The following is a 227,292-nucleotide window of genomic DNA, read 5'->3' as shown; positions in this document are numbered from 1 at the left end:
ACGGACGACACCGACTCGATCTACCGCACCCTGAGCCGGCGCCTCGCCTACCTCGTGCCGGAGGACGGCCCGGCAGCGGATGCCGGCACGGAGCCCTCCCTGGACCCGCGGGGCGAGCCCGCAGAGGGCCAGGCCAAACGGAAGAAGTTCCGGTACCAGCCGAACCTTCTGATCGTCGACGGTGGCCAGCCCCAGGTCGCCGCGGCCGCCAGGGCGCTCCGCGAATCCGGGGTCACCGGCATCCAGCTGTGCGGCATCGCAAAACGGCTCGAGGAGATCTGGCTGCCGGACTCGGACTATCCCGTCATCCTGCCGCGCAACAGCGACGCCCTCTTCCTCATCCAGAGGATCCGCGACGAGGCACACCGCTTCGCAATCACCCACCAGCGAGCCCGCCGCAAACGCGACATCGCGACGGTCCTCGGCGAGATCGCCGGACTCGGCCCGGCACGCGTCAAAGTGCTGCTGCAGCATTTCGGATCCGTCTCGCGGCTCAAAGAGGCCCCCATCGAGGCAATCGCGGAGGTCCGCGGCATCGGACCCGGCCTCGCGGCGACGATCCACCAGCACTTTCGCGCCTGAAACCGATCTCGGTCGGTAGGCTGGACTGACAGGCCCACCACCGACAGAAGGCGCACCCCCAGGATGACGGAGAACGACAAGCAGGAAATGCTTATCGTCACGGGAATGTCCGGGGCCGGGCGTTCGACGGTGGCCAATGCTCTCGAAGACCTCGGCTGGTACGTCGTCGACAACCTTCCGCCGCAAATGCTGCGCCCGCTCGTCGAACTCGCGGGCAAGGCAGGGACGAGTCTCCCCAAGATCGCCGCCGTCGTGGACATCCGTGGCCGTGACTTCTTCGCTGACTTCCAGGAGATCGTGCAGTCCCTCCGGAACAGCTCCCAGCTGCGGGTGATCTTTCTCGAGGCGAGGGACGACGTGCTCGTGCGGCGCTTCGAGTCCGTGCGCCGCCCGCACCCGCTCCAGGGAGACGGCACCATCCTCGACGGCATCGACGCCGAACGCACCCGACTGCGCGCCGTCCGTGAATCGTGCGACATGGTCATCGACACGTCGGACCTCAATATCCACCAGCTCGCGACGACGATCAGCGAACGCTTCGCCGCCGAGGATGCCGCAGGCGTGCATGTCACGGTCATGAGCTTCGGTTTCAAGTACGGTCTACCCACCGACGTCGACATGGTCGCCGATGTCCGCTTCCTGCCGAATCCGTTCTGGGTGCCCGAACTCCGGGCGCACACCGGACAGGACCCCGAGGTGCGGGACTACGTGCTCGCCCAACAGGGCGCCCTGGAGTTCATCGAGCACTACTCCCTGGCCCTCGCGCCGGTGCTGGCCGGCTATCAGCGCGAGAACAAACGCCACGCCACCATCGCCATCGGCTGCACGGGCGGAAAACATCGCTCCGTCGCGATGGCTCGCGAAATCGCCCGGCGGATCGGCGATCTCCCCGGTGTCGCGATCAGCCTCAAGAATCGCGACCTCGGCCGGGAGTAAGACCCGCCCGGTGCGCCGCCCAGCGAGCTGCGCCGGGCCACACAGACCACAAACCGGCCCATTTGGGGCCAGTACGAAAGAATGGACAAACGATTGGCACTCACGGCCGACGTCAAAGATGAACTTGCACGGGTTGACGTGTCGAAGACCACGGTGCGGGCGGCGGAGCTCGCGACGATCCTGCGGTTCTCCGGCGGCCTGCACATGATCAACAGCCGGATCGCGATCGAATCGGAACTCGACACCGCGCTGCTCGCCCGCCGGGTGCGTAAGGACCTCGCCGAACTCTACGGCGTCCGCAGTGAAGTCTCCGTGATCTCGGCCTCCGGGCTGCGCCGCACGAGCCACTTTCTCGTGCGCGTGCTCGACGGGGGAGAGACCCTGGCCAGGCAGACCGGGCTGCTCGACGCTCGGCGTCGTCCGATCCGTGGTCTGCCCAACCGCCTGACCACGGGGTCCAAGGAGGAGATCGCCGCCGTCTGGCGTGGCGCGTTCCTCGCGAACGGCTCCCTGACCGACCCTGGCCGCTCGGCGGCCCTCGAAGTGACCTGCCCGGGAAACGAGGCCGCGATGGCTCTCGTTGGCACGGCCGGCCGGCTCGGCGTCGTCGCCAAGGCACGCGAGGTTCGCGGGGTGCACCGGGTCGTGATCCGCGACGGCGATGCGATCGGCGTCATGCTCGTGCACATGGGCGCCGCGGAGACCGTGCTCAACTGGGAAGCGCTCCGGCAGCGCCGCGAGGTGCGTGCCACCGCCAACCGGCTCGTCAACTTCGACGACGCGAACCTGCGCCGGAGTGCCCAGGCCGCCGTTGCAGCGTGCGCCCGCGTCCAACGGGCGATGGAGATCCTCGGGACGGACATCCCTGAGCACCTGCGCTACGCGGGCGAGCTCCGGCTGTCCTTCCGCGATTCGAGCCTCGACGAACTCGGTCACCACGCCGACCCGCCCATGACGAAGGACGCCGTCGCGGGACGGATCCGCCGGTTGCTCGCCATGGCGGACAAGAAGGCCGTGGACCTCGGCATTCCCGGAACCGATGCGAATCTTCCCGCAGACCTCGACGATGTCTGAGTCACCCTCGTCAGCGGGGCATGCTGACCTGAGTAGACTTGAAACGTCGCCCACACAACGGTGGCGGAGCATTTCGCGCCAACTCGACAGAGGAGATATACATGGCTGAATACACCTTGCCCGCTCTCGCCTATGACTACTCGGCGCTCGCGCCCAGTATCAGCGGTACCATCATGGAGCTTCACCACAGTAAGCACCACCAGGCATATGTGACCGGGGCGAACACCGCCCTCGCCCAGCTGGCAGAAGCTCGCGACTCCGGCCAGCTCGCCAACGTCAACAAGCTCGAGAAGGACCTCGCCTTCAACCTCGGCGGCCACGTCAACCACTCCATCTTCTGGACCAACCTCTCCCCGGACGGTGGCGACAAGCCCACCGGTGAGCTTGCCAGTGCGATCGAGGACTTCTTCGGCTCGTTCGACAAGTTCCAGGCGCACTTCACCGCAGCAGCACTCGGTGTGCAGGGCTCGGGCTGGGCGGTACTCGCCTGGGACTCCATCGGCCAGCGCCTGATCATCCAGCAGTTCTTCGACCAGCAGGCGAACTTCGCCGCCGGGACCATTCCCGTGCTGATGCTCGACGTCTGGGAGCACGCGTACTACCTCGACTACCGCAACGTGCGTGCGGACTACGTGAAGGCGTTCTGGAACATCGTCAACTGGGCGAACGTCCAGGAGCGCTTCACGATCGCTCGCGAAAAGACCAACGGGCTCCTGCTGCTCTCATAGTGCAGCACCAGGACGGGCCCCGCGAGGGGCCCGTCCACCCGGCTAGATCACCCATAAGAAACCGCGCTTCGGCGCACAAGATTAGGAGACATTCGTGTCTGTAAAGATCGGTATTAATGGCTTTGGCCGCATTGGCCGCAATTATCTTCGCGCCGCCCTGGCGCAGGGCAGCGACATCGAGATCGTCGCCGTCAACGACCTGACCGACACGAAGACGCTGGCCCACCTTCTTAAATATGACTCCATCACCGGACGCCTGAACGCCACCGTTTCCGTCGAGGGCGACTCCATCCTCGTCAACGGCAAGCCGATTAAGGTTCTCGCCGAGCGCGACCCGGCCAACCTCCCCTGGGGCGCCCTCGGAGTTGACATCGTCATCGAGTCCACCGGTCGTTTCACCAAGGCAGAGGATGCGCGCAAGCACATCACCGCCGGTGCCAAGAAGGTCATCGTCTCCGCTCCCGCCTCAGGCGACGCCGCCACGATCGTCATGGGCGTCAACGAGCAGGACTACGACCCGGCCAAGTTCGACATCATCTCCAACGCGTCGTGCACCACGAACTGCCTCGCGCCCCTCGCGAAGGTCTTCAACGACAACTTCGGCATCAAGTCCGGACTGATGACGACCATCCACGCGTACACCGCAGACCAGAACCTGCAGGATGGCCCGCACTCCGACCTCCGTCGTGCCCGTGCCGCCGCGATCAACATCATCCCGACCTCCACCGGTGCGGCCAAGGCCCTCGGCATCGTCCTCCCGGAGCTCAAGGGCAAGCTTGACGGCTTCGCACTTCGCGTACCGGTCCCCACCGGTTCCATCACCGACCTCACCGTCATCGCTGAGCGCCCCGTCACGATCGAAGCGATCAAGGCTGCGTACAAGGCTGCTGCAGAGTCCGGCCCCCTCAAGGGCATCCTGATGTACACGGAGGACGAAATCGTCTCCAGCGACATCGTCACGGACCCGCACTCCTCCATCTTCGATGCCGGCCTGCTGCGCGTCATCGGCGACCAGGTGAAGCTGTCCTCCTGGTACGACAACGAGTGGGGCTACTCCAACCGCATGGTTGACCTCACCGCGCTCGTCGCCAAGAGCCTGTAACCGGGGCCCGCAGTGACGCTTCGTACAATCGAATCGCTGGGGCTGCTCACCGGAAAACGCGTCATCGTCCGCTGTGACCTGAATGTGCCGTTGAAAGACGGCCAGATCACGGACGATGGTCGCGTTCGCGCGTCCCTTCCGACCATCAAGGCGTTGCTCGAACAGGGCGCCCGCGTGGTCATCGTCTCGCACCTCGGACGCCCGAAGGGTGCGCCGGAGGACAAGTACAGCCTGGCTCCCGTCGCGGTCCGCCTGGCTCAGCTGCTCGGCCACGACGTCGCATTCGCCGGCGACACCGTTGGTGACGCCGCCAAGGCCGCTGTCGCGGCCCTCACGAACGGCGATGTCGTCGTGCTCGAAAACCTCCGGTTCAACCCGGGGGAAACGAGCAAGGTCGACGCAGAGCGTGTCGCCTTCGCGACCGAGCTCGCCGCCCTCGGCGACGTGCTCGTGTCCGACGGTTTCGGTGTCGTTCACCGCAAGCAGGCAAGCGTGTACGACCTGGCAGCGATCCTGCCGAGCGCTGCCGGCCTGTTGATCGCCGCCGAACTCGACGTGCTCGACCGCCTCACCGAGAAGCCGGAGGCACCGTACACGGTCGTCCTCGGCGGCTCGAAGGTATCGGACAAGCTCGGCGTGATCGGTCACCTCCTGCCGCGGGTCAACTCGCTGCTCATCGGTGGCGGAATGCTCTTCACCTTCCTCGCAGCCCAGGGCCACAAGGTGGGCGCAAGCCTGCTCGAGGCCGACCAGATCGAAACCGTCCGCGGTTACCTGGTCGAGGCCGAGCGTCTTGGCGTGAAGATCGTCCTGCCGACGGATGTCGTCGTCGCCTCGAAGTTCGGGGCAGACGCCGAGCACGTGATCACCGCTGCTGACTCGATCGAGGACACCGCGTTCGGTGCCACCGGTCTGGGTCTCGACATCGGACCGGACACGGCCGCGGCATTCGCCGCGATCATCCGCTCGTCGAAGACGGTGTTCTGGAACGGCCCGATGGGCGTGTTCGAGCTCGCACCGTTCGCGGAGGGCACCCGTGTGGTGGCCGCAGCGCTCACAGAGGTTGACGGCCTGAGCGTCGTCGGAGGTGGCGATTCCGCCGCCGCCGTGCGCACGCTCGGCTTCACCGACGACCAGTTCGGTCACATTTCTACCGGTGGCGGCGCGAGCCTCGAGTTCCTCGAAGGCAAGCGTCTCCCAGGACTGGAGGTCCTCGGATGGCAGTAAACACTCAGCGCACCCCGCTGATTGCAGGCAATTGGAAGATGAACCTGGACCACCTCCAGGCCATCGCGTTCGTGCAGAAGCTCGCCTGGAACCTCAAGGACGCGAAGCACGACTTCGCGGCCGTCGAGGTTGCGGTGTTCCCGCCGTTCACCGACCTTCGCTCCGTACAGACCCTGGTGTCGGCCGACAAGCTGCCCGTCGTCTTCGGCGCACAGGATGTCTCCGCTCACGATTCCGGCGCCTTCACGGGTGAGATCTCCGGTGCGTTCCTCGCCCAGCTCGAGTGCACGTACGTGCTCATCGGGCACTCCGAGCGTCGCACGCTGCACGGGGAGAACGACGAGGAGGTGGCCGCCAAGGTCACCGCCGCTGTCAAGCACGGCCTCGTTCCGATCATCTGCGTCGGCGAGACCGCCGCGGACCTGGAACTGCATGGTCCGAGCGCCGTTCCCGTCGCCCAGCTGCGCACTGCACTGTCCGGCATCGACAGTGCGGCGGACATCGTGGTCGCATACGAGCCCGTGTGGGCCATCGGATCCGGCCAGGCGGCAACGCCTGAGCAGGCCGAGCAGGTCGCAGCCCAGCTGCGCCTGGTCCTCAGCGAAACCCTCGGACAGGATGTGGCCGACAAGACCCGCATCCTCTACGGCGGTTCCGTGAAGGGCGTCAACATCGCGGGCTACATGCGCGAGCCCAACGTCGACGGAGCGCTCGTCGGCGGAGCAAGCCTGGACATCGACGAGTTCTCGAGCATCGTCCGATTCCAGAAGCACGTGGGCGTCTAGCCCGAAGTTCCACCTGATATGACCGCTCCAGCCCGCCACCCCGACCAGGGGAGGCGGGCTGGTTCGTCAGTCAGGCTATGATGATCACTGATCCCGGTGGAGAAACTCCACCATTCTGAAAGGTTTCGCGTGCAGATTCTCCAGGTCGTGTTGCAGGTTGTCCTCGGACTGACGAGCCTCCTGCTCACCATGCTCATCCTTCTGCACAAGGGCCGCGGTGGCGGCCTGTCCGACATGTTCGGCGGTGGCGTCACCTCGAACCTCGGTGCCTCCGGCGTCGCGGAACGAAACCTCAATCGCATCACCGTGATCCTCGCCGTGCTCTGGATCGCGTGCATCGTCGTCCTGGGGCTCATCACCAAGTTCGACACGGCGCTGTAACCCCTCACACCCCTTCGCTTTTCCCACAATCGTGGCCGTGCGGCCGCAAGCACAATCGCCTTTCATGGAGGAACACAATGGCATCTGGTGGCAGCGCAATTCGTGGATCCAGGGTCGGAGCCGGCCCCATGGGGGAGCAGGACCGTGGTTTCCAGGCGGACCGGATCCGCGTCTCCTACTGGGACGCTCTCGGCAACGAGACTGTCCGATACTTCGCGGCCAACCTGCCCGATGACGAGATTCCCGAAACGATCGACTGCCCGTCCTCCGGGCTGCCGGCCGGCCGCGACAAGGAGAACCCGCCGTCTGTGATCAAGCTCGAGCCGTACAAGACGCACCTCGCCTATGTGAAGGAACGCCGCACGGAGGAGGAAGCCGACTCGCTTCTCGAGGAAGCACTGCTGCAGTTGCGCATTCGCCGCGGCAAACTGTCGGCCACCAACTAGCTCCGGTCCATTCGTCCACCGGACACGAAAAAGCCCCGACCTCGGTCGGGGCTTTTTCGCGTGCGAACGGTGTCAGAACGAGGACGCCGTGAGGCTCTCCGGCACCTCGGCGGCCGCTTCCTGGTCCACGAAGAAGTTCGTGTAGCGGCGTCCCTTGATGCCGGCGACCGGCACCTCGTCCCTGCTCGCGCCCGCGAGTGCGAGCCCGAGGGCGGATGCCTTGTCCGGGCCCGCGAGGACCAGCCAGATGCAGCGTGACGAGTTCAGGGCGGGGCGGCTCAGGGTGAGCCGTTCAGCGGGAGGCTTGGGCGAGTTGCGCACCGTGAGCACGCTCGCGGTGTCCTCGCGGATACCCGGCAGGTGCGGGAACAGGGAGGCGATGTGCCCGTCCGGGCCGACGCCGAGGAAGGTGATGTCGAAGCGCGGCAGGACCGTGCCGTCGTTCGACGCAGCCTCGAGTTCGTCAGCATAGGCAGCTGCGGCCGCGTCCAGGTCGAGCGGCCCGTCGGAGGACGCGAACGGGTGGATGTTCTCGGCGGGGATGTCGAGGTGGTCGAGGAGTGCGGTTCGGGCCTGGAGTTCGTTGCGCTCCGGGTCGGAGTGCGGCAACCAGCGTTCGTCGCCCCACCAGAAGTTCACGTGTTCCCAGTCGACGGTGTCCCTGGCCGCGGAGGCGTTGACCGCGTCGAGAACCTCTGTCGCGACGCTGCCCCCGGTGAGGACGACATGGATGTCGCCCTCCTCGTGCAGGAGGTCGACCGCGGTCGTGATGAATCGCGCCGCGACCGATGCGGCGAGAGCCGCGCGGTCGGAATGCACTAGTACGCGTCGTTCGTGGGTCACGGTCGTCCTCCGGTTGTTTCGGCAACCGCGTCCAGGTTCGGCAGTCCGCGGGTGATCACTTCACCATACAACTCGTCGGGGTCGAGCCGACGGAGCTCGTCGCTGAGGCAATCCCGGAGGCTGCGGCGCTTGAGGGTGAGGTCCTGAACGGGCTGGCCGGGCTGGGTGAGGGTTGCGATGCCCGGCAGTTCCCGTTCCAGTGAGATGACACCGGAGGCCCGGGTGAAGTGCACTCCGTGGATTCCGGTCGCTTTTGCTCCACCGGTGAACTCGTAGTCGACGTCCACGGCGAGCTGGAGCTGCAGCCAGGCGGCGAGCAGCGTCGTCGAGGGGGAGTCGGCCGCGCCGGAGACCTGGACGGCCGTGACGGCCTCGTACGGCGGCTGGTCGAGAACGGCCGCGAGCTGTGCACGCCAGAGTGTCAGGCGGGTCCAGGCGAAGTCGGTGTCACCGGGGCGGTACGAGGAGCACAGTCGGTGCAGGGCGGCCTGCGGGTCCGGCTGGGCGGAGGAATCCGTGATCCGCCGGTAGGCGAGGCGTCCGAGCGGAGAATCCGCCGGAACGACGGGGGCGACTCCCGGCCACCACGTGACGACGGGGGCGTCGGGCAGCAGGAGGCCGGTGACGAGGCTCTCGGGGTCGCTCGCGGCATCGCCGTACGCGCGCAGCACGATGACTTCGCTCGCCCCGGCGTCGCCGCCGACGCGGATCTCCGCGTCGACCTTGGCGTCGACCGGGGTCTTCGATTCGGTTGCCTCCTGGGTGGAGACCACGATGACGCGCATCGGATGTTCACGGGACGCGTCGTTGGCGGCCTCGATGGCCTCCTCCTCACGTCCCATGGTCGACGCGATGATCAGGGTCAGGACCCGACCGAGGGCGACGGCGCCGCCCTCTTCCCGGATGCGGACCAGGGCCTTCGAGATCTTCGAGGTGTTCGTGTCTGGCATATCGACGATCATGGGCGCCTCCATTGACGGCCATCCCTGGCCAAAAGCTCGTCCGCGGACGAGGGGCCCCACGTTCCGGGGCGGTACTGTTCGGGCTGGCCCTGCTCTGACCAGTACTTCTCGACCGGGTCGAGAATCTTCCACGAGAGTTCGACTTCCTCGTGACGAGGGAACAAGGGTGGGTCACCGAGGAGGACGTCGAGGATCAACCTCTCGTACGCCTCCGGGCTCGCCTCGGTGAACGCGTGGCCGTAACCGAAGTCCATCGTGACGTCGCGCACCTGCATGCCGACACCGGGAACCTTGGAGCCGAAACGGATCGTGACGCCTTCGTCCGGCTGCACCCGGATCACGAGCGCGTTCGCGCCGAGCGCTGCCGTGTTCTCCTTCGCGAACAGATGCTGGGGGGCGCGCTTGAACACGACGGCGATCTCGGTCACCCTGCGGCCGAGGCGCTTGCCCGCGCGCAGGTAGAACGGAACGCCGGACCAGCGGCGCGTCTCGATGGTGAGGCGGAGTGCCGCGTAGGTCTCGGTGAGCGACTCGGGGTCCATGCCGTCTTCTTCGAGGAATCCGAGTACCTTCTCGCCGCCCTGCCAGCCGCCGGCGTACTGGCCGCGGGCGGTTCCGGTCGCGAGGTTGTCCGGAAGCCGGACCGAGGCGAGGACCTTCTCCTTCTCGGTGCGCAGGTCTGCCGCGTCGAAGGAAATGGGCTCCTCCATGGCCGTGAGGGCGAGGAGCTGCAGGAGGTGGTTCTGGATGACGTCCCGTGCGGCGCCGATCCCGTCGTAGTAGCCGGCGCGTCCTCCGACACCGATGTCTTCCGCCATGGTGATCTGCACATGGTCGACATTGTTCGAGTTCCAGATCGGTTCGTAGAGCTGGTTCGCGAAGCGCAGCGCGAGAATGTTCTGCACCGTCTCCTTGCCCAGGTAGTGGTCGATCCGGAACACGGAGTCGGGCGGGAACACGGATTCGACGACGTCGTTGAGTTCACGGGCGGTCTTCAGGTCGCTGCCGAATGGCTTCTCGATGACGACACGACGCCACTGGCCGTCCTTCTGCTCGGCGAGGCCGGACCGCCGCAACTGCCCGACGACCTGAGGGAACGCCTTCGGCGGGATCGACAGGTAGAACGCGTGGTTGCCCATCGTGCCGCGCTCACGGTCGAGGTCTGCGATGGTGTCCTTGAGTCGTTCGAAGGAATCGTCGTCGTCGAAGGTGCCCTGTACGAAGCGGATGCCCTCCGAGAGCTGCGCCCAGACATCTTCGTTGAACTCGGTACGCGCATATTGCTTGACCGAGTCGTGGACGACCTTCGAGAAGTCTTCGTCGTCCCAGTCGCGCCTCGCGAAGCCGACGAGGGCGAAGCCGGGCGGAAGGAGACCGCGGTTGGCGAGGTCGTAGACCGCGGGCATGAGTTTTTTCCGGGACAGGTCGCCGGTTACGCCGAAGATCACAAGGCTCGAGGGCCCCGCGATGCGATTCAGACGGTAATCGGAGGACGACCGTAACGGATTGAACTCCGGGGTGATTTCCACCGGGGACATGCAACTCCTTTTCAGTGGCGATGAGGCCCGCCGAAGCGGGCCCCGCAGCAGGGGATGACTTCTATTTCAGGGCGCCGAACAGGGCGGCGATGTTCGCCGTCGGGTCGGTGAGGGTCAGGGTGAGCACCGGACGGCCGTGCTCGGCGAGCACGCTCGCGTCGCCGCTGGCCTGTGCCTGGATCAGTTCGCCGAAGGTGAACGGACGATCCTGAATCGAGAGGTCCTCCTGCGGAGTCGCGAGGATCTGCAGGAAGACACCGGACGGCCGGCCGCCCTTGTGGAGCTGGCCGGTCGAGTGCAGGAAGCGGGGGCCCCAGCCGAACGTGACGGGGCGCTTGGAGAGCTGTGCGACCAGGTCACGGACACCGGCGAGCTGCGGCAGTTGGAGGCGGTCGACGTACGCCTGGACGGAGACGTACCCGTCGGGTCCGAGTTCCTCGAGGAGGGCGTCGATTGCCGAGGCGAGGTCGCTCGCCGCGCCGATGACGTGTGCGGTGCCGCGCACCTCGATGCCGTCGGAGATGAACGCTGCGGGTGCCGGCTCCGGCCGGGCGTCGAGAAGTGCGCGGGTGGCGATCTTCGCGGCTTCCACGTCCGGCTGATCGAAGGGGTTGATCCCCAGCAGCCGTCCGGCGACGACGGTCGCGTATTCCCAGACCAGGAACTGTGCGCCCAGAGTGCCGCTCACGCGGATCTCATCGGTGCCGTCCGTGGGGAAGATCGTGGTGCCCGCGTCGTCGACGAGGCGCAGAACCTGCAGGTCCGGGAGGTTCTCGGTGAGTTCGGGGGCATCGACGTCGAGAACGACGGGAAGGATGCCGGTGCCGATCTTGCCCGTCGACTCCGCGATGAGCTGTTCGGCCCAGTCGGGGAACCCGAGGATATGGGTGCCGTCGGAGACGAGAGCAAGCTTGTCGCGCCGGGGCACCGTCGCAGCGATCGCGGCGCCGAGGATCAGCCCGGGGTTCTCGGGGCTATCGACGGCGACGGCGAGCGCCATGGCCTCGGCCTCGTCGAGCAGCTCATCGATGTCGACGCCGGCGAGGCCGGAGGGGACGAGCCCGAACGCGGTGAGCACGGAGAACCGTCCTCCGACGGTCGGGTCCGCGTTGAAGACGTGGTACCCGGCGGCGCGAGCGGATGCGTCGAGCGGGGATCCGGGATCGGTCACGACGACGATGCGGCCGACGGGGTCGATGCCCGCTTCCCGGAAGGCGCGCTCGAACACGCGACGCTGACTGTCGGTCTCTACAGTGGACCCGGACTTCGAGGAGACGACGAGCGCCGTCTCCTCGAGGTGGTCGCCGAGGGCCGCGAGGACTTGGCCGGGGTCTGTCGAGTCGAGGACGGTCAGGGCGACACCGGCCGTGCGGGTGATGACCTCCGGTGCGAGCGAGGAACCGCCCATGCCGGCGAGCACGATCCGGGTGACCCCTGCCTCGTCGAGGGTCGCCCGGAGAGCGAGGATCTCCGGGACGAGCGGGCGTGAAACGGCGACGGACTCGGTCCAGCCGAGTCGCTTCGCCGCCTCGGATTCGGCCTCAGGACCCCACAGGGCGGGGTCGAGGGCCGTGATACCCGAGGCGACCAGGTCTGACACCAGGGTGGGCACGGTGCGGCGTGCCGCGTCGGCCGCCGCCCCGGTCACCGCGATGCGGAAACTCACAGTGCCGACGTGGCTTCCGCGCTGTTCTTGGCTGCGTCCAGGGCAACGGTGACGGTGTCGAGGAGTTCGTTCCACGAGATGATGAACTTCGCAACGCCCTCGGCCTCGAGGACCTGGGTGACGTCGACGTAGGAGACGCCCTCGTTCGCCAGAGCGTCGAGAACGGCGTTCGCCTCGTCGTATGCGCCCGTGATCGAGTCCGCCGGGATCACGCCGTGGTCGAAGGTCGCTTCGAGCGTCTTCTCCGGCATGGTGTTGACGACCTCGGGCGCGACGAGGTTCGTCACGTAGAGGGTGTCGGGGAGCGCGGCATCCTTGACGCCGGTCGACGCCCAGAGCGGACGCTGCTTGTTGGCGCCCGCGGCGAGCAGGCCGAGGGCGCGCTCCGTGGAGAACGCCTGCTGGAAGACCTCGTACGCCAGCTGTGCGTTCGCGACGCCGGCCTTGCTCTTCAACGCGATCGCCGTCTCGGTACCGATGGCCTCGAGGCGCTGGTTGATCTCGGTGTCGACGCGGGAGACGAAGAAGGACGCGACAGAGTGGATCGTGCTGAGGTCGATGCCCGCGGCCTTGGCTTTCTCGAGGCCGGACAGGTACGCGTTGATGACCTCACGGTGTCGCTGGAGGCTGAAGATCAGGGTGACGTTGACGCTGATGCCGAGGGCGATCGTCGCGGTGATGGCCTCGAGCCCCTCGATCGTCGCGGGGATCTTGATCATGGCGTTGGGGCGGTTGACCTTGGCCCACAGCTCCTGGGCCTGGGCGACGGTTCCGGCGGCGTCGTGTGCGAGTCCGGGCTCGACCTCGATCGAGACGCGGCCGTCGACGCCGTTCGTGCGGTCGTAGACGGGACGGAAGATGTCGCTCGCCGCGGTGACGTCGTCGGTGGTGATCTCGAAGACGGCCTCCTGGACGGTGGCGCCGGCCGCTGCGAGGGCTGCGACCTGGTCGACGTACGCCTCGCCCTTGCTGAGCGCGCCGGCGAAGATGGTCGGGTTCGTCGTGACGCCGACGACGTTCTTGGTGTCGATGAGGTCCTGCAGGCCGCCGGAGGCGATGCGCTGGCGGGACAGGTCGTCGAGCCAGATGCTGACGCCGGCGGCGGAGAGCTCTGCGAGCGGAGTGGTAGCGGTCATGGGGATGATCTCCTTGAAATGCGTGGGGTGTGAGGTATGTGGGGGAGTCGAGCGGGGAGCGGGCGCGAGGCGCAGGCTCCCCGCTCGACGGTGGGCTCAGTGCTCGGCGAGCGATTCCTTCGCCGCGGCGACGACGGCATCCGTGGTGATTCCGAATTCGCGGAACAGCGTCTTGTAGTCGGCGGAGGCGCCGAAGTGTTCGATCGAGATGCTGCGTCCGCGGTCGCCGACGTAGCTGTCCCAGGTCAGCGAGATGCCGGCCTCGACGGAGACGCGGGCGGTGATCCCGGCGGGCAGGACCGATTCGCGGTATTCCGCGGTCTGTTCCTTGAACCATTCGAGGCTCGGGGCGGACACGACACGGGCGTTGATGCCCTCGGCCTTGAGCGCCGCACGGGCGTCGACGGCGAGCTGGACCTCTGAGCCCGTGGCGATCAGGATGACGTCGGGGGTACCGTTCGGAGCCTCGGCGAGGATGTACGCACCCTTGGCGACGTTGCGGGCGGAGGCGAAGACCTCGCCGCTCGCGTCGCCGTCGCCGCGTTCGAACACGGGGATGTTCTGGCGGGTGAGGACGATGCCTGCGGGGCCTTCGCGGCGCTCGAGGATCGTCTTCCACGCCCAGGAGACCTCGTTCGCGTCGCCGGGGCGCACGACGTCGAGCCCGGGGATGGCGCGGAGAGTCGCGAGCTGCTCGACCGGCTGGTGGGTCGGGCCGTCCTCGCCGAGGGCGACGGAGTCGTGGGTCCAGACGAAGATCGACGGAGCCTTCATCAGCGCGGCGAGGCGAACGGCCGGGCGCATGTAGTCGCTGAAGATCAGGAAGGTACCGCCGAAGGGGCGGGTGTTGCCGTGCAGCACGATGCCGTTCAGGATCGCGGCCATCGCGTGCTCGCGGATCCCGAAGTGCAGGACGCGACCGTACGGGGTACCTGTCCACTCGTGGGTCGAGTGCTCGGCCGGGATGAAGGAGCGCGCACCGCCGATGGTGGTGTTGTTCGACTCGGCGAGGTCGGCGGAACCGCCCCAGAGCTCGGGGATGACGGCGCCGAGCGCGGTGAGGACCTTGCCGGACGCGGCGCGGGTGGAGACCTCGGTGCCGGCCTCGAAGACGGGCAGCGCGGCATCCACGCCCTCGGGCAGGTCGCCGGCCAGGATCCGGTCGAGGAGGACCTTGCGTTCGGGGTTGGCGGCGGCCCAGGCGTCGAACTGCACCGTCCACCTGGCGTGCTCGTCTGCGCCGCGGGTGAGCGCCTCGCGGGTGTGCTCGATCACGTCGGGGGCGACGAAGAAGCTCTCGGCCGGGTCGAAGCCGAGGACCTCTTTCGTGGCGGCGAGTTCGGCGGCGCCGAGCGCGGAGCCGTGGATCTTGCCGGTGTTCTGCTTCTTCGGGCTCGGCCAGCCGATGATCGTCTTGAGGATGATCAGCGAGGGCTTGTCCGTGACGGCCTTGGCCGCGTCGATCGCGTCGTTGAGGGCGTGGAGGTCTTCGACGTAGACGCCGGTCTTCTTCCAGTCGACGGTCTGCACGTGCCAGTGGTACGCCTCGTACCGGGCGGCGACGTCTTCGGTGAAGGCGATGTTGGTGTCGTCTTCGATCGAGATCTGGTTGGAGTCGTAGATGGCGATCAGGTTGCCGAGCTGCTGGTGGCCGGCGAGGGAGGACGCCTCGCTCGTGATGCCCTCCTGCAGGTCGCCGTCGCCGGCGATGACGTAGACGAAGTGGTCGAACGGGCTTTCGCCCGCCGTGGTCTCCGGGTCGAACAGGCCGCGTTCGAAGCGCGACGCGTATGCGAAGCCGACTGCGGATGCGAGACCCTGGCCGAGCGGGCCCGTCGTGATCTCGACACCGTCGGTGTGGCCGTATTCGGGGTGGCCGGGGGTCTTGGAGCCCCACGTGCGGAGCGCCTTGAGGTCGTCGAGCTCGAGCCCGTATCCGCCCAGGTAGAGCTGGACGTACTGGGTCAGGGAGCTGTGGCCGACGGAGAGGATGAAGCGGTCGCGACCGATCCATTCGTTGTCAGTGGGATCGCGGCGCATGACCTTCTGGAACAGGAGGTAGGCGACGGGAGCGAGACTCATCGCCGTACCCGGGTGGCCGTTCCCGACCTTCTCAACGGCGTCCGCCGCAAGAATGCGTGCCGTGTCTACCGCCCTGTTGTCAATCGAATCCCACTGCAGTGCTGCCACTTCGTAGTTACCCTTCGTCAAGCTAGGGCAGGTCTTGGAAAACCCGCACCCGTTGGATTGAGCGCGCCCGTGGACATCGACGTCATCCGGCGTGGCAGGCGAGCGTCTTTTTTCAGGACGCGCCGACACGCGCCGAGATTGGCGAGCACCCCCAAGTATAGGCAGTCGGCATGGCCGGGTAAGGCTGACGGGCGCAAAGCTGAACGATCCTCGATGGCCGTCCGTTCAGCCGGGACTGGTTAGACTCAATCCACTATGCAGATCTCCCAGGACGCGACCCCCGCAGGCGTGCAGGCGCCCGGCGGCAGGGGAGCGCGAGGCTTCCGACGGACATTCCTCGCCTACCTGTCCCTGACCAAGCCGCGCGTCGTCGAACTGTTGCTTGTTGTTACGGCGCCGACGATGCTGCTCGCCGAACGCGGCATTCCGAGCCTCTGGCTTGTGCTCGCGACGCTTATCGGCGGGGCACTGAGTGCGGGGTCCGCCGGCGCATTCAATTGCTACATCGACCGTGACATCGATCGCGTGATGAAACGCACGATGAACCGGCCGCTCGTCACCGGCGAACTGAGCGACCGGGAGGCCCTCGTGTTCGCGTGGGTGCTCGGAGCAGCGTCGATCGCCTGGCTCCTGGTCTTCACGAACTGGGTCGCCGCAGCGCTGTCGCTCGGGGCGATCCTGCTCTACGTCGTCTTCTACACGATCATCCTCAAGCGCCGCACCGCCCAGAACATCGTCTGGGGCGGCATCGCCGGCTGCATGCCCGTGCTGATCGGCTGGGCTGCCGTCACCGGCGACCTATCCTGGCCCCCGCTGATCCTGTTCGCGATCATCTTCCTCTGGACCCCGCCGCACTACTGGCCGCTCTCGATGAAGTACCGCGCCGAGTACCAGGCCGCCGGCGTTCCGATGCTCGCCGTCGTGCGCGGGCGGGCCCAGGTCGGTCTCCAGGTCATCCTGTACGCGTGGGCGACCGTCGCGTGCTCGCTGCTGCTGATCCCGGTCGCTTCGATGGGTCTGCTCTATACCGGAGTCGCACTCGTCACCGGCGGCTGGTTCATCTACGAGACCCACCGCCTGTACAACCTCGCGATCCGCCACGAGGTGGTCTCGCCGATGCGGGTCTTCCACGGTTCGATCACGTACCTGACACTGCTCTTCGTCGCCGTCGGCGTCGACCCGCTGCTGCCCTTCTAGACCGCTCGGAGGCTTCCGAGCGGAGCCGAGTCCAGCCGAACCGACCCGAGCCGGGTCGGTCAGCGGGCGGCCACCTGCCGAGTCACCGGGGGAGTTCCGTCGGCGGGCAACGCGACCGGTTCCTTGAGGTGCAGAACGACGGCCGTCATCGCGGCCGCGAGCATGCAGGCGAGGACCATGTGGATTCCGACGAGGCCGGCCGGCAGTCCGGTGTTCGCCTGCACGAGTCCGACGGCGACCTGGACGGCCTCGACGGCGAGCAGGGCCAGGGTCCAGGCGCGCAGCGACCGCCCGAGTCCCCAGGCGCCGATGACGAGGGCGATGGTGAGTGCGACGGTCAGATAGGCGGGCCAGCTGTGCACGTGCTGAAGGAACTCGGAGTCGAGCCCGTTTCGCGGCGCGTTCTCGTCACCGGCGTGCGGTCCGGAACCGGTCGTCAGGATGCCGACGAGGATCGTGATCGCGACCACGGCGCTCGTCACGTGGGTCAGCACGGCGTACCAGCGGGGCACGACCGTCGCCCGCTCACCGTTACCCGTGTAGACCCGGTAGACGAAGGCGGTGCAGAGCGCGACGAGCACTGCCGAGATGACGAAGTGCAGTCCGACGATGGTGGGGTCGAGCTGGGTGAGCACGCTGATGCCGCCGATGACCGCCTGGGCGGGAATGCCGAGACCGGCGAACAGCGCGAGGCGGAACAGGTCGGGGCGCTCGCGACGCAGCCGCACGACGGCGAGGAACGCGAGGACCGCGACGAGGCCGAGCACGGCGCCGAGCAGGCGGTTGCCGAACTCGATGACTCCGTGGATGCCCATCTCCGGCGTGTTGACGAGCGAGCCGTCCGTGCACTTCGGCCAGGTCGGGCAGCCGAGCCCTGAGCCGGTCAGGCGCACAAGGCCGCCCGTTCCGACCAGCAGGATCTGCGCGGCGAGGTACACCCAGGCGATCACACGGACCCGTCGGTCAACGCTCGTGGGCAGCCATTCGGAAATCCGTTTCACGGGTTCTGCTTCCTCTCGGGCCCGTGCATGTGAAATCGCCCGGCGGGCCACTTAACGCATCCGGAACCTGTAGAATTAGGTGTTTCTGGGCGGTGATCACGCGGTTGTTCGAACCGCGGTTCGACACCTCGCCGCCTCTAATCATCTTAGGTACGCAACGTAGCCGCCCACGCAACCCGTTCACCGCACGTCTTCGCCTGAAGCCGCGCGGGAATGACCGGACTAATATCCGGGTTGTCGTGGATGGGAGAAGAGGTAAATATGTCTGACGTCCTGCTTGACCGGCCCGAACTCGCGGGCCTGGGAACGTACGAATTCGGCTGGTCCGATTCGGACGCGGCCGGCGCATCCGCCCGCCGTGGCGTCTCGCCCGAGGTCGTGACCGACATCTCGAAGCTCAAGAACGAGCCGGACTGGATGCTGCAGCGCCGGCTCAAGGCCCTTGAACTCTTCGAGCGCAAGCCGATGCCGACCTGGGGCGCCGACCTGTCCGGCATCGACTTCGACAACATCAAGTACTTCGTGCGGTCAACGGAGAAGCAGGCCCAGACCTGGGAAGACCTGCCCGACGACATCAAGAAGACCTACGAGAAGCTCGGCATCCCCGAGGCCGAGCGCCAGCGCCTCGTTTCCGGCGTGGCCGCGCAGTACGAGTCCGAGGTCGTCTACCACCAGATCAACGAGGAACTTGAAGCCCAGGGCGTCATCTTCCTCGACACCGACACCGCGCTCAAGGAATACCCCGAGGTCTTCAAGGAGTACTTCGGCACGGTGATCCCCTCCGGTGACAACAAGTTCGCCGCACTCAACACCTCGGTCTGGTCGGGCGGCTCCTTCGTCTACGTGCCGCCGGGCGTTCACGTCGAGATTCCCCTCCAGGCCTACTTCCGCATCAACACGGAGAACATGGGCCAGTTCGAGCGCACGCTCATCATCGCCGACGAGGGCAGCTACGTGCACTACATCGAGGGCTGCACCGCCCCGATCTACTCGTCTGACTCGCTGCACTCCGCGGTCGTCGAGATCATCGTGAAGAAGAACGCTCGCGTTCGGTACACGACGATCCAGAACTGGTCGAACAACGTCTATAACCTCGTCACGAAGCGCGCAACGGCCGCAGAGGGCGCGACCATGGAATGGATCGACGGCAACATCGGGTCCAAGGTCACCATGAAGTACCCCTCTATCTACCTCATGGGCGAGCACGCCAAGGGCGAGACCCTGTCCGTCGCCTTCGCCGGTCCCGGCCAGCATCAGGATGCCGGCGCCAAGATGATCCACATGGCGCCGTACACGCAGTCCTCGATCGTGTCCAAGTCCATCGCCCGCGGAGGTGGCCGCTCAGGCTACCGCGGTGAAGTGCGGGTGGATGCCGGTGCGCACCACTCCGCGAACACCGTGCGCTGCGACGCGCTCCTCGTCGACACCCAGTCCCGCTCCGACACCTACCCGTCCATCGACATCCGTGTCGACGACGTGCAGCTCGGTCATGAGGCCACCGTCTCCCGCGTCAGCGAGGAGCAGCTGTTCTACCTGATGAGCCGCGGCATGCCGGAGGACGAGGCCATGGCCATGATCGTCAGAGGCTTCATCGAACCGATCGCACGGGAGCTCCCGATGGAGTACGCCCTCGAACTCAACAAGCTCATCGAAATGGGCATGGAAGGATCCGTCGGCTAAATGTCCGCCGCCCCGACTTCAACAACAGCAGCACTTCCCACCAGCGAACAGCACGGCATCAAGGCCCACTCGGACGGACGCTTCGGCTTCGTCCCGGTGCAGACCAGGAACGACCGCTTCAAGAGCGTCGACGTCGCCGACTTCGCCCCCGTCACGGGGCGCGAAGCCGTGTGGAAGCTCTCCCCGGTCGCCAAGTTCACCGACCTCACGGCCGGCGAGCTCGACGGCGCACCCTACGACGTCGCATCGACCCCGACCGACGGTGTCGCGATCGACTGGGTGGGGCGCGACGACGCCCGGATCGGTTCCGTCGGCGCCCCCGAAGAACGCGCAGCCGCCAACGCCTGGACGAGCTTCGAGAAGGCCCTCGTCATCACTATCACAGGTGAAGAGGACAAGGAGATCACGGTCACCCGGGCGCAGCTCGGGACCGGTCCCCGCGGCGCGCACGCGATCATCGAGGCCAGGCCGTTCAGCCGGGCCACGATCATCCTCGAGAACACCGGCGATGCCCGCATCACCGAGAACCTCGAGATCATCGTCGGCGAGTCCGCGCACCTCACGGTCGTCTCACTGCAGGAGTGGAACACCGGTGCCGTGCACCTGGCCAACCACTTCGCATCCGTCGGCCGCGACGCCTATCTCAAGCACGTCGTCGTCTCCCTCGGCGGCAGCATCGTGCGGGTCAACCCCTCCGTGCGCCTCGCAGGTCCCGGGTCGGACACGGACCTCTTCGGCCTCTACTTCGCCGACGCCGGCCAGCACCTCGAACAGCAGGTGTACGTGCACCACGACGCGGCGAACAGCCGCAGCCGGGTGACCTACAAGGGCGCCCTCCAGGGCACGGGCGCACGGACGGTCTGGATCGGCGACGTCCTGATCGGACGCAACGCCCCCGGGACCGACAGCTACGAACAGAACCGCAACCTCGTGCTGACCGAAGGCACCCGCGCGGACTCGATCCCGAACCTCGAGATTGAGACGGGTGACATCAAGGGCGCCGGGCACGCGAGTGCGACCGGCCGCTTCGATGACGAGCAGCTGTTCTACCTGCAGTCCCGCGGAATCACGGAAGACGAGGCCCGGCGCCTCGTCGTGCGCGGCTTCCTGAGCGAGATCGTGCAGCACATCGGATCCAAACCGCTCGAAGACCGCCTCCAGGCGGCCATCGAAGCGGAACTGCGCAGCACCGACGAGGTCCGCGCACCCGCACCAACCGAGGAGAACTGACCATGGCGTCCACGAAGATCTGCGCCTTCGACGAGCTCGAAGAGAACCAGGCCGTCAAGGTCGAGATCGACGGAGTCCCCATCGTCGTGGTGCGGGACAGCGCCGGCGATGTCTTCGCGATCGGCGACACCTGCACGCACGGCGACATCTCCCTTTCCGAGGGATTCGTCGAGGATGACACGGTCGAATGCTGGGCGCACGGCTCCAAGTTCTCCCTGAAGAGCGGTCGCCCGCTCAACCTGCCGGCGTACGAACCCGTTCCCGTCTTCAAGGTCGAGCTGATCGACGGCAACGTCTACATCGACCCGACCCCCATCAGCGTTCCCGCGTAACAGGTCTCCGACCCTTCGCGTTTCGCCCCACCACGTACCGGCGCCCCGGCGCCGATTGAATGAAAGAGACCAGAGAATTCATGTCAGTTCTTGAGATCAAGGACCTGCACGTCAGCGTCGAGACCGATCAGGGCACCAAGCAGATCCTGAAGGGTGTCAACCTCACGATCAACGAGGGCGAGATCCACGCCATCATGGGGCCGAACGGCTCCGGCAAGTCGACCCTCGCGTACACGATCGCCGGCCACCCCAAGTACCACGCCGACAGTGGCTCGATCCTGCTCGACGGTGAGGAAGTCCTCACCATGACCGTCGACCAGCGCGCCCGCGCCGGGCTGTTCCTCGCGATGCAGTACCCGGTCGAGATCCCCGGCGTCACGGTCACCAACTTCCTCCGCACGGCCAAGACCGCGATCGACGGCGAGGCGCCGGCGATCCGCTCCTGGATCAAGGACGTCCGCCAGTCCATGACGAACCTGCGCATGGACAAGAGCTTCGCCGAGCGCAACGTCAACGAGGGCTTTTCCGGCGGCGAGAAGAAGCGCAATGAGATCCTGCAGCTCGAACTGCTCAAGCCCAAGTTCGCGATCCTCGACGAGACCGACTCCGGACTCGACGTCGACGCGCTCAAGATCGTCTCGGAGGGCGTCAACCGCGCCAAGGCCAACACCGGCCTCGGCATCCTCCTGATCACGCACTACACGCGCATCCTCCGCTACATCGAGCCCGACTTCGTGCACGTGTTCGTCAACGGGCGCATCGCAGAGCAGGGCGGGCCTGAGCTCGCCGACCGGCTCGAGGACGAAGGTTACGATCGCTTTCTCGTCGACTCGAACGTAGGCTGACGGCATGGTTTCAACGCTGTCACCCGAGCGATTCGATGAGATCGAAGAGGCGCTCAAAGATGTCATGGACCCCGAGCTCGGCATCAACGTCGTCGACCTCGGCCTCATCTACGACCTGGGCTGGGATGACGAGAACGACGCCCTGATCATCCACATGACCCTGACGTCCGCGGGCTGCCCGCTGACCGACGTGCTCGAAGAACAGACCGCCGAAGCGCTCGACGGCGTCGTGGACCAGTTCCGCATCAACTGGGTCTGGATGCCGCCGTGGGGCCCGGAGAAGATCACCGATGACGGTCGGGACATGATGCGCGCCCTCGGTTTCGCCATCTGACCCTCGCCCCCGCACCATCCGCCCAGTGTCGCCCCGGATTCCGATCCGGGGCGACACTGCGTTAACCGGCGGATGCCTTCGGCCGGCGGAATCCCGGCGCCCACGACCGGATTAGCACCCGCATCCAGTCAGTGGAACGGTATGCTAATGAAATGAATTCCCCCGGAAAGACGCGGCCGAACCGCCGATCGGTGCAGAGCGAAGCGACCAGGACGGTGATCCTCGACGCGGCCGAGCAACTCATGCTCGAGCGCGGCTACATCGGGGCGTCCCTCACGGCGATCGCCGCAGACGCCGGCGTCGTCGTGCAGACCATCTACAACTCGGTGGGAAGCAAGGCGGACGTGCTCGCGGCTGTGCTTGAGCGCGGCGCGACGGAAACGGTGAGCGAGGCCGTGCCCGCTCGCGAGAACCCGAGGTCCGCGCAGCGGGTGCCGGGCGGGCCCCGCTCGGCGACCGACATCATCCGCCTGCTGGTCGACTGGTGCGTCGAGACGAACGTGCGCACCGCGGCCCTGCGGCGGGTGGTCGGGCAGGCCGCGGGGATCGACGCCGATGTCGCGAGGCTCGAGGTGCGCGATTCGGCACGGCTGCTGCACAACTTCAGCGAGACGGCGACCGCCCTGCGCGACCGGAATGCGCTGCGGAGCGGCCTGAGCGACCACGAAGCGGCGGCAGCGATCTGGGCGCTCGCCCACCCGCAGGTCTACCGCTCGCTGGTCCTCGAACTGGACTGGTCGCTCGGGGCCTACCGGGAGTGGCTCGGGAACATGCTTCGGGCCGCACTTTTCTGAGCGTCCCGTCCCGCCGCCGCGCGAGAATATACTAGATAGCTGGCCCGGTCGGGCCGTACCCCTCCCACGAACCTTCCGAACGGACAATTGCTGTGCTCAGTGTGCAAAACCTCGAAATCAGAGTCGGGGCGCGCGTGCTCATGGAAGACGTCAGTTTCCGCGTCTCCGCCGGCGACAAGATCGGCCTCGTCGGCCGCAACGGTGCCGGAAAGACGACCCTCACGAAGACGCTCGCGGGGGAGACGATGCCGACCCACGGCCAGATCGACCGCTCCGGCCAGATCGGCTACCTGCCCCAGGACCCGCGCTCCGGTGAGCCGACCATGCTCGCGCGCACCCGCATCCTCGACGCCCGTGGCCTCGGAACGATCTCTCTTGGCCTCTACCAGGCCGGCCTCGACATGGGCAGCGACGACCCCAAGGTCGCCGCGAAGGCCATGAAGGTCTACGGCAACCTGACCGACCAGTTCAACGCCCTCGGCGGCTACGCGGCGGAGGCGGAGGCAGCCTCGATCGCGAGCAACCTGAACCTGCCGGACCGCATCCTCGACCAGGAGCTGCAGACCCTTTCCGGCGGACAGCGTCGCCGCATCGAGCTCGCCCGCATCCTGTTCTCCGCGGCGGAGACGATGATCCTCGACGAACCGACTAACCACCTCGACGCCGATTCCGTCGTCTGGCTCCGCGAATTCGTCAAGAACTACCGCGGCGGCGTCATCATCATCTCCCACGACATCGAACTCGTCGGCGAGACCGTCAACCGGGTGTTCTACCTCGATGCGAACCGCATGGTCATCGACATCTACAACATGAACTGGAAGAACTACCAGCGCCAGCGCCTCGCGGACGCCGACCGTCGCAAGAAGGAACGCGCCAACGCCGAGAAGAAGGCATCCACCCTGCAGCTGCAGGCCGCCAAGTTCGGCGCCAAGGCGAGCAAGGCCGCTGCGGCCCACCAGATGGTGGCCCGGGCGGAGAAGCTGCTCTCCGGGCTCGACGCCGTGCGCGCCGTCGACCGCGTGGCCAAGCTGCGCTTCCCGGTGCCTGCCCCGTGCGGTCGCACCCCGCTGATGGCGAACGACCTGTCCAAGAGCTACGGTTCGCTCGAGATCTTCGCGGCGGTCGACCTCGCGATCGACCGTGGGTCGAAGGTCGTCATCCTCGGCCTCAACGGTGCCGGCAAGACCACGCTGCTGCGGATGCTCGCGGGCGTCGACAAGCCTGACACCGGCACCATCGTGCCCGGCCACGGTCTCCGCATCGGCTACTACGCGCAGGAACACGAGACCATCGACGTCAAGCGCAGCGTGTTGCAGAACATGGTGTCCTCCTCGCCGAACATCACCGAGATGGAGGCCCGCCGGGTTCTCGGCTCGTTCCTCTTCACCGGTGACGACTCCGATAAGCCGGCCGGGGTACTCTCCGGTGGTGAGAAGACCAGGCTCGCCCTCGCGATGATCGTCGTGTCCGGCGCCAACGTTCTGCTCCTCGACGAGCCCACAAACAACCTCGACCCTGCGAGCCGCGACGAGATCCTCGACGCCCTCGCGCACTACGAGGGTGCCGTCGTCCTGGTCAGCCACGACGAGGGCGCCGTCGAGGCGCTCAACCCGGAACGGGTGCTGATCATGCCCGAGGGCACAGAGGACCACTGGAACAAGGACTACCTCGACCTGATCATGCTGGCCTAGCCAGCGCCCCCACCGGTCGGTGCGCGCTTTCGGCAAGCGCGTACGGCAGTGCGTCCGGCAGTGCGTCCGTTAGTGCGTGCTGTCGATCAGGTCGTCTTCGACCTCGGCGTCCGTGCGCGGCTTTGCGGCGATCCGGCGGGCGCGTTCCTCCGCGCGGGTGCGCTCTTCGGGATCGTCCGCGTTGAGATTTCGGAATTCCTGACGGACCGCCCAGCCGAGCCCGATGAAGCCGAGCAGGGCGAACAGCATCCACTGGAATGCGTAGGACAGGTGCGAGCCCTCGTCAGCGACCGGCCTGGTCACGCCGGCGGGGCGGGTGGCGGGCGCCGGGTCCTCGGAGGCCATCAGGCCGTACGCACCGGTATATGTGGGTGCGCCGACCCGTTCTGCGACGTCGGCGAGATGGATCGTCGCGATCTGGTTTCCGCTCGCCGTGCGCCCGGGAAGGGTCGGCTCTCCGGCCTTGAGCCTGGCGATGACGGTGACTTCACCGGACGGTGCGGCGGGCACCGGGCCGGGGGCATCCGCTGTCTCACCGGTGGGGACCCAGCCGCGATCGACGACGAAGACGGTGCCGTCGGCGAGGAGCAGCGGTGTCAGCACCTCGAAGCCGGGGTGGACATTCATCGGGCGGTTCCGCACGATCAGCTCGTCCGCGATGAGGTACGTTCCGGTCATCGTCACCGGGAGCCACTTCTGTGACTCGGCGAAGGAGTCGAGGGTGGGCAGGGCTTCCGTCAGGCTCACCGGCGTGTGGTCGTAGTTCGCGTCGACCTTGTTGATTTCGACGAGGGCCTCATTGCGCCTGGCGAACTGCCACATGCCGAGACCCGCGCAGGCGGCGCCGAAGATGATGGTGAGCACGAGGTAGCCGGCCCACCGGCGGCTGAACGCGAACTTCCAGCCGATCACGACGGGTTCGTCCCGACGGGTGCCTGGGCCGGGGCCGTGCCCGGTGCGGCGTCGAGGGCGATGACGGCCACCGGAAAGTCCCGGGCGGCCAGGAATTCACGCAGGTAGTCGACGTGCTCGGTGCAGGCGAGCCAGGTCTTGACCCGGTCTGCGGCATGGATGCGGGGGTTGCGCCAGTCGATGCGCCACTGGGCGTCCTCCCGGCAGCCGGCCCGCGAACACCGGGGTGTGTCGAGGTCGTCGTCGAAACCGATCATGAGTCGGCGCCGGGGTCGCGGGATGCGTCGCGAGTGGAATCCGGTCGCTCAGGGGCCTGCTCGGGCGAAGTCTGCGGGAAGGATGAGGAGTCCGGCCCGGTCGAGGACTGGCCTGAGGACTGGCTCGAGGACTGGCCGCGGTACAGCTGAACGGCTCCCGGGCGGACGACGGTGGTTCCCGCGCCGCTTCCATGGACGTTCGCGACGATGACCGCGAAATAGGGGAGCAGGATCGCTCCGGCGGCGCAGACCAGAAGCCACCAGCCGTGCACGAAGAGCATCAGGACGATGCACACCATCCGGATACCCATGGTGACCGAGTACCTGATCATCCGGGCTCGTCGCTCGTCCTCCGGAGACGGAGGCAGGGACGTGATCGACTGCTGTTTCATACTCTCATCGCTTCGGTCAACCGGTGGAGGTTATGCCTGACAAGCCTACGTCCCGCCCGGTCTGTGGGATGACACCGTAAACTGGAATATACGTGCGTACGGCTGGTCGTTCGCTGGGAATAGATTGGAACCGTATGCCCTCCGTCAGGACCGTTCTCGTGACCGGGGGCAACCGTGGGATCGGCTTCGCCATCGCCGAAGAATTCGTACGCCAGGGCCACCGCGTCGCGGTCACGGCCCGCTCGGGCTCAGGCCCCGACGGCACCCTCACGGTGCGCGCCGACGTCACGGATGCCGCATCGATCGATGCCGCGTTCACCGAGATCGAGGCGGCCCTCGGACCGGTCGAGGTCGTCGTGGCCAACGCCGGCATCACGAAGGACACTCTTCTGATGCGGATGACAGAGGACGACTTCACGTCCGTGATCGACACGAACCTGAGCGGCGCCTTCCGCGTCGTCAAGCGTGCGTCCAAGGGCATGCTCAAGGCCAGGTTCGGCCGGATCGTGCTCATCTCGAGCGTGGTCGGCCTCTACGGTTCTGCGGGGCAGGTCAACTACTCCGCCTCCAAGAGCGGGCTGGTCGGGCTCGCCCGCTCGGTCACGCGCGAACTCGGCGCCCGGGGCATCACCGCGAACGTCGTCGCACCCGGCTTCATCGAAACCGAGATGACCGCAGAGCTTTCCGACGCCGTGCAGGCCGAATACAAGAAGAACATCCCGGCCGGACGCTTCGCATCCGCCGCCGAGGTCGCGAAGGTCGTCACCTGGCTCGCGGGCGACGACGCCGGTTATATCTCCGGCGCCGTGATCCCGGTCGACGGCGGCCTCGGCATGGGTCACTGACCAGGTCAGCGATACGCCCACCGGGACGTGGAGCCCGGCGCGAACCTGTAAGAGACCCTGAGTCACACGCAGTGGCCCCGGGAGATTCGGGCAGTTCTGGTGTCGAATTCAGGAGATCCCTGCCAACGGATGGGATCGGCCGCACTGGTCCGCGGGCCGGTATCGCTCGCCCGGGCGCATCTCCTGAATTCGGTACCACGAGTGCGGACTCACTCGTCTTCAGCTTTGAATCTCGTGATGAGAAGCCCAAAATTAGGTGAGCAAGCCTCGTACTAGTGTTCGATTCGGGGTAGAATCGGGGTATGGCAGGAGCTTCGGATCCACAGTCACACACGCCGCAGACACCCGGTTCCGGGACTGCGGGGGATCAGCCGACCACGGTAGGCGGCCGGCAGGTCGAGTCGGCCCATCCGGTCGCGATTGCTGAGGGTTTCGAGGGTGCTGAGGGGCTGACCGGCTCGGTTCCGTCGGTTCATGCGGATGCTGTAGCCCGGCTCGCGGAAGCACGTTCGGTTCTCGCGGAGGCCTTGGCGGCGATCCCGGTCGGACTGCTCAACGATGCGGAAGCGGTCACGGCTCTGAAGGAAGTGGAAGCGATTGGCCGGACGGTGGATGCGGCCCGGGTGAACACCGCCACCGATGTGGATCGGCGGGCGCGGGTGCTCGGCCGGGACGGTCTGGCCTGGAAGATGGGCTGCCGGGGACCCTGGGACGTACTCACCCGGGTGACCCGGGTCTCGGCCCGGGAAGTGAAGCGCCGCACGAAACTCGGCGACGCGGTGTTGCCCCGCCGGGCAGGGCTGACGGTGTTGCCGCCGCTCTTCCCGGTCGTCGGGGCCGCCCTGACCGCGGGGGACATCGGGGTCGAGGCGGCCGAGTTGATCACGACGGGGCTGGGGTTGGTCAGTCACCGGGCGGTGCCGGCGGAGGTGGACGTTGCCGAGCGTGCCCTGGTCGCCACAGCGGCCGGACGGATCACCCCGGAAACCGAGAACCTCGCCGGCGCCGGGGTCCCCGCGGCCGCGGATCTGATCCGGGGGATGGTGCTCCAGTGGCAGTCCGTCCTCGACCCCGACGGCGTCCTGCCGCAGGAGGACCTGTTCGAGGCGAAGTCGAACATTGGCTTCGGACAACTCAAGAACGGGTTGTATCCGGTGAAGGGTGGGGTGACGCCGGAACTGTTCGGGATGATGAATACCCTCTTCGACGCCTTCCTGAGCTTCCACGCGCGGCCCGCGTTCCCCACCGAAGAGGAACAGGCCCTGATGGATTCGGGGCAGATGATCCCCGGCGCCGAAACCGCAGGCACCGAGACCTCGGGCACCGACGCCGGCACGGGCCCGGAGCTCGACGTGATCGAAGCGGAGCTTCGGGAACGCCGCCAGGACACGCGCACTAGCGGGGAGAAGCGCGCCGACATCCTCCGGGCGTTGATCGAACACGCCGCCCGCGATGAGGGCACGCCCAGCATGGGCGGGTCCGCTCCCACGGTGATGGTGCACGTGAACGCGGCCGACCTCGCGTCGGGGCTTGGTGTGGGGTGGATCGACGGGGTCGAAGCCCCGGTGTCGCTCAAGACCGTGCGCCAGCGGATCTGCGACGGCGGCTTCCAGGGGGTCCTGTTCGGCGAGAACAACCAGGTCCTCAAACTCGGCCCCGAACGGCGGTACTTCAACCGGGCGCAACGGCGGGCGATCACCGCCCGCGACGGCGGGTGCATCATCCCCGGCTGCAAAGCCCCGGCGCACTGGGCCGAGGTACACCATGTGAAGCCCTGGGCAAAAGACGGACCCACGAACGTCGACAACGGGGTCCTCCTGTGCTGGTTCCATCACCACACCATCGACACCTCGGGGTGGGAGATCCGGATGGTGAAAGGCTCACCACAAGTGCGGGCCCCGGGGCTGATCGACCCGCAACGGCTCTGGCGGCCACCGAACCGGCACCGCGCCCACCAGGTCCTGACCGGACCACCCAACCGCGACTGAAGTGCGCCGCACACGGCGCTCCGACAGGGGAAGCGCTAGCCTCGGAGGCCGAGGAGTGGCAGGACCTGGCTGAGGTCGCAGATGTCGATCGCGACATCCGCTTGGGCCCGCACGAGGGGCTTCGCGTTGAACGCGATGCCGAGGCCCGCGACGTGCATCATCTTCAGGTCGTTCGCACCGTCGCCGACGGCAACGGTCCGGGGGAGCCCGACGCCGAGTTCGGCCGCCCACTCCTGAAGCGTGTCGGCCTTCGCGGTCGCGTCGATGATCGGCCCGACGAGGTTGCCGGTGAGGTGGCCATCGGCGACCTCGAGCCGGTTGGCCCGCCAGTGGTCGATTCCGAGGCTCTCCGCGAGCGGGTCGAGTACTTCGTGGAACCCTCCGGAGACGACACCGATCCGACTGCCATGAGCGTGCAGGCCCGCGATGAGCTCGTGGACTCCCGGAGTCGGGCGCACCAGGAGACCGACGTCGGCGAAGACGCTCTCCGGCAGCCCGGCGAGCGTCTTCACCCGGGCACGGAGACTCTGGGCGAAGTCGATCTCACCGCGCATGGCCTGATCGGTCACCGCGGCGACGAGTTCGAGCGACCCGGCGGCATCCGCCAGGAGCTCGATCACTTCGTTTTCAATCAGGGTGGAATCGGAATCGAGGACGACCAGGAAACGAGTGGGACGGGTCACGGGTGTACGTGCACGCCCTTGCCGACCACGGTGATGCCGGACTCGGTGACGCTGAAGCCGCGCGCGAGGTCACGGTCCCTGTCGACGCCGACGGAGGCGCCCGCGGCGACGACGACGTTCTTGTCGAGGATGGCCCGACGTACGGTCGCGCCGGGCAGGATCTGCACCCGGTCGAAGAGGATCGAGTCCGCGATGTGGGCCCCGGAATCGATGGACACCCACGGTCCGAGCACGCTGCGCTCGATGTGGGCTCCCGAGATGACACAGCCGAGAGACACGATCGAGTCGATCATCGTGCCGAGCGAGCCGCGGCCGTCCCTGACGAACTTGGCCGGCGGCGAGTTGAGCTGCTGGCTGAAGATCGGCCACTTCTGGTTGTAGAGGTTGAAGACCGGGAGCGCGCTGATCAGGTCCTGGTGCGCCTCGAAGAAGGAGTCGATGGTTCCCACGTCGCGCCAGTAGTACCGGTCGCGATCGGTGGAGCCGGGTACCTCGTTGCGCTGGAGGTCGTATACGCCGGCCTCGCCGCGGGACACGAAGTCGGGGATGATGTCCCCGCCCATGTCGTGGCTCGAGTCGGTGCGTTCGCCGTCGCGCAGCACGGCTTCGATCAGGGCGTCGGCGTTGAAGACGTAGTTGCCCATCGAGGCGAACACCTCGTGCGGAGCATCGGCCAGGCCGACGGCGTCCTTGGGCTTCTCGCGGAACTCCCGGATGTGGTCCGGCGTTGCCCCGTCGACTTCGATGACACCGAACTGGTCGGCGAGACCGATCGGCTGCCGGATCGCGGCGACCGTCGCCTGCGCGCCGGAGGCGATGTGGGCCGCGATCATCTGGCTGAAGTCCATGCGGTAGACGTGGTCGGCACCGACAACGACGACGATGTCCGGCTTCTCGTCATGGATCAGGTTCAGGCTCTGCAGGATCGCGTCGGCGGAGCCGGAGAACCAGCGCTTCCCGAGGCGCTGCTGCGCGGGGACTGAGGCGATGTACGAGTTGAACAGCCCACCGGAGACGTGCCAGGTCTGAGAGACGTGACGGTCGAGGCTGTGCGACTTGTACTGGGTCAGGACGACGATCTGGGTCAACCCGGAATTGATCAGGTTGGACAGCGCGAAGTCGATAAGCCGGTAATTGCCTCCGAACGGAACGGCCGGTTTTGCGCGGTCCTCCGTAAGCGGCATCAGGCGTTTGCCTTCACCGCCAGCGAGTACGATTCCAAAGATCTTCTTCGATGCCATGTCTTTACAGTAGGGGCATCCGGGGCCGGGGGCCACTCGAAAAGGTGTGTGTCTGACGGTGCTGCGCTAGTTTTATTGCATGCGAGTCGATCTGTTGACCAAGGAGTATCCACCAGAGGTTTACGGCGGGGCCGGCGTGCATGTCGCCGAGCTCGTCAAGGCCCTCCGCACCGACATTGAGGTCGTCGTGCGCTGTTTCGGAGCGCCCCGTGACGCACCGGAAACGTTCGCATACGGCGTGCCCGCCGAACTCGCCACGGCGAATGCCGCCCTCGCCACCCTCGGCGTCGACCTGCAGATGGCCCAGGACGTGTCCGGCGCCGACGTCGTGCACTCGCACACCTGGTACGCCAACGGTGCCGGGCATCTAGCGAAGCTTCTCCACGGCGTCCCTCACGTCGTCACCGCCCACAGCCTCGAGCCGCTCCGGCCGTGGAAGGCCGAACAGCTCGGCGGCGGCTACCGCGTCTCGAGCTGGATCGAACGAACCGCGTTCGAGGCAGCGGATGCCGTCATCGCCGTGAGCGGGGGAATGCGCGCGGATATCCTCCGCAGCTATCCGGCACTCGACGAGTCCCGGGTGCACGTCGTCTACAACGGCATCGACCTCGAGGCCTGGAAGCCGACCGCGGACACGGACGTTGTCCGTTCGCTCGGCATCGACCCGAGCCGCCCGTCCGTCGTGTTCGTCGGCCGAATCACCCGGCAGAAAGGACTGCCCTACCTCCTTCGTGCCGCGGCGTCCCTTCCGCCCGAGGTCCAGCTCGTGTTGTGCGCCGGTGCACCCGACACCGCGGAAATCATGGCCGAGGTCACCGCAGGAGTCCGGGCGCTGCAGGCCGAGCGCACCGGGGTCGTCTGGATCCCCGAGCACCTGTCCCAGCACGACCTCTCGGCCGTCCTGACCGCGGGTACCGTCTTCGTCTGCCCCTCGGTCTACGAGCCGCTCGGCATCGTCAACCTCGAGGCGATGGCCTGTGGCCTCCCCGTCGTCGGGTCGGCGACCGGCGGCATCCCCGAGGTCGTCGACGACGGGGCCACCGGGCGCCTCGTTCCCATCGACCAGGTCAGCGACGGAACCGGAACGCCGATCGACCCTGACCGGTTCGTCGCCGACCTCGCGCGCACCCTGCTCGAGGTCCTCGCCGACCCCGATCGTGCCGCAGAGATGGGCAAGGCAGGCCGGATCAGGGCAGAGGAAAAGTTCAGCTGGAGCCAGATCGCCACGAGCACGCGGGAGATCTACGCCGGGTTGCTCTGAGCCCCGCCCGGCGTGCCGACGCCTCGGCGTCGGCAGATAACATGGATGCATGGTCAACGTTCTTCAATTCACCGACGTCTCCGTCGTCCGGGCTGGCACAACCATCCTCGACTCAGTGAACTGGAGTGTTGATGACGATCAGCGCTGGGTGATCCTCGGCCCGAACGGCGCAGGAAAGACCACGCTCCTCCAGATCGCCGCCGCGATGCTGCACCCCACCAGGGGCACCGCCGAGGTGCTCGAGGAGCCCATCGGCGGCACCGACCTGTTCGAGTTGCGTCCGCGCATCGGCTTCGCGTCGACCGCGCTTGCCCGCAAGGTTCCGGCCGGCGAAAAGGTCCTCGACGTCGTCATGACCGCCGCATACTCGGTGACCGGGCGCTGGACCGAGGAATACGAGACCATCGACGAGCGCCGCGCCCAGCGGGTGCTCCAGGAATGGCGACTCGACCACCTCGCCGATCGCACCTTCGGAACCCTGAGCGACGGCGAACAGAAGCGGGTGCAGATCGCCCGCTCGATCATGACCGACCCCGAACTGCTCCTGCTCGACGAGCCGGCGGCGAGCCTCGACCTCGGCGCCCGCGAAGAGCTCCTGCGTCTGCTCGGCGGTTATGCCCTCGAGTCGAGCTCACCGGCCATCATCATGGTCACCCATCACGTCGAAGAGATCCCCCTGGGCTTCACCCACGCCCTCCTCCTCTCGGGCGGCCGCGTCGTCTCGGCCGGCCCGTTCGCGGAGTCGCTGACGGCGGACACCCTGACCGAAACGTTCGGCCTGCCGATCGACCTGAGCGAGGTCGCCGGTCGCTTCACGGCCCGTGCGGCCTGACGCTCGCTTCTGCTAGACTAGACAGTCGGTCCTCGGGCCGTGTAACTTTTTCCTGCCGCCGTTCCCCGGTCCACCCGGTCCGGACCGGCGCACCTCATATAAGGAAGTTTTCATGAAGTCTGACATCCACCCCACCTACACCCCCGTGGTCTTCCGCGACCTCGCCTCGGGTGCGACCTTCCTGACCCGTTCGACGGTCTCGAGCGCCAAGACGATCGAGTGGGAAGACGGCACCACCTACCCCGTCATCGACGTGGAAATCTCCTCCGAGTCGCACCCGTTCTACACGGGCAAGCAGCGCATCATGGACTCCGCCGGACGCGTGGAGAAGTTCAACTCCCGCTACAAGGGCTTCGGCAAATAAGTCCGAACCACCGCACGCGCGTTACACAGAAAAGGCGAGCAGCCACGGCTGCTCGCCTTTTTCGTTGTCTGCTGCGCGCGTTACCGCTCCGGCCACGCACCGCTCGCGACGAACTTCGGGTCGCGTTCGCGGCGCATGTAGTCCTGGAAACGCTCGGCCTGCTGCATCGACCACTGCACCTGCAGGTCGTGCAGCTCGGCGACGGTGCCCGGCAGCACGGCGGCGTGTGCCTTAGCGATGGCCTGGGCGACCCTGCCCGCGGCGATCGCGTCCGCTCCGGCGTCATGGGCGTCGTCGAGGGACACCCCGTAGTACGCGCTCGTGACCTCGAGCGTTCGCTTGCCCTTGCGGTAGCGGTCCACCTGCTTGTCGATGACCAGCGGGTCGACGACGGGCGCGGGGGAGACGAGCGGTGCGACCCCGTAGCGCAGCGCCTCCCGGTTGAGTAGCGAGAGGTCGTACGGCGCGTTGTACGCCACGATCGGAAGGCCCCTGCCGAGCAGGTCGCGGATCGTCGCAACGATCTCGGTGACGCCTTCCCCCGCGACGCGGCCGTTCGCAACGGCCTGGGCGGTCGTGATCCCGTGCACGTTGGTCGCCTGCTCCGGGATGTCAATGCCCGGGTCGAGAAGCCAGTCGACGCGCTCGACGACCGCCCCAGAGACGTCGATCACGGCGACCGTCGCCGACACGATGCGACTCGTCTCCACGTCGATTCCGGTCGTTTCAAGGTCGAAGACGGCGAGGGTGTCACTCCAGTTGCTCATGGGGCCAGCCTAGGGCCGACCGACGACATCCCCGGGAGCCACCGCCGCCTGCCCCGCGCGTCCCCGTAAGCTGGAACGGATGATTGTTCCTTCGCCATACGACGCCCAGCTCGCCCGGATCCCGGTGAGCGTCCACACCGTCCCGGTGCTCGGGACCGACACCCGCTACTGGGAGTACGGTGATCCGGCCGCGACGACGACGATCGTGATGGTGCACGGCTTCCGTGGCGACCACCACGGCCTCGAGCCCGTCGTGGCCCAGCTCGCGGGGTACCGCATCCTCTCACCCGACCTCCCCGGCTTCGGCGAGTCGGCACCTCTCACGACCCTGGCGCACGACGTGCCCGGCTACTCGGAATGGCTCAGGGGTTTCGTCGCAGCGGTCGCCCCGACCGGGCGCACCGTGATCCTCGGGCACTCGTTCGGCTCGATCATCGCGGCGTCCGCCGTCGCGGGCGGGCTGCCCGCCGATGTCGTCGTCCTCGTCAACCCGATCGCGGCTCCCGCCCTGTCCGGTCCCCGCGGCATCCTCACCCGGCTCGCCGTGTTCTACTACTGGGCGGCCGCCGCGCTGCCCGAACGGCTCGGCTTCGCCCTGCTCCGCAACCGCGTGATCGTCCGCGTGATGAGCATCGCGATGGCCAAGACCCGTGACCCCGCCCTCCGCCGCTGGATCCACAACCAGCACGACCGGTACTTCTCCGCGTTCTCCGATCGCCGGGTCGTCCTCGAGGCCTTCCGTGCCTCCGTCGGAAGCGACGTGAGCGAATTCGCCGCGCGCATCCCGCAACGCACCCTGCTGATCGCGGCGGACAAGGACGACATCACCCCCGTCGAGGCCCAGTACCGCCTGCGCACGCTGTTCCCGGACGCCCGCCTCTATGTCATCCCCAACGTCGGGCACCTCATCCACTACGAAGTCCCCGTCGAAGCGGCGGAACAGTTGCGCCGCTTCCTGGACGAAACGGCCTCGGCATGAGGATCGTGTTCGACTGCCGGTACACCCGGTTCGACCGGCACGACGGTATCAGCCGGTACACCTCAGAACTCGTCACAGAGCTGAGCCGGCTGCACCCCGTGACGATGCTCATCAGCGACCACCGGCAACTCGCGATGCTGCCCGCACTCCCGTGGCAGCTCGTGAGCGCGCCCACGAGCATCCGTGAGCCCCTCGTCGCCTTCCAGGTCAACCGGCTGCACCCCGACATCGTCTTCAGCCCGATGCAGACCATGGGGTCCTGGGGCCGCAACTACCGGCTGCTGCTCACCGTGCACGACCTGATCTACTATCGCAACCGCACGCCCCCGCGCGACCTGCCCGCCTTCATCCGGCTGCTCTGGCGGCTCTACCACCTCTCCTGGTGGCCGCAGCGGATGCTGCTGAACCGCGCAGACGGCATCGTCACGGTCTCGGAGACGACCAGGGCCCTCATGCTGAAGCACCGTCTCACCCGCAGGCCCATCACGGTCGTCCCCAATGCCGCAGGCGCTCTCGCCGGCGCGGCGGGCGCCGAGACGGGCGTCCGGCGCACCGGCCCGGCCACGGGCAGCCTCATCTACATGGGCTCGTTCATGCCGTACAAGAACGTCGACACGCTCGTGCGCTCCCTCGCCGACCTGCCTGGCCACTACCTGCACCTGCTCAGCAGGATCGGCGACGCCGAGAAGACCCGCCTCCAGACGCTCGTCCCCGGCGCGCGGATCGTGTTCCACGACGGCGTCTCCGACGACGAGTACGTCGCCCTGCTCGATTCGGCGACCGCCCTCGTGACCGCGTCCCTCGACGAGGGCTTCGGGATCCCCCTCGTCGAAGCGATGAGCCTCGGGATCCCCGTCGTCGTGAGCGACATCCCGATCTTCCGCGAGATCGGCGGGGAGGCCGCGCTCTACTTCGAGCCGCGCGACGCCGCGGGTCTCGCCGCTGCTGTCCACCGGCTCGACGAACCGGGGGAGTGGGCGAAACGGTCGGGGCTCGCCATCGAGCAGGCCGCCCGCTACAACTGGGCCGATTCCGCCGGAATCCTGCTCCGGGTGATCCGTCAGACGGCGGAGCGGCCCGCTCAGCCCGAGTAGTGCGTGTTCTCCGCGAAGCCGCGGATCGTCGCGTCGAAGTGCTCGAGCTCGAGGCGGCCGTCTCTCCAGAGGAAGTCGTGGACGGAACCGTTCGCGATGATCTCATCGGGGTGCGGGCGCACTCCGTCGGTCAGGTAGCGGATCAGCGTCCCGATCACACCGCCGTGGCAGACCACGAGCACCGCGTCACCGGGGAATTCCTCGGCCACGCGGCCGAGAGCCGGCAGCACTCTGTCGAGAACCTGCTGGCGCGACTCGAGGCCAGGCACCGGCATCCCGTTCGGGAACTGGCGCTGCCGTTCGGCGAAGGTGAGCCCTTCGATGTGGCCGTGGTGGCGCTCGGTGAGATCGTCGATGATCTCCGGCCGCGGCAAGCCGAGTTCTCCCGCGATGATGCGGGCCGTCTCCGCCGCCCGGTCGAGGGGGCTCGAGACGATCTTCTCCCAGCCGGACGCACTCGGGGTCAGGCCGCCGTCGAGGCTCGGCGCTGCGCCCGAGCGACTCCGCTTGAGCAGGAGCAGGCCGGTCTCGGCCGCCTGGGCCCGTCCGGTCGAGTTCAGCGGGATGTCGGTGCGCCCCTGGATGCGGGTGGCGAGGTTCCAGTCGGTCTGGCCGTGGCGGACGATGGAAAGCCTGGTCTGCAACCGGTGCATGGTCTCGCGTGGCTCCTGTCTGGTGCTGCCTGTTCCGGGCCGGTCCAGCCGTGCGCTGCCCCAGTCCGGCGACCCGGACGCCGCTACCCCGCGAGGCGCTCGGCGAGCCCGGCCAGCACCTCGGAGGTGCCCGCTTCCAGCTTAACCAGTGCGCGCCCGTCTCCCTTGGTCACACCCCGATTGATGACGATAATCGGCAGCTTGCGGCGCCGGGCCTGTTCGAGCAGGCGGATGCCCGAATTGACCGCAAGGGACGACCCGGCGATGATGAGCGCCTGGGCCCCCGCGACGAGGGCCGTGGCCTCGATGAACTTGACCGTCGGCACGAGTTCGCCGAAGAACACCACGTTGGGCTTGAGCATGCCGCCGCAGACGGTGCACGCGGGGATGACGAAGTCCGTGAGGTCCGTGACGTCGGCGTCACCGTCCGGCGCGAGGCGGGCGGAGTCCGGCCGCCGGAGCGAGGGGTTGTCTGCCTCGAGCCGGGCCGCGATGCTCTCCCGGTCGAAGGCCTGGCCGCAGCCGAGGCAGACCACGAGGTCCATCGACCCGTGCAGGTCGACGACGTGCCGGGAGCCGGCCCTGGTGTGCAACCCGTCCACGTTCTGGGTGATCACGCCGGAGATGACTCCTCCGGCCTCGAGGGCGACGAGGGAACGGTGCCCGAGGTTCGGCTCTGCGGCGCGGAACCGGCGCCAGCCGAGGTGGCTGCCCGCCCAATACCGCACCCGGGCCCTGGGGTCGTCGATGAAGGTCTGGTAGTTCATCGGAGTGCGGACGGGGGCGCCCTTGCCCCGATAGTCCGGGATGCCCGAATCGGTGCTGAGCCCGGCGCCGGTCAGCACCGCAGCACGCTTTCCCCGCAGGAGATCGGCGACCGAATCAAGGGTGCCGGCCGACACCTCACTGGCGACCGGAATCGTCTCGGTGGTCATAACGCTCCGTCCTGTCCTGACCGAGTCTAGGCGGGTCAGTTTTCGTCCTTGTTACAGAACCCGGGATACCGGACCCCGGTTACAGGACCGGGCGGTCCAACTGGCAGGCTGGACCTGTTCTCCTTCGAAAGGCAAATCCCCGTGCAGATCATCCACATCGACTCCCTCGACCTCCCCGGTCTTGCCGATTACTCGCAGCTCACCGACGTCGCACTCCGGCGCAAGTCCGAACCGGCGGGCGGCCTGTACATCGCAGAGTCGACCAAGGTCATCGCGCGGGCCCTCGACGCCGGGCATCGCCCCCGATCGGTGCTCCTGCAGGAACAATGGCTGCCGGACGCCCTCGAGTTGCTCGCAGACTGGCCGGACGTGCCGATCTACGTCGGCGCGGCATCCGTGCTCGAAGAACTCACCGGGTACAACCTGCACCGGGGGGCACTCGCGGCGATGCACCGGCCCGTGCTCGCGCCGGTGGCCGACCTGATCCGGGGTGCACGCCGGATCGTCATTCTCGAGAACATCGTCGACCACACCAACGTCGGCGCGATCTTCCGCTCGGTCGCGGGTCTCGGCGCAGACGCCGTGCTGATCACCCCGCGCTGCGCCGACCCGCTCTACCGGCGCAGCGTGCGCGTGAGCATGGGAACGGTGCTGCAGGTGCCGTGGACCCGGCTGCCCGAATGGGATGAGGCCGTCCCGCTGCTGCACGACGCCGGCTTCCACCTCGCGGCCCTCGCCCTCGCCGACAACGCGGTGAGCCTCGACGACTTCGCGATCGATCCGCCGGAGCGGCTCGCCATCGTGCTCGGCGCGGAGGGCGACGGCCTCAGTAGGCAGGCGCTCGCGGTCGCGGACACGGTCGTCACGATCCCGATGCTGCACGGCGTCGACTCGCTCAACGTCGCATCGGCGAGCGCGGTCGCACTGTACGCACTGCGCTGACCCGCGCGTCCAGCGTTTCCCTGTCCTGGGATCGGTAAGGTGAACGGGTGCCTTCCGCGAGTCGTTCCACCATCCTGCGTCGCCGATTCGCCGTCCTCGGGGGACTGCTCGTCGTGATCCTGCTCGGCGGCTATTTCGCGACGACGAGTGCCGCGGCTCTTCCCGCGTCCGCGGCGACGCTCACCCAGCCCGCCGCGCTCACCCAACCGGCGACGGCGATGGTGTGGCCGGGAATCGGGGAGGGCGCGATCGGCGCCGTCGGTTACGACGGGGTGCTCGGCTCCAGCGGCAGCCAGGCCGCCGTGCCGATCGCGAGCATCACCAAGATGATCACCTCCCTCGTGTTGCTCGACGCGAAGCCGCTCGCGGTCACCGAGGCCGGCCCGGACGTGAAATTCACCGACGCCGATGTGCAGATCTACTACGACGTGCTCGCCCAGGACGGCTCCGTCGCCCCCGTCGTGTCCGGGATGGTGCTGAGCCAGCGCCAGGCCCTCGAGGGCATGCTGCTGCCGTCCGCGAACAACTACAGCATCACCCTCGCGAACTGGGCGTTCGGCAGTGTCGACGCGTATCTGAAGGTCGCCAGGGCCTGGCTCACCGATCATGGCCTCACGGGGACCACGATCGCGGACACGAGCGGACTGTCACCCGGGAGCGCCAGCACGCCGGCCGACCTCGTGGAGATCGGCAAGCTCGTGCTGAAGAACCCGGCGCTCGCCTCGATCGTGTCGGAGAAGACGGCAGTGCTGCCGACGATCGGAACGGTGACGAACACCAACGAGATGCTCGGTGACCACGGCGTCGACGGCATCAAGACCGGGACGACGGACGAGGCAGGCGCCTGCCTGCTGTTCTCCGCGGACTTCACCGTCGGCGAGACCACCGTGACCCTCGTCGGGGTCCTGCTCGGCGGGACCACCCACGACACCCTCGACGCCGACATCGGGCGCCTGATCGAGAGCGTCAAGCCCGGTTTCCGTGAGGTCACCCTGACCGAGGCCGGTGCTGCCTACGGAGCGTACGCGAGCGTCTGGGGACAGAGCGGGACGGCCGTGGCCGCCGGGCCGGCATCCGCTCTCGTCTGGTCTGACACGGCCGTCACGGGCGTCGCCACGGCCCGTCCGGTCGGGGTCGGCGCCGACGGGGACACCGTCGGGTCTCTCGACTTCACGGTCGGCACGAAGACGGTCAGTGTTCCGCTCGTCCTGGACGGAACGCTCAGCGACCCCGGGCCGGGGTGGCGCTTCACGCACCCCGGCGAACTGTTCGCGTCCCGCTGACCTCCCCTGCTACTTGAGCGCCTGGCGGAACGGACCGGCTTCCGGGCGTTTGGGCAGCACGTGGTCGCCGGACGACTGGTGCCGGATGCGGCGCAGCACCCACGGCACGAGATACTCCCGCGCCCAGACCATGTCCTCGCTGCGGGCCTGGCGCCAGGTCTGCGCGGGCAACGGCTCCGGCTCCGAGGGTTCGAGGCTGTTCGGCACGTTGAGCACGTCGAGCACCATCCGGGCGACCGTGTGATGTCCGAGGGCGTTCAGGTGCAGCCGGTCGGGCGCCCACATCCGGGCATCCTGGATCTCGGTGAGCGCCCACAGGTCGGCGACGACACAGTCGTACCGGGCCGCGACCGCGCGGATGTTCTCGTTGTAGATCGCGATCTTGCCGCGAATCCCGCGGAAGACCGGGGCGAACCCGACGTCGGCACCCGTGAAGAGCACGATCGTGGCTCCGTCGCGGCTGAGCAGCCGCACGGCCTCACCGCACCGGGCGGCGATCTCGTCGGGGTCGGACCCCGGCCGGATCACGTCGTTGCCGCCCGCGGAGAACGTGATCAGGTCGGGGCGAAGGTCGAGGGCCGGCTCGAGCTGCTCGTCCATGACCTGCCGGATCAGCTTGCCGCGCACCGCGAGATTCGCATATGCGAAGTCCTCAGAACCCTGGCTGAGCACCTCGGCGACCCGGTCGGACCAGCCCCGGAACCCGCCCGGGCACGCGGGCTCGGGATCGCCGACACCCTCCGTGAAGGAATCGCCGACGGCTACGTACCGTGACCAAGGATGCAATGCGGTTGTCATCAGTCCATTCTCCTCGTTTGCACGAAACTGTCTGTTCACCTTGCTAGGTTCTATTGAAGTGACTATCTCAGCAGCGTTCGAACCGAACCAGGGAACGAGTGCAGCCGAACACCTGTCCCCGTCGTTTCCCGGCCGGGCCGCCTGGGGCACCGCGACCAAGCTGCGCGCCTGGCAGGAAGAGGCCCTCGCCGCCTACTTCGTTCACCAGCCCCGGGATTTCCTCGCCGCCGCGACACCGGGAGCAGGCAAGACCACCTTCGCTCTCCGGCTTGCCGCCGAGCTTCGTGCGCGGCACCTGATCGACCGCATCACCGTCGTCGCCCCGACCGAGCATCTCAAGCGCCAGTGGGCGGATGCCGCCGCTCGCGCGGGCATCCGCCTCGACCCCTCGTTCAAGAACGCGGACGGCCGGTACGGCAACCACTTCCACGGGGTCGCCGTCACGTATGCGCAGGTCGCCAGCCGGGCCGCGCTGCACCGCGAACTCACCCAGTCCAGCCGTACCCTCGTCATCCTCGACGAGGTGCACCACGGCGGCGACGCCCTCAGCTGGGGCGACGCGATCCGGGAGGCCTTCGAGCCGGCGACCCGCCGCCTCTCGCTGACCGGGACCCCGTTCCGATCCGATACCTCGCCGATCCCGTTCGTCAGCTACCTGCCGGACGAGCACGGCATCCGCCTGTCGCAGAGCGACTACAACTACGGCTACGGTCGGGCCCTCGCCGACGGCGTCGTGCGACCGGTGATGTTCATGGTCTACGCCGGGCACATGAAATGGCGCACGCGCGCCGGCGACGAAATGGAAGCCAAGCTCGGCGAGGGCAACACCAAGGACATCACGAGTCAGGCCTGGCGCACGGCGCTGGAGCCGACCGGACAGTGGATCCCCGCCGTGCTGCGCGCGGCAGACTCCCGGCTCACCCAGGTTCGGCAGGGTATCCCGGATGCCGGTGGCCTCGTGATCGCCACGGACCAGTCGGCGGCCCGCGCTTACGCGACCATCCTCGAGGAGATTTCCGGCGAGCCCGTGACCGTCGTGCTCTCGGACGAGAAGGAGTCGAGCGACCGGATCGACGAATTCTCGAAGAACACCCGCCGGTGGATGGTCGCCGTGCGGATGGTGTCCGAAGGCGTCGACGTCCCGAGGCTCGCCGTGGGAGTGTACGCAACGAGCGCATCGACGCCGCTGTTCTTCGCGCAGGCCATCGGTCGTTTCGTGCGCGCCAGGCGGCGCGGTGAGACGGCCTCGATCTTCCTGCCCAACGTGCCGAGCCTGCTGAGCCTCGCCAACGCGCTCGAACTCGAACGCGACCACGCGCTCGACCGCAGCAACCGGGATGACGGCGACGACGGGATGTACAACCCGGAAGACGCCATGGTCGCGGCGGCGAACCGCGACGAGAAGGGGTCCGACGGTCTCGGCGAGGACGAGTTCACCTGGCAGGCCATCGACTCCCAGGCGACCTTCGACATGGTCATGTTCGACGGCGACGAATTCGGTCAGCTTGCCGAGCCGGGCACCGACGAGGAGTTCGACTTCATCGGCATTCCCGGGCTGCTCGAACCGGAACAGGTGTCAGAGCTGCTCAGGCAGCGGCAGTCGCGCCAGGCCAAACGATCCACCGACCGGCGCAAGAACCCGGTCACAGGGGAGATCGCCCCGGAGGAACCGCCGCCGCTGTACCGCACCCTGAAGGAACAGCGCACCCTGCTCGCGAGTCTCGTGGGCATGTGGTCGAAGCTTGCAAACGAGCCGCACGGAATCGTGCACGCCGAACTTCGGCGGGTGTGCGGGGGGCCGGCGGTCGCCCAGGCGAGCGTGACCCAGCTGCAGAACAGGATCGACCTGCTGCGCCGCCGCCTCGGCCGCAGCTGACGCCGACTTCGACGCCGACTTCGACGCCGACTTCGACGCTGAGGACGACGCTGCCGAACGCGATCGATCATCGATCGTTACCCGGTCAGGACGCAGACCCTTGCGTTATCGAGTGTTCTGTCGCATAAACTCTCAGTGACGAAAGAGTGTGGCTGATGGAACCGAAGAAAGCCGAAATCGACAGGGTCGACCGGGCATTACTGAAGGCCCTTTCGGTCAACGCGCGGGCCTCCGGCGCCGCACTCGCGGCCGAGATCGGCGTCGCCGAGTCGACGGTGTCGCTGCGGCTGCGCCGGTTGCAACAACTCGGGCACATCCGTGGCTACCGCGCGAACATCGACCTTGCCGCCCTCGGGGCGTCCCTGCAGGCGCTCATCTCGGTGCGGCTGGCCAAGCACGCCCGGGTGCAGATCGACGACTTCCGTAACGCCGCCCCGCACTGGCCCGGCGTGATCGGCCTCTTCCACACCGCGGGGGCGGACGACTACCTTCTGCACGTCGCGGCGGCGAACGCGTCCGCGCTCCGGGACTTCGTGCTCGAGCATCTCGCAGAGCATCCGGCGGTCGCCCATACCGAGACCAACCTGATCTTCGAGTACGTCGATGGTGACGGCTGGCAGGACCTCGTCAACTAGGCGCCCTGGCTTCAGCCGTGTCCGAGGCGGTGCCGGAGGTCCTCAGGCGGTCGCCCCGTGGCCAGGACCACGGCGGGCCGCTCTCCGGCCTCCGACCATGGCCCGGTGAAGCTCAGCACGGCGAGGGTGCTCGTCGGCATCGGCGTCCACTGTCCGGTCAGGACCTCGGCCAGGTCTGCGATCCCGGGATTGTGCACGACGAGCACGACGGTGTGAGCCTCATCGGGGAGTTCCCGGACGACGTCCAGGAGTTCGTCCGCCGAGGCGGCATAGCCGCGGCTGTCGACGCGGGTGGGCGGTGGTTCGGTGAGTTCGGCCTCGGCGATTTCCCAGGTGCTCCTGGCCCGGTGCGCGGGGGAGACGACGGCGAGATCGATGTGCCCGATATTGCGGGCCAGCCACGCTCCCGCGAGCGGCGCCTGCCGCAGCCCCCGGTCGGCGAGCGGTCGCTCCAGGTCTGACACTTCGCCGGACCAGTCCGACTTGGCGTGCCGAAGCAGGATCAGCGTGCGCTCACTCATACCCAGAGTCTGCCACCGAAGGCGGCACGGGTGACAAACGCCGCTCCTGACAGGGCACGCGGAATCTGGGATGATGCCCTCAGTCCGCGGTGATCGGATGACAGGGACGTGGAGGCACGGTGACCAAGAACAGGCTCGAGGCGTTCAGCGATGGTGTGCTCGCCATCATCATCACGATCATGGTGCTCGAGATCCGGGTGCCGGAGGAACCCACCTGGCAGGGGCTCGTGACCATCCTGCCGACGCTGTTCAGCTACCTGCTGAGCTTCGTCTACATCGGGATCTACTGGAACAACCACCACCACCTGCTGCGCCTCGCCTCCGGCGTGAGCGGCGGCATCCTGTGGGCGAACCTGCATCTCTTGTTCTGGCTCTCCCTGTTCCCGTTCGTCACGAGGTGGAGTGACGAGTCGGGGTTCGCCGAGGTCCCGGTCATGGTCTACGGGATCACCCTGCTGCTGGCTGCAGTGGCGTTCTACATCCTGGAGCGGGCCCTGATCCGGTATCAGGGCGCCGACGGAGCCCTCGCCACGGCCCTCGGACGGGACTGGAAGGGCAAGGGCTCGCCCTTCATCTACCTCGCCGGGATTCTGGTCGCCCTGGTGCAACCGCTCGCGGCCATGGGCGTGTTCGCGATCGCAGCGCTCATCTGGCTGGTACCGGACCGGCGGGTAGAGCGCTTCGTGGGGGACGGACGCGGCGAGTGATTCGGCGAGTATTTCGGCGAGTAGTTCGGTACGTGGTGTGGCTTAACGAAGTAATGCCCCCGCCGAAGCGGGGGCATTACTGGAGCTCTCTGGGCGAGTGACCTCAGTCAGTCGCAGTTCAAGCAGTGTGCTGATTCAGCACTGAGCAGAATCAGAGGGCGCGGATGTTCTCGGCCTGGGGACCCTTGGGGCCCTGGGTTACCTCGAACTCGACCTTCTGGTTCTCGTCGAGGGACTTGTAGCCATTGGAAGCGATCGCGGAGTAGTGCGCGAACACGTCGGCGCTTCCGTCGTCGGGAGCAATGAATCCGAAGCCCTTTTCAGCGTTGAACCATTTCACGGTACCTGTTGCCATTTTTGAAACTCCTCCAGGAGTGTTAGACCGACCCCGACTGTCGGGGCCGTTCGTCGCGGTATTCGTCGTCCGCTTCCGAAAGGAATACGCCGCATGGACCGGAGTCCGTGCGTTTTAAGACGTGCAAGCACTACAACTACTGGGACAAGACTAGACCACTTCGCTCGGTATGAAGCGGATTCAGGACGAATTCGAGTCGTAACCGTTACGTTTTATGAATATTTCGCCCGAACAGGGCTGATTTCGAGTCGTTGGTGCTGGTCAGGCGACTGGGTCAGTCGACGGTGGCGAAGTCGATGAGCTGTTCGACCCTGCCGAGGAAGGCGGCCTCGAGGTCGGCATACGACCGGACCCGGCCCAGGATGCGTTGCCAGGCCCTGGCGATATCGGCCTGGTCCTCGTGCGGCCAGCCCAGGTGCTGGCAGATTCCGTGTTTCCATTCGACCGAGCGGGGAATCGTCGGCCAGCCCGTCATGCCGAGCCGCTCCGGTTTGACGGCCTGCCAGACGTCGACATACGGGTGCCCGACCACGAGCACGTGTCGTCCGTGCGGACCGCGCGCGACCTGGTCTGCGATGCGGCTCTCCTTGGACCCCGCCACGAGGTGGTCGACGAGGACGCCGACCTTGCGTCCCGGTCCCGGTTTGAATTCGCGGAGGAGTTCCTCGAGGTTGTCGACGCCCTCGAGGTATTCGACCACGACGCCCTCGATGCGCAGGTCGGCTCCCCACACCTTCTCGACGAGCTCCGCGTCGTGCCGGCCCTCGACGAAGATCCGGCTGCCGCGGGCGACCCGGGCGGGTGTCGCGGCAACGGCCAGGGACCCGGATGCCGTCCGTGCGCGTTGCTGGGGGGCCCTGGCGGGGACGACGAGGCGGACGGCCTCGCCGTCGATCAGGAACGCTGAGCCGAGCGGGAAGAGCCGGAGTGCGCCGTGACGGTCCTCGAGGGTGACGATCTGCTTCTCGAGGCGCACGATGGCCCCGCAGAACCCGGTCGCGACCTCTTCGACGACGAGGTCGCGGACGGCCTCCTGGGTCGGGATGACCTTCCGTCCCACCTCGCGCCAGCCGGGCCTCAGGGCGTCCTGTCCGTATCGATCGTCATTCACCCGTTCGACGTTAGCCGAACATCAGCGGGAGCGGAGCGGGAGACGACGGGGAGACGAGCGGGCGACGATCGGGCCCTCAGCGGAAGTCCCGGGACGTCGTCGGTGCAGCGAGGGTGAGGGTGTCGAACTTGTCGGCGAGGAGGTTCGTGACGCCTTCCGGTGAACGCTCCAGGATGCCGCGCACGACGAGAGCGGGGGACTCCCTGGCGATCCGACGGTACCGGTTCCAGACGCCGGTCCCGGCGATGACGTTCAGGGTCCCGGTCTCGTCCTCGAGGTTGAGGAAGGTCACCCCACCGGCGGTCGAAGGTCGCTGCCGGTGCGTGACGACGCCGCCGACCTGGATCCGGCGTCCGGACTCGACCGTGGCCAGTCGGTCGATCGGCACGGCGCCCCGTGCGTCCAGCCCCGTGCGCGCGTGACCGATCGGATGGTCGTCCGGCGAAATGCCGGTCGCCCAGAGATCGTAGACGACCTGTTCGACGGGGCTGAGGAGGTCGAGCAACGGCGGCTGCACGGTGACCGCTGTGCCGCTGAGGTGGTCGGGTCGCTCGGTCGCCGCCTCTCCGGCCGTCCAGAGGGCAGTCCGTGGTTCGAGCCCGAGACCGGAGAAGGCGCCGGCGGCGGCGAGCGCCTCGAGCTGCTCCGTGTTGAGTCCGACCCGGCCGGCGGCATCCGCCATGGACAGGTACGGTCCGTTCAGGTCGCGCTCGGCGACGATGCGGCGGGCGAGGTCGCCGCCGATGCCGGAGACCTCGGCGAGGCCGAGGCGGACGGCGAAGTCGCCGTCCCTGCGGTGGTCGGCCCAGTCCGGCGGAACCGCGCGGTCGAAGGGCGGCACCGGCGGCTGCTCTGTGCACAGGCAGGCCGCCCTGCGGACCGTCGCGGGAGCCCCGGTGGGCTCGAGGCCGGCGTCGGCACCCGAGCGCAGGATGTCCGGGCGGAGTACGGTGACGCCGTGACGGCGCGCGTCCGCGACGAGAGACTGCGGAGAGTAGAAGCCCATGGGCTGGGCGCGGAGGAGGGCCGCCAGGAAGGCGCCGGGGTAGTGCAGGCGCAACCAGGCGCTCGCATAGACGAGCAGCGCGAAGCTGATCGAGTGGCTCTCCGCGAAGCCGAAGTTGGCGAAGGCCTCGATCTTGGCGTAGATCGTGTCCGCCACGTCCCCGGTGATGCCGTTGCCTGCCATCCCGGCATACAGCCGGCCGCGGAGGGTGGAGATCTTCTCGATGCCGCGCTTGGACCCCATCGCGCGCCGGAGCAGGTCGGCGTCCTCGCCGGAGCACCCGCCGACGGCCATCGCCATCTGCATGAGCTGCTCCTGGAAGAGCGGGATGCCGAGGGTGCGCTCGAGCACGGGCTCGAGTTTCGGGTGCAGGTACGTCACCGGTTCCTGGCCGAGCTTGCGGCGGATGTACGGATGCACGGCACCGCCCTGGATGGGCCCCGGCCGGATCAGGGCGATCTCGACGACGAGGTCATAGAACCGGCGCGGCTGCAACCGGGGCAGGGTCCCCATCTGGGCGCGGCTTTCGACCTGGAAGACGCCGACGGAGTCCGCCCGGCAGAGCTGGTCGTAGACGCCGGCCTCCTCGCGAGGGATGGTCGCGAGGGTCCACGTCTCGCCGAGGTGCAGGGTCGTGAGGTCGAAGGCGTACTGGATGGCCGCGAGCATGCCGAGTCCGAGCAGGTCGAACTTCACCAGGCCCATCCAGGCGCAGTCGTCCTTGTCCCACTGCAGCACGGTCCGGTTGTCCATCCTCGCCGGCTCGATCGGGCAGACCTCGCCGACGGGCCGGTCGGTCAGGACCATGCCGCCGGAGTGGATTCCGAGGTGCCGGGGCGAGCCGAGGAGCTGTTCGGCGAGGTCGGTCACGAGCGGGGGGATGTCGTGCTCCGGGCTCGACACGGCCTCGCCCCAGCGCTCGACCTGCTTGGACCAGGCGTCCTGCTGCCCGGTGCTGAAACCGAGAGCCTTGGACATGTCCCTCACGGCGATCTTCGGCCGGTAGGTGATGACGTTCGCGACCTGCGCGGCGTTGAGCCTGCCGTAGCGGCCGTAGACGTACTGGATGACCTCCTCGCGCCGGTCGGAGTCGAAGTCGACGTCGATGTCCGGTTCCTCGTCCCGGAGGCTCGACAGGAAGCGTTCGAAGGGAAGCCGGTAGAAGATCGAGTCGACGGCGGTGATGCCGAGCACGAAGCAGACGGCGGAGTTCGCCGCGGAGCCACGGCCCTGGCAGAGGATGCCGCGACTGCGCGCGAACCGGACGATGTCGTGCACGATCAGGAAGTAGCCGGGGAAATCCTTGGCCTCGATGACCGCGAGCTCCTTCTCGATGCGCTCGAGCACCGACGGGGAGGCGCCCGGGTACTTCTCGGCCACGCCGTCCATCACGAGGGAGCGCAGCCACGTCATCGGCGTGTGCCCGGCAGGGACGTCCTGACGCGGCAGGCGAGGGCGGGCCCTGCGGAGCGAGAAGGCGAGCTCGGCCGCGAGCGGAACCGTGTTCGCGACCGCGCCGGGATAGCGCGCGAATCGGGCGGCCATCTCGGCTCCACTGCGCAGGTGCGCCCCGTCGGAGCCGGCGAGCCAGCCGTCCATCTGGTCGAGGCTGCGCCGGGCGCGCACGGACGCGAGCGCCGCTGCGAGCCGGGAGCCCGCCGGGGTGGCGTAGTGCACGGCATTCGTGGCGAGCACCGGCAGGCCGGCTTCACCGGCGAGTCCCGCGAGGACGTCGTTGGCGGCGCTGTCCGCCGGGTAGCCGTGGTCGTACAGTTCCACGAAAACGTTGTCCCTGCCGAAGAGGCGCACGAGCGCGCCCAGTTCCCGTGCCGCGGCAGCGGGGCCCCCCGCGGCGAGCGCCCGGCGGACGGCGCCCTTGCGGCACCCGGTCAGCACGGCCCAGGTACCGTCGGCCCGGGCCGCGAGCTCCTCCAGGTCGTACACCGGGCGGCCCTTCTCCCCGCCGGCGAGATGCGCGTTCGTGAGGGCACCGGAGAGGCGGTGGTAGCCGGCCTGGCCGCGGGCCAGCACGAGCAGGTGGGTGCCGGCCGGGTCCGCGCTGCCGTTCTGGGGCTCGGTGAGGCCGAGGGAGAGCTCGGCGCCGAAGACCGTGGCGATGCCCGGGAAGCTCTCGGCCGTCTCGGCGAGGCGAACGGCGCCGTAGAGCCCGTCGTGGTCGGCCAGGGCGAGAGCGGAGAGTCCGAGTCTCGAAGCTTCCTCGAGCAGGGCCTCCGGGGAACTCGCACCATCGAGGAAGCTGAAGTTGGAGTGCGCGTGCAGCTCGGCGTACGGCACGACGGCAGCCTCGGCGGCAGGGCCCGCGGGTGGCGTCGGCCGGGCAGGGGCGTATGGCCGGCGCTTGCTCGACCACGCCGGGCTGTCGCCGCCGTCGGCTCCTGGTGGCGGTCCGCCGGGACGGTGCCGGTCCGAGAGGGCGCGCTCGAGTTCGGACCACGGGATCGGGGGATTGCTCCAGCCCATCAGCCGGCGACCTCAGCCATCGGGTCCTCAGCCATTGGGTTCTCGGTCATCGCATCCTCAGTCATCGGGTTTTCAGTCATACCGGGCCTCCGCGACCCAGCCGGCTGCCTCGAGGAGCAGCAACCACGCCGTTCCCGACGTGTCCACGAGCTGGAGGCGCTGCGAGTGGTACGCCCTGACGGGATCCCACCAGTGCTCGACGAGCGGCCACGGTCCGGCCCAGGCCGTGACGGCGCCGAGGTCCTCCTGCCGGAGGCCGGGCGAGAAGGACGCCGGGGCTCCGGAGAGGACGCCGCGGTCGTCGACCCCGACGGAGGTACCGTCCGGCGCGAGGAGCAGGACCGGGGGCGGGTCGGTGAAGACCGTCGCAGGGGAGAGCCCGGGAAGCCGGCCGGGCCAGGGTGCCGCGGCTGCGCGTTCGCGCGCGGCCGCGGGCTGCACCTGGGTGGCCGGGGGCGCGTCGCCCCAGGGGACGAGCACCCGGCGGTCCCTGAGCAGCCGTCCGCCGCCGGGGACCGCGGTGAGCACACCGTCGTGCCCGAGCAGGCCCTGCACGCGGGTGAGCGCGTGGTGGATCCTCTCGTCGGGCCCGGAGTCCCAGAGTCCCTGCTCGTGATCGGCGGTCGAGTCCACCCGCTCGGGGATGACCCGCACCCGGGTGATGGCGGCCTCGAGCTCGCTCGCGCCGGGGCCAGCGCCCTGCAACTGCCAGCGCACCCGGTCCGCGATGTCGGTGCCGGTGAACCAGCGCGGATGCCGCCACGACCGGGTCTGGACGGCTCCGGCTCCCGCTGCGGAGTCGGTGCAGACCTCGATAGTGACCTCCGTGCAGACGAGGCGCGAAGCGGCGAGGGACCTAACGAAGTCGTCGAGTCCCGCGCGGATGGCGAAGGTGACCTGGTCGACGCGGTCGAGCGGGGGTTCCCAGTCGAAGGCCACCTCCCGGTGCCGGGGCGGGACGCGGGGTACGACCCTGCTGTCATCGGTCGCCCCGGCGATCCGGTGGGCGCGTGCGGCTGCCGCCCCGAAGCGGTGCCGGACCCGGTCGGCGGGGAGCGCCGCGAAATCCCGCAGGGTGTGCACCCCGAGTCGACGGAGCAGGGTCGCGAGTTCTCCGTCGATGAGACCGGCGTCGACGAGCGTCGTCACCGGACGGACGGCGAGGAAGGCCGCGGAGCCGCCGGGCGGGACGACCCTCACCGGGGCGGTGCCCGCGTCCCTGGCGACCTGTTCCGCGGCGAAGGCGCCATCGGCGATGCCGGCCCTGGCGCCGGGAATCCCGAGTGCGGCGACGCAGGCGATCAGCGTCTCCGCGGCAGCCCGTTCGTTCCCGTAGAAGCGGGCCGGCCCGCGGGAGCGGACGGCGCACAGTCCTGGCCGGAGTAGCTGCACCCCGGGCGTCGTGTCCTCGAGGCGTTCGATGACCGGCTCGAACGCCCGATCGTCGAGCACGCGGTCGTAGCCGAGGGCGATGAGGTCAGGGCAGCGGAACTGGGCCTCACGGACGGTGAGTCCTCGCCGCACCCCGGCCCCGCGGGCGGCCGTCGAGCACGCGAACACGGTTCCCCTGTCGACGAGCGCGACCGGGGCATCCGCAGGGAGCCCTGCCCGCGCCCGGGCCGCCGTGACCGGCCAGTCCGGGCACCACAGCACGATGGTCCGATCGGGTCCGGACGTTCGCCCGACACCCGGGCCGTTGGCGGGGCCGGTGAGTGGGCCGGTGAGCGCGGTCATCGTCATACCGCCTCGCCGTACCGCAGTGCGGGGAGCTGGACGTCGAGTCGGGAGTCCTGGTCGGCCGGGGCCTCCGACGACAGGCCGGCCAGCGACATCCGTGCGGTGCGGGGGAAGCCCGAGCGCGCGGATGCGGCGACGAGGACCTCTCGTCCGGTCAGGTGGCCGTGGCCGAACCCGAGCCCGGACCAGGTGTTCGTGCGCAGGGAGAGCCGCGCCTCCGCCTGCGGCCACTCTCCGGCGACGAGAAGCGTGCACCCGCGCTGCCGGAGCCTGGCGCCGAGGCGGGAGGCCTCGGTCTCCGACACGCGCCGCGGCGGCCGGACCGCGACGACGGGAAGCACGTCGGCGAGGGCAGCCGTGACCGTGAGCCAGTGGTCGCCGGGTGCAGGCACCAGGACGAGACGCGCCAGGTCGATTCCCAGGCTCGTCGCCGCCTCGGGACCGAGATCGGGCAGGCCGATGATCCCGCACCACGACCCGGCGACGGACGGCCCGGCGAGCAGGGCGAGGAGGAGGGAGATGGAGCTGTCCACGGCGTAGACCGCGCCGGGCCTGAGCGCCCCTCCGGGCAGGAGGCCCTCGAATCCCGCAGCGGCCGGCCGGGTCTCGAGCCCGAGCCTCGTGGATTCCATCCCGCGGATGCGCGACTGGAGCCCGGCCGCGACCTCTCGCGAGCCGGCTCCGGTGCGGGGGACGGGAAGACGGGACACCTCACTATATTCGAACAGACTTTCGATTAAGTCAAGGGGGCCGGGTGCGGGCGCAGCACCTGGGGGAGCCCCGGGCGAGGGATGTCGGTGGGCCGCGCTAGCCTGAGGTCATGTGCGGTCGATTCATCATCACGGACACGGCGCCGGACCTCGCCGCGATGTTCGACGTCGAGCACGAGGGCGAGAACCTCCCGGAGCCGTCGTGGAACATCGCGCCGACCGAGCGGATTCCGATCGTGCTCGAGTCGGCGAAATCCGGCAGTGTCGTGCGCAGGCTCGAGTCTGCACGCTGGTCGCTCGTGCCCTCCTTCGCGACGGCGCTCGTGTCGAAGTTCCCGACCTTCAACGCCCGGTCGGAGACCGTGGGGGAGAAGGCCACGTTCCAGCCGTCGCTTGCGTCCAGGCGCGCCCTCGTTCCGGCCACCGGCTACTACGAATGGCGCACGGAGGGCACCGTCAAGACCCCGTATTTCGTGCATTCGGACGACGGGCTGCCCCTCGCCCTCGCCGGTCTCTATGCCTGGTGGCGCAACCCGGACCTCGCGGAAGACGACCCGGCGCGCTGGGTGCTGAGCGCGACGATCCTGACCCAGGAGGCGACCGGCCGCCTGAGGGGCCTTCACGAGCGGATGCCCGTCGTGCTCCCGGAGGAGACCTGGGACCAATGGCTCGACCCGCACACCGTCGGCGATCAGGAGTTCGTGGACGCTGCTGTCGGCGCCTCTGCGGAGTCGGTGGAGGGACTGCGGTTCCATGAGGTCGCACCGCTCACCGGCAACGGTCCGGAACTGATCGAACCAGTGGCCTGATCCGGCCGCCGACCATCCGGCCCTCCGGCCGGTGACGATCCGGCCCCCGCGCCCGTACCGTGACCGGTTACGCTCGTGGTGGCGCGGAACGGCCGGGCCGCTCTGGAAAGGACTCTTCCCATGAATGTTGTCGCCTTCATCTTCGCGATGGCCGTGTTCGTCTTCGGACTGTGGCTCTTCGGGTTCGCCTTCACCGTCACCGCCGGCCAGCTGCCGATCTTCTTCGGCGGGATCCTCTGCGTGGCCCTCGCCGTGGCGATTCCCGTCCAGATCCTGCGCGACTGAGCGCGATCCATGCAGGCCGAACAGCGTACCGATCCGCTCGCCTTCCACGGCGAGGGCCCCGTGTGGTGCCCCTCGTGGGGCGGCCTGCGCTGGCTCGACATGTTCGCGGGAGACATCCTCTCGCTCGACGGCGACACCGTGCACCGCAGGCACGTCGGCAGCATGGTCGTGACCGTGCGGCCGCGCCGGGCGGGCGGTGCCGTCCTGGCCCTGCAGCGCGGTTTCGCCCTCGAGAGCACCGACGGCACGATCACCGAGCTCGGGGAGCTCTGGAGCGACCAGCTCCTGCGGCTCAATGAAGGCGGATGCGATCCGGACGGCCGTTTTTACTGCGGATCCATGGCATTCGACCAGCACCCGGGCGCCGGTTCGCTCCGCCGCCTCGATCCGGACGGCTCCGTCGACGTCGTCCTGACGGGACTGACGATCTCCAACGGACTGGACTGGAGCCCCGACGGTTCCCTCGCCTACTACAACGACACCGCGACCGGCCGGATCGCCGTGTTCGACTACAGCGCCGAGACGGGCCTGACCGGCCTCCGCAGCTTCGTCGAGATCCCCGCGGAAACGGGCTTTCCGGACGGCCTTACGGTGGACAGCCAGGGCGGGGTCTGGGTGGCCCTCTACGGCGGGAGTGCCGTGCACCGCTATACGCCGGATGGCAGGCTCGACGCTGTCGTCGAGGTCGCCGCGAGCCGCGTCACCGCATGCACCTTCGGCGGACCGAACCTCGACGAGCTCTTCATCACAACCTCCCGGGAAGGCCTCGACGAGGGAGAAGAGGCCCTCGCCGGATCGCTGTTCCGGGTGGATGCCGGGGTCCCCGGTCTGCCCGTGCGGGAGTTCGCCGGCTGAACGGCCAGGTCCCCGCTCAGTGCAGCAGCCCGGCGACGAGATTGATCATCGTCGCGAGGATGACGGATCCGAAGAGGTAGGACAGCAGTCCGTGGCGGAGCGCCGTCATCCGGATGGCGTGCGTCTGCAGGTTGGTGTCCGACACCTGGAAGGTCATCCCCAGGGTGAATGCGAGATAGGCGAAGTCCCCGTAGCTCGGCGGTTCGTTCTGGTTGAACTCGATCCCGCCATCCGCTCCCTCGTAGTAGAGCCGGGCATAGCGCAGGGTGAACAAGGTGTGCAGCAGCGTCCAGGACAGGACGACGCTCAGCACGGACACCAGGGCGAGCACGACCTGCGCTGCCCCCGTCGTGGAATGCGTCTCGATGAGGAGGAGGCCGAGGGCGCCGAGGCTTGCGAGGCTGATCAGGAGCACGAGCAGGTCCGATACGCCGCGGGACGGGTCCTCGCGCGTCGCGTGGCTCGCGGTCGTCGCGGCGTCCATCGGCGCGATCACGAGCCAGACCCAGCCGATGAAGGTGACGCACGCGGCCGCCCAGCCCACGATCGGGGTGAGCACCCAGTCGCCCCAGATCGACGTGACGAGTGCCGCGGTTATGCCGATCACGGCCATCACGATCAGGCGGGTGCTCGAGCGACGCACCCGCAGGGTTTCCCAGGTCTTCATGGCCCGATCGTCCCACAGATCCTCTCGGAGTCCGTGAGCGGCACGGGTGGGGCGAGATGCCAGAATCGCTCGATAGGGTGAAGAGAACGTCAGACACAGGTCTGACCGGGTCGGACCTGTGTCTGACCAAGTACAGACCCAGGACTACTGCGTCGTACCGCACCCGATCGAACGAAAGAGACCGCGAGGATGTCAGAGAGCCCGGCCGCGGCATCGCCATACGAGGTGCTGGGCGTGAGCCCGGAGGCGACCAGCGAGGAATTGCGGCGCGCCTATCGCAAACGACTGCGTCTCACGCACCCGGATGTCGGGGGTCACGCTGCCGACTTCCAGGCCGTCCAGGTGGCGTGGGAACGGATCGGCAACCCCGAGAGCCGGGCGGACTACGACCGGCGCCGGTACCCGGACAACGATCCCGCGACCGCGCACGCCGGTTCCGCCTCATCCTCCGGGTCGCCCCGTGCGTCGTCCGCGGCGACGGGCCCCCGTGCGCGGATGTACGGACACCCGGGCGGGCACGCCAGGCAGCGGTACCTCGAGCTCCTGCGCGAGTGGGTCGGCCGCGGCACCGTCATCGAGGACCCATACGCTCCCCAGCTCGTCCGTTCTGCACCCCGGGAGATCCGGCACTGCCTGGCCCGCGCCCTTGCCCAGGAATCGACGGCCCACCTCGTCTCCCTGCTCGGCATCGGCTACACGGCGTGGCACGACGTGCTCGCGGGTTCGCACCCTGACCCGATCGACCACGTCGTCCTCGGCCCGGCCGGCCTGTTCGCGATCCTCTCCGAGGACTGGGGCGCCCCCGTCGAACTCCGCCGCGGCGAGCTCATCGCGGAGACCCTGCGGCCGGAGGACCGTCCCGTGCACGAATTCGAGGACGCCGCGCGGGCGCTCTCCCGTTCCCTCGGCGTGCGCTTCACCGCCCTCGTCGTCGTGCTGCCCGACGACGCCCTGGTCGAGCCCCTTGCGGTGCCCGGCCGTGGCCGGCGTCCGACGGTCGTCGTGATTCCGCGGTCGCGGCTCGTCGGGCTGCTCCGCGAGGGGTTGCCGGGGATGGATCGCGGCAGCTTCGAGAAGGTGTTCGACCTGCGCAGCCGCCTTCAGGACGGCATCCGCTTCGTCACGGACTAGTCGTTCGGCCTAGCGGAGGCCGAGCTTGGTGACCCAGTAGGCCAGGAACGCCGCACCGGCGGCGTCGTGGATCAGGTCACCCTCGGTGATCACGGGGTACGGCCGGTCGAGGACCCCGTCGGACGGGCGCACGTCCACGTGGGCGACCTCGTACCCTGCTGTGTGCAGGTGGTCCGCCATCAGGTAGTCACTGCGGGAGTCGCCGACGGAGCGCCAGACCCGGGGGAGCGGCCCGGACTCGGCGAAGAAGGCGAGGGCCCGTTCGGCGCCGTGGTCCTTGTCGAGCGTGACGGACTCGATGTCCGTCGAGATGATCGTCGGATCGATCCGGAACGGCACGGCGCCGGACGTATCCGGTGCGACCCGGTCGCCGAAGCGGACCCCGAGCCCGAGGCCCGTGAGGATCGTGAAGGATGCCTCGTTGAAGTCGGCCGCGGCCGCTGCGTAGTCCGCGTCGGCGGCATCCGTGCGCTGTTCGACGGACACCATGGCCTCCTTGGTCTCGTCGAAGAACATCGTGTCGGCGAAACGGTCGTGCACGAGCGAACGGATCGCGTCGACGGCGGCCGCCGGCAGTGCGACACTCGGGTCGACGACCACCGGGCCCATGCCCGCTGCGGTGATCGGGAACCACACGGCGCCCTTCTCGCAGACACCGTACATGCGCATGGTCTCCGGCAGGCCGGCGGCGAGGAGGGGGGTGATGACCTGCTCGCGGATGAAGAGCGCCGACCGACCTGTGATGAAGGCGATCGGTACATTCGCGGCGGCGAGCGTGATCAGGTCGGCGATGATGCTGTCCCGCCGGATGGTTCGGGTGACCGGACTGGCGATCGGCCCGTCGACGTCGAGGAGGAGGCCGAGGGGAGGGAGGCTGTCTGGCATGGGTCCATTGTTCCATGGCCCGCTCCCGGTGCCGGCTGCCGCTGCCGCTGCCGCAGCCGGGTCAGCCGGTCGTGACCGTCACGTCTCCGTTGGTGGTCTGGGCGATGACGGTGCGGCGCGCGGAGGGATCGCTCGGGACGGAGCCGGTGTCGACGTTCCCGTTCGTCGTCCGCGCGTCGACGAGGTAGGCGAGTCCGGCTGCCGGCATGCGGACCGTGACCGAACCGTTGGTGCTGCGCGCCTCGACGGCCTCAGGGGCATCCCGGAAGTCGACCTCGACGGCTCCGTTCGTGGTCGTGGCCACCACTCGGCGGGAACCGGCATCGCGCACCCTGACCGCGCCGTTGGTGGTGTGGACCTCGACTCGGCCCAGGGACCCCGTCGTCTCGATGGCTCCGTTCGTGGTCGTCAGCCTGAGCGCGCCGGTGAGCCCGGACACTTCGATCTGCCCGTTCACCCCGTCCGCCGTGAGGGAGAGTCCCGCGGGCAGGGACACCGTCATGTTCAGGGAGCACAGGCCGAACCACTGGCTCGGGCAGCCCCCGGTCACCTCGGTCACGCCGTTCGCCGTGCCGATCTCCAGCGTCGGGGTGGCGCCGAGCGAACTGCCGTCTGCCCGAACGTGCACCTGGGAATCGGGGCTGGGCTCGAAGCGGAGGGCGGCGTTCGGGACCCGGACGTCCACGCTCGACCCGGCTTCGGCATCCGCTGCGAGATGGACGGGTGCGCCGAGCGAGCCGCCGGTGAACAGGGCGATGAGCAGTCCCGCCCCGGTCAGGATGACGAGGCCGAGCACGACGACGGCGACGATGAGGCCCGCGCGGCCCCGGCGGCGCGGGGCCGGCTGCTGCGATGCGGTGGGCGGGGTTGGTCCTGCGGGCTGGGGCGGTACTGGTGGTCGTGCCGGCGGTGTCGCACTCGCGCTCATGGAGCCGACACTAGCCGGGTCCCGCTCTCCCGGCATAGCACCCGCGCCAGTCAGGTCAGCTGACGTGCACCGCCGGCCGGCGCTTGACGTCGCGCTCGGCGACACGGAGCACCTCGCGGGTCACCGGTGCGACCTCGCCGTTTCCGAAGAACAGGAACCTGGCCATGTTGGAAATCGGGCTGCCCTCCGTCCACTCGAAGTAGATCGTGGGGACGACGCCGGTCACGTCGCGGATCTCGAGGAGCACGGAGGCCAGGGTGTTGGGGATGTTCCCGCTGTAGACCTCGAGGACGCGGTAGCCGTGCTTGACCACTCCGCGCACGAGGAGGTCTTCCTCGAATTCGGAGGAGTCTGTGCCGTGCACCTCGAGGAAGATCGTCTGCGAGTCGCGGGGAATGTGCGAGTACCGGCGTTCGTCGAGGTCCTTGTGCCGGTATTCGTGTTCGCTGCCGTCGTCCGGTTCGTTGGCGATGACCCGGACGGCGCCGTCCGCTGCATCCGCCTTGACGAACGCGAGGGCCGTCTCGTCAAGCGCAACGGATGTCGCCCGCAGCTGGAAGGAACGGCGCACCCGGGAGATCAGCGAGATCAGCAGGATCCCGGCGATGAACAGCCCGGCGATGCGCAGGCCGTCCGGGCGTTCGATGACGTTGAGCACGGTCGTGTACGCGAAGACGAGGGCGATGATTCCGAAGCCGATCGTGCGCTTGCGCTGGCCCTGTCGGCGGGCCGACAGGGTCACCGCGGCGGACGCCGAGGTGATCAGCACGAGAACGCCCGTTGCGTATGCGCCGCCCTGGGCGTCGACGCTGGCCTGGAAGACGACCGTGATGATGAACGCGATCGCGGTGAAGACGAGCACGAGCGGCCGCACGGCGCGGGCCCACTGCGGGGCCATACCGTATCGCGGCAGGTACCGGGGCACGAGGTTGAGCAGGCCGGCCATGGCGGATGCCCCGGCGAACCAGAGGATGCAGATCGTGCTGATGTCGTACACGGTTCCGAACACCGGGCCGAGGAACTCGTGCGCGAGGTATGCAAGCGCGCGTCCGTTCGCCTGGCCGCCGGGCTGGAATTCGGCCTGGGGGATCAGGAACGTCGTCATGAAGCTCGTCAGGATCAGGAAACCGCTCATGATCACGGCGGCCGTGGTCAGCAGGCGGCCGGCCCCTCTGATCCGCCCGGCGGGGCGCTCGGGGGTGTCGGTCGGGTCCCCGGTGATCTGCGGCATCACGGCGACGCCGGTCTCGAAGCCCGAGAGGCCGAGCGCGAGCTTCGGGAAGACGATCAGGGCGATCCCGACCATGATCAGCGGATCACCGTGCTGGGCGTTGAGTGCGCTCCACCAGTCGGTGATCATCACCGGCTGGCTCGCGATCTGAGCCAGGGAGACGAACACCACCACGAGGTTGAGCGCGAGGTAGACGCCGACGAGCACGACGGCGATGCCGATCGCCTCCTTGAAGCCCTTGAGGAAGACGATTGCGAGGAGTGAGATCAGGGCGAGGGTGATGCCGATCTCATTGCCGTGGAACCACTCGGGGGCGAACGGATTCTCGATGGCGTGTGCCGTGGCATCCGCAGCGGAGAGGGTGATCGTGATCATGAAGTCGGTCGCCGCGAAGCCGAGCAGGGCGAGGACGAAGAGCTTGCCTGCCCACCAGGGCAGGAGGTGTTCGAGCATGTGGATGGACCCGGAACCGTTGAAGCTCTCGCGGGCGACCCTTCGGTAGACCGGGAGCGCGCCGAGCAGGGTCAGCAGGACGAGGACGATCGTCGCGAACGGGGACAGCAGGCCCGCCGCGAGTGCGGCGATGGCGGGCTGGTAGCCGAGCGTGGAGAAGTAGTCGACGCCGGTGAGGCACATGACGCGCCACCAGCTGTGCGTCTTCTCCGCGGTGCGGGCGTGCGGACCCTGGTGCGGACGCTCGCTGTCCTGCAGGAGCCAGTGCGACAGGCGGTCCCGCCGGGTGGGAACGGGTCGGGGAGCAGCGGTGGAGCCGGCCTCCGTCGAGGAGTGAGGCATACGAGGGGCCCTTACTGGTCTGGAAGTCGCGCAGTGCAGGCATTAGCATACGCGCACGAGAGGCCCGGCGGCGATTATCCTTGAACACGATGATTACGAGAAGAATGGCCGCACTGCGTCTGGATATTCCGCTCGAGATGGCGCAACGACACGACCTCCCCGCGCGCCTGACCGAGGCCGAACTGGCCGCGATCGAAAGCAACCCGCCGGACTGGCTGGTGCAGTCTCGGGCCAACCGCACGGGCAAGAAGCCGGTCTGGGTCGAACTCCGTTGCGACGTCTGCGGCTTCTCGGAGGCGGCCCGCCCGAAGAAATGGTGGCCGGCCTTCACCTACCTGACCTGCGATGACCATGGCGCGGACGAACTTCCGGACCCCGCTGCCGGTCTCAGCCGCACAGAGGTCGACGGCATCGGTACCCGCTTCATCGGAATCGTCGACGAAACTCCCTGACCTGTCCCCGCCTCACCCGGCGGTGCGCCGGGGCATCGAGACCGCGGCGACCACGGTCAGGGCGGCTGTGATGGCGACCGCGACGAAGACGGCAGCGGATGCCGCCTGCACGCTCGCGGCATCCCGCACGCCCGAAGCCGACGCACCGATGATGGCGTTCGCAACGGCCCCGAAGATCGCCACGCCGACGGCGCTGCCGATGGACCGGGAGAACAGGTTCGCGCCGGTCACGACCCCGCGCTCGTCCCATTCGACGCTCGACTGCGCGGCGATCAGGGTCGGAGTCGCGACGAGGCCGAGACCCAGGCCCACCACGAAACAACTGAGCGCCGTCACGCCGAGAAGCGGCGTACCGGCCGTGCCCGCGAGGATCAGCGCGCCGATCAGCACGATCGTGACGCCGATCAGCGCCGTGTTCCGGAATCCGATCCTGAGGTAGAACCGGCCGGACAGTGCCGCGGAGATTGGCCAGCCGACCGTGAGCGCGGCGAGTGCTAGCCCGGCGACGAGGGGCGGAGTGCCGAGCACACCTTCGAGGTAGGTCGGCACGAACGAGGTCAGCCCGATCAGGATGGCTCCGACGCCGACCGAGATGAGCGCGGTGCTGAGCAGCAGGCGTCGGCTGAACGCCCAGAGCGGCAGTACGGGTTCTGCGGCTCGACGCTCCGCGAACCCGAACAGCACGAGGAGCACGGCCCCGGTCGAGAAGGCCGCGATGCTCGGTACGGAGTCCCAGGCCCATGCCTGCCCTCCCTCGAGGACCGCGAGGATGAGCAGCGTGAGCGCGGACGTCAGGAGGATCGCGCCGAGGTAGTCGACCCGGTGGCGGCGGACCGTGACCGTCTCGTGGAAGGTGCGCTGCAGCATCCACGCCGCGATGAGGCACAGCGGGATGTTCACGAAGAAGATCCACCGCCAGGACAGGAACTGCGAGAAAATCCCGCCGAGGCTCGGGCCCACCACGGAGGAGATCGCCCAGACGCTCGCGAGGTAGCCCTGCACCTTCGCCCGCTCGACGACGGTGTAGATGTCGCCCGCGATCGTGATCGCCATCGGCTGAACGGCTCCGGCTCCGAGGCCCTGGATCGCCCGGAAAGCGATCAGGGCCGGCATGCTCCACGCCAGGCCGCAGAGCACGGAACCGAGCAGGAACAGGCCGATGCCGATCATCACGATCGGTTTCCGGCCGAGCGTGTCCGAGAGCTTCGCGTACACGGGCACGGAGACGGCCTGGGCGAGCAGGTAGATCGAGAACAGCCAGGGGAACTGGGCGAAGCCGCCGAGGTCGCCGACGATCGTCGGCACGGCTGTCGCGAGGATCGTCGCGTCGATCGCCACGAGCCCCGTCGTCAGCATCAGGGCGATCAGGATCGGGCCGCGTGCGGACCGGAAACCCACTTCAGTCGTGCTCATTCGGCCTCCGTCGTCGATTCGCTACGAGGGATGTAATCGGCGGCGGCAGTCCGGCATTCCCATTCCGGCAGAGGAATTCCGGAATGAGAGAAGGCCCCCGGACGAATCCGGGGGCCGTCCTGCACTGTCTCAACCAGTGCTCGTCCGGTCGCTTTGGCTATCTGCGAACGGAAGTCTGAGCCGAGTCTAGCCGACGCCAGGCAGAAGGCAGGTGAAACGGATGCGCGGGCTCACGCCCTCCGCAATGCCTCCCCGTCGAGGCGGTAGGTCGTCCACCCATCGAGGGGCCGCGCCCCGAGGGCCTCATAGAAGCCGATGGCGGGCGCGTTCCAGTCGAGGACGTCCCATTCCAGACGCGCGTATCCGCGCTCGACGCAGAGCGCCGCGAGGCTGGTCAAGAGTGCCGTGCCGTACCCGCCCCCGCGATAGGCCGGGCGCACGTACAGGTCCTCGAGATGGATACCGTGCACGCCCTCCCAGGTCGAGAAGGTGAGGAACCACACGGCCATCCCGGCCAGGGTCCCGGCCTCCTCGCCGTCGACGACGAGCGCATGGACCGCGGGGTCGGAGCCGAAGAGCGAGGCGAGGAATCCGTCCTCCGTCGCCACGACCGCGTCGGGTTCGCGTTCGTACTCGGCGAGCTCGACGACGAGCCGGAGAATCTCGGGGACATCGGCGGGCACGGCGGGACGGATCGGCTGCATCCGAACAGCGTACGGGACCGTCTCAGGTGACAGGGCCCGTCACTTCCAGGTCCAGCTCTTCGCGAGTTCCTGGATGATCGCGTCGCCGTTGTCCTGGGGGATGACGAAGGAGATGGAGAACACCTGAACGTCGCCCGTCGACGTCGAGTACGGGCTCGCGGCCTGGGTGACGAGGAGCGCCTTCGTCTTCGTGAGCGCCTTCGTGCTCTGCACGCGGGTGAGGTTGGCCGGGGTGCCGTCGAGGGTGACAGGTTCCTTCAGGCTGATGACGGTGCCGAGTTGGGGAATATAGCTCTGGTTCAGATAGTCGACGATCCCGTCGACCGAGCCATCGGTGCCCCACCCGGTCGATGTACTGGTGTGGATCGGTTCGATGGTGACGGTGCCGAGGATCTCGCCGACCCCGGTCACCGTCACGGTGCCGTCGGCGTTGTCATCACCCCAGAGCTCGAGCTCGGTGGAGCAGTCGGCGATGGCGGCCGTGCCGATGTCGTTGATATAGGCGCCCGGGCCGGTGAACGAGTAGCAGGGCGTGTCGATCGCCTGGGTGGCGGTACTCGCAGCCCCGGGCGTCGACTGCGCCTGCTGGGCCTCCAGATTCCGGGCCGCGGATTCGGCCGCACGGGTGACCGCCGGTCCGAGGACGACGAGGAGCACAATCACAACGATGTTGGTGAGGGTCGCGAGGGCAGAGAGGATGAGCCCGGTCAGGCTGAATCCCCGGCTCGTGCCCTGGCGGAGTGCGAAGATCGCCAGGCCCAGTCCCGCGAGTCCGAGCACCAGACCGACTCCGACCACGAGTCCGGTGAGGAAGGCGGCGATGCCGACGATGAACGCGGCGATCGCGAGGCCGCTCGCCGAGCGGCGTGGAGGGAGCAGGGGTGGCTGCTGCGGCAGGGGACTCGGGTAGGGCTGGCCGTTCTGGCCGTTCTGGCCGTTCTGGCCGGCGGGCGGGGAGACGAAGGTCATGGTTGGTCCTCTCAGAGAGCTGTGCCAACCCCCGGAACACAATGTACATGTCCAACGACTGCCGTGGGGGCCGGAAAGCGCATGTTGCGAAACTCTTTGCTGACCGGGGTTATTCGTCTGATGGTCGCTGGCGCTGCCGTTTCGTCGCGGCCCGCTGTTCCTTGGCTGCGAGACGGCGTCGGTTCGAGCCTCTCGTGGGTCGGGTGGCGCGGCGGCGGGCCGCATCGGGAGCGAGCGCGGCCGACACGAGGTCGGCGAGCTTGGCCAGGGCGATCTCCCGGTTCCGGAGCTGGGAGCGTTGCTCCGACGCGGCGACGGTGACCACCCCGCCGACGAGTCGGCGGTCGAGTCGCGCGAGGAGCCGGGCCCGCTGGTCGTCGGACAGGGACGGGGACGTCGCGACGTTCCAGGAGAGTTCCACACGACTGTCCGAGGTGTTCACGTGCTGGCCGCCCGGTCCCGGTGACCGCGAGAACCGCCAGCCCAGTTCCGATGCGGGAAGCGTGAGCGCGGGCGACACCTCCAGATCCATGGTCCCAGCGTGTCACAGTGCGGCGGGGAACATACGGTGTGGCACCCCGGGGTCTTCCTTTGCTAGAGTAGCCGCGGGCGTCAATGAGAGCGCTCTCACAAAGTTTGGGTCTGGTTCGTCGATGGCTTCCGATAATTTCGGAGCCCGTCGCCATCCGGTCCTCCGCATATCGCAAAGGTGCACACATGAGGTTCGGTCATTTCGACGACGAGGCCAGGGAATACGTGATCGAGACCCCGCTCACGCCATACCCGTGGATCAACTACCTGGGCAGCGAAGATTTCTTTTCCCTGATATCTCACACGGCCGGCGGGTACACGTTCTATAAGGACGCGAAGATGCGTCGCCTGACGCGGTATCGCTACAACGACATTCCCACCGACTCCGGCGGACGCTATTTCTTCATCAACGACGGCGGCGACGTCTGGACGCCGAGCTGGCTGCCGATGAAGAAGGACCTCGACTTCTTCGAGACCCGCCACGGCATGGGGTACACCCGGATCACCGGTGAGCGCGGCGGACTGCGCGTCTCCACGCTGTACTTCGTTCCGCTCGGCGAGACGGCGGAGGTGCAGAAGGTGACGATTACCAACGCCTCGGACCAGGTCAAGACTTTCTCCCTCTTCTCCTACCTCGAGTTCTGCCTCTGGAACGCCCAGGACGACCAGACCAACTACCAGCGCAACCTCTCCCTCGCCGAGGTCGAGGTCGAGGGCAGCACGATCTACCACAAGACCGAATACCGGGAACGGCGTGACCACTACGCCGTGTACTCGGTGAACGCCGAGATCGCCGGTTTCGACACCGACAGGGAGACCTTCGTCGGCCTCTACGAGACGCTCGCGGAGGCCAAGGTTCCGAACGCCGGGAAGGCGCAGAACTCAATGGCGTCCGGCTGGTACCCGATCGGTTCGCACCAGGTCGACTCGACTCTCCAGCCCGGCGAAACCCGCGAGCTCGTCTTCGTGGTCGGCTACGTCGAGAACACCGTCGAGAACGGCCAGGACAAGTGGGCCGACGACGCGAAGCAGATCATCAACAAGACGCGTGCGCACGAACTGCTGGCGCGCCTCTCCACGACAGAGGCAGCGGATGCCGCGTTCGCGGCCCTGGGGGAGTACTGGACCACCCTGCTCTCCGCGTACACCGTGACCTCTCCCGACGACAAGCTCAACCGGATGGTGAACATCTGGAACCAGTACCAGTGCATGGTCACCTTCAACATGTCCCGCTCGGCGTCGTACTTCGAAACCGGAATCGGGCGCGGGATGGGCTTCCGCGACTCGACCCAGGACCTGCTCGGCTTCGTGCATCTGATCCCCGACCGCGCGCGCGAACGCATCCTCGACATCGCCGCCACCCAGCTTCCCGACGGATCGGCGTACCACCAGTACCAGCCGCTCACCAAGCGTGGCAACAACGAGCTCGGGAGCGGCTTCAATGACGACCCGGCCTGGCTGATCATCGGGGTGGACGCCTACCTCAAGGAGACCGGGGACTTCAGCATCCTCGACGAGGTCGTCCCGTTCGACAACAACGACGCGCTCGCGCAGACGCTCTACACCCACCTCACCCGCTCCTTCGAGTTCACCCTCAACAACCTCGGCCCGCACGGCCTGCCCCTGATCGGGCGCGCCGACTGGAACGACTGCCTGAACCTGAACTGCTTCTCGACGACACCGGGCGAATCCTTCCAGACCACGGAGAACCAGGCGGGCGTCGTCGCGGAGTCGACCTTCATCGCGGCGCAGTTCGTGCTCGCGGCGGGACAGTACGCGACCATCGCCGAACGTGGCGGCGACACCCAGCAGGCCGACCGCGCCCGCAAGGCCGCCGCGACCATGAGTCAGGTGCTGCTCACCGACGGCTGGGACGGCGAGTGGTTCCTGCGTGCCTACGACGCCTACGGCAACAAAGTCGGCACCCACGAAGACACCGAGGGCAGGATCTGGATCGAGCCCCAGGGCTTCGCCGTCCTCGCCGGCGTCGGCGTCGAGCACAACGCCGACGGAACCCCGTCCGCCACGAGCCCCGCATTCCGCGCCCTCGACTCCGTGGACCGCCTGCTCGGCTCCGAACACGGGCTCGTGCTGCAGTACCCGGCGTACAAGAGCTACCGGATCGAACTCGGCGAGGTCTCGACGTACCCGCCGGGCTACAAGGAGAACGGCGGAATCTTCTGCCACAACAACCCGTGGGTCATCATCGGCGAGACGGTCCTCGGCCGCGGCGCCAAGGCGTTCGACCACTACCGCAAGATCACGCCCGCCTACCGTGAGGACATCTCCGAGGTGCACCGCCTCGAGCCGTACGTGTACGCGCAGATGATCGCGGGCAAGGAGGCCTCCCGGCACGGTGAGGCCAAGAACTCCTGGCTCACCGGAACCGCGGCGTGGAACTTCGTGACGGTGTCCCAGTACCTCCTGGGCGTGCGCACCGACTACGACGGCCTGGTCGTCGACCCGCAGATCGGGCCGGACGTCGCGGAATTCACCGTGACCCGGCAGGCCCGCGGTGCGACATACGTCATCACGGTGGCCAACTCGGGCCGTGAGGGTTCGCGCGCGAGCCTTGAGGTCGACGGAGTGGCCATCGACGGCCGCACTGTTCCGTACGCCCCGGCCGGCAGCGTCGTGCAGGTGCGCGCCACCCTGTAGCGGCAGCACCCTTCCCGACAATCCGTCGCCGGGCCCGCGCGGGCCCGGCGACGGAGGACTAGCTTGGCGGCGTGACCACTCCTGCGACCGACGCACGCACCGCTCACGCCGCCGGCGTCGAACGGCTCCTCGCGAGTTATCGGGCGGTCCCGCCGACGGCATCCGTACGGCTCGCCAAGACCACCTCGAACCTGTTCCGGTCCCGCGCGAAGCCGGACGCCCCGGGCCTCGACACGTCGGGATTGGCCGGCGTGATCGCGGTCGACCCGGATGCGCGCACGGTCGATGTGGCCGGCATGTGCACCTACGACGATCTCGTCGCCGCGACCCTGCCGCACGGGTTGGCGCCCCTCGTCGTGCCGCAACTGAAGACGATCACCCTCGGCGGCGCGGTCACCGGCCTCGGCATCGAATCCACGTCCTTCCGCAACGGCCTCCCACACGAGTCGGTACTGGAGCTGGACATCCTGACGGGAACGGGCGAGGTCATCACCGCGTCGCCGACGGAGCACGAGGACCTCTACCGTTCCTTCCCCAACTCCTACGGCACCCTCGGGTATGCGGTGCGGCTGCGCATCGAGCTGGAGCCCGTGGAACCCTTCGTCGAGCTCCGGCATCTGCGGTTCCACTCGCTCCCCGACCTCGTCGCGGCGATGGGACGCATCGTCGCGACGGGGAGCCTGGACGGCGCCCGTGTCGACTACCTCGACGGCGTCGTGTTCAGCGCCACCGAGAGCTACCTCTGCCTGGGCACGCGGACCGCGGCATCCGGCCCCGTGAGCGACTACACCGGCCAGAAGATCTACTACCGCTCCATCCAGCACGATGAGGGCACCACGGTCGACCGGCTCACGATCCACGACTACCTGTGGCGATGGGACACGGACTGGTTCTGGTGCTCGGAGGCATTCGGTGCACAGCGTCCGCTCGTTCGTCGGCTCTGGCCCAGAGCGCTCCGGCGCAGCAGCTTCTACGGAAAGCTGATGCGTTACGAGCAGCGATTCCACATCGGCGATCTCATCGAGCGACTCCGGAATCGACCTCCTCGGGAACGGGTCGTGCAGGACGTCGAAATACCGATATCGCGATGTGCGGAGTTCCTGGACTGGTTCCTGGCCACCATTCCGATCGAACCGATCTGGCTCTGTCCGCTGCGGGTGCGGGACGCTGAGGGCTGGCCCCTTTACCCGCTCCGGCCGCTCGAGACGTATGTCAACGTCGGGTTCTGGTCGACGGTGCCGGTGGGGTCCAGCGAAGGGGCGACGAACCGTCTGATCGAGGATGCGATCAGCGAGTTCGACGGGCACAAGTCGCTTTACTCCGACTCGTACTACTCTCCGGAGAAGTTCGACGAACTCTACGGCGGAGACGCCTATCGGAGCGTCAAGAAGCGCTACGACCCCGAGTCACGTCTCCTCGATCTCTACGCAAAGGCGGTGCAACGACGATGACCACGTTCCAGCAGCGATCCTCGGAAGACACGCACAACAGGGAAGGGGCTCGCAGCGCAGAGCCGCAGGGGAAACTCACCCTCGCCGAGATCCTCGAGATCCTGGCCGGTGGGCGGCTCCCGCTGCGCTTCACCGCCTACGACGGCAGTGCGACCGGCCCGGTGGATGCGCAGCTCGGACTGCACCTGAAGACACCGCGAGGCACCACTTACCTGGCCACGGGACGCGGCGACCTGGGCCTGGCCCGGGCCTACATCGCCGGTGACCTCGAGATTCACGGGGTTCACCCCGGCGACCCGTACGACCTCCTGAAGGCGCTCACCGGCGACCTCGTCTTCACGCTGCCGTCACCCCGGGTGCTGGCCACCATCATCCGCTCCATCGGGATCGGGAACCTGCGCCCAATCAAGCCTCCTGCGCAGGAGGCGCCGCCGCGCTGGCGGCGCATCGCCGGGGCACTCCGGCACAGCAAGAGCCGGGACGCCGAGGCGATCCACCACCACTACGACGTCTCGAACACCTTCTACGAGTGGGTGCTCGGGCCGTCGATGACCTACACCTGCGCGTGTTACCCGCGCCAGGACGCCTCCCTCGACGAGGCGCAGGAGAACAAGTACCGGCTGGTGTTCGAGAAGCTGCGACTGAAGCCCGGCGACCGGTTGCTCGATGTCGGCTGCGGCTGGGGCGGCATGGTGCGCTACGCCGCCCGCCGCGGTGTCCGGGCGACCGGCGTGACGCTGTCGGAACAGCAGGCCGCCTGGGCGCAGCGCGCGATTGCCGACGAGGGGCTGGCCGGACTGGCCGAGGTGCGTTTCGGCGACTACCGCGACATCGCCGAGACCGGTTTCGATGCGGTGTCCTCGATCGGGCTGCTCGAGCACATCGGCGTGCGCAACTATCCCGCCTACTTCGTGTTCCTGCAGTCCCGGCTGCGCCAGGGTGGGCTGCTGCTCAACCACTGCATCACCCGTCCGGACAACCACTCCGAGGCGTCCACCCGAGGGTTCATCGACCGGTATGTCTTCCCCGACGGCGAGTTGACCGGCTCCGGCCGCATCATCAGCGCCGCCCAGGACACCGGCCTCGAGGTCCTCCACGAGGAGAACCTGCGCCAGCACTACGCCCTGACCCTGCGCGACTGGTGCGCCAACCTCGTCGAGCATTGGGATGACGCGGTCGCCGAGGTCGGGCTGGAGACCGCGAAGGTGTGGGGCCTCTACATGGCCGGCTCACGGCTCGCCTTCGAGACCGGGGGTATCCAACTGCACCAGGTCCTCGCGGTGAAACCAGCGGACGGTGACGGCCCCGCAGACCTGCCCCTGCGGCCGTGGTGGACGCCCTGAACGCCTGAAGCGGGTCCGGTCCCCGAACTGGGGCGCGGAGAATTCTGGCGAGGAACCGTCGGCTCGGGAAGAGTGATGTCATGACGCTCGTACAGGAGCTGCGCCGCACATAGTCGGACTTGGAGCGGGGGAGTGCTACCCGTTCAACCCCTCGTATACGTCGCGCCGGTGAGCGACCCGAACCACCAGGATGACGATCTCGTCATCGTTGATATGGGCCAGAATCCGGTAGTCGCCGACGCGGTAGCGCCAGAAGTCTTCATTGACCAGTCGTTTGCCGAGAGCGCGTGGATTGTCCAACTGGGCCAGTCGGTCTTCCAGGAACGATCGAATGCGCCGTGCAGAGGTCGTGTCGAGTTTCCGTACTTCCTTGGCCGCCTGTGGTGTCAGCCGGATGAGATAGCTCAATCCGGCCAATCGATGTCGGCAAGGTCTATCGCGTTGTCGTCGGACTGGCGGAACTCAGCGAGGGCATCCTTCGCGAGGAAGTAGTCTTCGTACTCCTCGATGTGTTCCTCAAGCGCCTCGACGGCGTAGAAGGTTTTCGAACGACCCGTCCTGGCGGCGAGCGCGTCCAACCGGGCGGACAGGGCATCCGGGACTCGAACGTTGATCTGCTTCATGGCGATCCCCTTTGGACTTTACAAGTATAGAAGTCGGGATGGTCGACTCTCAAGGCCAGCCGCGGCATCCGTGCAGATACGGATACAGGCACAGATGCTGCCGGGGCAGCCGCAGCCGCGGGATGAGGCCACGACTCCTGCGTCGGATGTCCCCAATTTTCGACAAAAAAATAGGCCGGACATCCGGTGGATGTCTCGACCTATTTCATTTCACAGCGAAGAACCTGAACTACCGGTTCTTCATTCTGTGCCCGAGGGGGGACTTGAACCCCCACGCCCATAAGGGCACTAGCACCTCAAGCTAGCGCGTCTGCCATTCCGCCACCCGGGCTGGTGCTGGCCAGCCGGTGACCGGCTGACGAGTCAATAATCTAGCACGGATTTCGAGGCCCTCCAGCACACCCCGGCCACGCGCCCGACACATGACGGTCATTGACTGCCCACGACCCCCCTCGACGACGACTACCGATAGCGTGAAGTCATGGCTTCCTGGGCAGACGACACCGATCCGGCAACACCCCTCGATCTGACCGCGGAACTCGCCCGCGACCTCATCCGATTCGACACCACGAACTACGGCGAGGGCCGATCCAACGGCGAAACGGATGCCGCGGAGTACGTCGCCGAGCACCTCCGGGGCCTCGGGCTCGCCCCCGAACTCTTCGACTCCGAGCCGGGCCGCACGAGCGTCGTCGTGCGCGTCCCGGGCCGCAATCGCGAGAGCGGCGCCCTCGTCGTCCACGGCCACCTCGACGTCGTCCCCGCCGATCCGGAGACCTGGTCGGTCGACCCCTTCGCCGGCGTCATCAAGGAAGGCCTGCTCTGGGGCCGAGGCGCCGTCGACATGAAGAACATGGATGCGATGATCCTCGCGGCCCTGGGCGACATCCTCGGTGCGGGAGAGGCGCCGGCCCGTGACCTCGTCGTGGCGTTCTTCGCCGACGAGGAAGCCGGGGGAGTCCTCGGCTCGCACTACCTCGTCGACACCCGCCCCGAACTCTTCGAGGGTGCCACCGAGGCGATCAGCGAGGTCGGCGGATACTCGATCACCCTCGGCGGCCAGCGCGCCTACCTGCTGCAGACCGGGGAGAAGGCCCTGATCTGGATCAAGCTCGTCGCCCGCGGAGACGCCGCCCACGGATCCCGGCTGATCAGGAACAACGCCGTCACGAAACTCGCTACCGCTGTCGCGGCGGTCGGAAGCCAGGACTGGCCGATCCGGCTGACCGACACGACGACCCAGTTGCTCGCCGAAATCGCCCGGATCCTCGACGTCGATCCGCAGCGCGTCGGCCCGGACGAACTCGCCCTCGCGACGGGGACCGCGTCCGGCTTCATCCAGGCGAGCCTGCGCACGACGACCAACCCGACACTCCTCAAGGCCGGGTACAAGCACAACGTGATCCCCGACCGTGCAGAGGCGCTCATCGACATCCGCACCCTGCCCGGCGAGGAGGACGCGGTGCTCGCCGAAGTGGCGAGCCTGGTCGGCCCGGACATCGAGATCATCGTGATGCACAGGGACATCGGCCTCGAGACCGATTTCGGCGGCCCGCTCGTCGACGCCGTCGTCGGCAGCCTGCACCGGCACGACCCGGGCGCCCCCGTGCTCCCGTACCTCCTCTCCGCGGGAACCGACAATAAAGCCCTGTCCAAGCTCGGAATCCGCGGGTACGGATTCGCCCCGCTCCGGCTCCCCGCCGAGCTGGATTTCCCGGGCATGTTCCACGGGGTCGATGAGCGGGTTCCGCTCGACGCGCTAGTCTTTGGCAGGCGGGTCCTTACCGACCTGTTGTCGACCTACTAGCAAAGCGAGCCACCGGTGAACTTCCTCAACGCCATCATCCTGGGACTCGTGCAGGGTCTCACCGAGTTCCTCCCGGTGTCGTCCAGCGCCCACATCCGCATCGTCGGCGAACTGCTCGGCATGGGCGGGGACCCGGGCGCCCGGTTTACCGCGATCATCCAGATCGGCACAGAGGCGGCCGTCGTGCTGTTCTTCTGGCGGGACATCTCGCGCATCGTGACGCACTGGGTCAAGGCCCTGTTCGGCAAGATTCCGCGCAGCGATCCCGACGCGCGCATGGGCTGGCTCATCATCTTCGGATCGCTCCCGATCATCGTGCTCGGCCTGCTCTTCCAGAACCAGATCGAGTCCACCCTCCGCAACCTGTGGATCACGGCGACGGTGCTCATCGTCTTCGGCGTGCTGCTCGGCGTCGCCGATGCGGTCGGGGCCCACCGGCGCCGCCTGAAAGACATGACGGTCCCGCACGGCGTCATCTACGGCTTCGCCCAGGCACTCGCGCTGATTCCCGGCGTCTCCCGCTCCGGTGGAACGATCACGGCCGGCCTGTTCATGGGCTACGAGCGCCGCGCCGCCGCCCGCTACGCGTTCCTGCTCGCCATCCCTGCTGTGCTCGGCAGCGGCTTCTACGAGATGTACAAGGCCATCGCGCACCCGTGCCTCGAAGGTGCCACCAACTGCACCCCGGAGATCTTCGGTCCGGCCGAGACCGTGGTCGCGACCGTCGTCGCCTTCATCGTCGCCCTGTTCGTGATCGGATTCTTCATGAACTACATCTCCAAGCGCAGCTTCCTGCCCTTCGTGATCTACCGGATCGTGCTCGGCTTCGCGCTGATGGCCTTGCTCGCGACCAACACGATCGCGGCATAGGGGCCCCGGAATGCGCGCCTGGCGACACCCTGACATCCCCGTCCTCCCGGGAAGCTCCGAAGCTCCGCGCCTGTACGACACGGCGACGGAAGCACTCGTGCTCGCGGAACCGGTCGACGTCGCCCGGCTCTACGTCTGCGGCATCACGCCGTACGACGCGACGCACATCGGCCACGCGAACACCTACCTCGCCTTCGACACCCTGCAGCGGGTCTGGCTCGATGCCGGCTACCGCGTGCACTACGCCCAGAACGTGACGGATGTCGACGACCCGCTCCTGGAGCGGGCGACGGCCACGGGCGTCGACTGGCGCGACCTCGCAGCATCCCAGGTCGACCTGTTCCGCGCCGACATGGAAGCGCTCGGCATCCTTCCCCCTGACAATTACGTCGCCGTGACCGAGGTCATCGAGGAGGTCGCCGACGCGGTCGCCCAGCTCTGGGATGACGGCCTCGCCTACGCCGTCGCCGTCGACGCCGCCGAGCTCTCCGACACCGCCGGCCCGGCCGAGTCGGCCGGCTCCGACATCTACTTCGACATCGCTGCCGCTGAACGCGTCGCGCCCTGGCGTCTCGGCGACGAGAGCAACCTCGACCGCGCCCAGATGCTGGCTCTCTTCGCCGAGCGCGGTGGCGACCCCGACCGCGCGGGAAAGCGCGACGCCCTCGACCCGCTGCTCTGGCGTGCCGCCCGGGTGGGGGAACCGGCCTGGGACTCCCGTGTCGGCGCCGGCCGCCCCGGCTGGCACATCGAATGTTCCGTGATCGCGCTCAAGGAACTGGGCACGGACTTCACCGTCCAAGGCGGCGGCTCCGACCTGATCTTCCCGCACCACGACATGAGCGGTGGCCATGCGGCCGCCCTCTCGGGGCATCCGCTCGCCGGCGTGTACAGCCACACGGGCATGGTCGCCTACCAGGGCGAGAAGATGAGCAAGTCGCTCGGCAACCTCGTGCTCGTGTCGGCCCTGCGCGCCGGGGGCACCGACCCTCGGGCCATCCGCCTGGCCCTGCTCGCGCAGCACTATCGCAGCGACTGGGAGTGGACCGCCGCCGCGCTCTCCGCCGCCGAGGCGCGCCTCGAAGCCTGGACGCGTGCGTTCGGCCGCGCAACCGACGATTCGAACGGTGAACCGGATGCCGCCGCCAAGGCGGACGAGGTCGTCGCCGCGCTGCGTGCGGCCCTCGTCAACGACCTCGACACTCCGGCCGTTCTGCGGATTCTCGACGCTGCCGCCGAGGCCGGCTCGGCTGAGCCCGAGCTCGTGGCCCTCGCGATCGACGCTCTGCTGGGTATCACGCTCTAGCCCCGAAGGTTTACGGCTGGCGTGGCCCGTCCGGTCCCGGACGACCGTCTGCGCGCCCGGCCTGACCGTCGCGTCCGTCTCCGCGCTTGCGGAGGTACTTCTCGAACTCCTGCGCGATCGCCTCGCCACTCGCCTCCGGCGAGTCGACCGTGTCCCTCGCCTGCTCGAGCTGGTTGATGTACGCCGCCATCTCCTCGTCGTCTGCCGCGAGGGTGTCGATGCCGGTCTGCCATTCGTCGGCCTCGGTGACGAGGTCGCCGCGCGGGATGACCACGTCGATGATCTCCTCGAGCTTGTCGATCAGGGCGAGCATCGCCTTCGGTGACGGCGCGTTGTGTACATAGTGGGGGACCGACGCCCAAATCGAGAGGGTCGGGATGCCGACCAGTTCGGCCGCGTGCGAGAGGACGCTGAGGATGCCGACCGGGCCTTCGTAGCTGCTGCGCTCGATCTGCAGCTCGCTGCGCACCTCGGGGTTCTCGCTGGAGACGAAAATGGAGATCGGACGGGTGTGCGGCACGTCTGCGAGCATGGCGCCGAGGAAGACGATCCCGCCGATGTCCGCCGCGAGGGCCGCGTCGAGCACCTCTGCGGTGAACCCCTTCCAGCTGCGGCTCGGCTCCGTGCCGAGCAGGAGGTAGATGTTGCCGGCGTTGCTGCCGCTCACGCGCAGCTGCGCGTCATCGGCGAGTGGCTCTCCGACGACACCCGGCTCCGCGGGGCCGAACAGGGTCGCGCCGGGCCATTCGAGCTGGCGGTGACCCTCGTCATCCGTGGAGATCGTCGGCCGGTTGAACTGGTAGTCGAAGTAGACCTCGGGGTCCACTTCGAAGAGGGAGGAGACGTCGAGGAGGTCCCTGAGGATGCCCACGGCACCGGTCGCAGCCTCACCCGCGTCGTTCCAGCCCGCAAACGCCACCACGAGGAGGCGTCCGCCCAGGAATCCATTGCCATCTGTCACTGCGTGAAACCTCGATCTGCCGGGGCGCCCGGAAGAGCACCGTCAGTCAAGGATAAGCGGTGCCCCTTACACTTGGACCCTGTGAACCCGTTCCGTCCGAATTCGCCCCTGCCCGCGGCCGTGCTGTGGGATATGGACGGCACGATCGTCGACTCGGAACCGTACTGGATGCGCGCTGAAACCGAGCTCGTCGAGAGCTTCGGCGGGGTCTGGACGCACAGCGATTGCATGCTTCTCGTCGGCAGCGGCCTGCTGAACTCCGCGGCCATCCTGCAGGACCGCGGCGTCCGCCTTGGCGCCGAGGCGATCGTCGACCGGCTGACCACGCGGGTCCAGGGCCTCCTCGGTGAGTTCGGTGCCCCCTGGCGTCCCGGCGCCCTCGAGCTCATGACCGAGGTCAAGGCCGCGGGCATCCCCATGGCCCTCGTGACCATGTCGGAGCACCGGATGGCGCAGCAGGTGTCCGACCAGGTCGGATTCGCCGCCTTCGACGCGATCGTCGCCGGTGACATGGTCGTCCAGAGCAAGCCGCACCCCGAGGCCTACCTGTCGGCCGCCCGGTTGCTCGGCGTCACGCCCGCCGATTGTGTTGCCGTCGAAGACTCCCTGCCCGGCATCGCGGCAGCCGTCGCCTCCGGCGCCGTGGTCATCGCGGTTCCGCACATGATCGAAATCGAGGCGAGCGCCCGGTACGAGCTGTGGCCGACCCTGCACGGACGCACGCTCGCCGGCGTTCACACTGTCTTTGCCGAACGGCGCACGGGCGCCGCCGCGGCACCCGCGCGGCCCGGTTCCGGCCCGCATCCGAACGAGGACGACACCCACGCATGAGCGACACTGACAGCACGAGCGACACCGGAACCGGCATCACCCCGAACGGCGAGTACACCCAGGTGATCCAGAGCAGCGGACCCTTCCGGGTCGGCGACCGGGTGCAGCTGACCGGCCCCAAGAACAAGCTCAACACGATCACCCTCGAGCCGGGCAAGGTCTTCCACACCCACAGGGGAATCCTTGCGCACGACGACATCATCGGCCTGCCCGATGCATCCGTCGTCGTGAACAACGTCGGGGTCGAGCACCTCGCCTTGCGCCCGCTACTCAACGACTTCGTGATGTCAATGCCGCGGGGAGCCGCGATCATCTACCCCAAGGACGCGGCCCAGATCCTCGCCCAGGCGGACATCTTCCCCGGCGCGACGGTCGTCGAAGCCGGGGTGGGCTCCGGAGCACTGTCCCTCTGGCTGCTCCGCGCGATCGGGCCGGCCGGCCACCTCGCATCCTTCGAACGCCGGGCCGAGTTCGCTGACGTCGCGAGGGACAACGTCGCCACGTTCCTCGGCGCCGACCCCACGAACTGGACGATCACCCTCGGCGACCTTGCGGACGCACTGCCGTCCGCGGTCCCGGATCAGACGGCCGACCGGGTCGTGCTCGACATGCTCGCCCCCTGGGAATGCCTTGAGGCCGTCTCCGCCGCCCTCAAGCCCGGCGGCGTGCTCCTCTGCTACGTCGCGACCGTGACCCAGCTCTCCCGGGTGGCCGAGGCCATCCGTGGAACCGGGTTCTACACGAACCCGGATTCGAACGAGACCATGGTGCGCGGCTGGCACGTCGAGGGTCTCGCGGTCCGCCCGGACCACCGCATGATCGGCCACACCGGGTTCCTGATCACGGCACGGCGTCTCGCCCCCGACACGATCCTGCCCGAGCTCAAGCGCCGACCCTCCAAGACCGACTTCTCTGATGCGGATGTCGAGGCCTGGACCCCGGGCGCACTCGGCGAACGCAGCGTGAGCGGCAAGGTCATGCGCAAGCGGGTCAGGATCGCGGAGACCGGTGCGGCCATCTCCAAGGCCAGAGGCCTCGACGGGCGCGGCCCGGTCGTCGCCGCACCCGCTGAGTTGCCCGGCACCGCCCAGACCGCTACCGACGCCGCGATCAGCGGTGCTGCCGACAGCGCAGCCGACGCCGGTTAGGATAGGCTCCGGCCGTGTTCGGCCGCTCGACTCCCGGCGACCAGACGGCGCCGCACGCTGAATTTCCCACACTGAAATGAGATCCTGTGCGTAGAGCTTCTGCCCTCATCGCGACTGCCAGCCTGCTGCTTGCCGCCCTCACCGGGTGCAGCAGCAGCGCGGATGCCGCGTCGAGCTGCGTCGCCCCCATCAGCGATGGCGCCGCCTCGAAGCTCGTCTCGGTCAGCGACAACTTCGGAGCCGTCCCGAAGGTCGACATCCCGACGCCACTCATGACGACGTCGACCCAGGGCCGGGTCATCGTGCCCGGGTCCGGAGACAAGCTCGTTACCGGGCAGCAGGCGAAAATCGAACTGAACGTCTACAACGGGACGACAGGCTCGCCGATCCAGGTCAGCAAGTACGACAGCACGAGCGCGAACGTGCTCACGCTCAACGACCAGACCATCAAGGGCATCACGGACGGGCTCGCCTGCGCCCAGGCCGGCTCGCGTGTCGTCGTCGTCGTCTCCCCGGATGACGCGTTCGGACCGCAGGGCGGCAACCCCACCCTCGGGATCTCCGCGACGGACTCGCTGGTCTTCGTGATCGACGTCGTGAAGACCTACCTGCTCCGGGCCAACGGTGCCGACCAGACCCCGGTGAACGGCCTTCCCGCGGTCGTCCTCGACGCCAACGGCACCCCCGGCATCACGATTCCGGGCGGCACGCCGCCGGCAGACCTCCAGCTCGCCGTCCTGAAGAAGGGCACCGGCGACACCGTCAAGGAGGGCGACAAGGTCACCGTGCACTACACCGGCGTCCTCTGGGCGGACAAGAAGGTCTTCGACTCCAGCTGGACGAAGGGTGCGCCCGCGCAACTGCTCGCGGTCGACGGCTCGAAGACCCAGGGCGGCGTCGTCCCCGGCTTCGCGACGGCGATCATCGGCCAGACCGTGGGTTCGCAGATCCTCACCGTGATCCCGCCGGCGAAGGGCTACGGAGACTCAGCGCAGGGAACCATCCCCGCCGGCTCCACCCTCGTCTTCGTCATCGACATCCTCGGCATCGGCTAACCCCGCCCACAACCGCTACACGCGTCACCGTCCGTTCTCGAGAGCGGGGGGTGACGCGTGTTTTCAGGCGACCGTCCCGTATTCTCGCCGCATCGGCCGCATCGGCCGCATCGGCCACATCGGCCGCATCGGCACGGTGCGGCTCGGATGCCCCACGAATCTCGGGCCATGACCCCGCGGTGCGTCTGGCCGCGTCAGTGTGCCGAATTCAGGAGATGCCTGCTACAGGTCAGGATCGGCCGCACTGGTCAGCGGGCAGATGTCGCTCGCCCGGGCTGATCTCCTGAATTCGGCACCACGAGTGCGGACACACTCGTCTTCAGCTTTGAAGCTCGTGATGAGAAGCCCAAAATAAAGTGAACAAGTCTCGCATACGTGTTCGATTCGGGGTAGAATCGGGGCATGGCAGGAGCTTCGGATCCACAGTCACACACCCCACAGACACCCGATTCCGGGGCCGCGGGAGACCAGCCCACCACGGTGGGCCGCCAGCAGGTCGAGTCGGCTCATTCGGTTGCGATTGCTGAGGGCTTCGAGGGTGCGGAGGGGCTGACCGGGTCTGTGCCGTCGGTTCATGCGGATGCTGTCGCCCGGCTCGCCGAGGCGCAGGCGGCTCTCGCGGAAGCCTTGGCGGCGATCCCGGTCGGGCTGCTCAGCGACACGGAAGCGGTGACGGCGCTCAGCACGGTCGAGGCGATCGGGCGGGCGGTGGACGCGGCCCGGGTGAAGACTGCCACGGATGTGGACCGGCGGGCCCGAGTGCTCGGCCGGGATGGGTTGGCGTGGAAGATGGGCTGCACGGGCCCGTGGGATGTACTCACCCGGGTGACTCGGGCCTCGGGCCGGGAGGTGAAGCGGAGGACGAAGCTCGGCGATGCGGTGTTGCCGCGGCCGGGCGGCGGGAGCGGCTGGTCGCCGCCGTTGTTCCCGACGGTCGGAGCCGCCCTGACCGCGGGGGAGATCGGGGTGGAGACCGCGGAGCTGATCGTGACGGGGCTTCAGACGATCAGTCACCGGGTGGCCCCGGACGATCTGCTGACGGCGGAACGGGCCCTGGTCGCCACGGCCGCCGGGCGGATCACCCCGGAGACCGAGAACCTCGCCGGCGCGGGGGTCCCGGCGGCCACGGACCTGATCCGGGGCATGGTGCTGCAATGGCAGGCGGCCCTGGACCCCGACGGCGTGCTGCCGCAGGAGGACGTGTTCGAGGCGAAGTCGAACATCGGCTTCGGACAACTCAAGAACGGGCTCTACCCGGTCAAGGGCGGCGTGACGCCGGAACTGTTCGGGATGATGAACACCCTCTTCGACGCGTTCCTGAGCTTCCACGCGCGGCCCGCGTTTCCCACCGAGGAGGAACAGGCGCTGATGGACTCGGGGCAGATGATCCCCGGCGCCGAGACCGCGGGCGACGCCGACAGTGGCGCCGGCACGGGCCCGGAGCTGGACGTGATCGAAGCGGAGCTGCGGGAACGCCGCCAGGACACCCGCACCAGCGGGGAGAAACGCGCCGACATCCTCCGCGCCCTGTTCGAACACGCCGCCCGCGACAACGACACGCCGTCGATGGGCGGGTCGGCGCCGACGGTGATGGTGCACGTGAACGCCGCGGACCTCGACTCCGGGGTCGGGGTCGGATGGATCGACGGGGTCGAAGCCCCCGTGTCGCTCAAGACGGTGCACCAGCGCATCTGCGACGGCGGCTTCCAAGGGGTGTTATTCGGCGAGAACAACCAGGTCCTCAAACTCGGCCCCGAACGACGCTACTTCAACCGGGCCCAGCGGCGGGCGATCACCGCCCGAGACGGCGGGTGCATCATCCCCGACTGCAAAGCCCCCGCGCACTGGGCCGAAGTGCACCACGTGAAGCCCTGGGCGAAGGACGGACCGACGAACGTCGACAACGGGGTCCTCCTCTGCTGGTTCCATCACCACACCATCGACACCTCGGGGTGGGAGATCCGCATGGTGAAGGGGTCACCGCAGGTGCGGGCTCCGGGGTTGATCGACCCGCAACGGTTGTGGCGGCCACCGAACCGGCACCGCGCCCATCAGGTCCTGACCGGACCACCCAACCGCGACTGACCGAGGGACACGGGCAACGTGGCGCATCCGCTTCTCACTGCTCGACACGGGCGTGCTACCGGGGCTCGGTTAGACTCACAGCGTGTCGACCACCCCCGAACCGATCAACCGCATCACGGTTGAAGAACGCCTGTTCAGCCTCGTGCTGGCACTGATAGCGACCGAAATCGGCCTGACGAAGGCCGACATCCTGTCGACTGTTCAGGGCTACCGGCAGCGTTACGTGCACAGCGGCGACAATGCGAGCCTGGAACGGCAGTTCGAGCGGGACAAGGACGACATCCGCGAACTCGGGATCCCGCTCGAGACCGTCGAACAGCCCGAGGATCCAGGGAACAACCGCAATCTGCGCTACCGGATCCCCAAGGGCCTCTACGAACTTCCGACGGACGTATCGTTCTCCGGCGACGAACTGATGCTGCTCAAACTTGCCGCGACCGTTTGGAAGGAGGGCTCGCTCTCGGCGGAGTCCCGGCGAGCCCTGACCAAGCTCAACGCGCTCGGGGGAGCGGACGGCGACCCCGTGCTCGGGTATGCCCCGACCCTCCGGGTCCGCGACGCCTCCTTCGAGCCGCTCAGCAAGGCCATGGACCGCGCGCACGTGGTCTCGTTCCTGTACCTGAAGCCGGGCGAGGCGGCCCCGCGGCGCCGGAAGGTGGCGCCGCGCGCCGTCGTCCAGCACGAGAGCCGCTGGCACCTGTTCGGCACCGACCTCGACGCCGGTGCCACCCGTACCTTCCTGCTCTCCCGCATCGTCGGACCGGTCACGGTCGTCCCGGACCTGATCGCACCCGAATCCGGGCCGGATGCCGGCCAGGCCGCCCTCGCCGAACTCGACGCCCTTTTCACGGCCAACGTCGCTGAGATCGAGGTCCTCCCGGGCACCGATGCCGCCGTCCGCCTCGGCAAGCGGGCAGCGGATGCCTCCGGTGCCGAGCCGACCGGAGCGCTCGTCCTGCACTACACCGACCTGAACATCCTCGCGGACGAACTCGCCGGGTTCGGGCCGGAGGTGCTCGTGCTCTCCCCGCCGGCCCTCCGGGACGCCGTGCTCGACCGACTCCTCCTCGTCCGCGATGCCCACGAACACCACGAACTCCTCGAGCCGCTCGAGGCTCGCTCATGAGCCCCCGCGTGCCACTCGGCGCCCCAGACAAGCTCACCTTCCTGCTCTCGCTCGTCCCGTATCTCATCGACCACGACGGCATCAGCGTCACCGACGTCGCCGCGCACTTCGGCGTCACGCCCGAGCGGGTACGCGACGCGGTCACCCTGATCGCCGTCTCCGGGGTACCCGGCGACACGAGCCAGTACCTGCCCGGGGATCTCTTCGACATCGAGTGGGGCCAGTTCGAGGCCGACGACACGATCGTGCTGACCCATCTCGTGGCGATCGAGGATTCCCCCCGGTTCTCCGCACGCGAGGCGGCCGCGCTCATCGCCGGCCTGCAGTACCTCTCCTCGCTTCCCGAGAACGCAGACCGGGATGCGATCGCATCACTGATGGCCAAGCTCACCCGGAGCGCCACCGCCGCGCCGAGCCAGCTCGCCGTGTCCGCGAGCGCTTCGGGAACGGCGATCTCCGTCATCCAGTCCGCCCTGCAGACCGGCGTCCAGGTCCGGTTCGACTACCTGAACGCCCGCGGCGGTCAGGAAGAACGCTACGTCGACCCGCTCCGCGTCGAATCCGTCGACCGGGACTGGTACCTGCGCGGCTGGTGCCACCTGCGCGGAGCCGTCCGGACCTTCCGGCTCGACCGGATGAGCACGCTCACCGCCACCGATCGCCCCGTGACGAGCCGCACCGAGGACCTGATTCTGCCGGACACCCTCTTCCAGGGCTCCGAATCCGATCTCGACGTGGTCGTCGAGCTCGTGGCCGGCGCGCTGCCGCTCCTGGGCGACTACCTGTCCGGCCGCCCGGTCCAGCAACTCGCCGGTGACCGGGTCAGGGCGACGCTGCGTGTCTCGCACTATCACGCGCTCAAACGCCTCGTCGCGGGTCTCGCCGGGGTCGTCACCGTCGTCGAGCCCGCTGCCGCTCGCGAGATCGTGCGCGCGTGGGCGGATGCCGGTGCGGCGCGCTATCCGGAGCCTGCGGCATCCGCCGCAGCGGCAGGGCCGGGGGAGTAGCCGATGCCGTGGTGGAGCTGGGTGCTGATCTGGACCGGGCTGGTGCTTGTCCTGCTCGGAATGCTGGCCTGGTTCGCCGTGCTGCTGTTCCGGAAGCTCATGGTGCTCGCGGATGCCGTCGGTGCGCTCGGTGACCTCGTGGGAGCGCTCGACGCTGACCCGGAGGAGGAGACGGAGCCGCCGCGGCGTCCCGCAATCTTCGCGGACTGGAACGAGCTCGCCAGGACCGTCGACCTGCAACGCACCGCTCGGGAACGTCGAAGGCAGGAACGGCGGGATCGTCGGATTGCCAGAGGTAAGCTATTGCAACACGGTCCGATCGTCAGACCTGACCCACCGATGAAGAGGACACACCCTCATGCTTAACAACCTGACCGGATGGCACTTCCTGATCATCCTTGTCATCGTTCTGTTGCTCTTCGGTGCGCCCAAGCTTCCCGCGCTCGCGCGCAGTCTTGGCCAGTCGATGAAGATCTTCAAGAGCGAGATCCGCAGCGACGAGCCCGCTGAGACGAAGAGCGCACCCGGGACGGACTCCGCCCCGGGAGCCGACGCGCCCGATCCGACGACAAAGCCGTAACCTCCGTGCCTGGGCGCACTCCTCGGCGCACGACTCGGCGCACGGCCCCTGACGGGAAGATGTCCCTCGGACAGCACCTTCTCGAGCTGCGGAAACGCCTGTTCCTTGCCGCCGCCGGAATCCTCGTCGGCGCCGTGATCGGCTATTTCCTGTCCGATTTCGTCTGGAACGCCCTCAGGGAGCCGATCTACACGATCGCGTCCGCACAGGGGCGTAGCGCACAGCTTAACTACCCGGACATCACGAGCGCCTTCGACCTCAAGCTCAAGATCTCCGTCTACGTGGGAATCGTCATCTCGAGCCCGATGTGGCTGTACCAGGTCTTCGCCTTCCTGATGCCGGGGCTGACCCGAACCGAGAAGCGCTACACCTTCGGCTTCTTCTTCACGGCAGTGCCGCTGTTCCTGGCGGGCTGCGCCGCCGGCTTCTACGTGCTTCCGCACGTCGTCGAGCTCATGACGGGCTTCGCACCGTCACAGGATGCCGCGCTCATCACCGCCCAGAGCTACTTCGACTTCGTGCTCAAGCTCGTCGTCGCGATCGGGATCGCGTTCGTCCTGCCCGTCTTCATCGTGCTGCTGAACTTCGCGGGGGTGATCAGCGCGACGTCGATCATCAAGTCCTGGCGGGTCGCCATCCTCGTCATCATCCTCTTCACCGCGATCGCGACCCCCGCAGCCGACGTCGTGTCGATGTTCCTCCTCGCCATTCCGATGGTGGTGCTGTACTTCGCCGCGTACGGGGTCGCCCTCCTGCATGACCGGCGTGCCGCCCGGCGCGCCCTCGCCTTCGAACAGGAGCTGGCGCTCTAGGCGTCTCCCATGACCTCTCTCCAGACCCCGGCCGAGCCGACGCCCGCCGAACGCTTCGCAGCGGCACGTGACCGGGCGAGCCGCCCGCGGCTCTCCGCTTTCCGCGCCGGCCTCCGGTTCGACCTCGACCCCTTCCAAATCGCCGCCTGCGCCTCGCTCGAGGACGGCAACAGCGTCCTCGTCGCGGCCCCGACCGGCGCGGGCAAGACCCTGATCGCGGAGTTCGCGATCTACCTCGCGATGAAGCAGTCGACCAAGAAGGTCTTCTACACCGCGCCGATGAAGGCGCTCAGCAACCAGAAGTTCCAGGAACTCGTCGCCGAGTACGGGGCAGACGAAGTCGGACTCCTCACCGGCGACACCAACGTGAACCCGCAGGCCCGCATCGTCGTCATGACGACAGAGGTACTGCGCAACATGCTCTACGCGGACTCGGACCTCCTCACCAACCTCGCCTTCGTGGTCCTCGACGAAGTGCACTTCCTCGCCGACCGGTTCCGCGGCGCCGTCTGGGAAGAAGTCATCATCCACCTGCCCCAGAACGTGCGGATGGTGTCGCTGAGCGCGACCGTGTCCAACGCGGAGGAGTTCGGCGACTGGCTGCAGGCCGTCCGCGGCGAGACCGACGTCATCGTTTCCGAGGAACGCCCGGTGCCCCTCGAACAGCACGTACTCGTCAAGAGCAAGATGCTCGACCTGTTCGACTCCACGGGAGCCGCTGGAACCCACCGGGTGAACCCGGAACTGGTCCGCCTGGCCCAGGGCGCCGGTCGTGGCGTCACTGACCGCCAGGGAGACCGGCGCGGGGGCAACCGCGGTCGGTCGCAACGCCCACGGTCGACCTTCGAGCCGGGCAGGATGGACCGCGCCGAGATCGTCCGCCTCCTCGGCGGCAAGCACCTCCTCCCGGCGATCTTCTTCATCTTCAGCCGGGTCGGCTGCGACCAGGCGGTCAACCAGGTCCTGCGGGCGGGTGTCCGCCTGACCGATGCCGCGGAACGCGCCGAGATCCGCGCGATCGTGGACGAACGCTGCCGCACCCTGCTCGACGAGGACCTCGGCGTGCTCGGCTACTTCGAGTGGCTCGATGGCCTCGAACGCGGCGTCGCCGCCCACCACGCCGGCATGCTGCCCGCCTTCAAGGAGGTCGTCGAGGAGCTCTTCCAGAAGAAGCTCGTCAAGGCGGTCTTCGCGACGGAGACGCTCGCCCTCGGCATCAACATGCCCGCGCGAACCGTCGTCCTCGACAAGCTCGAAAAGTTCAACGGCGAGGCCCGCGTGCCGATCACGCCGGGGGAGTACACCCAGCTCACCGGACGCGCCGGCCGGCGCGGCATCGACGTCGAAGGCCACTCGGTGATCCAGTGGGCCTCCGGGCTCGACCCTCAGACCGTCGCCTCACTCGCGTCCCGCCGCACGTACCCGCTCAACTCGAGCTTCAAGCCGACGTACAACATGGCCGTGAACCTGATCGACCAGTTCGGCCGTGACCGCACCCGCACGGTCCTGGAATCCTCGTTCGCCCAGTTCCAGGCCGACCGCGCCGTCGTCGACATGGCCAGGGCCGTGCGCCAGCAGGAGGAATCCCTCACGGGCTTCGCCGCCTCGATGGTCTGCCACCTCGGCGACTTCACCGAGTACTCGGCGATCCGTCGCCGGCTCACCGAGGTCGAGCGCGAGACGCTCACGGGGGAGACCGGCGCCCGCGCTGCGAAGGAACGTCGCCAACGCGAACTCGCGAGCCTTCGCAAACGGCTCCGCGCGCATCCGTGCCACAACTGTCCCGAACGCGAGTCGCACGCCCGCTGGGCGCAGCGCTGGTGGAAACTGCGTCGAGAGACGGATGCGCTCACGAAACAGATCACGACCCGCACCGGTGCCGTCGCGCGCGTCTTCGACCGTGTCACCGAGGTCCTGCTCGGTTACGGCTACCTGCTCGAAGACCAGGCCGGCGCGGTGACGCTGAGCGAGAGCGGCCTCATCCTTCGGCGGATCTACGCCGACAGGGACCTGCTCGTCGCCGAGTCCCTCCGCCGCGGGCTGTGGAACGACCTCGACCCGGCCGGACTCGCCGCGATGGCCTGCGCCCTCGTCTTCGAGCCGCGGCGCGAGGAAGGGCTCATCGACGAGCGGTACCTGCCCCGGGGACAGTTCCGGGCCGCCCTGCACGACACCCAGGAGCTCTGGAGCCGCCTCGACGACCTCGAACGCGACCACCAGCTGCCGGGCAGCAACCCGCTCGCGGTCGGGCTCTCCCTCGCCATGTGGAAGTGGGCCAGGGACGGTTCGCTCATCGACGTCCTCGACGAGGCCGAGATGGCCGCGGGGGACTTCGTGCGCTGGACCAAGCAGACCATCGATCTCCTCGACCAGCTGTCCGTCGTCGCCGATGCTCCGGTCGGCACGACCGCCCGGATCGCGCTCGACGCCATTCGGCGCGGCATCGTCGCCTACTCCTCGTTCGCCTAGGCCGTGCGAGTGACTGGTGTGCCGATGAACAACGTCGAGACGGCTAGGGATCGAGAGGAATTCCGGTTGCCCCTCCCGGCGGCCGTTGTGCTCGCCGCCGCCGCGGGAGCGATCCTCGACGGCGGTTTCCCCGACCGTTCCTGGTGGGTCCTGGCGCCTATTGGGGTCGTGCTGATGTTCCTCGCCCTGCTCGGTCGCCGCCCGGCGCCTGCCCTTCTCGTCGGTATGGTCGCCGGACTGTCGTTCTGGCTGATCCACATCAGCTGGATCACCCTCTACCTGGGCCCGGTGCCCTGGCTCGCACTCGGAGGACTCGAGGCGATCTTCTTCGGCGTCGGCCTCTGGCTCGTCGCCGTCGTTCTGAACCGCGGCCCGCGGGCGTGGCCCACGCGCTGGGGACGCCTGGGCATGGTCCCGTTGGTCGTTGCCGGCCTCTGGACGGCGCGTGAGGCGATTTCCGCCGTCTGGCCGTACGGCGGCTTCGCCTGGGGGCGCGTGGCTATCTCGCAGTCGGAGAGCCCGTTCGCGGGCCTCGTGGCCTGGGTCGGGATGTCCGGACTCAGCTTCCTGATGGTCTGGCTCAGTGCGCTCGCGCTGCAGTTGCTGCGGGAGGTCGGCTGGGGAGTGCTCGCCCGGTTGACGGTGCTCACGGCATCCGTCGCCCTGCTGCTCGTCGTGCCCGCCGTCTCCATCGCCCAGTCGGGGGAGACCAGGATCGCCGCCGTCCAGGGCGCTTCCGATGCCGGGCTGTTCGCGCAGTACTCGCCGGGGCAGATCCTCTCCGACCACACCTCGGCGACCCTGCCGCTGGTCGGGGATCCGGTCGACTTCGTCGTGTGGCCGGAGAACGGCAGTGACATCGACCCGACCCGGTCGCAGGACGCCGCACACGTCCTCGACTACGTGAGCCGCGCGATGATGGCCCCGCTCATCACGGGCACGATCACCTACCGGGATGGCAAGTACTACAACACGAGCCTGCTCTGGAAGGCGGGGGAGGGCGTCACGGCCCTCTATGACAAAGTGCACCCGGTTCCCTTCGCGGAATACATGCCTGATCGGGCTTTCTGGCGTCCTTTCGCCCCGGAGCTGATCGACCTGATCTCTCGGGACTACCAGCTCGGCACCCAACCGAACGTCTTCGACGTCAACGGGATCCTGGCCGGCATCGCGATCTGCTTCGACATCGCCGACGACCAGCTCGTGCACCAGATGATCGACTCCGGGGCGACGGTCATCCTCGCCCAGACCAACAACGCCGACTTCGGGCACACGGACGAGAGCGTCCAGCAGCTGGCGATCGCCCGGCTGCGCGCGATCGAGGCCGGGCGCACCGTCGTCAATATCTCGACGGTCGGCTCGAGCGCCATCATCGCGCCGGACGGCCACACGATCGACAGCCTGCCGACCTGGGTCCCCGGCTCCATGGTGCAGACCGTTCCACTCAGCACGACGGTGACCCCGGCGATGGCGGCCGGCCGGGGAATCGAGTGGCTCGTCTCCGGACTCGGCCTCGCGGGGCTCGTCTTCTGCCTGGTCTTCGCGCCGTCCGCACGACGGGACGCGCGCCGGCGTGCGACCGCGGTGCCGGTTCGACCGGTTCACCCGGTTAACGCAGAACGCACCCGACAGAATCGGGTGCGTGCGTAGTGTCTGCTCGGCCTTAGGCGCCGATCTTCTGCTGTCCGCGACGTGCGCGCAGGAACGCCAGGCGCTCCTCGAGCAGTTCCTCGAGCTCGGGACGGGTGCGACGTTCCAGGAGCATGTCCCAGTGCGTGCGCGGTACCTTCTCGGCCGAGTGATCGACGATGACGGGCTTGGAATCGACGAGCCGGGTGGCCGTCTGGGAACAGAACCTGCATTCCCACTCGTCGGGGGCTTCCGCCTCCGCCGAAAAGATCATCACCGTCTCTCGTGAGCACGTCGCACACAGATATGTGTGACTAACTCGTGGTGAAAAGGTTACGCCCTCTTCGCTTTGAAGGCTTTGTGCGCCCAACCTCATGCCACGCAAACTGCGATCCGCCATTGTGTGGTCTCCTCTCGCGATGCAACTCTCAGTTATAAACCGTCAAGCTGGGCGTTATCTTTCCGTTATGCCCGTACTCGGTGATAACTCTCAGTTTCGGAAGCGGGATTTATGGCAACCCGGGCGTGTCGCGCTCGGACCTGCGACCGATCAGCGCAGCGGCGAGGTCCGTCCGGTCGGTCACGAGGCCGTCGATGCCGGTGTCCAGCAGGCGTTCCATGGCCGCGGGGTCGTTGACTGTCCAGACATGCACCTCGACGCCGACCGAATGGACGGCTCGCACGAAGTGGGGGGTCACGACACGCAGCACGGACGCCGTCTCGGGTACCTGAACAGCGACGCATCCGCTGAGAACACGCCGGAGGAGTGCCGCATTCCCGAGCCGGGCGGCGACGACGACCTGCGCGACGATGGCCGCCGAGGCACTCGAGGCCACGCCGGGCAGGAGCCGGACCGTCCGTCTGCGGCGTTCCTCGGAGAAGGAGGTCACGAGGACCCGGTCGGTCGCGCCCGCCGCGAGCACGGCGGCGGCCGTCGCGGCGACGGCGTCCTCTGACTTCACGTCGAGGTTGAATCGCGCCTCCGGGAAGGCGTCGAACGCTTCCGTGAGAGTGGAGAAGGACTGGCCGAAGCCGAGATCGATCCGTTGCAGTTCGGTGACGCGCAGCTCTTCGAGATGGATGTCCAGCTCGGGCAGGGCAAGGCGGGCGTCATGGCTGAGCACCGCGACCCCGTCCCTGGACGAGTGCACGTCTGTCTCCAGATGGGTCGCACCGTTGTCCAGAGCGTGCCGGAACGCGAGGACCGTGTTCTCCGGTGCGTTCAGCGCGAACCCGCGGTGGGCGAAGATGCGCGGGGGCGGCCCGGCCAGGAACGAGGAGGGGCCGCCCGAGACCACGGGACTACCCCTCTGCGGCGTGCGAGGGTGCGGGCGTCGTGGGTGCAGCCATAGTCGATGCGGCTGACGGGGGAGTGGCGACCGGAGCGGTGGCCTCCGGGGGAACGGCGGACCCGGTGACGGGCCGATCGCCGAACGCGCGGCCGATGCCCTTCATCGCCTCGGTGAGTTCACTCGGCACGATCCAGAGCTTGTTCGCGCTGCCCTCTGCGAGCTTCGGGAGAGTCATCAGGTACTGGTACGCGAGGAGCTTCGGGTCGGGGTCGCCCTCGTGGATCGCCCGGAACACGGTCGTGATCGCCTCGGCTTCACCCTGTGCGCGGAGGACGGCCGCCTTCGCGTCGCCCTCTGCGGAGAGGATGGCCGCCTGGCGGGCGCCTTCCGCGGTGAGAATGGCGGACTGCTTGGTGCCCTCCGCGGTCAGGATCAGCGCACGACGGTCACGCTCGGCACGCATCTGCTTCTCCATCGAGTCCTGGATGGAGTGCGGCGGATCGATGGCCTTGAGCTCGACCCTGCCGACCCGGATGCCCCACTTGCCCGTGGCCTCGTCGAGCACGATACGGAGCTGGCCGTTGATGTTGTCGCGGCTCGTGAGCGCTTCCTCGAGGTTCAGCCCGCCGACGACGTTACGGAGGGTCGTCGTGGTGAGCAGTTCGACCGCGCCGAGGTAGTTGGCGATCTCGTAGGTCGCCGCCCGGGCATCCGTCACCTGGAAGTACACGACCGTGTCGATCGACACGACGAGGTTGTCCTCGGTGATCACCGGCTGGGGCGGAAAGGATACGACCTGCTCGCGCAGGTCGATGAGGGGACGCAGTCGATCGACGAACGGGATCAGGATGTTGAGGCCGGGCATGAGCGTCTTGTGGTACCGGCCCAGCCTCTCCACGACCCCGGCCCTGGCCTGGGGGATGATGCGGATGGACTTCGCGAGGGTGACGATCACGAAGATGACGAGCGCCGCGACGAAAGCGACGACGATCACCTGCACGACAGTCTGGGTCGGATCACTCATGAAATGTTCCTTTCTGCCGGGATGACCACTGCGGTCGCCCCGTCGATGGCGATGACGATGACACGTTCGCCCGGCGCGAAGACGGCCGGTTCGACCAGGGGGGAGAAGCGCGCGGTCCAGGTCTCGCCATTCGCGAGGCGAACCTGGGCCAGCGGCCCGGTCGAGCTCACGATATGGCCGTCCTGGCCGAGGAGCGCATCGACGTTGCTGAGGGTCGGGTCGCCGCCGCGTTTGAGCACCCGGAGCAGGGGTGGGCGGATGCCGAGCAGCAGCACCATGGACAGGAGCGCGGCGATCACGAGCTGGCCCCACCACGGCACGCCGAAGAGGCCGGAAACCAGGCCGCCGAGGCTGCCGAGCGAGATCATCAGGAACGTGAGGTCCAGAGTGACCATCTCGATGGTGATGAAGATCAGTATGAGCACCAGCCAGACAACCCACGCGTAATTTGCAGCGAATACGTCCATCGTGACCCTCCCCATTGTGTTCCCCTTCTCAAACTAGCAGGTGTGCCGACACGGGCGGGGAGCGGGGTTCTTGGTAAGGTCTTCTGCTAGACCCAGTTCGTTATTTGAGGAGTTCGTGTGACCAACCCACTTGCCGCAGGTTCACTGAACGGACAGCGTGTCCTTGTCACCGGTTCTTCCCGGGGCGTGGGAGCCGCAACCGTCGGAATCTTCGCGGAGGCCGGAGCGAGCGTCGTCATCAACTTCCGCAACAAGGAGGCGCGGGCGATCAAGGTCGCCGACGCCATCCGCGCGGCCGGCGGAACGGCCATCACCGCGGGCGCCGACCTCACCGATGAGGCCTCCGTTGCGGCCATGATCGAGACGATCCGTGCTGAATACGGCGGACTCGACATCCTCGTGATGAATGCCTCCGGTGGCATGGAAACCGGGATGGCGCCCGACTATGCGATGAAGCTCAACCGGGATGCCCAGCTCAACCTCCTCGCGGCCGTCCGCCCCCTGCTGGGCGCCGGAGCCAGGGTCGTGTTCGTCACGAGCCACCAGGCGCACTTCTTCGAGACCGCCCCGACGATGCCGGAGTACTTGCCGGTCGCACGGAGCAAGCGCGCCGGTGAAGACGCCCTGCGCGCGCTCATCCCCGAACTCGAGTCCGACGGCATCGGCTTCGTCGTTGTCTCCGGCGACATCATCGAGGGCACCGTCACCGCGACCCTCCTCGAGCGTTCGAGCCCCGGAACGATGAGCGCCCGCAAGGTCGCCGCCGGTCGTCTCTACAACGTGAGCGAATTCGCCGCGGAAGTCGCCCTGGCCGCCGTCGAGCCGGTTCCCGCGGGCAACACTCGGTACGTCGGCGACACGACGGACATGGTCACCGACTAGAAAGCGCTACTGGCGAGCGGCGACGCGCACGCGGGCCGGAACGTCAGTCGGTGACGGTGCTCTGCGCTCCACGGCCGAGGGTGAAGGACATCACCAGCTGCACGAGGCCGGAGACGATCAGGAAGACGCCGCCGACGACGACGAGCACCCCCAGTGAATCGACGGGGGAGAGCAGCACCACGATGCCCGCGACGATGCTGATCACCGCGAAGAGGATTCCGAACCATCGGCTGGAATCCGACGCAGTCTCGACGAGCGCCGCGACGCCTTCGATCAGCCACGAGATCCCGATGACCATGCCGAGCACGGCAAGGGATCCGATTGGATTCCGGATCGCGACGATGCCCGCGACCAGCAGCAGGACGCCCAGCAGGATGTTCAGCACGCGGACTCCGGCGCTTCCCCCGGCCATCGCGATGCCGCGAACGATGCGCGCGATCCCGCCGACCAGGAAGTAGAGCCCGAAGAGCACCGCAATGACGTTGAGGGTCGCGCCTGGCCAGACCAGGATCATCACTCCGAGGATCACGGCGACCAAACCGCCGATGGCCATGGCCGTTCGGATGGTGGTCACTTCCGACTTGCTCAGGGTCCGTGGATCGATCGTGAGATCGAATACGGCGACGGGGTTCGACATGGCTGCGCTCCTCGGACTTGGGAACCCCGCGAATGAGGGGTTCGGTCACCGAGACTGTAGCCACGAGGGCACCTCTTGCGCAATGGCCGAGTGGGGGAGTTCCGGGGTTTCTGCACGAGGCCTCCCAAGCGAGCGATGCTGCTTGAATGGAGCCATGACGAGCATCTCCCCGACACCGAACCTCCCGTTGCCGCGTGCGCACGCCGCAGACGTCCACGACCTGATCCGAGTGCAGGGTGCCAGGGAGAACAACCTCAAGAACGTCACCGTCGACATCCCCAAACGTCGACTGACGGTGTTCACCGGCGTCTCCGGTTCCGGTAAGAGCTCCCTCGTGTTCGGCACGATCGCCGCGGAGTCCCAGCGGATGATCAACGAGACGTACAGCGCTTTCCTGCAGGGCTTCATGCCGACCCTGGCCCGGCCGGACGTGGACGTGCTCGAGGGACTCACGACGGCGATCATCGTCGACCAGGAACGGATGGGCGCCAATTCCCGGTCGACCGTCGGAACCGCGACCGACGCGAACTCGCTGCTGCGCATCCTCTTCAGCAGGCTGGGACAGCCGCACATCGGCTCGCCTCAGGCCTATTCCTTCAACGTCGCCTCCATCAGCGGGGCGGGCGCCGTCACGATGGAACGGGCGGGGAAGACCGTGAAGGAACGGCGGAGCTTCACGGTCACGGGAGGCATGTGCCCGCGCTGCGAAGGCATGGGAACGATCAACGACATCGATCTGACGCAGCTCTACGATGCGGCCAAGTCGCTCAACCAGGGGGCGCTCACCATCCCCGGCTACACGCCGGACGGCTGGGGCGTGCGGATCTTCACCGGGTCCGGCTTCCTCGACGCCGACAAGCCGATCCGCGACTACAGCGCGCAGGAACTGGAGGACTTCCTCTACCGGGAACCGGTCAAGGTGAAGGTGGGGGACGTCAACATGACGTACGAGGGCCTCGTGCCCAAGGTGCAGAAGGCATTCCTCTCCAAGGACCGTGAGGCGATGCAGCCGCACATCCGCGTGTTCGTCGACCGCGCGGTCACGTTCACGACCTGCCCGGAGTGCCGGGGGACCCGCCTCAGCGCGGCCGCCCGGTCCTCAATGGTCTCGGGGATCAGTATCGCGGATGCCTGTTGCCTGCAGATCAGCGATCTGGCCAGCTGGGTGCGCGGCCTCGATGAACCGTCCGTTTCGCCGCTCCTGAGCGTGCTGCGCCAGCTCCTGGATTCCTTCGTGGAGATCGGACTGGGGTATCTGTCTCTCGATCGGCCCGCCGGAACGCTGTCCGGTGGTGAAGCGCAGCGCACCAAGATGATCCGGCACCTGGGCTCCTCGCTGACCGACGTCACCTACGTCTTCGACGAACCCACCATCGGCCTGCACCCCCACGACATCGAACGCATGAACACGCTCCTGCTGCAGCTGCGCGACAAGGGAAACACCGTCCTCGTGGTCGAACACAAACCGGAGACGATCGTGATCGCCGACCACGTCGTCGACCTCGGCCCTGGCGCGGGAACGGCAGGCGGAACCGTCTGCTTCGAGGGCACCGTCGAGGAGCTACGGACGAGTGGAACTCTCACGGGTCGCCATTTCGACGACCGCTCCGTCCTCAAAGACACCGTACGCACACCCACGGGGGCACTGGAGATCCGCGGTGCGACGAAGAACAACCTGCAGAACGTCGACGTCGACATCCCGCTCGGCGTGCTCGTCGTGCTGACCGGGGTCGCCGGGTCGGGAAAGAGTTCGCTCGTGCACGGGTCGATCCCGGCAGGGGCCGACGTCGTGTCGATCGACCAGGGCGGTATCCGGGGTTCCCGGCGCAGCAACCCGGCGACATACACCGGAATGCTCGAGCCGATCCGCAAGGCCTTCGCCAAGGCCAACGGCGTCAAGCCGGCCCTGTTCAGTTCCAATTCGGAGGGTGCCTGCGCCAATTGCAACGGGGCGGGCGTCATCTACACCGACCTCGGCGTTCTGGCCACCGTCGCGACGACCTGCGAGGTGTGCGAAGGGAAGCGGTTCGAGGCATCCGTGCTCGAGTACCACCTCGGCGGACGCGACATCAGCGAGGTCCTCGCAATGTCGGTCACCGAAGCCGAGAAATTCTTCGGCGCGGGGGAGTCACGAACGCCGGCCGCTCACGCCATCCTGGTCCGGCTGGCGGATGTCGGGCTCGGCTACCTGAGCCTCGGCCAGCCGCTGACGACCCTCTCGGGGGGTGAACGCCAGCGGCTCAAGCTCGCGAGCCAGATGGCCGAGAAGGGCGATGTCTACGTTCTCGACGAGCCGACCACCGGCCTGCACCTCGCCGATGTCGAGCAGCTCCTGGGCCTGCTGGATCGCTTGGTCGATTCGGGCAAGTCCGTGATCGTCGTCGAACACCACCAGGCGGTCATGGCACACGCCGACTGGATCATCGACCTCGGCCCTGGCGCCGGACACGACGGCGGACGCATCGTCTTCGAAGGAACGCCCGCCGAACTCGTCGCCGCGCGGTCGACCCTCACCGGTCAGTTCCTCGCGGCGTACGTCGGCGCCTGACCGGGCGGCCACACCTCCACGAAATCAGCCATCCGGTAATGACCGATAATGCACATTATGTCAGTTCGAGTTGCCCCAGGCCATGACAGCGGCCAGCCGCGAGTTCAGGTCGGTGGCTCCCACAGCTCGATCGGAAGACCCTCGGGATCGTGGATGCGCGCGAATCGGCCGTAGTCGGTCGTGTCCCACTCCGGTCGACGCTCGACAGGGACGCCCGCCGCCGTGAGCTCCGCGGCGAGTGCTTCGAGGTCCGTGACACGGAGGTTGAGCATGAACGATTGTTTCTCCGAGAAATAGTCACTTTCGGAGGGAAAGGGCGCGAACACAGTCGGGCCCGCCTGCTGCTGCCAGACACCGGCCTGGCCCGCTTCGATACCGAGGTGCTCCCGGTACCAGGCGGCCCGGGCCTCCGGATCAGTGCTGCGGAAGAAGAGTCCTCCGATTCCCGTCACGGTCACTGTTCGCTCCCCTAGTCCGTTCCTCGGATGAGACGGGTCAATAGGGTCGCGGCGACCTCGTTGCCCTCGTCGGCGAGACGACTCAGCTCGTCGACGTCCTCTCGCCGTGCGGCGAACTGGGCCAGCTTGTCGGCGGCGAGTTCGTTTCCCTCACCCAGCAGGCGTCGCAACTCATCGACATCGCCACGCTCCCCCGCGAGCGTGGCGAGTTCTTCCCCGGCGAGCTCGTTACCCGCATCCACCAGCTCACGCAACTCGGTGACGTCACCACGCTCCGCCGCGAGTTCGGCGAGCCGGTTCGCCGCCTCTTCGTTGCCCGCCGCGGCCAGGCGCCGGAGGGTGGCCAGGTCCAGTGCGCTCATGCTGCAACGGTAGCGCGCGAGTCCCCCGGTTTCCAGAGCCCCCTTCAGCCGTACAGGCCGTCGAGCCACGCTGTCCATTCGGCCGGAAGGCCCGCAGCATCGTCATCGCCGAACCGGTGCACGGTCAGCCCGACGACCGCGCCGAAGGCGTTTCGGCCGAAGAACCGGTAGAGGGCGTCGTCCGTGCGGAGCCCGATGAAGTGCTCGGCGTTCCAGTCGACGGTGGCCGCGCTGGCAGGCACCCCCGGCAGCGCGACCGTGACCGTCTCCCCCACGACAGAAGCGGGCGTCAACCCGAGGGCGCTCCGGAGCGTCTCGAATCCCTCGGGACCGCCAGAGGCCGCCGGACCCTGCACGTCGGTGAAGACGGCACTGCGGCCCGCGAAATGCTCGAGGTACTCGGACAGGGTGTGCAGGTAAAACACGGTGTGCCTGCTCGCAGCGTCGTACTGGTTGTCCCAGTCGTCCTGGATGACGCCGCTGTGCACCCAGCGGAGGAACGAACGGCCTCCGGGACGCGGTTCGATGACCTGTTCGAGCTGGTTGAACCATCCGTCGGTTCCCTCCATGCGGTTCACGTGGTGGGTCGGGCGCTCCGAGACCACGTCGACGCCGGGCATGCCGTCCGTCGGGAACAGCCACGCCGCCGTGTTGTGGGTGACGGCGTCCCACATCTGTTCAGGATCGCCGGGGTACTCCCCCTCGACGACGATCTCGAAGTCCGTGCTCATGTCAGTTCTCCCTGTCTGCTGGCGTGATGGTGTCTGCTGGCGTGGCGGTCTCCGCGGGCCGGGTGATGCTCGGGTGCAGAGCGAGGACGAGCCGGTGGGCGCGGCCACCCTTCGATTGCGGTGAGTCGTAACGGGCGACGAGGGTCGCGACCGCGAGGGCGAGTTCGGTACTGAATCCGGCGCGATCGGCCGCGGACGCGAAGCGCAGTTCGCTGTCGATCGTGAATGTCGCGAGCGGACGGTGGGCGCGTGCGGACCGGTCGAGCAGGGTGCCGACCTCCTGGACCAGGCGGGCGGCGACGGCGAGCATCCAGCGCGCCGAGAATTCGTTCACCCCGCGCCGCGGGTCCGGAGCCACTCCCCCGAGCGCGGATGGCGAGATCACGAATGACTGAGCCGTCGCCCGCATCACGCGCTCGGTCATGTTCCCCCTGCGGCGCTCGGTGACAAGCTCGATCAGGCCGTGACGTTCCAGTTCGCGCAGGTGGTAGTTGATCTTCTGCCGGGGCAGGCCGAGCCTGGCCGCGAGCGACGTGGCCGAACCGGGCGTGCCGAGCTCGGCGAGCAGTCGGCTGCGCGTGGGTTCGAGCGAGGCAGCCGCCGCGGCCGCGGTGTCGATGACGGCGACTTCAAGCATGTGCCCATGCTTTCACCGACAGTATTTTTTGTCAACAGATCGGATCGCCGGAAAGCGCGGGCGCGATCTCGGTCCCCCGAATTAGCAGATCCGACGCCGGGCAGTAAGTTTGCAGACGGAGGAAAGGAGTTTCGATGAGCAGAATCGTGGTTACCAACAGCGTGACCCTCGACGGTGTGATGCAGGCGCCCGGCCGGGCAAACGAGGATCGCAGGGATGGCTTCGACCTCGGTGGCTGGGCTCAGCCCTATGCCGACTCGGTGATGGGCAGCGTCATGGCCGCGGGAATCGGCGACGCAGGCGCCCTGCTCTTCGGACGCAAGACGTACGCGGACTTCGCATCGATCTGGCCGGCGATGACCGTCGAGAACCCGTACACCGAGGTGATCAACAACATCCCGAAGTACGTGACGTCGAAAACGCTTCCCGGCCCCCTGAGCTGGAACAACTCGATCCTGTTGAGCGGTGAAGCGACGACCACCGTCGCGGAACTCCGCGAGCAGCCCGGCAAGGACATCGTCATCCTGGGCAGTGGCGAGCTCGTGCGGGCGCTGATGCGCTGGGGCCTGATCGACCAGTACACGCTCCTGATCCACCCGTTGGTGCTCGGCACCGGTCGACGCCTCTTCCCGGACGGCGGCCCATCCGCTTCGCTCGATCTCGTCGACAGCCGGACGACGAGCACTGGCGTCATCATCGCGACCTATCGCCCCGCGGCCCCCGTCGCACCGGCACCGCCGGTGCCGCTTCCCGGACTCGCGTGACCGGACTCGTCTGACCGGACTCGTCTGACCTAGAGGTCGAGTTCCGATCGGCCGAATTTCTCGCGCAGGAAGCGGCTCTGGTCTTCGAGCGCTGCGAGATCCTTCGCGTAGAGCGCGGTGCGGATGCGATCGCTCTCGGTTTCGAGGATGTCGAGCTGTTCGATGAGTTCGTCCTGCGCCGTCTTCTTCCCTTCGACCCGGCTCGCGATCGCAAAGCTCCGTGGCAGGTTCAGGAACCGTTGGATCGACGTCGGCAGGTAGTCGAGGATCATCTGCTCGACGGTATGGGCCTGGTCCGCCGCTTCGGTCAGGTCCGTCCAGCGGGCGACGACCTGATCGAGGGCGTCCAGGATCCGGGCGATCCTGACGCTCGCTTCCTCGGGCAGGCGGCGGTTCTCCGCCGTCATCGAACGCCTCAGCGCGGCCAACTGGGCTGTGAGGTCTGCCGCTGACGCCACTCCCCCGTTTCCGTGCAGCGGCCCCGGCCGCAGGTCGACACGGTCGCGCGGCGCGACGAGCGCGCCGACCGCGTACATCGCGACGACGAGAACGGGCCACAGCGGGCCGAGACCGACCGCGACATGCGCGCCGAGTGTCGCGAGGCCCAGTGCCGAACCCGCGATGTTCTTGGTCGAGGCAAGCCATCGCGACACGCTACTGGTACCCACGAATGTCCTGGAATGCGCTCGACAGGTCGCCGTTCAGTGCATCGAACGCCTGGCCGCCGGTGAGCTTCGCCACGCTCGTGAGCTCGTCGACGTTGCCATTGCCGAAGAGCACGACGTAGGTCGCGATCGCCCGGGTATCCTCGCCCTGCGCCGCGTAGTACGCCGCGAAGTCCTTCGACGTTGGCCCGTCGGTGTTCTCTCCGTCGGTCATGAGCACGATCGAGACGAAGGTGTCAGGTCGCTCGGCCTTCTGCTGCCGGGCGAGTGCATACGCGCGCTCCAGCGAGGCGTAGATCGCCGTGCCGCCGTCCGCGGAGAGCCCGTCCGCGATATCGCGGATCCGTTGCAGGGCCTCGGTCTTGTCCACCTGCGGCACGTCGACGATCGTCGGGGCATCCGGGGCCGTACTGAACGGGATCAGGGTCACGCGCTCACGGTTGCGGAACGCGGCAAAACCGCCCGTCGTCGAGGAGTCCGCCCCGGCGAGGTTCTTGAGCGCCTGTTGGAGCGCGGTCAGCCGCTCCCCCGCCATCGACCCGGAGGTGTCAAGCACGAAGAGCGTCTGCGCGGGTGCCCTCACCGTGTCGAGGTACGTCCCGATCAGGGTGTTTGCGACCTCCAGGGTGTTCGGGAATGGCGTCTCGAAGAGGATGCCGGCCGGGAAGGCCGAGCCGGTGTCGATCCCGGGGACGCCGGGTCGCCGGTGGGTCTCCGACACGATTCTCTGCTGCACGGCGTCCGTGGTCAGCCAGGCCGTGAGGGTGTCGAAGAGCGGACGCTTGTCCGTGTCGGCCGAGGCCAGCAGGGTGAGCGGATAGTCGCTCGTGACGACTCCGTCGGTCGGCCGGACAATCGTGAGCGGCGCACCCTTGTCGGCGAGACCGAGGAGGACGGACTCGTAGTTGATGACGCCGTCGACGAGGGTGGGGTCTGCGACGAACTTGTCCGCGAGGAACCCCGAGGACCCGGCGGTGAGCTTCTGCCCGGAGAAGAACCGGGTCAGTTCCGGGCTGACCGCGGTCACGTCCGCATCGGTGAGAGCGGTTCCGGTGCCGGACAGCGCCGTTGCGACGGCGACGAGGGCACTGAACCCGGAGTTGGAGGCAGCGGGATTGGTCATGCCGTAGGTGAATTCGCCGCCGGCGGCTGCGGCGGCGAGGTCCGCCCAGGTCGGCGGGGTGGAATCCCAGCCCAGCCGGGTTGCAACCTCTGGCCGGAGACCGAGGACGACCGGCGAACTCATGATCTTGACGCTCGAGGAGACGGCCTTGGCGGCCCCGGGAAGCAGCGACAGGTATCGGTTGTTCGGGAACCACGTCGCGTCATAGCGGCCGGCGGCGCGGCCGGAGGCCACGAGTTCCGTGCCGGCCAGGGTTCCGGTGTAGTCGAAGACCACCCGGATTCCCTTGTCCGCTGCGGCGGACTCCAGGATCGGAGCCATGTCCTTGACCTCGCTGCCCGCCAGGACCCGCAGGGTGCTGGCGTCGTTGGGCAGGCCGTCCTGCTCGTTCGGCTGCGCAACCGTGCATCCGGCCAGCACGAGCGCCGTGACCGTGGCCAGGCCGAGGGCCTTCAGGAGGCGGCGCATGCTCAGTGCGCTTCCGGCCGGGCTCGCTCGAGGTATGCGGTCGCCTCCGCGAGGCGGGTCTGCAGGGTGTCGACAGTCTGGGCCATCGTCGCGACAGCCTTGAGCTTGTAGCTGTCCAGGGCGTCCATGGTCTCGTAGATGTTCTGGAAAGCCGTTTCCAACGATTCGAGACTGATGGTGGCGGATGCCGACTGCTCGCTGATGGCGACGGACTGGGTCTTGAGCATCTGCGAGGTCGACACGATCAGGTTCGAGGTCGTCGTGTTGAGGGCGGTGATCTGGTCGAGGACGAGCTTCTGGTTGGCGAGTGCCTGTGCGACGATCACGGCGGTGCGCAGGGCGGAGATCGTCGTCGTCGTCGCCCGTTCGACGCCCTTGATGAGTTCGACGTTGTTCTTCCGCACGACGTCGAGGGCGAGGTAGCCCTGGGCGCTCACGGCGAGCTGGGTGAGCAGGTCCTGGTGCTTCTGGCGGATCGTGAAGAGGAGGTCGCTCGTGAGCGCATCGGCCCTCGCCGGGTCGGTCGTCCTGACCGTGTCGATCTGTTCCACGAGCTGGGTGTCGAGTGCGCTCGTGAGGACGGCGTACTCCTGGAGCCGGCTCATCGTCTCCCAGAGCCGCACCTTCTCGCCTTCGACGGCTGCATTGTCCTTGAGCAGGGCGTCCTGCCCGTTCTGGAGCGAATGGATGATCTTGTTGAGCTGGCTTTGCGCGGAGGCGTACCGGGCGAAATAGCTGCGCAGCTTGTCCCGGAACGGGATCAGATTGAGGAGGAACTGTGCGACCCCGCCGTCGGCCCTCGACGGGTCGAGGTCCTCGATCGTTCCGCGGAGTTCGACGAGGGTGCTGGCGACCCGCCGCTGCGCGTCGGCCTCGTCACCCTTCCCGCGCGCGGCGGCAAGGGCTGCGACGGGGCGCTGAAGCATCCGGTTGCTGACCTCGGATGCGGCTCGGATCTCGTCACGGCCCATCTGGGCGACGTCGGTGATCTTCTTCTGGAATTCCGGCGCGGACGGGTCACGGTCGATGAGGTCCGCGACGAAGGCGCGCGCGCGTCCTTCGAGTTCCTGAGCGCGGGAGTCGTTGATCGGCATCATCGCGCTGGCCTGGGTACCGCCGATGTCCGGGACCGCGTTCGGCGGCACGAGCACGAGGCCGGTGTCGACGCTCGGGGCCGTTGTCGCACCGGCGGCCGGCCTCTCGCCCGGTGTGGGAGTGCTCAGGTCGAGGGATGCGTCTGCCATGGTGCTCCTTGGTCTCCGGATGAACTTTCAGCGGGAATGGTTCGGGTCATTTGTCGACGTTTGCGTCCGGGGACGCCAGCGGGGTGTCGTACCGCCCGCTGATGGTCGTGATCATCGCCTCGAGCGTCTCGTAGCTGGGCGGGTCGATGACGTTGACCGGACTTGCGGGCACAGTGAGGCCGTTATCGGCGAGGGCTGCCGTGAACACGGCAGGGTCGGCCGGACGGAACCCGTACTGTGCGGCGAGACGGGCGAGGCGAGGATCGGACTGGAGCAGCTCGCCGACCTGGGATCCCTGCTCGGACAGCGGAACCACCGTGTGCTTCGAGAGCACGGTCGGGTCCGGATACATCAGGACCATGTCGGGGGTGATGGCGCTGCGTCCGGTGGCGCTCATCTGCCGGCCGAGGAACTGGGCCTCATAGATCATCACGAGGGGCTTCGATCCGATTCCCTGGGAGAGGTAGTCCTCGAAGGGCGCCTCCGACGAGGAGGCTGAAAAGCCCTGCTGGAGGAAGAGCGCAGCCATCGGATCGATCACGGCGGCCTCCGCGTCCGCTGAACTGATGACGCTCTCCCCGTTGGCGACGTAGGACGCGATCGCGAGGTACATGGCCGCGGAATTCGACTGGCGGATGTCCGTACTCGAGATCAGGATCGAGCGGGAGCTGTTGTAGCTCGCCGCGGCACCGGGGAGCTGATTCCAGCGGGTTCCTGCGGCGACGGCCTTGAGGTACTCCGCGACGTTCAGGTGCCAGGTGCCCGCGGCATCCTGGTTCGCGATTCCCGCGGATTGCAGGAGCGTCACGATCGGCAGGAAGGTCGCGATCGCGAGCGGCGAGTAGAACGGCGAGAACACGCTCCGCGCCCCGGCTTCACGCCGGATCTTCTCGGCGGCGGGCGCGGACGACGGGAACACGAAATCGACGCCGGTGAGATCGACGGAGGTGGCGATCTGGCGTGATCCCGCCGTGACGACCGCGACGTCGAGCCCCTTCTCGGCGAAGACCGCCCGGACGGCCGGATCGTCGAAGAACGGCTTCTTCTCCGAGCCGATGACCCCGTGTACGACGCGGAGGTCTGTGGCAGCCGGAGGGGTGCCGGTCGTTCCTCCGAACAGGCGTCCGCCGACCACGACGATGACGACGCCCACGATGAGCAGACCCGCGAGGACGAGCCCGATCACTCGCTTGGCTGTGGCGTTCATTCGATGGATACCGTCTGGATTCGGTGGTATGGCGTTGTGCAGGAGATCTGCACTGCAGACAATAGGGCATCCAGGGAAATTTCTGGTGAACTCACGCGCTGATCAGCGGTTGCTGGTACGGGGCTGGAGGTTTCAGAGATTTCAGCCGCGGTCGGGCGGGTCCTCCTCGGGGTGCTGGTGGGTGACCATGCCGAATTCGTTCACCGGTTCGAATGCGTCCCTGTCCCACGCGCCCGGATGGGGCACAGGACAGTTCAGGATCGTGTCGTGGGCGCCGTGCACGATCGTGTGTTCGCTCATGGGATGGCCGCACACGGGGCACGGCGCTGTGTTGACCTGGCTCATGCGGCCAGCATAGAACCATTCGGGTTGTGCGGGGCCGAATCTCTCAGAGGCGAAATCCGCCGGCGACACGCCCGCCCCGGAAAGGTCAGGCCTCGCCGAACCCCGATTCGATGAGCGTGGCGAGAGCGTCGACCGCCGCGGCCGCGCCGTCACCGGCCGCCGAGAGTTCGACCCGCGCGCCACGGGTCAGCCCGAGGCCCATGATGGCCAGGAGGCTCGCCGCATCGCGACCGTTGACCGTGACGGGAACGCCGAGGGTGGCGGCGAGGGTCACGAACTCCGCGGCGGGCCTGGCGTGCAGTCCGTCCGCGTTGATCAGGGTAACCGTCCGTGTCACTGTCGTGTCGACACCCGCATGACCGGGCACGGCATCGGCGGCAGGGACCGGCACCTCGCCAGCTGGGGCACCGGAGTGCGATGCCCTCGCCGACCGGGCCGCCGACTCCACGGCAGGCAGATCGCCGCCGATCTGTGCTGCGACGGCGGCTGCGACGGCGCCTTCGACGAGGGGTGCGTCGGCGATGACGACCCGGGATCGGGTTTCATCATCGAGGAAGTCCAATGCCGATTCCGCGGTCAGGATTGCGGAGCCGAGGTCGCAGAGCACGACCACTCCCTTCCCTGCGTCCGCTGCCTCGATACCGGCCGCCACCTTGGCGAAGCTCGTTCCGATCCGGTCGTCGTCGGTGCCGCCTGCCGGCAGCATGCGCACGCTCGGTGCCATCTGGCGGGCGAGATCGACGAGGCCCTTGGCGATCAGCGAGCTGTGGGACACGAAGACGAGGCCGACGAGGGCGACGCTGGCGACAGGCGCCGGATCACTCATCGGCAACCCGCTCGGCGGTCTCGGCTGCGGCACGCAGAAGCAGGGCGCTGGACTGGGCGCCCGGATCGCGGTGTCCGATGGCTCGTTCGCCGAGATAGCTCGCGCGTCCCTTCCGTGCGACGAGCGGCTCGGTTGCAACCGCGCCTGCTTCCGCCGCATCCGCGGCCTCGACGAGGATGGCGACCGGCGTCGCTCCGGCACGTTCGGCAGCCGCCGCGGCGTCCACCGCAGGAGTCCAGGCGTCGACCATGGTCTTGTCGCCGCTCTCCGCCTTGCCCCTGAGCACGATTCCGTCCCGTGCCGCCGTCAACAGTGCGACGACCGCGGCACCGTCCAGGTCAGGCTTCCCCGCCACGGCAACGGCCGCCTTCAGGAAAGCCGTTCCGTAGAGCGGCCCTGCCGCGCCGCCCACCGTGGAGATGAGTGTCGTCGCAACGAGTTTGAGGACGTCGCCGGGGACGGACTCGGCCGGGAGGGTGTCGAGTTTCCCCAGCACAGCCTGGAAGCCACGGTCCATGTTCTCGCCGTGGTCGCCGTCGCCGATGTCCCTGTCGAGGGTGATCAGCTCCACGCGATGGTCGGCGATAACGTCCACACACTGCCGGATCCAGGCTTCAGCCCAGGTGACACTCAGATTCATGGAATCTCCTTCTACCGTCCCCACCGTAGCGCCGCAGTCTGCACCGGCGCATCCCAGAGCGCCGTGAGCTCGTCATCGAGTTTGAGAACGGTGATGGACATGCCCTGCATTTCGAGGGACGTGGTGAAATTCCCGACCAGCGTGCGGGTCACCGTGATCCCCTTGGCGGCAAGGACTTCTGCGGCCCTCCGGAAGACGATGTAGAGCTCGATCTGTGGGGTTCCGCCCATCCCGTTGACGAGGAGGAGCACCGAATCCCCGCTCACGAACGGAATGTCCTCGAGAATCGGGCCGAGGAGACGGTCGACGATGGCGTCTGCGGGCTCGAGCTTGATCCGCTCCCTTCCCGGCTCGCCGTGGATGCCGATGCCGATCTCGATCTCGTCCTCTGCCAGGGTGAAGCTCGGCTCCCCCGCGTGCGGAACGACGCACGGTGTCAGCGCAACGCCCATCGTGCGCACCTGTCCGATGACCTTCTCCGCGACGGCGGCGACGGCCGCGAGGTCGTCACCGCGTTCGGCCGCCGCTCCGGCGATCTTCTCGACGAGGACCGTTCCTGCGACTCCGCGACGTCCGGCGGTGTACAGCGAGTCCTTCACGGCGACGTCGTCATTGACGATGACGGTGCGGACCTCGATGCCGTCCGCGAGGGCGAGGTCTGCAGCCGTCTCGAAATTGAGCACGTCACCGGTGTAGTTCTTGACGATGTGCAGAACTCCGGCACCGCCGTTGACCGCCTGCGTCGCGGCGAGGATGGGATCGGGGGTCGGCGAGGTGAAGACGGCACCGGGTACGGCGGCGTCGAGCATGCCGACGCCGACGAATCCGCCGTGCATCGGTTCATGGCCGCTTCCCCCTCCGCTGACCAGGCCGACTTTGCCGGTCACCGGGGCGTCGGCGCGGACGATGAAAGTGGGATCGCTGGACACGCGCACGATGTCTCCGTGCGCGGCGGCGAACCCGGCCACTGCCTCATCGACAACGTTCTTGGGATCATTGACGAGCTTCTTCATGACTCTTCCTTCGGTCGGACGGGGATGATCGGTCGGCGTCGCATCTTTCCAGTCGATACGGAGCTGTCCTTAACCTACGCGCAGGACGGCGAGGAGGTAAGGGACGAACCAGCCCTCCACCTGCCCATTTCGCTCGGGATATCAGCGCGCTATGGTGTTGCCAGTCGCTCACCGCGACCAGACTGTTCAGCGCTCGAGCCCTACCTAGGAAGGTCAACGTGGACAATATTGGAGTCGTTTTCTTGTCGGAGGTCGTGGGCACCGCGATGCTCGTCCTCCTCGGTACCGGTGTCGTAGCCAACGTCGCCCTGGCCAAGAACAAAGGCCTCGGTGGCGGCTTCCTGATGGTCACCATCGGGTGGGGTTTCGCCGTCTTCTCCGGCGTCATCGTGGCGTACAACTCCGGTGCACACCTCAACCCCGCCGTCACCCTCGGCCTCGTCGCTTCCGGTGCGACCGAGTTCGGCTCCGGGGTTCCGGTGAACTTCCTGTCGGTGCTCGTCTACATCGCGGCCCAGCTCCTCGGTGCCATTATCGGGGCCGTGTTCTGCTGGTTGGCGTACAAGCAGCACTTCGACCAGGAACCGAACCCGGCCAACAAGCTCGGCGTCTTCTCGACCGGTCCGGCCATCCGCTCCTACGGCTGGAACCTCGTCACTGAGATCATCGGCACCTTCGTGCTGGTCTTCGTCGTGATCGCCTTCGGCGGCGGCCGCCAGGGCACCTCAGGCGGCCTCGCCGCCCTGGGCGCCCTTCCGGTGGCCCTGCTCGTCATTGTGATCGGCACCTCGCTCGGTGGCCCGACCGGGTACGCGATCAACCCGGCCCGTGACCTCGGCCCGCGCATCGCGCACTTCATCCTGCCGATCAAGGGCAAGGGATCCTCCGACTGGGCGTACTCCTGGGTTCCGGTCGTCGGGCCGATCATCGGCGGCGTCCTCGCGGGATGGGCCTCGTACGCTCTCCTGCCCATCCTCACCTAGCGCGTTGGCCGACCGGCCGGTTCCCCAACGCGGGCCGGCCGGTCGGCTTCTGCATGTCCATCAGTAGCTTCTGAAAGTGAACCACCGGTCAGTCAGTATCAGCACCAGTCAGTATCAGCACGAGTCAGAACAATACAAGGAGGTATTCCATGGCCCAATACGTCATCGCCATCGACCAGGGCACCACGAGTTCCCGGGCGATCATCTTCGACAAGGCCGGTTCGATCGTCTCGACCGGCCAGCTCGAGCACGAGCAGATCTTCCCGCAGGCCGGCTGGGTCGAGCACGACCCGATGGAGATCTGGAACAACACCCGTGAGGTCATCGGGCAGGCGCTGTCCAAGGCGAACCTGACCCGGCACGACATCGTCGCGGTCGGCATCACCAACCAGCGCGAGACCGCCGTGGTCTGGGACCGCACCACCGGGCTCCCCGTCTACAACGCGATCGTCTGGCAGGACACCCGCACCCAGCCCATCGTCGACCGCCTCGCCGCCGACGGCGGTGTCGAGCGCTTCAAGAAGCAGGTCGGCCTGCCGCTCGCCACGTACTTCTCCGGCACGAAGATCGTCTGGATCCTCGAGAACGTCGAGGGCGCCCGGGCCAAGGCGGATGCCGGCGAGCTGATGTTCGGCACGACGGACTCCTGGGTGCTCTGGAACCTCACCGGCGGCCTCGAGGGCGGCGTGCACGCGACCGACGTCACCAACGCGAGCCGCACCCTGTTCATGGATCTCGAGACCCTGCAGTGGGACGACGACATCCTCGCCGCGTTCGACGTGCCTCGGTCGATGCTGCCCGAGATCCGCTCCTCCTCCGAGGTCTACGGCACGGTCAACGAGCACAGCCTGCTTCGCGAAGTCCCGATTTCGGGAATCCTCGGCGACCAGCAGGCGGCGACGTTCGGCCAGGCCGCGTTCGACCAGGGCGAGGCGAAGAACACCTACGGCACCGGTAACTTCCTGATCTTCAACACCGGTACCGAGATCGTGCACTCCAAGAACGGGCTCCTCACGACCCTGGGCTACAAGCTCGGCGACGCCGAACCGCACTACGCGCTCGAGGGATCGATCGCCGTCACCGGTGCGCTCGTGCAGTGGCTGCGCGACAACCTCGGCATGATCAGCTCGTCCGAAGAGGTCGAGACGCTCGCGAAGTCCGTCGACGACAACGGCGGCGCCTACTTCGTGCCGGCGTTCTCGGGGCTGTTCGCGCCGTACTGGCGTTCGGATGCCCGGGGCGCGCTGGTCGGGCTGACCCGCTTCGTGAACAAGGGCCACATCGCCAGGGCGGCGCTCGAGGCCACCGCGTTCCAGACCAGGGAGGTGATCGACGCGGTCAACGCCGACTCCGGGGTTCCGCTCACCGAGATCAAGGTCGACGGCGGCATGATCGCCAACAACACCCTCATGCAGTTCCAGGCCGACATCCTCGGCGTGCCGGTCGTCCGGCCCGTCGTCGCGGAGACGACGGCGCTCGGTGCGGCATACGCCGCCGGGCTCGCGGTCGGTTTCTGGAGCGGCCTCGACGAGCTCCGCGCCAACTGGCAGGAGGACAGTCGCTGGACGCCGCAGATGAGCGTGGCCGAGCGCGACCGGCAGCTGCGCAACTGGAAGAAGGCCGTCACGAAGACCTTCGGCTGGGTCGACGAGGACGTCCTCTAGCAACACCGCACTGATTCGACGGAGACTCTGGGTCTGCAACACCGGGGAGCGGGTCTTAAGCTCTTTCCACCAGAATCTCCGTCGAATCGGTTCGGGGTACGCTGCTCCGGCCTGGTGACTAGGCGCGGCTGGCCGCGACCCACTCTGCGAGTTTGGCCGCGGCGGCGCCGGAGTCGATGGACTCCGCTGCCACGGTGAGCTTGTCGCGGAATCGGTCGAGGATGCTCGACTGTGCTGACGCCGGATTCTTCGCGAGATCGAAGGCGACCAGACCGGCCGCTGCGTTGAGGAGCACGATGTCCCGCACGGCGCCCGTCTCTCCGGCGAGCGTCTGATGCACGACCGCGGCGTTGTGCGCCGGGTCGCCGCCGAGGAGTTCGCCCATCGTGGCGCGGCGGATGCCGAGATCGCGTGGGTCGATGTCGTGCTCGGTCACGAGCCCCCGGGACACCTCCCAGACGTGACTGTGGCCCGTCGTCGTGAGTTCGTCGAGTCCGTCGTCCCCGCGGAAGACCAGGGCTGCCGCTCCTCGGGTCTGGAAGACTCCGACGATGAGGGGAACGCGGTCGAGGCTCGCCACGCCCACGGCGGATGCCTCCGGACGTGCGGGGTTGCAGAGCGGCCCGAGGTAGTTGAAGACGGTCGGGATCCCCAGTTCGGCCCTGACCGCTCCGGCGTGCCGGAAGCCGGGGTGGAAGGCGGCGGCGTATGCGAAGGTGATTCCTGTCGCCTCGAGGATCGCCGCGACCTTCTCCGCGGAGAGAGTCAGGTCGATGCCGAGGGCGGACAGCACGTCGGAGGCCCCCGATGCCGAGCTCGCTGCCCGGTTCCCGTGCTTGATCACCGGAACGCCCGCGCCGGCACAGACGATCGAAGCCATTGTCGAGATGTTGACGGTGCCGAAGCGATCGCCACCCGTGCCGACGATATCGAGCGCCATCGGGTCGACCGGGAGGTGCACGGCATGTTCGAGGATGGCGTCGCGGAAACCGACGATTTCGTCGACCGTCTCGCCCTTTGCGCGCAGCGCAACGACGAATCCGGCGATCTGGGCCGGTGTCGCGTGACCCTGCATCACCTGCTCCATGCTCCACGCAGCGTCGGACACGCTCAGGTCCTCCCCATTGAGCAGGGCACTGAGGACATTGGGCCAGGACTGGATTTCGAGCATGGAACCGATCTTAAGCGCATCGGCTCCCGCGTTCCGAATCTGGCCCAACGGCGCTTTCGTTCCAATCTGGTCACCTTTTGGACAAATGCGGGACCCGGATCAGCATGGTGCGCACCCCCGCGATGAAATCGGCCATAATGGACGAGTGACGAGCCCTTCGATAACTTATTCAGCCACAGCGCCCGTGGTAAATCGGCCCAACAGCGTTGCTGTCGGCACCATTGTGTGGCTGGGCAGCGAAGTCATGTTCTTCGCAGGCCTGTTCGCCATCTATTTCACGCTGCGTTCGACGTCGCCGGAACTCTGGCAGTTCGAAGCTGAGAAGCACAATTTCCCCTACGCGCTCGTGAACACCCTGATCCTCGTGTCTTCGTCGATCACGTGCCAGTTCGGCGTGTTCGCCGCGGAGCGTCTCCAGGCCCGCTCAACAGGCTGGAAACCCAGCCAGTGGGGCATGGTCGAGTGGTTCTTCCTCACGTATGCCCTCGGCGCCGTCTTCGTGTCCGGGCAGATCTGGGAGTACGCCACCCTGGTCTCCGAGGGCGTTTCGCTCCAGAGCAACGCATACGGTTCGGCGTTCTACCTCACCACCGGCTTCCACGGCATTCACGTCACGGCCGGACTGATCGCCTTCCTCCTGGTCATCGGCCGCGGATTCGCGGTCAAGAACTTCGGTCACAAGGAGGCGACGAGCGCCATCGTCGTCTCGTACTACTGGCACTTCGTCGATGTCGTCTGGATCGGCCTCTTCCTCGTCATTTACGTCCTCAAATAGAGATCCGGAGCGGACACCTCAGAATGACCAAGACCAACACCCCCAAGCCGGCCCGCGCGCGCAAATCCGGCCGCCGCAGCCCACTTGCCAGTGTCGCGCTGATCGCCATCGGACTGCTCTTCACCGGCGGTGCGTATGCGCTGTTCAGTACGAGCACCGCGAGTGCCCAGACGGATGCATCGTCTCAGCAGACCATCGGAGAAGGCAAGAAGCTCTTCGCCAGCAACTGCGCAACCTGCCACGGACTGGCCGCCGCCGGCACCGGATCCGGACCCAGCCTCATCGGCGTCGGCGCGGCATCCGTGGACTTCCAGGTCGGCACCGGCCGGATGCCCATGCAGATGGACGGTCCGCAGGCCGAGAAGAAGGCCGTCGTGTTCACCGAGGAACAGATTGCCTCCCTCGCCGCCTACGTCGCCTCCCTCGCCCCCGGTCCCGCCGTCCCCGACGCCCGGTACCTCGACGCGCAGGGCGACTCGGCAAACGGCGCCGAGCTGTTCCGCATCAACTGCGCGATGTGCCATAACGTCGCCGGCGCCGGCGGAGCCCTCACACAGGGTAAGTTCGCACCCGCTCTCGACGGTGTCTCGGCCCAGCACATCTACGAGGCCATGATCACTGGACCGCAGAGCATGCCGGTCTTCAACGACATGAACATCTCCCCGGAGAGCAAGCGCGACATCATCACGTACCTCAAGTACCTGGAGAACAACCCCTCCCCGGGCGGCTACGCACTCGGCTCACTCGGACCGGTTTCCGAGGGCCTCTTCCTCTGGATCTTCGGCCTCGGCGCGATCGTCGGGCTCACGGTGTGGATCACCGCAAAATCGAACTGACCCGCATCCGAAGAGGGCGCGGAATCAGAAGAATGCAGCAGACACAACTGCATATGACACAACTGCACGACACACAGCAGACGAAGGAGCACAATGGCCACGGACGATAACAGCGGGAAGGACCTCACCGCTGCTGACTCCGGCACCGGGCACGACCCCGCGAACGCCGGCACAGCCGTCGTGGTGCGGGACGCCGTGGGCAACCCCGGATTCCCGCCGCACCGCCCCCGCGTCACGGACCTGAACCCGAGCGCCGAACGTCGTGCCGAGCGCACGGTCTACACGCTCTTCTACCTGTCGATCGTCGGCAGCGTCTTCGCGATCGCCGCGTACATGGCGTTCCCGATCGTGGAGACCGACCCGGGTTCCGTCCGGCTGAACAACCTCTTCATCGGCCTCGGCCTGGCACTCGCGCTCCTGGCGATCGGCATCGGCGCCGTGCACTGGGGCAAGGCACTGATGAGCGACCACGAAGGCATCGACATCCGCCACCCCGTTCGCGGGTCGGATGAGACCAGGGCCAGGGCCGTCGAGATCTTCGCCGAAGCCAACGAGGAGTCCGGGATCGGACGCCGCAGCCTCATCCGCAACAGCCTCATCGGCGCGCTCATCGCCTTCCCCCTTCCCGCGGTCGTTCTCTTCCGAGGCCTGGGTCCGATGAACGAGAACCCGTCCGCGCTGCTCGAGCACACGATGTGGACGAAGGGGACCCGGCTGGCGATCGACCCGACCGGCACCCCGATCAAGGCCTCCGACGTCACTCTCGGCTCCGCGTTCCACGTCATCCCGGAGGGTCTCCAGGACCTCCCGAGCGGTCGCCTGGAAGAAAAGGCCAAGGCGGCCGTGCTGCTGATGCGCCTCAAGCCCGAGGACCTCAACGAACTCCCCGAGCGTGCAGGCTGGTCGTACGACGGCATCGTCGCATATTCCAAGATCTGCACCCATGTCGGCTGCCCTGTCGCCCTCTACGAACAGCAGACCCACCATCTGCTCTGCCCGTGCCACCAGTCACAGTTCGACGTGTCGAACCACTGCGAGGTCATCTTCGGGCCGGCCAAGCGGCCGCTCCCCCAGCTGCCCATCGCCGTAGACTCCGAGGGCTACCTCATTGCGCAGAGCGATTTCACTGAACCCGTCGGACCGAGTTTCTGGGAGCGGCATTGAGTATCACGAAAACGACCACAGGCGTGGTCGAGACGACGAAGACCAGCGGCGGCTTCACGGGCGCAGCGGCGAACTATATCGACGAGCGCACGAGCATCTCCACCGCGGTGAAGGAACTCGGCCGGAAGATCTTCCCCGATCACTGGTCCTTCCTCCTCGGTGAGGTTGCCCTGTACAGCTTTGTCATCATCCTGCTGTCCGGAACGTTCCTGACGTTCTTCTTCAGCGCCTCGATGGCACCCGTCCACTACGAGGGCTCCTACGTGCCGCTCAAGGGCGTCGAGATGTCGGCGGCGATGTCCTCGTCGCTCAACATCTCCTTTGACATCCGTGGCGGACTCCTGATGCGCCAGGTACACCACTGGGCGGCCCTGCTGTTCGTGGCGTCCATCGGCCTGCACATGCTGCGGATCTACTTCACGGGTGCATTCCGCAAGCCCCGCGAACTGAACTGGGTCATCGGCTTCATCCTCTTCATCCTCGCGATGGCCGAGGGCTTCACCGGGTACTCGCTCCCCGATGACCTGCTGTCCGGCAACGGCCTGCGCATCATCGATGGAATGGTCAAGGGCATCCCGCTGATCGGCACCTGGATCTCTTTCCTGCTCTTCGGCGGCGAGTTCCCCGGTGAGGCGATCGTGGGGCGGCTGTACTCGCTCCACATCCTGTTGCTGCCCGCGATCATCATCGCCCTGATCGCGATGCACCTGCTCTTCGTCGTCGTGCACAAGCACACCCAGTACCCCGGCGCCGGGCGCACGAACAAGAACGTCGTCGGCTACCCGGTCCTCCCGGTGTACGCCGCCAAGGCCGGCGGATTCTTCTTCATCGTCTTCGGTGTCGTGATGCTGATGGCGTCGTTGTTCACGATCAACCCGATCTGGAACTACGGCCCGTACGATCCTTCTCCGGTGTCTGCCGGTACCCAGCCGGACTGGTACATCGGTTTTGCCGACGGGGCGCTGCGCCTGATTCCGCCGGGGCTCGAGTTCGTTTGGCTCGACCGCACCTGGTCGTTCAACATCCTGATTCCTCTGGTCAGCCTCGGACTCTTCATCCTCGTCGTGCTGATCTATCCCTTCATCGAGGCCTGGGTGACCGGCGATAAGCGCGAGCACCACATCCTCGACCGCCCGCGCAACGCCCCGACGCGCACGGCAATCGGCGCCGCCGGCGTGACGTTCTACGCCGCGCTGTGGTCGACCGCTTCCTCGGACATCATCGCCACGCACTTCCACGTGACGATGGAGGGTGTCATCCACGCCTGCCAGTTCGCCACGATCGTCGGACCGTTCATCGCGTTCTTCGTCGCCAAGCGGGTCTGCCTCGCGCTCCAGAAGAAGGATCGCGAGATCGTCCTGCACGGCTACGAATCCGGCCGGATCGTGCGTCTGCCCGGTGGTGAGTACATCGAGGTGCACCAGCCCGTCGACGAGTACGAGCGCTGGAAGCTCGTGAGCTACTCGGACTACAAGCCGCTGATGATCCGCCCGAACGACCAGGGCAAGATCACGACGGGACAGCGCCTGCGCGGCGGACTCTCCCGCTGGTTCTTCGAGGACCGGATCGTACCGGTCACGACGACGGAGCTCGAGCAGAGCCACGGGGACCACCACTAACCAGCGGTCGTTCCACCCCCACCACAACACAACATGAACAGATCGGGCATCGATGTCCCTCCAGACCCTGTCGGAGTGGCTTCGGTGCCCGAACTGTTTCTCCCCGCTCACGCCGGCAGGCGGCCTCGTGCTGCGCTGCACTGCGGGGCACTCGTTCGACGCCAACCGGCGCGGCTACGTGTCGCTCCTAGGCGGGCGCAGCCATGTGGTCGGTGACAACGCCGCGATGCTCGACGCGCGCACGGCCTTCCTCGAAGCAGGCTGGTACGACGACCTCCGCACGGCCCTCACCACGCTCGTCGCGGCGGAGGACCCGACCCGGGTCCTCGATATCGGTTGCGGCACGGGCTACTACCTCCGCGGCGTGACCGACGCGTGCCCCGAGGCCGCGGCTCTGGGCATGGATCTCTCCCCCGTCGCCGTCGCCCGCACCGTGGCCGGCTCGCGACAGGGACACGCTGCCGTCGCAGACGTCAGCCTCCCCGAGCCGGCACAGGCGGTGCAGGTCGCGCAGGTGGCGCAGGTGGACGGGCTCGTCGCCGACGTCTGGGCCGACCTTCCGGTCCGGACCGGCGTCGCCGATGTTCTCCTGAACGTCTTCGCTCCCCGAAATCCCGCGGAGTTCCATCGCGTGCTCCGCGACGACGGTCTCCTCGCGGTCGTCGTGCCCCACGACGACCATCTGCGTGAGCTGCGGGATGCGGGACTGACCCTCGACATCCCACCGAACAAGGCCGAAGACCTGCGCGTGGCCCTGGAGCCCTGGTTCGCCCTCGAGACCCTGATCGGGGTCTCCGGCCGTCACCGGCTCGGAGCGGGCGACGTGGCCGCTGTGATCGGCATGGGCCCGTCGGCACACCACACGGGCACGGAGACGATCGCGGACCGCTGGCCGGAGACCCGTCCCGTCACGTTCTCCTTCGACGTCCTCGGCTTCCGCCGCCGCCCAGTCCCCCTTCTCCCCCGTTAACGCGAAAGCGCGTGAATCGTCGTTCTCAGGAACTGAGACCGACGATTCACCCGCTTTCGCGAACCAGGATGACTAGCGCGCGAAGTTACCGCGGTAGTACTCGTATACCCAGCCGATGAGGCAGATCACACCGACACCGACAGCGATGATCGAGATCCAGAAACCGACCGCGAGGCCGAGGAACAGCAACGCCGCACTCGCAGCGAGGAGGATGGGCCACCAGCTCCACGGGCTGAAGAAGCCGACCTCCGGGTCGCCGTCGTCGACGTTGGCGTCGAGGCGGTCTTCCGGCAGCTCCCCGCCCTGGGCGCCGTGCACCCGGGAGAGGTAGAACGCGACGAAGCTCACGAACACCGAGCTCAGCGCCAGGGCGAAGGTGCCCGCCCATTCGATGCTGTGCTGGTGCGGGTCGACGAGGCCCCAGATGATGTACGCGACCGTCACAAGGGCGAAGAAGCCCGCGAGCAGCCAGAGCAGGTTGGTGTTTGCCCTCATTTATTTGACCTCGTTCGTTCCGGCGTCGTAGACGGGTGCATCGGGCGCATCCTTGCCCGGTCCGATTCCGACCGGCATCGCGACCTCGGGGTGGTTGAGGTCGAATGCAGGGCGCTCCGAGCGGATGCGCGGAATCGACGTGAAGTTGTGCCTGGGCGGCGGGCACGACGTGGCCCACTCGAGCGATGCGCCGAAGCCCCACGGGTCGTTGACGGTCACCCTCGGCGCCTTGCGGGCCGTGATGTAGACGTTCAGGAAGAACGGGATCATCGAGACGGCGAGGATCATCGAGCCGATCGTCGACAGCTGGTTCATCCAGGTGAAGCCGTCCTCCGGAGAGTACGAGGCGTAGCGGCGCGGCATACCGACGACACCGAGCCAGTGCTGCACGAGGAAGGTCGTGTGGAAGCCGATGAACAGGATCCAGAAGTGCCACTTGCCGAGGCTCTCGTTGAGCATCTTGCCCGTCCACTTCGGCCACCAGAAGTAGAAGCCGCTGAACATGGCGAACACGACGGTGCCGAAGATGACGTAGTGGAAGTGCGCCACGACGAAGTAGGTGTCCGAGACGTGGAAGTCGAGCGGCGGCGAGGCCAGGATGACTCCGGTGAGCCCGCCGAAGGTGAACGTCACGAGGAAGCCGAGCGCCCACAGCATCGGTGTTTCGAAGGTCAGCGACCCTCGCCACATCGTGCCGATCCAGTTGAAGATCTTCACACCCGTCGGAACGGCGATGAGCATCGTCATGAGCGAGAAGAACGGCAGCAGCACCGAACCGGTCACATACATGTGGTGTGCCCAGACAGCGACCGACAGGGCGGCGATCGAGATGGTCGCGTAGATGAGCGTCTTGTAGCCGAAGATCGGCTTACGACTGAAGACCGGGAACACCTCGGAGACGATGCCGAAGAACGGCAGCGCGATGATGTACACCTCGGGGTGGCCGAAGAACCAGAACAGGTGCTGCCAGAGGATGGCACCGCCGTTGGCCGGGTCGTAGATATGCGAGAGGAAGATGCGGTCGGAGGCCGCTGCGAGCAGTGCTGCGGCGAGCACGGGGAACGCCATCAGGACCAGCAGCGACGTGACGAGCGTGTTCCAGGTGAAGATCGGCATCCGGAACATGGTCATGCCCGGGGCGCGCATGGTGATGATCGTCGTGATGAAGTTGACCGCGCCGAGGATGGTGCCGAACCCGGACAGTCCCAGGCCGACCATCCACAGGTTTCCGCCGACGCCGGGCGAGAACGTCGTGCTCGCGAGCGGTTGGTAGGCGAACCAGCCGAAGGATGCTGCTCCCTGCGGGGTCAGGAACCCGCCGACGGCGATGAGGCTGCCGAAGAAGAATGCCCAGAACGAGAAGGCGTTGAGGCGGGGGAAGGCAACGTCGGGGGCACCGATCTGAAGCGGCATCAGCGAGTTCGCGAAGCCGAAGAACAGCGGCGTCGCGAACATCAGCAGCATGATCGTGCCGTGCATCGTGAAGAGCTGGTTGTACTGCTCCTTGGTCTGCACGACTTCGAGTCCGGGCTCGAAGAGCTGTGCGCGGATGACGAGCGCCATCACGCCGGCGAGGCAGAAGTAGACGAACGACGTGATGAGGTACATGTACCCGATCACCTTGTGGTCGGTGGAGGTGATCCAGCGAACAAGGACGTTGCCCTTGCGCTCGACGCCCGTGGGACGACGGTTAGCGGTCGGGGCGGCCGGCGTCGCAGCTGCTGCGGGTGCGGTTGTGGTCATGGCCTACTTGCCTTCCTCTACCGCCGGGGCGGATGTGCCCGGAAGATTCTGGTTGCGGTTGTACCCGTTGTCGAGCTGGCCGGTGTTCCCGGCAGCCTTGAGCGAGGCCGTGTACGCCTCGTAGTCGGCCTCGGACACGACCTTGACGTTGAAGAGCATGAGCGAGTGGTATTCACCGCACAGCTCGGCGCACTTGCCGGAATACGTGCCGATCCGCTCGGGGATGACCGACATGTAGTTGGTCTTGCCCGGGATCATGTCCTTCTTGTAGAGGAAGTCGATGACCCAGAAGGAGTGGATGACGTCGCGGGACTCGAGCGCGAGTTCGACCTTCTTGCCCACCGGGAGGACGAGCGTGGGCAGCTCGGATTCGACGAGGGAGCCCTTGGGGCCGTCGAGGTTCGGCTGGCCCTGGATCCCGGCGGAGTAGACGTCTTCGTTGACGTAGTTGAAGTCCCAGGCCCACTGCTTGCCGATGACCTCGATCTTGACGTCCGGCGAGTCGAAGCGAGCCTCGATGGCCGCCTGGTCCCGCGCGGTGAACGCGAAGAAGCCGATGACGAGGATGAGCGGAACGATCGTGTAGAAGATCTCGATCGGCATGTTGTACCGCAGCTGGACCGGGAGTCCGGTCTGGCCCTTGCGGCGCCGGTAGACGACCACGGCCCAGATCGTGAGGCCCCAGGTGATCAGCCCGACGATCAGGAGCACGATCCAGGATGTCGTCCAGAGTCCGGCGACACGGTCGGTCTGGTTCGTCACCGCCGGTTCGCCCTCGACGAAGCCGGGCAGGAAGCCGTGGAGCTGGGCTTGGGTGCACCCCGCTAGAACAATGACCAACGACGCTGCGATCGGAATTGCAGCCCATCGGAGACGGTGGTTTTTGCGCACCAGTAACCTTTCGGGGAGTCTCGACATCACTTCATCGGAAGTGCCTCTGTGTGAATGACAGCCTACTGCTCGGGATGGGCTCCGGGGTGCAGCGCAGGCGCTGATCCGGTAACGAATACACCCCGAGGTGCCAGGCGGCTCGCCCGGCACCGTCCGTGATTCCCTAGCTGAACGAATCCCCGCAGGCGCAACTGCCGCCGGCATTGGGGTTGTCGATGGTGAAGCCCTGCTTCTGGATGGTGTCCTCGAAGTCGATGGAGGCCCCGTCCAGGTACGGAACGCTCATCTTGTCGACGACGACCTCGACCCCGTCGAAATCGACGAGAGCGTCACCGTCGAGCACGCGCTCGTCGAAGTAGAGCTGGTAGATGAGGCCGGAGCAGCCGCCGGGCTGGACGGCGACGCGGAGGCGCAGGTCCTCGCGGCCTTCCTGGGCGAGCAGGCTTCGTACCTTCAGTGCTGCGGCCTCGCTCAGGCCCACTCCGTGGGCGGCGGTGCTGGTTGTGATGGTGTCGGTCATGACGCTCCTTGCGCTGTGCTCGAATTCTGACAGATTCTACCTGCAGCAACGGTGAGTCCGCCGCAGTAATTCCCGCCTCGCGGATGCTGACCCAGGCGGGTGCTGACCCAGGCGGATGCTCTCACCGCGCGGGAGCGGCCGGAGTGCCGGTGCGGCGGTTGAGCCGGTCGAGCAGGAAGGCCTCGGCGAGGACCGCCCGTTTGAACACGCCCAGGTGCAGGGACTCGTTGGGGCTGTGCGCGCGGGAGTCCGGATCTTCGACCCCGGTGACGAGGATCTGGGCCTCCGGGAACACCCGGACGAGATCCGAGATGAACGGGATGGAGCCGCCGATGCCGACGTTGACCGGGGGCTTGCCCCAGGCATCCGTCATCGCCCCGAGCGCGAGCGGTACCGCCCAGCCGCTGTCGTCGACGAGGAACGCCTCTCCGGTGTCGACGTCGTCGATCTCGATGCTCGCCCCGTAGGGGACGTGGGCGCGCAGGTGCGCCTCGAGGGCCTGGAACGCCTCCGCGGCGGGCTGGCCGGGAGCGATCCGGGTACTCAACCGCACGCTCACGACCGGCGACAGCGTGTTCGAGGCGTTCGCAACGCTCGGGGCGTCGATGCCCGTGATGGTGATGGCGGGCTGGGACCAGAGCCGGCTGAGCAGCGGACCGTGGCCGATGGGCGTCGCACCGTCGAGGAGACCGGTCTCCAGGCGCAGCTGTTCCTCGGTGTATTCGGGAGCAGGGACGTCCCTGCTCGTGAGACCGTCGACCGCAACGGAGCCGTCTTCGGCGTAGAGGCTCGCGAGGAGCCGCACGGTCGCCATCATGGCGTCCGGCACCGCTCCCCCGTACATGCCGGAGTGGGACGCGTGGTCGAGGGTGCGCACGGTCAGGCGGAACGTCACGTTGCCGCGCAGGGCGACCGTGAGGGCGGGGGTGTCCACATCCCAGTTGTTCGAGTCGGCGACGACGATGACGTCGGCACGAAGCGACTCGCGGTTGTCTTCGAGGAAGGCTGCGAACGAACGACTGCCGAATTCCTCTTCGCCCTCGATGAACACGGCGATTCCGAGGTCGAAGTCGGGACCGGCCGTCTCGGCCAGTGCCCGGATCGATGCGACGTGTGCCATCACGCCGGCCTTGTCGTCCGCCGCGCCTCTGCCGTAGAGGCGGTCTCCGCGAACGGTCGGCTCGAACGGGGTGGATTCCCAGTCGATGTCCTGGCCGGGGGGCTGCACGTCGTGGTGCGCATACAGCAGCACGGTCGGGCGGCCGTTGCGGGCCGGCCGGTGCGCGAGGACGGCAGGCTGGCCCAGTTCCGCGGTGCCGGGGATTCCCGAGCGGGTCACGACGACCTCGTCGAAGACGTCGAGACCCCGCACGAGGGCGGCGACGGCCTCAGCGCTTTCCGCCACCCTGGCCGGATCGAACGCGTCCCAGGACACGGACGGGATGCGCACGAGGGCGCACAGGTCTGCGATGGTCGCGGGGAGGGCGGCCTCGACTGCGGCGCGCACAGGGGCGTCCGCGTTCGCGGCTTCGGGTGCAGTATCTCGAGTAACGGTCATCAGGTAATCTTAAGCCAACTAATTGCAAGGAACTGATGTGGCCAAGCCAGTGAACCCAGACGCACAACCGCCGATTGAATCGATCGACGAGACGAGGGCGCGCCTCGCCGCCGCCCACCCCGCCGGCCACCCGGAAGGGAAGGGCCAGCCGACGCCGAGTCGTAAGGAGCAGGAGGCCGCCAACCGGCGCCCCCTCGTGCCGGACGACCGCAAGCTCGCCGCGCGTCAGGCGCGTGCGAAGTCCGCGGAGACCCGCGACAGGGCCAGGATCGGAATGGCCGCCGGTGAGGACAAGTTCCTCCCCGTTCGCGAACGCGGTCCGCAGAAGCGCTACGTGCGCGACTACGTGGACGCCCGCGTCAACATCGGCGAGTTCATGATCCCGGTGATGTTCCTCGTCATCCTGCTCACCTTCTTCCCCGACCGGAATGTGCAGACCTACGGGATCCTCGCTCTCTGGGCCTTCTTCCTGATCGCCGTCGTGGACTGCACGATTCTCGGTTTCACCCTCACCCGTAAGGTGAAGGCGAAGTTCGGCGATGCCAAGGCGGAGCGCGTGCGCTGGTACGCGGCCATGCGCGCCCTCCAGCTGCGGGCGATGCGCCTTCCGAAGCCTCAGGTCAAGCGCGGGCAGTACCCCGCCTGAGCCTCGATCGGCTGGTCTCAGGCCCGTTCCCCTCTGGGGTGCGGGCCTGAAGTTTTTTCCCCGCGGATGCCGCGGTCAGGCGCCGAAGGCGCCGTCGCGGATCACGGGGACGCGCAGTTCCTCGTCCGTGAGCGAACCGTGCTGGCCGATCATCGACCGGGCAGACTGGTTCGGCTCGCGGGAGTCGTAGTAGGCGACGGCCTTCCGTGCGGCGACGATCACGTCACCGATCCTGGGCAGCACCTCGTCGTCGACGGTCCCGAACAGTCCGGCCGTGACGGCCTCCGCCCGCGTGAAGATCCAGGCGCGGTCGCCCTCGACCTCGCGCCAGGTCTCGGCCAGCGCGGTCGCGGCCTCTGCCCCGGAGCCCCCGGGGGTCTCGTCGAGGTACAGGTAGACGCAGCGCGGGTCTCCCCCGATGTGCCGCACCGGCGCGACGAGTTCCGGAACACTGTCGAAGAGCACGTGTTTCGTGGCGGGCACGTCGAGGACGCCGTGGTCTGCGGTGACGATGAGCCCCTCGTCCCGGCGCAACCCGGAAGCGAAGCGCCCGGCGGCGGAGTCGAGGGCCTCGAGGGCTGCGAGCCACTTCGCGGATTCCCAGCCGTGCGCGTGTGCGGCGACGTCGAGTTCCGGCACGTACAGGTAGACGAGGGCGCGCGGCTCGGTGTCGAGCAGGGCGCGGGCCGCCGCGAACCGATCGGAGATGCTCTCCGCCGGCACGTAGAGCGCACCGCGGAGGGACGCGAGGGTGAATCCGGAGTGGGCGTAGCGCTTGGGGCCGATGGTGAAACTCGGCACACCGTCGGCGGCGGCGCGCTCGAAGACGGTACGCGACCTCTGCCAGGTCTCCGGCGGCATCCCGTCGTCCCAGCCGCCCAGCTGGTTGACGACCCTGTCGTTGGCGGTGTCGAGCGCCCGGTAGCCGACGAGCCCGTGCCGACCCGGTTCGACCCCGGTGGTCAGGGTCGTGATCGCGGCAGCGGTCGTCGCAGGGAAGACGGTGTCGACGACGCCGGCCCTCGTCAGTTTCGACGTGAGGTAGCGGGCATGGCCGGCCCGTGCCCGCAGTGAGCTGACGCCGAGGCCGTCGACGAGCACGACGACGGCCTTGGCGACGACCGCGAGGCCGAGTGCATTCTCCCGGCCGAGGACCGCAGCGTGGCAACTTGACAGGACGTCGGCAAGGCGCAGCGCACTGAATTGGCGGGCCGGTAGCATGGGGGGCATTGGGTCAAGTCTGTCACGGACCGGACCCTGCACTGGCGCGCAGCCTGCGTGCCCACCCGAACGTGCCGCTGGTCCTGCCACCGGAGCACCCCGAGCAGAATTCACGAATGAGCCGCACACCCGTTACCCCGCCCGCAGCCTTCACCGAACGCATCGAGGACGTCGATGTCTCCACGGAGATGCAGGGATCGTTCCTGGAGTACGCGTACTCGGTGATCTATTCCCGCGCCCTCCCCGATGCGAGGGACGGTCTCAAGCCCGTGCAGCGGCGGATTCTGTACCAGATGGCCGAAATGGGCCTGCGGCCGGACAAGGGCCACGTGAAGTCCGCACGCGTCGTCGGCGAGGTGATGGGGAAGCTGCACCCGCACGGCGACACCGCCATCTACGACGCGCTCGTGCGGATGGCCCAAGCCTTCACCCTCAGGGTGCCCCTCATCGACGGCCACGGCAACTTCGGGTCGCTCGACGACGGCCCCGCCGCACCGCGGTACACCGAGGCACGCCTCGCCGCCCCCGCCCTCGCGATGACGGAGAACCTCGACGAGGACGTCGTCGACTTCGTCCCGAACTACGACAACCAGCTGACCCAGCCGGACGTGCTCCCCGCCGCGTACCCGAACCTGCTCGTCAACGGGGCGGCGGGCATCGCCGTCGGCATGGCGACGAACATGGCGCCGCACAACCTCATCGAGGTCGTCGGCGCGGCCAGGCATCTGCTCGCCCACCCCGACGCGACGCTCGACGAGCTGATGGAGTACGTGCCGGGTCCCGACCTGCCGACCGGCGGCACGATCGTCGGCCTCGCCGGGATCAAGGACGCCTACCTCACCGGCCGTGGCAGTTTCAAGACCCGCGCCAAGGTCAGCGTCGAGGCCATCACGGCCCGGAAATCGGGCCTCGTCGTCACCGAGCTTCCGTATCTCGTCGGCCCGGAGCGGGTCATCGAAAAGATCAAGGACGGCGTCACCTCCAAGAAGCTCAGCGGCATCTCCGACGTCACGGACCTCACGGACCGCACCCACGGCCTGCGGCTCGTGATCGGCATCAAGACCGGCTTCAGTCCCCTCGCAGTCCTCGAGCAGCTCTACCGGTACACCCCCCTCGAGGATTCCTTCAACATCAACGCGGTCGCCCTCGTCGACGGCGGACCGCAGACCCTGGGCCTGCGCGAACTCCTGTCGGTCTATGTCGGCCACCGGATCGAGGTCGTCACCCGGCGCAGCGCCTACCGTCTGGCCAGGCGCACGGAGCGCCTGCACCTCGTGGAGGGCCTCCTCGTCGCCATCGTCGACATCGACGAAGTCATCCAGGTGATCCGCACGAGCGACGACACCGAGCAGGCCCGCACCCGCCTGATCGACGTCTTCGAGCTGAGCCAGATCCAGGCCGAGTACATCCTCGAACTCCGGCTGCGCCGCCTCACCCGCTTCTCCCAGATCGAACTCGAGGCAGAGCGCGACCAGCTCCTCGCCGAGATCGCCGCCCTCGAAAAACTCCTCGGGAGCAAGCAGGCCATCCGCACCCTCGTCTCCGACGAGCTCGCCGCCGTCGCGGAGAAGTTCGGCACCCCGCGCCGCACCCTCCTCACCGAGGCCAAGCCGAGCATCGCCGGCGCCGTCGCCAAGCGCAACGCCCCGGCGCTCGAACTCACCGACACACCCACCCGGGTCTACCTGAGTGCGACCGGCCGCATCGCCAGGGTCGACCTCGCTGCCATCGAGCCCGCCGGTGACACCCCCTTCGATCTCGATCCCCTCCCGGCGGACGACGCCGTGACCGAAACCGGGGATGCGGCATCCGCGCCCCGGACCAGGACCGTGCCCGCCCAGCGCCGCAGCAAGCACGACGCCGTGCTCTCCACCCTGGACACGACGAGCCGTGCCGAGGTCGGCGCCGTCACGAGCCACGGCAGGCTGATCCGGTTCACGCCGGTCGACCTGCCCGTGATGCCTCCCACGTCGATCCAGCTCGGGGCCGGCGTGCGCGTGGCCGACTATCTGGGCCTGACCGACAGGTCCGAAACCGTGCTCGCACTCGTGTCCCTCGAGTCGGACCGCTCCATCGCGCTCGGAACGAAGTTCGGCACGGTCAAGCGCGTCGTCGCGGGCGACTGGGCCAACCGGCCGGACTTCGAGATCATCCAGCTCAAGCCGAAGGACGCCGTCGTCGGTGCCGTGCAGGGTGCGGAAGACGACGAACTCATCTTCGTCACGTCCGACGCCCAGCTCCTGCGCTTCCCGGCATCGTCGGTGCGGCCGCAGGGCCGGCTGGCCGGCGGCATGGCCGGCATCAAGCTCGCAGCGGATGCCCGGGCCCTGTTCTTCACGAGCCTCGCGCCCGTTGATGCGGAGGCCGCCGTCGTCGTCACCGTCGCGGCATCCAGCCACACCCTCGCCGGAACGGACCCCGGCAGTGCCAAGGTCTCCGAATTCACCGAATTCCCCGCCAAGGGCCGGGCGACGTCCGGGGTGCGCGCCCATCGGTTCCTCAAGGGGGAAGACGCCATCGCCGTCGCCTGGGTGGGTCCAACGCCCGCCCGCGCGGTCGGTCCGGACGGAGCCCCGCGCACCCTCCCGGAGACCGGGGCCAGACGTGACGCCTCAGGCACGATGCTCGAGGCCCTGGTCGGCACGATCGGCTCCCGGATCGCCTGAACGGCCCGCACACCCCGCTACAGTGTCGGAATGACTACACTTCCCGGCTCGGTCATTCTGGTCGTCGGCGCAACCGGTGGCATCGGTCGCGAAATCGCCCGGCAGCTCTCCGCGGCCGGCGCGACACTCGTCCTGGCCGGACGTGACGCGGCCAGGCTCGAAGCCCTCGGGATCCCTGGCAGCATCGTCACGGGCGACCTCACCGACGCCGCGGCGGTCGACGCGCTGGTCGCGCGCGCGGTCCAGTCCTCCGGAGGACTCGACGGGGTCGTCAACGCGGCCGGTGTCGTCGCCTTCGGACCGGCTCGTACGCTCCCGGACGACGCCCTCGAGAAGCTCTTCGCCGTGAACGCCCTCGCGCCGATCCGGCTGCTCCGCGCCGCGACGGACAGCCTCACGGCATCCGCCGCTGCAGGCCGGGAGCCGTTCTTCCTGACGATCAGCGGCGTCGTGAGCGAGAGCCCGACCGCAGGCCTCGCGGCGTACTCGGCGTCCAAGGCCGCCCTCGCCGCATTCGGCCAGGCCGCGGGGCGCGAACTCCGGCGCAGCGGCATCCGCCTGATCGACGCCCGCCCCGGGCATACCGAAACGGGCCTCGCCGACCGTCCGATCTCCGGCGTCGCGCCGAGCTTCCCTGCCGGTCTGCAGCCAGGGGACGTCGCCGCGCGGATCGTTGCCGCCCTCGCCGCCCGGGAGCGCGACCTGCCCAGTTCCGCCTTCGCCCCACCGGCCTGATCCCGACAGCGCGGAGCTCTCTAGATCGTCGACCAGCCGCCGTCGGACATCAGGACGGCGCCGTTGACGTTGGGCGAGTCCTCGCTCAGCAGCCAGCAAATCGAGGCGGCGAGATCCTCCGGCTCCGCGGGCGCCGGAATGGTCGTCTGCATGATGGGTCCTAGGCGCTCCGCCGCCCACGCCGAGAGGAACGGAGCCTCGATGTTGGTCTTGACCGCGCCGGGGGCGACCGCGTTGCAGCGCACTCCCTTCGGCCCGTAGAACAGGGCGGTGCTCTTGGTCAGCCCGATCACGGCATGCTTGGACGCGCTGTACGTCGTGCCGGACGCCCCGGCTCGGATCCCCGCCTCGCTCGCAATGTTCACGATCCGGCCGAAACCGGCCGAGACCATGCCGGGCAGCACGGCGCGCATCAGCCGCATCTGCGAGGTCACGTTGACCCGGAAGACCCGTTCCCAGACCTCGTCCGTGATCTCCGCGGTCGGCAGGAACGCATCCATGATCCCGGCATTGTTGACCAGCCCGTCGACAGTCGGCCCAGCGGCGAGGACGAGTGCATCGACATCGGCCTGCAGGCTCACGTCCCCGGCAACCCCGACGAGCCGCTCGCTGCCGCTCTCGAGCTGCAGCGCCGCGAGCCGCTCGGCGGAGATGTCCGCGGCGATGACGCGGGCCCCCTCGCCGAGGAGCCGGAGCGCCGTCGCCTTCCCGATGCCGCTGCCCGCCCCGGTCACGATGATGGTCCGGCCGGTGAATCGTGCCTGCTGGAACGGTGCCTGTTCCGCCTGAGTGCTCATCTCGACTGCCCTCCGCCTGTGCCGGCGCCAGTGCCGGCAGTGTGCGGTGACCATATCACCGTGAACAGGCTCTACACGTCGATGCGGTCCCTGCTGAGCTTGTCGGAGCTGTCGATGATGAATTCCTTGCGCGGGGCGACATCGTTGCCCATCAGGAGTTCGAAGACCTTCCCGGCCTGCTCGGCGTCGGCGACCCGCACCCGGCGCAACATCCGGTGCGATCGCTCCATCGTCGTCGTCGCCAGCTGGTCCGCGTCCATCTCGCCGAGCCCCTTGTACCGCTGGATCGGATCCTGGTAACGCTTGCCGCTCTTCTTCAGGCCGGCGAGCACGTTGTGCAGCTCGGGCTCCGAGTAGGTGTAGATGGTCTCGTTGGGCTTCGACCCCGGATTCATCACGACCACTCTGTGCAGCGGTGGCACGGCGGCGAACACCCGCCCCTCGGTGATCATCGGGCGCATGTACCGGAAGAACAGCGTCAGCAGCAGGGTGCGGATGTGCGCGCCGTCGACGTCGGCATCGCTCATGATGATGACCTTGCCGTAGCGTGCCGCGGAGAGATCGAAGCTCCGGCCGGAGCCGGCGCCGATCACCTGGATGATCGAGGCGCACTCGAGGTTGGAGAGCATGTCGGCGACGGATGCCTTCTGCACGTTCAGGATCTTGCCCCGGATGGGCAGAAGGGCCTGGTGCTCGCTGTCCCGCGCGAGCTTGGCGGTGCCGAGCGCCGAATCGCCCTCGACGATGAACAGCTCGCTGTTGAGCACGTCGTTGCTGCGGCAGTCGACGAGCTTGGCGGGCAGCGAGGAGCTTTCCAGGGCGTTCTTCCGCCGCTGCGTCTCCTTGTGGGCGCGCGCGGAAATGCGCGACTTCATCTCGGCGACGATCTTGTCGAGCAGTACGGCCGCCTGGGCCTTGTCGTCGCGCCGGGTGGACACGAAGCGTTCGTTCATCGCCTGGGCGACGACGTTCGCGACGATCGCGCGTACGGCGGGGGTCCCGAGAACTTCCTTGGTCTGTCCTTCGAACTGCGGCTCGGGCAGGCGCACGGTGAGGACGGCGGTGAGCCCCGCCATCACGTCGTCCTTCTCGAGCTTGTCCGAGCCCATCTTGAGCCTGCGTGCGTTGAGCTCGACCTGGGCCCTGAGGAACTTGATCAGGCCGGCGTCGAATCCGGCCTGGTGGGTGCCGCCCTTGGGCGTCGCGATGATGTTGACGAAGCTGCGCACGATCGTGTCGTAGCCGGTCCCCCAGCGGAGAGCGATATCGACGGCGCAGTCCCTGACCAGCTCGGTCGGAACCATGGCGCCCGTGGGCATCAGCACCGGAACGGTCTCGGTGAAAGTACCCTGGCCGGTGAGGCGCCAGGTGTCCGTGATGGCGGCATCCGTGGAGAGGTGCTCGACGAACTCGGAGATGCCGCCCTCGAACCGGAAGACCTCGACAACGGGCTCATCGCCACGGCGGTCGTCGATCGACAGGGCGAGCCCCGGCACGAGGAACGCCGTCTGCCTGGCCCGCTCGAGCAGTTCCTCGGTCTGGAAGGTCGCGCCCTTGGTGAAGATCTGACGGTCGGCCCAATAGCGGATGCGGGTTCCCGTGACACCGCGACGGACCTTGCCGACCACACGGAGTTCGCTCTGGTGCTCGAAGGGCGTGAAGGGGGCGTCGGGGCTCTTCTCCCCCGTGTCGGCGAACATCCCGGGTTCACCGCGGTGGAACGACATCGCCCAGGTCTTGCCGTCCCTGTCGACCTCGACGTCGAGGCGCTCGGACAGTGCGTTGACGACGGATGCGCCGACTCCGTGCAGTCCGCCGGACGCCGCGTATGAACCGCCGCCGAACTTGCCGCCGGCGTGCAGCTTGGTGAAGACGACCTCGACGCCGGTCAGCCCCGTTTTCGGTTCGATGTCGACGGGGATGCCGCGGGCGGTGTCGCTCACCTCGACGCTCGCGTCCGGGTGCAGCACGATGTCGATCCCGGCACCGAATCCGCCGAGCGCCTCGTCGACGGAGTTGTCGATGATCTCCCAGAGGCAGTGCATCAACCCCCGGGAGTCTGTCGAGCCGATGTACATGCCAGGGCGCTTGCGCACGGCCTCGAGGCCTTCGAGGACCGAGAGGTGGCGGGCGGAATAGTCAGAAGAACTCACCATCCCAAGAATACTGGGCCCGGACCGGGGACTACGCTCATGTGCATGAACACGGTCATCGCGTCGTCCCCGAACACCCGCTGAGGCCCACCGGTGCAGGATATCGAAACCGTCACGCTGGTCCTGATCGCGGTGCACGTCGTCGTCGGCTTCACGGCGACCGTGCTGGTGTCGGCGAACCGGTCCCCGTCGAGCGCGATCGCCTGGGTGCTCACGATCGTCTTCATCCCGTACCTCGGAGCGATTGCCTTCCTGCTCGTGGGATTCGGGCGGCTCCCCGCGCGCAGGAGGGAGAAACAACGCGAGGTCAACGAGCTGATCCTGTCCCGAACGGAGGGCTTCCACCAGGTCAGCCACCGCGACCAGTGGCCGCCGTGGCTGCCGTCCGCGGTGCGGCTGAACCTCAACCTGGGTGCGCTCCCCATGGTCGGCGGCAACCGGGCCGAACTGCTGCCGGACTACGACGGATCCCTTGCGGCCATGACGGCGGCCGTCGACACCGCGACGGAGTACGTGCACGTCCAGTTCTACATCCTCGTGCTCGACAGTGTCACGGAGCCGTTCTTCGACGCGCTGCGCCGCGCCATCGCCCGCGGGGTCGCCGTCCGGGTGCTCTCCGACCATCTGTCGGGGTTCCTCCTGCCGCGGCGGGCGGAGACGCTCGCCGCCCTGACGGAGATGGGCGCAGAATGGCACGCAATGCTCCCGCTCCGGCCGTTGCGCGGGCAGTGGCAGCGTCCCGACCTGCGCAACCACCGCAAGCTCGTCGTCGTCGACGGCCGGATCGGGTTCACCGGTTCGCAGAACCTGATCGACCCGACCTACCTGAAGAAGAAGAACGTCGCACGAGGCCTGCGCTGGCACGAGCTGATGGTGCGACTCGACGGGCCGGTCGTGCGAGAGCTCGACGCGGTGTTCGTTACCGACTGGTACAGCGAGACGGATGCCCTGCTTCCGCTCGACACGACGCCGGTCGTCGTTGACTCCCGGGTGGAGAACGTGGACGCGCAGGTCGTTCCTAGCGGGCCGAGCTTCGAGAACAACAACAACCTCAAGCTGTATGCCCTGCTGATCCACAAGGCCGAAAGCCGGGTGAGCATCACGAGCCCGTACTTCGTGCCGGAGGAGTCCACACTCCTCGCGATCCTGACCGCGGCGTCCCGCGGCGTCGACGTCGAACTGTTCGTCTCGGCCATCGGAGACCAGGCCCTCGTCTACCACGCCCAGCGGTCGTACTACGAGGCACTGCTGCGGGCCGGCGTCGCCATCTACCTGTATCGCGCACCGACGGTGCTGCACGCCAAGCACTTCACGATCGACGATGACATCGCCGTGATCGGGTCGAGCAACATGGACATCCGCTCGTTCTCCCTCAACATGGAGATTTCCGTGCTCGTCCACGGACGGGACTTCACCGACCGGATGCGGCTCGTCGAGGACGACTACCGGGCGAACAGCGTCAGGCTCGACCTGGCCGACTGGCTCGCCCGGCCGGTCATTCAGAAAATCGGGGACAGCCTGGCGAGGCTCACCTCGTCCCTGCAGTGAACAATCCGCTACGCGGTAAGCGAAATGTAACCGAATCGACTCCTTATCGGGCGTCGGCCGTGTTTGTATAGGACCAAGTTCAATTGGTATCGCTTGGTATCAGTCTGGAGGAGGAAAATAATGTCCCAGATCGCAGCACATGGTGCCATCGACAACCAGAGCGCCACTCACCAGCTCACGGCCGCCGACAGGTGTGACGCGTGTGGCGCGCAGGCGTACATCCGCGTCAGCGTCAACAACAGCGAACTGATGTTCTGCGCCCACCACGGTCGCAAGCACCAGGAGAAGCTCTCCGCCATCGCGGACAGCTGGCACGACGAGTCCAGCCGGCTCCTCGAAGACCAGCGTTCGTAGCACGGAGAAGTACGACCCGGAAACGGCGTCGACGCGACTGAGGTCGCGGCGGCGCCGTTTTTCTGGTCCGCGCGCCGGTCAGGCGTCTGCGGCGAGGCTGAGGGACGAGACGACGACGGCGGTCGCGGCTTCCGCGATCGCGTCGACGGCTGCCGCGCGCTCCGAACGCACGTACACGCCACCCGCCCTCGTGACGGCCGCCGACAGGATGTGGTCGGCAAGACCGGGGTTCCTGGCGAGAACCGGACCGTGCAGGTGCGTGCCGAGGAAACTCCCCATTCGGAGTCCCTCCGTCTTGGCCCCGTTGCCCACTCCGGTGAGCACCCGGCCGAGAGTGGATGCCTCCGCGCCGACGTAGCCGCGGGCGTGGTTCTCGAAGCCCACGAGTCTGCCGAACCCGGATTCGACGACGAGGTCGTCCGTCGCGCGCTCGGCCAGCGGGACGGCACGACCCGCGACGAGGCCCAGACCGTCGACGACACTGCCGTCAGCGAGCTCGACACCCCAGCTCAGCAGTTCCCAGCCGGTTCCGACCGCGAGCACGGGGACACCGGCCGTCGTCCAGCCGCGCAACGCATTGACGAGGGGCGCGAGGAGATCACGGGCGGCGACGAGGTCGGAGTCGTTTCCGGAACCGATCACGATCGCGTCGACCCGGCTCGGGAGATCGTCGAGGGAGCTGACCGGCACGATGGTCGCCTCGAAGCCGGCCCAGCGGGCGCGCTGTGCGAGCACGCGGGCGTTGGCCGCGTCCCCGTTGGTGTCGAGGAGTTCGGGAAGGACGGACAGGATCGTGAGTGCGCGCATGGCTCAACCCTCCCGGTTCGAGGCGAGGCCGAGGTGAGCGCGGGTACGCCTCATCGAGTCCGCCGAGAAGATGATTGTCTTGATACCGTGCTCCGGATCGGGCAGCGCCAGGAAGTCGTCGAGCGCGCGGCCGAGGTCCGGTTCGATCCGGTCGACCACCACCCCGTCGTACGCGAGCTGCAACGCGATGTCGTGAGCCTTCGAACCGGACGCGATGAGGACCCGGCCGAGGCCGGACGTGTCCACCGGCCAGAAATACGAGGGATCGCGGACGTCGGACCCGATCGCGACCAGGACCTGGTCGAGGCCGGGCTCGAGGCTGTCGACGTTGAGCTGGAAGCTCGCCGGGTTCTGCACGAGCACGAACTCGACGCGGTGGCCGCGGACGGTGACGATCTCCCCCCTGCCGAATACGGGCGGAATCGTGGAGACCGCGGCGCACGCCGTCGCCGCGTCGAAGCGGTCGCCGAGGGCCGCACGCGCCGCCGCGATGGCCGTGAGGGCGTCCACGGCGTAGTGCACGCCGCGCGCAGGCAGGTCGAGGTCGAAGCTCGCGCCGCCGATGAGCACCGAGGCCGAGCGCCCGGAGACGGTCGTGAGCAGGATGCCGTCGGCCGGCGGCATCCGCTCGGACGCCGTCACGCTGTAGCCGAGGCCGCGCGGGTTCTGCGCGAGAATCTCGGCGGTCACGCCGTAACGGGCGACGGCGGCCGGGCCGTCGAGGTGGTCGGCGAGCCCGGTGAGAGACGCGTCGTCCGCGTTGATCACGACGGTTCCGCTCGCTCGGTTCGCGATCCTGGCCAGCATCGCCACGACCATGTCCGAGTCGTGGAAACGGTCGATCTGGTCGACCATGACGTTCGTCAGGGCGACGACGCGCGGATTCAGCGTCGCCGAAATGAGGGCGCCGTGGCCTTCATCCATCTCGAGAACGGCCATGTCGCCGCGGATCCTGCCGGACAGGCTGACCTCTTCGAGCAGGGCGGAGGTCAGGCCCTGGCTGATGTTCGCGGTCGACTGGTTCGTGAACACCGCGACGCCGTGTGCGCGGAGCGCCGCGACGAGCATCTTGGTGGTCGTGGACTTGCCGCTCGACCCGGACACGATCACGAGTCCGTCGGGAAAGCCGTTCAGGACGCTGGACAGGAACCCGGGGGCCAACCTGTTGACGACGAGCCCGGGAACGGCGGATCCCCCGCCCGGCTTTCGCCAGCGCGCGAGGACCCGCACGATTCGTCCGACCAGGATCACCGGTGCATAGCGCACGGGATTCTATTCGAGGTAGTCGCGTAGTGACTGCGACCGCGACGGGTGACGCAGCTTGGCCATCGTCTTGGATTCGATCTGGCGGATGCGCTCGCGCGTCACTCCGAAGGTGTCGCCGATCTGGTCCAGGGTCTTCGGCATGCCGTCGCCCAGGCCGAAGCGCATTCGGATCACGCCGGCCTCGCGCTCGGAGAGCGAGTCGAGCAGGCTCTCGAGCTGCTTCTGCAGCATCGTGAATCCCACGGCGTCGGCGGGGACGACGGCCTCGGTGTCCTCGATGAGGTCACCGAATTCGCTGTCGCCGTCTTCGCCGAGCGGGGTGTGCAGGGAGATCGGTTCGCGGCCGTACTTCTGCACCTCGACGACCTTTTCCGGCGTCATGTCGAGTTCGCGGCTGAGCTCTTCCGGCGTGGGTTCGCGGCCGAGGTCCTGGAGCATCTGGCGCTGCACGCGGGCGAGCTTGTTGATGACCTCGACCATGTGCACGGGAATGCGGATGGTGCGGGCCTGGTCGGCCATGGCGCGCGTGATCGCCTGGCGGATCCACCAGGTGGCGTAGGTGGAGAACTTGAAGCCCTTGGTGTAGTCGAACTTCTCCACGGCGCGGATGAGGCCGAGGTTGCCTTCCTGGATCAGGTCGAGGAACTGCATTCCACGACCCGTGTAGCGCTTGGCGAGCGAGACGACGAGGCGCAGGTTCGCACCGAGCAGGTGGCTTTTGGCCCGCGCGCCGTCCTTGGCGACCCAGAGAAGTTCGCGCCCGAGCGCACTCTTCTTCTCGGCGTCGGTCATCTGGGACATCTTGTCCTCTGCGAACAACCCGGCCTCGATGCGCATCGCGAGCTCGACCTCTTCGGCCGCGTTCAGCAGGGCGACCTTACCGATCTGCTTCAGGTAGTCCTTGACCGGGTCGGCGGTGGCGCCGGTGATGGCGCTCGAGTAGACGGGGACCTCGTCCTCGTCGTCGACGAGGGACAGGACGAGTGCGCCGCTCGGGAGCGGCTCGGTCGGCGTCTTCTTACCGTGGTCGTCATCGTTGTGGTCGTCTTCGACCTCGTCGTGACCGTTCAGGTCGTCGTGGTCGTCGGCGCCGGCCTTGGACTTCGCACCTGCCCGCTTGCGCGGCGAACGGTGCTCGTCTTCGTCATCGTCGTCGTCATGGCCTGAGCCGGCAGCGGCTACGGCTGCGGCGTCGGATGCCGCAGCGGCAGCTGCCGCCTTCGCGACGGCAGCCTTGGTGGGGGCACGCTTGATGGCGGGGGCCTTGGCCGCTGCCTTGCGGGCCGGTGCCTTGGCGGGAGTCTTCGTCGCGGCATCCGTCTCGGCAACGGTGGTCTCTTCGGTTGGCTCGGTCTTTGTGCGGGTTGCCATTCGAACACCTCTCATGCCGTCGGGTGTGCACCGGCGGCGCCGCCCGCCGGTGCGGCGAACCGGGGGAAACGGTTCGTGCGCCAAGCCGGGCAGATATGGATTTTGGGCAGTACTAGGACCCATGTCAAGTCCCGGGCCGCGCACCATCAACTGGTAACGGTGCACCCAGGACCAGAACGGGCCCTATTGACAATTATTGCATGCTTTGTGTATATACCGAGCCAGTGCACGGCCCATTACACACGCTCAGCGCGAACGCGGGCGCCGCAGCGCCCGTGCGGCCGCGATCCAGAGCGGAGCCACTTCGACACCCTCGTCGCGGGACAACAGGAAGCGGGTGCGACGCCGGGCCCGGAGAAGGAACACGACACCGATCCCGACGACCACGAACTGCACGAGGAAGGCGACCCGGAAGGATTCCAGCGAGTACAGGTTGCTCGGCGCTCCCCCGGCCATCCGCCACCCGTTCTGGAGGTCGAGCAGGACCCCGATCAGGTACACCATCACGAAGCTCGCGGTGAAGCCGCCGACGTTCACGACGCCGTTGGCCGAGCCGTGGCTGCGCTTCGGATTGAAGCTCCGGGCGAAGTCGAACCCGATCAGGGAGCCGGGCCCGCCGATGCCGAGGGTGACGAGGAGCACCACGATGAGCCAGAACGGCGGGGTTCCCGGCCAGGCGAGGACGACGGTCCATGCCGCTGCCATCAGGATCACGACGGCGAGCACGATGTTGCTGCGGCGTTGCGGGAACCGGGCGGTGAGGATGCCCAGGATCGGGCCGAACACCATCCCGGCGGCGACGAGCACCATGAGCATCGAAGCGGCAAGAGCGGGGTCGTAGCCGAGGCCGTAGACCATGAAGGGGAAACCCCAGAGCATGCTGAAGACGGTTCCCGGCGACTGCGTCACGTAGTGCGACCAGAAACCGAGCTGCGTCCCCGGCCTGCGGAAGCTCTTCTTGAGCAGCACGAGCGCCTCCCGCAGGCTCGTCGGCCGCGCTTCGTCCGTCGATCCCACCGGCCGGTCCTCGATGACGACGACCACGACGACGAGCGCAACGACGGCGACGGATGCCGCGGACAGGAAGGCGGGCGTCCAGCCGAAGGTGTGCAGCACCCAGGCGAGCGGAACCGCGGAGAGGACCTGGCCGAGCTGACCGATGTTGCCGAGCCACTGCGACAGCTGCGGTACCAGCGGGCCGTCGAACCAGGATCCGATCAGGCGGATCATCGAGATGAAGATGGCGGCGTCTCCCGCACCGACGAGCATCCGGCCGGCGACGGCGGCGGCGATGTCGGTCGAGAACGCGAGGGTGACCTGGCCGCCGATCATGAGCGTGGTCCCGACGATCACGAGGATTCGGGGTCCGAACCGGTCGATGAGCACCCCGACGGGGACCTGGGCCGCGGCGTAGACCACGAGTTGCACGACGGCGAGGCTCGAGAGCAGGGCGGCGGTGCCGCCGAAGCGCTCAGACGCCGCGACACCGGCCACGCCCAGCGACGTGCGCTGCAGGACGGCCGAAAGGTACGCGAACGACCCGATGGAGAAGATGAGCCAGGAGCGACGGGAGTTCATTGCTCCCAATCTATCCGGTCGGGGCCGTCGGCAGGCCCAGGCTCCCCGGCCGCGCACGGTCGGGTGACAGCGATCCGGAGCTTAGAGGGCGGTGCCGTCGTCGCGGCTGCGGCGGGTTGCGAGGAAATTCTCCAGCTCGGCCGCGATCTCGTCGGCGCTCGGAAGTTCACCGTCCTCATCGGTCAGCGGCGACCGCACGCTGCTGCCCTCCATATACGTGTCGTAGCGTTCCTCGAGGGTTCCGACGAGTTTCGCGAGTTCCGGGTTCTCCCGCACCTGCTCGTCGATCCGGTTGATGAACTCGCGATTCTGCTCGCGCAGCTGGTCGGTCGGGAAGATCAGGCCCGTTGCGGCGCTCGTGCTCTCGAGGGCGGACAGCGCCGCTGCCGGGAACTCCGTGTCCGCGAGGTAGTGCGGAACCAGGAGGACGAAGCCGGCGACTGCCGCGCCGCTCTCGTGCAGGCGCAACTCCACGAGGTGCAGGACATTGGAGGGGACCTGGGTGTGCGGACGCCAGACGGACATGCTCTCGATCAGGTCGGAGCGGGTGCCGCTCACGGTGACGCCGATCGGGCGGGTGTGCGGAACCGGCATCGGGATCGCGTGCACCCACGTCGTCGCTGCGACGCGGAAACGCTTGCCGATCTCGAGAACGGCGGCGGTGAACTGCTCCCAGCGGAAGTCCGGTTCGAAACCGGACAGCAGCAGGAACGGCTGGCCGATCTCGTCGTGCGCGAGGTAGAGACTCAGCACCGGCGGCTGGTAGCCGGTCAGATGGTCGCGATCGAAGTAGATGATCGGACGCCGGGCCCGGTAGTCGAGAAGGACATCCGCATCGAAGGACGCGATCATCGTGTGGGTCAGGTTTCCGAGCAGGTATTCGGTGAATTGCGCGACCGCTCCCCCGGCATCGGCGAACCCGGTCAGGCCCGCGACGAGGTTCAGGCCCTCGGGCACGGATGCCGCGTCGGCCGTCAGCTCGTAGATGTCACCAGGATCGCGCATGCCGTTAACTCTAGGCTGCGTCATCGCGGGCGGGTGGGAATCCGTGGCACCCCGAGTGGTGCCGTAAGCGAACAGGGGTCACAGCCTGGACGGCCCGCACGGGCTGCACAGGGGCGGCCAGTACCATCGAAGGATGACCGCACCCGTTCTCTCCGTGTCCGCACAACCCGCTATCGAATCAACCGCCGACGTCCTGATCGTGGGCGCGCTCCAGTCCGCGGACTCCGCGGTGCTCTTCGCCGACCCGGCGTTCTCCGCCCTGTCGGCCGTCCTCGCCGACCTCGGCGTCACGGGCGCACGGGACCAGGTGGTCCGCATTCCGGCATCCGTCGGCGGGGCGCGCACGATCGCGATCGTCGGGCTCGGCAAGGACGCCGGTGTCGACGCCCTGCGCGCCGCCGCCGGTTCCGCCGTGCGCCAGCTCACCGGCGTCGAGAGCGTTGCCTTCGCGTTCCCGCTCGAGGGCGCCGCGGAACTCACCGCCGTCGTCGAAGGCGCCGCGCTCGGCGGCTATTCGTACACGGAATACCGCCAGGCCTCCCTCGCCGGCACCCGGTTGCCCGCCGGACACGTGACCGTGCACAGCACGCTCGACGGCGCGGACGCCGTCGCCCACGCCGTCGTCGTCTCGGAGGCCGTCGCCCTGGTCAAAGACCTCGTGAACATGCCGGCGTCCGATCTCTACCCGGAGGCCCTCGCCGACCGCGCGGTCGCCGCCGCCGCCGATCTGCCCGTCTCGGTCAGGGTCTGGGACGAGGCGGAACTCGCCGCGGACGGTTTCGGCGGCATCGCCGGCGTCGGCCAGGGTTCGACGCGCCCGCCGCGCCTGGTCAAGGTCAGCTACGCCCCTGGGACGGCAACCCGTCACATCGCGCTTGTCGGCAAGGGCATCACCTTCGACACCGGCGGACTCTCCCTCAAGCCGGCCGGCTCCATGGTCGGCATGAAGTACGACATGACCGGCGCCGCAACGGTGCTCGCCGTCGTGCTCGCCGCTGCCCGGCTGTCGCTCGACGTGCGCATCACGGCGTGGCTCTGCATCGCGGAGAACATGCCGTCCGGGAACGCGATCCGACCGAACGACGTCCTGCGCATCCGCGGCGGCCGCACGGTCGAAGTGCTGAACACGGATGCCGAGGGTCGACTCGTCCTCGCCGACGGGCTTGTCGCAGCGGGTGAGGAAGAACCCGACGCCATCATCGACGTCGCCACCCTCACGGGGGCGGCCATCGTCGCCCTCGGAAGCCGCTACTACGGCGTCATGGGTGAAGACGCCCTCGTCGCCCGCGTGCTCGCCGCCGGTTCCGGTGTCGGCGAACAGCTCTGGGCGATGCCGCTCCCCGACGAGCTCCGCGCCACGCTCAACTCCGACGTCGCAGACATCGCGAACGCCAAGATGGGCTCGAGCGCCGGCGGCATGCTCCTCGCCGCCGTCTTCCTGCGCGAGTTCATCGGAACCCGCGGCACGGGGGACGACGCCGTGACCATCCCCTGGGCGCACCTGGACATCGCCGGACCCGCGCACAACACCGGAGGCGCCTGGGGCTTCACCAACGCGGGTCCCACCGGCGTTTCGGTGCGCGCTTTGCTGCGTCTGGCCGAGGACTTTTCGCGCCCGTAGTACAGTCGAGGTGGCATGGGGAAGAAAGCGCCCGGCTCATGGGCGTCATCGATTCCCGTCCCGCAGACTTTTTGTGCATTTCCGCTTGTGATTACGCGCTTGTGACCAGCGCCCGTATGTGAATAAAAGGGAGTCCCTGAGTGTCGGAACAGAATTTTGACCTTGTCGTTCTCGGTGGAGGAAGCGGTGGCTACGCAGCAGCACTGCGGGCCGTCCAGCTCGGCATGACCGTCGGCCTGATCGAGAAGGGCAAACTCGGCGGCACCTGCCTGCACGTCGGGTGCATCCCGACGAAGGCCCTGCTGCATTCGGCCGAGGTGGCCGATGTGAGCCGCGAGGCCTCCAAGTACGGCGTGAAGACCCAGTTCGAGGGCATCGACATGGCGGCCGTCACGGCCTTCCGTGAGGGAATCGTCGCGTCGAAGTACAAGGGCCTCCAAGGCCTGATCAAGGCACGCGGCATCACCGTCATCGAGGGCGAAGGCCGCCTCGTGGCGCCGAACACCGTCCAGGTCGGCGACGACCGCATCGTCGGCAAGAACGTCGTTCTCGCCACGGGCTCGTACTCGCGATCCCTCCCGGGCCTCGAGATCGGCGGCCGCGTCATCACGAGCGAGCAGGCCCTCGATCTGAACTTCGTGCCGAACAAGGTCGCCATCCTCGGCGGCGGCGTCATCGGAGTCGAGTTCGCGAGCGTCTGGAAGTCCTTCGGCGCCGACGTCACCATCATCGAGGCGCTGCCGCACCTCGTCCCGAACGAAGAAGAGTCGGTCTCCAAGCAGCTCGAGCGCGCGTTCCGCAAGCGCGGGATCGAGTACTCGCTCGGCATCCGCTTCCAGAGCGTGACCCAGCACGAGAACGGCGTGGTCATCACCCTCGAGAACGGTGCGACCGTCGAGGCCGAGATCCTGCTCGTCGCCGTCGGACGCGGCCCCGTCACGGCCGGTCTCGGCTTCGACGAGGTCGGCGTGGCCATGGATCGCGGTTTCGTCCTCACCGACGAACGCCTCGCGACGAACATCCCCGGTGTCTACGCCGTCGGAGACATCGTTCCCGGCCTCCAGCTCGCGCACCGTGGCTTCCAGCAGGGCATCTTCGTCGCCGAGGAGATCGCGGGCCTCAACCCGATCATCGTCGAGGACCTGAACATCCCGAAGGTCACATACTCCGACCCCGAGATCGCGTCCGTCGGGTACTCCGAGGCGAAGGCATCCGAGAAGTTCGGCGCCGACCAGGTCTCGTCCTACGAGTACAACCTCGGCGGCAACGGCAAGAGCTCGATCCTCGGCACGAGCGGCTCGATCAAGGTCGTCCGGGTCAAGGACGGACCCATCGTCGGCATCCACATGATCGGCGCGCGCGTCGGCGAGCTCATCGGCGAAGGCCAGCTCGTTGTGAACTGGGAGGCGTACCCGGAGGACATCGCCCCGTTCCTGCACGCGCACCCGACCCAGAACGAAGCCCTCGGCGAGGCATTCCTGGCCATTGCCGGGAAGCCCCTCCACGCGATGTAGCCGATTCCCGGCTACTGACCGTCTATAAGCTAAGAACAGAGCACACAATGGTTTCAAAGGAGACAAACGCATGAGCGAATCCGTTAGCCTTCCGGCACTCGGTGAGAGTGTCACAGAGGGTACGGTTACCCGCTGGCTGAAGAACGTGGGCGACCGCGTCGAGGTCGACGAACCCCTCTTGGAAGTATCGACCGACAAGGTGGACACGGAGATCCCGTCCCCCGTTGCCGGCATCATCGAAGCGATCCTGGTCCAGGAGGACGAAACCGTCGAGGTGGGTACCGCCTTGGTGCTGATCGGTGACGGTTCCGCCGCCGCCGCGCCGGCTCCGGCCGCTGCTCCCGTCGTCGAGGCCCCTGCTGTCGTCGAGGCCCCTGCTGTCGTCGAGGCCCCTGCTGTCGTCGAGGCCCCTGCTGTCGTCGAGGCCCCGGCCGCCCCTGCGCCCGTCGCCGCCCCGGTCTACGCACCCGCACCGGTTGCGGCGCCCGTCGCAGCTCCGGTCTACGCACCCGCCCCCGTCGCAGCACCGGCCCCGGTCTTCGCACCGGTTCCCGTTGCGGCACCGGCACCGGTCGCAGCACCGGCCCCCGTCGCAGCCCCCGTCGCAGCAGAGCCCGCCGTCTCCCGTGGCTCCCACGCGGGTACCTCCGGCTACGTCACGCCGATCGTCCGCAAGCTCGCGAACGAGGCCGGCGTCGACCTGTCCAGCGTCACCGGAACCGGTGTCGGCGGACGGATCCGCAAGCAGGACATCACGGCAGCCATCCCGGCCGCCGGAGCCGCGGCATCCGCCCCGGCGTTCGAGGTCTCGCCGCTGCGCGGCACCTCGAAGCCGATGTCCCGCCTCCGCAAGGTCGTCGCCGAGCGCGCCGTCATCTCGATGCAGTCGTCGGCCCAGCTGACGACCGTCGTCGAGGTCGATGTCACCCGCGTCGCGATCTTCCGCGACAAGGTCAAGGCGTCGTTCTTCGAGAAGACCGGCAACAAGCTGTCCTTCCTGCCGTTCTTCGCCCTCGCTGCCGCCGAAGCACTCCAGGCGAACCCGATCATCAACGCCACGATCGACGGCGACACGATCGTGTACCCGGCACAGGAGAACATCAGCATCGCTGTCGACACCGAGCGCGGTCTGTTGACCCCGGTCGTGCGCAACGCCGGAGAACTCGACCTCGCCGGATTCGCAGCGGAGATCGCCGACCTCGCCCAGCGCACGAGGGACAACAAGCTCAAGCCCGACGAGCTGTCCGGTGGCACCTTCACGCTGACCAACACGGGTTCGCGTGGGGCGCTGTTCGACACCCCCGTCGTGTTCCTGCCGCAGAGTGCGATCCTCGGAACGGGCGTCGTCTACAAGAAGCCGCTCGTCGTGTCCAGCGGTGGCCTCGACGCCATCGCGATCCGCTCGTCGGTCTACCTGGCGCTGTCCTACGACCACCGCATCATCGATGGCGCGGATGCCTCGCGCTTCCTCGTCACGATGAAGCAGCGTCTCGAGGCCGGCGACTTCGAAGCCAACCTCGGGATCTGAGCCGGCGGCCGGCTCGTCCGGCCAGGCGGCTCGTTCCGCTAACCAGCACGTGCCGCTAACCAGCACTGAAGAACTCGCGTAACCGCCAACCGGCCTCGCCCTTGACCACAAGGACCGAGGCCGGTTTGTCGTTTCCGGGTGCGACTCCCCCGCCGCTCGCTGAGAGGGCGATGAGCGCCAGATTCCCGATCCGGTCGACGACCGTCGGTTCGGCGCCGTCGACCGTGACGCTTCCCGGCGCACGCCCCTGCCCGCCGTCCGGCGCTTGTCCGATCAGTGTGCCATCCCCGGCAAGGACCGGAGAGCCCGGTTGCGCGAGGTCCGCAAGGCAGTCCCGATCGTCGGCGGCGAGGCAGAGGGCCCTCAGGCGCAGCAACACCACGGTGGCGGCAGCGGGGTCCTCGCCCTGCAGGGCGTCCTGGTCGGCTGTGGTCGTCGGCGCGGCCGCGACCGGGTCCGGTGCGGACACCTCACCGCTCCCGCCGGTTGGCCGGGGAGAAGCCGAGCCGTGCGACGACGGCTCCGGGGCCGGACCGGCTGCCGGCGGGGCGAGCGCCGTCCAGGCTCCGACGAGCAGGACGACGACGAGGAACGTGCCGGACAGGACCAGGCCGCGGCGCCGCCAGCGTGCAGTGTCGTCCGCGGCTCTCCACGTTCCCCGCCGCGTCGAGGCCCCTGCCGTCCGCTCACGACCCGGCTTCGGTCGAGGGGGAAGTGCGTGCGCCGCCCGGCCGCGCTTCGCCCGGCCAGCCGGCCCCTCGCGCCGGCGTGCCGTCAGCCGTGCTCCGATGGTTCCGGCGACACGAACGGCCCACCCCCGCAGCAGCGGTCCGGCGCGCGTGTCCAGCGCCGCCCCGAGGCGGGTCAGCGCGTCGGGGCCGGGAGGAAGCCTTCTGGGCGCCGTCGGCTCCGCGTCACCGGGACCGACCTCGTGCTCGCCGAGCCGGACCGGCGCGGCGGGAGACCACTCGAACAGCGCCCGCTCGAGCCCGGCAAGTGCTTCCCGGTAGGAGCCGGACCGCCAGGCGGCGAACAGCGCCGTTGACGCCGGCTGTCCGCGGTCCGCGACCCGGTCGAGAACGGCCTGCACCAGGTCACCGCAGGCGCACCGGGCCTCCTCGAGCAGTTCTTCCCGGGCCCGGCCCGGCGGCGGCAGATCCCGCAAGCCGCCCAGACCTCCGACGACGGGTCGCCCCGCGCCGTCGAAACGAATCCGACCGGCACCGATTCCCGGATGCACCCAGCCCCGGTCGTACAGGCGCGCCACCGCCGCGAGCACGGGAGCCAGGATCGTGACCACCTCCCCCGGGTCCAGCAATCGCTCGCCTGCCAGGATCTGCCCGAGGGATCCACCGCGGTCCTCGGCCAGGACGAGGCAGATCCGCCCGTCCGGCAGCGTCGCAACGTCCAGCAACCGGCCCACCCCGCCGTCCGGGATAGCCTCGAGAGCGCGCACCTCCCTGTCGATGGCCGCGTCGTCGATGGCAGCGTCGTCTGTGCTGCGGCTCCCAGTGCCGTCACCGGTGCCATCACCGGTTCCGACGCCGGGTGCGGAGCGGAACACCTTGAGAACGACGACGTCCCGGTGACCGTCCGTCCCGGCCGCGGCCGACGCCCCGAGGTAGACGTCGCACCGGGCCCCAGCGGCGATGCGCCTCAGGACCCGGAAGCCGGCGACGCTTCCGCCGGCATCCGCTGCCTGCGCCTCCGTGGCTGTCGCCCCGGCACCGGACTCCCTGCCAGACGACCTGCGCTTCCGACCTTCCGCACGTCTCATCACGCGCCGATGATCGTCCCGTGGGAGGCGCGGACGGCCCGCTCCGGGCCGGCTGTGCACAGTCCGGCGGATCCGGTCGCTGGTGAGGACGGGCTGACCTAGACTGGCCCCATGCTCGACTTTCTCGTCGCGGGGCTAAGCGCCAACTCCGTGCCGTATCTCGTGGGCCTTGAGCTCCAACGCACCGTCCATCGTGCCGTTGTTTCCGGGGAACGCCCGGACACCGTCATCTTCCTCGAACATCCCGCCGTGTACACCGCGGGCAGACGCACGTCGGCCGAGGAACGGCCGACGGACGGAACCCCGGTCATCGACACCGACAGGGGCGGCAAGATCACCTGGCACGGCCCCGGCCAGCTCGTCGGGTATCCGATCCTCCGCCTCGCCGAACCCATCGACGTCGTCGGCTATGTGCGACGCCTCGAAGGCATCCTCATCGACGTCCTCGCCGGGCTCGGGGTCGACGGCCGCCGCGTCGCCGGACGGTCCGGGGTGTGGGTCGGCCAGCCGGGCTTCGAGGACAAAATCGCCGCCATCGGAATCCGAGTTGCCGAAGGGGTGACCATGCACGGCTTCGCGCTCAATTGCACCAACTCCCTCGAACCGTACGAGCACATCATCGCCTGCGGGATCCGCGACGCCGGAGTCACCACGATCTCCCGCGTCCTCGGCAGGGAGGTGACGCCGGAACAGCTGGTGGAACCGATCCGGGCCCGTTTCGCCGCGGAACTGGTGGCCGCCTCATGAGCGCCGTGCCCGAGGGCCGCAAGATGCTTCGGCTCGAGATCCGCAACATGGAATCGCCCATCGAACGCAAACCGGCCTGGATCAAGACGGTCGCCAAGATGGGACCGGAGTACCGCAAGCTCCAGGACCTCGTCAAGGGCGAGAACCTGCACACCGTGTGCCAGGAGGCCGGCTGCCCGAACATCTTCGAGTGCTGGGAGGACCGCGAGGCCACCTTCCTCATCGGTGGTTCCCAGTGCACCCGGCGCTGCGACTTCTGCCAGATCGACACGGGCAAGCCCGCTGACTACGACACCGACGAACCGAGAAGGGTCGCGGAGTCCGTCGTCGCGATGAACCTGCGGTACGCGACCGTGACGGGCGTCGCCCGCGACGACCTTCCCGACGAAGGTGCCTGGCTGTACGCCGAGACCATCCGGCAGATCCACGCCCAGAGCCCCGGTACCGGGGTCGAAATCCTCGTCCCCGACTTCTCGGGCAACCCCGACCTCCTGGGCGAGGTGTTCTCCGCGAAGCCGGAGGTCTTCGCGCACAATGTCGAGACGGTTCCGCGCATCTTCAAGCGCATCCGCCCGGCCTTCCGCTACGACCGTTCCCTCGACGTCATCACGCAGGGCCGAAACGCCGGCCTCATCACCAAGTCGAACCTGATCCTCGGCATGGGCGAGGAACGCGCCGAGGTCAGCCAGGCGCTCCAGGACCTCCACGACGCCGGCACCGACATCATCACGATCACCCAGTACCTGCGGCCGAGCGCCCGGCATCTGCCCGTCGCACGCTGGGTCAGGCCGGAGGAATTCGTCGAGCTCAATGAGGAGGCGGAGGCCATCGGATTCCTCGGCGTGCTCTCCGGACCGCTCGTGCGGTCGTCCTACCGGGCAGGACGTCTCTGGGCTCAATCGATGCTCAAGACGAACCGTGAGGTGCCCGCCGAACTCCGTCACCTGGCGGATGCCTCGCTCGGGTTCGCCCAGGCCGTCGCCCGCCCCGGCGGTATCGTCGCTGACTCGACCGAAAATCGGTCATCGGAGATTCTGGCGACTCGGTAAACTCGACACCATGGCACGCAGCAAGGACAAGACTCCCAAACCCCACAAGGAACCCGGCCGCATCAAGCAGATGTGGCAGGTGTTCCAGATGACCCGGCGGTACGATTCCAAAATCGTTCCGCTCCTCCTCGTGGGCTTCTTCGTGCCGCTCGTGGCCTCGATCGTCGTCGCGATCCTTGCGACGGACGGCAACGTCCTCACGCTCGTGCTCTGGATCATCGCCGGGCTCCTCGCCGGGGTGCTCGCCGTGCTGATCATTCTCGGCCGCCGCGCGGAGAAAGCCGCCTACTCCCAGATCGAAGGCCAGCCCGGCGCCGTCGGCGCCGTGCTGCGCAGTTCCCTCAAGGGCGGCTGGGTCGGCAGCGAGATGCCGATCGCCGTCAACGGCAAGACCCAGGACGCGGTCTACCGCGCCGTCGGTCGCGGCGGCGTCGTCCTGATCAGCGAGGGCCCGCGCACGCGGACCGCGCGCATGCTCGACGAGGAACGCCGCACGGTCACCCGCCTCGGCGGCCATGTTCCCGTCACGGTGATTTCGGTCGGCCCCGATTCCGACGCCGTGCCGTTGCACAAGCTTGCGAGTCGCCTGCGCAAGATCAAGCCGAGCCTGACCAAGGCAGAGGTGCTCGCCGTCAACAACCGGCTGAGCTCGATCACGAAGAAGCTTCCGATCCCGAAGGGCGTCGATCCGACCAAGGCCCGCCCGCAGCGCGGCAACTAGGCTCGTTCACCCGTCCATTCCGCACGTCCGCAACCCCTCGTCGTCACGACGAGGGGTTCTTGCGTTAAGCGGAGCCCGCTCCGCCGAGCGCGCGGCTCAGCCCCGGACGAGGACGGTTCCGGCCACCTTGTCGTGGAAGCCGCGCTGGTCCGAGTCCCAGACCAGCGCCGGGAAGGCCAGGCCGAGCAGCACGGAACGCACGATGGGCCGCCACGGCCCGACCCAGCCGCCCGCGAGGGGGATGACGCGAAGTCCGACGAGGCGGTGGCCGATGCTGCCGCCGATCGTCGGGATGAACAGGACCTGGAGCAGGACATAGGTCCCCGTCACGACGAAGCCGTTGTAGTCGAGGAAGGTGTAGCGGAACACCGCGAAGGCCAGCGCCATCGCGAGGGCGTAGTCGATCAGGAGTCCCAGCATCCGGCGCCCGACACGGCCGACCGACAGCGGGCCCTCGTCGGGAAGCCCGAGCCGCTCCCCCGGCCATCTGCTCGGCGGGAGCTGTCCGAAGGTGGTCGGCGGGGAGGCAGAGGGAGGCACGGGACGATCCTAGCCAAGGGCACCGCCTGTAACATGTGAGAAACAAAGTCGTCACAGTTGAGTAATGCCGCCGTAATACTCTCTGGGTAGCCGCCGTGCGCGACTTTCTGTCATTAACGCCCTCGTCGTTTGGAGTAAAACCGCATGTTCCGCGATTCGTCAGAAGTACTCAAGTTCATCAAGGACACTGACGTCAAGTTTCTTGACATTCGCTTCACCGATCTTCCCGGTGTGCAGCAGCACTTCAACATCCCCGCGTCGACCGTCGATGAGGAATTCTTCACGGTCGGGCAGATGTTCGACGGTTCATCGATCCGCGGCTTCGCGTCCATCCACGAGTCGGACATGCAGCTCATCCCGGACGTGACGACGGCATACGTCGACGCTTTCCGCGCCGAGCGCACGCTGATTATGCTCTTCGACATCTACAACCCGCGCAACGGCGAGATCTACTCCAAGGATCCCCGCCAGGTCGCGAAGAAGGCCGAGAAGTACCTCGAGTCGACCGGCATCGCCGACACCGCGTTCTTCGCCCCCGAAGCCGAGTTCTACATCTTCGACGACGTGCGCTACGAAGTGAACCAGTACTCGAGCTTCTACGCCGTGGACTCCAGCGAAGGCGCCTGGAACTCCGGCAAGAAGGAAGAGGGCGGCAACCTCGCCAACAAGACCCCGTACAAGGGCGGCTACTTCCCCGTCAGCCCCGTCGACCAGCACGTCGACATGCGTGACGACATCTGCCTCAAGCTCATCGACGCAGGCCTGATCCTCGAGCGCAGCCACCACGAGGTCGGCACCGGCGGACAGGGCGAGATCAACTACCGCTTCGACACGATGGTCCACGCGGCGGACGACCTGCTCAAGTTCAAGTACATCGTGAAGAACACGGCGCACGAATGGGGCAAGACGGCGACGTTCATGCCCAAGCCGCTCTTCGGCGACAACGGCTCCGGCATGCACACCCACCAGTCCCTCTGGGCCGGCGGCAAGCCGCTCTTCTACGACGAGGCCGGCTACGGCGGGCTCTCCGACATCGCCCGGTGGTACATCGGCGGCCTGCTCAAGCACGCCCCGGCCGTCCTCGCGTTCACCAACCCCTCGGTGAACTCCTACCACCGTCTCGTCCCCGGCTTCGAAGCCCCGGTCAACCTGGTCTACTCCGCCGGTAACCGCTCGGCCTCGATCCGCATCCCGATCACGGGCACCAACCCGAAGGCCAAGCGCATCGAATTCCGTGCGCCCGACGCCTCCGGCAACCCGTACCTCGCCTTCGCCGCCCAGCTGATGGCCGGCCTCGACGGGATCAAGAACCGGATCGAACCGCACGAGCCCGTCGACAAGGACCTCTACGAGCTCCCGCCCGAAGAAGCCAAGAACATCCCCCAGGTTCCCGCTTCCCTCGAGGAGGCGCTGCTGGCCCTCGAAGCCGACCACGACTTCCTCCTCGCCGGCAACGTGTTCACGCCGGAACTGATCGAAACCTGGGTCAGCTTCAAGCGCGAGCAGGAGATCAAGCCGCTCGCCCAGCGTCCGCACCCGTTCGAGTACGAACTGTACTACGGGGTCTAAACCGCACCGCGCCTGACCATGACGGGTCGTACCTTCCGGGGTACGACCCGTTCGTCGTTGCAGCGGTCAGCCGGCGAAAGGCCCCGCGTGCTCGACAGGACCGTAGAATCGACGCTCGAAGACGGCGCGGGCACGCCGGGTGACGGCGAGGTAGTCGTCCTCAAGCCGGTTGGCGGAGCCCGGCGGGTATTCGAGGATCCGGGCGATTCCCTCGAGCTGGATGCGGTCGGTCGGGAGGGTGTCCGCGGTCCGGTTCATCCACAGGGTCATCGCGGAACGACAGCGGGATGCGAAAACCCACGCCGCCCGGAGGGTCTCGGCGTCCGCGTCGCTCACGAGCCCGGCGCGCGCGGCCGCGTGCAGGGCGCCGAGGGTCGAGTGCGTGCGCAGCTCCGGGATCGCGGCGGCGTGCTGCAACTGCAGCAGCTGCACGAACCACTCCACGTCGCTGAGCGAGCCGCGGCCGAGCTTGAGGTGCCGGTTCGGGTCCGCGCCCTGCGGCAACCGTTCCTTCTCGACGCGCGCCTTCATCCGCTTGATCTCGCGGACCGCCTGGTCATCGATCGCCAGCGGGAAACGCACGGAGTCGGCGAGGGTCTCGAAGTCGGCGAGCAGCCGGGCATCGCCGGCGACGCCCCTGCCCCTGAGCAGCGCCTGCGCCTCCCAGGTCAGCGACCAGCGCCGGTAGTACGCCTCGTACGAGTCGAGGGACCGGGCGACGGCTCCGTTCTTGCCCTCCGGGCGCAGCCCGAGGTCGAGGTCGAGCGGAAGTCGGCTGTCCTCGGTGAGACGTTTGAGCTCCCGGGCGATGAACATCGCGCGGGCGTGAGCGGCCTCGCCCGTGACGGCTCCCGCCCGGAACACGTACATCACGTCGGCGTCTGAGCCGAAGCCGAGCTCCGCCCCCCCGAACCGGCCCATGCCGATCACCGCGAACTCGATGCCGTCGGCGTCCCCGTCCGGCTCGCCCCGGAGGCCGGTGCCGCGGATCGCCGCGGTGACACCCTCGATCACGGTCGCGGTGACGTCGGTCAGGCCCGTCGCGAGCTGATCGATGCTGATCCGGCCGAGGATGGACGAGAACGCCAGGCGCAGGATCTCGCGGCGCCGGGCCGTACGGAGGACGGATGCCGCGGCATCCGGCGTCTGGTGACGCGCCAGGACCGCCCGGGTCTCTTCGCGCAGCACGGCAAGGGGCCGCGGGCGCAGGTCGTTCTCGTTCTCGAGCCACGCGACCGACTCCGGAATCGTCTCGAGCAGTTCGCCGACGAACCGGGACGAGGACAGCACCCGGGTGAGTCGTTCGGCGGCGCCGGAGGAGTCGCGGAGCATCCGCAGGAACCAGTATGTCGAGCCGAGGCTGTCGCTGAGGCGCCGGAAGGCCAGCAGCCCGTAGTCGGGGTCCGCACCTTCCGAGAACCACTTCAGGAGCACGGGAAGGAGGTGGCGCTGGATCGCCGCCCGCCGGGACACGCCCCCGGTGAGCGCCGCGATATGGGCGAATGCGCCCTTGGTGTCACGGAACCCGATTGCCGCAAGCCTGGCCTCCGCCTGCGCGCTCGTGAGGACCAGTTCCCCGTCGGGGAGAGCGGCAACGGCGGAGAGCAACGGCCGGTAGAAGAGCCGCTCGTGCAGCCCGCGCACCCGGCGTTTCGTGTCCGCCCAGCGCGTGCTGAGCTGGGCGGCACCCGAGGCGAGCCCGGTAGCACGGGCGAGGATGCGCAGGCTCGCCTCGTCGCGCGGCACAAGGTGGGTGCGGCGCAGCCGGTACAGCTGCAGGCGGTGTTCCATCAACCGGAGGACCCGGTAGTCCTGGGAGAATTCCGCCGCTTCCGCACGCCCGACATAGCCGGACTCGGCGAGTGCGGCGAGTGCGGGGAGCGTCCCGGCCTGTCGCACCCCCACGTCGGCCTGCCCGTGAACGAGCTGGAGAAGCTGGACGGTGAATTCGATGTCGCGCAGCCCGCCAGGGCCGAGCTTCAGCTGAATGTCGACCTCGTCATCGGGGATGTTGTCGGTCACCCGCTCACGCATCCGCTGCACCGACTCGACGAAGTTCTCCCGGCTGGCGCTCGTCCACACCTTCGGTCCGACCGCGGCGAGGTACCGTTCGCCGAGCCCGGCATGGCCGGCGAGCGGCCTCGCCTTGAGCAGGGCCTGGAACTCCCAGCTCTTCGCCCACCGCTCGTAGTACGCGATGTGAGAGTCCAGCGACCGCACGAGCGCCCCCGACTTTCCCTCCGGCCGCAGGTTCGGGTCGACCTCCCAGAGCTCCGGCTCGAGCGTCGGCTGGTTGAGGCCGCGCATCAGCAGGATCGCAAGCCGGGTCGCGATGTCGACGGCACGGCCGGATTCGAGCCCCGTGTCGGGGTCGGCCTCCGCGACGAAGATGACGTCGACGTCGCTGACGTAGTTGAGCTCCCTGGCGCCAGCCTTGCCCATGCCGATCACGGCAAGCCGGGTGGAGCGTACCTGCTCGACGGGGAAGACACCGGGGGCGGCAACGGGTGCGGACACCATCGTGCGCGCAACGGCGAGGGACCCCTCCAGCGCGGCGGCGGCGAGATCGGACAGCGCCCTGGCGACGCCGTCGAGGCCGGCGACCGGGTCGGCCTGTTCGAGATCGAACGCCGCCACCTCCGCGAGCCTTCGCCGATACCGCACCCGCAGCGCAACCCAGCCGGCATCGTCGACGAGAGACGCGAAGCCGTCGACGGCCCCGACCGCGGCGAGCAGGTCGCTCGTGAGTTCCTCGGGTCCGGGAAGGGCCGGTGACCGGACGGCCAGGACCCCGAGCTCCTCCGGGTGGCGCAGGAAGAATTCGGTCAGGCCACGGGACGCGCCGAGCACGAGGAGGAGGCGCACCGGCGCACCCGGGCAGGCCAGGAGCTCCAGGACCTCCGCCGGCGCCTGCCGGAGCAGATTGATCAGGCCGGAGAGCGCTGCGTCCGGGCTCGCCGTGCGAGCGAGCAACGGCAAAAGTTCCGCCGAATCCGGCCCACCACGGCTCGCGACCTCATCGAGGCACGCCCGGACCTCACCGAGTTCAGCGAAGCCGACCCTCGCGAGTTCGCTGAGGGTCAGCGCCTCTCGCGCCACCGTGCCCTACAACATCTCGAGGTTCTTTTGCAGCTCGAACGGAGTCACCTGGGAGCGGTATTCCTTCCACTCCTGCCGTTTGTTGAGCAGCACATAGTTGAAGACGTGCTCGCCCAGGGTCTCGGCGACGAGTTCGGACTCCTCCATGAACTGGATGGCGTGGTCGAGGCTCGCCGGCAACTGGCGGTACCCGAGGGCGCGGCGCTCGGTGTCGCTGAGACCCCAGACGTTGTCCTCGGCCTCCGGCGGCAGCTCGTAACCCTCTTCGATGCCCTTGAGACCGGCGGCGAGCATCAGCGAGTACGCCAGGTACGGGTTCGCGGCGGAGTCGATGGCACGGTACTCGATGCGGGAGCTGTTGCCCTTGTTCGGCTTGTACAGCGGCACGCGGATGAGGGCGGACCGGTTGTTGTGGCCCCAGCAGACGAAGCTCGGTGCCTCGTCGCCGCCCCAGAGCCGCTTGTACGAGTTCACGAACTGGTTCGTGACGGCGGTGATCTCCGGTGCGTGCTTGAGCAGGCCCGCGATGAACTGGCGCCCGGTGCGGGACAGCTGGTACTGCGCGCCCGCCTCGTAGAAGGCGTTCGTCTCGCCCTCGAACAGGGACAGGTGGGTGTGCATGCCCGAACCCGGCTGGTCGGACATCGGCTTCGGCATGAACGTCGCGTAGACGCCCTGCTCGATGGCAACCTCCTTGATGACCGTGCGGAACGTCATGATGTTGTCCGCCGTGGAGAGGGCGTCCGCGTACCGCAGGTCGATCTCGTTCTGGCCGGGGCCGGCCTCGTGGTGGCTGAACTCCACCGAGATGCCGAGTTCCTCGAGCATCCGCACGGAGCGGCGCCGGAAGTCGTGCGCGGTTCCGCCGGGAACGTTGTCGAAGTATCCGGCCGAGTCGACGGGCACGGGCCCGTCCTTGCCGAACTTCGACGACTTCAGCAGGTAGAACTCGATCTCCGGATGCGTGTAGAACGTGAAGCCGCGATCCGCCGCTTTCGCAAGTGTGCGCTTGAGCACGTTGCGCGGGTCGGCGACCGCAGGCTGCCCGTCGGGGGTCGTGATATCGCAGAACATGCGCGCGGTCGGGTCGACTTCGCCCCGCCACGGCAGAATCTGGAACGTTGTGGGATCCGGATGCGCGAGGACATCCGCTTCGAAGGACCGGGTCAGGCCCTCGATGGCGGAGCCGTCAAAGCCGAGACCCTCCGCGAATGCGCCCTCGACCTCGGCCGGTGCGATCGCAACCGATTTCAGGGTGCCGACGACGTCCGTGAACCAGAGACGAATGAACTTGATGCCCCGTTCCTCGATGGTACGAAGAACGAAGTCGCGCTGCTTGTCCATCCACGCCCTTTCTTGTTGATCACTAGGTTACTGGCTGTCGTGACCTCGCGTGCGAAAAGGGCCCCGGTGAGGGGAATCGGTCGCTGGCTACACTGGAGACATGCCAGAGTCGACCGCGTCAGACGCTCCCCGTTCCGTCAATGATCTGAACCCCTTCGTTCCCGCCCCCTCCGGACCCAAGCGGGTGCGCACCAGGCACTTCTCGAACGCGAAACAGCATGGAATCCCGATTACGGGACTCACCAGCTACGACATGCTCACGGCGCAGATCTTCGACCAGGCAGGGATCGATTTCCTTCTGGTCGGCGACTCGGCGGGCAACAACGTCTTCGGCTACGAGACCACCCTTCCCGTCACGGTCGACGAACTGATTCCGCTCACCCGCGCGGTCGCCCGCGCCGTCACCCGCGCCCTCGTCGTCGCGGACATGCCCTTCGGCTCCTACGAGACCGGCCAGACGGAAGCGCTGCACACCGCGGTGCGCTTCATGAAGGAAGCGCAGGCCCACGCGGTCAAGCTCGAGGGCGGGGTGCGCAGCCACAAGCAGATCAAGAGGATCGTGACGAGCGGAATCCCCGTGATGGCGCACATCGGTTTCACGCCGCAGAGCGAACACGGCCTCGGCGGCCACATCATCCAGGGCCGCGGCGACGCAGCGGCGCAGCTTCTCGAAGACGCCCTCGCCGTGCAGGACGCCGGTGCGTTCGCCGTCGTCCTCGAAATGGTGCCGGCCACCGTGGCCGCCGAGGTCACCAGCAAGCTCGAGATTCCCACGATCGGCGTAGGGGCCGGACCGGACGTCGACGGCCAGCTGCTGGTCTGGACGGACTTCGCCGGCATGACAGAGGGCCGGGTGCCGCGTTTCGTGCGGCAATACGCCAACGTGCGCAGCGTCCTCACGGATGCCGTGCACCAGTTCAAGTCGGACGTTGAGTCCGGCGTGTACCCGGGTCCTGAACACAGCTACGAATAGCGGTCAGCGGTCCTCCGCCGCGTCCTCTGCCGCCCATTTCGCGCTGTTCGCGCGGAGCTTCTCGAGGGCATGGGCTGCCTCCTCGCGGGTTGCGAACGGTCCGACACGATCGACGGCGAGAGAGACCATTCCCTCTTCGACGGCGCCCGTGCGCAGGTTGTACCAGAAGCGGTGCTCAGTATCTTCGGCCATAAGCTAGATCCTATGCCTAAGGATTCCGCCGGTCACCTGCTGCCAGGCCCGGTCTCCCCCACTCGTCCCGTCCCTGCGCGGATCCCCCGTCCGGAATACGTCGGCCGCCCCGCTCCCGCGCGGTTCACCGGCTCCGACATCTACCCCGCCGCCAAGATCGAACTGATCCGTGAGGCCGGCCGGATCGCCGCGGAGGCGATCGAAGCCGTCGGCCGCGGCATCCGCCCTGGCGTCACCACCGAAGAACTCGACCGGATCGGCCACCAGTTCCTGATCGAGAATGACGCGTACCCGTCCACGCTCGGCTACCGGGGCTATCCCAAGTCGCTGTGCAGCTCGGTCAACGAGGTCATCTGCCACGGCATCCCCGACACGACGGTCCTCGAAAACGGCGACATCGTCAACATCGACATCACCGCCTTCAAGAACGGCGTCCACGGCGACACGAACGTCACGTTCATCGTCGGCGAGGCCAGCGAAGCCGTGACGCTCCTCGTCGAACGCACGAAGGAAGCGCTCGCCCGCGGCATCAAGGCCGTCGCCCCCGGACGCCAGGTCAACGTGATCGGCCGGACCATCGAGTCATACGCCAAACGGTTCGGCTACGGCGTCGTGCGCGACTTCACCGGCCACGGCGTCGGCGAGGCGTTCCACTCCGGCCTCATCGTCCCCCACTACGACTCCGCTCCGCAGTACGACACCGTGATGGAGGTCGGCATGGTCTTCACGATCGAGCCGATGCTCACCCTCGGCAGCACCGACTGGGACATGTGGGCAGATGACTGGACCGTGACGACCAGGGACAAGAGCATCACGGCCCAGTTCGAGCACACCCTCGTCGTGACCGAACGCGGCGCAGAGGTCCTGACCCTCCCCTAGACGGTAGGTTTTCTACTATGAGTTCTCAGACGGCCATCGGCATTGACATCGGCGGGACCGGAATCAAGGGGGCCCTCGTCGATCTTGCGACGGGAACCTTACTGACCGATCGGGTCAAACTCCCCACGCCCAAGGGCGGCCGGCCTGCCGACATCGTCGAGACGACCCGCGTCATCCTCGAAAGGGTCGGCGCCGCCGCCGGCGTGACGGATGTCCCCGTCGGCATCTGCTTCCCCGCCATCGTCAGGCATGGGCGCACGATGTCGGCCGCCAACGTCTCCAAGAAGTGGATCGGCCTCGAGGCGGCCGCCCTGTTCGCGAGAAGCCTCGGCGCTCCCATCACCTTTGTGAACGACGCGGATGCCGCCGGATACGCCGAATCCCAGTTCGGGGCCGCGCAGGGTGTTGAAGGTGTCGTGATCCTGACCACCCTGGGCACCGGGATCGGCACCGCACTCCTCAACGACGGGGTTCTCGTGCCCAACACGGAGCTCGGCCACCTGCAGATCGACGGCGTCGACTACGAGACCCGCGCCTCGTACTCCGCGCGGGAACGGGAGAACCTCTCCTGGTCGGCCTGGGCGGCACGCCTGCAGAAGTACTACTCGACGCTCGAGGCGCTCTTCTCCCCCGACCTGTTCGTGGTCGGCGGTGGCGTCTCCAAGCACCACGAGGACTTCCTGCCGCTCCTCGCCCTGCACACGCCGATCGTGCCTGCCGTGCACAAGAACAACGCCGGTATCCTCGGCGCGGCAGCCCTCGCAGTGAAGGACCTCGGCTGAGCTGAGCCCGCTCCGAACCGTCGGCTCCGGGCTCCCCGGAGGGAGACGGGAGAATGGGCCGGCTGGTACGCCGGGTTCTGTCCCGGTTCTCACCGGGGACGGCCATCTATCTCGGGACTACGTTGCCGCAGCCCTCTAGCGGTCTACCCGGAAACTCGGCGAGCCGCCTTAGCGTTTCCTGTGTGACCTTGCTCCGGACGAGGTTTACCGAGCCGACCAGGTCACCCTGGCCTCTGGTGGTCTCTTACACCACCGTTTCACCCTTACCACCGAACAAACGGTGGCGGTCTACTTTCTGTGGCACTGTCTCGCGGGTTACCCCGGGTGGGTGTTACCCACCGCCCTGCTCTGTGGAGCCCGGACGTTCCTCGGCACCCGATTCCCCGAAGGGAACCGGCTGACGCGGCCGTCTTGCCGACCCATTCTTCTTCTCAGACTACAGGATCAGATTCCGGACTCCTCCGTGCGCACCAGGATCGCGCCGCAATCCGGGCAGAACAGCACCTCGTCGGCCGCAGAGGACCGGACGGACTCGAGGTCGCTGCCGGTGAGGGTGATGGTGCAGCCGCTGCAGGTGCGCTGGCGGAGCAGGGCAGCGGCGTTGCCGTGGCCGCTCACGAAGAGCTTCTCGTAGAGGCTCGCCAGATCCGGCGCGATCGTGCCCGCGATCACGGCCCGGTCGCGGCGGAGCTCCTCGAGCTGGCGGTGCAGGGTGGCGAGGTCGGCGTCGCGAGAGATCTCGGTCTCCTCGACCCGGGCGGCGAGAGCGTCTCGTTCGGCCTCGACGACCGCGACGGCCGCTTCCCGTTCCTCGAGGCGTTCCATCACGGCGATCTCGATCTCTTCGAGAGCCAGCAGCCGTTTGCGCAGGGCGGCCAGTTCGGTGTCGAGCGCCTGGACGTCCTTGACCGAACTCGTCGTCTGCAGACGCTCATCGTCCCGCTTGATGCGCTTCTCGACGACCTCGACGTCGGATTCGATCCGGTTCAACTCGAGGCGGACATCCTCGACCTCTCCGTGCAGGGTTGTGAGGCTCATCCGGGTCTTGTCCGCGGTCCCGGCGAGTGCGGTGAGTTCAGCGTGCTGGGCGAGCGCCCTGGTCTGGTGGTCGACCTGCTGGAGCCTGATGTCGAGAGCCTGGAGCCGGAGAAGTTCCTTCTGCTCGATGGGGGATGCCTTCACTTGTGTCCTGACCTTCACGGGTATTGAGTTTGACCGGCCCGATGGCCGGATACTGTCGGTGGGGTTGTGCAGGCTACTGCACGATGACGAAGTCCCACGGGTCCGTGCGCAGATCGCTCACGTCCACCCGCAGTCCCGGAAAAGCGTTCCGCAGGGCGTCGGCGGCGGTGTCAAGCCACAACCACTCGCTCGCCCAGTGTGACACGTCGATCAGCGCCGGTGTGTTTCCGTCCAGCAGTGCCTGTTCCCGGGTTTCCGAGGCTGGGTGGTGCCGGAGGTCGGCGGTGATGTAGACATCCGCTGCCAGAACGGCCGGATCCTTGAGCAGCGAGTCGCCGGCTCCCCCGCACAGCGCAACCGAGCGCACCGGGGCGTTGTACTCCCCCGAGACACGGATCCCGGACGCCGTCGCAGGCAGGATCGCCGCGAGGCGCCTCGCGAGCTGGCCGAGGGTGGTGGGAGTCGCAAGCAGGCCGACCCGGCCGATACCGGTCCCTGGCACGGTCCCCGCGGTGATCGGCCGCGCGTCGACGAGTCCGAGCCGCGTCGCGAGCACGTCGGAGACGCCGTCGACGACGACGTCCGCGTTCGTGTGCGCGGCGATCAGTGCGCAGTCGGACCGGATCAGCCGAGCCAGAAGGGCACCCTTGTACCGGTCTTCCGCGACGGAGGTGACTCCGCGAAGAAGGAGCGGGTGGTGCGCGAGCAGCAGTCCGGCACCGGACTCGATCGCCTCATCGACGGTCGCGGAGACGGCGTCGACGGCAAGGAGCACGGAATCAACCCGGCTCGACGGGTCACCGCTCAGCAGTCCGGGTGCATCCCACGTCTCTGCACCGGACAACGGCCACAGCTCGTGGACGGTCCGGGTTATCTCGGAGAGCGGATAGGACACCCAGCCAGCCTACCCGTGCGCTCATCTCGCGGACGCCGGGGTCAGGAGTCTCTCCTGCCGACGGATCGCCGGGATGCCCGCGAGCAGGGGCGTCGCAAGACCCAAAGCGAACGCGACCAGCACGCCGGGATTCGTCGCCGCGAATTCCCCGCCCGGGTCGATGCCGAGCGGAACAAAGAGGTAGCCCTGCCACGCCGACCAGCCGGCACCGGGGACGAGGAGCCCCCAGCCGATCGCGCTGAAGACGACGAAGGCGGCCAGATTGACCCAGCGCACATCCGCGTACGCTCCCCCGCGCTTCAGGAGGCTGTGGGTGTCGAAGCGACTGGCCCGCACCAGGGTCTCGGCGGAGAACAGCCCCGACCATGCCGCGACGGGAATCGCAAGCGTCAACGGAACGGTGAGGAACGCCGCCCGCACCCCGAGTCCGCCGAACGGAAGGAGGAGCACGGCCGCACCGACCGCAGTGAGTACGACCCCGGCGGCCCGTGGCAGCCCTGCCGACAGCGCGGCGGCCGCGAGCCCGCCCGAATAGAGGGTGAGGATCAATGCGGAGAGCACGGTGACCGTTCCGAGCAGAAGCAACGGCCATTCCAGACCCTCCGGCAGGAGCGCCGCCAGCGCGCCGACCGGGTCGACGGAGAGGTCGGCACCCCGCTGCCGCTGGGACGAGACGAGCACCGCCCCCCAGACGGCGAGGACGAGCGCAGGCACTCCGACCCCCGCGAGGAGCCAGAGCAGCGAGGCCGATCCCTTACCGGACCTGCCCTGGTACCGCGCAAGGTCGGCGCCGCTCGAGGCCCATGCCAATCCGAGATAGGCGAAGACGAGAGTGACACCGCCGAATACGGTGAACCCACTGCCGTCGGGCGCCGCGAGTGCCGAATCGAGGTCCACGAGCCCGGCCGAGAGCACCATCATCGCGATCACGAGAGTGGCACCAGCGACGGCGAGCACGGCCTGGACCGACCGGATGAGCGCATAGCCGAAGAGTGCGATCACGGTCGCCACCGCGAGGACACCGAGTGCGGCGAGCGGAACCGACCCGTCGCGCGCGCCTGCTGCGCCCGGCGCCGTCGGGCCCGTTGCCGCGGTCACCGCGCGCCCCAGGATCGCGAGCAGCAGCGCACCCCAGGCCATCCGCACCAGCAGGGCGAACACGGCGGGGACGAGGTTTCCGATCACGCCGAAGGTCGCCCGCGACAGCATCACCGTCGACTGCCCGTTGCGCCGCCCGGCGAGCGTGCCGAGGCCGAGTGGAACAAGGGAGAGCACGATGCCGAGCACGGTGACGAGCACGACCTGGCGGAGACTGAGCCCGAGAGAGGCGAGCCGGGCACCGACCGCGACACTGACAACGGATGCCGTCACCGCGAACCACAGGCCGAAGACCCGGCTCGCCCGCCCGACTCGGTTCACCACCGGGGTCGGCGCCTGCGCATAGCGCTCGATCGCGAGCCGCGGCTCGTCGGCGAGGGCGGCATCGACGAGGACAATCTCGTCGTCGGCGACCCGGCGACTCGCAACGGGAGCGGCTACCCCCGTCGGCACGTCGTCGGCATCGTCCGGCAGGTCGTCGTCGATTCCGAAGCCGATGATCTCGGTCGCGGCCGTTCTCGGGGCGCTTCCGTCCAGTGGGCTGATGCCGAGTTCGATCACGGCAGGAGACTCCGCAGTGAGCGCGTCGTCGCCACCGGGGGCGGGTTCGGGTGGGACGGGGCCGCCCTGCCCCCTCATGTTCCTGTCGGACATGCCCCGAGTGTAGCCAGATGCCCGAAATCCCGGCAGGCCTACCAGCCGAGGGTGCCCGGCTCGCCTTTGAACGGCCCGACCACCCGCGAGGTGATCCACCCACCGTAGAAAGATCCGGCCTGCGGGAGGACCTCCTCGCCGTCGACAGTGCATCGATCCATGCGCCCCGGGTAGAGTGCGATCCGGCCGGCGAGTGCTTCGAACCCGGGCTCGGGATCAGGGTAGGACCAGGCGGCGCCGACGGACCGGGCAGAACCGGACACGACGGTCAGGTACACGGCGGTCCCCTTGTATTCGCACACGGATACGCCGGGTGCCGGCACGAGGGACCCCGGGAGGAAGGCCTCTGGCGGAAGATAGTACGCGGGCGGATGGCTCGTCTCGAGCACCCGGACTGCGCGTGCGGTGCGCGCGATCTCGCGCCCACCGAACCGGATCACCACTTCCTCGGAGACGGGCTCGACTCTGGGCGGGCGCGGGTAGTCCCACACCGATTCCTGGCCGGGACCAGGAACGATCCTGCCGATGCGTGACGATGTCATCGGGCCATGATAGCCGGGCCGTCCGGCGGCGGGCCCCAGAAGCCCCGAGAGTACACTGCGGGGCATGACGGAGAACGTGATCGTTGCCATTGACGGCGGACCGGCCAGTGCAGCGGCCCTCGATTGGGCGATAACCCGGGGGGTCGAGCGATCGTCCGGCGATTCAACCGCGGAACCGGTCGAACTCGAGCTCACGACCGTTGTCGAACTGGGGTGGTCGCCCCGCGACGTCGCGGTGACCTTTCAGCCGGTCTACGAACGCGCGCTCGCGGCAGCCACCCATGAGGTGGAGCGCCGGGCGCCGGGGTGCCGCAGGACGAGCTATATCCGGCACGGTGTCCCCGTCGAGGAGCTGGTCAGGGCATCCGCTGCTGCGGACCTGTTGGTGATCGGCTCGAACAAGACCGGACTCCTGGCCGGCGCCGTCTACGGGACACTCCCCCTGCGCCTCGCGGCGCACGCGCACTGCCCGGTCGTCGTGGTTCCGGCGACGTGGCGGCCTCGGACCGGCCCAGTCGTCGTGGGATTCGACAATGACCTCGCCGGCACCGAAGCGCTCGACTGGGCGGCCGGCGAAGCGGTCAGGCTGGGGCGCGGCCTCCGGATCGTGCACTCCTGGTCGATCCCGATGACGATTGCGATCGACCTCGGCGCGGTGGTGCCTGTAGACGCGCTGCGTGAAGCCAATGCCGAAGTTCTCGCAACCGCGGCCCAACGGGTCCGGGACGGGCATCCGGGACTCGACGTCGTTGAGGTCCTCGACACCGGGCCGGCCGCCCTCGTGCTCGTCGATGCGTCCCGCGAGGCGGAGCTGCTCGTTGTCGGCACTCATGGACGCGGCTCCGTCGGAAGCCTCATCCTGGGCTCAGTGAGCCACGATGTTCTGCTGAACCTGCCCTGCCCGATCGCGGTCATTCCGCGCCGAACCGGCGGGGACCAGCCCGCGGGGACGGAGCATCCGGGACGGGTTCAGTAGTCGAATTCGTCGAACTGGGGCGAATCGAGCCCGTCGCCGGTCCAACCGCTCTGTGGCACCGCCATCGGGGCGAGTGCTTTCCTGCGCAGGCCCGCGGTGATGTCGAGGTCGACGAGTTCGCGGAAACCGGCCGGAGACGTGACGCTCGTCAGCTGGCTCGCCGCACCGATCAGGAACTGGGCGCGCCCCACCTGACCGCTGTCGCCGAGGACGGGAATGTCCACCACCTCGACCTGGCCGCGGGTACTGAGTCTTTCGGCATACTGCATGACCGCATCGGCAAGGTCACTCCCGGTTACGACGGATCCCCCGGCGTGGAATATGCGCTTCATCGTCTTCCCTCACTGGCTCAGTGAAATGTCCGTGTGCAGCCAGGGTCCGGGGCGCAATCCCAGTATATGCAGATCGGGTTCAGAGGCGAAGGGTTCGATCGACCACGGCCGCGGCCACTTCTACGAGCGGCCGGCTGTGGTTCCTGGCGTGCCCTCGAAGCATCGTGAACGCCTCGTTCATGTCGACGTTGTGCATGAACGCGATGACGCCTTTGGCCTGTTCGATCACGATGCGGCTGTTGAGCGCGTGCTGCAGTTGCGCTCGCGCGATGTCGCTCTCGCGAATCGCGCGTTCCTGCAGGATTCCGATCGTCGCCGTGTCCGCGAGGGCCTGGACCGTGCGCAGGTCTTCGGCGCCGAGGCCGCCGAGGCGGTCCCAGAAGAGATTGAGTGATCCGATGGTCGTCGCCCGCAGGTGCAGGGGAACGGCGTGCATCGAGAGGAATCCCTGTTCGAGTGCGCCCGCCCGGAAGCTCGGCCATTTCGGGGCCACGACGTCGAGGTCGGGAATGGCGACAGCGGCCCCGGTCATCACGCATTCGACGCAGGGACCGGCGCCCGCTCGCAGCTGGAGGATTTCGACCAGTCGCGTGCGCTCGTTGGTGGAGGCGACGACCTCGAAGTCGCCGTCTCCGGCCGAGAGGATGATACCCACGGCCGATGCCCCGAACAGGAGCGCACAACGCTCGACGAGGGTCTGCAGGAGGTCGACGACGTCATAGCCGACGACGAGCGTGTCGGCCAGCGTGACGAAGGTCTCGACGAGCTGACCCTCCCGGGATTGTGTGACCATAATGTAATCCTAAGGTGAGAGAACAGTCGAGAAATCTAATTTCCGGGCGACCACATCGTGCGCGACAGACCGCACCGATCGTCCGTTCGAGAAAGCGTAACCGCGGAGCAGCAGCAGCGCATCCGCAGCGGACAGATCGAGCTGGGCGAGGATCATGCCCGTCGCCTGGTGGATCACGCGGCGCGAGAAACCCTCCGCCTCCTCCTCCGTCGGGACGGCCGGATTCGGTCCCGCGATGCCCGTCCCGTATGGATCGTGCTCGGCGGAGACGTTGTCTCGGAGCGCCCTGCGCAACACCACCCGTGCCACGATATCCGCGAGTTGAATCGCATCGTCGACGGCCTCTGGCGGCAACGGGCCGGCGGTGGACGAGTAGAGGTCGACGGCGCCGATCTCGAGCGTCCCGATGGCGAGGGGGAAGGCGAACAGTCCCCCGACATCCGTCTCGTCGAGCGCCGCGCGGAACATCGGCCAAGCCGGATTCGGCTCGATCCGGATATTCGGAGAGAGGACCGGGAGCCGGGTCGCCAGCGCCCTCCAGCACGGCCCCTCGCCGAGATCGAACTGGAGCTCGTCGATTCGCGCGGCGAACGCGTCGCTCGCGCTGATCGTCTCAGTGCCGAACGGGGCACCCAGGGTGGAGATCGAGGCACCGTCGATGGGGAGAACCCTGAGGAAAGGGGCGCAGAGCTCGGTGCCAGAGTCGTCCCAGGCCTCGAGCTCCCGGGCGGCCGTGTCGAATACCTCGCGACTAACGGGAAACACGGGACAGGTCCTTCGCACCCGGAATCGGTTCGTACGGGGTGGCCAGCGTGTGCCGGTGCAGATCACTCCACAAGAAGAACACGGGTACACACGACCTTTCGGCTCTGGAAGGAGCGACCGGTTCACACGGGAGTACCGGCATGACCGGCCAAATTACTCCCAGCGTAGCCCGTGCAGCCAAATGCTGTCCCCACCGGGATTTCGCTCTCACGCCCACCCACGAGCTGATGAGTGCACCTCGTCGTACTTGCTGGTGGGCCCTACCGGGCTCGAACCGATGACATCCACGGTGTAAACGTGGCGCTCTACCAACTGAGCTAAAGGCCCCTGGGAATCGACTCCCGCCGGGGTGGAACCGACACCACTATACCGGTGGCATCGCCGATCTGGTCACGCAGGCTGCAGTTCACCGATCGCGGCGCGGTAGGCCTCGAGCGAACGAGCCTCGCCGGGGGCCGTGATGAAGCTCGCCCGGATGATGCCGTTCGGGTCGATCAGGAAGGTGGCGCGGTTGGAGAACCCCTTCTCCTCGAGGAAGACGCCGTATTCCTTGGCGACGGCCCCGTGCGGCCAGAAGTCGGCGAGGAGGTTGAAGCCGTAGTTCTCCTGCTCACCCCACGCGCGCAGGGCATGGCGAGAGTCCACCGAGATACCGAGGAGTTCGACACCGCTGTTCTCGAACAGGCTCAGGTTGTCGCGAAGGGTGCACAACTCCCCGCTGCAGATTCCCGAGAACGCGAGAGGGAAGAAGACCAGTGCCACCGATTTGTCACCGCGGTACTGGCTGAGCTGGATGTGCTCGCCGTACTGGTTGACCAGTTCGAAGTCGGGTGCCTGGGTGTCGTTCTCCAGAGCCATAGTGCGTCCTTTCCTGCGTCAACCACCAGTGGCAAGCGCCGGAACAGCCTAGCCCCGGAGAGGGGGGAAACCTAGACAAATCTTTCGCTGACAGCGTTGGCCCAGAAGCTGCCGAGCGTGCGCGGCGCACAGCTGGAATCTGTAGGCTGGCGTGGTGCCAGCGGTCCACAGGGACCGCTTTGCGGCACGCCTAACCAGGCACAGTCGCGTATCACACGACCGTGCCCGATAGAGAGAGGTCGACTGTGACTGTCAACGACCAGGACCCATACTCGGTGAACAGCACGGATGCGGATCCGGAAGAGACGAAAGAGTGGTCCGAATCTCTGGACGCCCTCGTGGCCGCCCAGGGACACGAGCGCGGCCGCGAGATCATGCTGAGCCTGCTCAAACGATCCAAGGAACTGCACCTGGGCGTCCCCATGGTGCCCACCACGGACTACATCAACACGATCGCGGCCGGAAACGAGCCGGACTTCCCCGGCGATGAAGACATCGAGCGCCGCTACCGCGCCTGGATCCGTTGGAACGCAGCCGTGCTCGTGCACCGCGCTCAGCGCCCCGGGATCTCCGTCGGCGGACACATCTCGACCTACGCGTCATCCGCTGCCCTGTACGAGGTCGGCTTCAACCACTTCTTCCGCGGCCAGGACCACCCGGGCGGCGGCGACCAGATCTTCATCCAGGGCCACGCCTCCCCCGGCACCTACGCGCGTGCCTTCCTCGAGGGCCGGCTGAGCGCGAACCAGCTCGACGGCTTCCGCCAGGAGAAGTCGCACGCGCCGCAGGGGCTGTCCTCCTACCCGCACCCGCGCCTGATGCCGGAGTTCTGGCAGTTCCCGACGGTGTCGATGGGCCTCGGCCCGATCAACGCCATCTACCAGGCGCAGACCAACCGGTACCTCACCAACCGGGGGATCAAGGACGCCAGCGACCAGCAGGTCTGGGCGTTCCTCGGCGACGGCGAGATGGACGAGGTCGAAAGCCGCGGCCAGCTCCAGGTCGCCGCGAACGAGGGCCTCGACAACCTCAACTTCATCATCAACTGCAACCTGCAGCGCCTCGACGGACCGGTCCGCGGAAATGGAAAGATCATCCAGGAGCTCGAGAGCTTCTTCCGCGGCGCAGGCTGGAACGTCATCAAGGTCGTCTGGGGCCGCGAGTGGGACGACCTGCTCTCCCGCGACGTCGACGGCGCCCTGCTCAACCTGATGAACGTCACCCCCGACGGCGACTACCAGACCTACAAGGCCGAGAGCGGCGCATACGTGCGCGAGCACTTCTTCGGCCGCGACCCGCGCGCCCTGAAGCTCGTCGAAGGCTACACCGACGACGAGATCTGGAACCTCAAGCGTGGCGGCCACGACTACCGCAAGGTGTACGCCGCGTTCAAGGCCGCATCGGAGCACAAGGGCCAGCCGACCGTCATCCTCGCGAAGACCGTCAAGGGTTACGCCCTCGGCCCGAGCTTCGAGGGCCGCAACGCGACCCACCAGATGAAGAAGTTCACCCTCGAGAACCTGAAGACCTTCCGTGACAGCACCCACATGCCGATCACGGATGCCCAGCTCGAGGAGAACCCCTACCTCCCGCCGTACTACCGTCCGGACGAGAACGACGAGGCGATCCAGTACCTGCACGAACGTCGCCGCGCCCTCGGCGGCTACGTTCCGGAACGCCGGAGCAAGTACACCCAGGTGAACCTGCCGCAGGACTCGACATACGCGCCGACCCTGAAGGGCTCCGGAACGCAGGAGATCGCCACGACGATGGCGTTCGTCCGCCTGCTCAAGGAGTTGCTGCGCGCCAAGGACTTCGGAAACCGCATCGTCCCGATCATCCCCGACGAGGCCCGCACCTTCGGAATCGACGCGTTCTTCCCGAACGCGAAGATCTACAACCCGAACGGCCAGCAGTACACGTCCGTCGACCACGCCCAGCTGCTCGCGTACAAGGAGAGCCCGCAGGGCCAGATCCTGCACGTCGGCATCAACGAGGCCGGCGCGATGGCCGCGTTCACGAACGTCGGAACGTCCTACGCCACGCAGGGTGAGCCGCTCATCCCGATCTACGTGTTCTACTCGATGTTCGGATTCCAGCGCACCGGAGACGCTATGTGGGCCGCCGGGGACCAGATGGCCCGCGGCTTCATGATCGGAGCGACCGCCGGTCGCACGACCCTGACCGGTGAGGGACTGCAGCACGCCGACGGCCACTCGCCCCTCCTCGCATCCACCAACCCCGCCGTCGTGTCCTACGACCCTGCGTACGGGTACGAGATCGCGCACATCGTGCGTTCCGGTCTCGAGCGGATGTACGGCGGACTTCACGACGACCCGAACGTCATGTACTACATCACCGTGTACAACGAGCCGGCCGTGCAGCCGGCCGAGCCCGAAGAGGTCGACGTCGACGGCATCGTGCACGGCATCCACCGGATCAACCACTCGCAGGTCACCGGACCGAAGGCGCAGCTCCTGGCGTCCGGCGTCGCGGTGCCGTGGGCGCTCGAGGCGCAGGCCCTGCTCGCGTCCGACTGGGGAGTCTCGGCCGATGTCTGGTCCGTCACGTCCTGGGCCGAACTGCGCAGGGACGGCATGCGGGCTGAGGAGCACAACTTCCTCAACCCCGATCAGGGCCCCCTCGTGCCGTACGTCACGAAGAAGCTCGCAGGAGCCGCCGGCCCGTTCATCGCGGTCAGTGACTTCATGCACGCCGTGCCCGACCAGATCCGTCAGTTCATCCCCGGCGATTTCGCCACCCTCGGAGCGGACGGCTTCGGCTTCTCGGACACCCGTCCTGCCGCCCGTCGGTTCTTCAAGATCGACGGACCGTCCATGGTGGTCCGCACCCTCGAGATGCTCGCCCGCCGTGGCGAGATCGACAGGGCGGTCGTCGGCCAGGCCATCGAGAAGTACCAGCTGCACGACGTGACCGCGGGCACAACGGGCTCCGCCGGGGGCGAGAGCTAACCCGACCGTGGCCCCGGCACCTAAGACGAAGGAACAGACGCTCGCCTGGTTGCGCACCATCTCTGGGGAGCTGTCCACAGCGACCCTGAAACGACTCGAGGACACGCTGCCCTGGTATGGCGACATGCCGCCAGGGCGGCGATCCTCGGTCGGGCTGGTCGCCCAGGCGGGCATCACGTCCTTCATCGCGTGGTTCGACGACCCGAAATCCACTCCGTGGATCGCGGCCGACGTCTTCGGTGCCGCCCCGAGGGAGCTGTTGCGCTCGGTGAGCCTGCAGCAGACCCTCCAGCTCATCCGGGTGTCGGTCGAGGTCGTCGAGGAACGCGTCAAGGACGGCGGCGAGATCCTCCGCGAGGCGATCCTGCTCTACTCCCGCGAGATCGCCTTCGGGGCGGCGGATGTCTACGCGCGCGCCGCCGAGGCCCGCGGCCTCTGGGACGTTCGCCTCGAGGCCCTCGTCGTGGATTCGATTCTCAGCGGCGAATACGACGACGAACTGCCGAGCCGGATCGCGGCACTCGGCTGGCACGGCCACGGCGAGGTCTGCGTGCTCGTCGGCACCACCCCGAAGATGCTCGACGTCGACCAGTTGCGCCGCTCCGCGCGGCACATGGCCGCCGACGTGCTGATCGGTGTGCAGGGAAACCGGCTCGTTCTCGTGATCGGTCGCGCGCACCCCGCCTCGGCGGACGCCGAGGACACCGTCGGGACGGCATCCGCCCTGACGTTCATGGAGATCGCGGTGCAACTGGAGCCGAGCTTCGGCGCCGGGCACCTCGTGCTCGGACACGAAGTTCCCAACCTCGTCGATGCCTCCAAGAGCGCGAAGGCGGCCCTGGCCGGCTTCGCGGTCGCCCGGTCGTGGCGCAACGCCCCGCGTCCGGTCCAGGCGGACGACCTGCTCCCCGAACGCGCCCTCGCGGGCGACCCCCTCGCCCGCGCCACCCTGATCCACCGCATCTACCGGCCGCTCCAGGCTCACTCGACCGAACTGCTCACGACGCTGTGGTGCTACCTCGACAACGGCCGCTCTCTCGAGGCGACGGCACGGGAGCTCTTCGTGCACCCGAACACCGTGCGCTATCGCCTGAAGCGCGTCTCAGAGGTCATCGGCTACGACGCGACGGGCGCGCGTGAGGCGCTGATCCTGCAATCCGCACTCATCCTCGGCTCGATCAGCGACCACGACGGCTCCACCCGGCGACGCTGACGCCCCTCGTTTGCCCTCTTTCTGCGTTAAGGCACAAACGTTTTCCGGATACTTGGTCGATCATCGACACCGCGCGCGGAAATGAGCTTGGGAGACTAGGGGAATGATTGTTGTCGTCTGTCCCGGTCAGGGCTCCCAAACCCCCGGTTTCCTCGTCCCCTGGCTTGAAGACCCCGCGTTCGCGGCCGGACTCGACGCGATGTCCGCCGCGAGCGGCCTCGACCTCGTGAAATACGGGACGGTCAGCGACGCAGACACCATTCGCGACACGGCCGTCGCTCAGCCGCTGATCGTCGCTGCCGGCATCCTCACCCTCAGCGCTCTCTTCGCCGACGGCCGCCGTGACCGCGTCGCGGGAATCGCGGGCCACTCCGTCGGCGAGATCACCGCGGCGGCCGGGGCAGGCATCCTGAACGATGCCGATGCACTCGGGTTCGTCCGCGAACGCGGCGCGGCGATGGCCGAGGCCGCAGCCCTCGAACCGTCCGGGATGAGTGCCGTGCTCGGCGGCGACGAAGCCGAACTGCTCACGCTCCTGGCCGAACTCGGCCTCGAACCGGCCAACTTCAACGGTGGCGGCCAGGTCGTCGTCGCCGGAGCGATCGACGCGCTCGCCCGGCTCGCCGCCGCTCCCCCCGCCCGCTCCCGCGTCATCCCGTTGCAGGTCGCCGGCGCCTTCCACACCCGGTACATGCAGCCCGCCGTCGCCTCGCTGTCCGCGGTCGCCGCGCGCCTCACCCCGTCGGATCCGACCCTGCCGATCTGGACGAACCGGGACGGCAGCCAGGTCGCCGACGGCGCGCGGTTCGTCGGATATCTCGTCGACCAGGTCTCCTCGCCGGTACGGTGGGACATGTGCATGCAGTCTTTCGAGGCCGCTGGCGTGACCGGAATCATCGAGGTCGCGCCAGCGGGCGCCCTCGTCGGCCTTGCGAAGCGTGCACTCAAAGGCGTACCCAGCGTCGCGATCAAGACCCCGGACGATCTGCCCGCCGCGTTTGCACTGATCGACCAGCAGTAAGCCCGACGGAAAGAGACCATGACCAAGCCCACACTCAAGCAGTCGCACGGCCCCGCGTTCACGCGCATCCTGTCGGTCGGAGCCGCCCGCGGTGACCTGACCGTTCCCAACGAGGACCTGGTCGGTCCGATCGATTCCTCCGACGAGTGGATCCAGCAGCGCACCGGCATCATCAGCCGCACCCGCGCGAGCCGGGACGTGAACGCCATCGACCTCGCCGTCGTCGCGGCCACCGAGGCCATCGAGAAGTCCGGCATCGACCCGAAGCTGATCGACGCCGTCATCGTCGCCACCATCAGCAACGGCCGCCAGACCCCGTCCATGGCCGCCGTCCTCGCGGACAAGGTCGGCGCCAACCCGGCAGCCGCCTACGACATCAACGCCGCCTGCGCGGGTTACGCGTACGCGGTCGCCCAGGCCGACTCCCTCATCCGCACCGGCGTCGCGCACTACGCGCTCGTCGTCGGTGCCGAGAAGCTCTCGGACCTCGTGGACCCGACCGACCGCAGTATCTCTTTCCTGCTCGGTGACGGCGCAGGAGCCGTCGTGATCGGCCCGAGCGACTACCCCGGAATCTCGAGCACCGTCTGGGGGTCCGACGGCTCCAAGGCCGGTGCGATCCAGATGAACCACACCCTGCAGGAATATCACCGCGGCGAATCCGAGTGGCCCACCCTCCGCCAGGAGGGCCAGACGGTCTTCCGCTGGGCGGTCTGGGACATGGCCAAGGTCGCCAAGCAGGCCCTCGAGGCCGCCGGCGTGACGAGTGAGGACCTCGCGGCCTTCATCCCGCACCAGGCCAACATGCGCATCATCGACGAGTTCGCCAAGCTTCTGAAGCTTCCCGAATCCGTCGTCATCGCGCGCGATATCGCAACGACGGGAAACACCTCGTCGGCGTCCATCCCGCTCGCCACGCACACCCTGCTTGCCGAACACCCTGAGCTCAGTGGCGGCCTCGCCCTGCAAATCGGCTTCGGCGCCGGACTGGTGTTCGGCGCGCAGGTCGTCGTGCTCCCGTAGTTTTCCCGTACCGCCTCTAAACTGAATCTCGGTCATACGAGACACCCCAAGGAGAAAAAAATGGCATTGTCCACCGAAGAAGTACTGTCCGGCCTCGCTGAGCTCATCAATGATGAGACCGGCATTGCTGCTGACACGGTTGAGATGGGTAAGTCGTTTACGGACGACCTCGACATCGATTCCATCTCGATGATGACCATTGTCGTCAACGCAGAAGAGAAGTTCGACGTGAAGATCCCCGACGAAGAGGTCAAGAACCTTAAGACCGTCGGCGACGCCGTCGACTTCATCGTCAAGGCCCAGGACTAAAACCACCGAGAACGGGCCGGCCGGCATTGCCGACCGGCCTGGTCTGTGGGCTTCGCCCGCCGTTTTGATGTACCACGGAGAGTTGCATATGACCAAGAAGATCGTTATCACCGGAATCGGTGCGACCTCCCCTCTCGGAGGCACCGCCGCTGAGACCTGGGCTGCGCTGTTGAACGGCGAGTCCGGCGCCACCACCCTCGAGCAGGAGTGGGTCGCCCGCACGTCGCTGCCGATCACCTTCGCCGCACAGGCGAAGGTTCCCGCAAGCGAGGTCCTCGCCCGGCACGAGATCAAGCGTCTCGACCCCTCAAGCCAGTTCGCGCTGATCGCCGGCCGTGAGGCCTGGGCGGATGCCGGGTCCCCCGGAGTCGAACCCGACCGGCTCGCCGTCGACTGGGCCACCGGCATCGGCGGCGTGTGGACGCTCCTCGACGCCTGGGACACGCTGCGCGAACGCGGTCCCCGCCGCGTGTTGCCGATGACCGTCCCGATGCTCATGCCGAACGGCCCCGCCGCTGCGATCGGCATGGACCTCCACGCCCGCGCCGGCATCACGACCGTCGTGTCCGCCTGCGCCTCGAGCACGGAATCCCTCGTCAACGCCTACGACCGGCTTCAGGCCGGCCGCGCGGACGTCGTGATCGCCGGTGGCTCGGAAGCCGCGATCCACCCGCTGCCGATCGCATCCTTCGCGGCCATGCAGGCGCTGTCCAAGCGCAACGACGACCCGGCCCATGCCTCACGCCCGTACGACGTGTCGCGCGACGGCTTCGTGCTCGGCGAGGGCGCAGCAGCCCTCGTCGTCGAAACCGAAGAGCATGCCAAGGCCCGCGGTGCGCACATCTACGCCGAGCTGCTCGGCGGCGCCGTCACCAGTGACGCGTACCACATCACGGCTCCCGACCCGGAGGGCTCAGCGGCCGCCCGGGCCATGATCACCGCCATCCGGAACGCCGGAGCCGACCTCAGCGACGTCGCTCACATCAACGCACACGCGACAAGCACTCCGGTGGGCGACATCGCGGAGTTCAATGCGCTCCGTCGGGTGTTCGGCGACCTGCTCGAGGGCATCCCCGTTTCGGCGACGAAGGCATCCACTGGGCATCTGCTCGGTGGCGCCGGAGCGATCGAGGCGTTCTTCACGGTGATGGCGCTCTCGACGCGGACCGCCCCGCCGACGATCAACCTCGTCGAACAGGACCCGGCCATCCCGCTCGACGTCGTGACCTCGCCGCGCACCCTGCCCGGCGGCAACCTGCTCGCGATCAGCAACTCGTTCGGGTTCGGCGGCCACAACGCCGTCGTCGCGTTCCGCTCGGTCTAGTCGACACTCTCGATCCGACCGGACGTTCGTCCCGGAATCAGGCTCGGCCCCTCGGGGTCGGGCCTGTTCTCGTTTCCGCCCCGGTCTCGTATCAACCCGGTCTCGCATCAACCCGGACCCGTGTCAGCCCTGCCTCGTGTCAATCCGGACCGGTGTCCATCCGGACCGGTCAGCCGACCTTGTGCAACCAGACCACGGAATTGAAGTCGCTGGCGTGGCGGAATGGCTCGAGTTCGTCGTCCCAGGCCTGGCCGAGGGCCAGTCGCAGTTCCCGGTGGAGTTCGAGGGCGTTCGCGCCCGCGGCTTCCATGGCGTAGCGAATCCTGTCCTCCGGGATCACGATGTTCCCGACGGTGTCGGTCTGGGCGAAGAAGATGCCGAGCTCCGGCGTGTGCAGCCAGCGCCCCCCGTCGACGCCGAACCCGGCGTCCTCGGTCACTTCGAAACGCAGGTGCTCCCAACCGAGCAGGGCGGATGCGAGGCGCGCTCCGGTTCCCGGGTCACCCTCCCAGTAGTACTCGGCGCGCTGGGAGCCGGTGAGCACCGGCTGATCCGACCAGTCGAAGTTCACGGCCTCGCCCAGGGCGCGACCGACCGCCCACTCCACGTGCGGGCTGAGTGCCCGTGGCGACGAATGCACCAGGAGCACCCCTCGCGCAGTTGGTGGCTGGCGCGCAGGTATTGCTGTCATCGATTGTCTCCGTTCTGTGAGGTGCGTCTTCCCCAACGACCTCAGAACTGCGGACTCAATACGATGCAAGCGAGTGTGAACTTGTCGATGCGACGGAATTGCTGCCGTCCCTTGGATTATGCCTCAGCCGCCTGTGGGTATTCAAGGTAGATCGGGATATTTGATCACGCGATTCGTCCCCGTTCCCCTGGGCCTTCCGAGGAAGACGTTCGCTATACTCGGTATAGTTATCTTTCGCTTCGGAGGCCCGGTGTCGGTACGCAGTTGTCTGCTCGTGATCCTGTCGATCGGTCCGGCATACGGGTTCCAGCTCCACGCCGAGCTCAGCTCCCGCACGGCCGGACGCCGAGTCGTGAACGCCGGGCAGGTGTATGGCACCCTCGAGCGGCTCGTGAAACAGGGTGCGGTGGAATCGGCCGGAACCACTGACGACGGACTCCCCCTGTACCGGGCGACAGCGACCGGACTGAGCGAAGCATCCGCCTGGCTGACGGCGACCGACAGTGTCGTCGGCGAGGAATGGAACGAACTCGTCGATCGGGTGCTACTCGCGTCTTCACACCCCAACGCGGACGTTCTCGGCATCATTGCCCGCTATCGACAGCGCTGGCAAGCGGACTTCGCGGGCGCGGGTCCCTCCTCAGGGCACGACCCCGCGCTCGCCGGCGCGAACGGCGGCGGGCCCGGGCCTGGCGCCGGACAGGACCTGCTCGGCGCTGCTGCTCGGCGGGCCCTCGCGACCGCGGCACTGGCCTGGCTCGACAGCACTGAGCGCGCTCTGGTCGCCGCCGGCCCTGGGCAATTCGGGCACGGCCTCAATCTTCAGAAGCCACGGCGCGGCCGGCGGCCGGCCGTAGCGGCGTAGCTCGACCGGCGTGACGATTCCCGAAAAAGTTGTCCACAGAAACGCTCTTTGATCGGGTTTTCCACAGGTGATTTGTGGGCGTGCGGATGCCGGTGGAATGTCGGTGGTGCTCCGTAGAGTGACCGGCATGACAGCTGAAGAACCCTCAGAATCTCATCTGGACAGCACGGCGGAACCACCGCCAGGGACCCCTCCCAGGGCCACTGCCAACATCCCTCCCGACATCCCTCCCGTCATCCCTCCTGACGTCCCTCCAGATAGCTACCTCAACGCCAGCCACCTTGGCCTGGTGGAGCCATCCTTGGCCGAGGTCTATGACGCGATCAAGGAGGCGGACCGGGAAATGAACCGGGCCGCGGCGAAGCGGGCGACGGCGATCTATACCGCGCAGCGGGTGCTGGCCGACGTCGGGCGGGCCCGGGCGGAGGCCGCGGTGCGGGCCGGTGGGCGGCGCATACCGTGGTCGCCGGAGGAGGCCACGAAGGAAGAGTTCGCCTGCGAGGTCGGCGCCCTGCTCCGGCTGCCGCGGCGCACGACGGAGACCCTGATCGAGGCCAGCCGCACCCTGGCCGAGGAACTCCCCGCAACCCGGGAAGCATTGTCCTCCGGGGCGATCAGCTACCGGCACGCCCAAGTGATCATGGATCAGGCCTGGAGCATCCGTATGGGAGATGACCCCGCTTCGGCCGCCCGGGCCCGCGCCGTGTTCGAAGACGTCCTCGTGCCCGATGCGGAGTTCCTGACCGTGGCGAAGCTCGCCGACCGGGCCCGGAGGGTCCGGGAACGCACCCACCCGGAGACCATCACCGCCCGGCACCAGAAAAGCGTCGAAGACCGCCACATAGTGTTCCAGGCCCTCAACGACAGCATGGCCTCCCTCTACGTGACCGGCGACGCGGAGAAGATCCAGGCCGCATACCACCGCACCCTCGACACCGCCCTCACCCTGCAACGCCCGGACGAGACCCGCACGCTGACCCAGCTCGCCGCGGACGTACTCACCGACGTGTTGATCGGTGGGGTCACCCCGGACGGGACCGGTGCCGGGGTCGCCGCGCAGGTCAATGTCACCGTCCCCGTCCTGACTCTCCTCGGGAAGAGCGAGGAACCCGGGTACCTGGCCGGATACGGGCCGATCGACCCGGACACCGCCCGGCGGCTCGCGGCGGGGGCGCCGAGTTTCACCCGGCTACTCACTCACCCCGAGACCGGGGTCGTGCTCTCCATGGGCCGCGACACCTACAAAGTCCCGGCGGCGCTCAAGAAGTGGCTCGAGGTGCGGGACGAAACCTGCACCTTCCCCGGCTGCCGCCGCTCCGCGAAACGCTCCGACGTGGACCACAGCGTCGAATGGCAACACGGCGGGCAGACCGACGCGATGAACCTCGCCCACCTGTGCCCGTATCACCACTCGGTGAAGAGCTACACGAGATGGACACCCCGGCACCTCGGCGACGGTCGCATCGAATGGACCTCCCCGGCCGGGTACCGCTACATCGTCGAACCCTCCGCCGACATGCGACCACCCCAGAAACCCAAACCCGCACCGAAACCGCCGGTCCCGGTCGTGGATGTCTGGAACGTCAACCCCGAACCCGAAGACCCCGACAACCCGACACCGTTCTGACCGGAGAGGACAGGCACTGTTCGTCGGACCTCGACACGGGCGCCCCGACAGTCGGGCGGTGGACCCCTCCGCCGACACGCGACCACCCCGGAATCCCCAACCCGCACCGAAACCGCCGGTCCCGGTCGTGGATGTCTGGAACGTCAACCCCGAACCCGAAGACCCCGACAACCCGACACCGTTCTGACCGGAGAGGACAGGAACTGTTCGTCGGACCTCGACGCGGGCGCCCCGACAGCCAGTCGGTGGACCCCTCCACCGACATTCGACCACCCCGGAAGGCCAACCCGGAATCCAGACCAGCGGTCCCGGTCGTCGATGTCTGGAACCTCGACCCCACACCCGACAACCCCGATAACACGTCACCGTTCTGAACAGCGAAAGGACGGGAACTCCTCATCGAACATCGACGCGGTCGGCCCCGAACAGGTAGCCCGTTGGGAGACGCGGCCTGTAACCCACGCAGCCCGTGGACGACGCAGCCAGTAGTCGACGCAGCCCGTGCCTGACGCCGCCCGTTGGAAAACGCGACCCGTGGACGACCTCGCCGAAAGTCGAGGCGATCGGGTCAGTCGTGCAGCGGCGTACCGTCTGCGGCCAGGACCATACGCTCGCCGGCCTCGATCAGGATGGCGAGACGGTTCTGGGCCGGTGCGATGGGGCAGTTGAAGCTATAACTGAAGGCGCACGGCGGCAGGTAGGCCCGGTTGAAGTCGAGGCGAATCGTGCCGTCGCCCTCCGGTGAAACGCGCAGGAACCGGCCGACACTGTAGGTGCTGACCCCGTTGGTCGCATCGGCGAAGACGAGCAGCAGGCTCGGCCCGTCCTCGAAAGCCGCGAGGCTGTAGTCGACACCGTCCCTGGTGAAGGTGATTTCGCCGGGCAAGGCACGCTGGCGGGTGCGCCCCTCGTCCTGCAGATGCGCGATGCTGACCTCTCCCCGTCCCGGGATCGGCGTGAACGTCGCCTCGACCACCCAGTCCGGATCAAAGGGAAACGCATCGATGCGGCCGAAGTCGCGGATTCCTTCGGAAGCGGCGTCCCAGACCCGGAGGGCATAACCGCCGTCTTCCCCGGCGATCACCGTTCCCGTCAACGTCTCGCTGAAGCGGATGCTCGACGGCTGCATCGCATCGAGTCCGGCGACCAGGACCGAACCATCGACCACGTCACCGTCGACGATGATTCCCTCGCTCGCCGTGGCGGTGAGGGAGAGACCGGACACGCCGACCGGGAGCGGGGCCCACACTCCGGGGACGCCCCAGACCGGCTGCCCGACCGCGGGGTCCCCGGTGATCCACTGGGTGTTCACGAGAGCGAGATTGCCGCGCGGCCCGACGACGGCTCGGGCACGACCGGCCCGGAACTCGCCGAGGTGTGCGCGTGCGGTGTCGATGTCGCCGTGGGCAGCACTGCGATCGGCTACGCCGCCCCGCTCAACCTGCCCGGCCGGCTCGGCCGGCCCGACCGCCTCGAACTTCTCCGCCTGCCCAACGTTATTGGCCTGCTTTGCGTGCTCTCTCATGCCTCCGCCGTCCCGTCGTGTCGGTGTCTTCGGTACAACCGTCACCGGCCGGGGTTTATTGCCTCAGCGGGCTGCTATTTCGCGTCGCCGTAGTTGTCGACGGTGGCAACGGTCAACAGGAAATCGACAGGGAAGCTGCCGAACAGGTGCCTCCCCGCCGTGGCCGCGGCCTCTTCGATGATGGTCGCAACCCGGGTCGCGAGGTACTCGGGCGTGTGCACGATCACTTCGTCATGGAGGAAGAAGACCAGGTGCGGCACGTCGGCGAACACGGAACCGCCGTCCCCGCTAGGAGAGCCCGACGCAAATGCGGAACCGGCCACAGCCCCAGCACCAACACCAACACCAACATCGGCCCCGGCCCCCGCCTCGACCTCGGCCGTCAGCTTCCGGAGTTCCCTCCGGATCTCCGCCATCCAGCACAACGCCCACTCTGCTGCGCTGCCCTGCACCACGAAGTTGCGCGTGAACCGACCCCAGTCCCTGGCCTGGGTGCGCGCCCTGCGCTCATCGGCGTCGCCGGCTCCCTCCGAGGAAGCCAGGGACTGGGCGGCGTACCACGCCTCGCCGGGAGGCGGCGAGGATCGGCCCAGCCTGGTCGTGACCTGGTCACCGCGCTCCCCCGCGCGCGCGGCGGTCTCGGTCAGGGCGAGTGCCCGCGGATACGCTCGCGCGAGCCGCGGCAGCAGCCGGCCACTCTCCCCTGTCGTCGCGCCGTACATCGCGCCGAGCATGGCGACCTTGGCATGGGCCCGGGTTTCGACGACGCCGCTGGCGACGATGCCGGCGTAGAGGTCTGTGCCGCGCCCGGCGTCCGCCATGGCCGTATCGCTCGAGAGCGCCGCGAGGATGCGCGGTTCCAGTTGGGCGGCATCCGCGACCACGAGCTTCCAGCCGGAGTCCGCGACAACCGCGCCGCGCACCTGCTTCGGCAGTTGCAGAGCTCCCCCGCCGCGGGTCGCCCACCGGCCGGTCACGACCCCACCCGGCAGGTACTCCGGGTGAAAGCGGCCGTCCACGATCCAGGTGTCCATCCAGTACCATCCGTTGGCGCTCAGCAACCGGGCGAGCTTCTTGTACTCGAGCAGGGGCTCGATCACGGGATGGTCGAGTTCCTTTAGCTCCCAGGCCCGCGTCGAGGTCACGGCGAGACCGGCCCGCCGGAGGGCCCGGGTGAGTTCGGGCGGCGAGTCCGGGTTGACGAGGGGGTCGTCGAGTTCGAGGCGGATGCGTCCGACGAGCTTTTCGAGGAGCACCGGGCGGACCCCGGGGCCGACCCTCGGCCCGAGCACCCTGGTCAGCAGCTCGTCGTGCACGTCGGTGCGCCAGGGCAGCCCGGCGAAGCGCATCTCGGCGGCGATGAGCGCACCGGCGGATTCCGCCGCGAGCAAGAGGCGGAGCCGCCCCGGCTCTTCGGTCTCCGCGACGGCCGCGAGCTGGCTCCGGAACTCGGCAGCGAGGTCCGCGAACCCCGCGTCCCCGTGCCCGTCGCCGTCCCCGTCGGCATCGATATCGTCTCCGAGCAGCTCGAAGAGGGTCGCGCCGGGATCGCGGCTCTCCGCCACGAAGGCGAGGGCGGCGTCCCACCGGCTCGGCTCGGACCTCGCGAGCTCGCTCGCGGCGGTGAGGACGGAGTGGCGCAGGATCGCGTGGCAGAGCCGCAGGTCGTGGGCACGCTCGACACGCACGCCGGCCTCGAGAAGGACGGGGTAGATGCTCGCGGTGTCCTCCCAGACCCAGCGCGGCGACCCGAGTTCCTCGTGGCGCACCAGACTGGGGAAGTCGTGCGCCGACACCGGGCGTGCGGGACCCAGCGTCACGCCCGAGTCGTTGAGGACCTCGACGAGGATTTCCCCGTTGCCCCGTCTACCGACCAGTATGTACACGCTTTCCATTCTGCCAGCGCGCACCGACGGCCTTCGCTGCGATCAGCGACGGCAGGCACCAAGGTGGAGCTCACCGCGCGCAGAGAAACCGTTAGGGTCCGTCGGCGCGCCGTATGGATACCGTGAGGACCCCGTTTTCCGGCCCGAATCGGGCGTAATCCTGTGGAGTACCCCGGTTCCGACCCCGGGGAATCCGCGCCTGCACCGGCGCGGTCACCGTGTGGATGGAGTTCTCCTGTGCCCGACCTCGTGCTTGACATCGTCTACGTTCTCGGCATCATCGCCGTGTTCGCCCTGATCGGCCTCGTGGCCAAGGGAGTCGAGAAACTGTGATCGTCTTCGACCTGCTCGGCGCCCTGCTCGCCGTCGCGGCCCTCGCTTACCTCGTGCTCGCCCTCGTGAAGCCGGAAAGGTTCTGATGGACCTCTGGTTCGCCGTTCTCCAGGCGCTCACCCTCGCGCTCGTTCTCGCCCTCATCTATCGCCCCCTGGGTGACTACATGGCGGCGTTCTACCAATCGTCGCGTGACCTCCGAATCGAGCGCGGCTTCTATCGCCTCATCGGAGTCAACCCCCGGTCGCAGCAGACCTGGCAGTCCTACCTGCGCAGTGTGCTCGCCTTCTCCCTCCTCGGCGTGCTCTTCGTCTACGCCATCCAGCGCGCCCAGGCGGTGTTGCCCTATTCCCTGGGCTTTCCGGCCATCCCCTCGGGCCTGTCGTTCAACACGGCCGTCTCGTTCGTGACCAACACGAACTGGCAGTCATACTCCCCCGACGTGACCATGGGCTACTCGGTACAGATGCTCGGCCTCGCCGTGCAGAACTTCGTCTCCGCCGCGGTCGGCATCGCCGTGGCAATCGCCCTGGTCCGCGGTTTCGCCCAGCGTCGGACCGGCACGATCGGAAATTTCTGGGTCGACCTGACCCGCGGGGTGCTGCGACTGCTGCTCCCGGGTGCTGTCCTTGCCGCGGTCGTCCTCCTGGCCGGCGGCGTCATCCAGAACCTCACCGGGTTCACGGACGTCACCACCATCACGGGCGCCACCCAGTCCATACCGGGCGGGCCGGTGGCCTCGCAGGAGGCGATCAAGATGCTCGGCACGAACGGCGGCGGATTCTTCAACGCCAACTCGGCGCATCCGTTCGAGAACCCAACCGCGTGGACGAGCATGTTCCAGATCATTCTGATGCTCGCGATCCCGTTCAGCCTGCCCCGCACCTTCGGCACGATCGTCGGCGACAAACGACAGGGATACGCCATTCTCGGAGCGATGGCCGCGATCTTCGTGGTCTCCCTCACCGCGCTCACGCTCTTCGAACTCGGCGGCGCCGGCACGGCCCCGCTCGCGGCGGGCGGCGCCATGGAGGGCAAGGAACAACGCTTCGGAATTATCGGGTCCGCCCTCTTCGGAACGACCTCGACCCTCACCTCGACCGGCGCCGTGAACTCCATGCACGATTCCTTCACGTCGCTCGGCGGCATGATGCCGATGCTGAACATGATGCTCGGAGAGGTCGCCCCCGGCGGCACGGGGTCCGGGCTGTACGGCATGCTGATTCTCGCGGTGATCACGGTGTTCATCGCCGGCCTGCTGGTCGGCCGCACACCGGAGTACCTCGGCAAGAAAATCGGCCCCCGCGAGATCAAGATCGCGAGCCTCTATATTCTCGTCACCCCGACCCTGGTCCTCGCCGGCACCGCGCTGAGCTTCGCGATTCCCGCCGTGCGAGCGGATGTCGAGAGCACCTCGATCTGGAATCCCGGCCTGCACGGTCTCTCCGAAGTGCTCTACGCATTCACCTCTGCGGCCAACAACAACGGTTCCGCCTTCGCCGGATTGACCGCCAACACGCCGTGGTTCAACACGGCGCTGGGCGTTGCCATGCTCCTCGGCCGCTTCCTGCCGATCGTCCTCGTGCTCGCCCTCGCCGGTGCGCTCTCCGCCCAGGACACCGTTCCGGCGACACGCGGCACCCTGCCGACCCACCGCACGCAGTTCGTCGGTCTGCTCGTCGGCGTGACGGTCATCATCACCGCGCTCACGTACTTCCCGGTGCTCGCTCTGGGTCCGCTCGCGGAAGGACTGCAGTAGCCATGACCGCAGCAACCCTGGCCGCGGCCTCGGCCACGCCGGCTCCCCCGTTCGTCTCCTCGTCACCACTCACGCCGGACTCCCCGACGGAAGGGCAGCAGTAATCATGTCAACAGTCACCGAAGCATCCACGTCGCCACGGGGCGAGGGGCCGGCGCCCACCCCGGTACGTCAGCCGAAACGCGCGTCGAGCGCGATCAACCTCGCGCAGCTCGTCGCGGCGCTCCCGATGGCCGTGCGCAAGCTCGACCCCCGGCTGATGTGGCGAAACCCCGTCATGTTCATCGTCGAGGTCGGCGCCGCGCTCACCACGCTGCTCGCGATCGTCGAGCCCTTCCTCGGCGGACCCGCCCGTTCGGGCGGCGGCGACGTGCCGGCAAGCTTCACCGTCGGCATCGCCTTCTGGCTCTGGCTCACCGTGATCTTCGCCAACCTGGCCGAGGCCGTCGCCGAGGGTCGCGGCAAGGCTCAGGCCGACAGCCTCCGCCAGACCCGGACCAGCACGAACGCCAACCTCGTGGCCGGCTACGACGAGGCAGCGGATGCCGCGGCCGAACGGGCCAGCGTCTCCGCGGTCTCCTCCGCCGACCTGACCCTGGGCGACACCGTGGTCGTGACCGCCGGGGAGCTCGTCCCCGGAGACGGCGACATCATCTGGGGCATCGCGTCGATCGACGAATCCGCGATCACCGGAGAGTCGGCGCCCGTCGTGCGTGAGTCCGGCGGCGACCGGAGCGCCGTCACGGGCGGCACCCGGGTGCTCTCCGACCGGATCGTCGTGCGCATCACGAGCAAGCCGGGCGAGACCTTCGTCGACCGGATGATCGCCCTCGTCGAGGGGGCCTCCCGGCAGAAGACGCCGAACGAGCTCGCGCTCAACATCCTGCTCGCGAGCCTGTCGATCGTGTTCCTCGTCGTGACCCTCACGCTCAACCCCATCGCCGGATACTCCGCCGCCGCCGTGAGCCTGCCCGTCCTCGTCGCCCTGCTCGTCTGCCTGATCCCCACCACGATCGGCGCACTGCTCTCCGCGATCGGCATCGCCGGGATGGACCGGCTCGTGCAGCGCAACGTGCTCGCCATGTCGGGACGCGCGGTCGAGGCCGCCGGCGACGTCACGATCCTCCTCCTCGACAAGACCGGCACGATCACGTATGGCAACCGGCAGGCACGGGAGTTCACCCCTCTCGCCGGAGTCGACAACGACGAACTCATCGACGCAGCCGCGCTCTCGTCCCTGAGCGACCCGACCCCGGAGGGCAAGTCGATCGTCGACCTCGCGATCGAAACCGGATTCCGGAATCCGGGTACCCTCGACGCCGTCGTCGTGCCCTTCACGGCACAGACCCGGATGAGCGGGATCGACCTGCCCGACGGTTCCTTCGTTCGCAAGGGCGCAGGCTCCGCGGTGCTCGCCTGGGTTCGCGAGACCACACCCGTCGACCCGGCAGTCCTCGACGACCTGAATGCGACCGTGGAACGGATCTCCGAGCTCGGCGGCACCCCGCTCGTCGTCGCCGCAGGCAGCGCAGCGGGCGCGCGACGGATCCTGGGTGTCGTGTACCTCAAGGACATCGTCAAGGAGGGAATCGCCGAACGATTCGCCGAACTGCGCAGCATGGGCATCCGCACGATCATGGTGACCGGTGACAACCCGCTCACCGCGAAGACGATCGCGGCGGAAGCCGGCGTCGACGACTTCCTCGCCGAGGCCACCCCCGAGGACAAGCTCGCCCTCATCCGGCGCGAACAGGAGGGCGGCAATCTCGTCGCCATGACGGGCGACGGCACGAACGACGCACCGGCGCTCGCCCAGGCCGACGTCGGGGTCGCGATGAACACGGGCACGAGCGCCGCGAAGGAGGCCGGCAACATGGTCGACCTCGACTCCGACCCGACGAAGCTCATCGATATCGTCCGGATCGGCAAACAGCTCCTGATCACCCGCGGCGCCCTGACCACCTTCTCGATCGCCAACGACATCGCCAAGTACTTCGCGATCATCCCGGCCATGTTCGCCGGGGTGTTCCCCGGCCTCGCCGTGCTGAACGTGATGCAGCTGCACTCGCCCGCCTCCGCGATCCTGTCCGCCATCATCTTCAACGCGATCATCATCGTCGTCCTGATCCCGCTCGCGCTCCGCGGAGTCACCTACCGCCCGGCCGCCGCGGCGAGCGTCCTCAGCCGCAACCTGCTGATCTACGGCCTTGGCGGCGTGATCGCGCCGTTCCTCGGAATCAAGCTCGTCGACCTGGTCGTCGCACTGCTCCCCGGTTTCTGACCCCGCCGCACCCCTCTCCACGCTCACTTTCTACGGAACGGACACTTTCATCATGAGTTCCCCTCGCAACTCGGCCCGCCAGTACGGCGTCGCCCTGCGCGCCATGCTCGTCTTCACCGTCATCCTCGGTGTTGCATACCCCCTCGCGATCACGGCCTTCGGGCAACTCGCCCTGCCGAACCAGGCCAACGGTTCACTCATCCACGGCAGTTCCGGAGTGGTCGGCTCCTCGCTGATCGGACAGTCCTTCACGGATGCCGACGGAGCCGCTCGTCCGGAGTGGTTCCAGTCCCGGCCATCCGCAGCGGGCAACGGCTACGATGCGACGGCCTCCAGTGGCAGCAACCTCGGTCCGGAGAACGCCGACCTGATCGCCGCGATCGCCGACCGGAAGTCCGCGATTGAGGAATCCGACGGCGTGACCGCCGCCCAGATCCCCGCCGACGCGCTCACGGCATCCGCTTCGGGTCTTGATCCCCAGATCAGCGCGGAGTACGCCCGAATCCAGGTGAACAGGGTCTCAGCGGCCCGCGGCCTGCCCGTCGCAACGGTCAGCGCGCTGGTCGAGTCTAGGATTCAGGGACGGGACCTTGGTTTCCTGGGCGAACCCACCGTGAACGTTCTCCAACTCAACCTCGCCCTCGAGTCGCTTCCTGACCAGGGCTGAAAGGCGTGACATGAAACGCGGCCGACTGCGAGTGCTGCTCGGTGCCGCACCGGGCGTCGGCAAGACCTACGCCATGCTCGAAGAGGGCAGACGCCTGCACGCAGAGGGCAAGGACGTCGTCGTCGCGGTCGTGGAAACCCACGACCGCGCTGCGACGGCCGCGATGCTCGAGGGGCTCGAGGTCGTGCCGCGCCTCGTCCGGCGGCACCGCGGGATCGAACTCACCGACCTCGACCTGGACGCCGTCCTCGAGCGCGCGCCCGCGATCGCACTCGTCGACGAACTCGCCCACACCAACGCCCCCGGCCTCGCCCACGACAAACGGTGGCAGGACGTCCAGTCCCTCCTCGACGCGGGCATCGACGTCATTTCGACGGTCAACATCCAGCACATCGAGTCGCTCAACGACGTGGTGCAGCAGATCACGGGCGTCCCCCAGCGCGAAACCCTGCCGGACAGCGTGCTGCGGGCCGCGGATCAGGTCGAGGTGATCGACCTCGCCCCGCAGTCCCTGCGTGACCGGCTCGCCGAGGGCCATGTCTATCCCGCCGCCCGGATCGACGCCGCCCTGTCGAACTACTTCCGACTCGGCAACCTCACCGCCCTGCGCGAGCTCGCGCTGCTCTGGCTCGCCGACGAGGTCGACACTGCACTCAAGACCTACCGGGCCGAACACGGCATCGACAGCAAATGGGAAGCCCGCGAACGTGTCGTGGTCGCGCTTACCGGCGGGCCGGAGGGTGAGACGCTGCTGCGCCGCGGGGCACGCATCGCCGGGCGCGCGGCCGGGGGCGAACTCCTCGCCGTGCACGTGATCAGCCAGGACGGACTTCGCTCCGCACACCCCGGCGCACTCGCCGCCCAACGGGCCCTCGTCGAGAAGCTCGGCGGCAGCTACCACCAACTCGTCGGAGACGACGTCCCGACCGCCCTCGTCGAATTCGCCAGGGCCTCGAATGCGACCCAGCTCGTGATCGGTGTGAGCAGGCGCACCCGCCTCAAGGCGGCCTTCAGCGGGCCGGGCATCGGCACGACGGTCGTCCGGGAGTCCGGGGATATCGACGTGCACGTCGTCACACACTCCGCCGCGGGCGAGCGGATGCACCTCCCCCGGATCGCCGGTGCGCTCAGCCTCCGCAGGCGCCTGGCCGGCCTCGGCCTCGCCGTCGTCGGCGGACCGCTACTCACAGCGCTCCTCGTGGCGACCCACAGTGCGGAATCGATCACGAGCGAGGTGCTCAGCTACCAACTCCTCGTCATCGTCGTCGCCCTCGTCGGCGGACTCTGGCCGGCCCTGTTCGCCGCGCTGCTCTCCGGACTCACCCTCGACTATTTCTTCGTGAACCCGCTCTACACCGTCACGATCGCCGAACCCGCGCACGCCCTCGCGCTCGTCCTGTACCTGGCCAACGCGGGCGTCGTGAGCTATGTCGTCGACCTCGCCGCCCGGCGGAGCCGCAGTGCCCAGCGCGCCGCCGGCGAATCGGAACTCCTCGCCACCGTTGCCGGCAGCGTGCTCCGCGGCGAGGACGCCGTTCCTGCGCTCGTCGCCAGGACCCGCGAGGCGTTCAACCTCACCGGGGTGCGCCTGTTCGCGGACGGGAGGCTGTTGTACTCGGACGGCTCGCCCGCCGAGGCCGGTCCGGACACCCCCCTCGCAACGGTCCCGGTCGGAACCCGGGGCACCCTCGAGCTCTCCGGACGCGACCTCGCCGCGTCCGAGCGACGACTTCTCGGCGTGATCGCGACCCAGCTCGACGCCGCGCTCGAACACAGCGACCTCGCGGAGACGGCCAGTGCGATCGGTCCGCTCGCCGAGGCTGACCGGATGCGCAGCGCTCTTCTCGCCGCGGTCGGACACGACCTGCGCAGGCCACTCTCCGCAGCGACCGCTGCCGTCAGCGGGCTGCGGTCGACAGAGGTTACACTGTCCCCCGCCGATCGAGAGGAGCTCTTCGCGACCGCCGAGGAGAGCCTTGAGTCCCTGGCCGCGCTCATCACCAACCTTCTCGATGTGAGCCGGGTGCAGGCGGGCGCCCTCGCGGTCTCCCTCGGTCCCGTCGACGCCGCAGAGGTCGTGCTGCCCGCCCTCGACGAACTCGGGGACGGCCCCGACACCGTCGAACTCGATTTCCCGGCCGGGCTGCCGCCGATGCTCGCCGACGCCGGGCTTCTGCAGCGGGTCGTGGTGAACGTGCTCGCCAACGGCATCCGCTTCTCGCCGCCGGGCGAGCGGGTGCTCGTCACGGCGAGCGAATTCGGCGGCGTCGTCGAACTGCGGATCATGGACCGTGGCCCCGGCATTCCCGCCGACCGGCGCGACGAGGTCTTCCTTCCCTTCCAGCGCCTCGGCGACACAGACAACCTGACCGGCCTCGGCCTCGGCCTCGCGCTCGCGAAGGGTTTCACCGAAGGCATGGGCGGTCGGCTCGAGGCCGAGGACACCCCCGGCGGCGGCCTCACGATGGTCATCGCCCTGCCGGCATTCGACCCCGCAACGGGCGAGACGGTCGCCGCTGGCACCGCCGCGGGCACTGACGAGGAGACCTGAGTGAAGATCCTGATCGCAGACGACGATCCGCAGATCCTGCGTGCACTGCGGGTCACCCTCGGCGCGCGCGGCTACGACGTCGTGACCGCCAGGGACGGCGCAGAGGCCCTGGCCGCCGCCGCGCACGAGCATCCCGACCTCGTGATGCTCGACCTCGGGATGCCGCACCTCGACGGAATCGAGGTCATCACGGGGCTGCGGGGCTGGACCCAGGTGCCGATCCTCGTCGTCTCCGGTCGCAGCGGGGCCGCCGACAAGGTCGACGCCCTCGACGCGGGAGCGGATGACTATGTCACGAAGCCCTTCTCCATCGACGAGTTGCTCGCCAGGATCCGCGCGCTCACCCGCCGCCTCGGCCCCGTCGATGCCGGCGCCGAACCGGTGATCATGCTCGGCGCGATCGCCGTCGATCTTTCGGCCCGCAGCGTCGTCCGCACGGGCACCGGTTCCGGTTCCGGCGACGAGGCCGGAAAGCCGGAGTCGATCCGGCTCACCCCCACCGAGTGGCGCATCCTCGAGTTCCTGCTGCGCAACCCGGGGAAGCTCGTCTCCCGGCAGTCCCTGCTGACCGACATCTGGGGCCCGCACCACACGACGGACTCCGGCTACCTGCGCCTCTACCTCGCCCAGCTGCGCAAGAAGCTCGAACCCGACCCGGCGCATCCACGCTACCTGCTCACGGAGGCCGGGATGGGGTATCGCTTCACCCCCGATCCCTGATAGTTCCCAGGACGAGGGTGGGCACCACGAGCGTCAGTCTGTCGTGTCGTCGAGGGAGTCGCTCGCGGCGTGCCCACCCGTCAGCGGAATGCGCACGAGCTTCCCGACCGGTGTCGGCGCGCCGTTCGCGTCCGGAGTGATCGCATTCGTCGTGAGGTAGAGCGCACCGTGGCGCAGCTCGATCGCTGCCGGCTGTGACACCGCCACGAGCGCACTCGGCGTGTCCGAACCGGAGTCGAGCACCGACACCTGGCCGGTGCCGCCCGAACCGCCGAAGAGCTCTGCGACGTAGATCGTGCCGTCGTCCTGCGAGACCGCGAGTCCCGTCGCGCCGACGAAGCCGGTCGCGACGAGTTCGACGTCACCAGAGTCCGGATCGACGCGGTAGACCGAGCCGCGCGCACCGAGGCTGGCGTCCTCCGGCCCTCCGGGGAGCGACGTGACGTAGAGCCAGCCGTCCGGGCCGAGCTCGACATCCGTCGGAACCGGTTCGAAGCGGTACTCGTGACCGGCGGCGCAGGCCGGGAACCCGATGTCGGCGATCATCGCCGCGTCGATCGTGACCGGGTCGCTCGGCGGCAGCACCGCGGTCGTGGACACCGTGCCGTCCCAGTCGACGTGCAGGATCGCGTTGCCGCCGGCATCCGCGACGTAGACCCCGTTCCAGAGGGCGAGCGAGGCGTACGGGTGCGTGTCGACGACTCCCGTGTACGTCGCCGGGATGAACGGCGGCTGGGTGGGATCGAACTGGGCAGCACACGTGGGGTCGAGGTCGACGAAACCGTAGCTGTTGTCCTGGTCCGGGTTCGCCGACTTCTCGTAGGCAGCGATGTCGGCGAGCTCGGCGTCGGTGCCGTCCGGCGCGATGGACCTGAGGGTGGCCGCAGTGTGGTCCTGGGCGACCCTGGCGTAGTACACAGTGCCCTTGCGCGCGGTGACCGCGGAGATCTCCTCTCCCGGAGCGCTCGCAAGGGTCGATGTTGTCCCGTCCCTCGCGACCTTGGTGAGTTCACCCGCGAAATTCTGCGTGACGTAGACGGTGTTGTGCCGGCCGACCTCGAGGCTGAGTGGGCCGAGCAGGCCCTCCGCGAGGGTCACCGGTGTGCCCGTTCCACTCCCGTCCCCGGCGCCGTCGTCGTCTCCGGATTTCTGTCCTGCCGTGGCCGGGGTCGCGCCGAACAGCGCCACTGCGAGGGAGGCACACGCGATACCCGCGACGAGCCCCCTGCGCAGTCCTGTGGAGTGCAGTCCTGTTCCGTGCGATCCGGTTCCGGGCTGTCGTGTTCCGTGCAGTCCTGTTCCTTGCCTTGTCCTGGTCATGATCTCTGTTCTCTTCACGATCGGCTCTCGCTACGACCGAAGAGACAGAGGCGCCGGTGGACAAGCGCCGGCAGCTGCGCCGAGAGCAGATGACGGATACGTGTTGTCAAGCACCGCGGAGAGAACGTGTGGTGGACAGCGTCTCCCGGGGAGGCCGGCACACACGAGTGCCGACGGTGGCAGATTAATCCGAAGCCTGTGCGTTGTCTAGGTCTTTGCCATGAATCGACAGGAAATGCCCGATGGGCGGCTCATTGACTTCATCGGGGCCCGGGGCCACTATGTGTGCAACCAATGCCCCCCATTCCGCCGGGCATGTCTCAATGGGGAGGGTCCGTGCAAATTCCGGCACCGTTCGAATACGCCCGCGCCGACACTGTCGACGACGCCATCGCCCTGTTGTCCCGTCATGGGCCGGAGGCCCGGATCATCGCGGGCGGTCACAGCCTGCTGCCGATGATGAAGCTCCGGTTGGCGAGGCCGGAATGGCTCATCGATATCAACGACCTGTACGAGCTCGACTTCGTGCTCCGCGACGGCGACCGGTTGCGGATCGGCGCCCTCACCCGGCACACCACCCTGCTCGAGTCCGCCGAAATCGCCGCGCTCTTCCCGATCGTCGGCGACGCCGAGCGGGTGATCGCAGATCCGATCGTCCGCAATCGCGGCACGATCGGAGGTTCGCTGTGCCAGGCCGATCCGGCGGAGGACCTCGCGACCGTCTGCGATGTGCTCGGCGCCGAAGCGATCGTCCGCGGTCCTTCCGGCGAGCGGATGCTGACCATGACCGAGTTCCATCGTGGAGCCTATGAGACGGCGGTCGCCCCGGATGAGCTGCTCTGCGAGGTGCGTATCCCGATCCGGCCGCGCTCGGGAAGCGCATACGAGAAGGTCGAGCGCCGGGTCGGCGACTGGGCCGTCGCCGCGGCCGGTGCCGCGCTCTCGTTCGCGGAGGACGGCACGATCGCGGTGGCATCCGTCGGACTGACCGCCGTGGGGCTCGACGGCACGGTCGGCGCCGTCACGGAACTGCTCCGCGGTGAACGCCCCGGCGAACCCCTCTTCATCGAGGCGGGCCGCCTCGCAGCGCTCGCCGCGGACCCCGTCGCCGACCAGCGCGGACCGATCGACTACAAACGACACCTCGCCGACGAGCTCACCCGGCGCGTCCTGCGCCGCGCGTCGGACCGGGCCGCGCAGTCCGCCGGCGCGACCGGGCACCCCACCACACCGCAGGAAGGCTGAGTCCATGCAGATCACCATGACGGTCAACGGGACCGACGTCACGAACGAGATCGAACCGCGCGTCCTGCTCGTGCACTACATCCGTGACGTGCTCCGGCTGACCGGCACGCATTGGGGCTGCGACACCTCCAACTGCGGCACCTGCGTCGTGCTCATGGACGGGCAACCGGTGAAGTCGTGCACCGTGCTCGCGGCGATGGCCGACGGGCACGCGATCACGACCGTCGAGGGCCTCGCCACCGGTGGAACCCTCGACCCCGTGCAGCAGGGCTTCATGGAGGAACACGGCCTGCAGTGCGGTTTCTGCACGCCGGGCATGATGCTCACCGCCCGTGCTCTCCTCGACGTGAACCCGCACCCGAGCGACACCGAGATCCGCCGGGCGATCTCCGGGCAGATCTGCCGCTGCACCGGTTACGCGACCATCGTGCGGTCGGTGCACTGGGCGGCGGACCACCCGGCGGGCCTGACCGAAGCGGATGCCGCCGGCGGAGACCCCTCCGCCCTCGACGATTCCGCAGGCACAACCACGGAGCCGGGCGCCGCCGCGGCGGAGGCAGCGCAGGCGATCCCGGCCGCGGAGACGGAACCGGAAGAGGTGACCGCATGACCATCCTGCAGGAACACGCGCCGAACCCGGCGGCGGACGACGCCGGCCGGCCGATCGGCTACGGCCGGCTGCAACGCAAGGAAGACCCCCGGTTCGTGCGGGGCCGTGGCCACTACGTCGACGACATCACCCTGCCCGGCATGCTGCACGGAGCGATCCTTCGCTCCCCGGTCGCGCACGCCCGGCTCGTCTCGATCGACACGAGCGCCGCGCTCGCCCACCCGGGCGTCGTCGCCGTCATCACGGGCGCGGACCTGCTCGGCCTCGGCCTCGCGTGGGCGCCGACCCTGTCCGCCGACGTACAGGCGGTGCTCGTGACCGACAAAGTGCGATTCCAGGGCCAGGAGGTCGCCTTCGTCGTCGCGGAGGACCGCTACGCCGCCCGCGACGCTCTCGAACTCATCGAGGTGGACTACGACGTGTTGCCACCCCTCGTCGACGCCAGGAAAGCGCTCGACCCCGACGCGCCTGTCGTGCGCGACGAGATGGAAGGGCGCACCGACAACCACATCTTCGACTGGGAGGCCGGCAACAAGGCCGAGACGGATGCCGTCTTCGCCGCCGCCGACGTCGTCGTCAGCCAGGAGATCGTCTACCCGCGTTCGCACCCGGCTCCGATGGAGACCTGCGGCGCCGTCGCCGACTTCGACGCGGTGACCGGCAAGCTCACCCTCTACGAGACGAGCCAGGCCCCGCACGCCCACCGCACCCTCTTCGCGATGGTCGCGGGCATCCCGGAGCACAAGATCCGGATCGTCTCCCCCGACATCGGCGGCGGCTTCGGCAACAAGGTCGGCATCTACCCGGGCTATATCCTCGCGGTCGTCGGCTCGATCGTGACCGGCAAGCCGGTGAAATGGATGGAGGACCGCTCGGAGAACCTGATGTCGACCTCCTTCGCCCGCGACTACATCATGCAGGGCGAGATCGCGGCGACGAAGGACGGCAAGATCCTCGCCGTGCGCACGAGCGTCCTCGCCGACCACGGCGCCTTCAACGCCACGGCGCAGCCCACGAAATACCCGGCCGGCTTCTTCCACATCTTCACCGGAAGCTACGACCTCCAGGCGGCCCATTGCTCGGTGACCGGGGTGTACACGAACAAGGCGCCCGGGGGTGTTGCATACGCGTGCTCGTTCCGGGTCACCGAGGCGGTGTACCTCATCGAACGGCTCGTCGATATCCTCGCCGCCAAGCTCGAGGTGGACCCGGCGGAACTGCGGCTGAAGAACCTGATCAAGCCGGAGCAGTTCCCCTATCCGAACAAGACGGGCTGGGAGTACGACTCCGGCAACTACGAGCGGGCGTTGCGACTCTCGATGTCGATGGCCGGGTACGACGACCTGCGCCGCGAGCAGCGGGCCAAGCGTGACCGCGGGGAACTGATGGGCATCGGGATCTCGTTCTTCACCGAAACCGTCGGGGCCGGTCCCCGCAAGCACATGGACATCGTCGGCCTCGGCATGAACGACGGCGCAGAGCTGCGCGTGCACCCGACCGGCAAGGCGGTGGTTCGCATCTCGGTGCAGAGCCAGGGCCAGGGCCACGAGACGACCTTCGCCCAGATCGTCGCCGAGGAGATCGGGATCCCGCCCGAGGACATCGACGTCGTGCACGGCGACACCGACCAGACGCCGTTCGGCCTCGGCACCTACGGCAGCCGGTCGACCCCTGTCAGCGGGGCAGCCGTGGCCCTCGTGGCCCGCAAGGTGCGCGAGAAGGCCCGGTTCATCGCCGCCGCCATGCTCGAGACCCGCCCGGAGGACCTCGAATGGGAGAAGGGGCGCTGGTTCGTGAAGGGCGACCCGAGTGTCGGCAAGACCATCGCCGAGATCGCGATGGGCGCATACGGCACCGTCGCCCTGCCGGAGGGCATCGACGGCAACCTCGACGCCGAGGTGACCTATGACCCGCCGAACCTGACCTTCCCCTTCGGCGCGTACATCTGCGTCGTGGACGTGGACCCCGGCACCGGGCACGTCGCCGTGCGCCGGTTCGTCGCCGTCGACGACTGCGGCACCCGGATCAACCCGATGATCATCGAAGGCCAGGTGCACGGCGGCCTGACCGACGGCGTCGGCATGGCGCTCATGCAGTTCATCGAATTCGACGAGTCGGGCAACAACCTCGGCGGCTCCTTCATGGACTACCTAATCCCGACGGCGATGGAGGTCCCGGACTGGGAAACCGGGTACACCGTGACCCCCTCGCCGCACCACCCGATCGGCGCCAAGGGCATCGGGGAGTCCGCGACGGTCGGCTCGCCCCCCGCGATCGTGAACGCGGTCGTCGATGCGCTCTCCCCCTTCGGAATCACGCACATGGACATGCCGTGCACGCCGGCCCGGGTGTGGGCGGCCATCCAGGGCCGTCCGCGGCCGCCGATCTGAGTGCCGCACCGATGCCACCGATTCCGGACGCCCTCGCCCGCAGGGCGCACGAGCTGACCGAACGCCGCGAGCCGTTCGTCCGAGCCACCGTCGTGCGTGCGCAGCGTCCGACGAGCGCGCACGCCGGTGACACCGCAGTGGTGGATGCCGCGGGCCGGATCGACGGGTTCGTCGGCGGTGCCTGCGTGGAGGCATCCGTGCGCTACTTCGGGCTCAGGCAGCTCGCCGCACGTGAACCCCTCCTGCTGCGGGTCGTGCCGGGGGAACCGTCCGGCGTGGCCGAGGAGGGCGCTGTCGAGGTGCGGAACCCGTGCCTCAGCGGGGGCGCCGTCGAGATCTTCCTCGAACCGTGGCATCCATCGCCCCGGGTCGTCGTGGTCGGTGCGACACCGGTCGCGCGGGCCCTCGCCGCGATCGGCGTCGACCTCGGCTTCGACGTGGACCTCACCGAGACGATCGACCCGGCGACGGGCACCCCGGCCGGTGGAACCGCACTCACGCTGCGCGCGGACGATGCCGCTCTGATCGTCGCCTCCCACGGCAGGGAGGAGGAACCCGCCCTCGAAGCCGCCCTCCGCGCGGGGGTGCCCTACGTTGCGCTCGTCGCGAGTCCCACTCGCGGCGCCGCGGTGCTCGCTTCCCTCAACGTCGACGCAGAGCAACGCGCCCGGGTGTTCAACCCGGCGGGACTCGACCTCGGCGGCAGGACCCCCGGCGAGATCGCGGTGTCGGTCTTTGCGCAACTCGTCGCCGAACGGGCCAGGCTGCGAGGCGCGGGGCTCGCCGGAGCAGACCGGCCCGTGCCGCGGGCGGAGATGCCACGGCAGGACGGCACGACTCCGGAGCCGCCGAGCGCCATCGACCCGGTCTGCGGAATGACCGTCGCCGCCGTGCCCACGAGCCTGCACTACGAGTACGCCGAGACAACGAGCTACTTCTGCTCCCCCGGGTGTCGCGCCGCATTTGTCGCTGAGCCAGAACGCTTCGCCCTTGCCCAGACCCACCCCCACGCCTCCACCGTGGAGCACTGAGCATGGCGCCCGGTGGGGTGGGCCTGCCGTCGAGCCCGGCCAGGGGCGGAGCGACGGCCGAAGTCCGTGCGCTGGTCCCCGACGTGGCTGCGCTGCAGGCGGCGCTCGCCGCGGAGGACTACCTTGCCGACGAAGGCCTTGCGACGGCCCTCTTCCTCGCGGTGCGCCTGCCGCAGCCGATCCTGCTCGAAGGCGAACCGGGCGTCGGCAAGACCGAGGCCGCCAAGGCCCTCGCCAGGGCGCTCGACACTCCCCTGTTCCGTCTCCAGTGCTACGAGGGCATCGATGCGGGCGAGGCCCTGTACGAGTGGAACTACCCGCGCCAGCTCCTCGCGATCCGGCTCGCGGAGGCCAGCGGATCGGGAATCGACGAGGATGCGCTGTTCGGGCCGGAGTACCTGCTGCGGCGCCCGCTCCTGCAGGCGATCGAACACCCCGGTCCCCGGCCGGCCGTGTTGCTGCTCGACGAGATCGATCGTGCGGACGCCGAGTTCGAAGCCTTCACCCTCGAACTCCTCGCCGAGGCCGCCGTCACGATTCCCGAGCTGGGCACGATCCGGGCCGCGGTGCCGCCGATCGTGATCCTGACCTCGAACCGCACCCGCGACCTGCACGACGCCCTCACCCGGCGGTGCCTCTACCATTGGATCGAATACCCGAGCCCCGAGCGGATCGCCGGGATCGTGCGCCGCCGGGTGCCGGGCAGCAGCGAGCGGCTCGCCGTCGACACCGCGACGGCGATCATCCGGTTGCGCTCCCTCGACCTCGTCAAACCACCCGGCATCGCCGAGGCCATCGACTGGGCGGCCGCGCTCGCCGTTCTCGGCGCCGACCGCCTCGATCCACACCACGTCGTCCAGACCTGGGGGTCCCTGCTCAAGAACCGGGATGACCTCGATCTCGCACTCGCCCGCGGCGCCGACTGGGTGGCCGGGAGTTGACATGGCGGAGCTGACCGAGCGCCCACCGGCGGATGCTGCACCGGCGGATGCTGCCCCGCGGGTCGAACCGGCCGCGTTCGCCGCGGGGTTCGTCGCCTCGCTCCGCCGTGCGGGCCTCCCGGTCTCGGTCGATGGGGCCGCGCGGCTCGCCGAGTCGCTCCAGGTGTTGCCCCCTTCCCAGCGGTCGGTGCTCTACTGGACCTGCCGGATCGTGCTGCTCTCGTCGAGGAACCAGTTGCCGGTGTTCGACGCGGTCTTCTCCGCCGTCTTCGACGGGCTGCTCGACCCGGCGGACCAGCGCGGTGACCCGAACGCACCGCCGGCGATCGGCTCGGAGGCGAGCACGCGTCCGGCACCGCGCGACGACCTCGCCGGAAGACGGCAGGAACCGCAGGGCGAATCCGGCGCCCGGGCGCCGGCGCCGGCTCCCGCGGCGGGGCCCGCAGACCCCGGCGCCGTCGAACGCGAGACGATCCTGATGTTCGCGTCGCTGGAACGACGACTGCACACCACCTCGTTTGCGCTCCTGAGCGCCGAGGAGACCGAGCAGGTGCGGCACCTCGTGCGCCGGATCTCACTCTCGACCCCGCTTCGGCGCAGCAGGCGGGTACGGCCGACCCACGCGGACGGCGCCCGGCTCGACCTCAGGCGCACCGTCCGGGCTGCGCATCGCACCGGCGAGGAGCCGATCCTGCTGGTCTCCTCCCGCCGCAGGGAACGACCGCGCAGGCTCGTCCTGCTCTGTGACGTGTCGGCGTCGATGGAGCCGTACACGCGGGTGTTCCTCACCCTGCTGCAGGGCGCCGTGGCGGGTGCGAACGCCGAGGCCTTCGTCTTCTCGGCCGGACTGACCCGGCTGACCCGGCAGCTCGCCATCAGGGATGCGGACGCGGCGCTCGCGAGCGCTGCGGCGAGCACGGCGGACTGGGCGGGCGGCACCCGGCTCGGCGACAGCATCCGCCGGTTCATCGACGACCACGGTCGGCGCGGACTGGCCAGGGGTGCCGTGATCGTGGTGCTCTCCGACGGCTGGGCCCTCGACGATCCCGCTGTCGTCGCCGCCCAGATGGCGCGGCTGCGCCGGCTCGCGCACCGGATCGTCTGGGTCAACCCGCGCACCGTCGCACCCGGATTCCAGCCGCTCGTCGGGGGGATGAATGCCGCCCTGCCCTATCTCGACGCCATCGTGAGCGGCCACAGTTATGCGGCCCTCGGCGAACTCGCCGACCTGATCCGCGCCGAACGGCTCGACCTCCGCAGCCGACCCGGCACCACAACCAGCACCGTACCCGAACCCGAACCGCCGACCAAAGGACATGACCATGCAGCTTGACAGCACCTTTTCCGTCACCGCTCCGATCGACGAGGTCTGGGCGACCCTGATGGACTTCGAACGTGTCGCCGGGTGCGTACCGGGAGCGCAGATCCTGAACCGGCTCTCCGACGACGCGTACCAGGTGGGCATGAAGGTGAAGCTCGGACCGGTGGCCATGCAGTACAAAGGAATGATGAACGTGATCGAGCGGGATGCGGGCGCCCACCGGGCGGTCTTCGAGGGGCGCGCCCAGGAGGCGCGCGGCCAGGGCACCGCGCAGGGCACCGCGACGCTCGTCCTGACCGAGGCGGACGGCACGACCCACGGCACCGTGAACGCCGACGTCGACCTCTCCGGGAAGGTCGCCGTGATGGGCAAGAGCATCATCGGCAGTGTCACCGACCAGATGATGGCCCTCTTCGCCGAGAACCTGCAGGCGATGCTGAGCGAGACCGCAGCGCCCGCCGACACCGGAGCCGCCGCCGCAGGTGCCGCGGATGCCCCGGATCCCGCCGATGTCGAGCCGGTCGAGACTGCGCCGGTCGACGTCGTCCGGGCGCCAAGTGCCGTGACCCGGACGGTTCCCCGGACCCCGCCGCCTCCGGCCGCCGCCGAATCGAGCCTCGACGCCCTCACCTTCGCCAGGACGATGATCATGGAGCGGCTCAGTAACCCGGCCGCGCTCCTCGGGCTGCTCACCGTCGTCGGCTTCGTGGGCTACCGGCTCGGCAGGCGCGGCGGACACCGCCGGGACGTCGACCCCCGTCAGGGGCGACGACTGTGAAGGCCCGTCGTGCGTGACGTCATCGCTGAACTGATTCCCGGCTGGGCCGCCGGCCAGACGGCTGCCCTCGCGACGGTCGTTCGCACGTTCCATTCCGCACCCCGGCCGGCGGGTGCGTCGATGCTCGTCACGAGCGACGGTGCCGTCGTCGGCTCCGTGTCGGGCGGATGCGTCGAGGGCGCCGTCTACGAACTCGCGCAGCAGGTGATCCGGGATGGCCGTCCGGCCCTCATCCGCTACGGCATCAGCGACGACGACGCTTTCGCGGTCGGCCTCACCTGCGGCGGGATCCTCGACGTGTTCGTCGAACCGGTGTCCCAGGAGACCTTTGCGGACCTCGACTCGGTCAGGACCGACCTCGACGCCTCCGTTCCGATCGGCATCGTGACCGTCATCGAGCACCCGGATGCGCGTCTTCTCGGCCGGCACCTCGTCATCCGCGCCGACGGAATCACCGGAGACCTGGGGTCCGAGCGGCTCACCCACGTCGTGGGCGACGACGCCCGCGGCCTCCTCGCCGTCGGCCGCACGACCACGATCGGCTACGGGCCGGACGGCGAACGCGACGGCGAGGGCCTGCGTGTCTTCGTCGCGAGCTTCGCCCCGCGGCCACGGATGCTCGTGTTCGGCGCCGTCGACTTCGCGGCGGCCCTGACCAGGCTGGCCGACTTCCTCGGCTACCGGGTCACCGTATGCGACGCCCGCGCCGTGTTCGCGACCCCGGCCAGGTTCCCCGGCGCCGACGAGGTCGTCGTGGCGTGGCCGCACCGCTACTTCGCCGAGCAGAGCGCTGCCGGCCTCCTCGACGCGCGCACCGTCGTCTGCGTGCTCACCCACGACCCGAAGTTCGATGTCCCGCTCCTCGAGCTGGCCCTCGCCGACGGGACCCTCGCCTACGTCGGCGCGATGGGTTCGCTGCGGACCCACGACGACCGGATGGACCGGCTGCGCGCGGCCGCCGTGCCGGAAGCCGCCCTGGCGCGGCTGCACAGCCCGATCGGGCTGGACCTCGGCGCCCGCACGCCGGAGGAGACCGCGGTCTCGATCATGGCCGAGGTGATCGCCGGGATGTGGGGCGGCACCGGTGAATCGCTCGGCGATCGCCGCACCCCGATCCACCACAGCGTCGACGTCCGCGACGACGTCGACTCCGGGGAGCTCGTCTGACCACGGACCAGACACCGGGCCGTGGCGTTCGTCCCGAGATCCCCGCAAGGGTTCCGAGTCCGATCCGGAAGACGGCGACATACGGGCCGCTGGGCCGGTGGCTCCTGGCCAACCGGGTGCAACCGGTGGGCCTGGAAAGCGCGGAGGGGACGACATCCACTCACCCCTGGTGGCAGGTGATGTGCCTCACCGGCGTCGACTACTTCTCGACGCTCTCCTACCTGCCCGGCATCGCGGCGCTCGCCGCCGGCGCGCTCTCACCCGTGGCCACCCTGCTCATCGTCGCGCTCACCCTCCTCGGCATGCTGCCGATGTATCGCCGCGTCGCGAAGGAGAGCCCGCACGGTCAGGGCTCCGTCGCGATGCTCGAGCGACTGCTGCCGTTCTGGCGCGGAAAGGTGTTCGTGCTCATCCTGCTCGGCTTCGTGGCGACGAGCTGGATCATCACCATCACGCTGTCTTCGGCGGATGCGACGGTGCACATCCTCGAGAACCCGTTCGTGCCGGGATTCCTCGCGGGCCAGGCCGTGCCGATCACGGTCGTGCTGCTGCTCATCCTCGGCGGGGTCTTCCTGCTCGGTTTCAGCGAGGCCGTCTCGGTCGCCATTCCCCTCGTCGCGGTGTACCTGCTGCTCAACGGAGTCGTGATCGGCGTCGGCCTCTACGACGCGTTCACCGAACCCGGGGTGATCGCGAACTGGACGGACGCCCTCACCGCGCGCGGCAGTGGCTTCGGCGACATCCTGGGCCCGGCCGTGATCGCCTTCCCTCTCCTGGTCCTCGGACTCTCGGGGTTCGAGACCGGGGTCAGCATGATGCCGCTCGTCGCCGCAGACGGCAGGAGCACGGAGGAGCGACTCGCCTCCCGGATCCGGAACACCCGCAGGCTCCTCACCACCGCCGCCCTGATCATGAGTGTCTACCTCCTCTCCAGCAGCTTCGTCACGACCGTCCTCATTCCGCCCGCCGAGTTCCAGGACGGCGGCGCCGCAAGCGGACGCGCGCTCGCGTTCCTCGCCCATGAGCGGGTCGGGGAGGTCTTCGGCACCGCCTACGACATCAGCAGCATCCTGATCCTCTGGTTCGCGGGTGCGTCCGCGATGGCCGGACTGATCAACATCGTGCCCCGGTACCTGCCGTCCTACGGGATGGCGCCGGACTGGAGCCGCGCCATCCGCCCGGTCGTTCTCGTGTACACCGGGGTGAGTGTGTCGATCACGATCGGTTTCCGGGCGGACGTGAACGCCCAGGCCGGGGCGTACGCGACGGGGATCCTCGCCATGATGGTGTCCGGCGCCGTCGCCGTGACCATCTCGGCCGTCCGCCGCAGGCAGCGCCTCGCAAGCCTCGGCTTCAGTGTCCTGTCGCTCGCGCTCCTCTATGCCCTCGGCGCGAACATCATCGAGAAGCCGGACGGGATCACCATTTCGGTGTTCTTCATCGCGGCCATCATCGCCGTGTCCCTGATCTCCCGTGTGTCACGGACGACCGAGCTCCGGGTGGACAGCGTTGAGTTCGATGAGACGTCCCGGACGTTCATTTCCGATTCCCTCGTCTATGACGGTGCCCTGAACATCATCGCGAACAAGCCCCAGACCGGCGCCCGTGCCGAGTACGCGGCGAAGGAGGCGGACCAGCGCGGGATGAACCCGGTTCCCGGCACCGCGGACGTGCTCTTCCTCGAGGTCGAGGTCATCGATCCCTCCGGCTTCAGCAAGATCGTGCACGTCCAGGGCGTCGAGATCGCGGGCTACCGGGTGCTGCGCGCGCAGAGCCCGGCCGCGCCGAACGCCATCGCGGCGGTCCTGCTCGCCCTTCGCGATGCCTCAGGGGTGCGCCCGCACGTCTACTTCGAATGGTCAGAGGGCAATCCGCTCTTCCACCTGATGCGCTACCTGCTGCTCGGCCAGGGCGATACCGCCCCCGTCGTTCGGGAGATCATGCGCGAGGTCGAGCCGGACCCGACGCGCCGCCCGGGCACCCACGTCGGCGGTGGTTGAGGGAGCTGAGGGATCCGACGATTCCGGAGCCGCCTACGTCGCCGCGAGGATGTCGATCAAGCTGATGTCGGGGTCCCTCACGAGCAGAGCCGGCCCGTGTTCGGCGAGGGCTGCCGGGATTGCCCCGGTGAGGTGCGCCTGACGGTCCTCCTCGGTGTCGAAGGTGTCGAAAATGCCGAACACCTCGTCGTTGACCCGGAAGGCGTACCAGGTTCGAGTTCCGGGCTCGGCGGCGGCGAGATCCTGAGCGCCGGCAAGGAAGTCCGCGACGGCCTGTTCCTGCCCGGCCTTGGCTTCGACAAGGGCCAGCACACCGTATTTGAGTGTCATCGCAGTCTCCTTTGTACGTCGGCTCGCCGGACGGCGACCCTGTCGTGAGCATAGAAAGGGCAGACCGAACCGGCAAGGGGCATCCGCCGGGAGTCAGTGGGTGAACCCCGGATGCTGTCCTTCGACGGGCATGGGCCCTTCCAGCCTGTCGAGGTACTCCGTCTCCTGCTCAATCACCGTGAGCAGGCGCGCGGCGAGGTCCAGGCTCAGCCCATTGCGGACCACGATCCGCTGGACCGTCATATCGGACAGGTCGTCGGGCATCGAGTACGCCGGAACGAGCCAGCCGTGGGCACGCAGCCGGTCCGACAGATGGAAGAGGTTCCAGTTCCGGGTATGGCCGGGGGTGAGTCGCCATGCGAAGACCGGGATGTCCGAACCGTCGTTCCACAGGGTGAAGGCGCCGATCTTCTCGATTCCGCGCGCGAGGTACCGCGCCACGTCCTGGGACGACTGCTGCACAGCACGGTAGCCTTCGAAGCCGAGGCGGAGGAAGAGATAGTACTGCAGCAGCACCTGCGCGCCGGGACGGGAGAAGTTGAGGGCGAACGTCGGCATGCTTCCGCCGAGGTAGCTGACCTGGAAGACCAGATCCTCCGGCAGCAGGTCCTTCGCGCGCCAGACGATCCAGCCCAGTCCGGGGTACACCAGACCGTACTTGTGCGCGGACGTGTTGATCGAATGCACCCGTTCCAACCGGAAGTCCCACTCCAGCTCGGGCTGCAGGAAGGGAGCGATCATGCCCCCGGAAGCCGCGTCCACGTGGATCGGAACGGACACTCCGGTGCGCTCCTGGATCTCGTCGAGGGCAGCGCTGATCGCGGCGACCGGCTCGTAGGCTCCTGTGTATGTCACGCCCATGATCGCCACCACACCGATGGTGTTCTCGTCGACATAGTTCGCGAGGTCGTGCCCGTCCAGGCTGCGGTGCTCCTCACTGATGGGCACGAAGCGCGCCTCGACGTCCCAGTAGTTGCAGAATTTCTCCCAGCACACCTGCACAGCCGAACTCATCACGAGGTTGGGCTGCGCGGTCGACTTTCCGGCCGCGCGCCTGGCCTGCTGCCAGCGCCGTTTCAACGCGAGTCCGCCGAGCATGCAGGCCTCAGAGGACCCGATCGTCGATGTGCCGATGGTCTCCATCGGCTCGGGCGCGTGCCACAGGCCGGCGATCATCCGCCAGCAGTACTCCTCGATCGCGGCGGTCTGCGGATACTCGTCCTTGTCGACGATGTTCTTATCGAAGGCCTCTGAGTAGAGACGCCCGGCGTGGTCGTCCATCCAGGTGCCCACGAAGGTCGCGAGATTGAGCCGGGCGTTTCCGTCGAGCATGATCTCGTCGTGGATGACCTGGTACGCCGTTTCCGGCTCCATCGGGTCCGCGCCGAGGACGTACCGCGGCGCGGCGGTCGCCTCCCCTGGGCGCGCGAAAAGCGGGTTGATGTCGAAGAACTCCGGATCGAACTGTCGGTTGGCCTGCATGGGGTCCATGCTGCCGCATGAACCCGGGATTCGACGGCAATCCCGCCAGCGCAACCCGCTGGTGCTGCTCTAGGCACCACCAAACGAACCCAGGCCCGCCTGAGCATCCCCTGATAGTCGTTGCAACGGACTATTCAGCGATATATCTTTAAGCCATCGCCGAGCCTCTTGACCGGCGACCACACACTTTCTCGATTGGATTTCACCATGCACAACGATTTTCGCGAACCCCACACCCACGACTCCGGTGACCGGCACGAGCGCCGCGGCTTCGGCCGGGGCGCCGGACCCGGTTTCGGTGCCGGCTTCGGACCCGGCTTCGGACCCGGCTTCGGCGGCTTCGGCCCGCGCGGCTTCATGCCGCCCGGGGCCCAACGCAAGCTCAAGGGCGACGTCCGCCTCGCCATCCTCTCGCTGCTCTCCGAGGCTCCCTTCAACGGCTACGGCCTGATCAAGGAGATCACCGAGCGCTCGGGCGGCATCTGGCGCCCGAGTCCCGGTTCGGTGTACCCGACCCTGCAGCAACTCGTCGACGAGGGCCTCATCGCGCCGACCGGCGACGGCACCGGTACCGAATTCCAGCTCAGCGAGCCCGGCCGCGCCTACGTCGCCGAGAACGCGGACGCCCTCGCCCGAGTCTGGGACAGCTCGACCGCCCGGGTGGAAGCCGAAGCGAACCTGCATGAGAGCGTCGCCAAGCTCATGGGCGTCATCCACCAGCTGCGCTTCGCCGCGACCCCCGAGCAGCGGGCCAAGGCGGTCACCCAGATCGACGACCTCCGCCGTTCGCTCTACGGGATCCTCGCCGACTGACGACAGTATGCACTGACGGAAGCAGCCACTGACGACAGCGTTAAGTGGCGACAGTGTTCGGTGACGACAGTGTTCGGTGACGACAGCGTTCAGTCGAGGTGCTCCGCGGCCGCGGCCCGGATCGCCTCGTAGATCGTCGCGAGCACCGGCGTGTGCAGCGTCCACTGCTGCCAGTAGAGCACCACATCGATGTGCCGACCCGGCGCGAGATCGACGAGCAGCCCGTCGGTCTCGCCGCTGAGGATCTGCTGGTTCGGCACCATGCCCCAGCCCAGCCCGAGCCGCACGGCCTCCGCGAAGTCCGCGGAGCCCGGGATCGAATGCCGGGGTGGGGAAAGCGGCCGACGACTCCGACCCCGGAGGAACCGGTCCTGCAGATCGTCTTTTGCGTCGAAGACCACCATGGGCGCGCGTGCGAGCGCGTCCGCCGTGGGTCCGTCGGTGAACCACCGTGCGGCGAAGCGCGGGTTGGCCATCGGCCGGTAGCGCATGCTGCCGAGCCGGGTCACGGAGCAGCCGTGCACCGGACGCGCATCGGTCGTGATCGCCGCCATCACCGTTCCCGCGCGCAGCAATTCGGCCGAGTGATCCTGATCCTCCCGGCGCACGTCGAAGGTGATCGAGTCGGGCAGGCCGGCGAGGGCCGGCAGCACCCAGGTCGCGAGCGAGTCGCTGTTGACGGCAAGGGGCACGCCCGCACGCGCCCCTGACTCCGATCCGGAGACGACGTCCTGCACGAGCGCGTCGATCTGCCGGGCCAGCCTCAGGTACGGCAGGCCGGCATCCGTGATCTCGGTCGGTTTCGTCCGCCGCACGAGCACCCGGCCCGCGGAGGTCTCGAGGGCCTTGATCCGCTGGCTGACCGCGGACGGCGTGATGTGCAGCTGCGCAGCGGCGAGGTCGAAGGAGCCGCGATCGATCGTCGCCGCGAGCGCCCTCAGCTGGGCATTGTCAATCGTCATGATTAGCCAGACTAATGCCTGCTAAGAAAGTTTCGTTGTACTCATCCCACACCGTCGAGGTACGGTCGGAGGATGCTCCTCACCACCCTTGCCGGTCTCGGCTTCGGCCTGTCCCTCATCGTTGCGATCGGCGCCCAGAACGCGTACGTGCTCCGGCAGGGCCTGCGCAGGGAACACGTGCTCGCCGTCGTGATCATCTGCGCGGCCTCCGACGCCGTTCTGATCCTGGTCGGGGTCGCCGGGTTCGGGGCGCTGATCCGCACCGTGCCGTGGCTGCTCATCGTGGTCCGGATCGTCGGTGCCGCATTCCTGCTCGGCTACGCAGCACTCGCTGCTCGCCGGGCGGTGCTGCCGCGGCCGCTCGACACCTCGGTCGTCGGCACGGCCGCGAGCCTCTCGCAGGTACTCGCGACGACCGCGGCGCTCACCTGGCTCAACCCGCACGTCTACCTCGACACCGTGGTGTTCCTCGGCTCGGTTGCCGCCGCCCACGGCGACGAACGCTGGTACTTCGGCCTCGGGGCCGTGCTCGGCAGCATCCTCTGGTTCATGGCCCTCGGCTTCGGCGCCCGGCTGCTGCGCCCGGTCTTCAGCCGGCCCGTCTCGTGGCGGATCCTCGACATCGGGATCGCGATGATCATGACCGTGATCGCGGTGAGCCTGCTGTTCGGGATCGGAAGCTGACGCCCCGAGCAGAAGGCTCTCACGCTCATCCGCTTCACATCGGGTCCCAAGGCAACGGACAGGAACCAGACTTACGGTCGGTTCAGGTCGACGAAAGGACCCATCATGATCGCAGGCACGCTCCAGTCCCGTTCGCCCGGCGACGTCCAGGTGCGCGCGCTGTCGAGAAGGGAATGGCGGGTCAGCGACTCCCGAATCGCGAAGGACAATGCGCTGAGCGTGATCGGCTTCATCGCCAGAAACCGCGACGGCTACGAGGTCATTGAATTCGGCACCCCTGTCGCGCGGATGATCCGGCCGGATCTTGCGAGTGCGATTTCCTGCTTTGTCAGTGAGGCCCCGCCCGCCTAGACCGGCGCCCTCCAGGGGTGTCACGGCCGTCCGGTGACCGCAGCCGCGAAAGCGGGACAGGATAGGGAGATGACTTCTTCCCGCGCGCACCCGGCAACGCTCGTGGAATACGAGCGAACCAGTGCTGGCGGCCGGTCAGAGGTCGAGTCCGGTGCGCTGATCGCCGCCGCGGTGGCCGCACTCGCTGGCCTCCTCGGCGCAGTGGTCATCTTCGGCGGCAACGCCGTCGGGCTCGCCGGCACCGTGTCCGTCGGCGGACTGTCGGCCCAGATCGCCGGCCTGATCGGGTTCCCGGTCTTCGGCTGGTCCTATGTCCGTTTCACCCGGCACTCCGCGAGCTGGAGGAGCCGCGCCCGAGTCCGGCGCATTCTCGACACCCTCGGCCTGTCCCTGACCGGCGCCGCAATGGCCGGCCTCCTGATCAGCTCGGTCTACGCGGTGTTCCAGCTTGCGTTCCGCGAGCTATTGCTCGACCCGTTCGCTGCAACCCTCTTTGTCACGCTCACGGTCGCCGCGAGCACCTTCGCCTTGTTCCTTCTCGCCGCGGAGATCACGACGACCCGGCTCGCCTCCCTGCTGGGGCTGTTCCTCGCCGCCGGCGTCTTCTCGAGCATGCTCACGGCGGCCGACCCACGCTGGTGGCAGGCGAACTTCAGCGCGCTCGGGATGGGCGGAGCCTCCTCCGCGTATGCATTCAACCTGACCATCCTGCTCGCCGGACTCGTGATGACGACGCTTGCGGACTACCTCACCCTGGACCTGCGCTCGCGGCAGAGCGCCGCCGGCAGCGACCTCCGCGGCGTGCCGCTCGTGCGGATCATCATCATCGTCGTCGGCGTGGCGCTCATCGGCGTCGGCCTGGTGCCCGTCGACGTCAGCTTCGTCGTGCACAACACCTTTGCCACCTCCGCCGTCGTAGGCTTCGTCGCACTCATCGTGCTGGTCCCGCTGGTGCTGAAGGACCTCCCCCGCAGCTTCATCGTCACGACGACGGTCTTCGTGCTCGCGATCGGCGGTGCGGTGCTGCTCTGGTACCCGATCGGGTACTACAACCTGACTGCCCTCGAGCTCGTCGCCGTGCTGATCGTGTTCGCGTGGTTCGTGCTCTTCGTGCGGAACGCATCCGTCGTCGCCCCGGCACCGGATGCCGCGGCGCCGGTGTCGCAGGCGGCTCCGGTGGCCGCGCTGTCGACGGCGGCCTCGGCGGCGCATCCGTTGCCCGGCATGGGACGCGGAGGACGCGCAGCAGGCTGGGTCGCCGTCGGCGGACTCATCGGTTTCGTCGGGTTCGCCATCGGCCGACTCGGCCGCCGCTGAGGCAGCGCGGTCAGATGACTGGTGCACGACGAGGAACCTCGCGGGCGCCCCTCGTGCCCCTCGTGGCGATATCAGGCCAGTGTCTGCGGAAAGTCTCCGACCGTGGGTGACGGCGCTGCGGGTGACGGCGCTGCGGGTGGCATCGCTACCGTCACGGCCCGGGTACGCCACGGACGCTGACCGTAGATGGCCAGAAGCTGTGCGCCGAGACCGAAGAGCACCATGGCGACCCACACAACGATGTTGAGCCATGGAATGTTCAGGGCGACGTTGAGGATCAGGCCACCAACGAGTGCCGTGACGACGGGATGCTGGTTGCCGCGGAAGAGGAGCCGCCCGATGTAGTACGCACCGTACACGAACGTCGCGAGCGTCAGCACGATCCACACCAACAGGACTGCCAGCGCCAGAGGCGCGCCGATGACGGAGATCAGGAGAGCCACAATGGCACCGGGTGCGGCGATGGATGCCACGAACCCCACGAGCAAGGCCTTCCACGGTGACGGCACGAGGTAGTCGGTCACCCGGTGGAGCACGCGCGGAACGAGCAGGGCCGCGGCGATGGTGATGAGACTCAAAGCGACCAGCGCGTAGAGCAACCCGAGGAGCCAGCCGATGAACACTGCCCCGGGTGAGGGCTTCACCTCGGGTGTTTGCTGCCGTTGCACGTGCTCGACGGTGCCGCTGACCGCCCCCGGTGCAATCCGGGCGGCCTTGTCGCTTTCGTAGGTGACGTCGCCCCCGACCGTTCCGTCAATGCTGAGCTGACCGGTGCTGAGGAGCAGGTCCCGGCCGACGTCCCCCGCGATCGCGACGTCTCCCCCGGCACTGACCAGGTCCTTGCCGATCGATCCGGTGTCGGTGACGTTGACCGTGCCCGCGAAGACTGTTCCGCTGCGCAGGACGTCACCGCTGATGATGATCGTGCCCCCAGCGAGTCGCACATTACCGTCAACTTTCCCGGTGATGGTGACGGTCTGGGCCGCGGCGATCACGTCACCGGTGACGGTTCCGCTGATGGTGACACTCTGGCCTGCGGCATACACGTCACCGTCGACCTGGCCCGAAACATCGATGGCGAGACCGCTGTAGAACTGCGGTCCCCGAGTGTCCTGTGCTGCCGGAGCCGGCGTCGACGCGGCAGGCACGTTCGACGAAGCGGTCACTGCGGCCGTTCCTGCCGGGAGAATCAGTAGCCCCGCAGCGATGACAGCTGCGGCGAACCGCCAGGTGTGCGCCAGAACTCTCATGGGAATTCCTCTCTCCAGCCTCGCGTGCGTCCCGGTGACGACGCTCGTCGGTTGTCGTCGTCGGAAGCCCTCGTAGCGGGTCGATTCCTGGATTTGGACCTGGCGGGCCTCGGTCAGCGAGCACGATACACCCGATGCCGACGGTGCCGCGCGACGACGCCGCCCTGTGAGCGGACTCCGCCGACCTGTTCCCGACTCACTTCCACATCAATGGTGGCTCAGGTGGTCGTTGTCCTTCCAGATGCCGTCGCCGGGCATGTCGAGCCGGTCGGTGAGCGGCACGCGCCAGAGGGGTGTGTCGGTGGGTTCGCCCCAGTAGTCGGTGACGCGCACGGCCTCCCCGTTCTCGAGTTCGCCGATGGTCACGTTGCGATAGAGGCGTCCGTCGCCGTAGTTGCAGGTCCACTCGACGACCAGGACATCTCCGAGGCGCAGGCGTCTGCCGAATTCAAGGGTCAGTTCCGCGAAGTTGCCCTCGATACTGCCGATGAGTGTGCGGGTGCGCACGATTTCTCCCATTTGCGGCCATTGGCGCACGACGTTCGCGGCCAGGGGGACACCAAGAATATAGGCCAGGCGGGTCTCGCCATTGGCCTCCTGATTCGCATTCATTCAGGCACTTTCCTTCCGTGGTTCAGTTCAGTCGGCGCCTCTCACCGCGCCACTTTCCGGTTGTCCGATTAAAGCTCGACCGGGACTGTGAGGGAACGCCACAACAGCGCTGCAGCATATGTGCGGAATGGCCGCCAGTGGCGGCCCGTCTCGTGTGCCGCCGCCACAGCCGGGATCTCTGCGCTCCCGTAGAGACGCTTCAGGGCTTTTCGCAGTCCCACGTCACCGGCAGGAAAGATGTCCGCGCGATGCAGTTGGTGGATCAGGAACAATTCCGCAGACCAGACTCCAATGCCGGTGACCGCCACCAGGGCCTGTATCGCGTCGTCGTCCGAGAGACCACCCATGTTCTCGATGTCCAGGACACCCGAAGCGACGTGGTCGGCGAGATTGATCAGATAGCCCGCCTTCGATCGAGAGGTACCGAGCGCCTTGATCGAGTCCTGACCGAGAGTGAGCACATCTTTCGCCGTCGGGGTATCCCCGATCGCATCCCTCAGGCGGTCATAGAGAAGGAAGGCCACGGTGGTGGAGATCTGCTGTCCGAGGATGTGCAGGCTCATGGCGGCGAAGTTGCTGCCGGACGTGCGACCCCCGTCGTGGAACTCGAACGGGTCGGGTGTGCCGTACCGGTCGACGAGGCGACCGAGATCGCGGTCCATCCGGGCAAGGGCGGCGTATGCCTGCTGCCGGGATTCGGTCACCGGAACCGTCCTTGTCGATCGGTCAGCGCGGGGTTGCGTGGAGAGGGTGTGTGAGTGATTTCCCGGGCCGGAAGAATTCGGCCGGCCACAAGTCGTTGCAGTGCGAAGTGAGCAATTCGACCCGTGCGTCCGTCATCTCCAGGCCGACCGGGTTCGCCCCACTCGATCTGGACCGTGCCGGATAGCTGTAGCGACCGACCAGTCGCGAATTCAATGAACAACCGGGAGGCTTCGGGGTTGACGGCGATGTTGCCGAAACTGTTGAAGAGATTATTGCCCGTGAAGTCGGGCCACCACAGCCCGCGCTCGTCTATGCGGACGAACCCGGAGGGACCGCCACGATGGGACGCGTCAGACCCCCGCTCGGGGTTCGCGGTGCCGAGGAAGAACGTGTCTGCGGCACGGACTAGCTCACGGTCATCCGTCGAGAGCGTGCTGCCTTGTCTGACGTAGTCGCCGCCCGCCCCATCGATTTCGCGGGGTACGAGGACACGTGGCTGGATGTACTGCGGGCAGTTGCCGTAGGCCTGCTCGACCTCCACGACGAGGAGATCGCCGTCGCTCACGGTCAGGATGCCGTTGATGCGCACCCGGCGCCGGGTGGCGAATTCGACCGTGACCATCCCGATCTTCTGACTGGCCTTCAGCCCGCGGAGGGGGTCGCCCGCGGGGAGCGCGGCATGAACCGCAACGGAGGTGTCCGATAGCACCTCCAAAAACCCGGGACGACCGACCAACGGAGACGTCCAGAGACGTCCGGAAGGATCCCTCCCGGAGATGACGAGGAACGTGCGATCCCTGAGGAACCCGGCCATCCCGGCGGTCAGAGCAACGGGCCCGAGCATCCCCGACAATCGGGCTGCGTCCTGCGTCACACCCGCCCTGCGCTGCACGGCCAACTCGCCGGCGTGAAAGCCCACATCAGCGAGCCAGGGTGTTCCAATCATCGTTGTGTCCCCTCGGGTGCTAATGCATGAACTCGAGTTCATCCGTGATAATTACTAGCACGTTCTTCTAACGCATTCAAGTGAATTCATCCGTGATAGTTTGTGCACATGGAAAACAAGAGCTCAGACCGCAGCTGGGTGCTCGCCGACGAGCCGAGGTCGGTCCGCCTGATGGCCACTATCTGGGCAGACACAGATGGGCTGCACGACGACTTCGCGACACCGGTCGCTGTAGACGCCTGGCTGGATGCCGTCGGCATCGATCGGGCAAGCGCCGCAACGACTCGGGACGGGTGCCTGGCAGCGCGGAATCTGCGAGACGCCGTTCGGCGGCTGGCAGCCCACCTCACGGACGATGATCGCCGGAGTGCCGACTCGCCCGTGGCGAGCGTTGAGGAGGCGCTGCTCACTGTCAACGCCGCCGCCAGCCAGCGTTCGATCCCGCACCTGCGACTGAGCGGAGCGACTCTCAGGCTCTCCCCCGCATCCGCTGTGTCTCCGGTGGTTGCCGGCCTGGCCGACGTCGCCTATGAAGCACAGCACCTTCTGGGTGAAAACGGTTCAGCGCTGCGGGCGTGCCATGCCCCCGGATGCGTGCTCTACTTCGTGAAGACACACCCCAGGCGGGAATGGTGCTCCGTCGCCTGCGGCAACCGCGCTCGAGCCGCGCGACATTACCAATCAGTACGCTCTGCGCGCACGGCACGTGAAATCACGGCTCGCTGAGGCGTCTGAGCCGAAGACGGCCTTCGACGTGACGAACCTTCCAACTCCCTCCCATCCTGTGTCCTGAATGGGAAATGCGAACATGAGACTCCTCCTCATTTCGGGCAGCACCCGGCGATCTTCAACCAACGGCGCGGCACTGACCACGGTGCGCGACCTGGCTCCCACAGGTTCCAGTGCACTCGTGTACGGGGGTTTGTCATCATTGCCCGCCTTCAATCCGGACGATGATCGCGACCCCATTCCGGGCCCGGTCGCGGAGTTGCGGCAACAGATCAGCACCGCAGACGCGGTGGTGTTCAGCACGCCGGAATATGCCGGGACGCTTCCCGGCAGCTTCAAGAACCTTCTGGATTGGACTATCGGCAGCAGCGTTCTGGCCCAGAAGCCGGTCGCGTGGATCAACGTGGCGGCCCCGGGGCGCGGCCACGGTGCACTCGCCACGCTGAGATCCGTACTCGGCTATGTCGATGCACGCATTCTCGACGAGGCGTGCATGGACCTCCCGATCGGCCGGGACCTGGTTTCATCTGGTGCTGTTGCGACACAGCCCGAACGCGAGGCCCTGGCCCGCTGGTGGGCAACAGTGCATGAGCTGTGGCTCGCGAAGGAACCCGACGAGACTCGGTAAGGTTCGGTCCGGCTTGCGCGCTCGACTCCCGCTAGTACGCTGACGAGTGCTCATCGATTCGGCTGGAGCGGGACGGGAACAATGGTGTCAACTTTTCGGCAACTCCACTACCGTGAGTCTCCCCTCGTGCTGCCGAACGCCTGGGACGTTGGCTCTGCCCTCGCGTTCGCGGATGCCGGATTCCCGGCCGTCGGCACGACCAGCTTCGGCATCGCGGCCAGCGCCGGAATGCCGGATGGCGGTGGGTCGAGCAAGGCGGCAACCATCGCACTTGCGGAGCGACTGCGCCACCTTTCGGTCCACCTCACAGCGGACGTCGAAGACGGCTACTCCGACGACCCAGCGGAGATCGCGGAGTTTGTGGCAGAACTGCGGGCGCTCGGGGTCGCTGGCATCAACCTTGAGGACAGCCGGGACGGCCACCTCGTGGCCACATCGACGGCTTCCGGCAAGATCACCGCAGTCAAACGTCTGAGTCCGGACATCTTCGTCAATGCGCGGGTAGACAATTTCTGGTTCGCCGAGCAGGCCACAGTCGAGGAAGTACTGCTCCGTGCACGCGCATATGCCGACGCCGGGGCCGACGGAATCTTTGTGCCCGGCCTTGTGAATCCTGAGGACATCCGGAGGATCGCGGCGGATGTCGCGCTGCCGGTCAACGTGCTCGCACACCCTTCCCTGACTGTGGCCGAACTCGGCGATCTGGGGGTGAGGCGCGTAAGTTCGGGCTCCCTTCCCTACCGAGCAGCCATAGACAGGGCCGTGGACACTGTCACGGCCCTCCGCGACAACCGTCAGACACCGACCGCGACGTCCTACTGGGACCTGCAGGCGCGACTCGTGACTTTCAGTCGGCTGTAGCAGGAACTGATCGGGAATTCAGGTCTTGCTGGCCGTGGCAGGTGCACGAAGCACCTTTTCTAACGGCTTTCCCCGTGCAAGCTCATCGACAAGCTTGTCGAGATAGCGAATCTTCTGCATGAGCGGGTCCTCGATGGCCTCCACACGGATGCCGCACACCACACCGGTGATCAGCGACGCGCTGGGATTCATGGGCGCCTCGGCGAAGAACTCCTCGAACGTTGTTCCACCCTGGGCATGACGGCGTAGCGTCGTGTCGTCGAATCCGGTCAGCCACATGATCACCTGATCGAGCTCCGTCGTCGTCCTGCCTTTGCGCTCCACTTTCGCAACGTAGAGCGGATACACCGCTGCGAACTCGGTACCGAAGATCCTGGTCACGTTGTCAGCGTACGCGCGCGGCCGGTCAGTGCCAATCGCGCACATATTCGTCACCGGGCACTGCCTCAGCGTCGCGGCGTCGGACGTGCACGGACTACAGTCTGTTTTCCGGCTTCTGGAAGGAAGTCAGCGATGACGACGCAGACTAGTGCCACGGTCGAGACCGTCGACCGGTTCGTCGAGGATGAGGGTGGCCGGGTCGCCGAGGAGTGCGACGGCGAGCCCGAGTCGCTGGCCCATGCCGAGTGAGAAGCCACCCACGCGCTTACGCGCCACGGATTCGAGACCGGGGATTCCGATGACTTCGTCGACCAGCCTGGTACCGATGCGATGGGTCGCCGCGCTGGAGAGCAGGTGGTTGCGGTCGCTTCGGCCGGCGTGCACGGCTGTGGCGTCGAGCAGTGCCCCCACCTGGTGCCGGGGCGCGCGGTGCTGGGCGTACGGTTTGCCGTTCACCGTGACCGTGCCGTCGGTGGGGCGGTCAAGCCCCACGATCATCCGCATCGTCGTTGATTTGCCGGCGCCGTTGGACCCGAGGAAACCGGTGACCAAACCTGGACGCGCGGTGAAATCGATGGCGTCGACGGCGGTCTTTGCGCCGTACGTCACCCCTGGGGCAGGGTCAAGCGCACGGCCGACATCGCCACTATCGGTCAGTCCACAGAGGGGATGATCCCGAATCGTGGGACCCCGTGAACGAACAAACGACCTTGAGGAGACAGATGCGGGGCTCGATATCGTTGATGCATGCAGACAACGCGCGGCCTTGACCGGCTTATTTTCTTCACGGATGCGATCGCGGCCATCGCGATCACGTTGCTGATCCTTCCGCTCGCAGAGCTCGTCCCCGTGACGCCAACGAACGTATTGCCAGGGGACTTCCTTCTCGACCACCTGTCCGAACTCCTCGCATTCTTGCTGAGCTTCGCCGTGATTGCGCGGCTCTGGATTTCGCATCATGCGCTGTTCGAACACGTCTCCACGTACTCACCCGCGCTGCGCAACTTGAGCCTCCTGTGGGCTTTCACGATCGTGGTACTGCCGCTGCCTACGGCCATGGTCGCACACTGGTCTACTGATTCGATCGTGGTCGGTTTTTACATCGGGACGATGTTCGTGTCCAGCCTGCTCCTGACGTCCATGACGATACTCACGCACCGCTCCGCGGCCCTCCAAGAGCCGGCTAACCCACTGCCGTCGCGCGCCGTCATCGCGAGCACGCTGTCAACTGCCGAGTTCCTCCTGGCGCTCATCCTGGGCACGGTCTTTCAGGAGATCAACTATTGGGCACTCTTCGCTCTGTTCCTCTCGGCGCCGGTCTTTCTGATTCTGCGTCGGCACGACCGTCAAATTTTGATGCGAATAGTTCCTCGGTAAGTGCCCTTGTCATCGTCGCCGGGCAAGGGGTCGGCGCGGGCAAGATCGTCTGGCGGTCCATCTCTACCTGCGCTTCGTAACGTGTCGGATTGAATACCTCATCGGCGATTGTCATTGACCCGCCTCGACGCTTCTGCTTCTGCTTCCAGGAGAAGTCCACCCACCCCGTACGCTGCCCGACTATGGCTGCAACCGTGATCACGGTGGCGACACCTGCAACAATCATCCAGTTCACCCGTCAAATCTAGTTCGAGAGCATTCCGTCGTCCAGGTGCGATCGGCCAACGTGCACCTGCGTGGCACTCAGCGCTGCGAACAAGCCGCTACCAGGCCGCCAATGCAGTCGTCACATCCAACGGACCCCGGCCAGCCAGCCAGGCCATAAACCGGTGGGCGTTCGACGATCGGACACCGTGAGTTCTGCACGGTTGTGAACGTCGCCGTGGGATGCTGATTCTGTGGAGTTGAACACGAGTGTCGATGGGTCGGTCGTTGTCATTCGGCCCTATGGTCACGGAGATGCCGCGGACACGTTGGCGATCTTTCTTGCCGCAGTGGCCGAAACCGCCGCAGCCGACTACTCGCCGGAGCAGATTCAGGCGTGGGCTCGGCCAGAATCACGCGAGCTGTCCGCTTGGCATACGGCGATGCAGGCACGGAACAGTTACGTGGCAACCGTAGATGGTGTGCCGGCGGGTTTCTCCGACGTGGACTCTGAGGGTCATATCGACATGATGTTCGTCGCCCCTCGCTACCTACGACGCGGCGTGGCACGTCAACTGATCGGCCATGTGGAAGCCCGCGCGCGCCGGGAGCAGCTGAGGGAGCTGACCGCCAATGTCAGCATCACAGCCCGCCCCTTCTTTGAGCGCTCCGGATTCACCGTCGTGGCTGAACAACATCCGCTGACGGCCGGCGTACAGCTGACCAATTTCAGGATGAAGAAGAAGCTAGTCGGCGGCGAGGAATCCGTGAGAGTCCCGGCAGGCACCCTTCTGCCTGACGCGTGACCATCGGTCCGCGTTTGATGCGGCATCGGAGACGCATGCCTCCGGCCTGGGTCGGATTTATTAGTTCTGTCGTGGGTCCGCATCAACACGCGACGTCGGTTTTGTGGGTGGGCGGAACACGATAGCGACGATCAAAATGGTAATTAGAGGCAGCAAGGCAGCAGAGGAAATGATGATTCCAGACGGTTGACCCCTGACACAATCGCTTTCAAGACCGGCCTCACTAGGCGGATACGCGCCCACGACCACGAATGGCAGCAGACAGACCACGAGTGCCGGCACGGTGAAGTAGGTGGCGATCGATATTCCATGAGCAGCGGCCTGGCCACGAGCGACGATCCTGGCAGCAATCCAGAGCAGGCATCCCCCAATCCCCAGCACGACAGCGACGAACACTGAAGTCGGAGCATCCTCGAGCTGTACCCAGCACTTCGCTGCCCGCGAAACAGGCGAAAGCAATAACCAGCACGCGAAATAGGAAGATACGAACGCGACACCAACGAGGATTCCGGCGACGACATTGAGTCGCGAGCGAGCGCCCACCTTTGAGTCCATTAGTGTGCGCTGTCAGGTGTCGAAGCTCGAACTGACGCCGAGAGGTTCATGGTGGTCCCCGGCGTGCCCGGCGTGAGTAGCGTGAGTGCGATGACCCATGCGTGCATTGGTTGGACTCCTCCCAGGGTTTCGATCCGGACTCTAGTGTGTTGGTTCCATGCAGTGACCAGGGCGGCTCAGGCGCGCCGGGAGCCGTTGCAAACAGCCTGCACTAGGCGGCGGCCAGAGCGGGAAACACGAAGTCAATCAGCAACGGCGCAAGTGGAAACTCCGGTTCGGACGTGACGGTGGGATCTGCCCATCGCAGTTCCACAATTTCCGCTGACGCTACCGGCGCGATGACAACAGTGCTGAGATAGACGGTCGCGTCGACGAGTGTGTCCAGCTCGTTTGCGGCGGTTCCCGTCCAGCTACCCAGCAGGGCAAGGTCTTCCGACTTGACCGTCACGCCCAGCTCTTCATGGACTTCTCGGAGAGCGGCTGCTTCAGGACCTTCCCCGGGCTCGGATTTGCCGCCCGGCAGCATGAAATAGCTGGTGCCGCGCTTTCGGACGGTGAGTATCCTGTCGGCGTCGTCGCGAAAGCAGACCGCAGCGACAATGAGCGTTTGAGTAGCCATCCGGCCACGCTACCAACCCTCCATCACCCTGGACGCGTCCCGCAGAGGGTTCCCCGTGACTTCGGAACTCCAGCGGATGGGCGCCGGATGTGCGTCCGGGAACCGGCCCTGCGTGCTGAACGTCACCCTCACCTCACCGAACCGCCTTCCGGTCGGGGAAATAGACGGGGTGGCCGCGGCGCGTCGCCGCTAAGATCCCTCACAGGGGGTGCGCTATGGGCAGAATCGCAACGGTGTGCGGCGCGGCGGGGGTGCTGGTGCTCCTGGCCGGCTGCACGGCAGGGGTCGACGGCGCCGGGCCTCCCGCTCCGACGCCGGATTCGTCGCACGTTGACACCGCAACGGACCGTTCGACACCCACGGCACCGATCGGCACCATCGGCAGCGGAACGTTCACCTCCGACGACGGCGTGACGGGCACGGTGCGCTTCGACTCCGACGGTCAGCTCCTCACGCTGTCACTACACGATCTGGTTCTGCCCAGGCAGACCCAGGTGGAGGCGATGGCGGCGGTTCAGCCGGTCCCGGCCGGGCAGACCTGCTTTGACAGCGGCCCGCGCATGAACTTCGGCCCCGCCGGGGCCGGCACCAGCGCCCAGGATGGGCAAGAGCTGCGCTTCGTCGGGGGCGACCCCACCGCCATTGATCAGGTCATTCTCACGACACCGTACGGCTTGGCCGTCGATGGGGATTGCCTGGCCACCATCGTTGCCAGTGCCGACATCGAGTGGACGTTCGCGCCGCTCCGTCCTAACCTCCGCGCCACCGATTCCGGCGAAACCGGCGGTGCTCGCGGCATCGTCGAGACGCGCGACGGTGCATCCGTTGCCTACGTCGTCGCTCCGGGCGATCTCATCGAGGAAGTCGCCGCCCGGTTGGGCATCACGGTCGACGACATCGGCTACCTCAACACGGTTCGGCTGCCCGAACCCCAACAAGCCGTCCTGCACGACGGCGAACGGCTCAACCTCCTCGTCGCCGACCGCTGAGCCGCAACTCGTCCGCCCGCGTGTCGGACGAGGTAGAGACGACCCGCGCATCGACTTTGACGGCGCAACCGGCGCAGGTCCACCTGCCGCTCTTCTGGTCCGCGATACCCGCACCCGACTCGCCCGCAGTAATGCTGGTCTTAAGGTGAAGCCATGGCTCGCATCCAAAGCACCGCATTCGCTCTCTCAACGATCTCGCTTTTCTTATCGGGCGTTACCGGCTGCGCTTCCCAGTCCACCGATGCCCATGCGTCAGCGGCCGCTGCGTCCGGCGGAACGCTCACCGCGTGGTCGAGCATCAGCGACACGATCTCGGGCTCCGTCCAGCCCACCTTCGCTGCGTTCGAAGGAACGTGGGACGTGCAGCGCGCCGCGCCACCGGAGTCCGCCTGCTGGACCGAGTCCGAGGACTTGAGTGGTACCCCGCACTGGGAGAAAAGGTCAGACGGCTACGAAGTCGCCTTTTCCGCAAAGAACTCCTGGTTCGACAGGGACGAGGACCCGTGGACTACCGCTGAACGCTATGCGCGGGTCTGGACGTCGACCTTCCCCGCCACCAGCTTCGACCCGGATCACGACTCGTTCGCCTATGGGGCCCAGCTCGCTGGTCTGGTTGACAGCGACCAGCTGCGAGTGACGGGTGGGTTCGACGGCGACAACTGGATCTACCTCGTGGAGGTGTCCTGCGACACCCCCGGGTTCCGGGCTCCAGCGCCGGGGGTATCGATCGAGCCCTTCGCACACCCGTAGGCAGCTGCGTCAGGTCGAAGCGTGGATGGCAATGGGAAGAACCGAGATGCCAGCCATGCGCCGCGACCACAGAGTCCCCGCAGTTGTCCGGCCGGCCGAGGCAATACCGAGAGCGACCAGCAGAATCACGACGTACACACCGAACTTTCGGCGTCACCTACCCAAAGCGATGCGGGTGTGCCCCGTGCTCGGGTCTGATATCCGGCGGCGCGTGGAACGCATCGGGCCGGCCGCGATGGGGACCGGTGAGCGTTCCGCGATGCGTGTTGCGGTGCCGAGCACTACCTCGATAATGTCCCGCACCTGCCCGCCGGATCGTGGCCCCATCGCGCCCTCCCCCGGGCACCATTCGCGGGCCGCGATTGGGATCGCGGCGGTCTAATCCGTCGTGAGCGCCTTGGGTGTGTGAGGGGGTTTCTTCCCAGACGGGCTCGCTACCCACGCGACATACACGGGCGTCTCACACCTCGTCTGAGCCGCAAAATGTTTAGTCGATCCCGAGGAACCGTCGTCGCCCGAGAAGGTATTCCGCGACAACAGCACCCGCAACAGCAAGCGTCATCGGGATCAGGATCGCCGGTCCCTGCCCGGTGAATTCGAGTACCAGGACCAGTGCGGTCAGGGGCGCGCGCATGGAAGCGCCGAGGAATGCCGCCGCGCCGACCAGAGCAAAGGCCGCGACCGGTGTACCGGGCCAGAGCAGGTCCCAGAGTCCGCCCGTAACGACGCCGAACGCGGCCCCAATCGCGAGCGAGGGAGTCAGAGTACCTCCGGCAGCACCGCTGCCGATCGTACCGATCGTGGCCGCCACCTTGGCTACGAGGAGCACCGCCACGAGTCCGATCGGCAGCATCGCGTTGAACGCGGTCTGGCCGAGGGAGCGTCCATTGCCGAGGATTTCCGGGAACAGCAGTGCGAGCAGTCCGATGGCGGTGAAGGCGAGCGGCATCACGACGAGGATGCGCCAGCCCTGTGGCCGCCGTTTCTCGGCCGTGTCGGCCAGGCGCACGAAGCCGGCTGCGGCAAATCCGATTACTGGTCCGGCAACAAGGGACCAGACTATGAGCGATGGGGTCTGAGTGAACTGCGGCACGGAGTACAGCGGGGTCGTGGGTACGACGATTTGCGCAACCAGTGTCGCGATCGCGGACGTGGCCAGGGCCGGGAGCACGGTGGCCAGACTGACCTCGGCGAGCAGGATCTCGACGGTGAAGAGCGCGCCCCCGAGCGGGACGTTGTAGACGGCAGCGAGTCCTGCGCCTGCGCCGCATGCGACGAGGACACGACGTTCGCGGGCATTGACGCCTGCTTTCTCACTGAGCCAACCCGCACACAGTGCGCCCAGCTCGCGAGGGGCCATTTCGCGGCCGATGGATGCGCCGAGACCGACGATCACGATCTGCAAGCCCGAGTTCACCAGGGTCGCGAGCACGGGCATCCGCTCCCCGGCAACGCTTCGATCCACCGCGACGATGGGTCTCCCCCATCGGCGGAGCGCCCACCAGCCCACTGCACCGATCACGCCCGCAGCGCATAAGGCGATCACCCGCGTTTGCGGCGACGAGTGCGCCAGGCCGTCGAGGTAGGTGCCTTCCGAATAGCCGTAGGCGAGGTGCTGGATCGTTCGAAGGAGCACGCTCACCGCGAGCCCGCCGATTCCTGCCCCGATGCCGACGAGCGCCATGACCACGACGATTCGGGCGACCCACGACGGAGTAACCGAATTCGACACGGGTCTCACATTTCGATCGTAGCGTTCGAGATTGCTCCGCTGGGTGCGCCGGCCGTCCAGCGGTCGCAACTTCATGAGAACCCTCCCAGCATCCGCTCTCGAGTGCTGCGCTGGTGCGGTGATTCAAGCGGGCCAGCATAAGCTTTTGGCGGTTCGAGACATCGGACTTCTCCGGGACCTCTGGGAGACCCACGTCTGCCCGCTGCGCACATGCGCACGATCGAAAGGTGAACGCGGTGGTTCACACCAGCATTCCGAGCCCATCCATCAGCTATTTCGATCTGGGGCCCCTGCGAGTTCACTTCTATGCGCTGTGCATCCTGACCGGAATCGTCATCGCCGTCTGGCTATCCTCGGCGCGGTTGACCACTCGCGGCGGCAAGCCGGGCATGGTGATGGACATCGCCATGTGGACGGTCCCGATCGGAATCGTCGGCGGCCGCCTTTACCACGTCGTCACGCATCCGACCGACTACTTCTTCCCCGGTGCGGACCTGTGGAAGGTGTTGTTCGTCTGGGAGGGCGGACTCGCGATCTTCGGCTCGATACTGTTCGGCAGCATCGGGGCCTACATCGGCTGCCGCCGGGCCGGCATCCGGTTCTTCTCCTTCGCCGATGCCCTCGCTCCCGGTCTGCTCCTGGCGCAGGCGTTCGGCCGCTTCGGCAACTACTTCAACCACGAGCTCTACGGCGGTCCGACGACCCTCCCCTGGGGTCTCGAGATCGAATCGACGAACGTCGCCTTCCCCGCCGGGTTGCCGGCCGGGACGCTCTTCCAGCCGCTCTTCCTCTACGAGATGATCTGGAACACGATCGGTGTCGTCCTGATCATCGTCGTGCTCGAACGCCGGTTCACCCTCCGCTGGGGCAAGGCCCTCGGCTTCTACCTGCTCTGGTACGGCGCCGGACGGGCGTTCCTCGAGTCGCTCCGCCTGGACCCGACCGAGTATTTCCTCTTCGGCCTCAAGATCAACGTGGACATCGCGCTCCTCGCCGCCATCGCCGGGATCGTCCTCATCATCGTCCAGACCCGACGCCACCCCGGACCGGAACTGTCGATCTATCGAAATCCGGAGGAGCCCGCGATCGACGACCTGCCCACGACGGATGCCTCGTCCGGCTCACACGCGGATGTACGCCCAGCCCTTGAACTGCCGAACGGTCAGATGAGCGACAGCCGCAGGGACGACTGACACACTCGGAAGCAGATCAGCAGCATCCAGCCCGACAGACCGCATGCTGTTCTGGCAGGACAGCACCCGCACGGGCGTTGCAGCGAGCTCGGTCAGGGCTGGTTCCAGGACCGATCCCGCGCGCAAAAACAACACCACCGGGCCCTGGACCACGATCTCGATCGCGAGCGTCGGGAGTTGGGCGCGGGCGTTGAGCGCGGATCGGATGCCGCCCTGGATCAGGGTCGCATCGGCGCCGCTGACGTGCAGGACGAGCCCAGCACTGGTCACTGCTTGACCGTGGCCGCCACCGTTAGGCTCCATGTCGTCGGCTGTCCCCGCCTCCGTCACGGACGGCCGCCGGCTCTCGGGAACAACGGGCGGCATGTCGTGCATACTTCGCCATCTTCGGTGCCGTCGATGTCGCCTGGCGCACCTGACCGGCGCTGGCTACGTGTTGCCTTGTGTTCGCTGTGCAGCCGTGCCAGCAAAGCCCAGACCAACAACGCGATCGCCGCGACGCTGACGACAGGACGAATGCCCGGCTCGAGCAAAGGCACGGCGGTGCGCAGATCGGTCGACAGATAAAGCGAGATCAGGCCGAGCGCCGGCCAGCGCAGGTCGCACAGGGTGGCATCCGCACCGATGGGCGCATCGACGTAGCTGGCCACGACCAGACCGATCAGTCCGGCACCCAGGACCGTGACCGCATCCACCCACCAAGGACCGGGGAACACCAGGGACCCGTCGACGAAAGCCACGGTTCCCGCTGCGAGCGCCAGTCCGACCAGCACCATCCCGGCGACGGCGGCGACGATCAGTCGACGACGGGCCGGCCAGCGGCGGAGGGACCCGCCCGCAATCAGGACGGAATCGACCAGCCGTCTCGCTGTCCCCCGCTTCGGGTCTGCGCCGACCGTTCGTCTGTTCTGCATAGCTGGCCTCATCACAGGTAGGAAGGGAGATCCGAGAGAACTGCACTAATACCCTATGGGGTATTTCTATTCGGTACTGGGTATTCTTGTGAGGGGTATCTTTTTGCAAGGGCGGGCTCCTCCGGAGGCACGCGCGTGGAGCGCTTGACTCCCTTGAGTGCAATACCCTATGGGGTATATTCTTGTTGCATGGCTACCACTGACATCACCGAAAAGACTTTCGACGAGATCATCACCGACAACAGCATCGTGTTCGTGGATTTCTGGGCCGGCTGGTGCGGCCCGTGTCGCATGTTCGCGCCGACCTTTACCGCAGCTTCGGACAAGCACCCCGAGATCGTCTTCGGGAAGGTCGATACTGAAGCAGAACAGGGCCTGGCCGCTGCTGCCGGCATTCGCTCCATTCCCACCCTGATGGCGTTCCGGGACAAGGTCCTTGTGTTCTCCCAGCCCGGAGCGCTCAACGCCTCATCCCTGGACGAGGTGATCGCCGGCGTTCAGGCTCTGGACATGGAGGCCGTTCGCGCCAGCATTGCCGCCCGGCAAACCTCGGCGTGAGCTGACGAACGGAGCACTGTTCGACCGCGCCGGCCCTAGCCTGGGGTAGCACCCGTGGCGGGCAGCCGGATGGTGATGGTGGTCCCCTCGCCGGGCTCGGATGTCGCGTGGATGGTCCCGCCGTGGCTGCTGACGATTTCGCGCACCACAGCCAGGCCGATGCCGGAGCCGGTGACCTGCTCCGCCGCACGGCCCCGCCAGAGACGGTCGAAGATGTGCGGGAGTTCGTCCGGCGGGATGCCCGGGCCGGTGTCAGCAACCTGGAGCACCGCGTGACCGTTTTCGACCGCGCTCGTGACGGTCACGGTGTCGCCCGGCCGGCAATATCGGGCGGCGTTGGCCAGGAGATTTCCGACAGCTTGGTGCAGTCGGTCGGCATCCGCTCGCACGAATGCTGGCTCGCCCGACTTGACGGTCACGTTCAGTTCCGCTGCCCGCAGTTGCGGTTCCCGGAGGGCGCATTCGTCGCGGGCGATCTGCGCCAGGTCGATGGAGGCGAGGCGCAGGGAGAGTCCAGCGGTTTCCACCGCCGAGAGTTCGGCCAGATCGGCCACCACCCGGCCCAGGCGCAGCGACTGGTCGTGCAGTCCGGCGAGGCCTTCCGGAGTTGGCTGCACCAGTCCGTCGCGCAGTTCCTCCAGCCCGGCCTGCAAGGCCGCCAACGGGGTCCGCAGTTCGTGAGCCACGTCGGCCGTCAGGTTGCGCCGATCCAGATCGGACCGCACGACAGCATCCGCCATGCCGTTGAATGCAACGGCGAGCTCACCGAGCTCCCCCGGGCCGGGACCCGTGGCACGCGATTTCCGGTCGCCCGCCGTGAAAGATCGTGCCGCTTCGGTGATCGCCTGGATGGGCCGGACGAGGAGGCGCGTGACGAGGAAGCTCGCGCCGAGTGCCATGACAAGGGCAACGATGGCGGCCACGGCGATCCAGGACCAGGCCACGTCGATGACCTGCGTTGCGGCCATGGCGCCGAAGTTCATCCGGACGGTGCCGACCTGGCTGCCGTCACTGATGATCGGCGTCGATACGACCGTCTGACCCATTCCGGACCCCTGACCCATTCCCTGGCCCATTCCCTGGCCCATTCCCTGGCCCATCCCCGGGCTGTTGGAATTCCCGCTGCCGTCAGCGCTGGACTGTACCGTGGTTCCGTTCGCGTCGAGAATGGCCAGCCGGGCCGATGCCGCTTCGCCGATGGCGAAGGCACGGCCCAGATCGGCCTGTCCCCATCCGGCTGCCTGCCAGTAGGCGTCGGCGGCCGCAGCGGCCGCGGCCGCAACTACCCGTTCACGGTCGGCCTGCTGGGAAACCTGCACTCCGCGATCGACACCAACCAGGGCGGCGCCGGTGAGCACGGCCACCGATGACACCGCGACCAGGATGAAGGCGACCAGAAAGCGACGCCCGAGCGGGCCGAGGCCGAAACCGCGGGTCGTCATGACGCATCGTCCCGACGGAGCCCGAGGCGGTAGCCGACGCCGAGGACCGTCTCCAGGACGTCCGCCCCCGATGCACCGAGCTTGCGCCGGAGGTTCTTGATGTGGGAGTCGATGGTGCGTTCGTACCCTGCGTACTCGTAGCCGCGCACCCGGTTGACCAGTTCGTATCGCGAGTACGCCCGTCCCGGTGCGGCAGCGACGGCGGCCAGGAGTGCCCATTCGGTCGGGGTCAGATCGAGCAGGCTTCCGTCCAGCCAGGCTTTGTGGGAGCCCTCGTCGATGCGGAGCCGCCGGTTGCCGTAGGTGACCGGGCCGGGCTCTCCGGGGAGTCCGGTGTAACGGTGCAGGACGGCCTGAACCCGAAGGACCACCTCGGCAGGGCTGAAGGGTTTGGTCACGTAATCGTCCGCTCCCAGCTCGAGCCCGTGGATTCGATCCTCGGTGGCGCTTCGGGCAGTGAGGACGATCACGGGAAGATTCTGCATTCCGTGGACCTCCCGGAGAATGTCGGTGCCGTCGATGTCGGGAAGGCCCAGGTCAAGGAGTACGAGGTCGGCCGAGTGGAGCAAACTGAGCGCCTCCGCTCCCGACCCGGTCGTGAGCACAGACAATCCGGCTCGTTCCAGATACCGACGGAGCACGTCCCTGATATCACGTTCGTCCTCGACGACCAGCACTGTTGACATGACTTCACACTATGCGTCAGGACGGCTCCGGAAGCCGTGGCCAAGACTTCTCCACGGGATCTCCACACCCCCGGCAGACCCCCTGCACACCCGGGCGAGAGCGTGTAGGTAGCAACGATCCACAATTCGAAGGAGCACATCATGCGCAGGAGAAGCATTATCACCACGGCGATCGCCAGCGGAGTGGTCATCACCGCACTGATCGCCACACCGAGCATCGCCGCCATGAACCGCGGCGGCGACGCGCAGGGCACCGGGCCCACCGCATCCAGCAGCCAGCCCTCCACCCACACCGGGAACATGAACCGGATGGGCAGCGGAACGGGAACCGTCACCGGAATGGGCGACGGAATGGGCGACGGAATGGGCGACGGAATGGGCGCAGGAATGGGCGCAGGCAGCGGTACCGGTATGCAGGGCGGCGGCGGTACCGGTCTGGGCATGGGCATGGGCGTGGGCATGGGCAGCGGACTCGCCGACGTGGCCAGCGGCACGATCACCGATGACCAGAAAGCCAGCCTCACCGCCATGGCGGCGGAGGAGAAGCTGGCCCATGACCTGTACGTCGCCTTCGCCGAGAAGTACGACGCGACGGTCTTCAGCCGCATCGCCCGGTCGGAGACGATGCACCTGGAAGCGGTTCGTACGCTCCTGGAGCGCTACAGCATCACAGACCCCACCGTCGGCCTCGAGGTCGGAAAGTTCCCGACCGATGCCAGCCAGAAGCTCTACGACACCCTGCTCGCACAAGGCTCGGCGAGCCTGGACGCTGCCAGGGAAGCGGCCCGCACGGTCGAGACGGCCGACATCGCCGACCTGACGACGGCCAAGGCCGGCGTGACCGCTCCCGACGTGCTCGCGGTCTACGAGCACCTGCTCACTGCCTCGCAGCACCACTTGACCGCCTTCGGTCGCTGACACAGACAGACGGTGGAGGGGCGCCCACGAACCGTGGGCGCCCCTCTCTCCTGCCCGCGATAGGCCGACAGCGACACTACGGGGTCGTCACGATCGCGAGGCCCGTCGATGCTGCCGCTGCCGCCGCCGACAGGGCACCTTATACCCCCTTCGGTATCTTCTTCATGTCGGATGCAATACCCCCTGAGGTATAGGAGTATGGTTCGGATTATCAGCATGGATGCTGGGATTGAGGGGTCTGACATGGCACGAGTCGTCATTCTGGGAGCCGGGGTTTCCGGACACACCGCAGCACTATTCCTGAAGCGGCGTCTAGGCAGAAACCACGAGGTCGTGATGGTGTCTCCGAACTCGAACTGGAACTGGATCCCCTCGAATATCTGGGTCGGTGTCGGCAAAATGAGCCCCGACAAGGTGGTCTTCCCGCTCGCCCCGATCTACCGGCGGAAGAAGATCGTCTTCCGCCAGGCCAACGCCGTCGCACTGCGGCCGAACGGGGATGCCGACAGCCCCCGCGGAGCCGTGGATGTAGTGTACACGGACCCGAAGCGGGCCGGCAAGACCGAGCGCATCCGCTATGACTACCTTATTAACGCGACGGGCCCCCGGCTGAACTTCGAGGCGACCCCGGGGCTCGGCCCGGATGCCGGTCACACCGTGTCGGTCTGCACGCCCAGCCACGCGGTCGACGCGGCGAAGCACCTGGCCACCGTCATCGAGACGCTGAAGACCGGCCGCCGGCAAACCCTGGTGATCGGAGTGGGCCACGGCACCTGTACCTGCGAGGGAGCGGCGTTCGAGTATGCCTTCAATGTTGAACATGAACTGCGAGCGGCAGGGGTCCGGGAACGGGCCGAGGTCATCTACCTGACCAACGAGCATGAGCTGGGCGATTTCGGCGTCGGCGGAATGACCTTCAGCCAGGGCGACCACAGGATCACGAGCGAGGCGTGGATGGAGTCGCTCTTCCGCGAACGGAAGATGAAGGCGATCACCCAGGCCGCGGTCACCAAGATCGAACCCGGCCTCATCCACTACCGGCAGATCGACGGCACGGACAACGCCCAGCCCTTCGATTTCGCCATGCTTCTCCCACCGTTCCGCGGCGTGAACCTTGAGGCCTTCGACCGGGACGGAACAGACATCACGGATTCGATCTTCGCCCCCAGCGGGTTCATGCGGGTCGACGCGAACTACGAAGCAAAACCCTTCGACCAGTGGACGGCGCAGGACTGGCCCAGGACCTACCAGACCCCGCTGCACCACAACGTGTTCGGAATCGGGATCGCGTTTGCCCCACCCCACGCGATTTCCCGGCCCTATGCGACCCCCGACGGCGTACTGGTTGCCCCGGCCCCGCCCCGCACCGGCATGCCCTCAGGCTCGATGGGCAAGGCAGTGGCAATGACCATTTCCGACATGATCCTGCACGGCTCCCCCGAACCGACCCACACGGCCTCGATGGGCGAGATGGCCGCGGCGTGCATCGCCTCGACGGGCACGGGCATGCTCTCTGGCACTGCGGCGGCCATGTCGATGTCGCCCATCGTGCCGGACCACTCCCGGCACCCGGACACGGCAGGCCGGGATCCCCAGGAGACGACCGGCGACATCGGACTCGCAGCGCACTGGGTGAAACGGATGCTGCACACCCTGTTCATCTACAAGGCCAAGGCCTACCCGCTCTGGTACCTCATCCCCGAATAGCCCGCCTCAACGACACGATCAACGGAGACCAGCATGGATAACGCCCAGGCTCGAATCGATATGGCACCGCTTCCGGGAATGCGCGAGCTGCGACGCCGGAGCAACCTCGTCCAGCAGTTCGTTCGCTTCCTGAGCCTGAACTGGACGATGTACCGACTCGCCAAACATCACGGTTAACGAGCCCTGACCCCGGCGGCCCGCGTCGGCGGGGCAACCCTGCCTTCCGCGCGACCGCTCGGGACATTCGGCGAGCAGGCGCTCGACCGCGTCGACCCCGCTGGCAAAGGCGCAGCGGTGTAGCGGCCACGAGAACGAAGGCCCGACCAAGGTGGGCTTTTTCGCCCGGTTGTTCTCCGCCCGCTGATTTCGTCGGATTCTGTCTCGAGGCTCTCGGACACAAAGCCCACTCAACGATTGGGGGCGGCGTTCCCCTCTGGCTGCATTCCCAGCGAGACAGGAGCCGGGTCGCCGCCGCCCGCGACGTGGTCCGAAGCAGTTGTCGAACCGCGCTCAGAGTCGCTCATCTGTACCGAGTTCCGCCCCGCATCCTTTGCGGCGTACATTGCGTCGTCGGCTTCGGCCAGGAGTGCGGCGAGGTTGGCCTCGGTGCTGCCGTCTCCGATACTGCAGCCCACGCTTACCGTAACTGCCATGCCGCGCTGCGTCTTCTCGACGATGGTCCTGACGTGCTCAGCGAGGGCTGCTAGCTGCTGCCGGTCGGGAACGACGGCGAACAGGGCGAATTCTTCTCCGCCCAGCCGAACGAGCAAGTCGCTTGTGCGCGTGCCCCGCTGGATGGCGCTCACGACGTCCATCAGAACCTGGTCGCCGCGTTGGTGCCCGTAAGTGTCGTTCACGGTCTTGAAATGGTCCAGATCGAAAACGAGACAACCGAATTCCTGGCCGGTTCGCTGTGCGAGTTCACTGAGCGAGGGCACCCGATCGGCCATCCCGCGGCGATTGACCGCTCCGGTGAGAGGGTCGGTCAGTGCGAGGTCGATAGCGCTGTCACGCTCGGCCTTCAGGAAACGTCGGAGCATCATCACGACGAGCGTGGCGGCAGCAGTCATACCCAAGAAAGTCACGGCAACCATGACGGCCTCTGACGACCTCAGGAAGATGATCACGATACCCAGTGTCGTCGCCACCGCGCTGTGGATGCACGCAGGAAGTACATCTACCACCGCCGCAACTGCGACGGACAGGATCAGGAATGTGAATCCGCTCACTGTGGCCAGCGCCACGGATTTCACTGCGAGCCCGGAGATCAAGGAACCCGCCAGCGACAATACGAGCACGGCCGCGATGCTTGGACGGCTCAGAGTGCGCTGTCGAAAGGACAAAAACAGGAGGACGAGAAGTGCGCCAGCGATGATCATCAAGAGCAGCGTGGCGGGCTGAGAGTGTCCGACGAAGAGCCCGGCAATGATCACCGCGCGCACGGCCACTATCACCATCAGCGTGCGCAACACCGTGGCGCGGAATCTCTGGAATGAGGGAGTCTGCTGCATCGGATTGCCTGTCTTCCCTCGCCTCACTGACAAGGTCGTGGTTCAGCTTAGCGATCCACCTCGGAGCGCGGCTCGAGGGCCGCGGCCTAGCCTTCCTCGAGGTCACGCTTCTTGATCGCGTAAAAGGTCTTCCGCGAGATCCCGTGCTCAGCACAGAACGTACTGACCGCGCCTCGCGGAGCACCAGGCGGCCTCTGAGTTCTGGCGAGACTAACACGGGGATCAACGGGTTCGACACGAGTCATCCCTCAAGTGTGGACGAGGAAGAAGTGTCACCATCAAACACGGCCGAATGGTCACCGATCTATTTGTGGAGTTGATCGCTTCATGGCGGCGTTCTTAAAACGCCTAGTGGCCGCACAGCTGCCTCACGAGTGACCGCCCGCCGGTACAACTGAGGGTTCCAATTGCGGATCCTCGGCGCGCTGACATATGTGCCCGAGGTGTGTGACTCGACCGCGCCCGGTCTAAAGTGATTTGAATGCTCATTCGTTGCGTTGCCTAACCAGCATCCACTCTCGCCGCAGTAGTCCGCTACGCCGTCCAGGGATGGAGATTTTGTGCGCCTTCGAGCGGGAACCCCCCTTCGGGTTCCCGCTCGATTCGACCCACACAAAATCTCTCAACTGGAGTATTTAATGACTGTTTTTCTTGTAACTGGAGTAACCGGCAACCTCGGCAGCGCTGCACTGCGCAGCCTGCTCCAACGCGTTCCCGCGTCACAAGTGCGAGTCCTCGTGCGCACTGACCGAGCCGCGGCTCAATTCGTGGCCCAAGGCCTCACCGCTTGCGTCGCGGACTATTCGGATTCAGCTTCCTTGGACGCCGCCTTCACCGGAGTGGACCGTTCGATCTTCGTTTCGAGGGCCGATCAACCTCGGAACCGCGGCGAGCTATGGGGTTCTCGGCGCGAGCACGGTCACGAATACCGGACCAACAATCGTCAACGGTGATCTCGGCCTCGCGCCCGGGTCCTCGATCACGGGTTTCGGAGGAGCTCCGGACGGCATTGTCACGGGGACGGTTCACATGACCGATGCAGCAGCAGCACTTGCCCAGGACGACGTCACGACCGCGTACAACGTCGCTGCTTCCCTGACCCCCACGACGACCGGCATCGGGGAGCTCAGCGGACTCTCGCTGACGCCCGGTGTCTACACCGGTGGCGCACTGGCGCTGTCCGACAACGGGGCGCTCACCCTCGCCGGCAGCGCGAACTCCGTCTGGGTATTCCAGGCGGCGTCGACTCTGACGATCGGGTCGGCAACCCACATCACGATCACTGGAGGTGCCAGCGCCTGCAACGTCTTCTGGCAGGTCGGCAGTTCCGCGACGATCGGCACGGCCGCTCAGTTCCAGGGCACCGTCCTTGCGCAGGAGTCGGTCACGGCGACAACGAGTGCCGTCATCGTCGGCCGGCTGATCGCCCGGGTCGCCGCGGTCACGCTCGACACCAATACCATCACCGCCCCGACGGGATGCCCGACCCCGGGGACTGTCTCCCAGACGGTCGCCCCGACCATCACGTCCGCGTCCCCCACCGACGCGAAAGTCGGCACCCCGTACACATTCACCGTCACCACGGCGGGTTCGCCGGCGCCGACATACACGGTGAGCTCCGGCGCACTCCCCGCCGGGCTGACCCTAAATGGAACGACCGGGACGATCTCCGGCACTCCGACGGCCCCGGGCTCCAGCACATTCACCATCACCGCGAGCAACGGGACAACACCGACCGCCACGGCAACGTATGCCCTGACTACGACCCCAGCCTCCCCCATAGCCGCCGAGGACACGACGACGCCGGCGCCGACGGCAAACCTCATCGCTCCGGTCAAATCCGAGGCGACCCAGGAACTGGCCGCAACCGGCGTGCACGCCGAGCTCCCCCTCGCGGCAGGCTCCATTCTCGTTCTCAGCGGCCTCGGCT

General features: G+C 67.6%; 213 protein-coding genes, 2 tRNA genes, 1 other RNA gene and 3 pseudogenes (1 of these 219 only partly in view). 117 read left to right on the top strand and 102 right to left on the bottom strand.

From position 1 onward, the window contains the following. The 9 genes from uvrC to E3O44_RS01480 form a co-directional block, all read left to right on the top strand. On the top strand, positions 1 to 582 hold the 3' portion of the coding sequence (gene uvrC, locus E3O44_RS01520) for an excinuclease ABC subunit UvrC (RefSeq protein ID WP_134531906.1). 1,320 nt of this gene lie to the left of the window's left edge; only the last 582 of its 1,902 coding nucleotides appear in the window; the start codon falls outside the window, past its left edge; the stop codon is at positions 580 to 582. A gap of 63 nt (positions 583 to 645) precedes the next feature. Next, positions 646 to 1,518, top strand: coding sequence for an RNase adapter RapZ (gene rapZ, locus E3O44_RS01515; RefSeq protein ID WP_134531905.1), 873 nt, complete (start codon positions 646 to 648; stop codon positions 1,516 to 1,518). A 93-nt stretch (positions 1,519 to 1,611) separates the two neighbouring features. Next, positions 1,612 to 2,592: a DNA-binding protein WhiA gene (whiA, locus tag E3O44_RS01510; RefSeq protein WP_134532938.1), complete on the top strand. Its 981-nt coding sequence runs from the start codon at positions 1,612 to 1,614 to the stop codon at positions 2,590 to 2,592. Positions 2,593 to 2,693: 101 nt separating this feature from the next. Then, positions 2,694 to 3,320 carry a superoxide dismutase gene (locus E3O44_RS01505; protein WP_134531904.1) on the top strand — a complete coding sequence of 209 codons (627 nt, stop codon included), beginning with the start codon at positions 2,694 to 2,696 and terminating at the stop codon, positions 3,318 to 3,320. Between the two features lie 94 nt (positions 3,321 to 3,414). Then, entirely contained in the window at positions 3,415 to 4,422 is a 1,008-nt protein-coding gene (gene gap, locus E3O44_RS01500; RefSeq protein WP_134448694.1) for a type I glyceraldehyde-3-phosphate dehydrogenase, read from the top strand. 12 nt (positions 4,423 to 4,434) lie between these two features. Next, positions 4,435 to 5,649: a phosphoglycerate kinase gene (locus tag E3O44_RS01495; RefSeq protein WP_134531903.1), complete on the top strand. Its 1,215-nt coding sequence runs from the start codon at positions 4,435 to 4,437 to the stop codon at positions 5,647 to 5,649. Next, positions 5,640 to 6,434 carry a triose-phosphate isomerase gene (tpiA, locus tag E3O44_RS01490; protein WP_134448692.1) on the top strand — a complete coding sequence of 265 codons (795 nt, stop codon included), beginning with the start codon at positions 5,640 to 5,642 and terminating at the stop codon, positions 6,432 to 6,434. The genes E3O44_RS01495 and tpiA overlap by 10 nt, the downstream gene beginning before the upstream one ends. 129 nt (positions 6,435 to 6,563) lie before the next feature. Next, complete coding sequence (gene secG / locus E3O44_RS01485) at positions 6,564 to 6,815, top strand: preprotein translocase subunit SecG (RefSeq protein WP_134448691.1); 252 nt, start codon at positions 6,564 to 6,566, stop codon at positions 6,813 to 6,815. 77 nt (positions 6,816 to 6,892) lie between these two features. Then, positions 6,893 to 7,261 (top strand): RNA polymerase-binding protein RbpA, encoded by a 369-nt coding sequence (locus E3O44_RS01480; protein WP_134531902.1) that lies wholly within the window; start codon positions 6,893 to 6,895, stop codon positions 7,259 to 7,261. Between the two features lie 72 nt (positions 7,262 to 7,333). On the opposite strand, the gene pgl is transcribed toward E3O44_RS01480, so the two are convergent. The 6 genes from pgl to tkt all read right to left on the bottom strand — a co-directional run bounded on the left by pgl (position 7,334) and on the right by tkt (position 15,596). Then, on the bottom strand, positions 7,334 to 8,104 hold the full coding sequence (gene pgl / locus E3O44_RS01475; RefSeq protein WP_134531901.1) for a 6-phosphogluconolactonase: 771 nt from the start codon (positions 8,102 to 8,104) through the stop codon (positions 7,334 to 7,336). Next, positions 8,101 to 9,066, bottom strand: a complete 966-nt coding sequence (locus tag E3O44_RS01470) for a glucose-6-phosphate dehydrogenase assembly protein OpcA (protein ID WP_134531900.1) — start codon at positions 9,064 to 9,066, stop codon at positions 8,101 to 8,103. The genes pgl and E3O44_RS01470 overlap by 4 nt, the downstream gene beginning before the upstream one ends. Then, positions 9,063 to 10,604 (bottom strand): glucose-6-phosphate dehydrogenase, encoded by a 1,542-nt coding sequence (zwf, locus tag E3O44_RS01465; protein ID WP_134531899.1) that lies wholly within the window; start codon positions 10,602 to 10,604, stop codon positions 9,063 to 9,065. Before zwf ends, E3O44_RS01470 begins: the two co-directional genes overlap by 4 nt. A gap of 61 nt (positions 10,605 to 10,665) precedes the next feature. Continuing rightward, positions 10,666 to 12,270: a glucose-6-phosphate isomerase gene (locus E3O44_RS01460; RefSeq protein ID WP_134531898.1), complete on the bottom strand. Its 1,605-nt coding sequence runs from the start codon at positions 12,268 to 12,270 to the stop codon at positions 10,666 to 10,668. After that, entirely contained in the window at positions 12,267 to 13,406 is a 1,140-nt protein-coding gene (gene tal / locus E3O44_RS01455) for a transaldolase (protein WP_134531897.1), read from the bottom strand. The genes E3O44_RS01460 and tal overlap by 4 nt, the downstream gene beginning before the upstream one ends. A gap of 96 nt (positions 13,407 to 13,502) precedes the next feature. Further along, entirely contained in the window at positions 13,503 to 15,596 is a 2,094-nt protein-coding gene (tkt, locus tag E3O44_RS01450) for a transketolase (protein ID WP_134531896.1), read from the bottom strand. A 255-nt stretch (positions 15,597 to 15,851) separates the two neighbouring features. On the opposite strand from tkt, the gene E3O44_RS01445 reads away from it, so the two are divergent. Next, complete coding sequence (locus tag E3O44_RS01445) at positions 15,852 to 16,793, top strand: heme o synthase (protein ID WP_134531895.1); 942 nt, start codon at positions 15,852 to 15,854, stop codon at positions 16,791 to 16,793. Between the two features lie 59 nt (positions 16,794 to 16,852). On the opposite strand, the gene E3O44_RS01440 is transcribed toward E3O44_RS01445, so the two are convergent. Further along, the gene (locus E3O44_RS01440; RefSeq protein WP_134531894.1) at positions 16,853 to 17,794 is read right to left on the bottom strand and encodes a COX15/CtaA family protein; all 942 of its coding nucleotides are present in this window, start codon (positions 17,792 to 17,794) and stop codon (positions 16,853 to 16,855) included. 261 nt (positions 17,795 to 18,055) lie between these two features. On the opposite strand from E3O44_RS01440, the gene sufB reads away from it, so the two are divergent. From sufB to E3O44_RS01405, 7 genes are all read left to right on the top strand, one after another. Continuing rightward, a complete protein-coding gene (sufB, locus tag E3O44_RS01435) occupies positions 18,056 to 19,474 on the top strand; it encodes a Fe-S cluster assembly protein SufB (RefSeq protein ID WP_134531893.1) in 1,419 nt (472 codons plus the stop codon). Then, entirely contained in the window at positions 19,475 to 20,704 is a 1,230-nt protein-coding gene (sufD, locus tag E3O44_RS01430) for a Fe-S cluster assembly protein SufD (RefSeq protein WP_134531892.1), read from the top strand. It begins immediately after the preceding gene. A gap of 2 nt (positions 20,705 to 20,706) precedes the next feature. Beyond that, entirely contained in the window at positions 20,707 to 21,036 is a 330-nt protein-coding gene (locus tag E3O44_RS01425; RefSeq protein WP_134531891.1) for a non-heme iron oxygenase ferredoxin subunit, read from the top strand. 80 nt (positions 21,037 to 21,116) lie between these two features. Continuing rightward, on the top strand, positions 21,117 to 21,881 hold the full coding sequence (gene sufC, locus E3O44_RS01420; RefSeq protein WP_134448678.1) for a Fe-S cluster assembly ATPase SufC: 765 nt from the start codon (positions 21,117 to 21,119) through the stop codon (positions 21,879 to 21,881). Positions 21,882 to 21,885: 4 nt separating this feature from the next. Next, a complete protein-coding gene (locus E3O44_RS01415) occupies positions 21,886 to 22,215 on the top strand; it encodes a metal-sulfur cluster assembly factor (RefSeq protein ID WP_134448677.1) in 330 nt (109 codons plus the stop codon). Positions 22,216 to 22,367: 152 nt separating this feature from the next. Then, positions 22,368 to 23,009, top strand: coding sequence for a TetR/AcrR family transcriptional regulator (locus E3O44_RS01410; RefSeq protein ID WP_134531890.1), 642 nt, complete (start codon positions 22,368 to 22,370; stop codon positions 23,007 to 23,009). Positions 23,010 to 23,101: 92 nt separating this feature from the next. Continuing rightward, positions 23,102 to 24,700 carry an ABC-F family ATP-binding cassette domain-containing protein gene (locus tag E3O44_RS01405; protein WP_134448675.1) on the top strand — a complete coding sequence of 533 codons (1,599 nt, stop codon included), beginning with the start codon at positions 23,102 to 23,104 and terminating at the stop codon, positions 24,698 to 24,700. A 69-nt stretch (positions 24,701 to 24,769) separates the two neighbouring features. On the opposite strand, the gene E3O44_RS01400 is transcribed toward E3O44_RS01405, so the two are convergent. Genes E3O44_RS01400 through E3O44_RS01390 form a run of 3 tightly spaced genes read right to left on the bottom strand, consistent with a single transcriptional unit; the run spans position 24,770 to position 26,261 of the window. Continuing rightward, the gene (locus tag E3O44_RS01400) at positions 24,770 to 25,612 is read right to left on the bottom strand and encodes an SURF1 family cytochrome oxidase biogenesis protein (RefSeq protein WP_134531889.1); all 843 of its coding nucleotides are present in this window, start codon (positions 25,610 to 25,612) and stop codon (positions 24,770 to 24,772) included. Beyond that, positions 25,609 to 25,869 carry a hypothetical protein gene (locus E3O44_RS01395; protein ID WP_134531888.1) on the bottom strand — a complete coding sequence of 87 codons (261 nt, stop codon included), beginning with the start codon at positions 25,867 to 25,869 and terminating at the stop codon, positions 25,609 to 25,611. The genes E3O44_RS01400 and E3O44_RS01395 overlap by 4 nt, the downstream gene beginning before the upstream one ends. Then, the gene (locus E3O44_RS01390) at positions 25,866 to 26,261 is read right to left on the bottom strand and encodes a DUF3099 domain-containing protein (RefSeq protein ID WP_134531887.1); all 396 of its coding nucleotides are present in this window, start codon (positions 26,259 to 26,261) and stop codon (positions 25,866 to 25,868) included. Before E3O44_RS01390 ends, E3O44_RS01395 begins: the two co-directional genes overlap by 4 nt. A 134-nt stretch (positions 26,262 to 26,395) precedes the next feature. Between E3O44_RS01390 and fabG the strand changes: the two genes are divergently transcribed. Next, positions 26,396 to 27,106, top strand: a complete 711-nt coding sequence (gene fabG, locus E3O44_RS01385) for a 3-oxoacyl-ACP reductase FabG (RefSeq protein ID WP_134531886.1) — start codon at positions 26,396 to 26,398, stop codon at positions 27,104 to 27,106. A gap of 302 nt (positions 27,107 to 27,408) precedes the next feature. Then, complete coding sequence (locus E3O44_RS01380; RefSeq protein ID WP_134531885.1) at positions 27,409 to 29,094, top strand: HNH endonuclease signature motif containing protein; 1,686 nt, start codon at positions 27,409 to 27,411, stop codon at positions 29,092 to 29,094. A 35-nt stretch (positions 29,095 to 29,129) separates the two neighbouring features. On the opposite strand, the gene serB is transcribed toward E3O44_RS01380, so the two are convergent. Continuing rightward, complete coding sequence (gene serB, locus E3O44_RS01375; RefSeq protein ID WP_134531884.1) at positions 29,130 to 29,777, bottom strand: phosphoserine phosphatase SerB; 648 nt, start codon at positions 29,775 to 29,777, stop codon at positions 29,130 to 29,132. Next, on the bottom strand, positions 29,774 to 31,018 hold the full coding sequence (locus E3O44_RS01370; protein WP_134531883.1) for a glucose-1-phosphate adenylyltransferase: 1,245 nt from the start codon (positions 31,016 to 31,018) through the stop codon (positions 29,774 to 29,776). The genes serB and E3O44_RS01370 overlap by 4 nt, the downstream gene beginning before the upstream one ends. Positions 31,019 to 31,097: 79 nt before the next feature. On the opposite strand from E3O44_RS01370, the gene glgA reads away from it, so the two are divergent. The 3 genes from glgA (at position 31,098) to E3O44_RS01355 (ending at position 33,475) form a co-directional block, all read left to right on the top strand. Next, complete coding sequence (gene glgA / locus E3O44_RS01365) at positions 31,098 to 32,279, top strand: glycogen synthase (protein WP_134531882.1); 1,182 nt, start codon at positions 31,098 to 31,100, stop codon at positions 32,277 to 32,279. Positions 32,280 to 32,328: 49 nt separating this feature from the next. Continuing rightward, positions 32,329 to 33,111 (top strand): ABC transporter ATP-binding protein, encoded by a 783-nt coding sequence (locus tag E3O44_RS01360; RefSeq protein ID WP_134531881.1) that lies wholly within the window; start codon positions 32,329 to 32,331, stop codon positions 33,109 to 33,111. A gap of 112 nt (positions 33,112 to 33,223) precedes the next feature. Beyond that, on the top strand, positions 33,224 to 33,475 hold the full coding sequence (locus tag E3O44_RS01355) for a type B 50S ribosomal protein L31 (protein WP_134531880.1): 252 nt from the start codon (positions 33,224 to 33,226) through the stop codon (positions 33,473 to 33,475). An 80-nt stretch (positions 33,476 to 33,555) separates the two neighbouring features. Here the strand turns inward: E3O44_RS01355 and E3O44_RS01350 are convergent, their stop codons facing one another. Next, entirely contained in the window at positions 33,556 to 34,242 is a 687-nt protein-coding gene (locus E3O44_RS01350) for an exonuclease domain-containing protein (protein ID WP_134531879.1), read from the bottom strand. Positions 34,243 to 34,321: 79 nt separating this feature from the next. Between E3O44_RS01350 and E3O44_RS01345 the strand changes: the two genes are divergently transcribed. Next, complete coding sequence (locus E3O44_RS01345; RefSeq protein ID WP_134531878.1) at positions 34,322 to 35,221, top strand: alpha/beta fold hydrolase; 900 nt, start codon at positions 34,322 to 34,324, stop codon at positions 35,219 to 35,221. Next, on the top strand, positions 35,218 to 36,315 hold the full coding sequence (locus E3O44_RS01340; RefSeq protein ID WP_134531877.1) for a glycosyltransferase family 4 protein: 1,098 nt from the start codon (positions 35,218 to 35,220) through the stop codon (positions 36,313 to 36,315). Before E3O44_RS01345 ends, E3O44_RS01340 begins: the two co-directional genes overlap by 4 nt. On the opposite strand, the gene E3O44_RS01335 is transcribed toward E3O44_RS01340, so the two are convergent. Together E3O44_RS01335 and E3O44_RS01330 are read right to left on the bottom strand one after the other, a co-directional pair. Then, entirely contained in the window at positions 36,303 to 36,959 is a 657-nt protein-coding gene (locus E3O44_RS01335) for a histidine phosphatase family protein (RefSeq protein WP_241975943.1), read from the bottom strand. The genes E3O44_RS01340 and E3O44_RS01335 overlap by 13 nt on opposite strands. Before the next feature lie 92 nt (positions 36,960 to 37,051). Next, a complete protein-coding gene (locus tag E3O44_RS01330) occupies positions 37,052 to 37,903 on the bottom strand; it encodes a Sir2 family NAD-dependent protein deacetylase (RefSeq protein ID WP_134531875.1) in 852 nt (283 codons plus the stop codon). A 141-nt stretch (positions 37,904 to 38,044) separates the two neighbouring features. Here E3O44_RS01330 and E3O44_RS01325 point away from each other — a divergent pair, with 141 nt between their 5' ends. Both E3O44_RS01325 and E3O44_RS01320 read left to right on the top strand, forming a co-directional pair. Further along, on the top strand, positions 38,045 to 38,845 hold the full coding sequence (locus E3O44_RS01325) for a TrmH family RNA methyltransferase (RefSeq protein ID WP_134531874.1): 801 nt from the start codon (positions 38,045 to 38,047) through the stop codon (positions 38,843 to 38,845). A 47-nt stretch (positions 38,846 to 38,892) separates the two neighbouring features. Next, a complete protein-coding gene (locus tag E3O44_RS01320; RefSeq protein WP_241975941.1) occupies positions 38,893 to 40,128 on the top strand; it encodes a D-alanyl-D-alanine carboxypeptidase family protein in 1,236 nt (411 codons plus the stop codon). 9 nt (positions 40,129 to 40,137) lie between these two features. On the opposite strand, the gene E3O44_RS01315 is transcribed toward E3O44_RS01320, so the two are convergent. Continuing rightward, complete coding sequence (locus tag E3O44_RS01315; protein ID WP_134531873.1) at positions 40,138 to 40,926, bottom strand: SGNH/GDSL hydrolase family protein; 789 nt, start codon at positions 40,924 to 40,926, stop codon at positions 40,138 to 40,140. Positions 40,927 to 40,984: 58 nt separating this feature from the next. On the opposite strand from E3O44_RS01315, the gene E3O44_RS01310 reads away from it, so the two are divergent. Next, positions 40,985 to 42,802, top strand: coding sequence for a DEAD/DEAH box helicase (locus tag E3O44_RS01310; RefSeq protein ID WP_134531872.1), 1,818 nt, complete (start codon positions 40,985 to 40,987; stop codon positions 42,800 to 42,802). A gap of 155 nt (positions 42,803 to 42,957) precedes the next feature. Continuing rightward, positions 42,958 to 43,437 carry an Lrp/AsnC family transcriptional regulator gene (locus tag E3O44_RS01305; RefSeq protein WP_134531871.1) on the top strand — a complete coding sequence of 160 codons (480 nt, stop codon included), beginning with the start codon at positions 42,958 to 42,960 and terminating at the stop codon, positions 43,435 to 43,437. Between the two features lie 11 nt (positions 43,438 to 43,448). On the opposite strand, the gene E3O44_RS01300 is transcribed toward E3O44_RS01305, so the two are convergent. Beyond that, entirely contained in the window at positions 43,449 to 43,958 is a 510-nt protein-coding gene (locus E3O44_RS01300; RefSeq protein ID WP_134531870.1) for a SixA phosphatase family protein, read from the bottom strand. Positions 43,959 to 44,077: 119 nt separating this feature from the next. Here E3O44_RS01300 and E3O44_RS01295 point away from each other — a divergent pair, with 119 nt between their 5' ends. Continuing rightward, a complete protein-coding gene (locus tag E3O44_RS01295) occupies positions 44,078 to 44,665 on the top strand; it encodes a TMEM175 family protein (RefSeq protein WP_134531869.1) in 588 nt (195 codons plus the stop codon). A 151-nt stretch (positions 44,666 to 44,816) separates the two neighbouring features. On the opposite strand, the gene cspE is transcribed toward E3O44_RS01295, so the two are convergent. The 5 genes from cspE to E3O44_RS01270 form a co-directional block, all read right to left on the bottom strand. Beyond that, complete coding sequence (gene cspE, locus E3O44_RS01290) at positions 44,817 to 45,020, bottom strand: transcription antiterminator/RNA stability regulator CspE (RefSeq protein ID WP_035840308.1); 204 nt, start codon at positions 45,018 to 45,020, stop codon at positions 44,817 to 44,819. A 274-nt stretch (positions 45,021 to 45,294) separates the two neighbouring features. Further along, positions 45,295 to 46,131, bottom strand: a complete 837-nt coding sequence (locus tag E3O44_RS01285; protein WP_134531868.1) for a DUF3097 domain-containing protein — start codon at positions 46,129 to 46,131, stop codon at positions 45,295 to 45,297. A gap of 76 nt (positions 46,132 to 46,207) precedes the next feature. After that, complete coding sequence (locus E3O44_RS01280) at positions 46,208 to 49,618, bottom strand: error-prone DNA polymerase (RefSeq protein ID WP_134531867.1); 3,411 nt, start codon at positions 49,616 to 49,618, stop codon at positions 46,208 to 46,210. A gap of 72 nt (positions 49,619 to 49,690) precedes the next feature. Continuing rightward, positions 49,691 to 51,352 (bottom strand): DNA polymerase Y family protein, encoded by a 1,662-nt coding sequence (locus E3O44_RS01275; protein ID WP_134531866.1) that lies wholly within the window; start codon positions 51,350 to 51,352, stop codon positions 49,691 to 49,693. A 2-nt stretch (positions 51,353 to 51,354) separates the two neighbouring features. Continuing rightward, positions 51,355 to 52,065 (bottom strand): hypothetical protein, encoded by a 711-nt coding sequence (locus tag E3O44_RS01270; protein ID WP_134531865.1) that lies wholly within the window; start codon positions 52,063 to 52,065, stop codon positions 51,355 to 51,357. A 110-nt stretch (positions 52,066 to 52,175) separates the two neighbouring features. Here E3O44_RS01270 and E3O44_RS01265 point away from each other — a divergent pair, with 110 nt between their 5' ends. From E3O44_RS01265 to E3O44_RS01260, 3 genes are all read left to right on the top strand, one after another. Continuing rightward, positions 52,176 to 52,874 (top strand): SOS response-associated peptidase, encoded by a 699-nt coding sequence (locus E3O44_RS01265; protein WP_134531864.1) that lies wholly within the window; start codon positions 52,176 to 52,178, stop codon positions 52,872 to 52,874. Positions 52,875 to 52,994: 120 nt separating this feature from the next. Continuing rightward, positions 52,995 to 53,159: a hypothetical protein gene (locus tag E3O44_RS19105; protein ID WP_166792511.1), complete on the top strand. Its 165-nt coding sequence runs from the start codon at positions 52,995 to 52,997 to the stop codon at positions 53,157 to 53,159. 9 nt (positions 53,160 to 53,168) lie between these two features. Then, the gene (locus E3O44_RS01260; protein WP_134531863.1) at positions 53,169 to 54,014 is read left to right on the top strand and encodes an SMP-30/gluconolactonase/LRE family protein; all 846 of its coding nucleotides are present in this window, start codon (positions 53,169 to 53,171) and stop codon (positions 54,012 to 54,014) included. 16 nt (positions 54,015 to 54,030) lie between these two features. Here E3O44_RS01260 and E3O44_RS01255 read toward each other — a convergent pair whose 3' ends face one another. Further along, on the bottom strand, positions 54,031 to 54,681 hold the full coding sequence (locus tag E3O44_RS01255; protein WP_134531862.1) for a DUF1345 domain-containing protein: 651 nt from the start codon (positions 54,679 to 54,681) through the stop codon (positions 54,031 to 54,033). A 189-nt stretch (positions 54,682 to 54,870) separates the two neighbouring features. On the opposite strand from E3O44_RS01255, the gene E3O44_RS01250 reads away from it, so the two are divergent. Beyond that, positions 54,871 to 55,812 (top strand): J domain-containing protein, encoded by a 942-nt coding sequence (locus E3O44_RS01250; RefSeq protein ID WP_134531861.1) that lies wholly within the window; start codon positions 54,871 to 54,873, stop codon positions 55,810 to 55,812. 9 nt (positions 55,813 to 55,821) lie between these two features. On the opposite strand, the gene E3O44_RS01245 is transcribed toward E3O44_RS01250, so the two are convergent. From E3O44_RS01245 to E3O44_RS01235, 3 genes are all read right to left on the bottom strand, one after another. Next, entirely contained in the window at positions 55,822 to 56,697 is an 876-nt protein-coding gene (locus E3O44_RS01245; protein WP_134531860.1) for a hypothetical protein, read from the bottom strand. Positions 56,698 to 56,758: 61 nt separating this feature from the next. Then, positions 56,759 to 57,625 carry a DUF4097 family beta strand repeat-containing protein gene (locus E3O44_RS01240; protein WP_134531859.1) on the bottom strand — a complete coding sequence of 289 codons (867 nt, stop codon included), beginning with the start codon at positions 57,623 to 57,625 and terminating at the stop codon, positions 56,759 to 56,761. A gap of 55 nt (positions 57,626 to 57,680) precedes the next feature. Further along, positions 57,681 to 59,651, bottom strand: coding sequence for an APC family permease (locus tag E3O44_RS01235; RefSeq protein WP_166792510.1), 1,971 nt, complete (start codon positions 59,649 to 59,651; stop codon positions 57,681 to 57,683). Between the two features lie 89 nt (positions 59,652 to 59,740). On the opposite strand from E3O44_RS01235, the gene E3O44_RS01230 reads away from it, so the two are divergent. Then, on the top strand, positions 59,741 to 60,103 hold the full coding sequence (locus E3O44_RS01230; RefSeq protein WP_134531858.1) for a hypothetical protein: 363 nt from the start codon (positions 59,741 to 59,743) through the stop codon (positions 60,101 to 60,103). 12 nt (positions 60,104 to 60,115) lie between these two features. Here the strand turns inward: E3O44_RS01230 and E3O44_RS01225 are convergent, their stop codons facing one another. The 4 genes from E3O44_RS01225 to arfB all read right to left on the bottom strand — a co-directional run bounded on the left by E3O44_RS01225 (position 60,116) and on the right by arfB (position 63,721). Continuing rightward, the gene (locus E3O44_RS01225) at positions 60,116 to 61,516 is read right to left on the bottom strand and encodes an MFS transporter (protein ID WP_134531857.1); all 1,401 of its coding nucleotides are present in this window, start codon (positions 61,514 to 61,516) and stop codon (positions 60,116 to 60,118) included. A 230-nt stretch (positions 61,517 to 61,746) separates the two neighbouring features. After that, positions 61,747 to 62,220 (bottom strand): GNAT family N-acetyltransferase, encoded by a 474-nt coding sequence (locus tag E3O44_RS01220; RefSeq protein ID WP_134531856.1) that lies wholly within the window; start codon positions 62,218 to 62,220, stop codon positions 61,747 to 61,749. 39 nt (positions 62,221 to 62,259) lie between these two features. After that, the gene (locus E3O44_RS01215) at positions 62,260 to 63,189 is read right to left on the bottom strand and encodes a hypothetical protein (protein ID WP_134531855.1); all 930 of its coding nucleotides are present in this window, start codon (positions 63,187 to 63,189) and stop codon (positions 62,260 to 62,262) included. Positions 63,190 to 63,298: 109 nt separating this feature from the next. Further along, positions 63,299 to 63,721 (bottom strand): alternative ribosome rescue aminoacyl-tRNA hydrolase ArfB, encoded by a 423-nt coding sequence (gene arfB / locus E3O44_RS01210; protein WP_134531854.1) that lies wholly within the window; start codon positions 63,719 to 63,721, stop codon positions 63,299 to 63,301. Between the two features lie 185 nt (positions 63,722 to 63,906). On the opposite strand from arfB, the gene E3O44_RS01205 reads away from it, so the two are divergent. The 3 genes from E3O44_RS01205 to E3O44_RS01195 all read left to right on the top strand — a co-directional run bounded on the left by E3O44_RS01205 (position 63,907) and on the right by E3O44_RS01195 (position 69,172). Continuing rightward, a complete protein-coding gene (locus tag E3O44_RS01205) occupies positions 63,907 to 66,378 on the top strand; it encodes a glycoside hydrolase family 94 protein (RefSeq protein WP_134531853.1) in 2,472 nt (823 codons plus the stop codon). Positions 66,379 to 66,449: 71 nt separating this feature from the next. Then, entirely contained in the window at positions 66,450 to 67,829 is a 1,380-nt protein-coding gene (locus E3O44_RS01200; RefSeq protein ID WP_134531852.1) for an FAD-binding oxidoreductase, read from the top strand. After that, positions 67,826 to 69,172, top strand: coding sequence for a class I SAM-dependent methyltransferase (locus E3O44_RS01195; RefSeq protein WP_134531851.1), 1,347 nt, complete (start codon positions 67,826 to 67,828; stop codon positions 69,170 to 69,172). Before E3O44_RS01200 ends, E3O44_RS01195 begins: the two co-directional genes overlap by 4 nt. Before the next feature lie 135 nt (positions 69,173 to 69,307). On the opposite strand, the gene E3O44_RS01190 is transcribed toward E3O44_RS01195, so the two are convergent. From E3O44_RS01190 to E3O44_RS01180, 3 genes are all read right to left on the bottom strand, one after another. Beyond that, the gene (locus E3O44_RS01190) at positions 69,308 to 69,580 is read right to left on the bottom strand and encodes a type II toxin-antitoxin system RelE family toxin (RefSeq protein ID WP_134531850.1); all 273 of its coding nucleotides are present in this window, start codon (positions 69,578 to 69,580) and stop codon (positions 69,308 to 69,310) included. After that, a complete protein-coding gene (gene relB / locus E3O44_RS01185) occupies positions 69,577 to 69,795 on the bottom strand; it encodes a type II toxin-antitoxin system RelB family antitoxin (protein ID WP_134531849.1) in 219 nt (72 codons plus the stop codon). The genes E3O44_RS01190 and relB overlap by 4 nt, the downstream gene beginning before the upstream one ends. Positions 69,796 to 70,043: 248 nt before the next feature. Next, a tRNA-Leu gene (locus E3O44_RS01180) sits at positions 70,044 to 70,126 on the bottom strand. Positions 70,127 to 70,276: 150 nt separating this feature from the next. Between E3O44_RS01180 and E3O44_RS01175 the strand changes: the two genes are divergently transcribed. From E3O44_RS01175 to mshC, 3 genes are read left to right on the top strand one after another with little or no spacing between them, the layout of a single operon-like run. After that, a complete protein-coding gene (locus E3O44_RS01175) occupies positions 70,277 to 71,602 on the top strand; it encodes a M20/M25/M40 family metallo-hydrolase (RefSeq protein ID WP_134531848.1) in 1,326 nt (441 codons plus the stop codon). Positions 71,603 to 71,617: 15 nt separating this feature from the next. Continuing rightward, complete coding sequence (locus E3O44_RS01170; protein WP_134531847.1) at positions 71,618 to 72,472, top strand: undecaprenyl-diphosphate phosphatase; 855 nt, start codon at positions 71,618 to 71,620, stop codon at positions 72,470 to 72,472. A gap of 10 nt (positions 72,473 to 72,482) precedes the next feature. Beyond that, the gene (gene mshC / locus E3O44_RS01165) at positions 72,483 to 73,778 is read left to right on the top strand and encodes a cysteine--1-D-myo-inosityl 2-amino-2-deoxy-alpha-D-glucopyranoside ligase (protein ID WP_134531846.1); all 1,296 of its coding nucleotides are present in this window, start codon (positions 72,483 to 72,485) and stop codon (positions 73,776 to 73,778) included. A gap of 10 nt (positions 73,779 to 73,788) precedes the next feature. On the opposite strand, the gene E3O44_RS01160 is transcribed toward mshC, so the two are convergent. After that, positions 73,789 to 74,739 (bottom strand): PAC2 family protein, encoded by a 951-nt coding sequence (locus E3O44_RS01160; protein WP_134531845.1) that lies wholly within the window; start codon positions 74,737 to 74,739, stop codon positions 73,789 to 73,791. A gap of 81 nt (positions 74,740 to 74,820) precedes the next feature. Between E3O44_RS01160 and E3O44_RS01155 the strand changes: the two genes are divergently transcribed. The 11 genes from E3O44_RS01155 (at position 74,821) to lnt (ending at position 87,502) form a co-directional block, all read left to right on the top strand. Then, positions 74,821 to 75,570, top strand: coding sequence for an HAD family hydrolase (locus E3O44_RS01155; protein WP_255454311.1), 750 nt, complete (start codon positions 74,821 to 74,823; stop codon positions 75,568 to 75,570). Next, positions 75,567 to 76,718: a tRNA (adenine-N1)-methyltransferase gene (locus E3O44_RS01150; protein ID WP_134531844.1), complete on the top strand. Its 1,152-nt coding sequence runs from the start codon at positions 75,567 to 75,569 to the stop codon at positions 76,716 to 76,718. Before E3O44_RS01155 ends, E3O44_RS01150 begins: the two co-directional genes overlap by 4 nt. Positions 76,719 to 76,804: 86 nt before the next feature. Next, positions 76,805 to 77,773, top strand: coding sequence for an FKBP-type peptidyl-prolyl cis-trans isomerase (locus E3O44_RS01145; RefSeq protein ID WP_134531843.1), 969 nt, complete (start codon positions 76,805 to 76,807; stop codon positions 77,771 to 77,773). 402 nt (positions 77,774 to 78,175) lie between these two features. Then, complete coding sequence (locus tag E3O44_RS01140) at positions 78,176 to 79,858, top strand: HNH endonuclease signature motif containing protein (RefSeq protein ID WP_134531842.1); 1,683 nt, start codon at positions 78,176 to 78,178, stop codon at positions 79,856 to 79,858. An 82-nt stretch (positions 79,859 to 79,940) separates the two neighbouring features. After that, a complete protein-coding gene (locus E3O44_RS01135; RefSeq protein WP_241975939.1) occupies positions 79,941 to 80,984 on the top strand; it encodes a helix-turn-helix transcriptional regulator in 1,044 nt (347 codons plus the stop codon). Beyond that, positions 80,981 to 81,991, top strand: a complete 1,011-nt coding sequence (locus tag E3O44_RS01130; protein ID WP_134531841.1) for a helix-turn-helix transcriptional regulator — start codon at positions 80,981 to 80,983, stop codon at positions 81,989 to 81,991. Before E3O44_RS01135 ends, E3O44_RS01130 begins: the two co-directional genes overlap by 4 nt. Positions 81,992 to 81,994: 3 nt before the next feature. Beyond that, on the top strand, positions 81,995 to 82,357 hold the full coding sequence (locus E3O44_RS01125) for a hypothetical protein (protein WP_134531840.1): 363 nt from the start codon (positions 81,995 to 81,997) through the stop codon (positions 82,355 to 82,357). Continuing rightward, entirely contained in the window at positions 82,350 to 82,571 is a 222-nt protein-coding gene (gene tatA / locus E3O44_RS19500; RefSeq protein ID WP_134446564.1) for a twin-arginine translocase TatA/TatE family subunit, read from the top strand. Before E3O44_RS01125 ends, tatA begins: the two co-directional genes overlap by 8 nt. A gap of 59 nt (positions 82,572 to 82,630) precedes the next feature. After that, entirely contained in the window at positions 82,631 to 83,383 is a 753-nt protein-coding gene (gene tatC / locus E3O44_RS01115) for a twin-arginine translocase subunit TatC (protein WP_134531839.1), read from the top strand. Positions 83,384 to 83,392: 9 nt separating this feature from the next. Continuing rightward, a complete protein-coding gene (locus E3O44_RS01110) occupies positions 83,393 to 85,852 on the top strand; it encodes a DEAD/DEAH box helicase (protein ID WP_134531838.1) in 2,460 nt (819 codons plus the stop codon). A gap of 24 nt (positions 85,853 to 85,876) precedes the next feature. Next, on the top strand, positions 85,877 to 87,502 hold the full coding sequence (lnt, locus tag E3O44_RS01105) for an apolipoprotein N-acyltransferase (protein ID WP_134532929.1): 1,626 nt from the start codon (positions 85,877 to 85,879) through the stop codon (positions 87,500 to 87,502). A gap of 13 nt (positions 87,503 to 87,515) precedes the next feature. On the opposite strand, the gene E3O44_RS01100 is transcribed toward lnt, so the two are convergent. The 4 genes from E3O44_RS01100 to E3O44_RS01085 all read right to left on the bottom strand — a co-directional run bounded on the left by E3O44_RS01100 (position 87,516) and on the right by E3O44_RS01085 (position 90,264). After that, a complete protein-coding gene (locus E3O44_RS01100) occupies positions 87,516 to 87,881 on the bottom strand; it encodes an RNA polymerase-binding protein RbpA (RefSeq protein WP_134531837.1) in 366 nt (121 codons plus the stop codon). A gap of 109 nt (positions 87,882 to 87,990) precedes the next feature. Further along, positions 87,991 to 88,779 carry a glycerophosphodiester phosphodiesterase family protein gene (locus tag E3O44_RS01095; protein WP_134531836.1) on the bottom strand — a complete coding sequence of 263 codons (789 nt, stop codon included), beginning with the start codon at positions 88,777 to 88,779 and terminating at the stop codon, positions 87,991 to 87,993. Positions 88,780 to 88,783: 4 nt separating this feature from the next. Next, positions 88,784 to 89,797 carry an SPFH domain-containing protein gene (locus tag E3O44_RS01090; RefSeq protein WP_134531835.1) on the bottom strand — a complete coding sequence of 338 codons (1,014 nt, stop codon included), beginning with the start codon at positions 89,795 to 89,797 and terminating at the stop codon, positions 88,784 to 88,786. Continuing rightward, positions 89,794 to 90,264: an NfeD family protein gene (locus tag E3O44_RS01085; protein ID WP_134531834.1), complete on the bottom strand. Its 471-nt coding sequence runs from the start codon at positions 90,262 to 90,264 to the stop codon at positions 89,794 to 89,796. Before E3O44_RS01085 ends, E3O44_RS01090 begins: the two co-directional genes overlap by 4 nt. Positions 90,265 to 90,381: 117 nt before the next feature. Here E3O44_RS01085 and E3O44_RS01080 point away from each other — a divergent pair, with 117 nt between their 5' ends. After that, a complete protein-coding gene (locus E3O44_RS01080; protein WP_134531833.1) occupies positions 90,382 to 91,146 on the top strand; it encodes an SDR family oxidoreductase in 765 nt (254 codons plus the stop codon). Positions 91,147 to 91,189: 43 nt separating this feature from the next. Here E3O44_RS01080 and E3O44_RS01075 read toward each other — a convergent pair whose 3' ends face one another. After that, on the bottom strand, positions 91,190 to 91,783 hold the full coding sequence (locus E3O44_RS01075) for an HdeD family acid-resistance protein (protein WP_134531832.1): 594 nt from the start codon (positions 91,781 to 91,783) through the stop codon (positions 91,190 to 91,192). A 154-nt stretch (positions 91,784 to 91,937) separates the two neighbouring features. On the opposite strand from E3O44_RS01075, the gene E3O44_RS01070 reads away from it, so the two are divergent. Further along, complete coding sequence (locus tag E3O44_RS01070) at positions 91,938 to 94,331, top strand: ATP-binding cassette domain-containing protein (protein WP_134531831.1); 2,394 nt, start codon at positions 91,938 to 91,940, stop codon at positions 94,329 to 94,331. A 104-nt stretch (positions 94,332 to 94,435) separates the two neighbouring features. Here the strand turns inward: E3O44_RS01070 and E3O44_RS01065 are convergent, their stop codons facing one another. From E3O44_RS01065 to E3O44_RS01050, 4 genes are read right to left on the bottom strand one after another with little or no spacing between them, the layout of a single operon-like run. Continuing rightward, positions 94,436 to 94,789, bottom strand: coding sequence for a VOC family protein (locus E3O44_RS01065; RefSeq protein ID WP_134531830.1), 354 nt, complete (start codon positions 94,787 to 94,789; stop codon positions 94,436 to 94,438). Positions 94,790 to 94,800: 11 nt separating this feature from the next. Continuing rightward, positions 94,801 to 95,151, bottom strand: a complete 351-nt coding sequence (locus tag E3O44_RS01060; protein ID WP_174775014.1) for a hypothetical protein — start codon at positions 95,149 to 95,151, stop codon at positions 94,801 to 94,803. 44 nt (positions 95,152 to 95,195) lie between these two features. Beyond that, positions 95,196 to 95,882 carry an SRPBCC domain-containing protein gene (locus E3O44_RS01055; RefSeq protein WP_134531829.1) on the bottom strand — a complete coding sequence of 229 codons (687 nt, stop codon included), beginning with the start codon at positions 95,880 to 95,882 and terminating at the stop codon, positions 95,196 to 95,198. Between the two features lies 1 nt (position 95,883). Beyond that, entirely contained in the window at positions 95,884 to 96,519 is a 636-nt protein-coding gene (locus E3O44_RS01050; RefSeq protein ID WP_134531828.1) for a helix-turn-helix domain-containing protein, read from the bottom strand. A gap of 134 nt (positions 96,520 to 96,653) precedes the next feature. On the opposite strand from E3O44_RS01050, the gene E3O44_RS01045 reads away from it, so the two are divergent. Next, a complete protein-coding gene (locus tag E3O44_RS01045; RefSeq protein WP_134531827.1) occupies positions 96,654 to 97,283 on the top strand; it encodes a dihydrofolate reductase family protein in 630 nt (209 codons plus the stop codon). A 29-nt stretch (positions 97,284 to 97,312) separates the two neighbouring features. On the opposite strand, the gene E3O44_RS01040 is transcribed toward E3O44_RS01045, so the two are convergent. The 8 genes from E3O44_RS01040 to dhaK form a co-directional block, all read right to left on the bottom strand. Then, a complete protein-coding gene (locus tag E3O44_RS01040) occupies positions 97,313 to 97,951 on the bottom strand; it encodes a hypothetical protein (protein WP_134531826.1) in 639 nt (212 codons plus the stop codon). Beyond that, positions 97,938 to 99,539, bottom strand: coding sequence for a vWA domain-containing protein (locus E3O44_RS01035; protein WP_134531825.1), 1,602 nt, complete (start codon positions 99,537 to 99,539; stop codon positions 97,938 to 97,940). The genes E3O44_RS01040 and E3O44_RS01035 overlap by 14 nt, the downstream gene beginning before the upstream one ends. Positions 99,540 to 99,541: 2 nt before the next feature. After that, entirely contained in the window at positions 99,542 to 100,783 is a 1,242-nt protein-coding gene (locus E3O44_RS01030) for a toxic anion resistance protein (RefSeq protein ID WP_134531824.1), read from the bottom strand. A 46-nt stretch (positions 100,784 to 100,829) separates the two neighbouring features. Then, positions 100,830 to 101,990 (bottom strand): hypothetical protein, encoded by a 1,161-nt coding sequence (locus E3O44_RS01025; RefSeq protein ID WP_134531823.1) that lies wholly within the window; start codon positions 101,988 to 101,990, stop codon positions 100,830 to 100,832. A 141-nt stretch (positions 101,991 to 102,131) separates the two neighbouring features. Next, positions 102,132 to 102,290, bottom strand: a complete 159-nt coding sequence (locus E3O44_RS19100) for a hypothetical protein (protein WP_166792509.1) — start codon at positions 102,288 to 102,290, stop codon at positions 102,132 to 102,134. 130 nt (positions 102,291 to 102,420) lie between these two features. Beyond that, a complete protein-coding gene (gene dhaM / locus E3O44_RS01020) occupies positions 102,421 to 103,161 on the bottom strand; it encodes a dihydroxyacetone kinase phosphoryl donor subunit DhaM (RefSeq protein ID WP_134531822.1) in 741 nt (246 codons plus the stop codon). After that, positions 103,154 to 103,801, bottom strand: a complete 648-nt coding sequence (gene dhaL / locus E3O44_RS01015) for a dihydroxyacetone kinase subunit DhaL (RefSeq protein WP_134531821.1) — start codon at positions 103,799 to 103,801, stop codon at positions 103,154 to 103,156. Before dhaL ends, dhaM begins: the two co-directional genes overlap by 8 nt. Before the next feature lie 11 nt (positions 103,802 to 103,812). Then, positions 103,813 to 104,814 carry a dihydroxyacetone kinase subunit DhaK gene (gene dhaK, locus E3O44_RS01010; RefSeq protein ID WP_134531820.1) on the bottom strand — a complete coding sequence of 334 codons (1,002 nt, stop codon included), beginning with the start codon at positions 104,812 to 104,814 and terminating at the stop codon, positions 103,813 to 103,815. A gap of 218 nt (positions 104,815 to 105,032) precedes the next feature. Here dhaK and E3O44_RS01005 point away from each other — a divergent pair, with 218 nt between their 5' ends. Further along, complete coding sequence (locus tag E3O44_RS01005; RefSeq protein ID WP_134531819.1) at positions 105,033 to 105,797, top strand: MIP/aquaporin family protein; 765 nt, start codon at positions 105,033 to 105,035, stop codon at positions 105,795 to 105,797. A gap of 149 nt (positions 105,798 to 105,946) precedes the next feature. Continuing rightward, positions 105,947 to 107,461: a glycerol kinase GlpK gene (gene glpK, locus E3O44_RS01000; RefSeq protein ID WP_134531818.1), complete on the top strand. Its 1,515-nt coding sequence runs from the start codon at positions 105,947 to 105,949 to the stop codon at positions 107,459 to 107,461. A gap of 118 nt (positions 107,462 to 107,579) precedes the next feature. On the opposite strand, the gene trpD is transcribed toward glpK, so the two are convergent. Next, positions 107,580 to 108,632: an anthranilate phosphoribosyltransferase gene (trpD, locus tag E3O44_RS00995; RefSeq protein ID WP_134531817.1), complete on the bottom strand. Its 1,053-nt coding sequence runs from the start codon at positions 108,630 to 108,632 to the stop codon at positions 107,580 to 107,582. Between the two features lie 85 nt (positions 108,633 to 108,717). Between trpD and ctaE the strand changes: the two genes are divergently transcribed. The 5 genes from ctaE (at position 108,718) to E3O44_RS00970 (ending at position 113,996) form a co-directional block, all read left to right on the top strand. After that, positions 108,718 to 109,407: an aa3-type cytochrome oxidase subunit III gene (ctaE, locus tag E3O44_RS00990; RefSeq protein ID WP_134532927.1), complete on the top strand. Its 690-nt coding sequence runs from the start codon at positions 108,718 to 108,720 to the stop codon at positions 109,405 to 109,407. 23 nt (positions 109,408 to 109,430) lie between these two features. Then, positions 109,431 to 110,243, top strand: coding sequence for a cytochrome bc1 complex diheme cytochrome c subunit (gene qcrC / locus E3O44_RS00985; protein WP_134531816.1), 813 nt, complete (start codon positions 109,431 to 109,433; stop codon positions 110,241 to 110,243). A gap of 93 nt (positions 110,244 to 110,336) precedes the next feature. Next, positions 110,337 to 111,407 carry a cytochrome bc1 complex Rieske iron-sulfur subunit gene (gene qcrA / locus E3O44_RS00980; RefSeq protein ID WP_134531815.1) on the top strand — a complete coding sequence of 357 codons (1,071 nt, stop codon included), beginning with the start codon at positions 110,337 to 110,339 and terminating at the stop codon, positions 111,405 to 111,407. Then, a complete protein-coding gene (qcrB, locus tag E3O44_RS00975) occupies positions 111,404 to 113,026 on the top strand; it encodes a cytochrome bc1 complex cytochrome b subunit (protein ID WP_279238346.1) in 1,623 nt (540 codons plus the stop codon). Before qcrA ends, qcrB begins: the two co-directional genes overlap by 4 nt. 52 nt (positions 113,027 to 113,078) lie before the next feature. Next, positions 113,079 to 113,996, top strand: coding sequence for a putative RNA methyltransferase (locus tag E3O44_RS00970; RefSeq protein ID WP_134531814.1), 918 nt, complete (start codon positions 113,079 to 113,081; stop codon positions 113,994 to 113,996). A 72-nt stretch (positions 113,997 to 114,068) separates the two neighbouring features. On the opposite strand, the gene ctaF is transcribed toward E3O44_RS00970, so the two are convergent. The 5 genes from ctaF to E3O44_RS00945 all read right to left on the bottom strand — a co-directional run bounded on the left by ctaF (position 114,069) and on the right by E3O44_RS00945 (position 119,203). Further along, on the bottom strand, positions 114,069 to 114,491 hold the full coding sequence (ctaF, locus tag E3O44_RS00965) for an aa3-type cytochrome oxidase subunit IV (RefSeq protein ID WP_134531813.1): 423 nt from the start codon (positions 114,489 to 114,491) through the stop codon (positions 114,069 to 114,071). Next, entirely contained in the window at positions 114,492 to 116,234 is a 1,743-nt protein-coding gene (gene ctaD / locus E3O44_RS00960; RefSeq protein WP_134531812.1) for an aa3-type cytochrome oxidase subunit I, read from the bottom strand. It abuts the gene before it with no gap. A gap of 3 nt (positions 116,235 to 116,237) precedes the next feature. After that, positions 116,238 to 117,125 (bottom strand): aa3-type cytochrome oxidase subunit II, encoded by an 888-nt coding sequence (gene ctaC / locus E3O44_RS00955; RefSeq protein WP_166792508.1) that lies wholly within the window; start codon positions 117,123 to 117,125, stop codon positions 116,238 to 116,240. A 163-nt stretch (positions 117,126 to 117,288) separates the two neighbouring features. Further along, a complete protein-coding gene (erpA, locus tag E3O44_RS00950) occupies positions 117,289 to 117,645 on the bottom strand; it encodes an iron-sulfur cluster insertion protein ErpA (RefSeq protein WP_134446531.1) in 357 nt (118 codons plus the stop codon). 121 nt (positions 117,646 to 117,766) lie between these two features. Further along, positions 117,767 to 119,203 (bottom strand): dipeptidase, encoded by a 1,437-nt coding sequence (locus tag E3O44_RS00945; protein WP_134531810.1) that lies wholly within the window; start codon positions 119,201 to 119,203, stop codon positions 117,767 to 117,769. A gap of 37 nt (positions 119,204 to 119,240) precedes the next feature. On the opposite strand from E3O44_RS00945, the gene E3O44_RS00940 reads away from it, so the two are divergent. Beyond that, a complete protein-coding gene (locus E3O44_RS00940) occupies positions 119,241 to 119,849 on the top strand; it encodes a DUF3043 domain-containing protein (RefSeq protein WP_134531809.1) in 609 nt (202 codons plus the stop codon). A gap of 75 nt (positions 119,850 to 119,924) precedes the next feature. Here E3O44_RS00940 and E3O44_RS00935 read toward each other — a convergent pair whose 3' ends face one another. After that, entirely contained in the window at positions 119,925 to 121,079 is a 1,155-nt protein-coding gene (locus E3O44_RS00935; RefSeq protein ID WP_134531808.1) for an alkaline phosphatase family protein, read from the bottom strand. Positions 121,080 to 121,186: 107 nt separating this feature from the next. Here E3O44_RS00935 and E3O44_RS00930 point away from each other — a divergent pair, with 107 nt between their 5' ends. Both E3O44_RS00930 and E3O44_RS00925 read left to right on the top strand, forming a co-directional pair. Continuing rightward, positions 121,187 to 123,736 (top strand): DNA gyrase/topoisomerase IV subunit A, encoded by a 2,550-nt coding sequence (locus tag E3O44_RS00930; RefSeq protein ID WP_134531807.1) that lies wholly within the window; start codon positions 121,187 to 121,189, stop codon positions 123,734 to 123,736. A 30-nt stretch (positions 123,737 to 123,766) separates the two neighbouring features. Then, the gene (locus E3O44_RS00925; RefSeq protein WP_134531806.1) at positions 123,767 to 124,471 is read left to right on the top strand and encodes an SDR family NAD(P)-dependent oxidoreductase; all 705 of its coding nucleotides are present in this window, start codon (positions 123,767 to 123,769) and stop codon (positions 124,469 to 124,471) included. Between the two features lie 20 nt (positions 124,472 to 124,491). Here the strand turns inward: E3O44_RS00925 and E3O44_RS00920 are convergent, their stop codons facing one another. Further along, entirely contained in the window at positions 124,492 to 125,268 is a 777-nt protein-coding gene (locus E3O44_RS00920; protein WP_134531805.1) for an SDR family NAD(P)-dependent oxidoreductase, read from the bottom strand. A 71-nt stretch (positions 125,269 to 125,339) separates the two neighbouring features. Beyond that, positions 125,340 to 127,421, bottom strand: a complete 2,082-nt coding sequence (locus E3O44_RS00915) for a DNA gyrase/topoisomerase IV subunit B (RefSeq protein WP_134532923.1) — start codon at positions 127,419 to 127,421, stop codon at positions 125,340 to 125,342. 93 nt (positions 127,422 to 127,514) lie between these two features. On the opposite strand from E3O44_RS00915, the gene cls reads away from it, so the two are divergent. Together cls and E3O44_RS00905 are read left to right on the top strand one after the other, a co-directional pair. Next, entirely contained in the window at positions 127,515 to 128,969 is a 1,455-nt protein-coding gene (gene cls / locus E3O44_RS00910; protein ID WP_134531804.1) for a cardiolipin synthase, read from the top strand. 120 nt (positions 128,970 to 129,089) lie between these two features. Then, on the top strand, positions 129,090 to 129,323 hold the full coding sequence (locus E3O44_RS00905) for a DUF7455 domain-containing protein (RefSeq protein WP_134531803.1): 234 nt from the start codon (positions 129,090 to 129,092) through the stop codon (positions 129,321 to 129,323). A gap of 78 nt (positions 129,324 to 129,401) precedes the next feature. Here the strand turns inward: E3O44_RS00905 and E3O44_RS00900 are convergent, their stop codons facing one another. The 5 genes from E3O44_RS00900 to E3O44_RS00880 form a co-directional block, all read right to left on the bottom strand. Then, complete coding sequence (locus E3O44_RS00900) at positions 129,402 to 130,130, bottom strand: type 1 glutamine amidotransferase (protein ID WP_134531802.1); 729 nt, start codon at positions 130,128 to 130,130, stop codon at positions 129,402 to 129,404. Between the two features lie 3 nt (positions 130,131 to 130,133). Then, complete coding sequence (locus tag E3O44_RS00895; protein ID WP_134531801.1) at positions 130,134 to 131,396, bottom strand: MurT ligase domain-containing protein; 1,263 nt, start codon at positions 131,394 to 131,396, stop codon at positions 130,134 to 130,136. Between the two features lie 6 nt (positions 131,397 to 131,402). Further along, a complete protein-coding gene (locus E3O44_RS00890) occupies positions 131,403 to 132,767 on the bottom strand; it encodes an RNA polymerase sigma factor (RefSeq protein ID WP_174775013.1) in 1,365 nt (454 codons plus the stop codon). Positions 132,768 to 133,013: 246 nt separating this feature from the next. Next, positions 133,014 to 134,345 (bottom strand): MFS transporter, encoded by a 1,332-nt coding sequence (locus E3O44_RS00885; RefSeq protein ID WP_134531799.1) that lies wholly within the window; start codon positions 134,343 to 134,345, stop codon positions 133,014 to 133,016. An 81-nt stretch (positions 134,346 to 134,426) separates the two neighbouring features. After that, entirely contained in the window at positions 134,427 to 135,350 is a 924-nt protein-coding gene (locus tag E3O44_RS00880; protein ID WP_134531798.1) for a proteasome assembly chaperone family protein, read from the bottom strand. A gap of 133 nt (positions 135,351 to 135,483) precedes the next feature. On the opposite strand from E3O44_RS00880, the gene E3O44_RS00875 reads away from it, so the two are divergent. The 3 genes from E3O44_RS00875 (at position 135,484) to E3O44_RS00865 (ending at position 140,013) form a co-directional block, all read left to right on the top strand. Next, positions 135,484 to 136,971, top strand: coding sequence for a leucyl aminopeptidase (locus tag E3O44_RS00875; RefSeq protein ID WP_134531797.1), 1,488 nt, complete (start codon positions 135,484 to 135,486; stop codon positions 136,969 to 136,971). 140 nt (positions 136,972 to 137,111) lie between these two features. Then, on the top strand, positions 137,112 to 138,485 hold the full coding sequence (gene lpdA / locus E3O44_RS00870) for a dihydrolipoyl dehydrogenase (RefSeq protein ID WP_134531796.1): 1,374 nt from the start codon (positions 137,112 to 137,114) through the stop codon (positions 138,483 to 138,485). Positions 138,486 to 138,555: 70 nt separating this feature from the next. Next, positions 138,556 to 140,013: a 2-oxo acid dehydrogenase subunit E2 gene (locus E3O44_RS00865; RefSeq protein ID WP_134531795.1), complete on the top strand. Its 1,458-nt coding sequence runs from the start codon at positions 138,556 to 138,558 to the stop codon at positions 140,011 to 140,013. A 55-nt stretch (positions 140,014 to 140,068) separates the two neighbouring features. On the opposite strand, the gene E3O44_RS00860 is transcribed toward E3O44_RS00865, so the two are convergent. Next, a complete protein-coding gene (locus E3O44_RS00860; protein ID WP_134531794.1) occupies positions 140,069 to 141,793 on the bottom strand; it encodes a serine/threonine-protein kinase in 1,725 nt (574 codons plus the stop codon). A 108-nt stretch (positions 141,794 to 141,901) separates the two neighbouring features. On the opposite strand from E3O44_RS00860, the gene lipB reads away from it, so the two are divergent. The 3 genes and pseudogenes from lipB (at position 141,902) to E3O44_RS00845 (ending at position 144,307) form a co-directional block, all read left to right on the top strand. Then, a complete protein-coding gene (lipB, locus tag E3O44_RS00855; RefSeq protein ID WP_134531793.1) occupies positions 141,902 to 142,537 on the top strand; it encodes a lipoyl(octanoyl) transferase LipB in 636 nt (211 codons plus the stop codon). Next, positions 142,534 to 143,517 (top strand): annotated as a pseudogene (gene lipA / locus E3O44_RS00850) (lipoyl synthase); the annotation flags it as partial. The gene lipB and the pseudogene lipA, both read left to right, overlap by 4 nt. Before the next feature lie 79 nt (positions 143,518 to 143,596). Next, entirely contained in the window at positions 143,597 to 144,307 is a 711-nt protein-coding gene (locus tag E3O44_RS00845; protein WP_134531791.1) for a DUF4191 domain-containing protein, read from the top strand. Between the two features lie 96 nt (positions 144,308 to 144,403). On the opposite strand, the gene E3O44_RS00840 is transcribed toward E3O44_RS00845, so the two are convergent. Then, positions 144,404 to 144,847 carry an RDD family protein gene (locus tag E3O44_RS00840; protein WP_241975936.1) on the bottom strand — a complete coding sequence of 148 codons (444 nt, stop codon included), beginning with the start codon at positions 144,845 to 144,847 and terminating at the stop codon, positions 144,404 to 144,406. A 144-nt stretch (positions 144,848 to 144,991) separates the two neighbouring features. On the opposite strand from E3O44_RS00840, the gene glnA (E3O44_RS00835) reads away from it, so the two are divergent. Next, positions 144,992 to 146,416: a type I glutamate--ammonia ligase gene (gene glnA / locus E3O44_RS00835; RefSeq protein WP_134531790.1), complete on the top strand. Its 1,425-nt coding sequence runs from the start codon at positions 144,992 to 144,994 to the stop codon at positions 146,414 to 146,416. A 66-nt stretch (positions 146,417 to 146,482) separates the two neighbouring features. On the opposite strand, the gene E3O44_RS00830 is transcribed toward glnA (E3O44_RS00835), so the two are convergent. Both E3O44_RS00830 and glnA (E3O44_RS00825) read right to left on the bottom strand, forming a co-directional pair. Further along, positions 146,483 to 149,515 (bottom strand): bifunctional [glutamine synthetase] adenylyltransferase/[glutamine synthetase]-adenylyl-L-tyrosine phosphorylase, encoded by a 3,033-nt coding sequence (locus E3O44_RS00830; protein WP_134531789.1) that lies wholly within the window; start codon positions 149,513 to 149,515, stop codon positions 146,483 to 146,485. Positions 149,516 to 149,521: 6 nt separating this feature from the next. Continuing rightward, entirely contained in the window at positions 149,522 to 150,859 is a 1,338-nt protein-coding gene (gene glnA, locus E3O44_RS00825) for a type I glutamate--ammonia ligase (RefSeq protein WP_134446491.1), read from the bottom strand. A gap of 100 nt (positions 150,860 to 150,959) precedes the next feature. On the opposite strand from glnA (E3O44_RS00825), the gene panB reads away from it, so the two are divergent. After that, on the top strand, positions 150,960 to 151,832 hold the full coding sequence (gene panB / locus E3O44_RS00820) for a 3-methyl-2-oxobutanoate hydroxymethyltransferase (RefSeq protein ID WP_134531788.1): 873 nt from the start codon (positions 150,960 to 150,962) through the stop codon (positions 151,830 to 151,832). Positions 151,833 to 151,835: 3 nt separating this feature from the next. On the opposite strand, the gene E3O44_RS00815 is transcribed toward panB, so the two are convergent. Then, entirely contained in the window at positions 151,836 to 152,024 is a 189-nt protein-coding gene (locus E3O44_RS00815) for an SPOR domain-containing protein (RefSeq protein WP_134531787.1), read from the bottom strand. Between the two features lie 12 nt (positions 152,025 to 152,036). Here E3O44_RS00815 and map point away from each other — a divergent pair, with 12 nt between their 5' ends. Next, positions 152,037 to 152,903 (top strand): type I methionyl aminopeptidase, encoded by an 867-nt coding sequence (map, locus tag E3O44_RS00810; RefSeq protein ID WP_134531786.1) that lies wholly within the window; start codon positions 152,037 to 152,039, stop codon positions 152,901 to 152,903. 17 nt (positions 152,904 to 152,920) lie between these two features. Continuing rightward, positions 152,921 to 153,685, top strand: a complete 765-nt coding sequence (gene ppgK / locus E3O44_RS00805; protein ID WP_134531785.1) for a polyphosphate--glucose phosphotransferase — start codon at positions 152,921 to 152,923, stop codon at positions 153,683 to 153,685. Positions 153,686 to 153,735: 50 nt separating this feature from the next. On the opposite strand, the gene rnpB is transcribed toward ppgK, so the two are convergent. The 5 genes from rnpB to E3O44_RS00780 form a co-directional block, all read right to left on the bottom strand. After that, positions 153,736 to 154,107, bottom strand: an RNA gene (rnpB, locus tag E3O44_RS00800) — RNase P RNA component class A. Positions 154,108 to 154,129: 22 nt separating this feature from the next. Then, positions 154,130 to 154,867 (bottom strand): zinc ribbon domain-containing protein, encoded by a 738-nt coding sequence (locus tag E3O44_RS00795; protein WP_134531784.1) that lies wholly within the window; start codon positions 154,865 to 154,867, stop codon positions 154,130 to 154,132. A 73-nt stretch (positions 154,868 to 154,940) separates the two neighbouring features. Then, on the bottom strand, positions 154,941 to 155,762 hold the full coding sequence (locus E3O44_RS00790; protein ID WP_134531783.1) for a Nif3-like dinuclear metal center hexameric protein: 822 nt from the start codon (positions 155,760 to 155,762) through the stop codon (positions 154,941 to 154,943). Positions 155,763 to 155,783: 21 nt separating this feature from the next. After that, positions 155,784 to 157,514: a purine-cytosine permease family protein gene (locus E3O44_RS00785; RefSeq protein ID WP_166792507.1), complete on the bottom strand. Its 1,731-nt coding sequence runs from the start codon at positions 157,512 to 157,514 to the stop codon at positions 155,784 to 155,786. 38 nt (positions 157,515 to 157,552) lie between these two features. After that, positions 157,553 to 158,056 (bottom strand): DUF427 domain-containing protein, encoded by a 504-nt coding sequence (locus E3O44_RS00780; RefSeq protein ID WP_134531781.1) that lies wholly within the window; start codon positions 158,054 to 158,056, stop codon positions 157,553 to 157,555. A 64-nt stretch (positions 158,057 to 158,120) separates the two neighbouring features. On the opposite strand from E3O44_RS00780, the gene E3O44_RS00775 reads away from it, so the two are divergent. Continuing rightward, positions 158,121 to 159,032: a universal stress protein gene (locus E3O44_RS00775; protein WP_134531780.1), complete on the top strand. Its 912-nt coding sequence runs from the start codon at positions 158,121 to 158,123 to the stop codon at positions 159,030 to 159,032. Here the strand turns inward: E3O44_RS00775 and E3O44_RS00770 are convergent. The 5 genes from E3O44_RS00770 to E3O44_RS00750 form a co-directional block, all read right to left on the bottom strand. Then, positions 159,026 to 159,364, bottom strand: coding sequence for a hypothetical protein (locus E3O44_RS00770; RefSeq protein ID WP_134531779.1), 339 nt, complete (start codon positions 159,362 to 159,364; stop codon positions 159,026 to 159,028). The genes E3O44_RS00775 and E3O44_RS00770 overlap by 7 nt on opposite strands. Positions 159,365 to 159,443: 79 nt before the next feature. Then, positions 159,444 to 160,157, bottom strand: coding sequence for a GAF and ANTAR domain-containing protein (locus E3O44_RS00765; protein WP_134531778.1), 714 nt, complete (start codon positions 160,155 to 160,157; stop codon positions 159,444 to 159,446). 9 nt (positions 160,158 to 160,166) lie between these two features. Further along, positions 160,167 to 160,922, bottom strand: a complete 756-nt coding sequence (locus E3O44_RS00760; protein ID WP_134531777.1) for a GAF domain-containing protein — start codon at positions 160,920 to 160,922, stop codon at positions 160,167 to 160,169. 251 nt (positions 160,923 to 161,173) lie between these two features. Next, a tRNA-Val gene (locus E3O44_RS00755) sits at positions 161,174 to 161,249 on the bottom strand. 63 nt (positions 161,250 to 161,312) lie between these two features. Continuing rightward, positions 161,313 to 161,780, bottom strand: a complete 468-nt coding sequence (locus E3O44_RS00750; RefSeq protein ID WP_134531776.1) for a peroxiredoxin — start codon at positions 161,778 to 161,780, stop codon at positions 161,313 to 161,315. 245 nt (positions 161,781 to 162,025) lie between these two features. Between E3O44_RS00750 and aceE the strand changes: the two genes are divergently transcribed. The 6 genes from aceE to E3O44_RS00720 all read left to right on the top strand — a co-directional run bounded on the left by aceE (position 162,026) and on the right by E3O44_RS00720 (position 169,642). After that, positions 162,026 to 164,752, top strand: a complete 2,727-nt coding sequence (gene aceE, locus E3O44_RS00745; RefSeq protein ID WP_134531775.1) for a pyruvate dehydrogenase (acetyl-transferring), homodimeric type — start codon at positions 162,026 to 162,028, stop codon at positions 164,750 to 164,752. Between the two features lie 7 nt (positions 164,753 to 164,759). Next, positions 164,760 to 165,965, top strand: a complete 1,206-nt coding sequence (locus E3O44_RS00740) for a PucR family transcriptional regulator (RefSeq protein ID WP_134531774.1) — start codon at positions 164,760 to 164,762, stop codon at positions 165,963 to 165,965. Between the two features lie 103 nt (positions 165,966 to 166,068). Beyond that, a complete protein-coding gene (locus E3O44_RS00735) occupies positions 166,069 to 166,986 on the top strand; it encodes an ACP S-malonyltransferase (protein WP_134531773.1) in 918 nt (305 codons plus the stop codon). An 18-nt stretch (positions 166,987 to 167,004) separates the two neighbouring features. Beyond that, positions 167,005 to 168,009, top strand: a complete 1,005-nt coding sequence (locus tag E3O44_RS00730) for a beta-ketoacyl-ACP synthase III (RefSeq protein ID WP_134531772.1) — start codon at positions 167,005 to 167,007, stop codon at positions 168,007 to 168,009. 60 nt (positions 168,010 to 168,069) lie between these two features. Then, entirely contained in the window at positions 168,070 to 168,318 is a 249-nt protein-coding gene (locus E3O44_RS00725) for an acyl carrier protein (RefSeq protein ID WP_134446473.1), read from the top strand. 88 nt (positions 168,319 to 168,406) lie between these two features. Then, positions 168,407 to 169,642 (top strand): beta-ketoacyl-[acyl-carrier-protein] synthase family protein, encoded by a 1,236-nt coding sequence (locus E3O44_RS00720; RefSeq protein WP_134531771.1) that lies wholly within the window; start codon positions 168,407 to 168,409, stop codon positions 169,640 to 169,642. 169 nt (positions 169,643 to 169,811) lie between these two features. Here the strand turns inward: E3O44_RS00720 and E3O44_RS00715 are convergent, their stop codons facing one another. Further along, complete coding sequence (locus E3O44_RS00715) at positions 169,812 to 170,333, bottom strand: DUF3145 domain-containing protein (protein WP_134531770.1); 522 nt, start codon at positions 170,331 to 170,333, stop codon at positions 169,812 to 169,814. Between the two features lie 250 nt (positions 170,334 to 170,583). Between E3O44_RS00715 and E3O44_RS00710 the strand changes: the two genes are divergently transcribed. Continuing rightward, entirely contained in the window at positions 170,584 to 171,198 is a 615-nt protein-coding gene (locus tag E3O44_RS00710) for a PadR family transcriptional regulator (protein ID WP_166792506.1), read from the top strand. A gap of 289 nt (positions 171,199 to 171,487) precedes the next feature. Next, positions 171,488 to 172,825, top strand: coding sequence for an HNH endonuclease signature motif containing protein (locus E3O44_RS00705; RefSeq protein WP_166792505.1), 1,338 nt, complete (start codon positions 171,488 to 171,490; stop codon positions 172,823 to 172,825). Between the two features lie 568 nt (positions 172,826 to 173,393). Here E3O44_RS00705 and E3O44_RS00700 read toward each other — a convergent pair. Together E3O44_RS00700 and E3O44_RS00695 are read right to left on the bottom strand one after the other, a co-directional pair. Further along, entirely contained in the window at positions 173,394 to 174,350 is a 957-nt protein-coding gene (locus E3O44_RS00700; RefSeq protein ID WP_134531767.1) for a DUF1684 domain-containing protein, read from the bottom strand. Positions 174,351 to 174,424: 74 nt separating this feature from the next. Further along, positions 174,425 to 176,236: a bifunctional 3'-5' exonuclease/DNA polymerase gene (locus E3O44_RS00695; RefSeq protein WP_420897902.1), complete on the bottom strand. Its 1,812-nt coding sequence runs from the start codon at positions 176,234 to 176,236 to the stop codon at positions 174,425 to 174,427. Positions 176,237 to 176,565: 329 nt separating this feature from the next. Here E3O44_RS00695 and E3O44_RS00690 point away from each other — a divergent pair, with 329 nt between their 5' ends. The 6 genes from E3O44_RS00690 (at position 176,566) to E3O44_RS00665 (ending at position 184,547) form a co-directional block, all read left to right on the top strand. After that, positions 176,566 to 176,655, top strand: a complete 90-nt coding sequence (locus E3O44_RS00690; protein WP_134446468.1) for a potassium-transporting ATPase subunit F — start codon at positions 176,566 to 176,568, stop codon at positions 176,653 to 176,655. Continuing rightward, positions 176,655 to 178,328, top strand: coding sequence for a potassium-transporting ATPase subunit KdpA (gene kdpA / locus E3O44_RS00685; RefSeq protein WP_134531765.1), 1,674 nt, complete (start codon positions 176,655 to 176,657; stop codon positions 178,326 to 178,328). Before E3O44_RS00690 ends, kdpA begins: the two co-directional genes overlap by 1 nt. A gap of 106 nt (positions 178,329 to 178,434) precedes the next feature. Next, on the top strand, positions 178,435 to 180,609 hold the full coding sequence (gene kdpB, locus E3O44_RS00680) for a potassium-transporting ATPase subunit KdpB (protein ID WP_134531764.1): 2,175 nt from the start codon (positions 178,435 to 178,437) through the stop codon (positions 180,607 to 180,609). A 52-nt stretch (positions 180,610 to 180,661) separates the two neighbouring features. Beyond that, positions 180,662 to 181,276 carry a potassium-transporting ATPase subunit KdpC gene (gene kdpC / locus E3O44_RS00675; RefSeq protein WP_134531763.1) on the top strand — a complete coding sequence of 205 codons (615 nt, stop codon included), beginning with the start codon at positions 180,662 to 180,664 and terminating at the stop codon, positions 181,274 to 181,276. 10 nt (positions 181,277 to 181,286) lie between these two features. Further along, entirely contained in the window at positions 181,287 to 183,827 is a 2,541-nt protein-coding gene (locus tag E3O44_RS00670; RefSeq protein ID WP_134531762.1) for a DUF4118 domain-containing protein, read from the top strand. After that, a complete protein-coding gene (locus tag E3O44_RS00665) occupies positions 183,828 to 184,547 on the top strand; it encodes a response regulator (RefSeq protein ID WP_134531761.1) in 720 nt (239 codons plus the stop codon). A gap of 33 nt (positions 184,548 to 184,580) precedes the next feature. Here the strand turns inward: E3O44_RS00665 and E3O44_RS00660 are convergent, their stop codons facing one another. Further along, positions 184,581 to 185,867, bottom strand: coding sequence for a ScyD/ScyE family protein (locus tag E3O44_RS00660; RefSeq protein ID WP_134531760.1), 1,287 nt, complete (start codon positions 185,865 to 185,867; stop codon positions 184,581 to 184,583). A gap of 336 nt (positions 185,868 to 186,203) precedes the next feature. Between E3O44_RS00660 and E3O44_RS00655 the strand changes: the two genes are divergently transcribed. The 9 genes from E3O44_RS00655 to E3O44_RS00615 all read left to right on the top strand — a co-directional run bounded on the left by E3O44_RS00655 (position 186,204) and on the right by E3O44_RS00615 (position 197,350). Continuing rightward, a complete protein-coding gene (locus tag E3O44_RS00655) occupies positions 186,204 to 187,112 on the top strand; it encodes an FAD binding domain-containing protein (RefSeq protein WP_134531759.1) in 909 nt (302 codons plus the stop codon). A gap of 4 nt (positions 187,113 to 187,116) precedes the next feature. Continuing rightward, positions 187,117 to 187,722, top strand: coding sequence for a (2Fe-2S)-binding protein (locus E3O44_RS00650; protein WP_134531758.1), 606 nt, complete (start codon positions 187,117 to 187,119; stop codon positions 187,720 to 187,722). Then, complete coding sequence (locus E3O44_RS00645; protein WP_134531757.1) at positions 187,719 to 190,112, top strand: aerobic carbon-monoxide dehydrogenase large subunit; 2,394 nt, start codon at positions 187,719 to 187,721, stop codon at positions 190,110 to 190,112. The genes E3O44_RS00650 and E3O44_RS00645 overlap by 4 nt, the downstream gene beginning before the upstream one ends. A gap of 11 nt (positions 190,113 to 190,123) precedes the next feature. Beyond that, positions 190,124 to 191,143, top strand: a complete 1,020-nt coding sequence (locus E3O44_RS00640) for an XdhC family protein (RefSeq protein WP_134531756.1) — start codon at positions 190,124 to 190,126, stop codon at positions 191,141 to 191,143. 2 nt (positions 191,144 to 191,145) lie between these two features. Beyond that, positions 191,146 to 192,084 (top strand): AAA family ATPase, encoded by a 939-nt coding sequence (locus E3O44_RS00635; RefSeq protein ID WP_134531755.1) that lies wholly within the window; start codon positions 191,146 to 191,148, stop codon positions 192,082 to 192,084. A gap of 1 nt (position 192,085) precedes the next feature. Continuing rightward, positions 192,086 to 193,417, top strand: coding sequence for a vWA domain-containing protein (locus E3O44_RS00630; RefSeq protein ID WP_134531754.1), 1,332 nt, complete (start codon positions 192,086 to 192,088; stop codon positions 193,415 to 193,417). Next, positions 193,407 to 194,183, top strand: coding sequence for an SRPBCC family protein (locus E3O44_RS00625; RefSeq protein ID WP_134531753.1), 777 nt, complete (start codon positions 193,407 to 193,409; stop codon positions 194,181 to 194,183). The genes E3O44_RS00630 and E3O44_RS00625 overlap by 11 nt, the downstream gene beginning before the upstream one ends. 9 nt (positions 194,184 to 194,192) lie before the next feature. Then, positions 194,193 to 195,350: an XdhC family protein gene (locus E3O44_RS00620; RefSeq protein WP_134531752.1), complete on the top strand. Its 1,158-nt coding sequence runs from the start codon at positions 194,193 to 194,195 to the stop codon at positions 195,348 to 195,350. Between the two features lie 125 nt (positions 195,351 to 195,475). Beyond that, positions 195,476 to 197,350: an APC family permease gene (locus tag E3O44_RS00615; RefSeq protein ID WP_241975935.1), complete on the top strand. Its 1,875-nt coding sequence runs from the start codon at positions 195,476 to 195,478 to the stop codon at positions 197,348 to 197,350. Positions 197,351 to 197,383: 33 nt separating this feature from the next. Here E3O44_RS00615 and E3O44_RS00610 read toward each other — a convergent pair whose 3' ends face one another. Together E3O44_RS00610 and gad are read right to left on the bottom strand one after the other, a co-directional pair. Beyond that, a complete protein-coding gene (locus E3O44_RS00610) occupies positions 197,384 to 197,680 on the bottom strand; it encodes a putative quinol monooxygenase (RefSeq protein WP_134531750.1) in 297 nt (98 codons plus the stop codon). Positions 197,681 to 197,773: 93 nt separating this feature from the next. Next, positions 197,774 to 199,162, bottom strand: coding sequence for a glutamate decarboxylase (gene gad, locus E3O44_RS00605; RefSeq protein WP_134531749.1), 1,389 nt, complete (start codon positions 199,160 to 199,162; stop codon positions 197,774 to 197,776). A 207-nt stretch (positions 199,163 to 199,369) separates the two neighbouring features. Between gad and E3O44_RS00600 the strand changes: the two genes are divergently transcribed. Further along, entirely contained in the window at positions 199,370 to 199,975 is a 606-nt protein-coding gene (locus E3O44_RS00600; protein ID WP_134531748.1) for a PadR family transcriptional regulator, read from the top strand. 89 nt (positions 199,976 to 200,064) lie between these two features. Here E3O44_RS00600 and E3O44_RS00595 read toward each other — a convergent pair whose 3' ends face one another. Continuing rightward, positions 200,065 to 200,937, bottom strand: coding sequence for a LysR family transcriptional regulator ArgP (locus tag E3O44_RS00595; protein WP_174775012.1), 873 nt, complete (start codon positions 200,935 to 200,937; stop codon positions 200,065 to 200,067). 72 nt (positions 200,938 to 201,009) lie between these two features. On the opposite strand from E3O44_RS00595, the gene E3O44_RS00590 reads away from it, so the two are divergent. The 3 genes from E3O44_RS00590 (at position 201,010) to E3O44_RS00580 (ending at position 203,289) form a co-directional block, all read left to right on the top strand. Continuing rightward, positions 201,010 to 201,621, top strand: a complete 612-nt coding sequence (locus tag E3O44_RS00590) for a LysE/ArgO family amino acid transporter (RefSeq protein WP_134531746.1) — start codon at positions 201,010 to 201,012, stop codon at positions 201,619 to 201,621. A 105-nt stretch (positions 201,622 to 201,726) separates the two neighbouring features. Further along, positions 201,727 to 201,972: a hypothetical protein gene (locus E3O44_RS00585; RefSeq protein ID WP_134531745.1), complete on the top strand. Its 246-nt coding sequence runs from the start codon at positions 201,727 to 201,729 to the stop codon at positions 201,970 to 201,972. 69 nt (positions 201,973 to 202,041) lie between these two features. After that, the gene (locus E3O44_RS00580) at positions 202,042 to 203,289 is read left to right on the top strand and encodes a hypothetical protein (RefSeq protein WP_134531744.1); all 1,248 of its coding nucleotides are present in this window, start codon (positions 202,042 to 202,044) and stop codon (positions 203,287 to 203,289) included. Positions 203,290 to 203,360: 71 nt separating this feature from the next. On the opposite strand, the gene E3O44_RS00575 is transcribed toward E3O44_RS00580, so the two are convergent. The 4 genes from E3O44_RS00575 to E3O44_RS00560 form a co-directional block, all read right to left on the bottom strand. Beyond that, complete coding sequence (locus tag E3O44_RS00575) at positions 203,361 to 204,539, bottom strand: bactofilin family protein (RefSeq protein ID WP_134531743.1); 1,179 nt, start codon at positions 204,537 to 204,539, stop codon at positions 203,361 to 203,363. Positions 204,540 to 204,746: 207 nt separating this feature from the next. Beyond that, positions 204,747 to 205,151, bottom strand: coding sequence for a nuclear transport factor 2-like protein (locus E3O44_RS00570; RefSeq protein ID WP_134531742.1), 405 nt, complete (start codon positions 205,149 to 205,151; stop codon positions 204,747 to 204,749). A 68-nt stretch (positions 205,152 to 205,219) separates the two neighbouring features. Then, positions 205,220 to 205,813, bottom strand: a complete 594-nt coding sequence (locus E3O44_RS00565; protein ID WP_166792504.1) for a DNA-3-methyladenine glycosylase family protein — start codon at positions 205,811 to 205,813, stop codon at positions 205,220 to 205,222. 38 nt (positions 205,814 to 205,851) lie between these two features. Further along, on the bottom strand, positions 205,852 to 206,802 hold the full coding sequence (locus E3O44_RS00560; RefSeq protein WP_134531740.1) for a pyridoxamine 5'-phosphate oxidase family protein: 951 nt from the start codon (positions 206,800 to 206,802) through the stop codon (positions 205,852 to 205,854). A 108-nt stretch (positions 206,803 to 206,910) separates the two neighbouring features. Between E3O44_RS00560 and E3O44_RS00555 the strand changes: the two genes are divergently transcribed. From E3O44_RS00555 to E3O44_RS00545, 3 genes are all read left to right on the top strand, one after another. Next, the gene (locus tag E3O44_RS00555; RefSeq protein WP_134531739.1) at positions 206,911 to 207,528 is read left to right on the top strand and encodes a CGNR zinc finger domain-containing protein; all 618 of its coding nucleotides are present in this window, start codon (positions 206,911 to 206,913) and stop codon (positions 207,526 to 207,528) included. A gap of 82 nt (positions 207,529 to 207,610) precedes the next feature. Then, positions 207,611 to 208,159, top strand: coding sequence for an NADPH-dependent FMN reductase (locus tag E3O44_RS00550; protein WP_198415854.1), 549 nt, complete (start codon positions 207,611 to 207,613; stop codon positions 208,157 to 208,159). 81 nt (positions 208,160 to 208,240) lie between these two features. Beyond that, positions 208,241 to 209,020 carry an isocitrate lyase/PEP mutase family protein gene (locus E3O44_RS00545; protein WP_134531737.1) on the top strand — a complete coding sequence of 260 codons (780 nt, stop codon included), beginning with the start codon at positions 208,241 to 208,243 and terminating at the stop codon, positions 209,018 to 209,020. 18 nt (positions 209,021 to 209,038) lie between these two features. Here the strand turns inward: E3O44_RS00545 and E3O44_RS00540 are convergent, their stop codons facing one another. Together E3O44_RS00540 and E3O44_RS00535 are read right to left on the bottom strand one after the other, a co-directional pair. Further along, on the bottom strand, positions 209,039 to 209,401 hold the full coding sequence (locus tag E3O44_RS00540) for a DUF2200 domain-containing protein (RefSeq protein WP_134531736.1): 363 nt from the start codon (positions 209,399 to 209,401) through the stop codon (positions 209,039 to 209,041). Between the two features lie 156 nt (positions 209,402 to 209,557). Beyond that, a pseudogene (locus tag E3O44_RS00535) lies at positions 209,558 to 210,010 on the bottom strand (ATP-binding cassette domain-containing protein); the annotation flags it as partial. A 138-nt stretch (positions 210,011 to 210,148) separates the two neighbouring features. Here E3O44_RS00535 and E3O44_RS00530 point away from each other — a divergent pair. Together E3O44_RS00530 and E3O44_RS00525 are read left to right on the top strand one after the other, a co-directional pair. Beyond that, complete coding sequence (locus tag E3O44_RS00530; protein ID WP_134531735.1) at positions 210,149 to 210,778, top strand: TMEM175 family protein; 630 nt, start codon at positions 210,149 to 210,151, stop codon at positions 210,776 to 210,778. A 458-nt stretch (positions 210,779 to 211,236) separates the two neighbouring features. After that, the gene (locus tag E3O44_RS00525; protein WP_134531734.1) at positions 211,237 to 211,788 is read left to right on the top strand and encodes a GNAT family N-acetyltransferase; all 552 of its coding nucleotides are present in this window, start codon (positions 211,237 to 211,239) and stop codon (positions 211,786 to 211,788) included. A gap of 60 nt (positions 211,789 to 211,848) precedes the next feature. Here the strand turns inward: E3O44_RS00525 and E3O44_RS00520 are convergent, their stop codons facing one another. Both E3O44_RS00520 and E3O44_RS00515 read right to left on the bottom strand, forming a co-directional pair. Next, entirely contained in the window at positions 211,849 to 212,331 is a 483-nt protein-coding gene (locus tag E3O44_RS00520) for a hypothetical protein (RefSeq protein WP_134531733.1), read from the bottom strand. 223 nt (positions 212,332 to 212,554) lie between these two features. Next, complete coding sequence (locus tag E3O44_RS00515) at positions 212,555 to 212,962, bottom strand: NUDIX hydrolase (protein ID WP_134531732.1); 408 nt, start codon at positions 212,960 to 212,962, stop codon at positions 212,555 to 212,557. Between the two features lie 215 nt (positions 212,963 to 213,177). On the opposite strand from E3O44_RS00515, the gene E3O44_RS00510 reads away from it, so the two are divergent. Both E3O44_RS00510 and E3O44_RS00505 read left to right on the top strand, forming a co-directional pair. Continuing rightward, positions 213,178 to 213,951, top strand: a complete 774-nt coding sequence (locus tag E3O44_RS00510) for a hypothetical protein (RefSeq protein WP_134531731.1) — start codon at positions 213,178 to 213,180, stop codon at positions 213,949 to 213,951. Between the two features lie 153 nt (positions 213,952 to 214,104). Beyond that, complete coding sequence (locus tag E3O44_RS00505) at positions 214,105 to 214,701, top strand: hypothetical protein (protein WP_134531730.1); 597 nt, start codon at positions 214,105 to 214,107, stop codon at positions 214,699 to 214,701. A 487-nt stretch (positions 214,702 to 215,188) separates the two neighbouring features. Here E3O44_RS00505 and E3O44_RS00500 read toward each other — a convergent pair whose 3' ends face one another. After that, entirely contained in the window at positions 215,189 to 216,433 is a 1,245-nt protein-coding gene (locus tag E3O44_RS00500; protein ID WP_241975934.1) for a chloride channel protein, read from the bottom strand. 236 nt (positions 216,434 to 216,669) lie between these two features. Here E3O44_RS00500 and lgt point away from each other — a divergent pair, with 236 nt between their 5' ends. Next, the gene (gene lgt, locus E3O44_RS00495) at positions 216,670 to 217,626 is read left to right on the top strand and encodes a prolipoprotein diacylglyceryl transferase (RefSeq protein WP_134531729.1); all 957 of its coding nucleotides are present in this window, start codon (positions 216,670 to 216,672) and stop codon (positions 217,624 to 217,626) included. Here lgt and E3O44_RS00490 read toward each other — a convergent pair. Together E3O44_RS00490 and E3O44_RS00485 are read right to left on the bottom strand one after the other, a co-directional pair. Next, entirely contained in the window at positions 217,555 to 217,896 is a 342-nt protein-coding gene (locus tag E3O44_RS00490; protein ID WP_166792503.1) for a DsrE family protein, read from the bottom strand. The genes lgt and E3O44_RS00490 overlap by 72 nt on opposite strands. A 56-nt stretch (positions 217,897 to 217,952) precedes the next feature. Next, positions 217,953 to 218,540, bottom strand: coding sequence for a hypothetical protein (locus E3O44_RS00485; RefSeq protein ID WP_134531727.1), 588 nt, complete (start codon positions 218,538 to 218,540; stop codon positions 217,953 to 217,955). A 189-nt stretch (positions 218,541 to 218,729) separates the two neighbouring features. On the opposite strand from E3O44_RS00485, the gene E3O44_RS00480 reads away from it, so the two are divergent. Beyond that, positions 218,730 to 219,098, top strand: coding sequence for a thioredoxin family protein (locus E3O44_RS00480; protein ID WP_134531726.1), 369 nt, complete (start codon positions 218,730 to 218,732; stop codon positions 219,096 to 219,098). Positions 219,099 to 219,133: 35 nt separating this feature from the next. On the opposite strand, the gene E3O44_RS00475 is transcribed toward E3O44_RS00480, so the two are convergent. Next, positions 219,134 to 220,540, bottom strand: coding sequence for a sensor histidine kinase (locus E3O44_RS00475; protein ID WP_134531725.1), 1,407 nt, complete (start codon positions 220,538 to 220,540; stop codon positions 219,134 to 219,136). Further along, positions 220,537 to 221,226 carry a response regulator transcription factor gene (locus tag E3O44_RS00470; RefSeq protein WP_134531724.1) on the bottom strand — a complete coding sequence of 230 codons (690 nt, stop codon included), beginning with the start codon at positions 221,224 to 221,226 and terminating at the stop codon, positions 220,537 to 220,539. Before E3O44_RS00470 ends, E3O44_RS00475 begins: the two co-directional genes overlap by 4 nt. A gap of 141 nt (positions 221,227 to 221,367) precedes the next feature. Here E3O44_RS00470 and E3O44_RS00465 point away from each other — a divergent pair, with 141 nt between their 5' ends. Beyond that, positions 221,368 to 222,144: a ferritin-like domain-containing protein gene (locus E3O44_RS00465; protein WP_198415853.1), complete on the top strand. Its 777-nt coding sequence runs from the start codon at positions 221,368 to 221,370 to the stop codon at positions 222,142 to 222,144. A 198-nt stretch (positions 222,145 to 222,342) separates the two neighbouring features. Beyond that, complete coding sequence (locus E3O44_RS00460) at positions 222,343 to 223,851, top strand: NAD(P)/FAD-dependent oxidoreductase (protein WP_338144720.1); 1,509 nt, start codon at positions 222,343 to 222,345, stop codon at positions 223,849 to 223,851. A 407-nt stretch (positions 223,852 to 224,258) separates the two neighbouring features. Here the strand turns inward: E3O44_RS00460 and E3O44_RS00455 are convergent, their stop codons facing one another. Together E3O44_RS00455 and E3O44_RS19930 are read right to left on the bottom strand one after the other, a co-directional pair. Further along, complete coding sequence (locus E3O44_RS00455) at positions 224,259 to 225,362, bottom strand: GGDEF domain-containing protein (RefSeq protein WP_134531722.1); 1,104 nt, start codon at positions 225,360 to 225,362, stop codon at positions 224,259 to 224,261. Positions 225,363 to 225,451: 89 nt separating this feature from the next. Continuing rightward, positions 225,452 to 225,607, bottom strand: a pseudogene (locus E3O44_RS19930) (IS481 family transposase); the annotation flags it as partial. A 393-nt stretch (positions 225,608 to 226,000) separates the two neighbouring features. Between E3O44_RS19930 and E3O44_RS19925 the strand changes: the two are divergent. Continuing rightward, positions 226,001 to 226,315 (top strand): NAD(P)H-binding protein, encoded by a 315-nt coding sequence (locus E3O44_RS19925; RefSeq protein WP_134531721.1) that lies wholly within the window; start codon positions 226,001 to 226,003, stop codon positions 226,313 to 226,315. Then, positions 226,233 to 227,292 (top strand): ice-binding family protein (locus E3O44_RS00445; protein WP_420897909.1); only part of this gene is annotated, 1,060 nt, incomplete at its 3' end. The genes E3O44_RS19925 and E3O44_RS00445, both read left to right, overlap by 83 nt.

Source organism: Cryobacterium algoricola (assembly GCF_004402485.1).
GTDB lineage: Bacteria > Actinomycetota > Actinomycetes > Actinomycetales > Microbacteriaceae > Cryobacterium > Cryobacterium algoricola.
Note: the sequence above shows the minus strand (reverse complement) of the source record. Positions and strands in the feature narration are given on the sequence as shown.

Excerpts from the sequence above, each read along its gene's own strand:
- rapZ (WP_134531905.1), top strand. The coding sequence starts at position 646 with ATGACGGAGAACGACAAGCAGGAAATGCTTATCGTCACGGGAATGTCC.
- E3O44_RS01505 (WP_134531904.1), top strand. The coding sequence starts at position 2,694 with ATGGCTGAATACACCTTGCCCGCTCTCGCCTATGACTACTCGGCGCTC.
- tpiA (WP_134448692.1), top strand. The coding sequence starts at position 5,640 with ATGGCAGTAAACACTCAGCGCACCCCGCTGATTGCAGGCAATTGGAAG.
- E3O44_RS01480 (WP_134531902.1), top strand. The coding sequence starts at position 6,893 with ATGGCATCTGGTGGCAGCGCAATTCGTGGATCCAGGGTCGGAGCCGGC.
- E3O44_RS01470 (WP_134531900.1), bottom strand. The coding sequence starts at position 9,066 with ATGATCGTCGATATGCCAGACACGAACACCTCGAAGATCTCGAAGGCC.
- zwf (WP_134531899.1), bottom strand. The coding sequence starts at position 10,604 with ATGTCCCCGGTGGAAATCACCCCGGAGTTCAATCCGTTACGGTCGTCC.
- tal (WP_134531897.1), bottom strand. The coding sequence starts at position 13,406 with ATGACCGCTACCACTCCGCTCGCAGAGCTCTCCGCCGCCGGCGTCAGC.
- E3O44_RS01445 (WP_134531895.1), top strand. The coding sequence starts at position 15,852 with ATGCAGATCTCCCAGGACGCGACCCCCGCAGGCGTGCAGGCGCCCGGC.
- sufB (WP_134531893.1), top strand. The coding sequence starts at position 18,056 with ATGTCTGACGTCCTGCTTGACCGGCCCGAACTCGCGGGCCTGGGAACG.
- sufD (WP_134531892.1), top strand. The coding sequence starts at position 19,475 with ATGTCCGCCGCCCCGACTTCAACAACAGCAGCACTTCCCACCAGCGAA.
- E3O44_RS01425 (WP_134531891.1), top strand. The coding sequence starts at position 20,707 with ATGGCGTCCACGAAGATCTGCGCCTTCGACGAGCTCGAAGAGAACCAG.
- sufC (WP_134448678.1), top strand. The coding sequence starts at position 21,117 with ATGTCAGTTCTTGAGATCAAGGACCTGCACGTCAGCGTCGAGACCGAT.
- E3O44_RS01415 (WP_134448677.1), top strand. The coding sequence starts at position 21,886 with ATGGTTTCAACGCTGTCACCCGAGCGATTCGATGAGATCGAAGAGGCG.
- E3O44_RS01410 (WP_134531890.1), top strand. The coding sequence starts at position 22,368 with ATGAATTCCCCCGGAAAGACGCGGCCGAACCGCCGATCGGTGCAGAGC.
- E3O44_RS01395 (WP_134531888.1), bottom strand. The coding sequence starts at position 25,869 with ATGATCGGTTTCGACGACGACCTCGACACACCCCGGTGTTCGCGGGCC.
- E3O44_RS01390 (WP_134531887.1), bottom strand. The coding sequence starts at position 26,261 with ATGAAACAGCAGTCGATCACGTCCCTGCCTCCGTCTCCGGAGGACGAG.
- fabG (WP_134531886.1), top strand. The coding sequence starts at position 26,396 with ATGCCCTCCGTCAGGACCGTTCTCGTGACCGGGGGCAACCGTGGGATC.
- E3O44_RS01380 (WP_134531885.1), top strand. The coding sequence starts at position 27,409 with ATGGCAGGAGCTTCGGATCCACAGTCACACACGCCGCAGACACCCGGT.
- E3O44_RS01370 (WP_134531883.1), bottom strand. The coding sequence starts at position 31,018 with ATGGCATCGAAGAAGATCTTTGGAATCGTACTCGCTGGCGGTGAAGGC.
- glgA (WP_134531882.1), top strand. The coding sequence starts at position 31,098 with ATGCGAGTCGATCTGTTGACCAAGGAGTATCCACCAGAGGTTTACGGC.
- E3O44_RS01360 (WP_134531881.1), top strand. The coding sequence starts at position 32,329 with ATGGTCAACGTTCTTCAATTCACCGACGTCTCCGTCGTCCGGGCTGGC.
- E3O44_RS01355 (WP_134531880.1), top strand. The coding sequence starts at position 33,224 with ATGAAGTCTGACATCCACCCCACCTACACCCCCGTGGTCTTCCGCGAC.
- E3O44_RS01350 (WP_134531879.1), bottom strand. The coding sequence starts at position 34,242 with ATGAGCAACTGGAGTGACACCCTCGCCGTCTTCGACCTTGAAACGACC.
- E3O44_RS01345 (WP_134531878.1), top strand. The coding sequence starts at position 34,322 with ATGATTGTTCCTTCGCCATACGACGCCCAGCTCGCCCGGATCCCGGTG.
- E3O44_RS01340 (WP_134531877.1), top strand. The coding sequence starts at position 35,218 with ATGAGGATCGTGTTCGACTGCCGGTACACCCGGTTCGACCGGCACGAC.
- E3O44_RS01330 (WP_134531875.1), bottom strand. The coding sequence starts at position 37,903 with ATGACCACCGAGACGATTCCGGTCGCCAGTGAGGTGTCGGCCGGCACC.
- E3O44_RS01315 (WP_134531873.1), bottom strand. The coding sequence starts at position 40,926 with ATGACAACCGCATTGCATCCTTGGTCACGGTACGTAGCCGTCGGCGAT.
- E3O44_RS01305 (WP_134531871.1), top strand. The coding sequence starts at position 42,958 with ATGGAACCGAAGAAAGCCGAAATCGACAGGGTCGACCGGGCATTACTG.
- E3O44_RS01300 (WP_134531870.1), bottom strand. The coding sequence starts at position 43,958 with ATGAGTGAGCGCACGCTGATCCTGCTTCGGCACGCCAAGTCGGACTGG.
- cspE (WP_035840308.1), bottom strand. The coding sequence starts at position 45,020 with ATGGCAACAGGTACCGTGAAATGGTTCAACGCTGAAAAGGGCTTCGGA.
- E3O44_RS01280 (WP_134531867.1), bottom strand. The coding sequence starts at position 49,618 with ATGGGCTGGAGCAATCCCCCGATCCCGTGGTCCGAACTCGAGCGCGCC.
- E3O44_RS01275 (WP_134531866.1), bottom strand. The coding sequence starts at position 51,352 with ATGACCGCGCTCACCGGCCCACTCACCGGCCCCGCCAACGGCCCGGGT.
- E3O44_RS01265 (WP_134531864.1), top strand. The coding sequence starts at position 52,176 with ATGTGCGGTCGATTCATCATCACGGACACGGCGCCGGACCTCGCCGCG.
- E3O44_RS19105 (WP_166792511.1), top strand. The coding sequence starts at position 52,995 with ATGAATGTTGTCGCCTTCATCTTCGCGATGGCCGTGTTCGTCTTCGGA.
- E3O44_RS01260 (WP_134531863.1), top strand. The coding sequence starts at position 53,169 with ATGCAGGCCGAACAGCGTACCGATCCGCTCGCCTTCCACGGCGAGGGC.
- E3O44_RS01255 (WP_134531862.1), bottom strand. The coding sequence starts at position 54,681 with ATGAAGACCTGGGAAACCCTGCGGGTGCGTCGCTCGAGCACCCGCCTG.
- E3O44_RS01250 (WP_134531861.1), top strand. The coding sequence starts at position 54,871 with ATGTCAGAGAGCCCGGCCGCGGCATCGCCATACGAGGTGCTGGGCGTG.
- E3O44_RS01245 (WP_134531860.1), bottom strand. The coding sequence starts at position 56,697 with ATGCCAGACAGCCTCCCTCCCCTCGGCCTCCTCCTCGACGTCGACGGG.
- E3O44_RS01240 (WP_134531859.1), bottom strand. The coding sequence starts at position 57,625 with ATGAGCGCGAGTGCGACACCGCCGGCACGACCACCAGTACCGCCCCAG.
- E3O44_RS01235 (WP_166792510.1), bottom strand. The coding sequence starts at position 59,651 with ATGCCTCACTCCTCGACGGAGGCCGGCTCCACCGCTGCTCCCCGACCC.
- E3O44_RS01230 (WP_134531858.1), top strand. The coding sequence starts at position 59,741 with ATGATTACGAGAAGAATGGCCGCACTGCGTCTGGATATTCCGCTCGAG.
- E3O44_RS01225 (WP_134531857.1), bottom strand. The coding sequence starts at position 61,516 with ATGAGCACGACTGAAGTGGGTTTCCGGTCCGCACGCGGCCCGATCCTG.
- E3O44_RS01220 (WP_134531856.1), bottom strand. The coding sequence starts at position 62,220 with ATGCAGCCGATCCGTCCCGCCGTGCCCGCCGATGTCCCCGAGATTCTC.
- E3O44_RS01215 (WP_134531855.1), bottom strand. The coding sequence starts at position 63,189 with ATGACCTTCGTCTCCCCGCCCGCCGGCCAGAACGGCCAGAACGGCCAG.
- arfB (WP_134531854.1), bottom strand. The coding sequence starts at position 63,721 with ATGGATCTGGAGGTGTCGCCCGCGCTCACGCTTCCCGCATCGGAACTG.
- E3O44_RS01205 (WP_134531853.1), top strand. The coding sequence starts at position 63,907 with ATGAGGTTCGGTCATTTCGACGACGAGGCCAGGGAATACGTGATCGAG.
- E3O44_RS01195 (WP_134531851.1), top strand. The coding sequence starts at position 67,826 with ATGACCACGTTCCAGCAGCGATCCTCGGAAGACACGCACAACAGGGAA.
- relB (WP_134531849.1), bottom strand. The coding sequence starts at position 69,795 with ATGAAGCAGATCAACGTTCGAGTCCCGGATGCCCTGTCCGCCCGGTTG.
- E3O44_RS01175 (WP_134531848.1), top strand. The coding sequence starts at position 70,277 with ATGGCTTCCTGGGCAGACGACACCGATCCGGCAACACCCCTCGATCTG.
- mshC (WP_134531846.1), top strand. The coding sequence starts at position 72,483 with ATGCGCGCCTGGCGACACCCTGACATCCCCGTCCTCCCGGGAAGCTCC.
- E3O44_RS01150 (WP_134531844.1), top strand. The coding sequence starts at position 75,567 with ATGAGCGACACTGACAGCACGAGCGACACCGGAACCGGCATCACCCCG.
- E3O44_RS01140 (WP_134531842.1), top strand. The coding sequence starts at position 78,176 with ATGGCAGGAGCTTCGGATCCACAGTCACACACCCCACAGACACCCGAT.
- E3O44_RS01130 (WP_134531841.1), top strand. The coding sequence starts at position 80,981 with ATGAGCCCCCGCGTGCCACTCGGCGCCCCAGACAAGCTCACCTTCCTG.
- E3O44_RS01125 (WP_134531840.1), top strand. The coding sequence starts at position 81,995 with ATGCCGTGGTGGAGCTGGGTGCTGATCTGGACCGGGCTGGTGCTTGTC.
- tatA (WP_134446564.1), top strand. The coding sequence starts at position 82,350 with ATGCTTAACAACCTGACCGGATGGCACTTCCTGATCATCCTTGTCATC.
- tatC (WP_134531839.1), top strand. The coding sequence starts at position 82,631 with ATGTCCCTCGGACAGCACCTTCTCGAGCTGCGGAAACGCCTGTTCCTT.
- E3O44_RS01110 (WP_134531838.1), top strand. The coding sequence starts at position 83,393 with ATGACCTCTCTCCAGACCCCGGCCGAGCCGACGCCCGCCGAACGCTTC.
- lnt (WP_134532929.1), top strand. The coding sequence starts at position 85,877 with ATGAACAACGTCGAGACGGCTAGGGATCGAGAGGAATTCCGGTTGCCC.
- E3O44_RS01100 (WP_134531837.1), bottom strand. The coding sequence starts at position 87,881 with ATGGCGGATCGCAGTTTGCGTGGCATGAGGTTGGGCGCACAAAGCCTT.
- E3O44_RS01090 (WP_134531835.1), bottom strand. The coding sequence starts at position 89,797 with ATGAGTGATCCGACCCAGACTGTCGTGCAGGTGATCGTCGTCGCTTTC.
- E3O44_RS01085 (WP_134531834.1), bottom strand. The coding sequence starts at position 90,264 with ATGGACGTATTCGCTGCAAATTACGCGTGGGTTGTCTGGCTGGTGCTC.
- E3O44_RS01075 (WP_134531832.1), bottom strand. The coding sequence starts at position 91,783 with ATGTCGAACCCCGTCGCCGTATTCGATCTCACGATCGATCCACGGACC.
- E3O44_RS01070 (WP_134531831.1), top strand. The coding sequence starts at position 91,938 with ATGACGAGCATCTCCCCGACACCGAACCTCCCGTTGCCGCGTGCGCAC.
- E3O44_RS01060 (WP_174775014.1), bottom strand. The coding sequence starts at position 95,151 with ATGAGCGCACTGGACCTGGCCACCCTCCGGCGCCTGGCCGCGGCGGGC.
- E3O44_RS01055 (WP_134531829.1), bottom strand. The coding sequence starts at position 95,882 with ATGAGCACGGACTTCGAGATCGTCGTCGAGGGGGAGTACCCCGGCGAT.
- E3O44_RS01050 (WP_134531828.1), bottom strand. The coding sequence starts at position 96,519 with ATGCTTGAAGTCGCCGTCATCGACACCGCGGCCGCGGCGGCTGCCTCG.
- E3O44_RS01045 (WP_134531827.1), top strand. The coding sequence starts at position 96,654 with ATGAGCAGAATCGTGGTTACCAACAGCGTGACCCTCGACGGTGTGATG.
- E3O44_RS01035 (WP_134531825.1), bottom strand. The coding sequence starts at position 99,539 with ATGCGCCGCCTCCTGAAGGCCCTCGGCCTGGCCACGGTCACGGCGCTC.
- E3O44_RS01030 (WP_134531824.1), bottom strand. The coding sequence starts at position 100,783 with ATGGCAGACGCATCCCTCGACCTGAGCACTCCCACACCGGGCGAGAGG.
- E3O44_RS01025 (WP_134531823.1), bottom strand. The coding sequence starts at position 101,990 with ATGAACGCCACAGCCAAGCGAGTGATCGGGCTCGTCCTCGCGGGTCTG.
- E3O44_RS19100 (WP_166792509.1), bottom strand. The coding sequence starts at position 102,290 with ATGAGCGAACACACGATCGTGCACGGCGCCCACGACACGATCCTGAAC.
- dhaM (WP_134531822.1), bottom strand. The coding sequence starts at position 103,161 with ATGAGTGATCCGGCGCCTGTCGCCAGCGTCGCCCTCGTCGGCCTCGTC.
- dhaL (WP_134531821.1), bottom strand. The coding sequence starts at position 103,801 with ATGAATCTGAGTGTCACCTGGGCTGAAGCCTGGATCCGGCAGTGTGTG.
- dhaK (WP_134531820.1), bottom strand. The coding sequence starts at position 104,814 with ATGAAGAAGCTCGTCAATGATCCCAAGAACGTTGTCGATGAGGCAGTG.
- glpK (WP_134531818.1), top strand. The coding sequence starts at position 105,947 with ATGGCCCAATACGTCATCGCCATCGACCAGGGCACCACGAGTTCCCGG.
- trpD (WP_134531817.1), bottom strand. The coding sequence starts at position 108,632 with ATGCTCGAAATCCAGTCCTGGCCCAATGTCCTCAGTGCCCTGCTCAAT.
- ctaE (WP_134532927.1), top strand. The coding sequence starts at position 108,718 with ATGCGGGACCCGGATCAGCATGGTGCGCACCCCCGCGATGAAATCGGC.
- qcrC (WP_134531816.1), top strand. The coding sequence starts at position 109,431 with ATGACCAAGACCAACACCCCCAAGCCGGCCCGCGCGCGCAAATCCGGC.
- qcrA (WP_134531815.1), top strand. The coding sequence starts at position 110,337 with ATGGCCACGGACGATAACAGCGGGAAGGACCTCACCGCTGCTGACTCC.
- E3O44_RS00970 (WP_134531814.1), top strand. The coding sequence starts at position 113,079 with ATGTCCCTCCAGACCCTGTCGGAGTGGCTTCGGTGCCCGAACTGTTTC.
- ctaF (WP_134531813.1), bottom strand. The coding sequence starts at position 114,491 with ATGAGGGCAAACACCAACCTGCTCTGGCTGCTCGCGGGCTTCTTCGCC.
- ctaD (WP_134531812.1), bottom strand. The coding sequence starts at position 116,234 with ATGACCACAACCGCACCCGCAGCAGCTGCGACGCCGGCCGCCCCGACC.
- erpA (WP_134446531.1), bottom strand. The coding sequence starts at position 117,645 with ATGACCGACACCATCACAACCAGCACCGCCGCCCACGGAGTGGGCCTG.
- E3O44_RS00945 (WP_134531810.1), bottom strand. The coding sequence starts at position 119,203 with ATGACCGTTACTCGAGATACTGCACCCGAAGCCGCGAACGCGGACGCC.
- E3O44_RS00935 (WP_134531808.1), bottom strand. The coding sequence starts at position 121,079 with ATGCCCCCCATGCTACCGGCCCGCCAATTCAGTGCGCTGCGCCTTGCC.
- E3O44_RS00930 (WP_134531807.1), top strand. The coding sequence starts at position 121,187 with ATGAGCCGCACACCCGTTACCCCGCCCGCAGCCTTCACCGAACGCATC.
- E3O44_RS00925 (WP_134531806.1), top strand. The coding sequence starts at position 123,767 with ATGACTACACTTCCCGGCTCGGTCATTCTGGTCGTCGGCGCAACCGGT.
- E3O44_RS00920 (WP_134531805.1), bottom strand. The coding sequence starts at position 125,268 with ATGAGCACTCAGGCGGAACAGGCACCGTTCCAGCAGGCACGATTCACC.
- E3O44_RS00905 (WP_134531803.1), top strand. The coding sequence starts at position 129,090 with ATGTCCCAGATCGCAGCACATGGTGCCATCGACAACCAGAGCGCCACT.
- E3O44_RS00900 (WP_134531802.1), bottom strand. The coding sequence starts at position 130,130 with ATGCGCGCACTCACGATCCTGTCCGTCCTTCCCGAACTCCTCGACACC.
- E3O44_RS00890 (WP_174775013.1), bottom strand. The coding sequence starts at position 132,767 with ATGGCAACCCGCACAAAGACCGAGCCAACCGAAGAGACCACCGTTGCC.
- E3O44_RS00885 (WP_134531799.1), bottom strand. The coding sequence starts at position 134,345 with ATGAACTCCCGTCGCTCCTGGCTCATCTTCTCCATCGGGTCGTTCGCG.
- E3O44_RS00880 (WP_134531798.1), bottom strand. The coding sequence starts at position 135,350 with ATGCGCGATCCTGGTGACATCTACGAGCTGACGGCCGACGCGGCATCC.
- E3O44_RS00875 (WP_134531797.1), top strand. The coding sequence starts at position 135,484 with ATGACCGCACCCGTTCTCTCCGTGTCCGCACAACCCGCTATCGAATCA.
- E3O44_RS00865 (WP_134531795.1), top strand. The coding sequence starts at position 138,556 with ATGAGCGAATCCGTTAGCCTTCCGGCACTCGGTGAGAGTGTCACAGAG.
- lipB (WP_134531793.1), top strand. The coding sequence starts at position 141,902 with ATGCTCGACTTTCTCGTCGCGGGGCTAAGCGCCAACTCCGTGCCGTAT.
- E3O44_RS00845 (WP_134531791.1), top strand. The coding sequence starts at position 143,597 with ATGGCACGCAGCAAGGACAAGACTCCCAAACCCCACAAGGAACCCGGC.
- glnA (WP_134531790.1), top strand. The coding sequence starts at position 144,992 with ATGTTCCGCGATTCGTCAGAAGTACTCAAGTTCATCAAGGACACTGAC.
- glnA (WP_134446491.1), bottom strand. The coding sequence starts at position 150,859 with ATGGACAAGCAGCGCGACTTCGTTCTTCGTACCATCGAGGAACGGGGC.
- panB (WP_134531788.1), top strand. The coding sequence starts at position 150,960 with ATGCCAGAGTCGACCGCGTCAGACGCTCCCCGTTCCGTCAATGATCTG.
- E3O44_RS00815 (WP_134531787.1), bottom strand. The coding sequence starts at position 152,024 with ATGGCCGAAGATACTGAGCACCGCTTCTGGTACAACCTGCGCACGGGC.
- map (WP_134531786.1), top strand. The coding sequence starts at position 152,037 with ATGCCTAAGGATTCCGCCGGTCACCTGCTGCCAGGCCCGGTCTCCCCC.
- ppgK (WP_134531785.1), top strand. The coding sequence starts at position 152,921 with ATGAGTTCTCAGACGGCCATCGGCATTGACATCGGCGGGACCGGAATC.
- E3O44_RS00785 (WP_166792507.1), bottom strand. The coding sequence starts at position 157,514 with ATGTCCGACAGGAACATGAGGGGGCAGGGCGGCCCCGTCCCACCCGAA.
- E3O44_RS00780 (WP_134531781.1), bottom strand. The coding sequence starts at position 158,056 with ATGACATCGTCACGCATCGGCAGGATCGTTCCTGGTCCCGGCCAGGAA.
- E3O44_RS00775 (WP_134531780.1), top strand. The coding sequence starts at position 158,121 with ATGACGGAGAACGTGATCGTTGCCATTGACGGCGGACCGGCCAGTGCA.
- E3O44_RS00770 (WP_134531779.1), bottom strand. The coding sequence starts at position 159,364 with ATGAAGCGCATATTCCACGCCGGGGGATCCGTCGTAACCGGGAGTGAC.
- E3O44_RS00765 (WP_134531778.1), bottom strand. The coding sequence starts at position 160,157 with ATGGTCACACAATCCCGGGAGGGTCAGCTCGTCGAGACCTTCGTCACG.
- E3O44_RS00750 (WP_134531776.1), bottom strand. The coding sequence starts at position 161,780 with ATGGCTCTGGAGAACGACACCCAGGCACCCGACTTCGAACTGGTCAAC.
- E3O44_RS00735 (WP_134531773.1), top strand. The coding sequence starts at position 166,069 with ATGATTGTTGTCGTCTGTCCCGGTCAGGGCTCCCAAACCCCCGGTTTC.
- E3O44_RS00730 (WP_134531772.1), top strand. The coding sequence starts at position 167,005 with ATGACCAAGCCCACACTCAAGCAGTCGCACGGCCCCGCGTTCACGCGC.
- E3O44_RS00725 (WP_134446473.1), top strand. The coding sequence starts at position 168,070 with ATGGCATTGTCCACCGAAGAAGTACTGTCCGGCCTCGCTGAGCTCATC.
- E3O44_RS00720 (WP_134531771.1), top strand. The coding sequence starts at position 168,407 with ATGACCAAGAAGATCGTTATCACCGGAATCGGTGCGACCTCCCCTCTC.
- E3O44_RS00715 (WP_134531770.1), bottom strand. The coding sequence starts at position 170,333 with ATGACAGCAATACCTGCGCGCCAGCCACCAACTGCGCGAGGGGTGCTC.
- E3O44_RS00700 (WP_134531767.1), bottom strand. The coding sequence starts at position 174,350 with ATGAGAGAGCACGCAAAGCAGGCCAATAACGTTGGGCAGGCGGAGAAG.
- kdpA (WP_134531765.1), top strand. The coding sequence starts at position 176,655 with ATGGACCTCTGGTTCGCCGTTCTCCAGGCGCTCACCCTCGCGCTCGTT.
- kdpB (WP_134531764.1), top strand. The coding sequence starts at position 178,435 with ATGTCAACAGTCACCGAAGCATCCACGTCGCCACGGGGCGAGGGGCCG.
- kdpC (WP_134531763.1), top strand. The coding sequence starts at position 180,662 with ATGAGTTCCCCTCGCAACTCGGCCCGCCAGTACGGCGTCGCCCTGCGC.
- E3O44_RS00670 (WP_134531762.1), top strand. The coding sequence starts at position 181,287 with ATGAAACGCGGCCGACTGCGAGTGCTGCTCGGTGCCGCACCGGGCGTC.
- E3O44_RS00660 (WP_134531760.1), bottom strand. The coding sequence starts at position 185,867 with ATGACCAGGACAAGGCAAGGAACAGGACTGCACGGAACACGACAGCCC.
- E3O44_RS00650 (WP_134531758.1), top strand. The coding sequence starts at position 187,117 with ATGCAGATCACCATGACGGTCAACGGGACCGACGTCACGAACGAGATC.
- E3O44_RS00645 (WP_134531757.1), top strand. The coding sequence starts at position 187,719 with ATGACCATCCTGCAGGAACACGCGCCGAACCCGGCGGCGGACGACGCC.
- E3O44_RS00640 (WP_134531756.1), top strand. The coding sequence starts at position 190,124 with ATGCCACCGATTCCGGACGCCCTCGCCCGCAGGGCGCACGAGCTGACC.
- E3O44_RS00635 (WP_134531755.1), top strand. The coding sequence starts at position 191,146 with ATGGCGCCCGGTGGGGTGGGCCTGCCGTCGAGCCCGGCCAGGGGCGGA.
- E3O44_RS00630 (WP_134531754.1), top strand. The coding sequence starts at position 192,086 with ATGGCGGAGCTGACCGAGCGCCCACCGGCGGATGCTGCACCGGCGGAT.
- E3O44_RS00625 (WP_134531753.1), top strand. The coding sequence starts at position 193,407 with ATGCAGCTTGACAGCACCTTTTCCGTCACCGCTCCGATCGACGAGGTC.
- E3O44_RS00610 (WP_134531750.1), bottom strand. The coding sequence starts at position 197,680 with ATGACACTCAAATACGGTGTGCTGGCCCTTGTCGAAGCCAAGGCCGGG.
- gad (WP_134531749.1), bottom strand. The coding sequence starts at position 199,162 with ATGCAGGCCAACCGACAGTTCGATCCGGAGTTCTTCGACATCAACCCG.
- E3O44_RS00600 (WP_134531748.1), top strand. The coding sequence starts at position 199,370 with ATGCACAACGATTTTCGCGAACCCCACACCCACGACTCCGGTGACCGG.
- E3O44_RS00595 (WP_174775012.1), bottom strand. The coding sequence starts at position 200,937 with ATGACGATTGACAATGCCCAGCTGAGGGCGCTCGCGGCGACGATCGAT.
- E3O44_RS00590 (WP_134531746.1), top strand. The coding sequence starts at position 201,010 with ATGCTCCTCACCACCCTTGCCGGTCTCGGCTTCGGCCTGTCCCTCATC.
- E3O44_RS00585 (WP_134531745.1), top strand. The coding sequence starts at position 201,727 with ATGATCGCAGGCACGCTCCAGTCCCGTTCGCCCGGCGACGTCCAGGTG.
- E3O44_RS00580 (WP_134531744.1), top strand. The coding sequence starts at position 202,042 with ATGACTTCTTCCCGCGCGCACCCGGCAACGCTCGTGGAATACGAGCGA.
- E3O44_RS00575 (WP_134531743.1), bottom strand. The coding sequence starts at position 204,539 with ATGAGAGTTCTGGCGCACACCTGGCGGTTCGCCGCAGCTGTCATCGCT.
- E3O44_RS00570 (WP_134531742.1), bottom strand. The coding sequence starts at position 205,151 with ATGAATGCGAATCAGGAGGCCAATGGCGAGACCCGCCTGGCCTATATT.
- E3O44_RS00565 (WP_166792504.1), bottom strand. The coding sequence starts at position 205,813 with ATGGACCGCGATCTCGGTCGCCTCGTCGACCGGTACGGCACACCCGAC.
- E3O44_RS00560 (WP_134531740.1), bottom strand. The coding sequence starts at position 206,802 with ATGATTGGAACACCCTGGCTCGCTGATGTGGGCTTTCACGCCGGCGAG.
- E3O44_RS00555 (WP_134531739.1), top strand. The coding sequence starts at position 206,911 with ATGGAAAACAAGAGCTCAGACCGCAGCTGGGTGCTCGCCGACGAGCCG.
- E3O44_RS00550 (WP_198415854.1), top strand. The coding sequence starts at position 207,611 with ATGAGACTCCTCCTCATTTCGGGCAGCACCCGGCGATCTTCAACCAAC.
- E3O44_RS00545 (WP_134531737.1), top strand. The coding sequence starts at position 208,241 with ATGGTGTCAACTTTTCGGCAACTCCACTACCGTGAGTCTCCCCTCGTG.
- E3O44_RS00530 (WP_134531735.1), top strand. The coding sequence starts at position 210,149 with ATGCAGACAACGCGCGGCCTTGACCGGCTTATTTTCTTCACGGATGCG.
- E3O44_RS00515 (WP_134531732.1), bottom strand. The coding sequence starts at position 212,962 with ATGGCTACTCAAACGCTCATTGTCGCTGCGGTCTGCTTTCGCGACGAC.
- E3O44_RS00510 (WP_134531731.1), top strand. The coding sequence starts at position 213,178 with ATGGGCAGAATCGCAACGGTGTGCGGCGCGGCGGGGGTGCTGGTGCTC.
- E3O44_RS00505 (WP_134531730.1), top strand. The coding sequence starts at position 214,105 with ATGGCTCGCATCCAAAGCACCGCATTCGCTCTCTCAACGATCTCGCTT.
- E3O44_RS00485 (WP_134531727.1), bottom strand. The coding sequence starts at position 218,540 with ATGCAGAACAGACGAACGGTCGGCGCAGACCCGAAGCGGGGGACAGCG.
- E3O44_RS00480 (WP_134531726.1), top strand. The coding sequence starts at position 218,730 with ATGGCTACCACTGACATCACCGAAAAGACTTTCGACGAGATCATCACC.
- E3O44_RS00475 (WP_134531725.1), bottom strand. The coding sequence starts at position 220,540 with ATGACGACCCGCGGTTTCGGCCTCGGCCCGCTCGGGCGTCGCTTTCTG.
- E3O44_RS00470 (WP_134531724.1), bottom strand. The coding sequence starts at position 221,226 with ATGTCAACAGTGCTGGTCGTCGAGGACGAACGTGATATCAGGGACGTG.
- E3O44_RS00465 (WP_198415853.1), top strand. The coding sequence starts at position 221,368 with ATGCGCAGGAGAAGCATTATCACCACGGCGATCGCCAGCGGAGTGGTC.
- E3O44_RS00460 (WP_338144720.1), top strand. The coding sequence starts at position 222,343 with ATGGTTCGGATTATCAGCATGGATGCTGGGATTGAGGGGTCTGACATG.
- E3O44_RS00455 (WP_134531722.1), bottom strand. The coding sequence starts at position 225,362 with ATGCAGCAGACTCCCTCATTCCAGAGATTCCGCGCCACGGTGTTGCGC.
- E3O44_RS19925 (WP_134531721.1), top strand. The coding sequence starts at position 226,001 with ATGACTGTTTTTCTTGTAACTGGAGTAACCGGCAACCTCGGCAGCGCT.